Source organism: Sphingomonas baiyangensis (assembly GCF_005144715.1).
Classification (GTDB): Bacteria; Pseudomonadota; Alphaproteobacteria; order Sphingomonadales; family Sphingomonadaceae; genus Sphingomonas; species Sphingomonas baiyangensis.
The window spans coordinates 1273602-1497745 of the sequence record NZ_SWKR01000002.1; the positions used below are offsets into that span (position 1 = coordinate 1273602).

214 protein-coding genes, 4 tRNA genes and 1 other annotated feature (2 of these 219 cut by a window edge) are annotated in these 224144 nt (G+C 68.9%); of the genes, 98 read left to right on the top strand and 120 right to left on the bottom strand.

What is annotated here, in order from left to right:
- Together bchC and FBR43_RS09425 are read right to left on the bottom strand one after the other, a co-directional pair.
- A protein-coding gene (gene bchC / locus FBR43_RS09420) for a chlorophyll synthesis pathway protein BchC (RefSeq protein WP_136942901.1) crosses the window boundary here: on the bottom strand, positions 1-426 show its 5' portion. Its footprint begins 498 nt before the window's first position; 426 of the gene's 924 nt are visible here — the first part of the coding sequence; its start codon is at positions 424-426; the stop codon falls past the left edge of the window.
- Positions 427-520: 94 nt separating this feature from the next.
- Complete coding sequence (locus FBR43_RS09425; RefSeq protein WP_136942902.1) at positions 521-1606, bottom strand: methyltransferase; 1086 nt, start codon at positions 1604-1606, stop codon at positions 521-523.
- 74 nt (positions 1607-1680) lie between these two features.
- On the opposite strand from FBR43_RS09425, the gene crtD reads away from it, so the two are divergent.
- Together crtD and FBR43_RS09435 are read left to right on the top strand one after the other, a co-directional pair.
- On the top strand, positions 1681-3243 hold the full coding sequence (gene crtD, locus FBR43_RS09430; protein ID WP_136942903.1) for a 1-hydroxycarotenoid 3,4-desaturase CrtD: 1563 nt from the start codon (positions 1681-1683) through the stop codon (positions 3241-3243).
- Complete coding sequence (locus tag FBR43_RS09435) at positions 3147-4076, top strand: hydratase (protein ID WP_249276526.1); 930 nt, start codon at positions 3147-3149, stop codon at positions 4074-4076. The genes crtD and FBR43_RS09435 overlap by 97 nt, the downstream gene beginning before the upstream one ends.
- Positions 4077-4183: 107 nt before the next feature.
- Here FBR43_RS09435 and bchO read toward each other — a convergent pair whose 3' ends face one another.
- The 3 genes from bchO to bchI are packed head-to-tail and all read right to left on the bottom strand — an operon-like array spanning position 4184 to position 7643.
- The gene (gene bchO, locus FBR43_RS09445; RefSeq protein WP_136942905.1) at positions 4184-5068 is read right to left on the bottom strand and encodes an alpha/beta fold hydrolase BchO; all 885 of its coding nucleotides are present in this window, start codon (positions 5066-5068) and stop codon (positions 4184-4186) included.
- On the bottom strand, positions 5065-6642 hold the full coding sequence (locus FBR43_RS09450) for a VWA domain-containing protein (protein ID WP_136942906.1): 1578 nt from the start codon (positions 6640-6642) through the stop codon (positions 5065-5067). Before FBR43_RS09450 ends, bchO begins: the two co-directional genes overlap by 4 nt.
- Positions 6639-7643 carry a magnesium chelatase ATPase subunit I gene (gene bchI / locus FBR43_RS09455; RefSeq protein WP_136942907.1) on the bottom strand — a complete coding sequence of 335 codons (1005 nt, stop codon included), beginning with the start codon at positions 7641-7643 and terminating at the stop codon, positions 6639-6641. The genes FBR43_RS09450 and bchI overlap by 4 nt, the downstream gene beginning before the upstream one ends.
- Before the next feature lie 58 nt (positions 7644-7701).
- Here bchI and FBR43_RS09460 point away from each other — a divergent pair, with 58 nt between their 5' ends.
- Positions 7702-8190 (top strand): TspO/MBR family protein, encoded by a 489-nt coding sequence (locus tag FBR43_RS09460; RefSeq protein WP_169542561.1) that lies wholly within the window; start codon positions 7702-7704, stop codon positions 8188-8190.
- Positions 8191-8291: 101 nt separating this feature from the next.
- Positions 8292-9098, top strand: coding sequence for a DUF2189 domain-containing protein (locus tag FBR43_RS09465; RefSeq protein WP_169542562.1), 807 nt, complete (start codon positions 8292-8294; stop codon positions 9096-9098).
- 4 nt (positions 9099-9102) lie between these two features.
- Here FBR43_RS09465 and FBR43_RS09470 read toward each other — a convergent pair whose 3' ends face one another.
- The 8 genes from FBR43_RS09470 to FBR43_RS09505 are packed head-to-tail and all read right to left on the bottom strand — an operon-like array spanning position 9103 to position 15891.
- Positions 9103-9738, bottom strand: coding sequence for a tetratricopeptide repeat protein (locus FBR43_RS09470; RefSeq protein WP_136942908.1), 636 nt, complete (start codon positions 9736-9738; stop codon positions 9103-9105).
- Positions 9738-10142: a cytochrome c-type biogenesis protein gene (locus FBR43_RS09475; RefSeq protein ID WP_136942909.1), complete on the bottom strand. Its 405-nt coding sequence runs from the start codon at positions 10140-10142 to the stop codon at positions 9738-9740. Before FBR43_RS09475 ends, FBR43_RS09470 begins: the two co-directional genes overlap by 1 nt.
- Positions 10139-10666, bottom strand: coding sequence for a redoxin family protein (locus tag FBR43_RS09480; protein WP_136942910.1), 528 nt, complete (start codon positions 10664-10666; stop codon positions 10139-10141). Before FBR43_RS09480 ends, FBR43_RS09475 begins: the two co-directional genes overlap by 4 nt.
- Positions 10663-12657, bottom strand: a complete 1995-nt coding sequence (locus tag FBR43_RS09485; RefSeq protein WP_136942911.1) for a heme lyase CcmF/NrfE family subunit — start codon at positions 12655-12657, stop codon at positions 10663-10665. The genes FBR43_RS09480 and FBR43_RS09485 overlap by 4 nt, the downstream gene beginning before the upstream one ends.
- Positions 12654-13088 carry a cytochrome c maturation protein CcmE gene (gene ccmE / locus FBR43_RS09490; protein ID WP_136942912.1) on the bottom strand — a complete coding sequence of 145 codons (435 nt, stop codon included), beginning with the start codon at positions 13086-13088 and terminating at the stop codon, positions 12654-12656. The genes FBR43_RS09485 and ccmE overlap by 4 nt, the downstream gene beginning before the upstream one ends.
- Positions 13085-13213, bottom strand: a complete 129-nt coding sequence (locus FBR43_RS09495) for a heme exporter protein CcmD (RefSeq protein ID WP_136942913.1) — start codon at positions 13211-13213, stop codon at positions 13085-13087. Before FBR43_RS09495 ends, ccmE begins: the two co-directional genes overlap by 4 nt.
- Positions 13210-13929 (bottom strand): heme ABC transporter permease CcmC, encoded by a 720-nt coding sequence (gene ccmC, locus FBR43_RS09500; RefSeq protein ID WP_136942914.1) that lies wholly within the window; start codon positions 13927-13929, stop codon positions 13210-13212. Before ccmC ends, FBR43_RS09495 begins: the two co-directional genes overlap by 4 nt.
- A gap of 39 nt (positions 13930-13968) precedes the next feature.
- Entirely contained in the window at positions 13969-15891 is a 1923-nt protein-coding gene (locus FBR43_RS09505) for a sulfatase (protein ID WP_136942915.1), read from the bottom strand.
- A 90-nt stretch (positions 15892-15981) separates the two neighbouring features.
- Between FBR43_RS09505 and FBR43_RS09510 the strand changes: the two genes are divergently transcribed.
- Together FBR43_RS09510 and dapE are read left to right on the top strand one after the other, a co-directional pair.
- Positions 15982-16644: a glutathione S-transferase family protein gene (locus FBR43_RS09510; RefSeq protein ID WP_136942916.1), complete on the top strand. Its 663-nt coding sequence runs from the start codon at positions 15982-15984 to the stop codon at positions 16642-16644.
- A gap of 54 nt (positions 16645-16698) precedes the next feature.
- Positions 16699-17832, top strand: coding sequence for a succinyl-diaminopimelate desuccinylase (gene dapE / locus FBR43_RS09515; protein WP_249276527.1), 1134 nt, complete (start codon positions 16699-16701; stop codon positions 17830-17832).
- Here the strand turns inward: dapE and FBR43_RS09520 are convergent.
- The 6 genes from FBR43_RS09520 to thiS form a co-directional block, all read right to left on the bottom strand.
- Positions 17810-19498 (bottom strand): putative bifunctional diguanylate cyclase/phosphodiesterase, encoded by a 1689-nt coding sequence (locus tag FBR43_RS09520; protein ID WP_136942917.1) that lies wholly within the window; start codon positions 19496-19498, stop codon positions 17810-17812. The two genes, dapE and FBR43_RS09520, sit on opposite strands and share 23 nt — an antisense overlap.
- Positions 19499-19616: 118 nt before the next feature.
- Complete coding sequence (locus FBR43_RS09525; protein ID WP_249276528.1) at positions 19617-20183, bottom strand: Smr/MutS family protein; 567 nt, start codon at positions 20181-20183, stop codon at positions 19617-19619.
- Positions 20158-21396 (bottom strand): murein transglycosylase A, encoded by a 1239-nt coding sequence (gene mltA / locus FBR43_RS09530; RefSeq protein WP_136942918.1) that lies wholly within the window; start codon positions 21394-21396, stop codon positions 20158-20160. Before mltA ends, FBR43_RS09525 begins: the two co-directional genes overlap by 26 nt.
- A 46-nt stretch (positions 21397-21442) precedes the next feature.
- Positions 21443-22063, bottom strand: coding sequence for a Tim44/TimA family putative adaptor protein (locus FBR43_RS09535; RefSeq protein ID WP_394344047.1), 621 nt, complete (start codon positions 22061-22063; stop codon positions 21443-21445).
- Between the two features lie 158 nt (positions 22064-22221).
- Positions 22222-22392, bottom strand: coding sequence for a CsbD family protein (locus tag FBR43_RS09540; RefSeq protein ID WP_136942920.1), 171 nt, complete (start codon positions 22390-22392; stop codon positions 22222-22224).
- A 106-nt stretch (positions 22393-22498) separates the two neighbouring features.
- Positions 22499-23503: a sulfur carrier protein ThiS gene (gene thiS, locus FBR43_RS09545; RefSeq protein ID WP_136942921.1), complete on the bottom strand. Its 1005-nt coding sequence runs from the start codon at positions 23501-23503 to the stop codon at positions 22499-22501.
- Between the two features lie 121 nt (positions 23504-23624).
- On the opposite strand from thiS, the gene aroQ reads away from it, so the two are divergent.
- Genes aroQ through accC form a run of 3 tightly spaced genes read left to right on the top strand, consistent with a single transcriptional unit; the run spans position 23625 to position 25954 of the window.
- Positions 23625-24062 (top strand): type II 3-dehydroquinate dehydratase, encoded by a 438-nt coding sequence (gene aroQ / locus FBR43_RS09550; RefSeq protein WP_136942922.1) that lies wholly within the window; start codon positions 23625-23627, stop codon positions 24060-24062.
- Between the two features lie 48 nt (positions 24063-24110).
- Entirely contained in the window at positions 24111-24599 is a 489-nt protein-coding gene (accB, locus tag FBR43_RS09555) for an acetyl-CoA carboxylase biotin carboxyl carrier protein (protein ID WP_136942923.1), read from the top strand.
- On the top strand, positions 24599-25954 hold the full coding sequence (accC, locus tag FBR43_RS09560; RefSeq protein ID WP_136942924.1) for an acetyl-CoA carboxylase biotin carboxylase subunit: 1356 nt from the start codon (positions 24599-24601) through the stop codon (positions 25952-25954). The genes accB and accC overlap by 1 nt, the downstream gene beginning before the upstream one ends.
- A gap of 27 nt (positions 25955-25981) precedes the next feature.
- Here the strand turns inward: accC and rpoN are convergent, their stop codons facing one another.
- The 6 genes from rpoN to FBR43_RS09590 form a co-directional block, all read right to left on the bottom strand.
- On the bottom strand, positions 25982-27502 hold the full coding sequence (gene rpoN, locus FBR43_RS09565) for an RNA polymerase factor sigma-54 (RefSeq protein WP_136942925.1): 1521 nt from the start codon (positions 27500-27502) through the stop codon (positions 25982-25984).
- Between the two features lie 2 nt (positions 27503-27504).
- Positions 27505-28281, bottom strand: coding sequence for an LPS export ABC transporter ATP-binding protein (lptB, locus tag FBR43_RS09570; RefSeq protein ID WP_136942926.1), 777 nt, complete (start codon positions 28279-28281; stop codon positions 27505-27507).
- Positions 28282-28388: 107 nt separating this feature from the next.
- Entirely contained in the window at positions 28389-28931 is a 543-nt protein-coding gene (locus FBR43_RS09575) for an LptA/OstA family protein (RefSeq protein WP_394344048.1), read from the bottom strand.
- Positions 28932-28939: 8 nt separating this feature from the next.
- The gene (lptC, locus tag FBR43_RS09580; protein ID WP_136942928.1) at positions 28940-29584 is read right to left on the bottom strand and encodes an LPS export ABC transporter periplasmic protein LptC; all 645 of its coding nucleotides are present in this window, start codon (positions 29582-29584) and stop codon (positions 28940-28942) included.
- The gene (locus tag FBR43_RS09585; protein ID WP_136942929.1) at positions 29577-30197 is read right to left on the bottom strand and encodes a ribonuclease D; all 621 of its coding nucleotides are present in this window, start codon (positions 30195-30197) and stop codon (positions 29577-29579) included. Before FBR43_RS09585 ends, lptC begins: the two co-directional genes overlap by 8 nt.
- A gap of 61 nt (positions 30198-30258) precedes the next feature.
- Positions 30259-31068, bottom strand: coding sequence for a TerC family protein (locus FBR43_RS09590; RefSeq protein WP_136942930.1), 810 nt, complete (start codon positions 31066-31068; stop codon positions 30259-30261).
- 208 nt (positions 31069-31276) lie between these two features.
- Between FBR43_RS09590 and FBR43_RS16575 the strand changes: the two genes are divergently transcribed.
- The 3 genes from FBR43_RS16575 (at position 31277) to FBR43_RS09605 (ending at position 33945) form a co-directional block, all read left to right on the top strand.
- Complete coding sequence (locus FBR43_RS16575) at positions 31277-32074, top strand: cold-shock protein (RefSeq protein ID WP_136942931.1); 798 nt, start codon at positions 31277-31279, stop codon at positions 32072-32074.
- 22 nt (positions 32075-32096) lie between these two features.
- Positions 32097-32930, top strand: a complete 834-nt coding sequence (locus FBR43_RS09600; RefSeq protein WP_136942932.1) for a glutaminyl-peptide cyclotransferase — start codon at positions 32097-32099, stop codon at positions 32928-32930.
- Positions 32931-32994: 64 nt separating this feature from the next.
- Entirely contained in the window at positions 32995-33945 is a 951-nt protein-coding gene (locus FBR43_RS09605; protein ID WP_136942933.1) for a glutathione S-transferase family protein, read from the top strand.
- Positions 33946-33948: 3 nt separating this feature from the next.
- Here the strand turns inward: FBR43_RS09605 and chrA are convergent, their stop codons facing one another.
- The 7 genes from chrA to FBR43_RS09640 form a co-directional block, all read right to left on the bottom strand.
- Complete coding sequence (chrA, locus tag FBR43_RS09610) at positions 33949-35133, bottom strand: chromate efflux transporter (protein WP_136942934.1); 1185 nt, start codon at positions 35131-35133, stop codon at positions 33949-33951.
- A gap of 127 nt (positions 35134-35260) precedes the next feature.
- Positions 35261-36859, bottom strand: a complete 1599-nt coding sequence (locus tag FBR43_RS09615; RefSeq protein ID WP_136942935.1) for a cisplatin damage response ATP-dependent DNA ligase — start codon at positions 36857-36859, stop codon at positions 35261-35263.
- Between the two features lie 26 nt (positions 36860-36885).
- Complete coding sequence (locus FBR43_RS09620) at positions 36886-37071, bottom strand: DUF1328 domain-containing protein (RefSeq protein ID WP_136942936.1); 186 nt, start codon at positions 37069-37071, stop codon at positions 36886-36888.
- A 57-nt stretch (positions 37072-37128) separates the two neighbouring features.
- Positions 37129-37635, bottom strand: a complete 507-nt coding sequence (locus FBR43_RS09625; RefSeq protein ID WP_136942937.1) for a DUF6265 family protein — start codon at positions 37633-37635, stop codon at positions 37129-37131.
- Between the two features lie 93 nt (positions 37636-37728).
- Positions 37729-38229, bottom strand: a complete 501-nt coding sequence (locus tag FBR43_RS09630) for a Dps family protein (RefSeq protein WP_136942938.1) — start codon at positions 38227-38229, stop codon at positions 37729-37731.
- Between the two features lie 87 nt (positions 38230-38316).
- Complete coding sequence (locus FBR43_RS09635; protein WP_169542564.1) at positions 38317-38886, bottom strand: TMEM165/GDT1 family protein; 570 nt, start codon at positions 38884-38886, stop codon at positions 38317-38319.
- 10 nt (positions 38887-38896) lie between these two features.
- Entirely contained in the window at positions 38897-39220 is a 324-nt protein-coding gene (locus FBR43_RS09640; RefSeq protein WP_169542565.1) for a hypothetical protein, read from the bottom strand.
- 138 nt (positions 39221-39358) lie between these two features.
- On the opposite strand from FBR43_RS09640, the gene FBR43_RS09645 reads away from it, so the two are divergent.
- A complete protein-coding gene (locus FBR43_RS09645) occupies positions 39359-39553 on the top strand; it encodes a hypothetical protein (RefSeq protein ID WP_136942941.1) in 195 nt (64 codons plus the stop codon).
- A 127-nt stretch (positions 39554-39680) separates the two neighbouring features.
- Complete coding sequence (gene rpmG, locus FBR43_RS09650; protein ID WP_033922433.1) at positions 39681-39848, top strand: 50S ribosomal protein L33; 168 nt, start codon at positions 39681-39683, stop codon at positions 39846-39848.
- 120 nt (positions 39849-39968) lie between these two features.
- Here the strand turns inward: rpmG and FBR43_RS09655 are convergent, their stop codons facing one another.
- On the bottom strand, positions 39969-40331 hold the full coding sequence (locus tag FBR43_RS09655) for a response regulator (RefSeq protein ID WP_136942942.1): 363 nt from the start codon (positions 40329-40331) through the stop codon (positions 39969-39971).
- Positions 40332-40378: 47 nt separating this feature from the next.
- On the opposite strand from FBR43_RS09655, the gene FBR43_RS09660 reads away from it, so the two are divergent.
- From FBR43_RS09660 to FBR43_RS09675, 4 genes are all read left to right on the top strand, one after another.
- Positions 40379-40657: a DUF3572 family protein gene (locus FBR43_RS09660; RefSeq protein ID WP_136942943.1), complete on the top strand. Its 279-nt coding sequence runs from the start codon at positions 40379-40381 to the stop codon at positions 40655-40657.
- On the top strand, positions 40654-41298 hold the full coding sequence (locus FBR43_RS09665) for an HAD family hydrolase (protein ID WP_136942944.1): 645 nt from the start codon (positions 40654-40656) through the stop codon (positions 41296-41298). Before FBR43_RS09660 ends, FBR43_RS09665 begins: the two co-directional genes overlap by 4 nt.
- On the top strand, positions 41295-41759 hold the full coding sequence (locus FBR43_RS09670; RefSeq protein WP_136942945.1) for a RidA family protein: 465 nt from the start codon (positions 41295-41297) through the stop codon (positions 41757-41759). The genes FBR43_RS09665 and FBR43_RS09670 overlap by 4 nt, the downstream gene beginning before the upstream one ends.
- A gap of 259 nt (positions 41760-42018) precedes the next feature.
- Complete coding sequence (locus tag FBR43_RS09675; RefSeq protein ID WP_136942946.1) at positions 42019-42864, top strand: TorF family putative porin; 846 nt, start codon at positions 42019-42021, stop codon at positions 42862-42864.
- A 124-nt stretch (positions 42865-42988) separates the two neighbouring features.
- On the opposite strand, the gene FBR43_RS09680 is transcribed toward FBR43_RS09675, so the two are convergent.
- Genes FBR43_RS09680 through FBR43_RS09710 form a run of 7 tightly spaced genes read right to left on the bottom strand, consistent with a single transcriptional unit; the run spans position 42989 to position 50473 of the window.
- Positions 42989-43453, bottom strand: coding sequence for a DUF3035 domain-containing protein (locus FBR43_RS09680; RefSeq protein ID WP_136942947.1), 465 nt, complete (start codon positions 43451-43453; stop codon positions 42989-42991).
- A complete protein-coding gene (gene lspA / locus FBR43_RS09685) occupies positions 43446-43958 on the bottom strand; it encodes a signal peptidase II (RefSeq protein ID WP_136942948.1) in 513 nt (170 codons plus the stop codon). Before lspA ends, FBR43_RS09680 begins: the two co-directional genes overlap by 8 nt.
- A complete protein-coding gene (locus FBR43_RS09690; RefSeq protein WP_136942949.1) occupies positions 43955-47002 on the bottom strand; it encodes an isoleucine--tRNA ligase in 3048 nt (1015 codons plus the stop codon). The genes lspA and FBR43_RS09690 overlap by 4 nt, the downstream gene beginning before the upstream one ends.
- Positions 47003-47053: 51 nt before the next feature.
- Positions 47054-47986: a bifunctional riboflavin kinase/FAD synthetase gene (locus tag FBR43_RS09695; protein ID WP_136942950.1), complete on the bottom strand. Its 933-nt coding sequence runs from the start codon at positions 47984-47986 to the stop codon at positions 47054-47056.
- An 8-nt stretch (positions 47987-47994) separates the two neighbouring features.
- A complete protein-coding gene (locus FBR43_RS09700; protein ID WP_169542566.1) occupies positions 47995-49191 on the bottom strand; it encodes a dipeptidase in 1197 nt (398 codons plus the stop codon).
- Complete coding sequence (locus tag FBR43_RS09705) at positions 49188-49679, bottom strand: dihydrofolate reductase (RefSeq protein WP_136942951.1); 492 nt, start codon at positions 49677-49679, stop codon at positions 49188-49190. The genes FBR43_RS09700 and FBR43_RS09705 overlap by 4 nt, the downstream gene beginning before the upstream one ends.
- Positions 49679-50473 carry a thymidylate synthase gene (locus tag FBR43_RS09710; RefSeq protein WP_136942952.1) on the bottom strand — a complete coding sequence of 265 codons (795 nt, stop codon included), beginning with the start codon at positions 50471-50473 and terminating at the stop codon, positions 49679-49681. Before FBR43_RS09710 ends, FBR43_RS09705 begins: the two co-directional genes overlap by 1 nt.
- Positions 50474-50600: 127 nt before the next feature.
- Here FBR43_RS09710 and FBR43_RS09715 point away from each other — a divergent pair, with 127 nt between their 5' ends.
- Positions 50601-50987: a JAB domain-containing protein gene (locus FBR43_RS09715; RefSeq protein ID WP_136942953.1), complete on the top strand. Its 387-nt coding sequence runs from the start codon at positions 50601-50603 to the stop codon at positions 50985-50987.
- An 11-nt stretch (positions 50988-50998) separates the two neighbouring features.
- Here the strand turns inward: FBR43_RS09715 and FBR43_RS09720 are convergent, their stop codons facing one another.
- The 4 genes from FBR43_RS09720 to FBR43_RS09735 all read right to left on the bottom strand — a co-directional run bounded on the left by FBR43_RS09720 (position 50999) and on the right by FBR43_RS09735 (position 56874).
- Positions 50999-51754 carry a class I SAM-dependent methyltransferase gene (locus tag FBR43_RS09720; RefSeq protein ID WP_136942954.1) on the bottom strand — a complete coding sequence of 252 codons (756 nt, stop codon included), beginning with the start codon at positions 51752-51754 and terminating at the stop codon, positions 50999-51001.
- 17 nt (positions 51755-51771) lie between these two features.
- Positions 51772-52899: a peptide chain release factor 2 gene (gene prfB, locus FBR43_RS09725; protein ID WP_136942955.1), complete on the bottom strand. Its 1128-nt coding sequence runs from the start codon at positions 52897-52899 to the stop codon at positions 51772-51774.
- 69 nt (positions 52900-52968) lie between these two features.
- Positions 52969-55530, bottom strand: a complete 2562-nt coding sequence (locus FBR43_RS09730) for a penicillin-binding protein 1A (RefSeq protein ID WP_136942956.1) — start codon at positions 55528-55530, stop codon at positions 52969-52971.
- A gap of 90 nt (positions 55531-55620) precedes the next feature.
- Positions 55621-56874, bottom strand: coding sequence for an N-acetylmuramoyl-L-alanine amidase (locus FBR43_RS09735; protein ID WP_136942957.1), 1254 nt, complete (start codon positions 56872-56874; stop codon positions 55621-55623).
- A gap of 464 nt (positions 56875-57338) precedes the next feature.
- Between FBR43_RS09735 and FBR43_RS09740 the strand changes: the two genes are divergently transcribed.
- The 3 genes from FBR43_RS09740 (at position 57339) to FBR43_RS09750 (ending at position 62315) form a co-directional block, all read left to right on the top strand.
- Positions 57339-60104: a ribonuclease E/G gene (locus FBR43_RS09740; protein WP_249276530.1), complete on the top strand. Its 2766-nt coding sequence runs from the start codon at positions 57339-57341 to the stop codon at positions 60102-60104.
- Between the two features lie 124 nt (positions 60105-60228).
- Positions 60229-61578, top strand: coding sequence for a M48 family metalloprotease (locus FBR43_RS09745; RefSeq protein WP_136944137.1), 1350 nt, complete (start codon positions 60229-60231; stop codon positions 61576-61578).
- Positions 61575-62315, top strand: coding sequence for a DsbA family protein (locus FBR43_RS09750; protein ID WP_136942958.1), 741 nt, complete (start codon positions 61575-61577; stop codon positions 62313-62315). Before FBR43_RS09745 ends, FBR43_RS09750 begins: the two co-directional genes overlap by 4 nt.
- A 206-nt stretch (positions 62316-62521) precedes the next feature.
- Here FBR43_RS09750 and FBR43_RS09755 read toward each other — a convergent pair whose 3' ends face one another.
- From FBR43_RS09755 to FBR43_RS09765, 3 genes are read right to left on the bottom strand one after another with little or no spacing between them, the layout of a single operon-like run.
- Complete coding sequence (locus tag FBR43_RS09755; protein ID WP_136942959.1) at positions 62522-63373, bottom strand: 4-(cytidine 5'-diphospho)-2-C-methyl-D-erythritol kinase; 852 nt, start codon at positions 63371-63373, stop codon at positions 62522-62524.
- Positions 63374-63377: 4 nt separating this feature from the next.
- A complete protein-coding gene (locus FBR43_RS09760; RefSeq protein ID WP_249276531.1) occupies positions 63378-64994 on the bottom strand; it encodes a tetratricopeptide repeat protein in 1617 nt (538 codons plus the stop codon).
- A gap of 10 nt (positions 64995-65004) precedes the next feature.
- Positions 65005-66666 (bottom strand): electron transfer flavoprotein-ubiquinone oxidoreductase, encoded by a 1662-nt coding sequence (locus FBR43_RS09765; RefSeq protein WP_136942960.1) that lies wholly within the window; start codon positions 66664-66666, stop codon positions 65005-65007.
- Between the two features lie 391 nt (positions 66667-67057).
- Here FBR43_RS09765 and FBR43_RS09770 point away from each other — a divergent pair, with 391 nt between their 5' ends.
- Genes FBR43_RS09770 through moaB form a run of 3 tightly spaced genes read left to right on the top strand, consistent with a single transcriptional unit; the run spans position 67058 to position 70051 of the window.
- Entirely contained in the window at positions 67058-67765 is a 708-nt protein-coding gene (locus FBR43_RS09770; RefSeq protein ID WP_136942961.1) for a uracil-DNA glycosylase family protein, read from the top strand.
- 53 nt (positions 67766-67818) lie between these two features.
- Positions 67819-69537 carry a lytic transglycosylase domain-containing protein gene (locus FBR43_RS09775; protein ID WP_136942962.1) on the top strand — a complete coding sequence of 573 codons (1719 nt, stop codon included), beginning with the start codon at positions 67819-67821 and terminating at the stop codon, positions 69535-69537.
- On the top strand, positions 69494-70051 hold the full coding sequence (moaB, locus tag FBR43_RS09780) for a molybdenum cofactor biosynthesis protein B (protein WP_394344024.1): 558 nt from the start codon (positions 69494-69496) through the stop codon (positions 70049-70051). The genes FBR43_RS09775 and moaB overlap by 44 nt, the downstream gene beginning before the upstream one ends.
- A 6-nt stretch (positions 70052-70057) precedes the next feature.
- On the opposite strand, the gene FBR43_RS09785 is transcribed toward moaB, so the two are convergent.
- The gene (locus tag FBR43_RS09785; protein ID WP_136942964.1) at positions 70058-70393 is read right to left on the bottom strand and encodes a VOC family protein; all 336 of its coding nucleotides are present in this window, start codon (positions 70391-70393) and stop codon (positions 70058-70060) included.
- 53 nt (positions 70394-70446) lie between these two features.
- On the opposite strand from FBR43_RS09785, the gene FBR43_RS09790 reads away from it, so the two are divergent.
- Positions 70447-71517, top strand: coding sequence for a PA0069 family radical SAM protein (locus FBR43_RS09790; protein ID WP_136942965.1), 1071 nt, complete (start codon positions 70447-70449; stop codon positions 71515-71517).
- Positions 71518-71541: 24 nt separating this feature from the next.
- On the opposite strand, the gene FBR43_RS09795 is transcribed toward FBR43_RS09790, so the two are convergent.
- The 3 genes from FBR43_RS09795 to FBR43_RS09805 form a co-directional block, all read right to left on the bottom strand.
- Positions 71542-71617, bottom strand: a tRNA-Ile gene (locus tag FBR43_RS09795).
- The gene (locus FBR43_RS09800) at positions 71608-72657 is read right to left on the bottom strand and encodes a polysaccharide deacetylase family protein (RefSeq protein WP_212611915.1); all 1050 of its coding nucleotides are present in this window, start codon (positions 72655-72657) and stop codon (positions 71608-71610) included. Before FBR43_RS09800 ends, FBR43_RS09795 begins: the two co-directional genes overlap by 10 nt.
- A 23-nt stretch (positions 72658-72680) precedes the next feature.
- Positions 72681-74456 (bottom strand): sensor histidine kinase, encoded by a 1776-nt coding sequence (locus tag FBR43_RS09805; RefSeq protein WP_136942966.1) that lies wholly within the window; start codon positions 74454-74456, stop codon positions 72681-72683.
- Between the two features lie 192 nt (positions 74457-74648).
- Between FBR43_RS09805 and FBR43_RS09810 the strand changes: the two genes are divergently transcribed.
- Positions 74649-75116, top strand: a complete 468-nt coding sequence (locus FBR43_RS09810) for an Lrp/AsnC family transcriptional regulator (protein WP_136942967.1) — start codon at positions 74649-74651, stop codon at positions 75114-75116.
- 63 nt (positions 75117-75179) lie between these two features.
- Here the strand turns inward: FBR43_RS09810 and FBR43_RS09815 are convergent, their stop codons facing one another.
- Positions 75180-76445 (bottom strand): hypothetical protein, encoded by a 1266-nt coding sequence (locus FBR43_RS09815; RefSeq protein WP_136942968.1) that lies wholly within the window; start codon positions 76443-76445, stop codon positions 75180-75182.
- Between the two features lie 166 nt (positions 76446-76611).
- Between FBR43_RS09815 and FBR43_RS09820 the strand changes: the two genes are divergently transcribed.
- The 3 genes from FBR43_RS09820 (at position 76612) to FBR43_RS09830 (ending at position 80671) form a co-directional block, all read left to right on the top strand.
- On the top strand, positions 76612-77310 hold the full coding sequence (locus FBR43_RS09820; RefSeq protein ID WP_136942969.1) for an SDR family NAD(P)-dependent oxidoreductase: 699 nt from the start codon (positions 76612-76614) through the stop codon (positions 77308-77310).
- 192 nt (positions 77311-77502) lie between these two features.
- Entirely contained in the window at positions 77503-80325 is a 2823-nt protein-coding gene (gene gyrA, locus FBR43_RS09825) for a DNA gyrase subunit A (RefSeq protein WP_136942970.1), read from the top strand.
- Positions 80318-80671, top strand: coding sequence for a DUF952 domain-containing protein (locus FBR43_RS09830; RefSeq protein ID WP_136942971.1), 354 nt, complete (start codon positions 80318-80320; stop codon positions 80669-80671). Before gyrA ends, FBR43_RS09830 begins: the two co-directional genes overlap by 8 nt.
- Here the strand turns inward: FBR43_RS09830 and FBR43_RS09835 are convergent.
- From FBR43_RS09835 to FBR43_RS09845, 3 genes are all read right to left on the bottom strand, one after another.
- Positions 80668-81381, bottom strand: a complete 714-nt coding sequence (locus FBR43_RS09835; protein ID WP_169542567.1) for a sugar transferase — start codon at positions 81379-81381, stop codon at positions 80668-80670. The genes FBR43_RS09830 and FBR43_RS09835 overlap by 4 nt on opposite strands.
- Before the next feature lie 103 nt (positions 81382-81484).
- Positions 81485-82681: a polysaccharide deacetylase family protein gene (locus tag FBR43_RS09840; RefSeq protein ID WP_169542568.1), complete on the bottom strand. Its 1197-nt coding sequence runs from the start codon at positions 82679-82681 to the stop codon at positions 81485-81487.
- Entirely contained in the window at positions 82678-83673 is a 996-nt protein-coding gene (locus tag FBR43_RS09845) for a GNAT family N-acetyltransferase (protein ID WP_136942973.1), read from the bottom strand. The genes FBR43_RS09840 and FBR43_RS09845 overlap by 4 nt, the downstream gene beginning before the upstream one ends.
- A gap of 90 nt (positions 83674-83763) precedes the next feature.
- Between FBR43_RS09845 and FBR43_RS09850 the strand changes: the two genes are divergently transcribed.
- The 8 genes from FBR43_RS09850 (at position 83764) to FBR43_RS09880 (ending at position 93624) form a co-directional block, all read left to right on the top strand.
- A complete protein-coding gene (locus FBR43_RS09850) occupies positions 83764-84855 on the top strand; it encodes a GNAT family N-acetyltransferase (RefSeq protein ID WP_136942974.1) in 1092 nt (363 codons plus the stop codon).
- Positions 84848-85531: a hypothetical protein gene (locus tag FBR43_RS16175; RefSeq protein WP_169542569.1), complete on the top strand. Its 684-nt coding sequence runs from the start codon at positions 84848-84850 to the stop codon at positions 85529-85531. The genes FBR43_RS09850 and FBR43_RS16175 overlap by 8 nt, the downstream gene beginning before the upstream one ends.
- Positions 85528-87132 carry a lipid II flippase MurJ gene (locus tag FBR43_RS09855; RefSeq protein WP_169542570.1) on the top strand — a complete coding sequence of 535 codons (1605 nt, stop codon included), beginning with the start codon at positions 85528-85530 and terminating at the stop codon, positions 87130-87132. Before FBR43_RS16175 ends, FBR43_RS09855 begins: the two co-directional genes overlap by 4 nt.
- A complete protein-coding gene (locus FBR43_RS09860; protein ID WP_136942976.1) occupies positions 87132-88217 on the top strand; it encodes a glycosyltransferase in 1086 nt (361 codons plus the stop codon). The genes FBR43_RS09855 and FBR43_RS09860 overlap by 1 nt, the downstream gene beginning before the upstream one ends.
- A gap of 65 nt (positions 88218-88282) precedes the next feature.
- Entirely contained in the window at positions 88283-89032 is a 750-nt protein-coding gene (locus tag FBR43_RS09865) for a polysaccharide biosynthesis/export family protein (RefSeq protein ID WP_136942977.1), read from the top strand.
- Entirely contained in the window at positions 89029-91137 is a 2109-nt protein-coding gene (locus FBR43_RS09870) for a hypothetical protein (RefSeq protein WP_136942978.1), read from the top strand. Before FBR43_RS09865 ends, FBR43_RS09870 begins: the two co-directional genes overlap by 4 nt.
- Positions 91115-92428 carry an O-antigen ligase family protein gene (locus tag FBR43_RS09875; RefSeq protein WP_169542571.1) on the top strand — a complete coding sequence of 438 codons (1314 nt, stop codon included), beginning with the start codon at positions 91115-91117 and terminating at the stop codon, positions 92426-92428. Before FBR43_RS09870 ends, FBR43_RS09875 begins: the two co-directional genes overlap by 23 nt.
- Positions 92425-93624, top strand: a complete 1200-nt coding sequence (locus FBR43_RS09880) for a glycosyltransferase family 4 protein (RefSeq protein WP_136942980.1) — start codon at positions 92425-92427, stop codon at positions 93622-93624. The genes FBR43_RS09875 and FBR43_RS09880 overlap by 4 nt, the downstream gene beginning before the upstream one ends.
- Positions 93625-93722: 98 nt before the next feature.
- Here the strand turns inward: FBR43_RS09880 and FBR43_RS09885 are convergent, their stop codons facing one another.
- Together FBR43_RS09885 and FBR43_RS09890 are read right to left on the bottom strand one after the other, a co-directional pair.
- Complete coding sequence (locus FBR43_RS09885) at positions 93723-94616, bottom strand: cupin-like domain-containing protein (protein WP_136942981.1); 894 nt, start codon at positions 94614-94616, stop codon at positions 93723-93725.
- Between the two features lie 25 nt (positions 94617-94641).
- Positions 94642-95736: a GNAT family N-acetyltransferase gene (locus tag FBR43_RS09890; RefSeq protein WP_136942982.1), complete on the bottom strand. Its 1095-nt coding sequence runs from the start codon at positions 95734-95736 to the stop codon at positions 94642-94644.
- A 186-nt stretch (positions 95737-95922) separates the two neighbouring features.
- Between FBR43_RS09890 and secB the strand changes: the two genes are divergently transcribed.
- From secB to trpS, 3 genes are all read left to right on the top strand, one after another.
- Positions 95923-96432 carry a protein-export chaperone SecB gene (gene secB / locus FBR43_RS09895; protein WP_136942983.1) on the top strand — a complete coding sequence of 170 codons (510 nt, stop codon included), beginning with the start codon at positions 95923-95925 and terminating at the stop codon, positions 96430-96432.
- Positions 96433-96567: 135 nt separating this feature from the next.
- Positions 96568-98139: a murein biosynthesis integral membrane protein MurJ gene (murJ, locus tag FBR43_RS09900; RefSeq protein ID WP_136942984.1), complete on the top strand. Its 1572-nt coding sequence runs from the start codon at positions 96568-96570 to the stop codon at positions 98137-98139.
- Position 98140: 1 nt separating this feature from the next.
- On the top strand, positions 98141-99148 hold the full coding sequence (trpS, locus tag FBR43_RS09905; protein ID WP_136942985.1) for a tryptophan--tRNA ligase: 1008 nt from the start codon (positions 98141-98143) through the stop codon (positions 99146-99148).
- A 23-nt stretch (positions 99149-99171) separates the two neighbouring features.
- On the opposite strand, the gene dnaA is transcribed toward trpS, so the two are convergent.
- The 3 genes from dnaA to mutM form a co-directional block, all read right to left on the bottom strand.
- Positions 99172-100569, bottom strand: a complete 1398-nt coding sequence (gene dnaA, locus FBR43_RS09910; protein WP_136944140.1) for a chromosomal replication initiator protein DnaA — start codon at positions 100567-100569, stop codon at positions 99172-99174.
- A 441-nt stretch (positions 100570-101010) separates the two neighbouring features.
- The gene (rpsT, locus tag FBR43_RS09915) at positions 101011-101274 is read right to left on the bottom strand and encodes a 30S ribosomal protein S20 (RefSeq protein WP_136942986.1); all 264 of its coding nucleotides are present in this window, start codon (positions 101272-101274) and stop codon (positions 101011-101013) included.
- Between the two features lie 105 nt (positions 101275-101379).
- Complete coding sequence (gene mutM / locus FBR43_RS09920; RefSeq protein ID WP_136942987.1) at positions 101380-102192, bottom strand: bifunctional DNA-formamidopyrimidine glycosylase/DNA-(apurinic or apyrimidinic site) lyase; 813 nt, start codon at positions 102190-102192, stop codon at positions 101380-101382.
- An 89-nt stretch (positions 102193-102281) separates the two neighbouring features.
- On the opposite strand from mutM, the gene FBR43_RS09925 reads away from it, so the two are divergent.
- The 12 genes from FBR43_RS09925 (at position 102282) to FBR43_RS09980 (ending at position 113078) form a co-directional block, all read left to right on the top strand.
- Positions 102282-103013 carry a class I SAM-dependent methyltransferase gene (locus FBR43_RS09925; RefSeq protein WP_136942988.1) on the top strand — a complete coding sequence of 244 codons (732 nt, stop codon included), beginning with the start codon at positions 102282-102284 and terminating at the stop codon, positions 103011-103013.
- A 46-nt stretch (positions 103014-103059) separates the two neighbouring features.
- Positions 103060-104595, top strand: a complete 1536-nt coding sequence (gene ubiB, locus FBR43_RS09930; RefSeq protein WP_136942989.1) for a 2-polyprenylphenol 6-hydroxylase — start codon at positions 103060-103062, stop codon at positions 104593-104595.
- Positions 104592-105692: a glycosyltransferase family protein gene (locus FBR43_RS09935; protein ID WP_136942990.1), complete on the top strand. Its 1101-nt coding sequence runs from the start codon at positions 104592-104594 to the stop codon at positions 105690-105692. The genes ubiB and FBR43_RS09935 overlap by 4 nt, the downstream gene beginning before the upstream one ends.
- Positions 105689-106870 (top strand): bifunctional phosphopantothenoylcysteine decarboxylase/phosphopantothenate--cysteine ligase CoaBC, encoded by a 1182-nt coding sequence (gene coaBC / locus FBR43_RS09940; RefSeq protein WP_136942991.1) that lies wholly within the window; start codon positions 105689-105691, stop codon positions 106868-106870. Before FBR43_RS09935 ends, coaBC begins: the two co-directional genes overlap by 4 nt.
- Positions 106860-107675, top strand: coding sequence for an alpha/beta hydrolase (locus tag FBR43_RS09945; RefSeq protein WP_249276532.1), 816 nt, complete (start codon positions 106860-106862; stop codon positions 107673-107675). Before coaBC ends, FBR43_RS09945 begins: the two co-directional genes overlap by 11 nt.
- Positions 107672-108121, top strand: coding sequence for a dUTP diphosphatase (gene dut, locus FBR43_RS09950; protein ID WP_136942992.1), 450 nt, complete (start codon positions 107672-107674; stop codon positions 108119-108121). Before FBR43_RS09945 ends, dut begins: the two co-directional genes overlap by 4 nt.
- A gap of 5 nt (positions 108122-108126) precedes the next feature.
- The gene (locus FBR43_RS09955; protein ID WP_136944142.1) at positions 108127-108549 is read left to right on the top strand and encodes a hypothetical protein; all 423 of its coding nucleotides are present in this window, start codon (positions 108127-108129) and stop codon (positions 108547-108549) included.
- The gene (locus tag FBR43_RS09960) at positions 108546-109298 is read left to right on the top strand and encodes a HesA/MoeB/ThiF family protein (RefSeq protein ID WP_169542572.1); all 753 of its coding nucleotides are present in this window, start codon (positions 108546-108548) and stop codon (positions 109296-109298) included. Before FBR43_RS09955 ends, FBR43_RS09960 begins: the two co-directional genes overlap by 4 nt.
- Positions 109286-109603, top strand: a complete 318-nt coding sequence (locus tag FBR43_RS09965; protein WP_136942994.1) for a DsrE family protein — start codon at positions 109286-109288, stop codon at positions 109601-109603. Before FBR43_RS09960 ends, FBR43_RS09965 begins: the two co-directional genes overlap by 13 nt.
- Before the next feature lie 204 nt (positions 109604-109807).
- Entirely contained in the window at positions 109808-110566 is a 759-nt protein-coding gene (locus FBR43_RS09970; protein ID WP_136942995.1) for a metallophosphoesterase family protein, read from the top strand.
- Positions 110563-112035, top strand: coding sequence for an MFS transporter (locus FBR43_RS09975; protein ID WP_136942996.1), 1473 nt, complete (start codon positions 110563-110565; stop codon positions 112033-112035). The genes FBR43_RS09970 and FBR43_RS09975 overlap by 4 nt, the downstream gene beginning before the upstream one ends.
- Entirely contained in the window at positions 112032-113078 is a 1047-nt protein-coding gene (locus tag FBR43_RS09980; RefSeq protein WP_136942997.1) for a serine hydrolase domain-containing protein, read from the top strand. Before FBR43_RS09975 ends, FBR43_RS09980 begins: the two co-directional genes overlap by 4 nt.
- Here the strand turns inward: FBR43_RS09980 and mobA are convergent.
- Positions 113047-113571, bottom strand: a complete 525-nt coding sequence (gene mobA / locus FBR43_RS09985; protein ID WP_136942998.1) for a molybdenum cofactor guanylyltransferase — start codon at positions 113569-113571, stop codon at positions 113047-113049. The two genes, FBR43_RS09980 and mobA, sit on opposite strands and share 32 nt — an antisense overlap.
- Complete coding sequence (gene fdhD / locus FBR43_RS09990; protein WP_249276533.1) at positions 113568-114317, bottom strand: formate dehydrogenase accessory sulfurtransferase FdhD; 750 nt, start codon at positions 114315-114317, stop codon at positions 113568-113570. The genes mobA and fdhD overlap by 4 nt, the downstream gene beginning before the upstream one ends.
- A 122-nt stretch (positions 114318-114439) precedes the next feature.
- Between fdhD and FBR43_RS09995 the strand changes: the two genes are divergently transcribed.
- From FBR43_RS09995 to FBR43_RS10010, 4 genes are all read left to right on the top strand, one after another.
- Positions 114440-116731 (top strand): FdhF/YdeP family oxidoreductase, encoded by a 2292-nt coding sequence (locus FBR43_RS09995; RefSeq protein ID WP_136943000.1) that lies wholly within the window; start codon positions 114440-114442, stop codon positions 116729-116731.
- Positions 116732-116862: 131 nt separating this feature from the next.
- Entirely contained in the window at positions 116863-118065 is a 1203-nt protein-coding gene (locus tag FBR43_RS10000) for an efflux RND transporter periplasmic adaptor subunit (protein WP_249276534.1), read from the top strand.
- 1 nt (position 118066) lies between these two features.
- Positions 118067-121246, top strand: a complete 3180-nt coding sequence (locus FBR43_RS10005; protein ID WP_136943001.1) for an efflux RND transporter permease subunit — start codon at positions 118067-118069, stop codon at positions 121244-121246.
- Positions 121243-122712: an efflux transporter outer membrane subunit gene (locus tag FBR43_RS10010; protein WP_136943002.1), complete on the top strand. Its 1470-nt coding sequence runs from the start codon at positions 121243-121245 to the stop codon at positions 122710-122712. The genes FBR43_RS10005 and FBR43_RS10010 overlap by 4 nt, the downstream gene beginning before the upstream one ends.
- A gap of 97 nt (positions 122713-122809) precedes the next feature.
- Here FBR43_RS10010 and FBR43_RS10015 read toward each other — a convergent pair whose 3' ends face one another.
- From FBR43_RS10015 to tkt, 6 genes are all read right to left on the bottom strand, one after another.
- Positions 122810-123298, bottom strand: a complete 489-nt coding sequence (locus FBR43_RS10015; protein WP_136943003.1) for an AAC(3)-I family aminoglycoside N-acetyltransferase — start codon at positions 123296-123298, stop codon at positions 122810-122812.
- A gap of 1 nt (position 123299) precedes the next feature.
- A complete protein-coding gene (locus FBR43_RS10020) occupies positions 123300-124208 on the bottom strand; it encodes a class I fructose-bisphosphate aldolase (RefSeq protein ID WP_136943004.1) in 909 nt (302 codons plus the stop codon).
- Between the two features lie 76 nt (positions 124209-124284).
- Complete coding sequence (locus FBR43_RS10025; RefSeq protein ID WP_136943005.1) at positions 124285-125475, bottom strand: phosphoglycerate kinase; 1191 nt, start codon at positions 125473-125475, stop codon at positions 124285-124287.
- 9 nt (positions 125476-125484) lie between these two features.
- On the bottom strand, positions 125485-125943 hold the full coding sequence (locus FBR43_RS10030) for an MOSC domain-containing protein (RefSeq protein WP_136943006.1): 459 nt from the start codon (positions 125941-125943) through the stop codon (positions 125485-125487).
- Position 125944: 1 nt separating this feature from the next.
- Entirely contained in the window at positions 125945-126952 is a 1008-nt protein-coding gene (gene gap / locus FBR43_RS10035) for a type I glyceraldehyde-3-phosphate dehydrogenase (protein WP_136943007.1), read from the bottom strand.
- A gap of 4 nt (positions 126953-126956) precedes the next feature.
- On the bottom strand, positions 126957-128945 hold the full coding sequence (gene tkt / locus FBR43_RS10040; protein ID WP_136943008.1) for a transketolase: 1989 nt from the start codon (positions 128943-128945) through the stop codon (positions 126957-126959).
- A gap of 201 nt (positions 128946-129146) precedes the next feature.
- Between tkt and FBR43_RS10045 the strand changes: the two genes are divergently transcribed.
- The 4 genes from FBR43_RS10045 (at position 129147) to FBR43_RS10060 (ending at position 130634) form a co-directional block, all read left to right on the top strand.
- On the top strand, positions 129147-129338 hold the full coding sequence (locus FBR43_RS10045) for a hypothetical protein (protein ID WP_136943009.1): 192 nt from the start codon (positions 129147-129149) through the stop codon (positions 129336-129338).
- A gap of 31 nt (positions 129339-129369) precedes the next feature.
- Positions 129370-129672 (top strand): cell division protein ZapA, encoded by a 303-nt coding sequence (locus FBR43_RS10050; RefSeq protein ID WP_136943010.1) that lies wholly within the window; start codon positions 129370-129372, stop codon positions 129670-129672.
- A 180-nt stretch (positions 129673-129852) separates the two neighbouring features.
- Positions 129853-130425, top strand: coding sequence for a 5-formyltetrahydrofolate cyclo-ligase (locus FBR43_RS10055; RefSeq protein WP_136943011.1), 573 nt, complete (start codon positions 129853-129855; stop codon positions 130423-130425).
- A complete protein-coding gene (locus tag FBR43_RS10060) occupies positions 130425-130634 on the top strand; it encodes a DUF2842 domain-containing protein (protein ID WP_136943012.1) in 210 nt (69 codons plus the stop codon). The genes FBR43_RS10055 and FBR43_RS10060 overlap by 1 nt, the downstream gene beginning before the upstream one ends.
- Here the strand turns inward: FBR43_RS10060 and FBR43_RS10065 are convergent.
- The 3 genes from FBR43_RS10065 to FBR43_RS10075 all read right to left on the bottom strand — a co-directional run bounded on the left by FBR43_RS10065 (position 130625) and on the right by FBR43_RS10075 (position 132467).
- Positions 130625-130981 (bottom strand): PRC-barrel domain-containing protein, encoded by a 357-nt coding sequence (locus FBR43_RS10065; RefSeq protein ID WP_136943013.1) that lies wholly within the window; start codon positions 130979-130981, stop codon positions 130625-130627. The genes FBR43_RS10060 and FBR43_RS10065 overlap by 10 nt on opposite strands.
- A gap of 178 nt (positions 130982-131159) precedes the next feature.
- A tRNA-Asp gene (locus FBR43_RS10070) sits at positions 131160-131236 on the bottom strand.
- 46 nt (positions 131237-131282) lie between these two features.
- Positions 131283-132467: an AI-2E family transporter gene (locus FBR43_RS10075; protein WP_394344049.1), complete on the bottom strand. Its 1185-nt coding sequence runs from the start codon at positions 132465-132467 to the stop codon at positions 131283-131285.
- Between the two features lie 127 nt (positions 132468-132594).
- On the opposite strand from FBR43_RS10075, the gene FBR43_RS10080 reads away from it, so the two are divergent.
- A complete protein-coding gene (locus FBR43_RS10080) occupies positions 132595-134064 on the top strand; it encodes an FGGY family carbohydrate kinase (RefSeq protein WP_136943014.1) in 1470 nt (489 codons plus the stop codon).
- A 67-nt stretch (positions 134065-134131) separates the two neighbouring features.
- Entirely contained in the window at positions 134132-134449 is a 318-nt protein-coding gene (locus FBR43_RS10085; protein ID WP_169542573.1) for a PilZ domain-containing protein, read from the top strand.
- Positions 134450-134451: 2 nt separating this feature from the next.
- Here the strand turns inward: FBR43_RS10085 and dacB are convergent, their stop codons facing one another.
- Positions 134452-135846, bottom strand: coding sequence for a D-alanyl-D-alanine carboxypeptidase/D-alanyl-D-alanine endopeptidase (dacB, locus tag FBR43_RS10090; RefSeq protein ID WP_136943016.1), 1395 nt, complete (start codon positions 135844-135846; stop codon positions 134452-134454).
- 151 nt (positions 135847-135997) lie between these two features.
- Between dacB and FBR43_RS10095 the strand changes: the two genes are divergently transcribed.
- The gene (locus tag FBR43_RS10095) at positions 135998-137836 is read left to right on the top strand and encodes an amidohydrolase family protein (RefSeq protein ID WP_136943017.1); all 1839 of its coding nucleotides are present in this window, start codon (positions 135998-136000) and stop codon (positions 137834-137836) included.
- A gap of 62 nt (positions 137837-137898) precedes the next feature.
- Positions 137899-137954, top strand: a sequence feature (sul1 is cis-regulatory element that is thought to sense ions involved in sulfur or methionine metabolism; They are found in Alphaproteobacteria).
- Positions 137955-138011: 57 nt separating this feature from the next.
- Positions 138012-139508, top strand: a complete 1497-nt coding sequence (locus FBR43_RS10100) for a SulP family inorganic anion transporter (RefSeq protein WP_136943018.1) — start codon at positions 138012-138014, stop codon at positions 139506-139508.
- Between the two features lie 4 nt (positions 139509-139512).
- Here FBR43_RS10100 and FBR43_RS10105 read toward each other — a convergent pair whose 3' ends face one another.
- The 7 genes from FBR43_RS10105 to FBR43_RS10135 form a co-directional block, all read right to left on the bottom strand.
- Positions 139513-140748, bottom strand: a complete 1236-nt coding sequence (locus FBR43_RS10105) for a dicarboxylate/amino acid:cation symporter (RefSeq protein ID WP_136943019.1) — start codon at positions 140746-140748, stop codon at positions 139513-139515.
- Between the two features lie 16 nt (positions 140749-140764).
- Positions 140765-142321: an N-acyl-D-amino-acid deacylase family protein gene (locus tag FBR43_RS10110; RefSeq protein WP_136943020.1), complete on the bottom strand. Its 1557-nt coding sequence runs from the start codon at positions 142319-142321 to the stop codon at positions 140765-140767.
- Positions 142318-143292 (bottom strand): dipeptide epimerase, encoded by a 975-nt coding sequence (locus FBR43_RS10115; RefSeq protein WP_136943021.1) that lies wholly within the window; start codon positions 143290-143292, stop codon positions 142318-142320. The genes FBR43_RS10110 and FBR43_RS10115 overlap by 4 nt, the downstream gene beginning before the upstream one ends.
- Positions 143250-144287, bottom strand: coding sequence for an N-acetyltransferase DgcN (dgcN, locus tag FBR43_RS10120; protein ID WP_136943022.1), 1038 nt, complete (start codon positions 144285-144287; stop codon positions 143250-143252). Before dgcN ends, FBR43_RS10115 begins: the two co-directional genes overlap by 43 nt.
- A 68-nt stretch (positions 144288-144355) precedes the next feature.
- The gene (locus FBR43_RS10125) at positions 144356-145237 is read right to left on the bottom strand and encodes a LysR family transcriptional regulator (RefSeq protein WP_136943023.1); all 882 of its coding nucleotides are present in this window, start codon (positions 145235-145237) and stop codon (positions 144356-144358) included.
- The gene (locus FBR43_RS10130) at positions 145234-146361 is read right to left on the bottom strand and encodes a serine hydrolase domain-containing protein (RefSeq protein ID WP_249276535.1); all 1128 of its coding nucleotides are present in this window, start codon (positions 146359-146361) and stop codon (positions 145234-145236) included. The genes FBR43_RS10125 and FBR43_RS10130 overlap by 4 nt, the downstream gene beginning before the upstream one ends.
- A gap of 93 nt (positions 146362-146454) precedes the next feature.
- Complete coding sequence (locus tag FBR43_RS10135) at positions 146455-147009, bottom strand: alpha/beta hydrolase (RefSeq protein ID WP_136943025.1); 555 nt, start codon at positions 147007-147009, stop codon at positions 146455-146457.
- Positions 147010-147132: 123 nt separating this feature from the next.
- Between FBR43_RS10135 and tyrS the strand changes: the two genes are divergently transcribed.
- Positions 147133-148362 (top strand): tyrosine--tRNA ligase, encoded by a 1230-nt coding sequence (tyrS, locus tag FBR43_RS10140; RefSeq protein ID WP_136943026.1) that lies wholly within the window; start codon positions 147133-147135, stop codon positions 148360-148362.
- Positions 148363-148460: 98 nt separating this feature from the next.
- Positions 148461-148781, top strand: coding sequence for a PilZ domain-containing protein (locus FBR43_RS10145; RefSeq protein ID WP_136943027.1), 321 nt, complete (start codon positions 148461-148463; stop codon positions 148779-148781).
- Between the two features lie 7 nt (positions 148782-148788).
- On the opposite strand, the gene FBR43_RS10150 is transcribed toward FBR43_RS10145, so the two are convergent.
- Together FBR43_RS10150 and FBR43_RS10155 are read right to left on the bottom strand one after the other, a co-directional pair.
- Positions 148789-149184 (bottom strand): hypothetical protein, encoded by a 396-nt coding sequence (locus FBR43_RS10150; RefSeq protein WP_136943028.1) that lies wholly within the window; start codon positions 149182-149184, stop codon positions 148789-148791.
- Positions 149181-151145, bottom strand: coding sequence for a putative bifunctional diguanylate cyclase/phosphodiesterase (locus FBR43_RS10155; RefSeq protein WP_136943029.1), 1965 nt, complete (start codon positions 151143-151145; stop codon positions 149181-149183). The genes FBR43_RS10150 and FBR43_RS10155 overlap by 4 nt, the downstream gene beginning before the upstream one ends.
- Positions 151146-151264: 119 nt before the next feature.
- Between FBR43_RS10155 and moaA the strand changes: the two genes are divergently transcribed.
- The 4 genes from moaA to FBR43_RS10175 all read left to right on the top strand — a co-directional run bounded on the left by moaA (position 151265) and on the right by FBR43_RS10175 (position 155341).
- Positions 151265-152281: a GTP 3',8-cyclase MoaA gene (gene moaA / locus FBR43_RS10160; RefSeq protein ID WP_136943030.1), complete on the top strand. Its 1017-nt coding sequence runs from the start codon at positions 151265-151267 to the stop codon at positions 152279-152281.
- On the top strand, positions 152278-153054 hold the full coding sequence (locus tag FBR43_RS10165; protein ID WP_136943031.1) for an NAD kinase: 777 nt from the start codon (positions 152278-152280) through the stop codon (positions 153052-153054). Before moaA ends, FBR43_RS10165 begins: the two co-directional genes overlap by 4 nt.
- Before the next feature lie 99 nt (positions 153055-153153).
- Positions 153154-153228: transfer RNA gene (locus FBR43_RS10170), tRNA-Asn, on the top strand.
- A gap of 49 nt (positions 153229-153277) precedes the next feature.
- Positions 153278-155341 (top strand): TonB-dependent receptor, encoded by a 2064-nt coding sequence (locus tag FBR43_RS10175; RefSeq protein WP_136943032.1) that lies wholly within the window; start codon positions 153278-153280, stop codon positions 155339-155341.
- 13 nt (positions 155342-155354) lie between these two features.
- On the opposite strand, the gene FBR43_RS10180 is transcribed toward FBR43_RS10175, so the two are convergent.
- On the bottom strand, positions 155355-157211 hold the full coding sequence (locus FBR43_RS10180; protein WP_136943033.1) for a sensor histidine kinase: 1857 nt from the start codon (positions 157209-157211) through the stop codon (positions 155355-155357).
- A complete protein-coding gene (locus tag FBR43_RS10185; RefSeq protein WP_249276536.1) occupies positions 157211-159103 on the bottom strand; it encodes a two-component system response regulator in 1893 nt (630 codons plus the stop codon). Before FBR43_RS10185 ends, FBR43_RS10180 begins: the two co-directional genes overlap by 1 nt.
- Positions 159104-159282: 179 nt before the next feature.
- Between FBR43_RS10185 and FBR43_RS10190 the strand changes: the two genes are divergently transcribed.
- From FBR43_RS10190 to FBR43_RS10210, 5 genes are all read left to right on the top strand, one after another.
- Positions 159283-159756 carry a MarR family winged helix-turn-helix transcriptional regulator gene (locus tag FBR43_RS10190; protein ID WP_136943034.1) on the top strand — a complete coding sequence of 158 codons (474 nt, stop codon included), beginning with the start codon at positions 159283-159285 and terminating at the stop codon, positions 159754-159756.
- A 104-nt stretch (positions 159757-159860) separates the two neighbouring features.
- Complete coding sequence (locus tag FBR43_RS10195; RefSeq protein WP_136943035.1) at positions 159861-160640, top strand: cyclase family protein; 780 nt, start codon at positions 159861-159863, stop codon at positions 160638-160640.
- A 4-nt stretch (positions 160641-160644) separates the two neighbouring features.
- Positions 160645-162768, top strand: coding sequence for an indolepyruvate ferredoxin oxidoreductase subunit alpha (locus tag FBR43_RS10200; RefSeq protein WP_136943036.1), 2124 nt, complete (start codon positions 160645-160647; stop codon positions 162766-162768).
- Positions 162769-162777: 9 nt separating this feature from the next.
- Positions 162778-164253, top strand: a complete 1476-nt coding sequence (locus FBR43_RS10205; RefSeq protein ID WP_136943037.1) for an indolepyruvate oxidoreductase subunit beta family protein — start codon at positions 162778-162780, stop codon at positions 164251-164253.
- Positions 164254-164296: 43 nt separating this feature from the next.
- On the top strand, positions 164297-164773 hold the full coding sequence (locus tag FBR43_RS10210) for a MarR family winged helix-turn-helix transcriptional regulator (RefSeq protein ID WP_249276537.1): 477 nt from the start codon (positions 164297-164299) through the stop codon (positions 164771-164773).
- An 11-nt stretch (positions 164774-164784) separates the two neighbouring features.
- Here the strand turns inward: FBR43_RS10210 and FBR43_RS10215 are convergent, their stop codons facing one another.
- From FBR43_RS10215 to alaS, 6 genes are all read right to left on the bottom strand, one after another.
- Positions 164785-166077: an NAD(P)/FAD-dependent oxidoreductase gene (locus tag FBR43_RS10215; protein WP_136943039.1), complete on the bottom strand. Its 1293-nt coding sequence runs from the start codon at positions 166075-166077 to the stop codon at positions 164785-164787.
- Positions 166074-166988 (bottom strand): bile acid:sodium symporter family protein, encoded by a 915-nt coding sequence (locus FBR43_RS10220; protein WP_169542574.1) that lies wholly within the window; start codon positions 166986-166988, stop codon positions 166074-166076. The genes FBR43_RS10215 and FBR43_RS10220 overlap by 4 nt, the downstream gene beginning before the upstream one ends.
- Positions 166985-167467, bottom strand: a complete 483-nt coding sequence (locus tag FBR43_RS10225) for a DUF3830 family protein (RefSeq protein WP_136943041.1) — start codon at positions 167465-167467, stop codon at positions 166985-166987. Before FBR43_RS10225 ends, FBR43_RS10220 begins: the two co-directional genes overlap by 4 nt.
- Before the next feature lie 2 nt (positions 167468-167469).
- Positions 167470-169611, bottom strand: a complete 2142-nt coding sequence (locus FBR43_RS10230) for a prolyl oligopeptidase family serine peptidase (protein WP_136943042.1) — start codon at positions 169609-169611, stop codon at positions 167470-167472.
- Between the two features lie 168 nt (positions 169612-169779).
- Positions 169780-170187, bottom strand: a complete 408-nt coding sequence (locus tag FBR43_RS10235; RefSeq protein ID WP_136943043.1) for a hypothetical protein — start codon at positions 170185-170187, stop codon at positions 169780-169782.
- Positions 170188-170245: 58 nt separating this feature from the next.
- Positions 170246-172891 (bottom strand): alanine--tRNA ligase, encoded by a 2646-nt coding sequence (alaS, locus tag FBR43_RS10240; RefSeq protein WP_136943044.1) that lies wholly within the window; start codon positions 172889-172891, stop codon positions 170246-170248.
- 167 nt (positions 172892-173058) lie between these two features.
- Between alaS and FBR43_RS10245 the strand changes: the two genes are divergently transcribed.
- Complete coding sequence (locus FBR43_RS10245) at positions 173059-174408, top strand: dicarboxylate/amino acid:cation symporter (RefSeq protein WP_136943045.1); 1350 nt, start codon at positions 173059-173061, stop codon at positions 174406-174408.
- 3 nt (positions 174409-174411) lie between these two features.
- On the opposite strand, the gene FBR43_RS10250 is transcribed toward FBR43_RS10245, so the two are convergent.
- From FBR43_RS10250 to recA, 3 genes are all read right to left on the bottom strand, one after another.
- Positions 174412-175059: a glutathione S-transferase family protein gene (locus FBR43_RS10250; RefSeq protein ID WP_136943046.1), complete on the bottom strand. Its 648-nt coding sequence runs from the start codon at positions 175057-175059 to the stop codon at positions 174412-174414.
- Positions 175056-175910 carry a class I SAM-dependent methyltransferase gene (locus FBR43_RS10255; RefSeq protein WP_136943047.1) on the bottom strand — a complete coding sequence of 285 codons (855 nt, stop codon included), beginning with the start codon at positions 175908-175910 and terminating at the stop codon, positions 175056-175058. Before FBR43_RS10255 ends, FBR43_RS10250 begins: the two co-directional genes overlap by 4 nt.
- Positions 175911-176025: 115 nt before the next feature.
- The gene (gene recA / locus FBR43_RS10260; RefSeq protein ID WP_136943048.1) at positions 176026-177099 is read right to left on the bottom strand and encodes a recombinase RecA; all 1074 of its coding nucleotides are present in this window, start codon (positions 177097-177099) and stop codon (positions 176026-176028) included.
- A gap of 138 nt (positions 177100-177237) precedes the next feature.
- Between recA and FBR43_RS10265 the strand changes: the two genes are divergently transcribed.
- Positions 177238-179028 (top strand): sensor domain-containing diguanylate cyclase, encoded by a 1791-nt coding sequence (locus FBR43_RS10265; protein WP_136943049.1) that lies wholly within the window; start codon positions 177238-177240, stop codon positions 179026-179028.
- Positions 179029-179185: 157 nt separating this feature from the next.
- On the opposite strand, the gene FBR43_RS10270 is transcribed toward FBR43_RS10265, so the two are convergent.
- From FBR43_RS10270 to smpB, 4 genes are all read right to left on the bottom strand, one after another.
- Positions 179186-179530, bottom strand: a complete 345-nt coding sequence (locus FBR43_RS10270) for a response regulator (RefSeq protein ID WP_136943050.1) — start codon at positions 179528-179530, stop codon at positions 179186-179188.
- Between the two features lie 165 nt (positions 179531-179695).
- Positions 179696-182080, bottom strand: a complete 2385-nt coding sequence (locus FBR43_RS10275) for a hybrid sensor histidine kinase/response regulator (protein ID WP_136943051.1) — start codon at positions 182078-182080, stop codon at positions 179696-179698.
- 232 nt (positions 182081-182312) lie between these two features.
- Positions 182313-182915 (bottom strand): DUF2062 domain-containing protein, encoded by a 603-nt coding sequence (locus FBR43_RS10280; RefSeq protein WP_136944146.1) that lies wholly within the window; start codon positions 182913-182915, stop codon positions 182313-182315.
- Between the two features lies 1 nt (position 182916).
- Positions 182917-183402, bottom strand: coding sequence for an SsrA-binding protein SmpB (smpB, locus tag FBR43_RS10285; RefSeq protein ID WP_136943052.1), 486 nt, complete (start codon positions 183400-183402; stop codon positions 182917-182919).
- Between the two features lie 206 nt (positions 183403-183608).
- Here smpB and FBR43_RS10290 point away from each other — a divergent pair, with 206 nt between their 5' ends.
- Positions 183609-184085, top strand: a complete 477-nt coding sequence (locus FBR43_RS10290; protein WP_136943053.1) for an Hsp20 family protein — start codon at positions 183609-183611, stop codon at positions 184083-184085.
- Between the two features lie 147 nt (positions 184086-184232).
- Positions 184233-184850, top strand: coding sequence for a hemerythrin domain-containing protein (locus tag FBR43_RS10295; protein ID WP_136943054.1), 618 nt, complete (start codon positions 184233-184235; stop codon positions 184848-184850).
- A gap of 250 nt (positions 184851-185100) precedes the next feature.
- Here the strand turns inward: FBR43_RS10295 and FBR43_RS10300 are convergent, their stop codons facing one another.
- The 4 genes from FBR43_RS10300 to FBR43_RS10315 are packed head-to-tail and all read right to left on the bottom strand — an operon-like array spanning position 185101 to position 188962.
- Positions 185101-186048, bottom strand: coding sequence for an acetyl-CoA carboxylase carboxyltransferase subunit alpha (locus FBR43_RS10300; RefSeq protein WP_136943055.1), 948 nt, complete (start codon positions 186046-186048; stop codon positions 185101-185103).
- A gap of 11 nt (positions 186049-186059) precedes the next feature.
- Positions 186060-186962, bottom strand: a complete 903-nt coding sequence (locus FBR43_RS10305; RefSeq protein WP_136943056.1) for a tyrosine-type recombinase/integrase — start codon at positions 186960-186962, stop codon at positions 186060-186062.
- Between the two features lies 1 nt (position 186963).
- A complete protein-coding gene (locus tag FBR43_RS10310; protein WP_249276684.1) occupies positions 186964-188769 on the bottom strand; it encodes a hypothetical protein in 1806 nt (601 codons plus the stop codon).
- Entirely contained in the window at positions 188750-188962 is a 213-nt protein-coding gene (locus tag FBR43_RS10315; RefSeq protein WP_136943057.1) for a hypothetical protein, read from the bottom strand. Before FBR43_RS10315 ends, FBR43_RS10310 begins: the two co-directional genes overlap by 20 nt.
- Positions 188963-189053: 91 nt before the next feature.
- On the opposite strand from FBR43_RS10315, the gene FBR43_RS10320 reads away from it, so the two are divergent.
- From FBR43_RS10320 to FBR43_RS10330, 3 genes are read left to right on the top strand one after another with little or no spacing between them, the layout of a single operon-like run.
- Positions 189054-189608, top strand: coding sequence for a shikimate kinase (locus FBR43_RS10320; protein WP_136943058.1), 555 nt, complete (start codon positions 189054-189056; stop codon positions 189606-189608).
- Positions 189605-190711 carry a 3-dehydroquinate synthase gene (gene aroB, locus FBR43_RS10325; RefSeq protein ID WP_136943059.1) on the top strand — a complete coding sequence of 369 codons (1107 nt, stop codon included), beginning with the start codon at positions 189605-189607 and terminating at the stop codon, positions 190709-190711. The genes FBR43_RS10320 and aroB overlap by 4 nt, the downstream gene beginning before the upstream one ends.
- Complete coding sequence (locus FBR43_RS10330; RefSeq protein ID WP_136943060.1) at positions 190711-190857, top strand: DUF2256 domain-containing protein; 147 nt, start codon at positions 190711-190713, stop codon at positions 190855-190857. Before aroB ends, FBR43_RS10330 begins: the two co-directional genes overlap by 1 nt.
- Before the next feature lie 9 nt (positions 190858-190866).
- Here the strand turns inward: FBR43_RS10330 and FBR43_RS10335 are convergent, their stop codons facing one another.
- A complete protein-coding gene (locus tag FBR43_RS10335) occupies positions 190867-191103 on the bottom strand; it encodes a helix-turn-helix domain-containing protein (protein ID WP_136943061.1) in 237 nt (78 codons plus the stop codon).
- Complete coding sequence (locus FBR43_RS10340; RefSeq protein WP_136943062.1) at positions 191103-191675, bottom strand: hypothetical protein; 573 nt, start codon at positions 191673-191675, stop codon at positions 191103-191105. Before FBR43_RS10340 ends, FBR43_RS10335 begins: the two co-directional genes overlap by 1 nt.
- Positions 191676-191825: 150 nt before the next feature.
- Here FBR43_RS10340 and FBR43_RS10345 point away from each other — a divergent pair, with 150 nt between their 5' ends.
- Together FBR43_RS10345 and FBR43_RS10350 are read left to right on the top strand one after the other, a co-directional pair.
- Positions 191826-192497: an acyloxyacyl hydrolase gene (locus FBR43_RS10345; RefSeq protein ID WP_249276538.1), complete on the top strand. Its 672-nt coding sequence runs from the start codon at positions 191826-191828 to the stop codon at positions 192495-192497.
- Positions 192494-192829 (top strand): hypothetical protein, encoded by a 336-nt coding sequence (locus FBR43_RS10350; protein ID WP_136943063.1) that lies wholly within the window; start codon positions 192494-192496, stop codon positions 192827-192829. Before FBR43_RS10345 ends, FBR43_RS10350 begins: the two co-directional genes overlap by 4 nt.
- Positions 192830-192853: 24 nt before the next feature.
- Here the strand turns inward: FBR43_RS10350 and FBR43_RS10355 are convergent, their stop codons facing one another.
- The 4 genes from FBR43_RS10355 to FBR43_RS10370 form a co-directional block, all read right to left on the bottom strand.
- The gene (locus FBR43_RS10355) at positions 192854-193180 is read right to left on the bottom strand and encodes a DUF423 domain-containing protein (RefSeq protein ID WP_169542669.1); all 327 of its coding nucleotides are present in this window, start codon (positions 193178-193180) and stop codon (positions 192854-192856) included.
- Entirely contained in the window at positions 193180-194955 is a 1776-nt protein-coding gene (locus FBR43_RS10360) for a cation:proton antiporter domain-containing protein (protein ID WP_136943065.1), read from the bottom strand. Before FBR43_RS10360 ends, FBR43_RS10355 begins: the two co-directional genes overlap by 1 nt.
- Entirely contained in the window at positions 194955-195398 is a 444-nt protein-coding gene (locus FBR43_RS10365; RefSeq protein WP_136943066.1) for an iron-sulfur cluster assembly scaffold protein, read from the bottom strand. The genes FBR43_RS10360 and FBR43_RS10365 overlap by 1 nt, the downstream gene beginning before the upstream one ends.
- Positions 195399-195464: 66 nt before the next feature.
- The gene (locus FBR43_RS10370) at positions 195465-196010 is read right to left on the bottom strand and encodes a CvpA family protein (RefSeq protein ID WP_136943067.1); all 546 of its coding nucleotides are present in this window, start codon (positions 196008-196010) and stop codon (positions 195465-195467) included.
- A 279-nt stretch (positions 196011-196289) separates the two neighbouring features.
- Between FBR43_RS10370 and FBR43_RS10375 the strand changes: the two genes are divergently transcribed.
- Complete coding sequence (locus tag FBR43_RS10375) at positions 196290-197612, top strand: sensor histidine kinase (RefSeq protein WP_212611917.1); 1323 nt, start codon at positions 196290-196292, stop codon at positions 197610-197612.
- A gap of 12 nt (positions 197613-197624) precedes the next feature.
- Here the strand turns inward: FBR43_RS10375 and radA are convergent, their stop codons facing one another.
- The 3 genes from radA to FBR43_RS10390 form a co-directional block, all read right to left on the bottom strand.
- Positions 197625-198998: a DNA repair protein RadA gene (gene radA, locus FBR43_RS10380; protein ID WP_136943068.1), complete on the bottom strand. Its 1374-nt coding sequence runs from the start codon at positions 198996-198998 to the stop codon at positions 197625-197627.
- A gap of 44 nt (positions 198999-199042) precedes the next feature.
- On the bottom strand, positions 199043-199654 hold the full coding sequence (locus FBR43_RS10385; RefSeq protein ID WP_136943069.1) for a hypothetical protein: 612 nt from the start codon (positions 199652-199654) through the stop codon (positions 199043-199045).
- 84 nt (positions 199655-199738) lie between these two features.
- A complete protein-coding gene (locus FBR43_RS10390) occupies positions 199739-199957 on the bottom strand; it encodes a hypervirulence associated TUDOR domain-containing protein (protein ID WP_136943070.1) in 219 nt (72 codons plus the stop codon).
- 122 nt (positions 199958-200079) lie between these two features.
- Between FBR43_RS10390 and FBR43_RS10395 the strand changes: the two genes are divergently transcribed.
- The gene (locus tag FBR43_RS10395; protein WP_136943071.1) at positions 200080-201249 is read left to right on the top strand and encodes a glycosyltransferase family 4 protein; all 1170 of its coding nucleotides are present in this window, start codon (positions 200080-200082) and stop codon (positions 201247-201249) included.
- On the opposite strand, the gene FBR43_RS10400 is transcribed toward FBR43_RS10395, so the two are convergent.
- Entirely contained in the window at positions 201239-202072 is an 834-nt protein-coding gene (locus FBR43_RS10400; RefSeq protein WP_136943072.1) for an ABC transporter permease, read from the bottom strand. The genes FBR43_RS10395 and FBR43_RS10400 overlap by 11 nt on opposite strands.
- A gap of 70 nt (positions 202073-202142) precedes the next feature.
- On the opposite strand from FBR43_RS10400, the gene FBR43_RS10405 reads away from it, so the two are divergent.
- From FBR43_RS10405 to FBR43_RS10415, 3 genes are all read left to right on the top strand, one after another.
- Positions 202143-202877 carry a GcrA family cell cycle regulator gene (locus tag FBR43_RS10405; protein WP_136943073.1) on the top strand — a complete coding sequence of 245 codons (735 nt, stop codon included), beginning with the start codon at positions 202143-202145 and terminating at the stop codon, positions 202875-202877.
- 193 nt (positions 202878-203070) lie between these two features.
- A complete protein-coding gene (locus tag FBR43_RS10410) occupies positions 203071-203442 on the top strand; it encodes a TadE/TadG family type IV pilus assembly protein (RefSeq protein ID WP_249276539.1) in 372 nt (123 codons plus the stop codon).
- Positions 203439-205052 carry a pilus assembly protein TadG-related protein gene (locus FBR43_RS10415; RefSeq protein ID WP_136943075.1) on the top strand — a complete coding sequence of 538 codons (1614 nt, stop codon included), beginning with the start codon at positions 203439-203441 and terminating at the stop codon, positions 205050-205052. The genes FBR43_RS10410 and FBR43_RS10415 overlap by 4 nt, the downstream gene beginning before the upstream one ends.
- A gap of 60 nt (positions 205053-205112) precedes the next feature.
- Here FBR43_RS10415 and FBR43_RS10420 read toward each other — a convergent pair whose 3' ends face one another.
- Positions 205113-205961 carry an outer membrane protein gene (locus FBR43_RS10420; RefSeq protein WP_136944150.1) on the bottom strand — a complete coding sequence of 283 codons (849 nt, stop codon included), beginning with the start codon at positions 205959-205961 and terminating at the stop codon, positions 205113-205115.
- 173 nt (positions 205962-206134) lie between these two features.
- Here FBR43_RS10420 and parE point away from each other — a divergent pair, with 173 nt between their 5' ends.
- Positions 206135-208111, top strand: a complete 1977-nt coding sequence (gene parE / locus FBR43_RS10425) for a DNA topoisomerase IV subunit B (protein WP_136943076.1) — start codon at positions 206135-206137, stop codon at positions 208109-208111.
- A 298-nt stretch (positions 208112-208409) separates the two neighbouring features.
- On the opposite strand, the gene FBR43_RS10430 is transcribed toward parE, so the two are convergent.
- A complete protein-coding gene (locus tag FBR43_RS10430) occupies positions 208410-209741 on the bottom strand; it encodes a dihydroorotase (RefSeq protein ID WP_136943077.1) in 1332 nt (443 codons plus the stop codon).
- Between the two features lie 44 nt (positions 209742-209785).
- Here FBR43_RS10430 and ygfZ point away from each other — a divergent pair, with 44 nt between their 5' ends.
- Positions 209786-210517, top strand: coding sequence for a CAF17-like 4Fe-4S cluster assembly/insertion protein YgfZ (ygfZ, locus tag FBR43_RS10435; protein ID WP_136943078.1), 732 nt, complete (start codon positions 209786-209788; stop codon positions 210515-210517).
- A gap of 188 nt (positions 210518-210705) precedes the next feature.
- On the opposite strand, the gene FBR43_RS10440 is transcribed toward ygfZ, so the two are convergent.
- Positions 210706-212481 carry a DUF885 domain-containing protein gene (locus FBR43_RS10440; RefSeq protein WP_136943079.1) on the bottom strand — a complete coding sequence of 592 codons (1776 nt, stop codon included), beginning with the start codon at positions 212479-212481 and terminating at the stop codon, positions 210706-210708.
- A 50-nt stretch (positions 212482-212531) separates the two neighbouring features.
- Positions 212532-213317 (bottom strand): sulfotransferase family protein, encoded by a 786-nt coding sequence (locus FBR43_RS10445; protein ID WP_212611918.1) that lies wholly within the window; start codon positions 213315-213317, stop codon positions 212532-212534.
- A gap of 143 nt (positions 213318-213460) precedes the next feature.
- Here FBR43_RS10445 and FBR43_RS10450 point away from each other — a divergent pair, with 143 nt between their 5' ends.
- The 3 genes from FBR43_RS10450 to FBR43_RS10460 are packed head-to-tail and all read left to right on the top strand — an operon-like array spanning position 213461 to position 217565.
- A complete protein-coding gene (locus tag FBR43_RS10450) occupies positions 213461-215506 on the top strand; it encodes an HAD-IIB family hydrolase (RefSeq protein ID WP_136943081.1) in 2046 nt (681 codons plus the stop codon).
- Complete coding sequence (locus tag FBR43_RS10455; protein ID WP_136943082.1) at positions 215503-216642, top strand: glycosyltransferase family protein; 1140 nt, start codon at positions 215503-215505, stop codon at positions 216640-216642. Before FBR43_RS10450 ends, FBR43_RS10455 begins: the two co-directional genes overlap by 4 nt.
- Positions 216639-217565: a galactosyltransferase-related protein gene (locus tag FBR43_RS10460; protein WP_136943083.1), complete on the top strand. Its 927-nt coding sequence runs from the start codon at positions 216639-216641 to the stop codon at positions 217563-217565. The genes FBR43_RS10455 and FBR43_RS10460 overlap by 4 nt, the downstream gene beginning before the upstream one ends.
- Here the strand turns inward: FBR43_RS10460 and FBR43_RS10465 are convergent.
- Positions 217484-218605, bottom strand: coding sequence for a glycosyltransferase (locus FBR43_RS10465; RefSeq protein ID WP_136943084.1), 1122 nt, complete (start codon positions 218603-218605; stop codon positions 217484-217486). The two genes, FBR43_RS10460 and FBR43_RS10465, sit on opposite strands and share 82 nt — an antisense overlap.
- Positions 218606-218641: 36 nt before the next feature.
- A tRNA-Ala gene (locus FBR43_RS10470) sits at positions 218642-218717 on the bottom strand.
- A gap of 254 nt (positions 218718-218971) precedes the next feature.
- Between FBR43_RS10470 and FBR43_RS10475 the strand changes: the two genes are divergently transcribed.
- Both FBR43_RS10475 and FBR43_RS10480 read left to right on the top strand, forming a co-directional pair.
- Positions 218972-220021 (top strand): DUF2171 domain-containing protein, encoded by a 1050-nt coding sequence (locus FBR43_RS10475; RefSeq protein ID WP_136943085.1) that lies wholly within the window; start codon positions 218972-218974, stop codon positions 220019-220021.
- An 86-nt stretch (positions 220022-220107) separates the two neighbouring features.
- A complete protein-coding gene (locus tag FBR43_RS10480; protein WP_249276540.1) occupies positions 220108-221115 on the top strand; it encodes an NADP-dependent oxidoreductase in 1008 nt (335 codons plus the stop codon).
- A gap of 294 nt (positions 221116-221409) precedes the next feature.
- Here the strand turns inward: FBR43_RS10480 and FBR43_RS10485 are convergent, their stop codons facing one another.
- From FBR43_RS10485 to ypfJ, 4 genes are read right to left on the bottom strand one after another with little or no spacing between them, the layout of a single operon-like run.
- Positions 221410-221589 (bottom strand): hypothetical protein, encoded by a 180-nt coding sequence (locus FBR43_RS10485; RefSeq protein ID WP_136943086.1) that lies wholly within the window; start codon positions 221587-221589, stop codon positions 221410-221412.
- A gap of 8 nt (positions 221590-221597) precedes the next feature.
- Complete coding sequence (locus FBR43_RS10490; RefSeq protein WP_249276664.1) at positions 221598-222056, bottom strand: YaiI/YqxD family protein; 459 nt, start codon at positions 222054-222056, stop codon at positions 221598-221600.
- Complete coding sequence (locus tag FBR43_RS10495; RefSeq protein ID WP_136944152.1) at positions 222053-222523, bottom strand: GreA/GreB family elongation factor; 471 nt, start codon at positions 222521-222523, stop codon at positions 222053-222055. The genes FBR43_RS10490 and FBR43_RS10495 overlap by 4 nt, the downstream gene beginning before the upstream one ends.
- The gene (gene ypfJ / locus FBR43_RS10500; RefSeq protein WP_136943088.1) at positions 222520-223404 is read right to left on the bottom strand and encodes a KPN_02809 family neutral zinc metallopeptidase; all 885 of its coding nucleotides are present in this window, start codon (positions 223402-223404) and stop codon (positions 222520-222522) included. Before ypfJ ends, FBR43_RS10495 begins: the two co-directional genes overlap by 4 nt.
- Before the next feature lie 129 nt (positions 223405-223533).
- Here ypfJ and FBR43_RS10505 point away from each other — a divergent pair, with 129 nt between their 5' ends.
- A protein-coding gene (locus tag FBR43_RS10505; RefSeq protein WP_136943089.1) for a patatin-like phospholipase family protein crosses the window boundary here: on the top strand, positions 223534-224144 show its 5' portion. Its footprint extends 547 nt past the window's final position; only the first 611 of its 1158 coding nucleotides appear in the window; the start codon lies at positions 223534-223536; its stop codon lies beyond the right edge, outside the window.

The window sequence follows — 224144 nt, forward strand, 5'->3', positions numbered from 1 at the left end:
ACCGCCGGCGACGACATGGTGCGCGGTGGCAGCGAGCGCGAGCAGCGTGCCGTGATGGCCGAGCGACTCGGGTACCGGCGCGACGCGCGCCGACGGCACGATCAGCCGGCGAGCGCTCCCGCCGAACAGGCCGCGCGCATCGGTGAAACAGCTGGCGCCGGGCACGAACACCCATTCGCCGATCCGACCCCTGACCTCGACCCCGCCATCGACGACGCGGCCGACCGATTCATAGCCGGGCACCAGCGGATAGCCGAAGCCGGGAAAAGCAGGCATCCGGCCGCTCCAGAGCAGCTTCTCGGTGCCGCTGCTGATGCCGCTATATGCGATCTCGACCATGAGATCGCTCGGCCCCATCGGTACGAGCGCAAGCGGGCGCAGCGCGAGGCGTTCCGGTGCCTCCAGGATCACTGCCAGCGCGTCCATGTGCGCTCTCCCCATTCGGCGCCTCGTCTCGAATGAACGGCTCCGATTGCGTCACTCTATATGGACACTCACTAATGTCAATTGCACTGGACGCTCATTCGCGTCGCGTCGAGATGACGGAAGCGATCAGCGGCAGCGCCGTCGCATGGCGCTGCGTCGCAGCGAAGCCGGCATCGCACAGCATCCCTTCAAGCATCTCGCGCGAGCGCGGCCGGCCTGAGCCCATCGCCCAGAGATACCAGCCGAAATAGGCGTCCCCCATTGCGCGGGCGCCGCTCGTATTTGCCATCGGCTCGGCGATCACCAGCCGGCCGCGCGGGGGCAGCGCCCGATGCGCTGCTGCCAGAAGGCGCGCGACGACCGCATCGTCATGGTCGTGAACGATCCGCACCAGCGTGATGCAGTCATAGCCCTCGGGCAGCGCATCGCGCGTGAAGTCGCCGCCGTGCGTCGCAACGTCCGGCAGCGCGATTCGCGCCGCCACATCGGGCAAGTCGAACACGCCCACGCCAAGCCGGGGATGACGTGCCACGAGTTGTCGCGTGAAGGCGCCCGTGCCGCCGCCCACATCGAGCACTGCCCGGTGCCGGTCGAACCGATAGGCATCGAGCAGTTGCTCGGCCACCATCGGCTGCGAGGCGGCCATCAATGCCGAATAGCCACCCCCCTCGCCGCGCGTCGGATCGTCGGCACGGGCATAGTGCCAGAAGCCGGCGAGCGCTCCGCCGCCGCCGCCCCGCCGCAGCAGCGCCAGCGGATCGGCAAGGTCGGCGTAGAGCAGCGCATGATGCTCGACCATCGCCTGCACGCCTGCATCGCCCGCCAGCGCCGCGCCAGCGGGCCCCAGCGTCCAGCGTCCGTTCGACAGCGGCTGCGCGAGCTCGAGCGCGGCCGCTGCGTGCAACAGGCGTTCGATCGCCCCGACGGGCAGCTTCGCATGCTCGGCCAGCGCCTCCGCATCGACCGGGGCGTCGGCGAGCAGTTCATGCAGCTGCGCGGCGACGAAAGCGGCAAGCGTCTGCGTATAGACAAAGCCCGCCACCAGATCGAACAACCTACCCGCATGTCGCCGCGAGACGCTCCGCGCGATCGGCAGCCGCTGTGCCCATCGCCGGAAGCGCGGGCTGGCGATCGCCCGGTTGCGCCACCCGATCGCACGCTCGCGCCACCCATCGTACATTTTTGTGGACACTCCTGTTGTCTAACCTTGTGGACAGGTGTTAGCCTGCGGTCAATCGAGCGAAAGGGGCGGCCGTGCCGCGCGAACGCGTCGTCATCATCGGAGGAGGCATTGGCGGGCTGGCGTCAGCAGCGCTGGCGGCGCACGCAGGCGCCGACGTCACCTTGTGCGAGGCGGCGCCCGGCCCCGGCGGCAAGCTGCGTGCGCTGGGCGTCGCGGGCTCGACGGTCGACGCCGGCCCAACGGTATTCACGCTGCGTGCCGTGTTCGACGCGCTGTTCGAGGCATGCGGCGCGACACTCGACGATCATCTCACGCTGCACCCCGCCACCGTGCTAGCGCGGCATGCATGGGGCGGCGACACGCTCGACCTGCATGCCGACCCCGAGGCGAGCGCCGACGCGATCGCCGCGTTCGCGGGCGCGAAGGCCGGCGCGGGATATCGGGCATTCCGGGCCGAGGCTGCGCGCATCTTCGACGCGCTCGATCGCACCTTCCTTCAGGCGCAACCGACCAATCCGCTCGGCCTCACCTGGCGCATCCTTCGCGAGCGACCGCGCGACGCCTTTGCGCTTCGCCCCTATACGTCGCTATGGCGAGCGCTCGGCGAGCATTTCGCCGACCCGCGACTGCGCCAGCTGTTCGCACGCTATGCCACCTATTGCGGCTCGTCGCCCTTCGCTTGCCCCGCCACGCTGATGCTCGTCGCGCATGTCGAGGCGCGCGGCGTGTGGCTGATCGAGGGGGGGATGCATCGGCTGGCAGCAGCGGTAGCGGCGCTTGCCGAGGCGCGCGGCGCGAGGCTGCGCTATGCGAGCGCGGTCGACACGATCGAGATCGCGCATGGCCGCGCGGGCAGCGTCGTGCTCGCCTCGGGCGAGCGGATCGCCGCCGATGCGGTGATCTGCAATGCCGATCCTGCCGCGATCGGCGCGGGGCGCTTCGGCAGCGCGGCCGTGCGCGCGGTGCGGCCGGTGCCGCCGTCGCGCCGCTCGCTATCGGCGATGGTGTGGCTCGCACATGCGCCCGCCGCCGGCTTCGCGCTCGCGCGCCACAATGTGTTCTTCGCGCCCGATTACGCGGCCGAATTCGCCGCTCTCGGCGCAGGCCGGCTCGCCGATGCGCCCAGCGTCTATGTCTGCGCGCAGGACCGCGACGATGCGGGCACGGGCCCGGCACCGGGCGCGCCCGAACGCTTCCAGATCATCGTCAACGCCCCGCCCCTTGGCGATCGGGCGGCTTTCACCCAGCAGGAGATCGCGTCATGCACCCAGGCCATGCAGCACCGGCTCGCGGCATCGGGCATGACGCTTACGCTTTCGCCCGACAATCACCGGCTGCTGACGCCGCAGGATTTCGAGGCGCTGTGTCCGTCGACGGGTGGAGCCCTTTATGGACGGGCCTCGCACGGATGGGCGGCGTCCTTCCTGCGCCAGGGCAGCCGGACGCGGATCCCTGGGCTCTATTGCGCGGGCGGGAGCTGCCATCCGGGCGCCGGCCTGCCGATGGCCGTGCTGTCCGCGAGCCTTGCCGTCGATTCGTGGCGGCAGGACCGCGCTTCGATGTCGCAGTCGCGCCGCAGGGCTATGCCTGGTGGTATATCGACGCGACGAGCGACGACGGCCGGTACGGGCTGACGATCATCGCGTTCATCGGCAGCGTGTTCTCGCCCTATTACAAGCTTGCCGGCCGCCATCGCCCCGACAACCACTGCGCGATCAACGTGGCGCTCAACGGCCCGCGTGCCGGCGCCTGGGCGATGACCGAGCGCGGCGGCGGCGCGGTGGCGCGCGGGCGCGATCACTTCGCCGTCGGTCCGAGCAGCCTCGACTGGGACGGCGAGCGGCTGATGATCGAGATCGACGAATGGTCGGCGCCGCTGCCCTATCGCGTGCGTGGGCGCGTGGTAGTGCGGCCCGAACTGATCGCCACCACGGGCTTCCACCTCGATCCCGACGGCCGGCACCGCTGGCATCCGGTGGCACCACGCGCGCGCGTCGAGGTCATAATGGACCGACCGGGGGTTACTTGGCGCGGCGGCGGCTATTTCGATTCGAACTTCGGCGACGAACCGCTCGAAGCCGGTTTTCGCGACTGGCACTGGTCGCGCGCGCATCTTAGCCGCGATGTCGGCGTGCTGTACGAAGGGCGGCGGCGCAACGGCCGCGATTTCGGGCTGGCGCTGCGCTGCGACCGGCAGGGGCGATGGCGCGAGACCGATCCGCCGCCTGCGCAACGCCTGCCGCGCACCGGCTGGCTGGTCGACCGGCGCACGCGCTGCGACGGGGGCGACAGCGCGCGTGTACGCAAGACGTGGATCGATGCGCCCTTCTATGCGCGCTCGGGGCTCGACACGCGGCTGTTCGGCGAACGCGCCTTCGCCGTGCATGAAAGCCTGTCACTCGACCGGTTCGCCTCGCCCGTCATCCTCTCGATGCTGCCCTACCGAATGCCGCGGGCGCTGCTTTGAATCGCGGGCGATCTCGCGATTGACCGACCAGAGCTGCCAGATGCCAAACCCCAGCGCCATCGCGCCGACGAGTACCAGCTCGACAAGGCCGTAATGCGCGGGGTCGATCATGCCGCCTCGCGCGTCCGCATCGCCGCCGTGGCGAACGCAACAACGCGCGCAGCCACCAGCGCGGGCGCTTCCTCGTGTGCTAGGTGGCCTAGGCCCGCGAGCGACTCGACGCGCGCATCGGGCAATCGCGCCGCAGCGGCCTCGACCGCATCGAGCGGAATTGCGCTGTCGGCGGCCCCGTGCAGCAGCAACACCGGCGTCGCGACGCGCGGGAGCAATGCCCGCACCGCCTCGAGATCCCAGCCCGCCATCATCGCGATCGCACCGCCACAATGGCCGGCGTCGCCGACCAGCGCGGCATAATGCCGCAACCCCTCGCGATCGATCCGCGAGCCGGTGCTGCGCAGCAGGAACCGCTCGACCTCGCCCGGCGCACGCGCGATCTGCGCGAAGATGTGCGGGGCGAAGGGGTTGGCGAACAGCAGCTTGGCAAGTGTCGGGAAGATGCGTGCGGCAAGGCCGGGAAAGGGCGTCAGCGCAGGATTGAGCCCGACGATTGCCTCGGGCGCATGCCGCTCGGCCAGCGCCATGGCGAGCGCTGCGCCGGCCGAATGCCCGACGATCACATCCGGTGTCACCTCTAGCGTATCGAGCAGCGCCACCAGCGCGTCGCGCATTGCCGGCAGGCTCATGCCACCCGCTGGCCGCCCCCGGGTGAAGCCATGCCCCGGCAGATCGGGGGCGATCACGCGGAAATGCTCAGCAAGCAGCGGCGCCGCGCCACGCCAGCTATGCGTCGCCGCGCCGGTGCCGTGCAGCAGCAGCGCCACCGGCCCCGATCCCATTGCCTGGACATGGAAGCGCAGCCGCCCCGCATCGACGAAGCGGCTGGCGGCGCGGTTGGGCCAATCGGCCCCCTGACGAGCGAAGTCGAGCGTCATCCTGTCCTCACCGCGGCATGTAGCGCCTGCGCGTCGCCGCGCGGCAATGCGACATAGCGCGCGCGCATCCAGCCGGCCAGCCGCTCGCCATCGATCCGCGGGCGCGCCGAGATGTCGACAAAGGCGGCGGCGATGCCCGTCTGCCCGAAGGCGCGCGCGGCCGCCTCGGCATCGGCGGCGGCCGTCGCGCGTGATCCGTCGAGCGCGACATTGGCGCGGCCGTCGCTCAACACCACGACGAACGGCGTGCGGCCGTGCGCGGCAGCGGCCTCGGCCTGCGCATGCGCCGCGCCGATCCCCGCGGCCATGGGCGTACCCCCGCCGCCCGGCAATTCGGCGAGCGCGCGGCGCGCGCGCGTAAGACTGCGCGTCGGCGGCAGCAGCAATTCGGCGCACTCGCCGCGAAACGCGATCAGCGCGACTTCGGCGCGGCGGACATAAGCACGTGCCAGCAGCAGCTCGACCGCGCCCTTGGCCTCGGCAAGCCGCGCTACCGCCGACGAGCCCGAAGCATCGACCGCGAAGATCGTCGTTGCTTCGGCGCGATTCTCGAAGCGGCGGACGCGTAGATCGGCGCGCGCGATGCGCAACCGGGCGTCGCTTCGGCCGCGCAGGCGCTGCCACGGCGCTGCCGCGCGCAGCGTATCGACGAGCGCGAGCCGCAGGCCGCCGCGCGGCACGCCCGGCTGCGCGCCGATCGCACGCCCCGAGCGCGGCGATCGCCGTCGCTCGCCGCGCCCGCGCGCGCCGTTGCTCGGATGCGCAGCGCCGTGCCCCGCCAGATCGAGATCGGCGGGGAGCGTGGCGGCAACCGCTTCGAGCACGCGATCGGCGAGCGCGCCCGCCCCGTCGGCCTGGCCGCCTTGCGGATCGGGAGCATCCTCGCGTTCGGGCGGCGGCGACGCGGCCTCTGGAAGCTGCGTAGCCCGATGCGCGAGCACGAGCTGCGCGGCGCAGCGCAATGCGGCTTCGCGACCCAGCGTGGCGGCAAGCAGCACGGCCGTGCGCAGCGTCGCACGCATCGCCCGCGCCGAATGGACTCCGAGCGCGGTCGCGATCACGCACACGCCGGTCGCGTCGACATCCCCCGCTCCGTCGACCGCCACGACGTTGGCGACATCGGCATCGCCCGTGCCTGCGCGAAGGTCGAAGGCTAGGCGTTCGGCCAGGGCGGCAGGCACCACGGCATCGTCATCGACCATCGCCAACACCATGCAGTCGCCACGGTCGATCGCCGCCGCAAGCGCGCCGACGATTGCGGGTTCGAGTCGATCGGCGCCCGCCAGCACGAGCAGTCCCCCGGTTGCCGACACGATCAGTCCGGGATGGCGGACCGGCCGGCCCGCGGCCAGCGTCGCGGCGAGATCGAGTCCGCCGGCAAGCCGATCAAGATCGACGTTGCGCGGTACGCGGACGAGCGGCGCATCGCTCCCTGCGGCCGACCGCCACGCCGTCAGCGCGATGTCGAGCAGCTCGGGATCGCGCAGCACCATGCCGCCCAGCGCCATCGTCCGGCCCCCATCGCGACCGAGCAACATCGCGGCGCGAGCGGCATCGCCCGCGCCCGCGCTCATGCCGCCAGATCGCCCAGCGCGCGCTCGATCCGCGCGGTCGATCCCGTCTCGTCGAGCGGATTGCGCCGCAGCCGATGCCTGAGCGCCATCGGCGCGACGCGATCGAGATGGCTCGCCGTCACGCTCGCTGCACGTTCGTACGCCGCAAGCGCGCGCGCGGCACGCATCAGCGTCAGTTCGCCGCGCAGCCCGTCGGCGCCGACGCTGCTGCACAGCTTCGCTGCCCGCGCGAGCACCATGTCGGGCACCTCGATGGCCCCCACCGCATCGCGCCCCTGCGCGATCGCGCGGCGCAGCTTGCCCTCGGCACGCTTCCATTGTGCTGCAAAGGCCGTCGGGTCACGATCATAGGCATCGCAGCGCTTGAGGATCTCGACGCGCTCGGCGATCGTCGCCGGGGTACAGACCTCGACCGAGAGGCCGAAGCGATCCAACAGCTGCGGGCGAAGCTCGCCTTCCTCGGGATTGCCGCTGCCGACCATCACGAAGCGCGCGGCATGGCGCACGCTTAACCCCTCGCGCTCGACGAGGTTCTCGCCCGATTGCGCGACGTCGAGAAGCAGGTCGACCAGATGATCCTCGAGCAGGTTGATCTCGTCGATGTACAGAAATCCGCGATGCGCGCGCGCCAGCAGCCCCGGCTCGAACGCCTTCTCGCCGCGCCCCAGCGCCGCTTCGAGATCGAGCGCGCCGACCACGCGATCCTCGGTCGCGCCCAGCGGCAGGTCGATGAACGGCACCGGCATCGTCGTGGCGCGGCCGGTATGACGATCGGGCGCAGGGCAGGCCGACGCGCCGGGCACGCAGCCATAGGCGCACCCCTGCGCCACCGGGATCGGCGGCAGCAGGCCGGCCAGTGCGCGCGCGGCGGTCGACTTGCCCGTGCCGCGATCGCCGAACACCATCACGCCACCGATCCGCGCATCGACCGCGACGAGCAGCAGCGCCAGCTTCATTTCGTCCTGCCCGACGATCGCGGTAAAGGGAAAGGGCGTGCGCATCGTTCGAGTGTATCATGCGTTGGACGTTGAGCAAGCTTGACATGAAGGATGCAGACATATGCTGATGGCTGGCGGCTGGACGCCTATCCTGTGGGCCGGCGGGATCGCGCTAGCGCTGGGCATCATCGGCGGGCTCACGACTCCGATCGGCCCCTGGTATCGCAATCTGCGCAAGCCTCCGTTCCAGCCGCCCGACTGGGCGTTCGGGCCAGCGTGGACGCTGATCCTCGCCTGCGCTGCCGCTGGCGCGGTGATCGCATGGAACAGCGCCACCGATGCCGCCGAGCGCGGCGACGTGCTGCTGCTGTTCGGCGTCAACGCGGTGTTCTTCCTGCTCTGGAGCCCGCTGTTTTTCGTGGCGCGGCGGCCCGACTGGGCGCTGGTCGAGGTCGTGTTCCTGTGGGCATCGATCGCAGCGCTCGTCATCGGCCTGTGGCCGATCGCGCCCGTCGCATCGCTGCTGGTGCTTCCCTACCTGCTATGGGTCAGCTTCGCGACGCTGCTCAACCGCGCCATCGTGGTCCGTAACGCGCCGTTCGCGCGTTGAGGCTTTGGATCGCCCGCTGCGCGGCGTATCATGCGGGGCCCGACCCGGTACGACGATACGAATAGAGACGAGAAGGAACCCGCAAGCGAAAGGATCATCCGATGATCGCCACCACGCACTCGATGTCCGCTTCCGCGCTGCCCGACAGCGCCATTGCCCGGCACGGCGTCAACCGCATTAGCAGCGCCGATCTGCGATGGGCGCTCGACGAGGGGTGGAAGGATTTTCGCGAGAAGCGTGGCGACCTGCTGTTCATCGGCCTGATCTATCCCGCGGTGTGCCTGTTCGCCGTTGCGCTGGCGATGAATGAATCGCTGTTGCCGTTGCTGTTTCCGGCAATCGCGGGGCTCTCGATCGCGGGGCCCGCGGTCGCGGCGGGCTTTTACGAACTCGCGCGACGCCGCGAGGAAGGGCTCGATTCGGGCTGGTCGCATTTTCTCGATCCGCTGAAGGGCCGCAGCCGCACGCCCATCGCCGCGCTCACGCTCGGCCTCGCTATCCTGTTCGTCGCCTGGATGGCGGCCGCTTATGGCGTCTACGCGCTGACCTACGGCGCCGAGGGGCAGATGCGCGCCGGCGACCTGTTCGGGCGGCTGTTCACCACGTCGGCGGGGTGGACGATGATGATCGTCGGCAACCTGATCGGCTTCGGTTTCGCGGTCGTCGCGCTGGTGTTCAGCTTCGTGTCGTTCCCGATGGTGGTCGACAAGCCCGTCGACGCCGGCACCGCGATCCGCACCTCGCTCGCCGCGGCGCGGACGAACCCGCGCGAGACGATGGGCTGGGGCCTGCGCGTCGTGGGCCTGCTGGCGCTCGGCACGTTGCCTTTCGCCGTGGGGCTTGCGGTGGTGCTGCCATGGCTCGGCTACGCCACCTGGCACCTCTACACGCGCATCGTGCAACGCTGACGCGTCAGCGCGCGAGTCTCCCCTCGCGCGCGATGCGTTCGATCGCGCCAAGAATGCGCAGGCGCTCGGCAAGAACCGCGCGGTAGGGCGCGTCGCCGGGCGTCAGGCGCAGCGCCTGCTGCCAGGCGGTGCGCGCACCCGCAAGATCGCCGGCATCGGCCATCGCGAGCCCCAGAAAGAAGGGCGGGCCCGGCGCGGCCGGATCGAGCGCGATCGCGCGCGAGAAGGCGAAGCGTGCGGCCGGGGAAAGCTGGCCGCCATCATGCCGCGCCAGCACATGCCCGAGCGCCGCCCAGGCCGCTGCATCGCGCGGCGCGCGCTGCGTCGTCTCGATCAGCAGGCGGACCGCCGCACCCGGATCGCCGCCAGCAAGCGCGCGATCGGCCATCGTCAGCGCACCGCGATGCCGATCGCCGAGCAAGGCCGAGCGGAAGCCGACGAAGCCGGGATCGGTCGGCGCGGTCGTCGCGAGCCCGGCGGCACGCGCGGCGGGCTGCATCGGCCGCCCCTGCCACGCATAGCCTGCCGCGCCGAGCATCAGCGCGGCAGCCAGCGCCGTCGTGAGGCCCCGCGGCGCAGCGAGCAGCCGCAACAGCCACGCAGCGACGCCCGCCAGAACCGCGAGCGCCACCCAGCCCATCAGCCGCGCCGCCGGCGGAAGCTGCGCGCCGCGATCACGGCCCCCACGAGCAACAGCACGAGCGGCGCGATCCACAAGGGGGCCGATGCGCTGCTGATCGGCGGATCGTAGCTGACATAATCGCCATAGCGCTCGATCAGCCACGCGCGCACCGTGCCGGCATCCTCGCCCGCGGCGATGCGCTCGCGGACCAGCGCACGCATGTCGCCCGCCATCTCGGCATCGCTGTCGGCGATCGACTGGCCCTGGCAGACGAGGCAGCGAAGCTCCTCCATCAGCGCGCGCGCTTCGGCCTCGCGTGCGGGATCGGGCAGCTGCTTCCACGCAAGCTCGGCCTGCGGCACGTTCGACTGCGCGAAGGCGGGCGCCGCCGCGAAGAGCAGCGCGAGCGCGAGCATTCTCATCGCGCATCCTCCAGCGCCTGCAGGATGCGCGGCACGTCGGCCTCGTTGATCGGGCCGACATGCTGCATGGCGATGCGGCCCTGCCCGTCGATCACGAAGGTTTCGGGCACGCCCGACGAGCCGAGCGCGAACTGCACCGCGCTGCGCGGATCGTCGCCGATGCGCGCATAGGGATCGCCGTGGCGGGCGAGGAAGTCGCGCACCGCCGGCGCGGTATCGCGGATCGCCACGGCGTCGATCGGCACCCCGGCTGCCTTGAGGCGCAGCAGATGCGGCGCCTCGGCGATGCAGGGCACGCACCAGCTGGCGAAGATGTTGAGCAGCCGCGGCGCCCCGGTCGCGAAATCGGCCTGCGAAACGCCGGGCCGTCCTTCGATGAGCGGCGGCAGCGCGAAATCGGGCAGCGGCTTGCCCACGAGGCGCGAGCGCACCGTCAGATCGTTGGGCCGATAGAGCCCGTGCACCGCGACCGCCGCCAGCGCGACGAAGGCGACGAGCGGCAACCAGAGCAGCCAGCGCCTCATGCCGCGGCCGTCTGCCACGCCTCGCGCGCGGCAGGCTGGCGCCGCTCGCGCCGTACCCGCCCGACGAGCGAGAGCGCGCCGCCAAGCGCGATGAGCCCGCCACCGAACCAGATCAGCGTGACCCAGGGTTTCCACCACAAGCGAAGCTGCCAGCGCCCGCCCTCGTCGCTCGCGCCGAGCACGGTGTAGAGCTGCCCGTCGAACAACGTCGCGATCGCCGCTTCGCTGGTGACGGTGGACGGGGCCGAGAAGAAGCGGCTCTGCGGGCGTAGCACCAGCGGCGCGCCATCGCCGCGCGTGACGGTGAGCCGCGCCTCGATCGCCGACCAGTTGGCGCCGACCGCTGGGCGCAGCCCGTCGAAACGCACCGAGAACGGCCCAACCTGCGTGATCTGGCCCGGCCGAACCGCCACCAGCCGCTCGACGGTGAACGCGCTCTCACTCGCCATCCCCGCCATGCTGACGGCGATGCCCAGATGCGCCGTCACCATGCCGAAGGTGAACAAGGGCGTGCGGCGCAGATCGCGCTTCCACAGCGGCGCGACGCTGGCGACGGCGATGCCGAACGACAGGCCCAGCCCGAGGATCGGCAGCACGCCGGCATCGGGCGCGAACACGAACACCGCCGCCATAGCGAGCGCCGCCACCGCGATCGGCACCGTCAGCCGCCCGAGCAGCGCCTGCGCGTTGTCGCGCCGCCAGCGTACCAGCGGCCCCGCCGCCATCGCCGCGAACAGCGCCAGCGCGATCGGCGCGGTCGTCTTGTTGAAGAAGGGCGGGCCGACCGACAATTGCGTGCCCATCGCCTGCGCGACGATCGGGTAGAGCGTGCCGATGAGCACGATGCCGAGGATAACCGAGAGCAGCAGGTTATTGAGCACCAGCCCGCCCTCGCGGCTGACGAGCTCGAAGGTCGAGCCCTGCTTCACCAGCCCGATGCGCAGCCCGAACAGCAGCAGCGCCCCGCCGATGTATAGGATGAGCAACGCGAGGATGAAGCTGCCGCGCGTCGGATCGACGGCGAAGGCGTGGACGCTGGTGAGGATGCCCGAGCGCACGAGGAAGGTGCCGATCATCGACATGCTGAATGCGACGACCGCCAGCATGATCGTCCATGCCCGCAAGCCATCGCGCGTCGCCAGCACCGTCACCGAATGGAGCAGCGCGGTCGCCGCCAGCCACGGCATCAGCGATGCGTTCTCAACCGGGTCCCAGAACCACCAGCCGCCCCAGCCGAGTTCGTAATAGGCCCAGTAGCTCCCCGCGGTGATACCGATCGTGAGGAACACCCAGGCCGCCAGCACCCAGGGCCGCATCGCGCGCGCGAACGCCGGCCCGACATCGCGCGTCACCAGCGCGCCGACCGCGAAGGAGAAGGCAACCGACAGCCCGACATAGCCGAAATAGAGCGTCGGCGGATGGAAGGCGAGGCCGGGGTCCTGCAACAGGGGGTTGAGCCCCTGCCCCTCGGCCGCCGGCGGATCGAGCCGGGTGAAGGGGTTGGAGGAGAACAGCAGAAACGCATAGAAGCCGAGCGCGATCGCCGCCTGCGCGCCCAGTGTAGCTACCAGCGTGGCGACATTCAGCCGCTTCTCGAGCACGGCGATGGCGCCGCCGGCGAGCGCCAGCACCGTCACCCACAGCAGCATCGAGCCCTCGTGATTGCCCCATGCGCCGGCGATCTTGTAGACCATCGGCTTGGCCGAATGGCTGTTGGCCGCCACGAGTTGCACCGACATGTCGGAGACGACGAACACCCAGATCAGCAGGACGAACGACAGCGCGGCGAGAACGCCCTGCACGATCGCCACCGGGCGCACGCCGGCGATCAGCTGCGCGGCGGTTTCGCCCGCGCCATCGGCCCGGTCCGAGCCCGGCGCGTCCGGCAGCACTCCGCGCCCCATGCGCAGCCCCAGCGCCGCGAGCACCAGCTGCATCAGCGCCATCGCCGCGGCAAGCCACAGCGCCGCCAGCCCTGCCTCGGCGATCATTGCTCGAGCGTCTCGGCGGCGGCCATCTTGCCGGCAAGTTCGGGCGGCATGTAGCGCTCGTCGTGCTTGGCGAGCAGATTGTCGGCGGCGAAGCTGCCATCGGCGCGGAAGCGGCCCTCGGCAACGACGCCCGATCCTTCCTTGAACAGATCGGGCGCGATGCCGCTGAAGGTGACGGGCACGCGCGCCTTGCCATCGCCCACCACGAAGGCGATCGACACGCCATCGGGCTGCGGCCGGATCGATCCCGCCTCGACCATGCCGCCCAGCCGCACCGCGCGATCGGTGGGCGGCGCCTTGGCCGCGACATCGGCGGGCGCGTAGAAGAACGCCGCCTCGTCCTGCAACGCCGACAGCGCAAGGCCGCTGGCGCCCAGCACCGCGACCAGCCCCAGCCCCGCGAGCATAAGCCGCTGATGCTTGGCCTTCATCGGCGGCGAAGCTCGTCGGCGGCGCGCTCGGCGCGACGCATCGCCAGCCAGCTTTGCAGCACGATCGCGCCGGTGCCGCCGAGCCCCACGACATAGGCGGCAGTCACGAAAGCCCAATGATTCATGCCGCCGCCATCCGTCGCATCCTTGCCTCGACCTTGCCTGCCGCGAGCAAAGCACGCATCCGCATCAGCACGATCGCGCCGAACAGCAGCGAGAAGCCCGAAAGCGTGAAGGCCAGCGGCCACAGGATCGCATTGTCGATCGTCGATTTGGTGAGCGTCAGGCTCTGCCCCTGATGCAGCGTGTTCCACCAGATCACCGAATAGCGGATGATCGGCAGCAGCACCGTGCCGGCAAGGCCGAAAAGCGCCGGGATACGCCCGTCGCCGCCGCGCTGCGCATCGGCGCGCGCCAGCGCGATATAGGCGAGATAGACGAAGAACAGCAGCAGCATCGACGTCAGCCGCCCGTCCCATTGCCACCAGGTGCCCCAGGTCGGCCGGCCCCAGATCGATCCAGTGGCGAGGCAGATCGCGGCAAAGGCGGCGCCCGGCACCGCACTTGCGCGGGCCGCGAGGTTCGCGAGCGGATGGCGCCAGACGAGAAACGCGAAGCTGGCGATCGCGATGCTCGTCCACCCGCCCATGCCCAGCCACGCGGCGGGCACGTGCAGATAGAGGATGCGCACCGTTTCGCCCTGCAGATAATCGGGCGGCGTGCGCGTGAGGCCCGCCCACGCACCGAACAGCAGCAGCCCCAGCCCGCCGAACAGCAGGATGGGCGTGAGCGGTCGAGCGATCTTGAGGAATCGGACCGGATTGGCGAGCGCGTGGATCACGATTGCGCGAGCATAAGCGAAACCGATCGCAAATCCACCTCAACGCGCATCGTTGCGACCAACGCCCGTATCGGGAGCAAACGCGAGGTCCGAGCGGTAGCGCAGGAACGCGCCCAGTCGCGCCTTCGCGGTCTCGGCAAGCGCCTCGTCGATGGCAACCGGCGCAAGCTCGGCCGGATCGCGCTTGAGGTCGTATACATCGAGGCGATCGGCGGCGACGTCGTACACGAACTTGCGGTCGCCCTCGCGATAGCCGAGCTGAAGCCCACCGGCACGCGAACTGAAATAGGCACGTCGCGGATGCGCCCTGTCGAACAGGCTGCGTCCCTGCATCCCCGTCATTGGCGCGGCGCCGACCAGATGCAGGATCGTCGGCGCAAGATCGACCTGCGACACCGGGCCCGGGGTACGCGCCAGGCGCCCGACACCCGCACCATGCAGAACAAGCGGCACGTTGACCTGCTCGTCGAAGATGTTGGTGCCATGAAACGACACGCCATGCTCGCCAAATGCCTCGCCATGATCGCTTGTGACGATCAGCAGCGTCGACTCCAACCTGCCGGCGCGCTCTAGCCGCTCGATTACGATACCCAGCGCCGCATCGACATCGATGAGCGCATTGCGCGCGCGCGCCGCCGGCGTGCCGCTCCGATCGAACGCGTTGCGCGTAGAGAAATAAGGATGATGCGTACCGTTCATCCATACCCACAGGAAATGCGGCTTCGCGGCAGGCGCGAGCGCCCAGTCCATCGCCGCGCGCGCGAGGCAATCGTCGCCGGGATGATTGTACAGGCGTGCGCGTTCGCGCCGGTCCTCGCGACAGCGCAGGTTGCGGTTGTCGACGCGCCGGTCGACGCGGTGCACGTCCAGAAAGTCGCTGACGCCGTAATTGCCCAGCTCGCCCGACATGAACAGCGCGGTGCGATACCCTCCCCTTCCCAGCGCCTCGGTCATCGTATCGACATCGCGGTCGCGCAGCATGATACTGTCGCCGCGGATGGCATTGGGTTGCGTGTGGATGCCCGTCAGCGTGGAGATCAGCGCGCGGCTCGATGCCGGATAGGTCGCATAGGCATTGCGATAGACGACGCCGCTGCGCGCCAGCCGGGCAAAATTGGGCAGAAGATCGTCGCGGTCGGCAAACGCGCCATCAAGCGCCTTGCGCGCGACCGAATCGATCGTGATCAGGATCACGTTCGGTCGCTGTATGGCGAGTGGCGACGTATCCGGCGGCAGGGCCAGCCGCCAGTCGCGATCGCCGATATCAGCCTGCGCCGCCGCTGCCCTGCGCAGCGCGCGATAGCCACGCTCCTGCCGCACGAAATGCGCCACCGGCTCGGCACGCATCCGCTTCACCAGCGGATGTTCTCCTGGCTCCACCGACAGACGCGTGGCAACCCAGCCGCTCGCGAACAGTGTCGCCAGCACGAGCACGACCGCCCCTGCCGAGGGCCGCAGCCAGCGACCGGCCGCGATGGCGGCGCCTGCGAACAGCGCGAACAGTCCCACGATCACCGCCTGCATCTGCGGGCTGATCGCGGTCGCCATGTAGGTGCCGAGCGCCTCCATGTTGCGCGGCGCGATGTAGCTTGCCCAGCTCAGGTCGAAATGCGAGCCGATCACTACCAGTGTGACGACGTTGGCGATCGTGAGCACGACGTAGACGATCGTCGCGAACATGATCGTGGCGAGCAGCAGCCGGCGGAGCGAGCCGGGCAGTGCCGTCGCCAGCCACGCCACCAGCGCAAGCAGAAGCAGCACGGCAAAGCCGCCCTGTGCTGCCGCCAGCGTCTCGACCGGGTAGTTGTCCATCGGCGCCGTAACCGAATGGTCGCGATATACCGACAGCAGCTTGGCAACGACGACGGTTAGCGCCGCACCCGAAAACAGCGCGGCCGTGATGCGTTCCCCGCCGGCAGCAGCGTGCCAGCGCGGCGCAAGCGCGGTAGCCAGATTTCCCATGCTTCGTTCCCCCGCCCACAAGGGTCGCGATACCGGTGCGCGCGGTCAAGCCATTGTCGCCCTGCACCTGCCCCGCTACACCGCCGCCCCATGAAACTGGTGATCGGCAACAAGGCCTATTCCTCCTGGTCGCTGCGCGGCTGGCTGGCGGCGAAGCATTCGGGGCTGGCGTTCGAGGAAGTCGTCGTGCCGCTTTATGACGACGCCTGGAACCAGCGCCGCGAGGGCGACGAGTTCGCGCCCTCGTCGGGCAAGGTGCCGATCCTGTGGGACGGCGACTGCGTGGTGTGGGACAGTCTGGCGATCGTCGAGCATCTCAATGAAAAGACCGGCAATACGCGCTTCTGGCCCGCCGATCTGCCCGCGCGCGCGATGGCGCGATCGATGGCGGCCGAGATGCATTCGAGCTATGCCGCGCTGCGCCGCAAGCACCCGATGAACGTCCGGCAAATCTACGAGCCCAAGCGGCCCGACGACGATGTGCTCGCCGATCTCTCGCGCATCATGGAGCTCTGGGCGCAGGCGCGCGCGCGTTTCGGCGGCGAGGGCGATTTCCTGTTCGGCGAATGGGGCGCGGTCGACATCATGTTCGCGCCCGTCGTCACGCGGATCGTGACCTACTCGCTACCCTATGCGCGCTTCGCCGGCGGCTACATGCAGGCCGTGATCGCGCATCCGCACATGCAGGACTGGATCGCCGGCGCGCAGGAGGAAGACTGGGTGATCGAGCAATATGAGCAGGAACCCGCCTAGCGACCGGCGCAGCAGGGATTGCGGGCAACGCCGCTTTCGCCGATGCGCTTGGTGATGATAAGCTCGCAATCCGCCGACCCCGTCGCGCTCACCACCGCGCTGCTCGCCGCCGAAAGCGTCACGCCCGCGCGCGGGCCGGTGTTCGATGCGCTCGAGGCGATGCTGGTGCCGCTCGGCTTTGCGGTCGATCGCTTCGTCGCGGGCGAAGCGCCCGACGGGCCGGTCGAGAATCTCATCGCGACGCGCGGTGACGGCGGCACGCACCTGGCCTTCGCCGGGCATCTCGACGTGGTGCCGCCGGGCGAAGGCTGGACCAGCGCGCCCTTTGCCCCCGAAATACGCGGCGACCTGCTCTACGGGCGCGGCGCGGTCGACATGAAGGGTGCGATCGGTGCGTTCGTTGCGGCGTGCGCGGCGCCGCAGCCGGGCGGCACGCTCAGCCTGCTCATCACCGGCGACGAGGAAGGCCCCGCGGTTCACGGCACGCGCGCGATCATCACGCGGATGGCGGCGCGCGGCCTGCGCCCCGACCTGTGCATCGTCGGCGAGCCGACTTCGGTCGCGCGACTGGGCGATATGGTGAAGATCGGCCGGCGCGGATCGGTGAACATCTGGATCGACGTCGCCGGTCGGCAAGGGCATGTCGCCTATCCGCATCTGGCCAACAATCCGATTCCCCGGCTGGTGGCGATCCTCGCCGAGATCGAAGCGCTCACGCTCGATACCGGCACCGAGTGGTTCCAGCCCTCGAACATCGAGATCACCGACCTCGCGGTGGGAAATCCCGCGCACAACGTCATTCCGGCGCACGCGCAGGCGCGGCTCAGCATCCGCTTCAACGATCGGCATCGCGGCGACGCACTGATCGAGCGCATCGCTGGGATCGCGGCGCGCCACGATCCCGCGGCACGCGTCAGCGGCAAGGTATCGGGCGAGGCGTTCGTCACGCCGCCCGGTGCGCTATCGGCGCTGGTGTCCGATGCTATCGCGGCGCGGCTGGGCATCCGTCCCGAGCTGTCGACGACCGGCGGCACATCGGACGCGCGCTTCCTGTCGGCGCTGTGCCCCGTGGTCGAGTTCGGACTGGTCAATGCGACGATGCACAAGCTCGACGAGGCGGTGGCGCTTGCCGATCTGGTCGCACTGCGCGACGTCTATGCCGAGATCATCGCCCGAGCGCTCGGCTGAGCGGCGCTGCTGCGCGCGGCAGGCGCAGCCAGGCAAGGAAGGCCGCCTCGTCCATCGGTGCGGCCAGCGCATAGCCCTGCAACACGTCGCATCCGATCACGCGCAGCACATCGGCCTGCGCGCTGCTCTCGATACCTTCACCGACGACCTCGCAGTTGAGACCGTGGACGAGATTGATGACCGCCTGCGCGATGGTGCGCGCCTCGGCGCTTCCCGCCACCTTCTCGGTCAGGCTGCGATCGAGCTTCACACGATCGATCGGCAGCTCGCGCAGGCGTGCGAGGTTCGAGTAACCCGTGCCGAAATCGTCGATCGCGATGCTGGCGCCATCAGCGCGCAACGCCGCGATGGCATCGAGCACCGCGTCCGAACAATGCATCGCAAGCTGTTCGGTTATCTCGAGTTCGAGCAGCGCGGCAGGCGCGCCGGCACCATGCAGCGCGGCGCGCAGCCGATGAAAGAACTGGACGTTATCGATCTCGCGCCGGCTGATGTTGACAGCCATGCGCTGCTGCACGCCAAGCGCGGCCCAGCGCGCGATCGTGGCGGCGACCGATCCCACCACCCACTCGCCGATCTCGACGATCAGGCCGCTTTCCTCGGCGCGCTGGATGAAGCTTGCCGGCAGCTTGAGGCCGGCGGGATGGTTCCAGCGCAACAGCGCCTCGGCACCGACCACGCGCCCGTCGCGCGCATCGAGCTGCGGCTGGAACACCATGGTGAACTGTTCGCGCTCCATCGCGTGACGCAGATCGCGCTCGAGCTGCGCGCGGTCGGCGATCTCGGCGGCAAGCGTGGTCGAATAGCGTTCGGCACGGCCGCGCCCCTGCTCCTTGGCGCGATACATCGCGGCATCGGCGGCGCGCATCAGGGCGGGCAGCGAGGCGCCGTGATCGGGACGCGAAGCGATGCCGATCGACGCGCCGATGCGCACCTCGCGCTCGGGCAGATCGAACGGATCGGCAAGCGCCGAAAGGATCGCGCGACCGATCCGCTCGGCATCGGCCGGGTCGGCGAGATCGGCGAACAACATGGTGAACTCGTCGCCCGCCAGCCGGCCGATGAGCGGCGCACCGTGCGCGCCGTCGTGGGCGAAACGATCGCCGACAGCGCGCAGCCGGTTGGCGACCATGCCGAGCAGCATGTCGCCGGTAGCGTGTCCCAGCGTGTCGTTGACCGACTTGAACCGGTCGAGATCGATGAAGAACAAGGCGGCGGGTGCCGCCGCCTCGCGGTCGGCGAGCAGCGCTTCGGCGGTCTGGCGGAAATGCGTGCGGTTGGGCAGTGCCGTCACCGGATCGTACATCGCCATACGCTGCACGTTGCCAAGCGTTTCGTGCAGCCGACCAAACAGCCGCTGCATCGAATCGGCGAGCTCGGGCACGCATAGCGAGACCGCGCTCGGCACTGCACTTTCTAGGTCACCTTGCGCGGCACGTGTCATGCGCGCGATGGCTTGGTCGAGCGCGCCGGCATATTGCGCCAGCGCACGCTCGGCTGCAGCCCAGCACAGCACCGCACAGACGATCGCGGCGATCAGCGCACGTGCCGCGCTGTCGGCGTCGGGCCTGTCGTTCGACGTAGCGAACAGCGCGAGGATGAACGCAATCGCACCGGCGCACACCGCAAACACGATGGCTCGGCTTTTCAGCGAGTGTCCTTCCATCGGTGCTGCCCTGGCCCTTCCACCCCGCTCGACCCCGGCCACCGGCACGGACATCGATCGCAGAAACTTGCACGCGAAGCGTTAAGAAACTTGCCGCACGGTCGTTCGCGCGATGGCTTCAGCCGGCCGGGGCCGAATTGCGCTTGCGTCTCAAGACGATGTAAAGCGCGCCGCTGCCGCCGTGGCGCGGGTGCGCGCCGCGTACGGCGGCGATGCGATCGGCATGACGCGATCCCGCCAACCAGTCGCCGACCGCAGCGCGAATCGCGCCGCGCGCATAAGGTCGCTCGACGCCGGGCTTGGGGGGGCGGCCCGTCACCAGCAGCAGCACACGGTCGCCGCGTGCCAGCGCCTGATCGAGCCCGCGATCGAGCAGCGCGTGCGCCGATGCGAGCGAATGGCCGTGCAGGTCGATCGTGCTGTCGGGCGCCGCCAGACCGCGCGACAGGCGGCGATCCCACCCACCGTCGAGCGTCGAGAGATGTGCCGCGCGTCCAACCGAAAACGTCGCCGGCCGAACGACCGGAGGCGACGGGGATACAGGCACTGCGATCCGCCCGGCGGGCTTGTTCGGCACCTGCGCTGGCGGCGGCGCGGCGGCGGGCGAGCGAGCCAGCGGCCGCGCGCTCGCCATCACGCGCGCCCACAGAGCGGCTTCGTCAGCGCCGAGCGGCCGCCGTGCCATTGGCGCCCAGTCGCGCAAGCGTGCCCTTTGGCACCAGCATGAACGCAGTGCCGCGTGCCGACATGCCGCCGGCGATTGCGCGCGCCTCGTCGCCGGCACCCCAGAAGGTGTCGAAGCGGTTGGTGCCCTTGATGGCCCCGCCGGTATCCTGCGCTACCCAGATGCCATTGGCATCGGCGCGATCCATCGAAAGGAACACCGGCGCGCCCATCGGCACGAAGCGCGGATCGGTCGCAACGCTCGCCTGCGCGCTTACGGGCAGGCCCATCGCGCCGAGTGGCCCCGGCCCGGTGAGTTCGCGGAAAAACACGAAGCTTTTGTTCTCGCGCATGATCGCCCGGCCTTCCGCGGGATTGGCGCGCAGATAGGCCATGATGCCCTGCATCGAGGACTGGCCGGGCTGCAACAGGCCGCGGTCGCGCATCAAGGCGCCGATGCCGGTATAGTCGCGGCCGTTCTGGCCGGCATAGCCGATGCGCATCACGCCGCCGTCGGGCAGCCGCAGCCGCCCCGATCCCTGCACCTGGAGGAAGAACATCTCGACCGGGTCGGCAGCCCAGGCGATCACCGGCGCGCGATCCGCCAGCGCACCGTTCTCGATCGCGGTGCGGTCGAAATAGGGCACGAACCGCCCGCCATCGACGCGGCCGCGAATGCGCCGCCCCTTGAACTCGTCCGAAAAGCTCGAAAGATCGATCTCGATCAGGTCTTCGGGCATGCCGTAGACCGGCACCTCATAGCCGCGCCGCCGATCACGCGAGCCGGCAATCTCGGGCTCGTAATAGCCCGTGGCGAATGCCTTGCCGTCGGCCACCTGCACCGCTTCGAAATGGTCGCGGAAAAAGTCGCGCGCATCGCCGCCGCGTGGCGCCGCCGCGCACGCCGCTGCCCAGTCGGCACCGCGCGTCAGGCCGCTCGCGTCAGTACGCCGCTGGAGCGACCCGCAACTGATCGCGAAAGCCGTGCGTGCGCGCTGCGCCGCTTCAGCGTCGATAGGTAGCGACGCAAGTGCTGGACCGGCACGATAGCCCGCCATCAGCGCGGTGGTCGCAGTGGCCGGCGCAGCGGGCGCCGCAATCGGTGCGATCGGCGTGGCAGCGATGGGCGACCGTACGCCTAGGCCGGTAGCGGCAGCCGGTCGTGCGACGGGCGGCGCGGCATAGCCCCGCTCCTGCGCGGCAGGCACGAGCGCGCCCGCACAACCCGAAAGCATGCAGCCAAATGCCGCTAGCGCGATCCCCCCCGGCAATCGCATCGCGTCAGGCCTCGTCGGTTTCGGCGAGCTTCCAGTTCGGATCGTCGCTGCGCAGGCGGCGCGCGAAGGTCCATACGTCGTGCGTCTCGACGGCGTCGGAGAGCGATCCGGCGATGACATTGCCGTCGGCGTCGCGCGTAACGGCCGCGATGTCGGCATCGAACCGGACGGTGATGCGGGCAACGCCGTTGTCGAGCGAAGCATCGGCAATCGCGGCACGCTCGATCGAGACAAGCCGGTTCTCCAGCGTCTCGCCCGCAGCCTCGCGCGCGTCGATCGCCTCGCCAAAGGCTGCGCGCACATCGTCCTCGGCCAGCCATTCGAGCGTTTCGCGATCGCCCTTCCAATAGGCTTCGAGGATCATCCGATAGGCCGAACGCGCACCCTCGACGAATTGCGGCACGTCGAACGACGGATCGGCCGCGACGATGGCGCGGATACCCGCATCGGCACGCTGCTCGATCAGCCGCGCCGCCGGGTCGCGTGGTTCGGCCGGCAGGTCGATCGTGCGCTGCGCGGCGGGCGCGCCTACCCGCTCGTCGGCGGGCTTGGGCAAGGGCTGTTCATGGCCCGTGCGCTTGCCGAGGACCGAATAGAGCCTGAGCGCGAGAAAGCCCGCGATCATCGCGAGAAGAATGACGTAGAGCACCGTGCCTCCGACCGTTGGACTCTGAACATAGGCGCGGCGGACGCGCTATTCAAATCCGGCTTGGGGCCATAGCCCAAACGGCAAGAAAGCCGCCCCGTTTCCGGAGCGGCCTTCATCACGCGTGGCGTAGCGGGTCAGATATCGTCGCCGAGTGCGCCCTTGACCTTGCCGGCGGTCTGCTGCGCCTTGCCCTTGGCTTCCTGCGCCTGGCCCTCTGCCCGCGTCTCGGGATTGTCGGACTTCTGCTTCAACTCGCCAATGGCTTCATTGACGTTGCCCTTGATCTTGTCGACGAGTTCACCCATGAAAGCCTCCTTTGACTATCGATGCGCAAGAAAGGCATCATGCCTTATCTTCGCTGTCGGGTAGTAAACGGACAGCCGTGACTTCGGTTCCGAAGCTGGTATCGGATCAGATCAAGCCCGCCAGCGGGCTCGAGGGATCGGCGTAGCGCCGCTTGCTCATGCGGCCGGCGCGATAGCTCATGCGGCCGGCCTCGACCGCCGCCTTCATCGCCGCTGCCATAAGGATCGGGTCCTTGGCTTCGGCGATCGCGGTGTTCATCAGCACGCCGTCGCAACCCAATTCCATCGCGCGCGCCGCATCGGACGCCTGGCCGACGCCGGCATCGACGAGTACGGGAACCTTGGCGCCTTCGACGATCAGCCGGATCGTCACCTCGTTCTGGATGCCCAGACCCGATCCGATCGGCGCGCCCAGCGGCATGATCGCCACCGCGCCTGCGTCCTCCAGCCGCTTCGCCGCGATCGGATCGTCGACACAATAGACCATCGGCAGGAAACCTTCCTTGGCGAGTACCTCGGTCGCGCGCAGCGTCTCGACCATGTCGGGATAGAGCGTGCGCGCCTCGCCCAGCACTTCGAGTTTCACCAGATCCCAGCCCCCCGCCTCGCGTGCCAGCCTCAGGGTACGGATCGCGCTTTCGGCATCGAAACAGCCGGCAGTGTTGGGCAGATAGGTGACACGCTTCGGGTCGATATAGTCGGTGAGCATCGGCGCGTTGGGGTCGCTCACATTGACGCGGCGCACCGCGACGGTGACGATCTCGGCGCCCGACGCCTCGACTGCGGCGGCGTTCTGCGCGAAATCCTTGTACTTGCCGGTGCCCACGATCAGCCGCGAGCGGAAGCTGCGGCCCGCCACGCTCCAGCTGTCGTCCGCAAGCGGCGCGGCATGATCGCCACCGCCGACGAAGTGGACGATCTCCAGCTCGTCGCCATCCTCCACCATCACCTGCGCCAGCGTCGACCGCGGCACGACTTCGAGATTGCGCTCCACCGCCACCTTTTCGGGCACCAGCCCCATCTCGGTCGCGAGTTCGGCAAGGCTCAGGCCGGCGCGCACGCGGCGATGCTCGCCATTGACGCTGATCGATACGGTTCCGTCGGTGTGCATGGCTGCCCCAGGGTTCATTGCGCACGGCGAACGTGTCTCGACTTGGCGCGACACGAACGGGTATGGGAAGAGCGCACGATCTAGGCGCCTGCCCGCGCCCCCGCAACCGCGAAGGAACCGCATGGTCGCCACCGTCTATGTGCTCAACGGCCCCAATCTTAATCTGCTGGGGCTGCGCGAGCCTGAAATCTACGGCGCCGACACGCTCGACGATATCGCCGGGATGCTCGAGGATCGCGCCCGCGACCTTGATCTGGAAATCGAGATGCGCCAGTCGAACCATGAAGGCCATCTGATCGACTGGCTGCACGAAGCGCAGGCCGAAGGCGCGCGCGCGGTGCTGCTCAACGCCGGCGGCTTCACGCACACGTCGGTGGCGCTGCACGATGCGATCCGCTCGGTGCGCACGCCGGTGATCGAGGTGCATCTGTCCAACCCGCATGCGCGCGAGGATTTCCGCCATACGAGCCTGGTAGGGCGCGCCGCGCGCGGCAGTATCGCGGGGTTCGGTGCGCTCGGCTATGTGCTGGCGCTTGAAGCTGCCGCGCGCCTCCACTAGGGACGCGCGCTTTCACGCATTTCGAAGATCAGGAAAAACGGGGTCGCCATGGACGAGCAGGACGAAAAGCAGGGCATGCGGATCGACGTCGATCTCGTGCGGCAGCTCGCCGCCGTTCTCGACGAGACGCGGCTGACCGAGATCGAGGTCGAGGACGGCGAGCGTCGCGTCCGCGTCGCGCGCGAAGTGACGATCGCGCCGCAGATGATGCAGGCTGCCCCCGCGATGATGGCCCCGGCACTGGCCCATGCCGCCACCCCGGCGCCGCAGGAAGCGGCGGCCGCACCGGCGGCGGCGGATAATGCCAATGCCGTGCGTTCGCCGATGGTGGGCACGGCCTATCTCTCGGCCGAACCCGGCGCGCGGCCGTTCGTGGCGGCGGGCCAGCAGGTGGCCGCGGGCGACACGCTGCTGATCGTCGAGGCGATGAAGGTGATGAACCCCATCCTCGCGCCGTCGGCGGGTACGGTGAGGGCGGTGCTGGTCGACAATGGCCAGCCGGTGGAATTCGACCAGCCGCTGGTCGTCGTCGAATAATGGCAAAGATCGAGAAGCTGCTGATCGCCAATCGCGGCGAGATCGCGCTGCGCATCCATCGCGCATGCCACGAGATGGGCATCAAGACCGTGGCGGTGCATTCGACCGCCGATGCCGATGCGATGCATGTACGCCTTGCCGATCAGGCGATCTGCATCGGTCCACCGCCCGCGGGCGAGAGCTATCTCAACATCCCCAACATCATTTCGGCCGCCGAAATCTCGGGCGCCGACGCGATCCATCCGGGCTATGGCTTTCTGAGCGAGAACGCCAAGTTCGCCGAGATCGTCGAGCTGCACAATCTGCTGTTCGTCGGGCCCAAGCCCGAACATATCCGCGTGATGGGCGACAAGGTGGAAGCCAAGCGCAGCGCCGGCGCGCTGGGCCTGCCGCTGGTGCCCGGATCGGACGGGGCGGTGAGCGACCCGGCCGAGGCAAGGGAAATCGCCGCGCGCATCGGTTATCCCGTCATCATCAAGGCCGCCTCGGGTGGCGGCGGGCGCGGCATGAAGGTGTGCGCGAGCGAGGACAGCCTGGAGACGCTGATGGCGCAAGCGGGCAGCGAGGCCAAGGCCGCCTTCGGCGACGCCACCGTCTATATCGAGAAATATCTGGGCAATCCGCGCCACATCGAGTTCCAGATTTTCGGCGACGGCAACGGCAACGCCATCCATCTGGGCGAGCGCGACTGTTCGCTGCAACGCCGCCACCAGAAGGTGCTGGAAGAAGCGCCCTCGCCCGTGCTGGGCGCCGAGGACCGCGCGCGCATGGGCGGCATCTGCGCCAGGGCAATGGCCGATATGGGCTATCGCGGCGCGGGGACGATCGAGTTCCTGTGGGAAAATGGCGAGTTCTATTTCATCGAGATGAACACGCGCCTCCAGGTCGAGCATCCCGTCACCGAGATGATTACCGGCGTCGATCTGGTGCGCGAGCAGATCCGCATCGCCGAGGGCTATCCGCTGTCGGTCCGCCAGGAAGATCTGCGCTTCACCGGCCACGCGATCGAATGCCGCATCAATGCCGAGGATGCGCGCACCTTTGCGCCCTCGCCCGGCACCGTCAGCTATTATCACGCCCCCGGCGGCATGCATGTGCGCGTCGATAGCGGGCTGTACGCCGGCTATCGCATTCCGCCCTATTATGATTCGATGATCGCCAAGCTGATCGTCTACGGCCGCACGCGCGAAGGCTGCCTGATGCGTCTGCGCCGCGCGCTCGAGGAGTTCGTGGTCGAGGGCGTCAAGACGACGATCCCTCTCCACCAGGCGTTGCTCGCCGATCCCGAGTTCCAGCGCGGCGGCTATACGATCAAGTGGCTCGAGGAATGGCTGGCGCGCGAGGACGCGGCCTGAACGGCGGGTAGGCGCGAACGCTAGAGCCTACCCAACCCCCTCCAGCGCCTTTTGCCGGCGGCGCTGGACCGAGCTCCCGATGCCGATGGCTTCGCGATATTTCGCCACGGTGCGGCGCGCGATATCGAAGCCCTTGGCGTTGAGCAGTTCGACCAGCGTATCGTCGGACAGAATCTTCTTGGGATGTTCGGCGGCGATGAGCGCGCGGATCGCGCTCTTGACCGCTTCGGCCGATACCGCATCGCCGCCATCGGCCGAGGCGATGCCCGATGTGAAGAAATATTTGAGCTCGAACAGCCCGCGCGCGCAGCTCAGATATTTGTTGCTGGTGACGCGGCTGACGGTCGATTCGTGCATCTCGATCGCCTCGGCGACGCGTGCCAGCGTGAGCGGCCTGAGGTGCGAGACGCCGTGGAGGAAGAACGCCTCCTGCTGCTTCACGATCTCGGCGGCCACCTTGATGATCGTGCGCTGGCGCTGGTCGAGCGCCTTCACCAGCCAGTTCGCGCTGGCGAGACATTCGGTGAGCCAGCTCTTGCTCGCCTTGTCTTGCCTGCCCGCCGCCAGCTCGACATAATAAGCGCGGTTGACCAGTACGCGCGGTAGCGTCGCGGCGTTGATCTCGACCGCCCAGCCACCCGCACGGCGCGCGACGAAGATGTCGGGCACGACGCCCTGCGCGGGTTCGCCGCCATAGCGGCAGCCGGGCTTGGGATCATAGCCGCGCAATTCGCGGATCATGTCGGCCAGATCCTCGTCGTCGACGCCGCAGATGCGCTTCAGCTGCGGCAACGCGCCGCGCGCGACGAGATCGAGATGCTCGATGAGGCGCGCCATCGCCGGATCGTAGCGATCGGCCTCGCGCGCCTGAATGGCGATGCATTCGGCCAGATCGCGCGCGCCGACGCCGGTGGGGTCGAAGGTCTGGATCACCGAAAGCACCGCCTCGACGCGCGCGAGCGGAACGCCCAGCCTGTTGGCGACGTCGAGCAGCGACACCGTGAGGTAGCCGCATTCGTCGATCTGGTCGATCAGCTGCGCGGCGATCACCATGTCGGGCCCGCCGAGCACCTCGCCCGCCTGTGCCATCAGATGATCGGCGAGCGTCGCGTCGGCGGCGGCGAAACTGTCGAAATCGGGGCCGTCGTCACCGATCGCACCGCTGCCCGAGGTTGCGCCGCCCAGACCAAGCCCGCCGTCGAGCCCGCCGATCGAATCGGCGGCGCTGTCGTGGTGGAAGCTCTCAGCGGCGAAATCGACGTCGAGCGACTCGCCCGCCGCCGCGCCACCAGTGGCGAGCAGCTCGTCCGAGCCGGCGGGTTCGTCGCGCGGTGCGGCCGCGGCCTCGTCGGGTCCGCCTTCGCGCTCGACTGCGGGGCCGTCATCGTCGCGTGCGGCTTCGAGCAGCGGATTGCGCTCGAGCTCCTCGGCGATGAAGCCCTCGACCTCGAGGTTGGAGAGCGCCAGCAGCTTGATCGCCTGCTGGAGCTGCGGCGTCATCACCAGCGATTGCGACTGGCGCAGATCGAGGCGCGGAGCGAGGCTCATGGCTAGAGCGAGAAGCCCTCGCCCAGATACAGGCGGCGGACATTGGCGTCGGCAACGAGTTCGGCGGGGCTGCCGGCGAACAGCACGCGGCCGTCATAGATGATATACGCGCGATCGACGATCTCGAGCGTCTCGCGAACATTGTGATCGGTGATGAGCACACCGATGCCGCGGTTCTTCAGCTCGCACACCAGATCGCGGATGTCGGCGATCGAGATGGGGTCGATGCCCGCAAACGGCTCGTCGAGCAGCATGATCGAGGGATCGGCTGCGAGCGCACGCGCGATCTCGGCGCGGCGGCGCTCGCCGCCCGACAACGCCATCGCGGGCGCGTCGCGCAGGCGCGTGAGGCCGAACTCGTCGAGCAGCTGATCGAGCCGGCGCGCGCGCGCCGCCTTGTCGGGCTCGGCAAGCTCGAGCACCGCGAGGATGTTCTTCTCGACGGTGAGGCCGCGGAAGATCGAGGTTTCCTGCGGCAGATAGCCGAGCCCCAGGATCGCGCGGCGATACATGGGCAAACCGGTGATGTCGTCGCCATCGAGCATGATGCGGCCGGCATCGGGCTTCACGAGCCCCATCACCGAGTAGAAGCTCGTCGTCTTGCCCGCGCCATTGGGGCCGAGCAGCCCGACGACCTCGCCATGGCCGACATGCAGCGACACGTCGGACAGCACGACGCGCTTGTCATAGGCCTTGGCGATCGAAACGACGGCGAGCCCCGAGTCGACCGGACGCTCGACTACCGGCTCCATGGCTTCGAGCGTGGTGACGTCGTCCATCGCGGCTTCCCTTTCGCGCGCCTACATCGCGCGGATACGCGTGCTTGGCAAGGTTCGTGCATGACCCGACGCGCCGGAACGCGGCGTCGCCGGGGCGGAGTGCGTGGTCAGTTGCCGCGCTGGGGTACGGTGAAGCGGCCGGTGACACGGCCGTTCTGGCGCTCGACGCCGCCTTCGCCCGCCGGCGCGCTGGCGCCGCTGCCAACCGACGACCCGTCGATCACCGCGCGGCCGGTATCGAGATCGATCGACAGCCGCCCGCCGCGCAGCACGTTGCTGCCCTGCGTCAGCGACACGTCGCCGAGCATGGTGATGACGCGGCGGTTGAGGTCGTAGACGCCATATTGCGCGCTGGCGCGCTGATCGGGTCGCGTCACGGTGACGCCACCGGCGGCATCGAGCCGGGAGACCTGCGGATTGCCGCCGATCACTTCGCCGGTGTAGGCGACGGTCACGCGCGCGGCGCTGAGCGTGAGGTTGGCCTGGCGAATGTCGACACCGCCTGACAGCACCGCACGATTGGCGCGATCCTGAAGCTCGATATTCTGCGCGGCGAAGTCGATCGGCGCGTTCGAATTGTGCCGCTGCGCGACCGCGGGCACGCTGGCGGCAGCGCCGAGCGCAAGCAGAAGAGCGGCAAGAGCAGGCATCGGGCGCATCACTGCCTATTTGCGTTGCCGGGGACGATGCGCAAGCGGGCATTGCCACTCAATTTTACCGTGCGCGCGTCGAGATCGGCATCGAGCCGGTCGCCGCTGAACGTGCCCTGCGGCGCACGGCCGGTGACGCGCGTGCCCGATTGCAGCCGCCGCTCACGCAGATCGATCGTCGCGTCGCGCGTATCGAGGGCATAACCGTCGGCAGCGCGGAAGGCGATGGGCCCGTCGATCGCCACCTGCTCGCGCTCCATGTCATACTGCCCCTGCTGCGCGCGCAGCGTGGCGGGACCGTCGGAGAGGCGCAGGCCGGCCGCCAGATCGTCGAGCGCAACCACGCGCTCGGCCGAGCTGCGCTGCACCGCCGACCCGGCATTGAGCTGGAAGGGGCGCCCCTTGTCATCGGCCCCGCGATAGCGCGCGGCCTGAATGCGCATGCGCTCCTGCGCGACATCGACCTTGTTCTTGTCGAGCACGAACGAGACGTCGCCGCCGGCGAACAGCGGCGCCATCACGAGGAATGCCGCAAGCACGCCCACCGCCATCGGCAGCGCGACCTGCAGCAGCTTGACGAGCACGTCGTGGCTGCTGCCGGGCGCGGCCCAGCGCTGACGCGCCGAGCGCGTGTTGCGCGCTAGTTCAGACATGCGCGAAGATATCGGCCTCGGGCCAGCCCGCGAGATCGAGCTCGGCGCGGTGCGGCAGGAAGTCGAAGCAGGCCTGCGCCAGTGCCATGCGCCCTTCGCGTTCGAGCCGGCGTTCGAGTTCGACCTTCATCGCATGCAGATAGCGCACGTCGGACGCGGCATATTCCTTCTGCGCCTCGGACAGCACGGGGCCGCCCCAGTCAGACGATTGCTGCGCCTTGGAAAGCTCCTGCCCCAGCAATTCTCGCACCAGCTCCTTCAGGCCGTGCCGATCGGTATACGTGCGCACCAGCCGCGAGGCGATCTTGGTGCAGAAGACGGGCGCGGCGACGATGCCCAGATAATGGCGGATCGCCGCCAGATCGAACCGCGCGAAGTGATAGAGCTTGGTGCGTGCAGGATCGGCGAGCAGCGTGCGCAGATTGGGCGCGGCATAATCGCTGCCGGGCGAGAAGCGCACCAGATGCTCGTCGCCGCCGCCGTCCGAAAGCTGGACGACGCACAGCCGGTCGCGCGGCGTGATGAGCCCCATCGTCTCGGTATCGACGGCGATCGAGGCGCCGGGCGCGAACAGGCCGGCGGGAATGTCTTCTTCATGGAGATGAACGGTCATCGCAGCCGCATAGGCGGGCTGCGATGAACGCTCAATGGCGAAAGCGGCCACGCAGGCGCGATCAGGGCTCGACGGCGGGCGGCGCGGCGGCCGCCTCGCGCCGGGCCTGCGCGCGGCGATTGAAGATGTTGAGCGACTCGACGCCCGCCGAGAACGCCATCGCGGCGTAGATATAGCCCTTGGGCACATGCACGCCGAAGCCTTCTGCGATGAGCACCATGCCGATCATCAGCAGGAAGCCGAGCGCCAGCATCACGACGCTGGGGTTTTTGGCGATGAAGTTGCCGAGCGGATCGGCGGCGAGCAGCATCACCGCCACCGCGACGATGACCGCGATGTACATCACCTCGACATAATCGGTCATGCCGACGGCGGTGAGGATCGAATCGACCGAGAACACGATGTCGAGCAGCACGATCTGGACGATCGCGGCCGCAAAGGTGAGCTCGCCCGCTTTCTTTTTGTCGAGCACCTCGTCGCTCGGACGGCTGTCGACCGAATGGTGGATTTCCTTGGTCGCCTTCCAGACGAGGAACAGCCCGCCGGCGATGAGAATGAGATCGCGCCACGAGAAATCGGTCTCGAAGGCGGGCTTGCCATATTCGTCGAGCGGGCCGGTGATGCCGAGGTCGACCACCGGCGCGGTCAATCCCACGATCCAGGCGATCATCGTCAGGAGCGCCAGGCGCATCACCAGCGCCAGGCCGATGCCGATGCGCCGCGCCTTCTGCCGCTCGGCCTCGGGCAGCTTGTTCGACAAGATCGAAATGAAGATGAGATTGTCGATGCCGAGCACTACCTCCATCACGACGAGCGTGACGAGCGCCGCCCAGACGGCGGGATCGGCGGCGAGCAGCGCAAGATTCTCCATGGATCGTTCCTTTCCCACCACTCGTCGCACGTCGCAAGCCGGCTGGCCGCCGCACAACGTGCTTGCGTCGATTTCGTTCGCGATGCCCGTTTTTTTGCGCTATGCATAAGGCGTGGCGCAACGTTTTGCAGCGCCCGAACACCTGCGTTCATCGTCCGGCGCTTGTGGTTTTGGATATGGTTGGGCGAGCGGGAAGACGAACAGGGCAATGAGTTTCGATCGAGGGCGCCGCGACGGACGCGGCGGGCGCGGCAAGGATAAGCGCGACTTTTTCGGCGGCGACGAAGGCGGCAGCAGCTTCCCTAGCTATGGCGGCGATCGCGGCGGCTTCGGCGGCGGTGACCGCTTCGGTGGCGGCGGCGGTTATGGCGGCGGCGGCGATCGCTTCGGCGGTGGTGGTGGTGGCGGCGGCTATGGCGGCGGCGGCGGCGGTGGCTTCCGCGGTGGTGGCGGTGGCGGTGGCGGCGGTGGCCGCGGCATGCCCCCCCAGGTCGTCGGCGAGGCGACCGGCGTGGTCAAGTTCTTCAACGGCCAGAAGGGCTTCGGCTTCATCGTGCGCGATGACGGCGCCGAGGACGTGTTCGTGCACATCTCGGCAGTCGAGCAGGCGGGTCTTTCGGGCCTTGCCGAAGGGCAGCCGCTGGGCTTCACGCTCGTCGATCGCGGCGGCCGCATCTCGGCCACCGAACTCAAGATCGATGGCGAGCCGCTTCCCGTTTCGGGCGGTTCGAGCGCGCCGCCGCGCGACGGCGGCGGCGGCGATCGCGGCGGTCCGCAGCGCCAGCTTACCGGCGAGCGCGCATCGGGCACCGTCAAGTTCTTCAACGCGATGAAGGGCTTTGGCTTCATTCAGCGCGACGATGGTCAGCCCGACGCGTTCGTGCACATCTCGGCGGTGGAGCGTGCGGGCATGATCTCGCTCAACGAGGGCGACCGGCTCGAGTTCGAGCTCGAGGTCGATCGTCGCGGCAAGTATGCAGCGGTGAACCTGCAGGCGCCGCAGTAAGCGGCATCGGGGATCGCCCCGCATGCGGGTGACACGACACAAGGCGATGGGCGTCGCGGCGGCTTTGACCGTTGCGGCGCCCTTCGCTTTTGCGCAGGACCGCATAGCGGCGGCACCCGCCACCGCGCCGATCGCGGCGCAGGCCCCCTGCCCCGCCGCCATCCCCACATATCGGCCGGCGGTGAAGGCGCGCTACCGCCATGACGCGGGCGCGTTCACGCAAGGGCTGCTTTGGCACGACGGCGCGCTTTACGAGAGCACCGGCCAGGAAGGCCGTTCCGAGGTACGCCGCGTGGCGCTCGACGGCGGTCGCGTGCAGGCGCGCGCGCCGCTGCCCGCCGACCAGTTCGGCGAAGGGCTGGCGCGCGCGGGGAACGAGCTTGTCGCGCTGACATGGAAGCACGGCATCGCCCACCGCTTCGACGCGCGCACGCTGGCCTCGCGTGGCCGCTTTGCCTATCGCGGCGAAGGCTGGGGACTGACGACGCTGGGCGACGCCTTCGTCCGCAGCGACGGCAGCGACATGCTGATCTTCCACGACCCCGCGAGCTTCGCCGAAACGCGGCGCGTGGCGGTGACGATGGACGGTGTGCCGCTCGATGCGCTCAACGAGCTCGAGACGATCGACGGGCGCATCTGGGCCAATGTCTGGCAGCGCGACTGGATCGCGGTGATCGCGCCGGCGACGGGCTGCGTCGTCGCGCGCATCGACCTGTCGGCGCTGGTCGCCGAGATCGGCTATCGCGACGCCGACCGTGTGCTCAACGGCATCGCGTTCGATCCCGCGCGCCGCCGCCTGTTCGTGACGGGCAAGGAATGGCCGACCTTGTTCGAGATCGCGCTGCCCGCGATCTGAAACGCTGCGTTTCGCGGATATCGCCGCGCGCTTGCCGGTTGTCTCGGTGAGAGGAGATTGTAGCATGGGCCGATTGATCGACGGACAATGGCATGGCGAGGAGCCGGTGGCGCCCACCGACGACAAGGGCGACTTCCAGCGCGCCGATTCGACGTTTCGCGACTGGCTCACCGCCGATGGCGCCGCCGGTCCCGACGGGCAGCGCGGCGTCGCCGCCAAGGCCGATCGCTTCCACCTCTATGTCAGCCTCGCCTGCCCCTGGGCGCATCGCACGCTGGTGGTGCGCGCGCTGAAGGGGCTCGAGGCGCTGCTGCCCGTCACCGTCGTCGGCCCGGTGATGGCCGAGCATGGCTGGAGCTTCCTGCCCGAATATGGAGGCACCGGCGATCCGCTCTATGGCTTCGACCATTTGCACCAGATCTACACCACTGCCGATCCCGAGATGACGGGCAAGGTGACGGTGCCAGTATTGTGGGACAAGGCCGAGCGGCGAATCGTGAACAACGAATCGTCGGAGATCATCCGCATGTTCAACACCGCCTTCGACGCACTGGGCGCGCGCGAGGGCGACTTCTATCCGGTGGCGCTGCGCGACGAGATCGATGCGGTGAACGACCGCGTCTACAAGACGGTGAACAACGGCGTGTACCGCGCGGGCTTCGCCAAGCAGCAGGCGGCCTATGAAAAGGCTGCGCGCGCATTGTTCGAGAGCCTCGAGTGGCTCGAGGAGCGGCTCGACGGGCGCGAGTGGCTGGTGGGCGACGTGTTGACCGAAGCCGATATCCGGCTGTTCACGACGCTGATCCGCTTCGATGCCGTCTATCACGGCCACTTCAAGTGCAACTGGCGGCGCATTGTCGACTATCCGCGGCTGCACGCGCTGATGGAGCGCGTGCTGGCGCTGCCGGGCGTCGCCGACACGGTCGACTTCGACCATATCAAAACGCATTATTATCGCAGCCACCCCGAGGTGAACCCGACGCGGATCGTGCCGATCGGCCCCGAGCGCGTGTAGCGCTCAGCGCAGGCCGGTCAGCCAGCCGGCGAGCGCGCCGCCGAGGATCACCGCCGGCGCCACCCACGCTCCGCGCAATCGCCACGTCGCCAGCAGCGCGAGTGCGAACAGCGCGAGCGCGATCGGCCACGCCTCGATCCTGAGTGCGGTCGCGCGCGCGAGGTCTATCAGCGTCGCCGCGATCACGCCTACCACGGCGGCTGCGACGCCGATAAGCAGGCGATGCAGCGCAGGCATCTCGACCAGCGCCTCGAGCCGTTCGAACAGCACGAGCGAGAAGGCGAATGCGGGCAGGAACATGCCGGCGGTTACGGCAAGCGCACCCCAGAACCCACCCGCCACATAGCCCGCAAAGGTGGCGAAGATCACCAGCGGCGCCGGGAGGACGCCGGCGATGGCAACGCCGTCGAGAAACGCGCCGTCGCTCAGCCAGCCACGGCCGACGGTGTCGGCGCGCACATAGGGAATGGCGGTGTAGGCGCCGCCGAAAGTTAGCAGCCCGCCCTTGAGGCCGGCGACGAACAGCGCCGCCAACGTCACCGGCGCGGCATCGGCAGCGACGGTGGTGGGGCGGCCGAGCGATGCCGCGACGACGGCGATGCCGATCGCCAGCGCGACGATGCCGAGCAACGCCAGCCGCCGCGCCGATACGGCATAGGCAAGCCCGCCGGTGACGAGCGGCAGCCAGAACGGCACGCCGAGCAGCGTCGTGGCGGCGCTCGCGGCGGCGATGGCAGCAAGCGTGCGATCCTCGATGGCATGCTGGCCGATGCGCACGATGGCGCGCAGGATGATCGCGAGCACCACGACCTGCACGCCGAGCAGCAGGCCGCTCAAATCCCCTACGCCGGCGAGAAAATTGACGTAGAGCCACCCGCAGGCGAGCATCAGGATCAGGCCGGGCAGCATGAAGCCGAGCCCCGCGAGCAGCCCGCCCAGCCGGCCGCGCGCGATCATGCCCAGGTGCACGCACAGCTCGTGCGCCTCGGGCCCCGGCAACACCTGCATCACCGCGAGCAGGCGGTTGAAGCGCGCGCGATCGATCCAGCGCTCGTCCTCGACCAACGCTTCGCGCACCATCGCGATCTGCGCGACGGGTCCGCCGAATGCGAGCATGCCGAAGCGCAGGAACTTGGCGAACAGCGCGAAGAGGCTCAATCGTCGCGGATCAACGAGTCCGGTAGTCATCAGGCACGCTCCCTTGCCGCACGAGGCGGGTGGAGCGGACTTGGACGGAGGACCGCCTGAACGGGCGTCCGCATCGGCCCGGTGGCCCAGCTATCCTATCAACATGCCGACCGCGTCAATGCCGATTTCAGCCGATCATCCGCCGCAGCGTGTCGATGCGGTCCGCCTCGGCGGCGGGCTTGTCGTGGCGGATGCGGCTGATGCGCGGGAAGCGCATCGCGAGGCCTGATTTGTGGCGCTTCGATTCGTGAATCGAATCGAAGGCGACTTCGAGCACGAGCGACTTCTCGACCTCGCGCACCGGACCGAAGCGGTTCTGCGTGTGGTTGCGCACGAAGCGATCGAGCCATTTGAGCTCCTCGTCGGTGAAGCCCGAATAGGCCTTGCCGACGGGCAGCAGTTCGCCGTCCTCGCTCCAGCAGCCGAAGGTATAGTCGCTGTAGAAGCTCGATCGCTTGCCCGATCCGCGCTGCGCGTACATCATCACGCAATCGGCGACGAGCGGATCGCGCTTCCATTTGTACCACAGCCCCACGCGCCGCCCCGCGACATAGGGGCTGTCGCGCCGCTTGAGCATCACGCCCTCGATCGCCGAATCGCGCGCGCCGGCGCGGATTGTGGTGAGCGCGTCGAAATGCTCGGCGTCGATGACGCGGCTGAGGTCGAAGCGGTCGGCGTCGAGGCGCGGCATCAGCGCCTCGAGCGCGGCGCGGCGCCGGTGCCATGGCTGCTCGCGCAGATCGGTGCCGGCATCGAACAGCATGTCGTACAGCCGCACGAAGGCAGGAAACTCGTCGAGCATCTTGCGCGAAACGACCTTGCGCCCGAGTCGCTGTTGCAGCGCGTTGAAGCTGGCGGCCCCCTCGCCCTCGCCAATGCTGCCGCCCTGCGCCTCGCCCTTCACCAGCAGTTCGCCATCGAGCACGCACGGGGTCGTGAAGGCGGCGGCCACCTCGGGGAAGCTGGCGGTGATGTCCTCGCCGGCGCGACTGTATAGGCGCGTCTGTCCGGCAACGTGGACGAGCTGGACGCGGATGCCGTCCCATTTCCATTCGGCGACATAGTCGGCGAGGTCGATGCGCAGATCCTCGAGCGGGTGCGCGAGCATGAAGGGGCGGAACACGGGCACGTTGGCGGCGCTCGGCTGCTCGCCCCTGCCTTCGGCCCAGGCAAACAGCGCCGCGTAAGGCGGCTTGAGCCCGTGCCACACTTCCTCAACCGCATCGACATCGAGCCCGAAGCCTTGTGCGAGCGCGGTCTTGGCGAGGCGCGCCGACACGCCGACGCGCAAGCCGCCGGTGGCGAGCTTGAGCAGCGCATAGCGTTCGTCGGGTTCGAGGCGATCGAGCATGTCGGCGAGTGCTGCGGGCGCCTCGGCGCGGCCGAGCGTGGCCAGCCGGTCGATCACCTGCGCGACGGTCAGCGCCTCGGCATTGCTCGTCCGCGCGGCGGGGTTCTCGGGCCACAGCAGCGCCACGGTCTCGGCGGTGTCGCCCACGAACTCGCGGCTCATCGCGAACAGCACAGGATCGGTGCGTTCGGAAATGAGCGTGCGGATGACCGCGGGCTTGACGGCGGGAAGGTCGAGATCGCCGGTAAGCGCCGCCATCGCCCAGCCGCGATCGGGATCGGGCGTGGCGCGCAGATAGTCGCCGATCAGCCGCAGCTTGGCATTGCGCGAGCGGGTGAAGACCAGCCGGTCGAGCAGGTCGGCAAAGGCGCGCATCGTCTATCCGGTCCGCGATGGCGCGATCAGGACAGCGTGTCCTTGACCTTCCTGCCTGCCAGCAGCCCGAGCACCAGCAGGATGACGAAGATGGCGACCGCGATGAAGAACAGGATCTTGGCGATGTCGATGAAGGCACCGCCGATGCCTCCGAAACCGAGAACGGCCATGACGAGGCCGATGACGAGGAATATCACTGCCCAGCGAATCATGATGGCGTTCTCCCTTTTATGAGCCGACCAACCGCGCCGCCACGGCGATGGTTCCGCTCAGCGCACGCGGTCATAGCGATAGACGATCTCACGGGGCTGCTTGCCGGCGCCGTCGATACGCACCCAGAAATCGAGGCCGCCGGGCCGTGTGCGATCGAGCGTCGCACCGTCGAAATAATAGCGCTGGCCCTCGATCGCGATCAGCCGGAACTCGACGGGCTTGCGCGTGCCGTCTTCCCAGCCGGTGAAATCGGGGTTGAAATGGCGGTAGCGCAGGACGACGCCGCCATCGCGCTCGATGATCTGCGACAGTTCCATCAGCGTGACGCGGCCGTCGCGCATCTCGTAGAAATGCCCCGTGATCTGTCCGCCGGCAGGCGCCGAATAGCTCTCGCCCGCCTCGCCGCTCGCACTCGTGCCGCGCCATTCGCCGGCGATCCAGGCCATGTCGGCAAGCGTCGCGCGCATCGGCTGCTCGCCGGGCGCGAGCGTGCGCGTCTGCGCTGGAAGCGCCGAGCCGGGGGCGCTCTGGGCGAGCAGGGCGGCGAGCAGCGGCACGAGCATGGCGTTTCCCCCCGAAGGCGGCATCCGCCGCACGACGCGGCATATCGCGAGCGTACGGCGATGTCGCCTGCGCTTTTGCCGGTGTGCCGGGGATCAGCCCTTGCGGCTGGCCTCGAACAGGAACCAGGCGCGCTCCTCGGCCTGGTCGGTCCAGTCGTCGAGGATGCCGCTGGTCGCATTGTCCTTGGCATCGTCGACGATGTCCTTGGCCTCGCGCAGCAGCTCGACGAGCTTCAGATTGTCTTCGCGCAGCTCGACGAGCATCTCGGCGGCGGGGACGAAATCCTTGTCATTGTCCTTGATCGTCTGATGCCGGGCGATGTCGCCGATCGAGCGCAGCGTGGTGTTGCCCGTTTTGCGCACGCGCTCGGCGATGGCGTCGGTCGTGGCCAGGATCTGCGCGGCCTGATCGTCGAGCATCAAATGATAGTCGCGGAAATGCGGGCCCGAGACGTGCCAGTGGAAGTTCTTCGTCTTGAGGTACAGCGCGTAGCTGTCGGCGAGGATGCCGTTCAGCGCCTCGGCCACGGTCTTGGCGTCGTTCGCCTTGAGATCGGTGGGGGTCTTGAGCGCGGGATTGGGATTGTCGGCCATCTGAATCTCCGAAGTTCGGTTCGGATCGACAACGACCGGCCGGCTTATTCGCTCCCTCGGAATTCGCCGATCAGCATGATCGCCCGCCTAGATGATCCGCAAGGCCGAAAGGCACGCGGCACTGCCCAGCGCGGCGAGAATTACCGCTGCACTCCATCGCCAGATGTCGAGCGGCAGGCGGCGCCAGCGATGCTCGCCGAGCAGCACCGCGGGAACACTGGCGAGCGTCGCGCCGATACTGGCGCCGACCGCGGCAAGCAGCGGCGAGCTGCCCCAGATGCCCGTACCGAAGGCGATGAACTGCGTGCGATCGCCAAAGGCGAGGATGAACAGGCCGATCGCACTGGTGCCGAACGCGCCGAGCCGCCAGCCTTCGAGCCGGTCCGACGGTGGCTGCATGCGCCATGCCGCACCGATCGCGGCGAACAGGAGCGCCAGCCCGAGCATGAGGCTGCGCGCATTGGGCGTCATCAGCGGGCGAATCTGGATCGCTGCGATCGCGGCAATCGCATTGACCAGCAATTGCGCGACGAGCACGCCGGCGAGGATCGCAAGCGGGCGACGGTAGCGATCGGCGAGGATCGCCGCCAGCCAGGGCGGCCTGTCTGTCGCATGCGCGACCAGCGCGGCGACGAAGCCCGAAAGCAGCGATTCCATGCGCGCCGGCTCAGGCGCCGGCGAGCCGCACCGAGCAGGCGGCGGCGAAGGTTTCGTGCATGCCGCGATCGGCCGTGGGGCAGCAGGCGGCGTCGGCAAGGATCGCCAGCCAGTCATGGACGATCGGTCCGCGCTCGCCGCGTGCCACCGCCGCGTCGATGGCGTGGATGACGGTGACGGCAGGCAACCGCCCGTGGCGCACCGCGTGGCGACGAAGCTGGTCGAGCGCGGCGATCAGCGCGGCGGGCTCCATCGCATCGGCCGCGGCATCGATCGCGGCGATACGCCCGCGCAGGTCGGTCGCGATGAGGTCGCTGGTGAGTGCGCTGCGCATGAGCCGGTCCTTCGATTTCCACTCGCCAGCTTGCCGCATTGCGGTTACCGGCGCGTTAAGCCGTCGGCTGGCCGAATCGTCCAATGCGACCGGCCCGCCGAACGGCACGAGCGACACCGATTTCCCCTGGGGGCTGCTATGCGGACGTTTCTCGTGCTCGTTACGATCGCGCTGGCCTGCCTGATCGGTGCGGCGGTGATTCTTCGCAAGCGCCATATCCGCCGCGGCGAAACTGCCCGCCGCGATGCGCGACGCGCACGGCGGCTGGCGCGGCAGCAGGATTGGGACGCGATCCGTCACGCCAGCGAGAGCGAGGACGACGAACCGCGCTGACCGGGCGCGGCATAACGGCACATCGGGTTGACTTTGGCGGCCATGTGCCGCATGCGCCCGCCACTGGCAGCGGCACGCCCCGGCGCGCGCTGCTTTTCGCATTTCAAAGCATACGAAGGACTGGGCCATGGCCAAGCCGACTACCGTAAAGATCCGGCTGGTGAGCACCGCCGACACGGGCTTCTTCTACGTGACCAAGAAGAACCCCCGCAACCAGACCGAGAAGATGAGCTTCCGCAAGTACGACCCCGTCGTGCGCAAGCATGTCGAGTTCAAGGAAGCCAAGATCAAGTGATTGCCGCCCCGGCGCCGGCCGGGGCAGCGACGATCGCGGGCCGACCGACGCCTTCGTGCCGCGCACGGGGGCGTTTTCGTACGTCGGTACAGGAGCGCGGACGGCGCGATTCGCGCCGGGTCAGGCGAGTGCCTTCACTTCCTCGATGAAGCGCAGCACCGCGATGGGTTTCGAGACATAGGCAGTGGCGCCGGCGGCGCGGATGCGCGCCTCGTCGTCGCCGCCGGCATAGGCCGTCACCGCCATGATCGGGATGGCGCGCAGCCGCGGATCGGCGCGCATGTGCTGGATGAGCTCATAGCCCGAGACGTGCGGCAGCTGGATGTCCATCACCACCAGATCGGGCAGCATCTCGCGCGCCTTCGCCACCGCGTCGCGCCCATCGCGCACGGGCTCGGGAAGATAGCCGTGCGCGCGCAGCAGATCGCAGAACAGCTTGAGGTTGAGCGCGTTGTCCTCGACAACGAGCACCCTTTTTGCCACCGCGGCGTCTTCTGCTGCTTCCTCTTGCATGAGCGATTCCCTAGGCGATGCCGCTGCGCGAGACAAATCCCGAACGCGACCCGCATGCGCTGGCGCTGCAGGCGCTGGTATGGGCACTGTCCGAGCCCCCCCGCGCAATGCGCCTGCTCGACGTGACCGGCCTCGATCCGCGCGATCTGCGTGCGCGCGCGGGCGAAGCCGAGGTGCTTGCTGCCGCGCTTGCCTTTCTGGAAGCGCATGAACCCGATCTGGTGGCCTGCGCCGACGCGCTCGGCGTGCCGCCTGCCGATATCGTCGCCGCGCGTCGCGCGCTGGAGAACCAATGAAACCACTGCTGATCTGCGACTGCGACGAAGTGCTGCTGCACATGGTCCGCCACTTCCGCGACTGGCTGGGCGAAGCCCACGGCATCGACTTCTCGATCGGCGCGGGCGACTTCGCCGCCTCGATGACGCGGCGCGACGGCGCGGCCATCGCGCGCGAGGAGATGTGGGGGATGCTCGACGGCTTCTTCCCGAGCGAGATGGCGCGGCAGACACCGGTGCCGCATGCGCGCGAGGCGCTGGCCGCGCTCGCCGAGCATGCCGATATCGTGATCCTCACCAACCTCAAGGATCATTGCCGCGACCACCGGATCGACCAGCTCGCCGAGCATGGCATCGCGCATCGCGTCGAATGCAACCAGGGCGGCAAGGGCGAGCCCGTCGCGAAGCTGGTCGCCGAGCATGGCGACCCGGTCACGGTGTTCGTTGACGATCTCGCGGTGCACCATGATTCGGTCGCGCGCCACGCGCCGGGCGTGCACCGGCTTCACATGATCTCCGAACCCCAGCTTGCCGCCGCCATGCCCCCTGCCCCCGAGGCACATGCGCGCATCGACGACTGGCGCGCGGCGCAGGTGTGGATCCTCGATCGCTTCGCCAAGGGGTTGCCCGCTGGCGCGGCAGACGGCATGGCACGGGCATGACCGACACGATCGACGCAACGCTGGCCGAACTCGGCCTCACCCTGCCCGAAGCCGCAGCGCCGGTAGCGGCCTATGTGCCGGTAGTGCGGACGGGCAACCTTCTGCACATCTCGGGCCAGCTCCCGTTCGAGGACGGCGCGCTGATGACCGGCCGCGTGGGAGAGGATCGCGAACTCGACTATGCAGCCGAGGCCGCCAGGCGCTGTGCGCTGATGCTCGTCGCGCAGATGAAGCGCGCGCTCGACGGCGACCTGTCGCGCGTGGCGCGCATCGTGAAGCTCGGCGTGTTCGTCAATTCGGCGGGCAGCTTCACCGACCAGGCCCAGGTGGCGAACGGCGCGTCCGAGCTGATGATAAAGCTGTTCGGCGAATCGGGCCGCCATGCGCGCAGCGCAGTGGGCGTGCCGGTGCTGCCGCTCGGCGCGGTGGTGGAAATCGACGCGATCGTCGAGGTCGCCTGAACCGCGCTAACGCTGCCGCTTAAAGCAGCGCATGCCTGCAATTCGCGCCCGATAAACGGGCAGCCGCCACGCCATTGTTGCCCAGGCGCAACATCGGCGCGTCGGTGCGCGTGCATACCGCAAATCCGCTTGTCGGCAGTATCGCTGCGCCGCAATATCGCCGCGTCGGACAACGACCGTGCGGGGCTTGCAGCTCCATGAAGATGCGGCGGACCGGCAGCAGGAGAGAACCATCGCCTTCCTACCGAAAGGGCATACGATGCGTTTCTCGACCCCGAGCCTTGCGGCTCTTTCGCTCATGCTGTTCGCCGCGCCTGCCTATGCGCAGGAAGAGACGGCACCCCCCGAACCCTTAACCGTGACCGGCAGCGTGACGCTGGCGTCGGACTATCGCTTCCGCGGCGTGTCGCAGACCGACAAGGAATTCGCCATTCAGGGCGGCGCCACGATCGCGCACGAAAGCGGCGTCTATGCCGGTTTCTGGGGATCGAACCTGGCCGGATGGGGCACCTTTGGCGGCGCCAACATGGAACTCGACATCTATGGCGGGTTCAAGTTCCCGGTCGGCGACGGCGGCACGCTCGACGTGGGCGTCACCTGGTACATGTACCCCGGCGGCGCCGACGTCACCGATTTCGCCGAGCCCTATGTCAAGCTGTCGGGCACCGCCGGCCCGGTGAGCCTGACGGCGGGCGTGTTCTACGCGCCCAAGCAGGAAGCGCTGGGCGATGTATTCTTCACCGGCGCGGCTGCGGCTTCGGGCATTCCCGACGATCCGGGCGACAGCGAGGACAATCTGTATCTGTCGGGCGATGCGGTGTTCGCCATCCCCGAGACGCCGGTGAGCCTGCGCGGCCATATCGGCTATTCGGACGGCAATCCGGGCCTTGGCCCCAATGGCACCAGCGTGGCGCCGACGGGCCAATATTGGGACTGGAATCTCGGCGCCGACGTAAGCGTTCTGGGTCTTACGCTGGGCGTCTCGTATATCGACACCGATATCAGCGCTGCCGATGGCGCCTATCTGCTGCCCAATTTCCAGAAGACGACGGGGGGCAGCATCGCCGACGGAACGATCGTGGTATCGCTGACCGCGGCGTTTTGAACCGGGGGCGCCTGCCCGCGATCGCTGTCCGTGCCGGGCCTGTCGAAGCTCCGTTCTTCCTGAAAAAGAACGGCACTTCGACAGGCTCAGTGCGAACGGAATGGGTTCATGCGGGCCGCTCCCGTTACTCGGGCGTGGGGGTCGGCGTCGGCGTGGGCGTAGGCGCCGGAGTCGCGGCGGGCGTGCCAGTCACGGCGCGCGCGTCCTGTCCATCGCCCTGCGGCGCGGCGATGATGTCGCGCGTGGTCGATCCCTTGTCGACCACATTGGTATCGGGATCTCCCACGCCCGAACGCACGCCGGCATCGGCATTGGCGCGCCCGGCGGCGTTCACCACCGCCGCCTCGCCGGCGCTGCGCTGTGCGGGTCCACCGAACAGCGCATCGAGCGCCTGGTTCGACGGGCTAGTATCCTGCGGGCGCGGCGCACCGGGCTGCGGCGGCACCAGCGCGAAATCGGGCGGGATCACCAGCGGCGCCTGCCGCGCCACGGCGAATTCGTCGGGCCGGTTGCGATCGAGCCCGCTGGCGCCGCAGCCGCCCAGCAGCAATGCCGATGCCGCGGTGCCCATCATCATCCAGTTACGCATTCGATTTCTCCACAGGGGCGGCGCCCGCATCCTTTTCGCGCACGAACAGCGCGCGGACAAGCAGGATCACCACGCCGATCGTGATCGCCGCATCGGCGACGTTGAATACCAGGAACGGGCGAAACTCGCCGAAATGCAGATCGGCATAATCGACGACATAGCCGAAGCGCATCCGATCGAGGATGTTGCCGAGCGCCCCGCCGAGCACCAGCGCCAGCGCGGCGCGATCATGCCGATTGGGCTCGCGCGTCATCCAGATGCCGACGCCGAGCGCGATGAGCGCGGTGACGCCGACCAGCGCCCAGCGCATCGCATCGCTGTCGGCAGGAAGCAGCCCCAGCGACACGCCGACATTGGGTACGAAGCGCAGGTCGAAGATCGACACGATCTCGAGCCGGTCGCCCAGCCGCGCGATGCCCAGCACGTCGACGACGAGCCACTTGACCACCTGGTCGATCACGAACACCGCGCCCGCGATCGCATATCCGCCCGTCTTGCCGTTCATGCGCCCAACACCTCGGCGCAGCGGTCGCACAAGGCACCGTCGTGCGCAACCTCGGGCAGATGGCGCCAGCAGCGGCCGCATTTGTGGTGGCGGGTGCGCGTGACCGCCAGGGCGTCGCCCGCGTGCACGGTGGACGTGATGAACACTTCGGCGAGCATGTCGGGCGGCAGCAGCGGGTCGGGCACCGTCACCTCGGCCTCGTTGCTCGATCGGATGACCTTATCGCGACGCAGCGGCTCGATCGCCTCGGTCACGGCCTCGCGCAGGCGGCGGACGTCTTCCCATTCCGTACCCACCGGCAGGTCGCCGGGCATGGCGGGCAGTTCGGGCCATTCGAGGAAGTGGACCGATCCGTCGTCGCTCGGGAAACGCGCCTGCCACACTTCCTCGGCCGTGAAGGGCACGAGCGGGGCGGCATAGCGCACCAGCGCGTGGAACAGGATGTCGAACACCGTGCGGCACGCACGGCGCTTGGCCGACGCCGGGGCGTCGCAATACAGGCTGTCCTTGCGGATATCGAAATAGAAGGCCGACAGGTCCTCATTGGCGAAATCGAGCAATGCGCGCGCGTAGCGGTTGAACTCATAGGCTTCGGCCGCCGCGCGCAGCTCGCGATCGAGACGGCCGAGCTTGTCGAGGATATAGCGTTCGAGCGCGGGCATCGCGCGTACCTCGACGCGCTCGCCATCGTCGAACCTGTCGAGCGCGCCCAGCAGATAGCGAAAGGTGTTGCGCAGCTTGCGATAGGCATCGCCGGTGCCGCTCAGCACTTCCTTGCCGATGCGCACATCCTCGAAATAGTCGGTCTGCGCGACCCAGAGGCGCAGGATGTCGGCGCCCGATTCACCGATGATCTTGAGCGGATCGACGACATTGCCGAGCGACTTCGACATCTTGCGGCCATTGCCGTCGAGCGCGAAGCCGTGGGTGAGCACCGCGTCATAGGGCGCACGGCCGCGCGTGCCGCAGCTTTCGAGCAGCGACGACTGGAACCAGCCGCGATGCTGGTCAGACCCCTCGACATAGAGGTCGGCGCGTACACCCTCGCCATAGCGTGCCTCGACGGTGAAGACGTGGGTGCTACCCGAATCGAACCACACGTCGAGAATGTCGGTGACGACTTCGTAATCGGCGAGCGCGTGATCGGGGCCGAGCAGCGCCTGGTGGTCGGCAGCGAACCACGCATCGGCACCACCCGCGCGGAAAGCGTCGAGGATGCGCGCGTTGACGGCCTCGTCGCGCAGATAGTCGCCGGTCTTGCGGTTGACGTAGATCGGGATCGGCACGCCCCACGCGCGCTGTCGGCTGATGACCCAGTCGGGCCGCCCTTCGACCATCGCGCGGATGCGGTTCTGGCTGCGCGCCGGCACCCAGCGCGTCCGCTCGATCGCGTCGAGCGCGAGGTCGCGCAGCGTGGGGGCGTTGCCGGCGACCGGGTTCACGACGGGGCCGAAGCCGGCCGACTGCGCGAAGCCAGGAAGCTCGTCGGCGGCGGCGCCTGCCGTCCGTTCGCCCTGAGCCTGTCGAAGGGCGGCCCGCCCTTCGGATGCGAGGGGTCGGGCTTCGACAGGCTCAGCCCGAACGGTCTTGGTGTTGCCATCCATCGGGATGAACCATTGCGGCGTGCAGCGGAAGATGATGCGCGCCTTCGAGCGCCAGCTGTGCGGATAGCTGTGCTGGAACGGCCCGGCCGACAGCAGCGCACCGGCTTCGCGAAGGTCCGAACAGATCGGGCCTTCGGGCGCGTTGAACTTCGGGTTGATGACGCTGAGGCGCCGCTCGTCGGCGCCGCCCAGCCACGCCCAGTCGTCGCGGTAGCGGCCATCGTCCATGACGGCGAACACCGGCTCGATGCCGTTGGCCTTGCATAGCGCGAAATCGTCCTCGCCATGATCGGGCGCCATGTGGACGAGGCCGGTGCCGGCATCGGTGGTGACGAAATCGCCGGGGAGGAACGGGCGGGGCTTGGCGAAGAAGCCACCGAGGGCGTGCATCGGATGGCGGGCGGTGGCGCCGGCGAGTGCGGATCCCTTTAGCTCGAGCTCTGGATCAAGCCAGATACCAAAATCACCCTGCATGGCCCGCGCCTGAAGCGCAGCAACCAAAGGCTTTGCAACAAGTACGCGGCCAACATCAAACCAAGGGTGAGCTTTCTGGTCTGCTGCAACGCGAGCGGACAAGTCTTCATCAACTTCGCCCGTAAGCGAGCCTGTTGGCGACACCCTACAAACGGCATACTCAACTTCAGGCCCATAGGCCAAAGCCTGGTTCACCGGGATCGTCCACGGCGTGGTCGTCCAGATGACCGCGTGCGCGCCAACGAGTTCGGGCGCGTTGGGCGCCTCGACGATCTCGAACGCCACGTCGATCTGTGTCGACGTCACGTCCTCATATTCGACCTCGGCCTCGGCGAGCGCGGTCTTTTCGACGGGCGACCACATTACCGGCTTGGCGCCGCGATAGAGCTGGCCGCTCGTCGCGAACTTCAGGAGCTCGCCGGCGATCGCCGCTTCGGCGTCGTAATGCATCGTGAGATAGGGATCGGCCCAGTCGCCCATCACGCCCAGCCGCTCGAACTGCGCGGCCTGGACGCCTACCCAGTGCGCGGCATAGTCGCGGCATTCCTGGCGGAACTCGGCCGACGGCACCTCGTCCTTGTTCAGCTTCTTCTTGCGATAGGCTTCCTCGATCTTCCATTCGATCGGCAGGCCGTGGCAGTCCCAGCCGGGAACGTACGGCGCGTCCTTGCCCATCAGCGACTGGCTGCGGACGATGATGTCCTTCAGCACCTTGTTCATCGCGTGACCCATGTGGATGTCGCCATTGGCGTAGGGCGGGCCGTCATGGAGGATGAAGCGCTCGCGGCCCGCGCGCTGCTCGCGCAGGCGATCATAGATGCCGATGCGCGCCCAGCGATCGAGGATCGCGGGCTCCTTCTGCGCGAGGCCGGCCTTCATGGGAAAGTCGGTCTTCGGCAGGAAGACGGTGTCGCGGTAGTCCACCGGATCGGTGGCGCGCTGCGGGGTCTCGGGCGTGTCGGTCATGGGTGCGCGGGCCTTAGCGAATGCGGCGGGGCAAGCAAAGCGGCAGCGCGATCACGCCGTGGAGAGCGCCAGGCGCGCGGCATCGCAATCGCGCGCCATCTGCGCATTGAGCGCATCGAGCCCGTCGAACTTGGCTTCTGGGCGGATGAAATCGATGAGCGCGACGTCGAGCGTGCGGCCATAGAGATCGCCGTCGAAATCGAAGAAATAGGGTTCGAGCAGCTCGGTCGCCTGCCCCTCGATCGTCGGGCGGACGCCCAGATTGGCGGCACCTTCGAGCCGGCGGCCATCGTCCACCGTCGCGCGCACGGCGTAGATGCCGTAGCGCGGGCGCAGATAATTGCCGAGCGTGAGGTTGGCGGTGGGATAGCCGAGTTGACGGCCGAGCTTGGCGCCATGCTCGACCACGCCGCGGATGCTGAACGGCCGCGTGAGCAGCGCCGCGGCGGCACGCGGCTCGCCGGCGCGCAGATGCTCGCGGATGCGGCTCGAGGAAACGACACCGCCCTCGCCCGCCACTGGCGCCACGGTATCGACGCTGAAGCCGTGTTCGGCGCCGAGTGAAGCGAGCACGCCCACATCGCCGTCACGCCCCTTCCCGAAGGTGAAGTCGGCGCCCGTCACCACGCCCCCTGCCCCAGCCAGCGCCAGCAGCCGCTGCTCGACAAAGGCGCGCGCGGGCAGCGCGGCGAGGCCGGCATCGAAGCCATAGACGAGCATCGCATCGGCGCCCGCCGCTTCGAACAGTTCTTGGCGCTGGTCGAGCGTGGTGAGGCGGAAGGGCGGCGTGTCGGAGCGGAAGAAGCGCATCGGGTGCGGATCGAAGGTGGCGACGATCGCCGGCCGGCCCTCGGCGCGCGCACGCGCCACCGCGCGGCCGACCACGGCCTGATGTCCGGCATGGAAACCGTCGAAATTGCCGAGCGCGACGATAGCGCCGCGCAGATGCGCGGGGACCGCCGAGCCGCCGTCGAGCCGCTGCATGGCGCGCGCTATAGGGGCGCGGCGGCGGCTTGCAAATCCCGCGGCGCGAGGCCGCCGCGCAGCAGCCGCAGCACGTTGCCGCCCATCACCTGCGCCACCTCGCCATCGGTGAAGCCGCGATCCTTGAGCGCCTGCGTGACGACGGCGAGCTGGCCGGCGTCGAACCCCGTCGTCACCGCCCCATCGAAATCGGAACCGAGGCCGACATGGTCGATCCCCACCAGATCGCGGACATGCGCGATCGCCGCGGCGATGGCGGCAGGCGATGTGTCGCATACGGCGGCATCCCAATAGCCGATGCCGATCACGCCACCAGTGCGGGCGATGCCGCGTATCTCGGCATCGGTGAGGTTGCGGTTGACGCGGCACGTCGCCTGCACGCCGCCATGGCTTGAGACGACGGGGCGGCGCGCCATCGCCAGCACCTCGGCGACCGCCGGATGGCTCGCGTGCGCGACATCGACGATCATGCTGAGCGCCTCCATCCGCCGCACCGCCTGCCGGCCGAGTGGCGTGAGGCCGCCCTTTCCCAGCCCGTGCATCGATCCGGCAAGCTCATTGTCGAAGAAGTGCGTCAGGCCCGCCATGCGGAAGCCCGCCGCATGCAGGCGATCGAGGTTGCGCAAATCGCCTTCCAGATTGTGCAGCCCCTCGATCGACAGCAGCCCGCCCGTTGCCCGCTGGCCCGCGGCGCGATCGGCGAGCAGGCGCGCGAGATCGTCGGGCGTGTGGATCAAGCGCAACCGGCCTTCAGATGCTGCGGCGGCGCGGTGCAGTTTGGTCGCATGCCACAAGGAGCGCTCGAGCAGCGAGCCCCACGTCCGCACCGGCTGCAACTGGCCGATGGCCAGCATCGTAATGTTGTCGCTATCGGCGCCATTGGCGTCGTAATTCTGGTCCTTAGGCGTCTTCGTGACCGAGGAGAAGACCTGGAGCGCGACGTTGCCGGCTTCGAGGCGCGGCAGATCGACATGGCCGCGATCCGCCGCGTCGAGCAGGCTGCGCTGCCACAGCAGCGTGTCGCCGTGCAGATCGGCGATGGCGAGGCGGTCGTGCAGCGCCCGCGTTTCGGCCGATACCGCCGGAAGCGGCGTGCGCGCGATGCGGTTCATCGATCGCTCGGCCATGCCGGGGGCGAGTAGGAAGAAGGCCGCTGCGGCGACGAGGATCAGCGCTGCCGCGCCGATTGCGACGCGACGGATCATGTGCGGCGGATCAGCGTAACGAAATCGAACGCCGGACGATCGCCCTCGGCGGCATGCGCCTCGCGCGCCATCTCGATCCAGTCGGCGGGGTCGAAAGCGTCGACACGCGCATCGCCTTCCGGCGCGGCATGGACTTCGGTCAGCTCGATGCGCGTGGCGTGCGGCAATAGCTGGCGATAGAGTTGCGCGCCGCCGATCACCGCCACCTCGGCCACGTCGCCGGCGATGTCGAGCGCGGCTTCGGGCGAGGCGGCGCGCTCGGTGCCCTCGGCCGACCAGCCTTCGTCACGCGTGACGACGATGTGTCGGCGGCCGGGCAGCAGCCTTGGAAAACTCTCGAAGGTGCGGCGGCCCATCACCATCGGCTTGCCCATCGTCATCGCTTTGAAGCGCCTGAGATCGGCGGGCAGATGCCAGGGCAGCCCGCCGTCACGGCCGATCACGCCGTTGTCGGCGCGCGCGAGGTAGAAAGTCACGTCGCGTGCCATCAGACCGCCACCGGCGCCTTGATGTGCGGCTGCGCGGCATAATCGCGGATGGCGAAATCCTCAAAAGCATAACCGTCGATCGAATCGGGGCGACGCAGGATTTCGAGCCGTGGCAGCGGCCCCGGCGTCCGGGACAGTTGCTCACGCGCCTGATCGAGATGGTTGGCGTAGAGGTGGCAGTCGCCGCCGGTCCAGATGAAATCGCCAGGCTCGAGATCGCATTGCTGCGCCAGCATGTGCGTCAGCAGCGCGTAGCTGGCGATGTTGAAGGGCACGCCAAGGAAGATGTCGGCCGAGCGCTGGTACAGCTGGAGCGACAGGCGGCCATCGGCGACATGCGTCTGGAACAGGCAATGGCATGGGCTGAGCGCCATCGCGTGCAGCTCGCCGGGATTCCACGCGGTCACGATCTGGCGGCGCGATCCGGGATCGGTGCGGATAGTGCGCACCAGCTCGGCGATCTGATCGACATGGCGGCCATCGGCACTCGTCCAGTCGCGCCACTGCTTGCCATAGACGGGACCGAGGTTGCCATCGGCATCGGCCCATTCGTCCCATATGCTGACGCCATGCTCGTGCAGCCAGTCGACATTGGTGTCGCCGCGCAGGAACCACAGAAGCTCGATGATGATCGAGCGCAGATGCAGCTTCTTTGTCGTGACGAGCGGGAAGCCGGCGGAAAGATCGAAGCGCATCTGATGGCCGAACACGCTCAGCGTACCGGTGCCGGTGCGATCGGACTGGCGAGCGCCGGTTTCGAGCGCGCGGCGCATGAGATCGAGATATTGCTGCATGGCGCCTGCCTATAGCGATTCGGCGCCGCGCCCAAGCGCCACCGTGTCGCGCCGATATGGCGGCAACCGCAGCCGGACTGGACCCGATCGGACTTTGCGTCGAGTCGCGCGCGCGCAACGATGCGTGATGGCCCCGCTCCCCGCCCGGCTCGCCGATGTTGAACGAGCACATGCGATGTTCGCGCCGATCGCCGACGCGCCACACGAGGTCGCGGTGTTCGCCTATCTCGACGCGACGGGCATGTTGCTGGCGATGCGGCATAGCCCCGCGGGAGACGCGGCGTCGGTGCCGGTCCCGCTTCGCCGCCTTGCCGCCGATGCGCTGGCGTTCGACGCCGCCGCGATGGTGATGGCGCACAACCACCCGAGCGGCGATCCGCGACCGAGCGCGAGCGACATTGCGGTGACGCGGCTGATCGATCGCGCGCTCGCCGCGATCGAGGTGCGGCTGGTCGACCATCTGATCGTGACGCGCGGGCGGGTCACGAGCTTCCGCATTCTGGGATTGCTGTAGCGGCGGCAGCCTCAGCCGGGCATGTCGGAGGTCGCGCGCGGTGCGGGCGCGCCGGGCGCGTCGCGATCGATACGGCAGGCGCGGATGGTGCGCGGATCGGGACGTTCGCCGCTCGCCTCGAACACCGCGAAATAGCCGCCTGCCGATTCCATCGGCTGCATGCGCACCATGCGATAGCCGACGGCGGCGAACTCGCATTCGAGCAGCGCGGGCGGCGTGCCGTGATTCTGCGTCGCGCGATCGGCATCGACGACGATCACCTGTCCGCCCGGGCGGAGCGAAGGGCGCATCCGCCACAGGAACTCATAGGGCTCGGCGATCTCGTGGTACATGTGCACCATCAGCACGCGATCGAAACTGTTGTCGGGCAGGCGCGGATCCTCGGGCACGCCGAGCCGGACGCTGACATTGTCGAGCCGCTCACGCGCCACGCGCTCGGCCAGCGCATCGCGCACGCCGGGCACAACATCCTGCGCCAGCACGCGGCCATCAGCACCGACCCGCTCGGCCAGGCGAATGGTGTAGTAGCCCTCGCCCGCGCCGATATCGGCGACGGTCATGCCGGGGCGGATGCCCGCCATGTCCATGACGTTCTCGGCCTCGTTCAGCCGGTCGCGCGATTCCTCGTTCGACCAGCGGCTCGAGACGATTGTGGCGACGGGCCGGTCGGCGGCGGGGAAGTCCCCCACATCCTCGACCTTGTTCTGCGGCGGCTTGACGGGCGTTTCGCACGCCGAGAGGAGCAGCGCCGCGAATAGGGTCAGCATGGGCGCGCTCCGTGCGATCAATCGACGTCCTCCACCTCGACCTTCTCGCCGGTGACGCGCTGCGAAAGCGCGGCCGCCATGAAGGGGTCAAGCGCGCCGTCGAGCACATCGCCCGGCGCGGTCGACGTCACGCCTGTACGCAAATCCTTGACGAGCTGATAGGGTTGCAACACGTACGAACGGATCTGGTGGCCCCAGCCGATCTCGGTCTTGGCGTTGTATTCGCCCATCGCGGCGGCCTCGCGCTTCTGCAACTCAGCCTCGTACATCCGCGCCTTGAGCATCGACATCGCGGTGGCGCGGTTCTTGTGCTGCGAGCGGTCGTTCTGGCTGGCGACGATGATGCCGGTGGGCACATGCGTGATGCGCACCGCCGAATCGGTGGTGTTCACATGCTGGCCGCCGGCGCCCGAGGCGCGGTAGGTGTCAATCTTCAAGTCGCTTTCGTTGATCTCGATGTCGATCGAATCGTCGATCACCGGATAAACCCAGACGCTCGAGAAGCTGGTGTGGCGCCGCGCTGAGGAATCATAGGGGCTGATGCGCACCAGCCGGTGCACGCCGCTTTCGGTCTTGGCATAGCCATAGGCATTCTCGCCTTTCAGCAGCAGCGTGGCGGCCTTGATGCCCGCCTGCTCGCCTGCCGAATAATCGACCAGCTCGACCTTCATGCCGCGCCGCTCGGCCCAGCGCATGTACATGCGCTGGAGCATCTCGGCCCAGTCCTGGCTCTCGGTGCCGCCGGCGCCGGCATGGACCTCGAGATAGGCGTCGTTGGCATCGGCCTCGCCCGCGAGCAGTGCCTTCACCTTGTCCTGCTCGGCGCGCTCGGCAAGCGCCTTGAGCGCGGCGGTGCCCTCGGCCGCCATTTCCTCGTCGCCTTCGGCGTCGGCCATGTCGATGAGTTCGGCGGTGTCGGCCAGCTCGCGCTCGATCGCGCGCGTGGCGCCGATCGCGCTGTCGAGCCGCTGGCGCTCGCGCATCACTTCCTGCGCAGCGCGCGGGCTGTCCCACAGCGTCGGATCCTCGACACGGGCGTTAAGCTCGTCGAGCCGGCGCAGCGCCTTGTCCCAGTCGAGGAACCGGCGCAGCAGCGCGAGGGCGGCGTTGATCTTGTCGGCGTAGGCCTGCGCTTCGGCGCGCATGGTGATGCTCCAGAAACAAGGTTGGTCATGCCGGCGCAGCAGGGCAGCGCGCGCGGATCGAAGGCGGCGTTAGTAAATCCCGCCCTCTCTTTGCAAGAAATCGCTGTCCGAGGGGCGCTCGGTGCGGATGACCGCCTTCTTCTGCACGACGGCCTTCTGCTCCTCGCGGCCTTCGCGCAGGCGGCGCTCGCGCGGCTCGCTCTCGGGCTTGAACGCTTCCCAGATCACACCCGCCTTGGGATCGGACGACGGCCATGCGCCGTAGACGGGCTTGCCGCTCACACGGTTGATGCGGACCATGCGGATGCCCGCCGGCGCGCGGAAGGGCAGGACTTCCATGCCTTCCCACGCCTTGGTCGCGAACGCCTTGAAGATCGGCGCGGCGATAGTGCCGCCCTGCGCATAGCCGCCGAGATTGGCGGGGTTGTCATAGCCCAGATACAGGCCGGCCATCATCTGCGGGGTGCCGCCGATGAACCACACGTCGGTGGGACCGCTGGTAGTGCCGGTCTTGCCCATGATCGGGCGCTTGAGGTCGCGCAACGTAGTGGCGGTGCCGCGTTCGATGACGCCTTCCATCACGTGCGTCATCTGGTACGCGCTCATCGCGTCGATCGCCTGGCGATAGCGAATTTGCGGCCGCGGCATCGCCTTGCCGTCCCAGTCGGGCGCGTTGCAGCGCTCGCACGCGCGCCAGTTGCGCGGCCAGATGACCTCGCCGCGCCGGTTCTGCACGAAATCGATGACGCTCGGCGTCAGCGCGCGGCCGTTATTCGCCAAGATCGAATAGGCGTTGACCATCTTGAGCACCGTCGTCTCGCCCGCACCCAGCGCGAACGAGAGATAGGGCGGATATTTCTCGTCGCTCACGCCGATGCGCTGCATCAGATCGACCACCTTGGGCATGCCGGTACGGTTGGCGGCCTGCACCGTCATCAGGTTGCGCGACTGTTCGAGGCCCCAGCGCATCGTGCGCGGCCCCGCGCCGCGGCTGCCGCCGAAGTTGCGGAAGCATTTGTTGCCGAGGCGCGCGCCCTGATAGACGCAGAACGGCCCGTCGACGATGATCGAGGCAGGTGTCATGCCGTTCTCGAGTGCTGCGGCATAGACGATCGGCTTGATCGTCGATCCGGGCTGGCGCATCGCCTGCGTCGCGCGGTTGAAGGCCTGGATGCGCGCGTCGAACCCGCCCTGCATCGCCAACACGCGGCCGGTGCGCGGGTCCTGCACCACCATGCCGCCCGAGATGCGGGGCACGCTGCGCAATGCGAACCCGCCGCCCGACGGCGCGACCGCGATCACGTCGCCCGCCTTCAGCGCGGCGAAGGCTGTGCCGCCCTTGCCGCGAACGGGCATCTGCGCGTCGCCGCGCCGGAGTTCGGCCGTTTCACCATTCGAGAAGCCGATCTGGTGGGCGCTGCTGCCGGTCGAGACGACGACGGCGGCGCGCCAGTCCTCGTAATCGAGGCCGATATTGCTCGAAAGGAACACGCCCTGCCAGTTGTCGGCGTCGATCTCGAGCGTAGCGAGCGGGCCCGACCAGCCGCGTCCGCGCTCGAAGCGCAGCAGGCCCTGACGCAATGCCTCGGCGGCATATTCCTGCAGATCGTCGTTGAGCGAGGTTCGCACCCAAAGGCCACCCGCATAGACGCTGTACGGCCCCGCCTCGACATTCTCGCCGAAGGTGTCGATCAGCTGGCGGCGGACTTCCTCGACGAAATAGCCGGCATCGGATTGCAGCGCAGTGGTCTGCTCGCGCACGAGGCCGAGCGGCTCGGCCTTGGCGGCGGCGACGGCGCGCGGATCGGCGAAGCCCACTTCGGCCATCGCATCGAGAACCCAGTTGCGCCGCTCGATCGCCCGGTCGGCGTTGCGCGCGCGCCCATAGGCTTCGGGCGCCTTGGGCAGCGTCGCGAGGAACGCGGCCTCGTGCAGCGCCAGCCCGTCGACGTCCTTGTTGAAATAGGCGCGCGCTGCAGCCTGCACGCCGAAGCTGCGGCGGCCCATGGGGATGGTGTTGAGATAGAGCTCGAGGATCTGCTGCTTGGTCAGCGTCTGCTCGATGCGGTAGGCGAGGATCATCTCGCGGATCTTGCGCGTCGCCGAATATTCGTTGCCGATCACCAGGTTCTTGGCGACCTGCTGCGTGATGGTCGAGCCGCCGCGCGCGCGCTCGCCAGTGCCCATCTTCGAGGCATAGTCGATGACGGCGGCGGTGAGCCCGCCCAGATCGACGCCCGAATGCTCGAAGAAATTGCGATCCTCGGCGGCGAGAAAGGCGCGCACCAGCATCGGCGGATACTCGGCATAGTCGAGCTCGACGCGGCGCTCGCGCGCGTAGCTGTGAATGGGCGTACCGTCGGTGCCGCGCACGGTGGTGGGCAGCGGCGCCTCGTAGCTGCGCAGCGTGTCGATGCTGGGCAGGTCGCGCGCGAACACCGCCCAGCCGGCGGCGAAAGCGAGGCCGGCGAGCAGCGCGAGGATCGCCAGACCGCGGAACCACCACCGCCGCTGCGTGCGCGCCAGCCACGCCCATGCGCCCGAGAGCGCGGTGCCGGCGCGGCTGCGCCAGTTCGGCTCATCGTCGCGGCGGATGGTGAATTCGGTCGTGTGCGCGTCGATATCGGCCATTGCCGGCGCGGTTTAGACGATGCCGCGCGCGAAGGGAAATGTTTCGCGGTGAAGTGCAAGCACCTCCCCGGCACGAGGAGGTATGTGGGTCTACCGCGACGCCATGCGCCGGGCGAAGTGGATTTCCACCGCGCGCTTCACGCTTTCGGCGATCTTGTCGCGCCCCTCGCGCGAGCCGATGAAGCGGGCGTCCTTCTCGTTCGAGATATAGCCCGTCTCGAACAGGATCGAGGGCATGTCGGGCGCCTTGAGCACCATGAGCGATGCCATGCGGTGAAACTGCGCCTTGGTGGCGATCAGCGGCTGCGCCTCGCGCCCCAGGAGCCGGGCGAAGCCGGCCGAGCGGTTCATCGTCTCGCGCTGCGCGAGGTCGATCAGCAGGCTCGAGATATCGGTCGAGGTATCGGCAAGGTCGATGCCCGAAAGCACATCGGCCTTGTTCTCGCGCGCCGCCAGCAACGCGGCTTCCTTGTCCGATGCGATCTCCGAGAGCGTGTAGGCGGTGGCGCCCGTCGCCTGCGGATTGCCCGCGCTGTCGCAGTGCAGCGAGATGAACAGGTCGGCCTTGAGCCGCCGCGCGACGCCATAGCGTTCGCGGTGAAGGATGTAGCGATCGGTCTCGCGCGTGAGCGCCACGCGCACGCGGCCCGATTCGACTAGCTTGTCGCGGATCGCGAGCGCGGTCTTGAGCGCGAGATCCTTTTCGCGCTCGCCCGTCACCGGGCTGATCGATCCCGGATCGTGGCCGCCATGACCCGGATCGATCACCACCAGCGGCCGGCTGTCGTCGTCGCCATGGATGCGCGGCAGCGGCGGCGCCTTCTTGGCGGCGGGCACGGGCAGCGATACGCGGTGGCTGCGCGTGTCGGGGCGGCGCGCCATATCGATGCGCGTGTCGAACCGCGAGCGCCCCGCCGCGGCGGCGCGGGCGAAGCGCGCATCGTCGACGGTCTTGAGCTCGAGCGTCAGCGTGCGGCCGTCACGATCGAAGCGACCTTCGGTGACGATTGCGGGTCGCGCGAGATCGAAGACGATGCGCGCATGCTCGCCATCGCGCACGCCCTGGCGCACCGCCGAGACGAGCCCCGCCCCATCGATGTGCGCGCCGGGGCGCACGCCATCGAGATCGAGCGCGATGCGCCGCGGATCGACGAGCAGGAAGCTCGACGCACGCGCCACCTGGCCCTCGAAGCGCACGACGATACGGTCATCGTCGATGCGCACCTGCTCGATATCGCCGGCAAGCGCGGGCATGCCACCGAACCAGCAAGCCAGAAGTGCGACGAACCAGGACACCACGCCGCTATGCCGCGCCGGCCGCGCGGCGGTCCACCCCAAAAACATACGCCCGAGAACCCCTTACCTGTTGGCTTCGGCGTACGCGATCGCGGTTCAAGCCTGGGTGAAGCGATGCGGTTAATCGGGCATTCGGCATGTTCTTGCCGGCAAGGGCGGCAGAAATCTGCCAGTTGATGCGCAGCCGCCACGATGCTAGTCCCCTGCATACCGGCAGGATGCGGCGCCTACGCCATGTTCGCCGGCATCATCGTTCGTCCGCATCCTTTCCGCGCGGCGAACGCACTCAGGTTGACGCTGCATGAGGCTTTTCCCGTCGTTCTGCCACCTTGCCGCCCCGATGGGCGGATGCGTGGCGACGGGAGTGCCGGGCCACCGGCCCGGACGTGTCGCAGCAGCAGATGCGTTTTTTCCACATCGTTGGGCCGGGCGGCACGCTGCCGATCCGGCCTGCCCATCACATCGCGCGCCGCCGGCCGTTGCTGCAAGGCGCCGCGCGTGGAGACACCTTAATGACCATGCGCATGCTGATCGACGCACGGCACCGGGAAGAAACCCGCGTCGCCGTCGTCAAGGGAAACCGGATCGAGGAGTTTGATTTCGAGTCCGCCGAGCGCAAGCAGCTCAAGGGCAACATCTATCTCGCCAAGGTAACGCGCGTCGAACCCTCGCTGCAGGCGGCGTTCGTCGATTATGGCGGCAATCGCCACGGCTTCCTCGCGTTCAGCGAAATCCACCCCGATTATTACCAGATCCCCAAGGAAGATCGCGAAGCGCTGCTGCGCGAGGAGGCCGAGCACGCCGCCGAGGAAGCCGCGCTGCGCGCCGAGGAGGATCATGACGACGACGAGGATCACGACGGCGACGTCGAGATGCTCGACCATGCGCCCGACGACGATCATGCGCATGACGAGGACGAGCATGCCGACGAGGCAGGCGAAGGCGAGCAGGGCGAGAGCGCCGGCAGCGGCCGCCGCGGCCGCGGCAAGAAGGGCAATGGCGACGATCCGGCCGAGGCACTGCGCCAGCGCCGCATGAACCTGCGCCGCCGTTACAAGATTCAGGACGTGATCCGCCGCCGGCAGGTGCTGCTGGTGCAGGTCGTGAAGGAAGAGCGCGGCAACAAGGGCGCGGCGCTCACCACCTATCTGAGCCTTGCCGGGCGCTATTGCGTGCTGATGCCCAACACCGCGCATGGCGGCGGGATCAGCCGCAAGATCAGCAATGCCGGCGACCGCAAGCGGCTGAAGTCGATCATGGCCGACCTGCAATTGCCGCCCACGATGGGCTGCATCGTGCGCACCGCCGGACTCCAGCGCACCAAGGTCGAGATCAAGCGCGACTTCGACTATCTCGCCCGCCTATGGGACGGCATCCGCGAGGAGACGCTGAAATCGGCGGCGCCGGCGCTCGTCTATGGCGACAGCGATCTCATCAAGCGCGCGATCCGCGACATCTACAATCGCGACATCGACGAGGTCGTGGTCGAGGGCGAGGAAGGCTATCGCCAGGCCAAGAACTTCATGAAGCTGCTGATGCCGAGCCACGCGCGCCGCGTGAAACAGTATTCGGATGCGGTGCCGCTGTTCCAGCGCAATCATGTCGAGGATCAGCTGGCGGCGATGTACCACCCCGTGGTGCAGCTCAAGTCGGGCGGCTATCTGGTCATCAATCCGACCGAGGCGCTGGTGTCGATCGACATCAACTCGGGCCGGTCGACGCGCGAGCACAATATCGAGCAGACCGCGACGGCGACTAATCTCGAGGCTGCGCAGGAAATCGCGCGGCAGCTGCGCCTGCGCGACATGGCGGGCCTCGTCGTCATCGACTTCATCGACATGGATCACTCGTCGAACGTCCGCAAGGTCGAGAAGGCGATGAAGGAAGCGCTCAAGAACGATCGCGCGCGCATCCAGGTCGGCCGGATCAGCGCGTTCGGGCTGATGGAAATGAGCCGCCAGCGGCTGCGCACCGGCGTGCTCGAGGCATCGACGCGCACCTGCCCGCATTGCGAGGGCACGGGGCTGGTCCGCACGGCATCGTCGGCCGGCCTCAGCGCGCTTCGCCTGATCGAGGACGAGGCGGCTCGCGGCCGCGGATCGCAGCTGCTGCTGCGCTGCTCGCAGGAAGCGGCCTTTTACGTGCTCAACAAGAAGCGCGCCGACATCGCCGAGATCGAGGAGCGCTACGGCGTGTCGGTCGAGGTCGCGGCCGATGGCGAGCTCGAGGGCGCGCGCATGGCGGTGGAGGCCGGAGGCCCCCCGCCCGCCTATGCCCCGCGTCTCGACCCCATCGTGATCGAACCCGACGAGCCCGAGATCGAGGACGAGATCGACGAGGAGGAGATCGAGGCCGAGCGCGACGACGACGAAACCGACGAGACGCCGCGTCGCGAACGCCAGCGTGGCGAGCGCAGTGACGACGACGACGGCCGCGGAAAGCGCCGCCGCCGTCGCCGCGGCCGTCGCGGTCGCAATCGCGATGAAGGCGATACGAGCGAGGCGCGCGAGGGCCCGGTCGAACGCGACGACGAGGGTGGCGAAGCCGGCGACAGCGACGCCGCGAGCGACGCCGCGCGCGAGCCGGCCGCCAATGGCGACGAGGGCGAAGGCCGGCGCAAGCGCCGTCGCCGCCGGCGTGGCGGACGGCGAGACCAGGGTGGCGCGCCGCTCCAAAGCGAAGCATCCGATGCGAGCGAGGCCGATGCCGTTGAAGCGGAGGCTGGCGATAGCGAGGCAGCGCCCGAGGACAGCGGCGATGCACCCGCGCTCGACGCGTTCGTCGAGGCGCCGGTTGCCGAACTGCCTCCTGCTGCGGAGAAGCCCAAGCGCACGCGCCGCAAGAAGGCCGACACCGAGGCTGTCGCAAGCGAGCCGACACCCGAAGCGGAACCCGCCGGCGAGGTCGAAGCGCCGGCCAAGCCCAAGCGCTCGCGCCGCAAGAAGGCCGATACAGCCGACGCCGAGAGTGCGGCTGTCGCCGCCGCCGATGGCGCGCCGGCTGCCGAGACGGTGACGGCCGAGGAAGCGCCGGCCAAGCCCAAGCGGACGCGGCGCAAGAAGGCCGATGCCGCAGTCAGCGAGCCCGAGGCGAACGCCGTCGCGGTAGAACCCGCCCCGACGATCGAGGCGGCGCCCGATGCCGGCGGTGCGGCACCCGCCGACGCCGCAGCCGGCGGTGCTATCGCCGAGGCGGCCGAGGACAACGCCGCCGAGAGCGACGGAACCGACGACGCCGCACCGCGCCGCGGCTGGTGGCAGCGCACCTTCGGCGGCTGACGAAAACGGCCCCCTGCCCGCGTGCGGCAGGGGGCCGTGCCCGCACACCGCCGATCGCACGCTCGGCCCGTTTCCCGGCGCGCCCATTGAACGCGGCGCCAATCTGTCCGATACGGGCGGCGTGATGAAGCGTATCCTGATGGCGCTGGCGGCCCTGGTCCTCGTGACGGTGCAGCCGGCGCGGGCGCAGCAAATCCTGCGCGATGCCGAAACCGAGGCGCTGTTCGAGGACATGTCGCGCCCGCTCATCGAAGCGGCGGGTCTCGATCCGCGCAACGTGCGCATCGTCCTCATCAACGATCCGGAGATCAACGCTTTCGTGGCGGGTAGCCAGGCGGTGTATGTCCATTCGGGCCTGATCCACGCCGCCGACAACGCCAACGAGGTGCAAGGCGTGATCGCGCACGAACTGGGGCATGTCGCCGGCGGGCACGTGCCGCTTTCGGGCCAGATGATGCAGGGCGCGACGGGGATGACGCTGCTGAGCCTCGTGCTCGGCGTTGCGGCGATCGCGGCCGGCGCGGGCGAAGCGGGTGCCGGCATCCTGATGGCGGGTCAGCAGGCCGCGATGGGCAGCTTCCTCGCCTTTTCGCGGATGCAGGAATCGCAGACCGACGCCGCCGGCGCGCGCTATCTCAACGCCGCCGGCATCAGTGGCGAAGGGCTGCTCGAGTTCTACAAGAAGCTGCAGAACCGCGAGTACCGTCTCGCGATCCCGCAGAACATGGGCTATGCGCGCACGCACCCGATGTCGAACGAGCGCATCGCGAACCTCACGCAGACGCTAAGCAGCGGGCCCGGCTGGAAGAAGCCCACGCCGCCCGCCATCGAGGCGCGGTTCCGGCGCGTGCAGGCCAAGCTGCGCGGCTATGTCTACGATTCCAAGGCGACGCTGCGGCAATATCCCGAGAGCGACGCGTCGGTGCCGGCGCATTATGCGCGCGCCTATGCCTATCACCGATCGGGCTATCCCGATCAGGCGGCGGCATCGACTGCCGCGCTGGTACGGACCGCACCTAAAGACCCTTACTTCCTTGAATTGCAGGGGCAGATCCTGCTCGAATCGGGCAAGCCGCGCGAGGCGCTCGCGCCGCTGCGCGAGGCGACCGAGGCGACGCGATACCAGCCGCTGATCGCCACGACCTTTGGCCATGCGCTGCTCGCGACCGAGGACCCCAAGCATCTGGAAGAAGCCGAGAAGGTGCTGCGCCAGGCAGTCGCGCGCGACGATCGCAACCCGTTCGCATGGCAGCAGCTGGGCGCGGTCTATGACCGCCGGGGCGATCAGCCGCGCCTCGCGCTCGCCACTGCCGAGATGGCGAGCCTGACCAACGACCCGATGCGCGCGCTGGTGAGCGCGCGCGCTGCGATGGCGGGCTTGCCGCCCAACACGCCCGAATATATCCGCGCGCAGGATATCCAGATGACTGCCGAGGTGGCCGTCGAGGAGCAGAAGCGGAACCGCCGTCGATGATCGAACGCCTGACGCGCAACCCGCTTTTGCTGGCGCTCGCCTTCGTTGCCGCCGCGCTCGCCGGCGCGGCCGTCTATGCGGCGACGCGCCCTGCCGCCGGCGGCGCCGATCGCGGCGCGATCGAAGCGGTGGTGCGCGACTATGTGCTCGCCAACCCCGAGATCATTCCCGAAGCGATGGAGCGGCTGCGCGCCAAGGAAACGGGAAAGGTCGTCGCCGAGAACCGCCAGGCGATCGTCGAACCCTTCGGCTCGGCATGGAAGGGCGCCGCCGATCCGCAGGTGACGGTCGTCGCCTATATGGACTATGCCTGCGGCTTCTGCCGCCAGAGCCTGCCGATGCTCGACCAGCTGATGGCGACCGATCCGGGCGTGCGCGTGGTGTTCCGCGAGCTGCCGATCCTGAGCGCCGAGAGCCGCACGGCGGCGGAATGGAGCCTGGCGGCAGCGCGGCAGGGGAAGTTCGCGGCGTTCCACGATGCGCTCTACGCGAGCGGCCGGCTGACCCCGCAGGCGATCGAGGCAGCGATCGCGCGCGCGGGCATCGATCGCTCGGCGGGCGCCGCGTTCACGCGGTCGCAAGCGGCGACCGAGGAATTGTCACGCAATCTGTCGATCGCCGGGAAGCTCGGCATGACAGGCACCCCCGCCTGGGTAGTGGGCGACCGCGTGCTCTCGGGCGCGGTGCCGCTCGCGGCGATGCAGGCGTCGGTTAGGGCAGCGCGCGAGGCTAGCTAAGGCGTTCCGCTACGCTCGAACCCGTCGCTCAACTTCGCTCGGGACGAACGGCAGGGGCCTTGTGGCGCCAAAGGGGTGGCGACGAGACGTTGCCGTCATGGCCGCCGGCGGACGATACGCTCCCGGCGTCTGATCCGCTTGGCTGCGATCTCAGCAAGCATCGTGCCGATCGCGGATGGGCGTGCCGCAGTCGGCGCGCCGTCCCGCTACGGGACGTGCGGCTGTGCCGCGAGTGTCGTTTCGAGACACCACCAGCCGGGCTGTGACGCGACGACTGCTCGCGCGGCGCTCGCACGATCGTCCGCGTGATCGAACAGCGCGAAGCAGGTCGCGCCCGATCCCGACATCCGCGCGAGCAGCACGCCCTGCTGCGCCGCGAGCAGCGCCAGCACGTCGTCGATCGCGGGCGCGAGCGCGCGCGCGGGGGGTTCGAGATCGTTGCGCCCGCCAATCGCGACGGCGAGCGGCGCGCCATGCGCGAGCGCGCCGCGATCGACGCCGTCCCAGCGCGCGAACACCGCTGCGGTCGAGACGGGCACCAGCGGATTGACGAGCAGCACGGCAAGCGGCGGCAATGGCGGCAGAAGATCGAGCCGCTCCCCCCTGCCCCGCCCCAGCGCCGGCCGCCCGAGCAGGCAGGCGGGCACGTCGGACCCCAGCGCAGCGGCGATGGCGAACAGGCGCGGATCGTCGCGCGCTACGCCATGCGCGCGGGCGAGCGCGCGCAGCGCCGCGGCGGCATCGGCCGATCCGCCGCCGATGCCCGAGGCGACGGGCAGCCGCTTGTCGAGCAGCCACGCGCCCGGCGCGACCGGTGCGACCTGCGAGCGGAACGCCGCTTCGGCGCACAGCACCAGGTTGCCGGGGTCGTCGGGCGAAAGTCCCGCCGCGAACGGGCCGGTGATGCGCAGGCCCGGCGCACCCGAGGGATCGAGATGCAGCACATCGCCATCGGCGACGAACGCGAACAGCGTCTCGAGCGTGTGATAGCCATCGGCGCGGCGCGCGCGGACATGCAGCGCCAGATTGATCTTGGCCGGCGCCGGCTCGACGATCATGCGGTCAGCGCGCGGTGGTGCGCGGCGCGGCGGTGGGACCGCCTTCGAGCTTGGCCGCGATCCGCCGCTGATCGACATCCTCGGCATAGATCGCCGCGGCACGCCAGGCATAGCGCGCCTCGAAGCGGCGACCCGCCTGCCAATAGGCATCGCCCAGATGCTCGTTGATCGCGACGCTGGCGGGTTCGGCCTGCGCCGCCTGTTCGAGCAGCGGCAGTCCCTTGGCGAGCTCGCCGCTCTGCACATAGGCCCAGCCGAGCGAATCGGTGATCGCAGGGTCGTCGGGCCGCATCGCGCGCGCGCGCTCGAGCAGACCGCGCGCCTCGGTAAGGTTGAGCCCGCGCTCGACCTGTGCATAGCCGAGATAGTTGAGCGCCACCGGCTCCTGCGGCGCGAGCTCGACCGCGCGTTCGAGGAATGGCAACGCCTCGTCCCAGCGGCCCGCCTGTTCGAGCGCGCCTCCGCGCTGGAGGTTGAGCACCCAGTCGCCGTCGCCTGCCTGCGCCATGGCGGCCGCGTAGGCGGCAGCGGCGTCGGCGAAGCGGCCATCATCGACCAGCCGGTCGCCATAGGATTGCAGCGCGGGGACGCCGGCACCCTCGGCCTCGGCGAGCCTTTGCGCCGCCGCGAGCGCGCCGGCGTCGTCGCCCTGGCGCGCCAGCACCTCGACACGCGCCGAGCGCGCGACGCCGGCGAACGGACTGTCGGGGCGGATGGCGTCGAGCAAGGCGATCGCGCGGGCGGCACCGCCCTCGTGCGACAGGGCGTCGGCGAGCAGCAGCCGCGCGCGATCGTCGGCCGGGTTGACGAGCAGTGCCGAACGCGCGAGCAGGATGGTGAGCGGTGCGGTATCCTCGCTGCCGATATCGGCGGCGAGCCGGGTGAACAGCCGAGAGGTGCCGAACGCCAGGCCCGGCCGTGCACTGCGATCGAGCGCGGCGGCCTGCGCCCGCAGCACGGGATCGCCGCCTTCGAGCAGCGCGCGCGCCAGTCGCGGCTGCCCGGTGGAGGCGAAAAGCTGCGCTGCGTTGATGCGCAGATCGAGGCTCGCCTGATCGTTGCCGAGCAGCGCCTGCAACGTATCGACCGCCTCGCGCGGGCGCTTCTGCGCGATCTGGATGAGTGCGCGATTCTCGGCAGCATAGCGGCGCGTGATCGCGCCGATCTCGCTCGCCAGCAGGATCGCGGCCGGATCCCCCTCGCGCGTCGTATAGGCAAGCCAGGCGCGCAGCACCGGTGCGGCGAAGTCGAGCGGTCCGGCGGCGACCGCATCGGCCGCGCGCGTCGCAGCCGCCATGTCCTTCGCCGCCACCGCCTGCGCGAAGCGGAACAGCGCGGTATCGGCGGGCGCGACGTCCGACGCCTCGAGCACGGAGAGCGCGCGATCGGCAAGCGCAAGGTCGCCGATCGCCATCGCCTCGCGGAACGCGCGGATCGCGATCACTTCGTTGCGCGGATCGGCGGCGAGCGCGGCGGCATAGCCGCGCGCGGCGACGTCGGACGCGCCATCGGCATCGGCGGCGCGCGCCCGCACATAGGCCGCAAGCGCCGCGCCCGTCGGCGGATCGGATGCCGCCGTCGCGATGCCGGGTGAGAGCGTGGCGGCAAGCGCGGCCAGCACGGGAAAACGCCTACATGTTGGGATAGTTCGGCCCTCCGCCGCCTTCGGGCACCACCCAGTGGATGTTCTGCGTGGGGTCCTTGATGTCGCACGTCTTGCAGTGGACGCAGTTCTGCGCGTTGATGACGAACTTCGGATCGCCCGTATCCTCGCCCACCACCTCGTACACGCCTGCCGGACAGTAACGCTGCGCTGGCTCGTCGTACAAGGGCAGGTTGTGCGCGATCGGCACGTCGGGGTCTTTGAGCGTGAGGTGGACGGGCTGGTCCTCCTCATGATTGGTGTTCGAGAGGAACACCGACGACAGGCGATCGAAGGTGAGCACGCCGTCGGGCTTGGGATAGTCGATCTTCGGCACCTGATCCTTGCGCCACAGACTTTCGTGATCGGGATGGTGATGCATCGTGAAGGGCATCTTCATGCCCCAATGCTCCATCCACATCGTGGCGCCCGACAGGCCCGAACCGATCAGGTCGCCATATTTCTTCACCATCGGCACGACGTTGCGCACCTTGCGCAGTTCCTCATACACCCAGCTCGCTTCATAGGCCTGAGGATAAGCGGCGAGCTCGTCGCCCCGGCGATCGGCCTGCACGGCATCGAACGCGGCATCGGCGGCCATCATGCCGGTCTTCATCGCAGTATGCGTGCCCTTGATGCGCGGCACGTTGAGGAATCCTGCCGAGCAACCCACCAGCGCGCCGCCGGGAAACACCAGCTTGGGCACCGACTGGAAACCGCCATCGTTGATCGCGCGCGCGCCATAGCTCACGCGCTTGCCGCCCTTCAGGATCTCGGCGATCGCCGGGTGCGTCTTCCAGCGCTGCATTTCGTGGAACGGCGACAGATGCGGGTTGGTGTAGTTTAGCCAGGTGACGTAGCCGAGCGCGACCTGCCCGTTGGCCTGATGATAGAGGAAGCCGCCGCCGTTCGACCCGCGCGTTTCGCTGAGCGGCCAGCCCTGCGTGTGGATGACGCGGCCGGGGACGTGCTGATCGGGCGCTACGTCCCACAATTCCTTGATGCCGATGCCGTAGACCTGCGGATCGCAGTCGCGGCGCAGATCGAACAGCCGCATCAGCTCCTTCGAGAGATGCCCGCGCACGCCCTCGGCAAACAGGGTGTAGCGCGCATGGAGCTCGAGGCCGGGCTGATAATCGGGCTTGTGCGTGCCGTCGCGCGCCACGCCCATGTCGCCCGTCGCCACGCCCTTCACCGCGCCGGCCTCGTCGAACAGGATTTCGGCGGCGGCGAAGCCGGGGAAGATCTCGACGCCCAGCGCCTCGGCCTGCTCGGCCAGCCAGCGGCACAGATTGCCGAGCGATCCCGTGTAGCAGCCGTCATTGTGCATGAACGGCGGCAGGCTGAATTCGGGGATCGACCGTTTGCCCGTTTTGGAAAGCACCCAGTGATGATTCTCGGTCACCGGCGTTTCGGCAAGCGGGCAGCCCTGTTCGCGCCAGTCGGGCAGCAGCTCGTCGAGCGCCTTGGGGTCGATCACCGCGCCCGACAGGATGTGCGCGCCGACTTCCGATCCCTTTTCGAGCACGCAGACGGCGAGTTCGGCGCCTGTTTCGGCGGCACGCTGTTTGAGCCGGATCGCCGCCGCCAGACCCGCCGGCCCGGCGCCCACGATCACCACGTCATAGGGCATCGACTCGCGTTCGCTCATCCTCGTCTCCATCGTCGCGGCGGATCGACCCGCCGCTGTGGCGCATGCCTGCCACGTCTCGTCCGTCTGGCGGTGCACGCAGATTGACTGCAACGTCAAGGCCGGGCCTAGGGTCCAAACTCAATCGGGACAGGGATCGTGATCGCCCATGGAAGGCCGCCGACAAGGAGCGCAGCGCAGTCGCGTAGCTGAAGCTACGCGCAAGCAAGCGACGCCGCTCGGCGGCCTTCCATGGGCGACCGCCTCTGGCGGCGGGCGGCTTTTGGCGCCATGCCGCGTCGCGCGTCGGTCACGATGCTTCGGCATCGCTCCCTCCTTGCTCCTAGCCTGGCGCCAACATCCGCTCCGTCACGACCCTGTCCCGATCGAGTTTGGACCCTGAGGCTCCAATATGGGGGTAGAACCACGCAACGACTGGGCGATGCTGGCGGCAAGCGCGCTCGAATGGTGGGATGCCGCCGGCGTCGACATGCTGGTCGACGACGAAGTGCGCGACTGGCGCGCCGAGCCTTCATCACCGCTGCCTGCGCCCGCGACGGTCGCGGCGGTGGCGCCTGCGCAGTTGCCCGACACGCTCGACGCGTTTGTGGCGTGGCGTCTTTCGGACGCCGCACCCGAACATGCATGGGGCACGCCGATGATCGCACCCGAAGGTGCCGTAGCGTCGGACCTGATGATCGTGGTCGACCAGCCCGAAGACGGCGCGATGGCGGGCGGGGCGGCGGGCCGGCTGCTCGACGCGATGCTCGCGGCGATCGGGCGAACGCGCTCGGACGTTTATCTGGCGGCGCTGGCGCATGCGACGCCGCCGGCGGGGCGGATCGCCCCTGATGACGAAGCGCGGCTTGCCGAGCTGGCGCGACACCACATCGCGCTGACCGGGGCACGGCGCGTGCTGATTCTGACGGATCAGGCGAGCCGTGCGATCCTCGGGACCAGCCGTGCTCCCCTTCGCGGGCGTTTACATGGCATTAACCACGGCGAGCGAAACTTCGACGCCGTAGCCAGCGTGCATCCCCGGTTCCTGCTGAGGCAGCCGGCGCACAAGGCCGCCGCCTGGAAGGATCTGTTGCTGTTAACGGGGGAAATGCGCCAGTGAGTATCCGCGCCATCGCCGCAATCGCGCTCTGCGCTCTGCCCGCGCTCCCTGCCATGGCCGCCGACGGACGCGATGGCGCTGCACCTGCCGCCGGCCGCACGATGCGCGCGGTGCCTTACCAGCTCGATGACGGCCAGCGCAGCGCCTATCGCAGCGTCTTCGCCGCGATCCGCACCGGCCGCTGGGCCGATGCGGAGTTGCAGCTCGACGCGATGCGGCGGGGGCCGCTGCACAGCATCGCGCGTGCCGAGCTCTACACCGCCAAGGGATCGCCCAAGATCGAGCTGCTGCCGTTGCAGGCGCTGCTCGCCGAAGCTCCCGAGCTGCCGCATGCTTCCGATATCGCGCGGCTCGCCAAGCTGCGCGGTGCCGAGGAACTGCCCGAGCTGCCCGTCGCCAACCGGCTGACCTGGCATGACGGCGCGCCCAATCGCATTCGCCTGAAATCGGTGAAGTCCGATGCCGCCGCCGCCGAACTGGCGACGCGGATGGAGCCGATCATCAAGGATGATCTGGGAGCCGCCGGCGAGGCGCTGGTCGCCGACTATGCCGATCGCCTTTCGCCCGAGGCGCTGACCGAATGGCAGCAGCGCGTGGCGTGGATCTATTATCTCTCGGGCAACGATGCCGCGGCGCGCCGCATCGCCGCGCAGGCACAGCGCGGCAGCGGCGAATGGGTGCCGCAGGCCGACTGGGTGCAGGGGCTCGCGGCATGGCGGATGCGCGACTATGCCGGCGCGCAGGCGGCTTTCACCGCCGTCGCGCAGCGCGCCACCGATGTCGACCTGCGCGCCGCCGGGCTCTATTGGGCCTCCCGCGCCGATATCGCCGCCGCCCGGCCCGATCTGGTGCAGGCGCGTCTGCAGAACGCCGCGCAGTATAACGAGACCTTCTATGGCATGCTCGCACGCCAGGCGCTGGGCGTAAGCCAGGCGACCGATCGCGTGCCGACGCAGGCGGCAGGCGCCGACTGGAAGCTGCTCGAGCGGCGCCCGAACGTACGCGTTGCCGCGGCGTTGATGGAGATCGACGAGGACGTGCTCGCCGCCAACGTCATCCGCCATCAGGCGCGGATCGGCGCGCCCGACGAATATGCCGCGCTCGCGCGCGTCGCCGGCGCGATCGACCTGCCTGCGACGCAGCTATGGCTCTCGCACAATATCCCTGCCGGCGCGCGGCCGATGATGGAAGCGCGCTACCCCGCGCCCAGCTGGACGCCCGATGGCGGCTGGCGCGTCGACAAGGCGCTCGTCTACGCCCACGCGCTGCAGGAATCGCGCTTCCAGCAGGGCGTCGTCAGCCCGGCAGGCGCTTATGGCCTGATGCAAATTATGCCCGCCGCCGCCACCGATATCGGCCGGCAAAAGGGCATCGTCATCGATCGCTCGGCACTGTCACGCCCATCGACCAATATCGAGGTGGGACAATCCTATCTCGAAAAGCTGCGCGACATGCCGACCACTGGCGGCCTGCTGCCCAAGGTGATCGCGGCCTATAATGCCGGCCCCTCGCCCGTTGCCGCCTGGAACCTCAACCCGCGCGACGGCGGCGACCCGCTGCTCTACATCGAATCGATCCCCTATTGGGAGACGCGCGGCTATGTGATGACGGTGCTGCGCAACTACTGGATGTACGAGGCCAAGGAAGGCAAGGTCTCGGCCAGCCGCGACGCGCTGTCGCAGGGGCTGTGGCCGCGCTTCCCCGGCATGAAGGGCGACACCGCGGTGAATGCGCGCAAGGGCGGGCGCGGCGCGCAGCTCAGTGCCCGATAGCGCCGACGGCTTCGTCGCCGTCCGCATCGCCGTCCTGACCGTATCCGACACGCGCTCGCTTGCCGATGATCGATCGGGCGACACGCTCGTCGCGCGGCTGACCGAGGCGGGGCATGTGCTTGCCGACCGCCGCATCGTGCGCGACGACGCGCAGGCGATCGTCGCGCAGCTGCATGGCTGGATCGACGATCCGCACGTCGACTGCATCATCACCACCGGCGGCACCGGCGTGACGGGCCGCGACGTGACGCCCGAGGCCGTCGAGCAGGTGGCCGACAAGATGATCCCCGGCTTCGGCGAACTGTTCCGCTGGCAGAGCCTTGCCAAGATCGGCACCTCGACCATCCAATCGCGTGCCTGCGCCTGCGTGGCGCGCGGCACCTACATCTTCGCGCTGCCGGGCTCAACGGGCGCGGTGAAGGACGGGTGGGACGGCATTCTCGCGCAGCAGCTCGACGCGAGGCACAAGCCCTGTAATTTCGTTGAGCTGATGCCGCGGCTGCGCGAGGCCTGAGGCGCTTCAGCCGGGCTGCATTACCGCCAGCTCGTGGCCGTGCGGATCGCGGAAATGGAAGCGGCGGCCGCCGGGAAAGGCAAAAATCGGCAGCGTCACGGTGCCGCCGGCCGTCTCGATCCGTGCCTGTGCGGCATCGATATCATCGACTTCGATCACCGGCAGCAGCTGCGCGCTATGCTCGGACGCATCGCCCTGGAGGCCGATATCGACGTCTCCCGTCGTGGTCGCGGCATAGCTCGGTCCGTAATCGGTGAAGCTCCAGCCGAAGGCCTCGGCGTAAAAACGCTTGTGCCCCGCCACGTCACCCACGGGCAGTTCGAGATAGTTCAACCGCGCCATTTCGCTCTCCCAATGTTCTTGATGTGTTCTACTCCAGCGCGTAGCATCGCGCAATGGCGACGAATCGCGCCGTGCGCGGCGCTACCCGCAACGACGTGCCGACGCGCTTCGGCCTTGCCCAGCGCGAGGCCGATGGCGACTGGCTCGATGCGCTCGAAGCTATCGACGGTGCGCCCGCGCCGGTCCGCACGTCGGTCACGGTCGAGAACGCACGCACGATCATCGCGCGCAACCAGTCGCCCGACGTGCCGTTCGACCGCTCGATCAACCCCTATCGCGGCTGCGAGCATGGCTGCATCTATTGCTTCGCGCGGCCGAGCCACGCCTATCACGATTTGTCGCCGGGCATCGACTTCGAGACGCGGCTGTTCGCCAAGCCGGGCGCCGCCGAGCTGCTGCGCGCCGAACTCGCGAGGCCGGGCTATGTGCCCCGCCCGATCGCGTTCGGTACCAATACCGATCCCTATCAACCGATCGAGGGCGAGTGGCGCATCACGCGTGCCTGCATCGAGATACTCGCCGAGTGTCGCCACCCGATCACCATCACCACCAAGTCCGATCGCGTGCTGCGCGATCTCGATCTGATTGCGCCGATGGCCGCCCAAAGGCTGGCGGCGGTGATGATTTCGGTCACGACGCTCGACCCGAAGGTGGCGATGACGCTCGAGTCGCGCGCGCCACATCCCGAGAAGCGGCTGAAGGCGATCGCGGCGCTGGCGACAGCGGGGGTGCCGGTGTTCGTGTCACTCTCGCCCGTCATTCCGGCCATCACCGATCACGAGATCGAGCATATTCTCGAACGCGCTGCCGAGGCGGGTGCGCGCGCTGCCTTCTTCATGCCGGTGCGGCTGCCGCACGAAGTGGCGCCGCTGTTTCGCGCGTGGCTCGATGCGCATTATCCCGATCGCGCGGGCAAGGTGATGGCGATCGTCCAGTCGCTGCGCGGCGGGCGCGACAACGACCCCAATTTCTTCACGCGGATGCAGGGGCAAGGCCCGTGGGCCGAGTTGCTGCGCACCCGCTTCGCCAAGGCCTGTCGCAAATACGGGCTGGAGAGCGAGCGCATCGCGCTGCGCACCGACCTGTTCCGGCGACCGGCGGGCGCGCAGGGCGAACTGTTCTGATATCGGCGATCCGGCACGGGATGCTGGTGGGCCCGGCAGGACTCGAACCCGCAACCTAGCCGTTATGAGCGGCCAGCTCTAACCGTTGAGCTACAGGCCCGCCAGCGCGTGCGGCTGTAGCGGAGGTGCGGGCTGCTGGGCAAGCCGGCGCGTCGCGGCGATCAGCTCGTCGGCGCCCACCGGCCGGACGCCCCGCGCATCGAGCCGCGCCAGAACCGCGTCCCACCAGCGATGGAACGCCGCGACATCGCCGGCGTCGCGCGTGTACGGGGTCATGCCGGGCACCAGGGTTGGCGAGTGGTAGGAGAAGTTGAGCAGCCGCTCGCCATCGTCGACCGCGGCGTCGATCGCGCGCAGCGCATCGGCCAGCGGCACGCCCTCGGGCGTCAGCGACACGCGATCGTGCAGCCCCAGCCGCGATGCCACACCCCTGCCCCGCGGCAGCCGGCCGAGCCGCTCGTAAAGCGTGGCGCCACCGCGCCGCAGCCGACCGAGATAGACGGTGGTGAGCGGCAGCTCGACGATCGGCGCATCGGCCGCATGATAGGCGGCATTGGTCGCGGCGCGAAAATTGGGGCCGCCCTGCGCGCGATAGTCGAAGCCGGGGCGCACCGAGCTGTCGATCGCATAGCCGCGCTCGGCAAGCAGTCGGCGCGTCGCAGGGCCGATGCCGTAACGGCCGGCACGAAAGATGCGCGGGCTCGTGCCGAACGCCGCCTCGATCGCATTGCCCAGCGCATCGAGCTTGGCCGCTTCAAGCGCGTCCGGCAGATTGCCGGCGAAGCTGTTGACGACGCTCACTTCCTCGTCGTCGGGCGGCGTCACCCAGGGGTGAAGGTGCGCACCGATCGCTGACCGTCCATCCTCGATCACGCGCGCCAGAGCATCTGCCGAACGCGGTGTCGCTGCAACCGGATGATCGACGAGATAGACGATGGGCACGCCGCGATCGGCGAAGCGGCGATGCGCCTCGGGCAGTGCGTCGATCGCGGTGACGGCGCGGGCGTGGCGCGAAAACGGCGCGGACCAGTCGAACTCCTCCTCGGTATCGACCATGATCGCGAAGCGCGTGCCGAAATTCTTAGGCCAGAGTACCGGGGGGCCGGGCGGCGGCGGACGATAGGCATGGCGCGGGGTCATCGCCACGCCCTAGCGCGGCGGTGTCAAGATTTGGTTGCCTGCACCCCCGCGTCGCGATGTGCAGCCGGCAGGCTCAGGCGGAGCCGTATCGGATCGAATGCGAGCGCGCCGCCCAGCTGGCGCGCCAGGTTGGTGACGAGGCGAAGCGCGAAGCCGGTGCCGAGCGGCGCGCCGCCGGGCTCGACATCGTCGCCGTCTTCGCCGATCGCCGCAGGATCGAAGACCAGCCCGGCAGGCCGGTCGATCTCGACCTCGACCATGTCGCCCTCGCCGCCAATGGTGATGGCGATGTGCTCGCCCGCCCGTGTCGCCGACAACAGCGTCGAGAACAGCCGGCCGAACAGCCGCTCGATCGCATGGCGATCGCCTTCGACCGGGCGGTCGTCGCGCGGCAGCACGATTGCGGCCTCGCGAAGATCGGCGAGCGCGCGCAGATCGTCGGCCACTACCGCGATCACCGCGCGCAGCGATACCGGCTCGGGCCGCAGCGTCAGTGCGTCGGTCTCGATGCGCGCGGCGAGATCGAGGTCGTCGATCGCCGCGAGCAGATCGCGCGCATGGCCACGGATTGCCTGCGCATGCTCGCGATAGGGATCGACCACCGGACCGAGCACCTGATGATAGATCATTTCGGAGAAACCGATCACGGCGTTGGTCGGCGTTCGCAGTTCGTGGACGAGCTGGCGCAGCGCGTCGGGGCGGTGCGCCTGCGCGCGTGCCGGCTGCGCGAGCTCGCCGCCATGCGGGCGGCGTGCCGCACCCTGATAGCCCGTGAAACGACCCGAGGCGGGATCGAACTGGGGAATGCCCGAGAACAGCCAGTCGCCGGCGGCAGGACCGGCGACATCGATGCTGAGCCGCGCATCGCGAAAGCGCGCGCGCTGGCGGAAAGCGCCCGCCGCCACGCCGTCGATCGCGGCGGCGCCGACGCGACCGGCAAGCAGCAGCGACATGCCGATGAGTACCGCGCGCCCGGCGCCATCGGCCCAGCGCACCGTTCCCTCGGCATCGGTTTCGAAGCGGAAGCGGTCGGCGGGTCCGGCAGCGGCGGCGGGCGGCGGTGCGGCGGCACGGTCACGATCGCGCCGTTCGCGAAACGCGTCGATCCGCGCGACGACATCGGCGATGGTGAACGGGCCTGATCGATCGTCGGTAGTCTTGCCCGGCGCGGGAGTGGCGGGCGCCTCGGCATGACGAACCGCTTCGGCGACGATGGGAATGCCCATAGCCACCGCACCCAGCGATGCGAAGGGCGAACCCGGCGGCGGAACGGCTGACGGGGCGATGCCGACATCTCGTTCTGGCTCGGGTTCGGCAGGCTGCTCGACCGGCGGTGCGGGCCTGGCAACCGGCCGCGCGGCTTCGGGGCGATCGTCCGCCAACACGAAATCAACGGCGCCGAAGGCTTCGAGAGCCCGCTCGACATCGCTGCCAAGGTCGCGGCGGTGGCGCAGCACTGCGCGAGCCGGCGGCGAAAGCCGGGGGAGCAGCGCGGTCCATTCGGCTGCGTCGAGCGTCGCGGTTCGCAGCACCGGCGCGGCTACCGCGAGGTCGTCGTCGGCGAGCAACCTGACCAAAGCAGCCGGCGGGCTCGCCATCGCGAGCGCGCGCGCTGCTGAACCGCGGACGGCAACCGGCACGTCGCCGCGCAGCCGAGCAATGGCGTCGAGCGCGCGCGGATCGGCAGCCACGCGCCGCCGCCCCACGAGATCGACAAGCTGGCGATACGCCGATTCACGCCCGAACGGCGTGGAGACATCGGCGGCCAGCACGGTCTCGAGAGTGTCGTCGAAGCGCAATGGTTGGGCATCCTGCCGACGTGCGGGAGGCGCGTCGTCAAGGAATCCTTAACGTTTGCGGCACCGGTCAGGAATAGCTCGCGGGTGTCCGAAAACATGCCGTCGCATTGTGGGACAATTGCGTTTGCGAGCAACATTCTTATAGGTTAGCGCCATTCCCGAACCCGAAAAATACGCTCGTCAGGAGTAGCCATGAGCTTCGATCGCATCGACCTGCAAATCCTCTCGCTATTGCAGGAGGATGGGCGGATGACCAATGTCGATCTCGCCGAGCGTGTGGGGCTTACCGCGCCGCCCTGCCTGCGTCGCGTGCGTGCGCTCGAGGAAGCCGGCGCCATCCAGGGCTATCATGCCGCGCTCGATCCGGCGACGCTGGGATATGGCATCACGGTGTTCGCGCTCGTCAGCCTGCGCAGCCAGGCCGAAAGCGATCTCGCCGCGTTCGAGGAGCATGTCGCCGGTATTCCCGAAGTGCGCGAATGCCACATGCTCAACGGCGAGATCGACTTCATCCTGAAGGTCGTCGCGACCGACCTCAAGAGCTTTCAGGAGATGCTGACGACGCGGCTGACGACCGCGTCGAACGTAGCCAGCGTCAAGACCTCGTTCACGATCCGCACGTCGAAATCGCTGCCGGGCATTCCCGTTCCGACGATGTGAGACGGGCAGCGAAAAGGCCGGGGGATCGCTCCCCCGGCCTTTCGCTTTGCCTATTTCAGGCGATCAGGCGGCAGGCGCGGTCGTCGCCGTCATGCCCTGATCGATCCACTGGTTCCAGAAGGTCGCGATCTCGGCGCGCGGCTTGGTGGTAACGGCCGAGAAGGCAGCCTTCGCCTCGGCGCGCTGGCCGGCATTGGCGAGCGCGGTGCCGAGCCGCAGATTGACCTGATCGGCCTGCACGCCGCCCTTCTCGAGCCCTAGGCGATAGAATTCGACCGCCTTGGCATAGTTGCCGCTGCCGATATAGGCATCGGCCAGCTGCACCGCCTTGGTGCCGTTGGGCGCGCTGCGCGCCGGCGCCTCGAGTGCCGAGAGCGAGCCCTCGTTCTTGATCGCGATATTGGCGTCGTTGAGCAACGTGCCGAGCGCGCCGGCGGGCACCTTGCCGGCGGCGCGGCCCTCCTCGATCACAGCCTTGGTCTCGAACGGCAGGCCGACGCGATAGGCGATGTCGGCATATTCGAGATAGTCGTTCTGGTCGGCGAGGCTCTTGGTCGAGCGCATCAGGCGGAACAGGTCGAGCTTGCCCTGATTGTCGAGCTGCGCCGCATCGCGATAGACGAGCAGCGAGCGGCGCCAGTTCTTCGAGGTGGGATAGTCGGTCAGCTGCATGCGCAGCCACTTGCCGACATCGTCGGTGCGCTTGGCGCCGTAGAGCTTGGCGACGGTATAGTCATACCATTCGTCGGGCACCTTCTGGCCGGCGGCCTTCTTGGCGTCGACCGCCTGCTGCATCGCGGCGACGCCGCCATCGATGTTGCCGCTGTCCATCTGCGCGCGCGCCACCATCAGCGGCAGATCCTCGCTCTGGTAGCCGAGCTCCTGCGCGCGGGCGAGATACTGGAGCGCGCCCGCGGTATCCTTCTCGTTGAGCGCGATGTTGCCGCGCACGAAGTTCAGGCGACCGGCATCGGCGGGGTTGAGTCGCGGGCTGGGCAGCATCACCTCGAGCGCCTGCTTGATGCCGGCATTATTCTGCTTCTGCGCTTCGATCGGCAGACGGAGCGACGCGGCGAAATAGCGCTCGTCGTCATTCTTGATGAGCGCCTCGGCGGCGGCGAGCTGCTGCTCGGCGGTGGCATAGTCTTTGGCCTGCAGCGCGGTCTGCGCGGCGACGGCGGACTTGCGGAACTCCTCGCCCACTTCGAGCTGCGGCTGGGCATTCTCGCCCTTCTTCTTGCGCTGCGCTTCGGCCGGCGTCGCGACGACGGCGGCGAGGCCGCCCAGCGTGAGCATTGCGGCAAGCGCGGCCTTCGATACGATCGACATGGATTATTCTCTCCTCTCGGGGGGCTCGAGCGCTCCTAGATGGAGGCGCGGCAGCGTTCAAGCAACTCGGACGGCCGGCGGGTAACGCCCCGCGCCTGAACGCATTTTGAACATGAACGGCGCCAGCGCTTTGACGCCAGCATCCAGCATCGCTAGCGCCGCCGCCATGCGCAAGTCGGCAGTGGTAATCGGTGCATCGGGCGGGATCGGGCGAGCGATCGCCAACGCGCTCGACGAGGAGGCGCAGTTCGCGCGCATATGGCGCTTCGCGCGGTCGGCGCCGGGCGATGACCATCTCGATCTCGAGGACGAAGCGAGCATCGAGGCGGCGGCTGCGCGCGTGGCCGGGGGACCGGCGCCGGCGCTCGTGATCGTAGCAACCGGGCTGTTGCACGAGGGTGCAAACGGACCCGAAAAGGCGCTCAAGGAGCTCGATCCGGCGTGGCTGGCGCGCAGCTACGCGATCAACGCCATCGGCCCCGCCCTCGTCGCCAAGCATTTCGTGCCGCTGCTGCCGCGCGACGGCACGCCGGTGTTCGCGGCCCTTTCGGCGCGCGTGGGGTCGATCGGCGACAATGCGCTTGGCGGCTGGCACGGCTATCGCGCCGCCAAGGCCGCGCTCAACATGCTGATCCGCAACGTCGCGATCGAGCAGCGGCGCCGCTACGATCGCAGCATCGTGGTGGCGCTGCACCCCGGCACGGTCGCCACGAAGCTGTCAGCGCCGTTCAGCGGCAATGTCGCGCCGGGCAAGCTGTTCGATCCCGAGCGCGCCGCACTGCAACTGCTCGACGTGATCGAAGGGCTGAAACCGCACGACAGCGGCAAGCTGTTCGCGTGGGACGGGGCTGAGATTCCATTCTAGGCGCCCCCCGGCCTGCCCCTGCCCGGCTGCGCCAACAAGGGCGGCCCAGCGCGTGTAGGCGTTCTCGCTACGCTCGAGACGAACCGAGGGGGGTCGCGCCCTCGCGCGTATACGCGCGCACGCGCGGGGGTTGGCAGGTGCCTGTGGTCGTACTAGACCGGGGGGACACACCCCACGAAAGCGAAACCTGCCTTGACCGACGAGACGCTGCTCGCCGACCCCGCCGACATTTCCCCCATCTCGATCGTCGACGAGATGAAGTCGTCCTATCTCGACTATGCGATGAGCGTCATCGTCGCGCGCGCGCTGCCCGACGTGCGCGACGGGCTGAAGCCCGTGCACCGCCGCATCCTGTTCTCGGCTTCCGAAAGCGGCTTCACCTACAACAAGCCCTATCGCAAGTCGGCGCGCATCGTCGGCGACGTCATCGGTAAATATCACCCGCACGGCGACACCGCGATCTACGATGCGCTGGCGCGGATGACGCAGGACTGGTCGATGCGCGTGCCGCTGATCGACGGCCAGGGCAATTTCGGCTCGATGGATCCCGATCCGCCCGCCGCGATGCGCTATACCGAGGCGCGGCTGGCGCGCGTGGCGAATGAACTGCTGGGCGATCTCGACAAGGATACCGTCGATTTCCAGCCCAATTACGACGGCTCGGAAAGCGAGCCTTCAGTACTGCCGGCGCGCTTTCCCAACCTGCTCGTCAACGGCGCGGGCGGCATCGCCGTAGGCATGGCGACCAACGTGCCGCCGCACAATCTGGGCGAAGTCGTCAACGCCTGCATCGCGCATGTCGATCGCGCGGTGGAAGGCGGCGCGCCTCTAAGCTTCGAGGAGCTGGCCGAGATCGTGCCCGGCCCCGATTTCCCGACCGGCGCGATCATCCTCGGCCGCTCGGGCATCCGCTCGGCACACGAGACCGGGCGCGGCTCGATCATGCTGCGCAGCCGCCACACCATCGAGCAGCGCGGTGCGGGGGATGGCGGGCGACGCTCGATCATCCTCACCGAAATCCCCTTCCAGCAGGGCAAGAACGCGCTGGTCGAGAAGATCGCCGAGGCTGCCAAGGACAAGCGGATCGAAGGCGTCAGCGACATCCGCGACGAATCGAACCGCGAAGGCGTGCGCATCGTCATCGACCTGAAGCGCGACGCGACGCCCGAGGTGGTGCTCAACCAGCTGTGGCGCCACACGCCCGCGCAATCGAGCTTCGCGGCGAACATGCTCGCGATCCGCGGCGGTCGCCCCGAGCTGCTCAACCTGCGCGACATCATCGAGGCGTTCGTCAGGTTCCGCGAGGAAGTCATCACGCGGCGCTCGAAGTTCGAGCTGGCCAAGGCGCGCGACCGGGCGCACATCTTGCTCGGCCTCGTGATCGCCGTCACCAATCTCGACGAGGTGGTGCGCATCATCCGCGGATCGGCGAGCCCGGCGGAGGCGCGCAACAAGCTGTTGATGCGTGAATGGCCGATCGCCGAGATCGCTTCGTACATTCGCCTGGTCGAAGCCGTCGAGCACGAAGTGGAGGGCGACACCTATCGCCTGTCCGATGTGCAGGTGCGCGCCATCCTCGACCTGCGGCTGCATCGCCTGACCGCGCTCGGGCGCGACGAGATCGGCGAGGAGCTGGCGAAGCTCGCGGCGTCGATCGCCGAGCTGCTCGAGATCCTGGGCAACCGCGCGCGGCTGTACGAAGTGATGCGCGGCGAGTTAGTCGAGGTGCGCGACGCCTTCGCCACGCCGCGTCGTTCGGAAATCGCCGCCGCGGCCGACGGGATCGAGGACGAGGACCTCATCGAGCGCGAGGACATGGTCGTCACGGTGACGATGGAGGGATATATCAAGCGCACGCCGCTCGATGCCTTCCGCGCTCAGGCACGCGGCGGCAAGGGACGCGCGGGCATGGCGACCAAGGATCAGGACGCCGTCACCAACCTGTTCGTCACCAGCACGCATACGCCGGTCTTGTTCTTCTCGACACTGGGCCGCGTCTATCGCCTGAAGGTGTGGCGCTTGCCAGAGGGCGGCCCTGCCACGCGCGGGCGGCCGATGGTCAACCTGCTGCCGCTCGCAACGGGCGAGACGATCTCCACCGTGCTCCCGCTGCCCGAGGACGAGGCCGAATGGGGTAAGCTGCACGTGATGTTCGCGACCGCTAAGGGCAGCGTGCGCCGCAACGGCATGGACGCCTTCACCAACGTGCCGACCGCGGGCAAGATCGCGATGAAGTTCGAAGGCGACGACGAGGATGATCGCCTGATCGGCGTCGCACTGCTCGAAGCCGGCGACGACGTGCTGCTGGCGACGCGCCAGGGCAAGGCGATCCGCTTCGACAGCGAGGACGTTCGCGAGTTCCAGAGCCGCAACTCGACCGGCGTGCGCGGCATGCGTTTGGCGGCGGGCGACGAGGTGATCTCGCTGTCGGTTCTGCACCGCGCCGGCGTGCGCGACCAGGACGAGCGCGAGGAGTATCTGCGGCACGCCCCCTGGAAGCCCGAGCGCGAGGGCGAGATGGCCGACCGCGAGCGCTATGCGCTGCTGGTCGAGCGCGAGCAGTTTATCCTGACCGTATGCGCCAATGGCTATGGCAAGCTGAGCTCGGCTTACGAGTATCGCCGCACCGGCCGCGGTGGCCAGGGCATCACCAATATTGACAATATCCGGCGCAACGGCCCGGTGGTGGCTAGCTTCCCCACCACCACATCGGACCAGCTGATGCTCGTCACCGATCAGGCCAAGATGATCCGCATGCCGCTGTCGTCGCTGCGCGTGATCGGGCGCGGATCGGCGGGCGTGCGGCTGTTCAACGTGGCGGACGACGAGCATGTCGTCGGCGTTGCCCGGATCGACGAGGAGGAAGCGCCCGAGAACGAGGCCGAGGCGATGATCGCCGACGAGCGCGAGGCGCTGGCCGAAGTCGATGCCGACAAAGCGATCCAGCTCGACGACGGCACCGGTCCCGAGACGATCAGCGAGCGCGTCGAGGAAGAGGATGGCGACGATGCCTGACACGCCGACCACGGCATATAAGGTGCTGACCGGCGCGCAGATGGCGGCACTCGAACGCGACGGCAGCTTTGCCGGCGCGCCGGTCGACCTCGCCGACGGCTATGTGCATCTGTCGACCGCCGCGCAGCTTGCCGGCACGGTCGACAAGCATTTCGCCGGGCAGGACGATCTTCACGTCGCCGCCGTCGACCTCGCAGCGCTGGGCGATGCGGTGCGCTGGGAGCCGAGCCGCGGCGGCGCGCTGTTCCCGCATCTCTATGCCGCACTGCCGCTCGACGCGGTGATCGCCTACGGCCCGCTCGAACGGCTGGACGACGGCGGCGTGCGGCTTCCCGTCGCCGGCTAGGCGGCACCCTCGCCGCGTCGAACCGCCCGAACGGTGCGCAGCACGAGCAGCGCATCGAGCGTCGGGCGCAGCTCGCGGATATAGCGGATGTCCATCTCGGTGCGCTCGTCGAAACCGATATTGGCGCGGCCCGAGACCTGCCACAGTCCCGTGAGGCCAGGGCGCGCCGCGAGCCGCGGCAGATGCGCCATGCCATAGGTGCTGGCGCAGAAGGAGGTCGGGCGCGGCCCTACGAGCGCCATGTCGCCCTTCACCACGTTCCACAGATTGGGCAGCTCGTCGAGGCTGGTCTTGCGCAGGAAACGCCCCAGCCGCGTGACGCGCGGATCGTCGATCACCTTGAAATCGGGCGAGGCGCTGCCGTGCACGCTTTGCGCGCGCAGGCTCTCCTTGAGTGCTTCGGCATCCACCACCATCGTGCGGAACTTGTAGAGCCGGAAGCGGCGGCCGAGATAGCCGGTGCGCCACTGGACGAACAGCACCGGACCGCCATCGTGCAGCTTGATCGCGACTGCGACGGCGAGCAGCACCGGCGCAAGAATGACGATCGCGACGAGTGCCATCGCGCCTTCGATGAAGGGCTTGGCGCGTGCGGCATAGCTCGGCCGCCGTACCTCCAGGTGCAGCGGCACGGCACGCATGTCGCATTCGAAGCGGACGCGGCGCGCCATGTCACGGCGGCGTTCGGGATCGGTCGGGCTCGGCGGCATCGGCGTTCCTCGCAAGGTCTGCACCCTGCGTGGCGTCGGCTTCGCCGCGATGCGACCCGGAAACAACCTTAACGCGCGATAAACGGACGGCCAATCGCTGCCGTCAGGCGAAGTCGTCCCCGAACAGGACACGCAGACGGAGAATCAACCGGCGTGCGGCGTGCATCGGCAGCAGCACCAGATACCAGTAATGATTGCCCTGCATCAGCCGCACGGCGGCGTGGAAATGCAGCGCCTCGGCCGGCTGCCAGCGAAAGCCGATCGCACGATCGCCCATGTGGATGCGCGACAGGATGGCGGGGTCTTCGGAGGTGGTATTGCGGCCCTTGCCGCCCGTCGTGGCGCGATACCCCAGATCGGTCGCGATGCGACGACCTTCGGGCACGGCCTTGTTCTCGGGCCAGCAGAAGATATGCGGCGTTCGGCCCAGCGACTTTTCGAAAGCGATGCGACAGGCCGACAGGTCGCGCGTAATCCGCGCGGCGAGCGCATCGGCATCCTCGCGACCGTTGCCGGTCCAAGCGCGCGCCGCCAGCGCCAGCCCCGATTCGGGGATCGGACTGCCGAGCGGCACCGCTTGCGGCGCTGCGTGGCGGAACCAGTCGTGTTTCGGGCCGGGCGTCGCGGCCCATTGCATCCAGGCATTGGCGCGCCAGTTCTGCGCATCGAGCGTTCCTGTCGCGCGCTCGGACACGGGCACGCGCGCATGTGCCACGCCATGCGGCTCGATCTCGATTCCCTGCTGCGCCAGCACGGCCAGTTCGGGCCAGTTGAGATAGCCTTCGCAGGCACCTGTGGGCGCTGGGCGTGTCGTTGTGCCCGGTTCGATGAAGTCGAGCGAGGGGAAGATCGTCGCGGCGAAGCCGTGGTGCGCGAGCACGGGTGCCGCGTGAACCAGGTTGTCGCGATAGCCATCGTCGAGGTGAAGCAGCACGCAGCGTGCCGGCACCGGCGCGCCGGCCTGCCGCCGCGCGACCCATTCGCGCGTCGGCAGCACGGCATCGCCCATGCGCGCGAGCGTCGCCATATGCGTCGCGAAGGTCGCGGGATGCACCGCGATCTCGCGCCCCCAGGGCAGCCAGCGCGGTTCGGGATCAACCGAGTGATAGGTGAGGATCGCGGTGCCCGACGGCGCGATCATCGCGCGATGCGCGATGCCGAGCGCAACTGCGACGATTGCGAGACCGACGATCCAGCCGCCTGCCAGCAACCAGCCCGCCACGAGCGCCGCCAGCGTGCCCGCAAGGACGATCGATGCCCAGCGCAGCAGGCGTGCGCGCCGCTCGGCCTTGCGCGTCACGGCTTGCGCTTGAGCCGGCGCTTCGCTTCGGCGCGCGCGCTGTCGTGCAGGCGGGCGACGCGGCCGCGCCATCCGTTCGCGTAGATCGTCAGGCGATAGCGCACCGCCAGCGTGTCGGCGAAGCGCAGCTTGTAGGCGGCGGGCGTCATGCCGTTGCCCATCTTGTCGTACCAGTCGATCGCGGGATCCTCGCAGGTGGCGCGGATATGTTCGGCGGCCAGCACATTGCCCGGCGCATGCGCGGCGAACGCCTCGTCATAGCCTACCTTGAGGAGGAACAGCCGCCGCGCGGCCACTACGCCCATCTCGAACGCGACCAGCTGTTCGCCGCGATGGAGCAGCGCGATCCTGAGCGCGCCGGCACGTGCGGCGTTGTGTGCGAGACGGCGGTAGAACAGATCGGTGGCGGGATCATCGGCGATGGCGCTGCCGGCGCGGCCCTTCCAGCCCGATCGCTCGATCGCCAGCATCGCGTTGAGGCGGTGGTCGAGCTCGGCGCTGCCATTGTCGAAGGTGAAGTGCATACCGTCGCCGTCGATCAGGCTGCGCCGATCGGTGCGCAGGCGATAGCGCAGCTTCTTGCTGCGCGCGTCGAACCACGTCGAGAAGCCTGCACGGCAATCGACAGAGGGCGAGATCGCGTGCGGCTCGATCCTGAGCGCGTAATGGCCTGACAGCGCGCGGGCGGCCGCGAGCAGTCGCGCGCCTTCGTCGAGATATTCGAACCGCAGCATCGCGATGCGCGGATCGGCGAAGTGCGCGGCGATGCCGGCGGCATCGAGCGGTATCTCGGCGGGCCAGTCGTACAGGATGCTGTGCACGTTGGTCGCGCTCGCGCGTGCGCGCAGTGGCAACGGCCCTGCACGCACCATGTGCTCGATCATCGGCGGCTGTCCGGGCTCACGCGCGGCATGCGGCGCGAACGCGGCGAACCACGCGTCGAACCAACCGTCATTCTGGTGGCAATCGGGACCGGTCGATGACGTCAGCATTTACTACTCAGCAAGTGGCTTCCGACTAGGCGAGTACCCGGCCGATCCAAAGATTCGGTGAAAAGCGCGATCTGGAGACTGTGTCGCATCATGACCGTTTCGGCCGAACTGCTACCCGGCATAGGTGACGGCGGCGAAAGCACGTTCGCCGCCTTTCTGCGCGACAGTCCGTTTGCCGCCTATCAGCAGAGCCCTGCATTCGCCGCGGCGCAGCCCGGCCATGCGCGGCGCGAATGGAGCCGCTTCGTCGCGCGCGATGCCGGCGGCGCCATCGTCGCCGCCGCGATGGTGCGGCATACGCGGCTGGCGATGGGATATTGGCTGGCGACGCTGCAGCGCGGCCCGGTGGTGCACGATCCGGCCTGGCTGCCGCGCATCGTGCCGCTGCTATGCACCACACTACGCGAGGCCGGCTGCTGTTCGGTGCAGCTCGCGCCGCGCGTGCGCGGACGCGCGCTGCCCGATATCGCCGATGCACTGCGCGCCGAAGGCTTCGCACCGCTCCCCCCGGCGCGCCAGCCGATCCATACGCGCACCGGCATCGTGTGGCTCGACAAACCCGAGGACGCGATTTTGGCCGGCTTCAAGCAGCGTGGCCGCCGCGCGATTCGCGCTGCCGCAAAGGATGGCGTGCTGGTGCGTCGGGTCGAAAGCGCATCCGATCTGGAGCAATATCAGCGGCTGCTCGATCGCTTCGCCGCCGCGCGGCCGGGCTACGACATGTCGGGCCAGCTCGATGCGCGCGGCCAGCATGCGCTGATCGGCGCGCTGGGTGGCGCGATGCTGCTGGCCGAACGCGACGGCTCGGCAACCGGCGCGCACGCCTTTGTCCGTCAGGCCAACGAGGCAATCTGGCTCTCGCTCGCCACGCTAACCGATGGCGGCGGGGCCTCTCCCGGATATGCGCTGCTGTGGGACGCGATGCGTCGCGCGCGGGTGATGGGATGCGTCGGCTACGACCTGGCCGGCATCCCGCTCGCCGCGCCCGCCGACGCAGGCGAGGCAGGGCGCTACCAGTTCAAATCGGCCTTTGCCCCCTCGCCGCGCGTGCTGCCGCCGATGCAGATGCGACCGCTGTCGCCGCTGCCGCACGGCGTGCTGCTGGGCGCACGCGACGCGTTCCGCGCGCTTCGCTCGGCACGCGCGCATCGCACGCCCCCCGCCGGCGTGGCGCATGGCTGAACGCGCCTTCGACCGGTGGCGCGGCCGGCTGCGCGAGCGCGGCGTTGCCGCCGCGCTCGCCAAGGCATTCGGCGACCATGTGTTTCGGATGAGCGAAAGCGTGATGATGGAATGCGTCACGGCGCAGGCCCGCGCCGGCGGTAACGCCACCACGGGCGACGTGCGCTTCGCGGTCGTGCGAGCGGGCAAATCGCTGCCGCCGCTCGGTGCGTTTCTGGCAGCCCGCGGCCCGGCCTTCGCGGCGATGCTCGACGCCGGCAAGGTGGGGTGCTTCGCGATACGCGACGGTCTCGCGGTCGGCTGCTTCTGGCTGTCGCTTGACGATCACCATGACGCGGCGTCGCGCGAACATTATCGTGTCGAGCCGGGCGAAGCCTATGGCTATTGCTTCCTGCTCGACCCCGCCGAGCGCCGTCGCGGCACCGCATTGTGGCTGGTACGCTGCGGCATCGGATGGCTCGCGACGCAGGGGATCGCGCGGCACTTCACCGTCATCGACCGCGCCAATCGCGTCTCCTACCTGATCCAGCGCCACTTCCGCGCGACCGAGCGCGGCGTGCGCGTGCGCCATTTCTACATTCTCGGCACGCGCTGGACGCATGTGTCGCGCTATGTCGGCACGCTGGGGCCCTATCCCGACACGCGACGCCGCCGGCCGCGGCTGGCACCGACATGACCGATCGCGCAATCGCCGCCGCGCCGCGCGGCCGCTCGATACGCGCGCTGGCGCGATCGACCGGGCTGGTGATGCTCATCCGCGCCGCCGATTTCGGGCTGAGCTTCCTCGTTTCGGTGCTGCTCGCCAACCGCTTCGGTGCGAGCGGGCAGCTCGACGCCTTCTTCCTCGCACGGCGCACGACGGTGGGCTTCGCCGACACCATCCGCAAGCTGGTAGGCCAGGTGGTGCTGCCGCCCGTCGTCGCGGCGATGGACCGCGGTGAGCCGCCCTCGATCCATAGCGTGCCGCGCAAGGTCTGGTGGTTCGTCGGCGGGCTGATGCTGCTAACGCTGACGGGCACGGTGCTGCCTTCGGCGCTGGTCTACGCCTTCGCGCCGGGTTTCAGCGACGCGCGGCACGACATGACCGCGACGATGATGGCGATCATGATGCCGCTGCTGCCGATCGCGGTGCTCGCCTCGCTGCTGGCGGCGGTGTTGCAGGCGCGCCGCCGCTATCTGCTGAGCGAGGGCACCAATCTGGTGCAGCGCGCGATCCTCGTCGGGGTGCTGGCGTTCCTGGTGCCGCCGCTCGGCATCGTCGCGGGTGCATGGACGATGCTGGGGGCCGGCGCGGTCGGGTTCGTCATCCTGCTGGCGGGCGCATGGGGCATCATCCGCCATCCGCCGCGCGTCGAGCGCGAAGCCGCCCCGGTCGCGCCAACGGCCGAGACCAAGGGCGGCGGGCTGCTCGCCGCGATCCTGCTCAACGTCTATTTCCAAGCGACCGCGCTCATGGACTTCGCCTTCGCCTCGATGGCCGAGGACGGCGGGGTCGCGGCGCTCGAATATGGATCGCGGCTGGTGTCGCTGGTTCCGGGGCTGGTGATGACGAGCCTCTACACCGTGACGACGCCCGAACTCATTCGCGCGGTGCAGCAGCCCGATCCGGGAGCGGCGGCGCGCGGCATCATGCGGTTCCAGCGCATCGCGCTGTTCGCGCAGCTGCCCGTGTCGGTGGGCATGATGCTCGGATCGGTGCTGATGGTGAGCGCGATCTTCGGCCATGGCGCCTTCACGCGCGAGGCGGTGCTGATGGCAGCGGCGACGACGGCGGGCTACGCAGCAGCAGCGGTCTTTCTGGCGCCATTGAGCGCGATCACCTCGGCCATCTATGCCGATCCGCGCGGATCGTGCGTGCGCGATCTGGCGATCATCGCGGTGGGCGGCGTGCTGCTGCGGCTGGCGGCGCTGGCGCTTGGCACGCCGCAATGGGGCGTCGAAGGCATCGCCTGGGGCGCCGCCATCGCGACCGCGCTTACGGCGCTGCTCGCGCAATGGGTGGCGAATCGCCGCTTCCACCATTTCGACCATGCCGAACAGTCGCGCGACTTCGCGCTCAGTTTCCTGTGCGCGGCACTCGCGGCGGGGGCAGGCTATGCGCTGCTCGTGGCATTGCCCGACCCCTCGCGCGTGATCGGCGAACTCGCGCAGCTGATCGCGCTCGGGGCACTGGTGCTGCTCGTCTACTTCGCCGCGGCACTGGTGCTGCGCGTGCCCGAGATGGCGATCGTGCGCGACATCGCCCGCCAGCGCATTGCGCGCCGCCGGCGCGGCTGATGCGCCGCGTCGCGTTCGTGCTGCCGCATTTCGGCGCCGGCGGGGCCGAGCGCTGCGTGCTCAACTGGCTCGGCGCGCTCGATCGCACGCGGTTCAGCCCTCTGCTGATGTTGGGACGGCGAGAGGGCGAGTTCCTCGCGCTGGTGCCGCGCGACGTGCCGGTGATCGATATCGGCGGGCGGCGCGCCCTCACCCGCCCGCTCGCCATCGCGCGGCGCCTTGCCGAGCACCGCGTCGACATCGCCTATGCTGCAACGAGCGCGATGAACCTCGCGCTGATGGCGGCGCCCACACGCTGCCGGCGCATCGTATCCGAACATACTCCGCCCGAAGCCTATCTCGCCGAAGCCAAGTGGCGTGCGCCGCGCGTTGCGGCGATGCGGCTGCTCTATCCGCGCGCCGATGCGGTGGCGGTGCCGACCGTGGCGATCGGCGAGGCGGTGGCGGCAATCGTTCCGCGCGCGCGGACGGCGGTGATCGCCAACCCGGTCGTGCAGGCGGCATCGCTGCCCGTCACGCCGCCCGACCTGCATGCCGATTCGGGCCACATCGTCTCCGCCGGCCGATTGGTGGCGGCGAAGGGATATGACGTGCTGATCGATGCAGTGGCGCTGCTCGCCGCGCGCGGGGCGGCGGTGACGCTCGACATCCATGGCGACGGACCGCTGCGCGGCGCGCTCGAAGCACGCATTGCGGGCTCGGGCGCCGCGTCGCGCATCCGCCTGATGGGCCACAGTGCCGCGCTCGGGTGCGCCATCGCTGAAGCCGACCTGTTCGTTCTCGCTTCACGCCGCGAAGGCTTCGGCAACGTGCTGATCGAGGCGATGGCCGCCGGCACGCCGGTGCTGGCGACGCGCGCGGGCGGTCCCGAGCAGTTCATCGTCGATGGCGTCAACGGGTTCCTCGTGGCACCCGGTGACGCCAAGGTGCTGGCCGACCGCATCGCCGGTCTGCTCGCCGATCGCGACGCGCGTATCGCCGTGCGCGCGCCCGCACTCGTCACCGCCCGCGACTATACGATCGAAGCCTCGACGCGCACGTTCGAGGCGATGATTGACGCGCTGCCGGCCCGGCGACGTACTTAAGGGTAAAGTTACCTATCCCCGGCATAGCTTCGGTCAGTCCGTTCTTGCGCACGCCGGGAAGTTGAATGCTGCGAAATCCGCTTGTTGCCGTCGTTCCGCTCGCACTGCTCGCCGGCTGCATGGGGCCGGTGCGCTACGCGCCGCAGCCCGAGGTGCCGATCAGCGCCGCCTCGCTCAACGTTGCGCGCGACGCCAGCCGCAAGGTCGAGGAGGCGCTGGCGCTCGACGGCGATTTCCAGCCGGGCGACCTGGTGCGCCTGAGCTTCCCCTATCTGCCGAGCCTCACGACCGACCAGCGCATCCAGTTGACGGGCATGATAAGCCCGCCGCTGCTGCCGCCGGTGCAGACGCGCGGGCAGACGACCGCCGAGTTGCAGACGCAACTCGCCGCGCTCTACGCAGGCAAGCTCGAACGGCCCGATGTTTCGGTATCGGTGCTCGAATATAACCGCCCGCCGCCGCCGCAGGAAATCTTCGTGATCGGCGAGGTGATCCGCCCGGGCAACTTCCCCTATCGGACCGGTACGACGCCGTTCGAGGGGCTAGCACGCGCCGGCGGCCCCAATCGCGATGCCGATCTTTCGCGCGTGGTGGCGCTGACGCCGGTCGATGGCAACCTGCGCGCGCAGATGCTCGATCTGTCGGCAACCCTCGAGGGCAGTGCGCGCGGCATCGACTATGTGGCGCCGTACACGATTCTGATCGTACCGCCCACGGGCATCGCCCGTGATGTCGATCGCGCGCGGCAGATCCGCCAGATCATCGGCTTCAACGGCGTCAATATCGGCTCCGCCATCACGTTGATCCAGCCATGATGTCGCTGGGCGAAACCTATCTGCGCATTGCGTTGTCGCGGTGGCGCATTGTGGTGGGGCTGGTGCTGGCGGGCGCCGCGCTCGCCTGGAGCGTCAGCGTGTTCTACCTCGCCGAGCGCCCGACCTTCGAGGCGGCAGCGCGGCTCAACGTGGTGCCCACGCCCGAGGAGCTTGGCTATGCTAGCCGCTTCGTGCGCGGATCGACCTTCGATGGCGGCAGCGTGCTGCTGGGCACCTATGCCGAATTCGCGCGCACGCGCCCCGTGGTCGAGCCGATCGTCGACGCCTATGTCGAGATGCACGCGCGCGCCGCCGGGCAAACGCCCCCTGAATGGCTCGCCGCCAATACCGGCCCGCCGCAGTTCACGCCGGGGCGCATCCTCGCGCTGCTTAACTATGGCGCAGCGCCGGTGAAGCCGCTGCGCGAGGACATCATCGACACGCTGCTCGAAAGCACCACGATCGAGAATGTCGACGGCACCTATCTGGTGCGCCTGGCGGTCGAGTGGGAAGATCCGCAATCGGCGGCGTGGTTCGCCAACGCGCTGTCCGATGCGATCATCGCGCGTGCCGAGCGGCTGTCGCGCAGTCGCGGCCAGACGATCGCCGGCACGCTCGAGACGCGGCTCGAGCAGAAGCGCGGCGAGTTGGCGGCAACGCTGCAACTGGCGCGCCGGCTGAAGGCGAATGTCGGCGTGGTCGATATCGACCGGCAGAAACAGTCGCTGATCGAGGCGCGACTGCTCGAACAGGCGCTGCTCACGACCGATCGCGCCAATCTCGATTCGGCGCGCAGTCAGGTGGCGGCGCTTCGGCGGCAGGCGGGCGGGCGGCTGGGCGGTGCGCAGCAGGTGCTCGAGCAGACACTGGCGGTGGAAGCGCCACGCGCCGCGGGGCTCGAGCAGAGCGTCGCCGCGCGCAGCGAGCGCGTGGCGCAGATTGGCGCGCAGATCGATACGCTGAGCCGCGCCGAGGATCGCATCAAACTGGCCGAGGAGCGCGCCCAGGCATTGCAGGCCGAAGTCGCCGCGCTGACCGAGCGGGTGAGCTACAGCCAGACCGAGAACCTCGCCAATGCGCCCGGCATCGACCTGATCGAGCGCGCGGTGCCGCCGCTGACGCGCTCGAGCCCCAAGATCTTCGTCAACACCGTGCTGGGCGCGATCGCCGGCGCGGCACTGGCGGCATGCGCGCTGCTGCTGCTCGGTCCCGGCACGGCAAAGCCGCTCGTCTGGCGCCGGCGTCGCGAAGACGAGCCGGCTGCCGACGAACCGGTCGCCGATGCCCCGGAGCCGGAGCTGGCGCCTGAGCCGCGCCCGCTTGCCGACGTGCACCCGATTCGCCCCTTGCCGACGGTCGCATCCACGCCCGCGACGACGCATCCCCCTGCCCGTATCTCGGGTCAGATCGCGCATAGCGGTTTCGGCAAGGACGGCGTCGCGCAGGGCAATACTGCTTCGGCACGCCCTGCCGCGCAATTCCTCCAGCGCGGCTCGGCTGCACTGGCGACGCAGCCCGAGCCGCAGTCCGAACCCGAGACGCTCGTGCCCATCGCAGCAGCGGCAGCCGTACCCGAGGCCACCCCGTCGCCTGCCATCGCCGCCGAAAGCGAGGCCGCGCCCGCGCATCGCATCGACGGCCCCGCGCTTGGCTGGGGCGATTGCTATCACGAAACCCCACTTCCCGCGCCGGCCGCAGGCGACGCCTATTCGACCGAGGAGAGCGCGACGCTCGGCGCGATGCTCGCCGCATGGATCGGGCGGCCGCTGGCGGGCGGACCGCGCCCGATCTTCGTCACGGCGGTCGAATCGGATGCCGATGCGCAGCGCGTCTACCGGCTGCTCTACGACCAGTTGCGGCGCGCGCGCTTCCGCGTGCGCACCATCGACGCCGGCGAGCCCGACGCGGCCCAGCGCTGGGCGCTGCCCAACGGCAAGGCGCTCGTCTATCTGGGCGCGATCGGCGGCAGCGCCGACCCCGAGCTGCTGGCGTGCTTGCCTGCCGATGCGGTACTGATCGTCGCCAATGGCAGCGGCGAGGAGGCCTGGCGACCGACCGATCCGGCGATCGCCCTGCCCGCGCATGTCGTTCCGCTCGCCCGCTAGGCCCGCCACCATCGCCGCCGCGCCCGCCGATATCGAGGCGGTACGACGGCTGGCGATGATTCCGCTGGCGGCGTTCGCGCTGCTGGCGCAGCTCGACGCGCTCGCCAACCGCGTGTCGGCGGCGCTGCCCATCGGCACCACCGAATTGCTGATCGCGGCGATCGTCGGCTGCACGCTGCTGATCCTGCTGCACCCCGCCAGTGCTACCACCCAGCACGCGCGCGGGCATGACGGCGCGCGGCTGATGGCGCTGCTGTTCGCGTGGGCGGTGTTCGCCTGGACGCTGTCGACGCATCGCTCCGAAGGCATCGATTATCTGACCGGTCTCGCGACGGCGATCGTGCCGGCCCTGTGCCTGCTCGTCATCGCCGATACGCCTGTGCGACTACAGCTGCTGCTGTGGGCGATGATCGCAGCGGGGCTGGTATCGGCGGCGATCGTAATCGTGGAGACGCGTACGGGAATGCGTATCCTTTCGACCTCGCTGGCTGCCACGACCGCCGATTTCGAGGGCGTCGCGCGCTCGGCCGGCGGATCGGACGAGAACCCTACCACGGCGGCGCAGATGCTGCTCGTCTCGGTGGGGCTGGCGTTCGGACTGCTGTTCGCGGGCGTAAGGCGCGGCTGGCCGGTGCTCGCGCTGCTCGCGGCGATCGGCAGCGTCGCACTGGCGATGGCATCGGCGCGTAGCGCGATCCTGGGGCTGGCGGCGGTGCTCGGGCTGCTGATGCTGTCGCTGCGCCACGATCGCCGCTTCCCGCTGCTCGTGCTCGGCGCGATCGTCGCGATGCTGGCGGCAATCCCTTTCCTGCCGCCGACGCTGGTCGAGCGTTTCGCCGCGATCGGCGATTTTTCGCAGGATCAGACGCTGTTCCGCCGGCTTACCTATCTGCGCATCGGCACCGATCTGGTGCAGCAGTCGCCGATCTGGGGCGTGGGGCCGGGCAACTTCCCTTTCTTCTATCTCGACGATGCCTATCGCTGGCTGCCGGGGCGCGTCGCGGTGCCGCGCGAGCTGCACAACAGCTATCTCGATAGCGCGGCCGAATATGGGCTGGTCGGGCTTGCGATCTTCGGCGCGCTCGTGACCCACGCGCTGTTGCAGGCGCGGCGTGCGGCACATGCTGGCGATCCGCTGCTGCGCCAGGCGGGGCTGGCGGCGGGCCTCGCGCTGGCCGGGCTGCTGGTGGCGTGCTTCTTCATGCCGCACAAGGACCTGCGCTATCTGTGGCTGATGCTGGCGATCGCCATCCAGTGCGGCCGGCTGCGCGCGCGTGAGGAGACGCCATGAAACTCGCCGTCATTGTCACCGAGTTTCCCAAGGCGACCGAAACCTTCATCTATCGCGACCTGATGCAGTTCCGCGCGCAGGGGGCCGAAATCCGGCTGTATCACATCGCCCCGCGCCGCCGCGGGCAGCCGCTGCACGGCTTCGCGCAGCCGCTGGCGGATTGCGCGGTCGATCCCGGCTTCGTCCGCCCCGATGCGCTGGCGATGGCGATTGCGCGCCATCCCGCCGCGCTCGCGCGGACGGTGGCCGACATCGTGCGCGCCTATCGTCCGCATCCGCGCATCCTCGCCAAGTCGCTGGCGCTGGTGCCCAAGGCGCTTGCGATCGCCGCCGATGCGCGTGCCTGGGGCGCCAGCCACGTCCATGCCGAGTTCGCCGGCCACCCCGCGACGGCAGCGTGGATCGGCCGGCGGACGGGCGGCCTGCCCTATTCGGTGAGCTGCCGCGCGCACGATATCTTCCGCACGCAGGCGCTGCTCCCCGAGAAGCTGGGCGCGGCACAGGCGGTGCGCACGGTGAGCGCGTTCGGCGCCGTATTCCTGCGCGAGAAGGTCGCCGGGATGGCCGCGCGCGACATTCACGTCATTCATTCGAGCATCGACACGGCACGCATCGAGCCGGTGGCGGTGCCGCCGTCGCGCGATCCGTTCCGCATCCTCTATGTCGGCGCGCTCGAACCCAAGAAGGGCGTGGGCCATCTGCTCGATGCGCTGTCGGCCATCGCTGCCCGACTGGGCGACTGGCGCTGCGAGCTGATCGGCCACGGCCCCGATGCCGATGCGCTCAAGGCCAAGGCCGCGGCGCTGGGGCTAGGCGACCGGCTGCACTTCGCGGGCGTGCAGCCCTATGAGGTGGTGGCTGAAGCCTATCGTACCGCGAGCGTCTGCGTCGCGCCGAGCGTCATCGGCCCCGATGGGCGGCAGGAAGGCATTCCCAACGTGATAATCGAGGCGCTGGCCAATCAGCGCCCGGCGATCACCACCGCGATCTCGGGGATTCCCGAGCTAATCCGCGATGGCGAGACTGGGCTGCTGGTGCCGCCGGGCGATGCGCCTGCGCTCGGCGCGGCGCTGCTCGCGGTGCATGCCGATCCGCAGGCGGCGCTCGCAATGGCGAAGCGCGGGCGCGCGCATGTCGAGGCCGAGTTCGACCTGGTAGCCAATGCGCGGCGGCAGCTTGCGCTGTTCGCCGGCTGAGGATCGGGTCGGCGCGTCGAAGCAGGCGTACTGCCCGTGGCCGAACCCCACCACCCCTCGCTTCGCGAGCGGTCCCCCTCCCCGTTCCGGGGAGGTATTCAGTAGGCGCTGCGTTCGCCGCCGCGGCCGATGGCGCGCTTCACGCCGCGCGCGGCGCGCTTGACGAGCTTGTGCGTGGCGACCTTGGCAGCGTCGATCGCCGGCGCCGCCCCCGGCGCGGCGGGTGCGATGCCCAGCGTGCGGATGCGCTGGTTGACGCGGTGCAGCCGCGCCTCGGCGTCGCTCGCGTCGGAGCGCCAGGTGATGCTGAAGCTGATCGACACCTCGGGCCCGTTCTGCACCCAGTGCGGCGCCTTGACGGGGACATAGACCGCCTGCCCCGCTTCCATCGGAAAGTCGGTGGCGGCGGCGTCGAAGGCAGGGTCGTGGCGCATGTTGCGGTGGCGGCCACCACGATGAAACGCCTCGTGCACGTCCTGCGGCACAATCGCGAGGTCGCCGGCGGGATAGACGCGCATCGTCTTCTGCCCGGCGATCTGGAGCAGGATGTTGTGCTCGGGGTCCATGTGGAACGGCGTCACCGAGTTGGGCGACGACAGGAAGACAAAGGCCTCGCGCCGGCGATACGGGCCGGTAGCGGGCGCGACGACGGGCGCGATCTCGGCAAGGCAGGCGTCGATCAGCGCGGCATAGGCGGGATCGGTATCGACCTTCTTGAGCACCATCCAGCAGCGGTTGGTACGGATCGTCCGCACGATCTCGCCCACCGGCATGTCGGCGCGGCCGACATCGTCTGGGTCCTGATCGACCGCCAGATTGCCGAAGCTGTGCTCGACATGATCGGCGGGCAGCCGCTCGGCGAGCTCGGCGAGTGCCTCGAGCGCAAACAACGAGTGATCGTGCAGCCGGTGCAGCACCGGAGCAGCCTCGCCCGGGTAGGCATCGCGAAAGGCATCGAGGCCCTGCGGCGTGAAGCAGCGCGTGTCGGTCATGCGCGGCAGCCTAGCCGGGGCCGGGTTAAGAAACGGCTTTCGCGCGCCGGCGCCAGCGATCGGCCGCCGCGCAGAAGCCGCGCGACAGCGGCGAGACGAACGGAACGGCAAGCGACACGATCGTCCGGCGCGCGGGCCAGATGCGGTCGATCATCGGATGGCCCGCACGCGCGCAGCTGTCGACCAATGCCAGCCGGCGTTGGTCAAGCGCGTAGCGCAGATATTCCATCTCGAGCAGCACGCCGGGTGAATAGCTGGCGAACGCCTCGTCATAGGCGATCTTGAGTTGGAAACCGGTATCGCCGATCTCGAGATTGGCGAGCATCGCGACCACGCGGTCGCCGAGCATCATGCGGTGGAAGTCGAGCGAGCCGGCTTCGTGGGCGCGCGCGAGTATCGCGCGATAGGCCGCCTCGGTCGCGGGGTCGGCGCCGGCATCCACGCCTTCGCGACCCTTCCATCCCGTCGCCTCGAGCGCGAACAGGTCGCTGGTCCAGCAATCGACATCACCGTCGGGGGCCAGTCGCTCGAACATTAGCGGCGCCTGATCGGCGAGGCGTGCACGAAGGCGGCGATGCTCCTTCAATACCTTGCCGCGGATATGCTGCGCACAATGCTCCTCGCTGCTGCCGCCACCAACGAGGATCGCGCGTTCGTAGCGGCGCGTCTCGTAGACCGGGCGACCGAGACCGGCGGCGACCTCGCGCAGCGCGGCGGTCGAGGCGCTGTGGGCATCGAGGGCTGACAGGCGCAGATGCAGGCCGCCCGAACGGTCGAGCGCGGCGAGCGCTGCACGCCACACCATCGCTTCGCGACCCGGCCGGATCAGCGGCTCACCCAGCGCACGGGCGCGCTGATCCCAATTCTCGGTAGCGTGCGCGGCACCGCGAATGAGCGGCCGTCGGGCGACCGGAAGCAGGCCGTCGAGCTGCCCGCCCGCACCCCATAGCAGCAACAGCCGGGGTTTGGCGGCGCCGGGCAGGTGCATGGCGGCAATCAACGTGTCGCGCCCGTAGAAGGGGTTCGCCGTCCCCGCCGCGCTGGCCAGCGCATCCCACGCAGGTGCGATCGCCGGGTCCGCCGGATCGTCATGGAGTTGCGCCCGCACCGGCGTCGTCATCGGCTCGCGTCCATTACGCTGAAGGAAGTTTCGAACCCGTATCCTGCCTGCAAAGCGTAAAGCTTTTGATATGCGCGCGGGGCCGGCACCGCTCGCCACCGTTGAACGGGCGGGCGCGCCCTGCTAGTCGCCGCGGCGCGAACGGGCGGCTGCGGCGGCCCGCACCGAATTCGAGGATTGCACGCGATGGACCAGAATGACGATGCCGGGAACGGCCAGCCCTATGCCAATGGTGCCGACGACGCGCCGATCGCCAACGTGCTTTCGCAATATGTGAAGGACCTGTCGTTCGAGAATCCCAATTCGCCCGCGATCTACCAGTCGCAGGGCCAGCCCAAGCTCGACGTGCAGTTCAACATCGGCGCCGCGCAGGTCGGCGAGGACGTGCACGAGGTCGTGCTCAAGATCGAGGCGCGCGGCGAGATCGACGGACAGGTCATGTATCTGTGCGAGCTGAGCTATGCCGGGCTGTTCGGCCTGCGCAACATCCCCGCCGAGCATCTCCAGCCCTTCCTGCTCGGCGAGGCGCCGCGCATCCTGTTTCCCTTCGCGCGGCGCGTGCTGGCCGATGCGGTGCGCGACGGCGGCTTCCCGCCGCTGCTGCTCGAACCGATCGACTTCAACGCGCTCTATTTTCAGCAGGCGCAGCAGGCCGGCGAGCCGGGGCAGATCAGCGGCGATATCGGCAACGCGTGACAAAGCTCCCCTCCCTGTCAGGGAGGGGTCGGGGGTGGGTAGGGTCCGGGTGGATGGTCGCCGCAACTCGGCTTGATGGCCGTATCGCGAGCACGCCACCCACCCCCGCCCCTCCCTGGAAGGGAGGGGAGTAGGTTGAACCTTGCGCGCGCGCTCGGATCGGTCGGCGGGCTGACGCTGGTGAGCCGCGTGCTGGCGCTGGGGCGCGACACGTTGCAGGCGACGTTTGTGGGCGCCGGGTTCGCCTCCGATGCCTTCCTCGTCGCCTTCCGACTGCCCAACATGTTCCGCGCCTTCTTTGCCGAGGGCGCGTTCAACGCCGCCTTCATCCCGCTGTTCAACAAGAAGGTGGGGGCGAACCGCGACTATCCCGCCGCCTATGACTTTGCCGGCCGGGCGCTGGCGGTGCTGCTGCCGGTGCTCATCGTCTTCACCGCAATCATGCTGGTGTTCGCCGATCCGATTACGCTCGCCTTGTCGGGCGGGTTCGACGATCCGACGCCCGAACAGTTCGCCTTCGCGGTCACGCTGTCGCGCATCACGATTCCCTATCTGGCGCTGATCTCGATCGTGTCGCTGTTGGGGGGCATCCTCACCTCGCTCGATCGCTTCGCCGCCAATGCCGCGGCGCCGATCCTCCTGAACGTCTCGATGATTACCGCCTTGTGGTTCTGCCACGGCGACAATGCCTACGAGACCGCGCAGGCACAGGCGATCGCAGTGACGGCGGGGGGCGTGCTGCAACTGCTGTGGCTGCTGATCGCGTGCCGGCGCGCGGGCGTGCGACTGCCGTGGCGATTGCCGCGCATGGATGCGGACGTGCGCCAGTTGCTGCGCCTGATCGGCCCCGCGGCACTCGGCGCCGGGGCGACGCAGATCAACCTGCTCGTCTCGACCGCGCTGGCCGGCGGGCTGCTCGATGCCGGATCGATCAGCTACATCTATTATGCCGACCGGCTGAACCAGCTGCCGCTCGGCATCATCGGCATCGGCTTGGGCACCATCCTGTTGCCGACGCTCTCGCGCATGCTGGCAGCGGGCGACGATGCCGCGGCGGCCGCAACGCAGAATCGCGGCATCGAGCTGGCGCTGTTCCTCACGCTGCCCGCGACGGTCGCGTTCCTCGTCGCCGCCGAGCCGATCGTGCGTGGCATCTTTCAGCATGGCGCCTTCACCCCCGCCGACACGACTGCCACGGCATGGGCGCTCGCGGTATTCTCGATCGGCCTGCCTGCCTATGTGCTCATTAAGGTGCTGACACCGGGCTATTACGCGCGATCGGACACGCGCACGCCGGTGCGCTATGCGATGGTGGCGGTGGCGGTGAACCTGGTCGGCAATCTCGTGCTCATTCCCACCATCGGCCATGTCGGCCCTCCGCTAGCGACCGCGCTGGCGGCGCTGGCGAATGTGGGGTTGCTTTACGCAACGCTGGTGCGGCGCGGCCATTTCGCGATGGACGCGCGGCTGAAGCGCCGGCTGCCACGCCTGGCGCTTGCCGCGCTGGCGATGGGCGCGGCGCTGTTCGCGTTGCAGGGGCTCGGTGCCCCGTATCTGACCGGCGACATCTGGATCCGCATCGCCGCGCTCGGCGTGCTGGTCGCGGGCGGCGCGCTCGTCTATGCGCTCGCCTGTTTCGCGACGGGGGCGTATCGCCCTGCCGATCTCAAGGCGCTCCGCCGCTCCCCTCCCGCACAAGAAGGCTGACATGCGTATCGTCTCGGGCATCCAGACCACCGGCAATCTGCATCTGGGCAATTATCTGGGCGCGATCCGTCAATGGGTAGCGATGCAGGATGCGATGGCGCCGGGCGACGACTGCCTGTTCTTCCTCGCCGACCTGCATGCGCTGACGGTGCACCAGGAGCCTGCCGCGCTCGCCGACGCGACGATCGAGATGGCCGCCACGCTGATGGCGGCGGGCATCGATACCGATCGCTCGATCCTGTTCAACCAGGCACGCGTGCCCGAACATGCCGAACTGTGCTGGCTGCTCCAGGGCACCGCGCGCATGGGCTGGCTCAACCGCATGACGCAGTGGAAGGACAAGGCGGGCAAGAACCGCGAGGGCGCGAGCGTCGGGCTGTTCACCTACCCCGTGCTTCAGGCTGCCGACGTGCTTGTCTACAACGCCACGCACGTGCCCGTGGGCGAAGACCAGAAGCAGCATCTGGAGCTGGCGCGCGACATCGCGACCAAGTTCAACACCGATTTCGGCGTCGAGCTGTTCGCGCTGCCCGAGCCGCTGATCTCGGCCGAAGCGCCGCGCATCATGAGCCTGCGCGACGGATCGGCAAAGATGTCGAAGTCCGATCCCAGCGATATGAGCCGCATCAACCTGATCGACGATGACGATGCGATCGCCGGGAAAATTCGCAAGGCGCGCACCGATGCCGAGCCGCTGCCCGATGCGCTCGATGCGCTGGCCGATCGGCCCGAGGCGCGCAACCTGCTCACGATCTACGCCGTGCTCGAAGGCCGCGCGCCTGCCGACGTGCTGGGCGAATTCACCGGGCAAGGCTTCGGCGCATTCAAGCCGCGGCTGGCCGATCTGGCAGTAGCGACGCTCGGCCCCATCCGCGACCGGCTGACCCGCCTGCTCGACGACCGCGCCGCGGTAGCCGCCGAACTGCGCAAAGGCGCCGATCGCGCGCGGACGCTCGCCGCACCGACGCTTCGCGCGGCACAGCAGGCGCTCGGGTTGCAGATCGACTGAAGCCGGCAGCCGGCGGCCGGAGATTACCCCTCCAGCTGCCGCATCAGGTTGCGGACGGCGCCGTCGATCTCGCTGTCCTTGCCGCGCAGGTCCTCGATGCGGCGGACGGCGTGGATCACTGTCGAATGATCGCGGTTGCCGAACTTGCGGCCGATCTCGGGCAGGCTGCGCGTTGTCAGCTTCTTGGCCAGATACATCGCGATCTGGCGCGGGCGCGCGATCGCCACTGCACGGCGTTCGGATACGAGGTCGAGCTGCTTGACCTCGTAATGCGCCGAGACGGCCTTCTGGATCTCGTCGATCGTCACGCGCTTCTGCGCGCCGCGCAGCAGCTCGCCCAGCGTCTGGAGCGCGAAGTCCATCGTGATCGCCTCGCCGACGAGCTGGCCATAGGCAACGAGGCGGTTGAGCGCACCTTCGAGCTCGCGGATATTGGCGGTGATGCGCATCGCCAGCAGCTCGATGACGTCGGCGGGCACGTCGAGATGCGGCATCTCGGCGAGGCGGGCGCTCAGGATCGCGTGGCGCAGCGCATAATCTGGCGCCTTGATGTCGACTACCAGCCCTGCACCCAGCCGGCTCACCAGCCGCGGCTCGACGCCGTCGAGCAGCTGCGGGCTGCGATCGGCGGCGATCACCAGCCGCTTGCCCGCGGTCATGCACTCGTTGACGGTGTGGAAGAATTCCTCCTGCGTCGTCTCCTTGCCCGCGATGAACTGGAGATCGTCGATCAAGAGCAGATCGACGCCGCGCAGCCGCTCCTTGAAACTGAACGTGTCACGCGCGCGCATCGCCTTCACGAACTCGAACATGAAGCGTTCGGCGGGCATGTAGAGCGCGGTCGCCTGCGGATGCGCGGCGTGGAAGGCGTGGCCCGTGGCGTGCAGCAGATGCGTCTTGCCCTGTCCGGTGCCGCCATGGAGGTAGAGCGGGCTGAACTGCGGCACGCCGGGCGCTGCGAGCGCACGCGCGGCATTGGCGGCGACGCGATTCGAGGCATCCGTCACGAAGCGATCAAAGGTGAAGCGCGCATCGAAGGCGAAGCGATCGCGCGCGGGCATGGCGGCCGCGGCCGGTGCGGCGAGCGGTGCTGCGACAGGCAGCGGCGCCGCGCCGCGCGCCGATGCCGGCTTGGCATCCTCCACCAGCACGCGCTCGGGAAGCGCGGCGCCGGTGTCGATCACCAGCGTGCGGACACCCGGCAATGCCTGGCGGAATTCAAGCAGCAGGCGCTCGGCATAATGCGAGCGGACATAATTGGCCATGAAGCGCGACGGCAGCGTCAGGCGCACGCATTCGCCATCGGTGCCGACGGCGAGCGCGGCGGGCTTGATCCACTGGTCGAACAGCTTGGCCCCCGCGGCGGCACGCAGGTTGCGCCGCACCTGCTCCCACGCGATCGCGACACCCGCATCGGCCATATCCTGAGAGGTGTTGCGATAGCCGTTCACGCCGACAAAATCCTCCCCGATGCCGGACACATGCCCGACATGCTGCATCGCTGCCGTTTCAATTCCCCCAGCCGGATCGCTGCGAACCCGCCTGAACGCGGCTGCCCGCGCGCCCCCCGATCGGGGCCGACGCCCCGCTGGGAGACGCTGTTTAGAAAGCGATTGGCGAGTCGATCAAGGCCGCGGCGTCAACAAACTGCAATATAAAATGCTTGACTCAAATCAGGCCCGGAAACGCATCGAACTTTCTTACAAGTCTTTGTTTCTACGATGTTTTACTTCCCGCCGATCGTACGCAGCGCATCCGACTCGTGGAGTCTCCGTGCGTCGCTGCGAGCCCGTGTGCGCAAACGCCAAAAGCCCCGCCGGACGCTGCCCGGCGAGGCCTGAAACTCGAAACCGCAAAGAGGCTTAGGCCAGCGCGGCGAGCCGCTTGGTCAGGCGCGAGAACTTGCGCGAGGCAGTGTTGCGATGGACGACGCCCTTGGCGACGCCGCGTGCCAGCTCGGGCTGCACCTGCGCCATCGCCGCGGTCGCGGCAGCCTTGTCGCCCGATTCGAGCGCCGCTTCGGCCTTCTTCACAAAGGTGCGGATGCGGCTAACGCGCGCGCCGTTGACTTCTGCCCGACGCTCATTGCGCCGGATACGCTTCTTCGCCTGCGGCGTATTCGCCATGCCGTCCTCGAAACCTGATGCTGTGGGAGGGCGCAGGCAGAGCCGGCACCCGGGAAAGCGGCGCTGTTACCGATGCGCGGGCTTCGGGTCAACCCGAAACCATGCTCAACGCTGGCACGCGGGGCACCAGAAGGTCGAGCGACCCGATTCGGTGCGGCGGCGTATCGTCGTGCCGCAGGCGCATGCCTCGCCCTCGCGACCATAGACGCGCCACTGCTTCGAGAAATAGCCGAGCTCGCCATCGGGCCGGGCATAGTCGCGCAGCGTCGAGCCGCCCGCCTCGATCGCGGCGAGCAGCACCGCGCGCACCGATTCGGCAAGCAGCGACAGCCGCTTCGTGGCGATGCGGCCGCCGGCGCGCGACGGGGCGATGCCGGCCATGTGCAGCGCCTCGCACACATAGATGTTGCCGAGGCCCGCGACGCTGCGCTGGTCGAGCAGCAGCGCCTTTGCCGGCGCCAGCCGGCCGGCGAACACCCTGGCCAGATGCGCAGGCGTGAAGTCGGCGCCGAGCGGCTCGGGGCCAAGTGCGGCGAACGGCCCCCAATCGGCGACGTCGTCGGTCGGCACCAGATCGACCGAGCCGAACCGGCGCGGATCGTTGAGCGCGAGCATGCGCCCCGCCCCGGTCTCGATCGTCAGATGATCGTGCGGCAGCGGTGTCGAGGGGTCGACGCGCCAGCGCCCCGACATGCCGAGGTGGAACACCATCGTATCGCCGCGATCGGTTGCGATGAGGCCATATTTGGCGCGTCGCCCGAGCTTCGTCACGCGTGCGCCGATGAGCCGCTGGCCAAGATCGGCGGGGAACGGCCGGCGCAGATCGGCGCGATTGAGCACGACGCGCGCGATGCGCTGCCCTTCGAGCACCGGGCGCAGCCCACGCACGGTGGTTTCGACTTCGGGGAGTTCGGGCATCGCCGTACGAGCTAGGTTTGGCGTTCGCGCTGCGCAAGCCTGGCCTGCGGGGCTTGGCAGCGGCCGGGGAAACGGCCATCTGCGCTTGCATGACCGAAACCGTCTCCTTCGGCTACGAAGATGTGGCCCCCGACGAGAAGACCGCGCGTGTGGGCGAGGTGTTCCGCAACGTGGCGGCACGCTACGACGTGATGAACGATGCCATGTCGGGCGGGCTGCACCGCATCTGGAAGGACGTGTTCGTCCGCCGCGTGAAGCCGCGCCCCGGCGAGCAGTTCCTCGACATGGCGGGCGGCACGGGCGACGTCGCCTTCCGCCTCGCGACCGCGGGCGCGGCGGTGACGGTGGCCGACATCAACCCCGCGATGCTCGAGGTCGGCATGGGGCGGGCCGCCGAGCGCGGGCATGACGGGTTGGTGTGGAGCGAGATGAACGCCGAGCAATTGGCGTTCCCCGACCGGTTCTTCGACGGCTACACCATCGCCTTCGGCATCCGCAACGTGACCGACATCCCCAGGGCGCTGGCCGAGGCGCATCGCGTGCTGCGGCGCGGCGGACGCTTCTTCTGCCTCGAATTCTCGACCACGCTGTGGCCGGGTTTCGCCGATGTGTACGATGCCTATTCGCATCATCTGGTGCCCAAGCTCGGCAAGTGGATCGCGCAGGACGAGGCGAGCTATCGCTATCTCGTCGAGTCGATCCGCCGCTTCCCCGACATGGCGCGCTTCGAGGCGATGATCGGCGAGGCGGGGTTCGTGCAAACGCGCGTCGAGCCGATGCTTGGCGGCCTCGTCGCGATCCACAGCGGTTGGAAGGTCTGATGGCGGCATCTGCGCCGTCGCGATCGCGCATGGATGTCGCGCGGGCATGACCGCGCCCGCCGTCCACCTGTTCCGGCTGTTGCGCTGGGGCCGCATCCTCGCGCGCCACGGCGCGCTGCGCGGCATCGAGCGCAATCCCGCCGCGCCCGCCGCGCTGCGCCGGCTGTGCCGTATCGCCCGGCTCGGCGCGCGTGTGCCGAAGGTGCCGGCCTATGCCGACGCGTTTCAGGCGATCGGGCCAGCGGCGATCAAGCTCGGCCAGACGCTCGCGACGCGCCCCGATCTGGTCGGCGAGGTAGCAGCGCGCGACCTGCTGCGCCTGCAGGACGCGCTGCCGCCGGTGCCCTATGGCGATATCTGCGCGGTGATGGAGGCGAGCTTCGGCGGCAAGCCGCTCGACAGCCTGTTCGCCAGCATCGATCCCGAGCCGATCGGCGCCGCATCGATCGCGCAGGTGCATCGCGCCGTCACCACCGATGGGCGGCAGGTGGCGATCAAGGTCATCCGCCCCGGCGTCGAGGCCGAGTTCACGCGCGCGATCGACACCTATGAATGGGCCGCCGCGCAGGCCGAGCAGATGGGCGGCGAGGTCGCGCGGCTGCGCCCGCGGCTGGTGATCGACACCTTCAAGCGCTGGACGCTGCGCGAGCTCGACCTGCGGCGCGAGGCGGCATCGGCATCCGAGCTGGCGCAATCGATGCGCGCCGAGCCCGACTTCGTCGTTCCCGAGATCGACTGGCAGCGCACCACCGGCCGCGTGCTGACGCTCGAATGGATCGACGGCATCAAGCTTTCGAACCGCGCGGGGCTAATCGCGGCGGGGCACGACCTGCCCGCGCTTTCGCAGAAGCTGGTGCGCGCTTTCCTGCGGCAGGCGATCGCCGAGGGATTCTTCCATGCCGACATGCACCAAGGCAATCTGTTCGCGCTCGCCGACGGGCGCGTGGCGGCGATCGACTTCGGCATCATGGGGCGGATCGACCGGCGCGCGCGCGTATGGCTCGCGGAAATCCTGTACGGCCTAATTACGGGCAATTACGCGCGCGTTGCCGAGATTCATTTCGAGGCGGGCTATGTGCCGCCGCATCACAGCGTCGCCGAGTTCGCGACGGCGCTGCGTGCGGTCGGCGAGCCGGTACGCGGCGTGCCGGTGAAGGACATGTCGGTGGGCACGATGCTCGACAGCCTGTTCAACATCACCCGCGACTTCGACATGCAGACGCAGCCGCACCTGTTGCTGCTCCAGAAGACGATGGTGATGGTCGAGGGCGTCGCCACCGGCCTCGATCCCGACGTCAATCTGTGGGAAGTCGGCGCGCCGTTCATCGGCGAATGGATTCGAACCGAGCTTGGCCCCGAAGCTGCGATCGCCGACCGGCTGGTGAACGATCTGCGCACCTTCGCTCGGCTGCCGCAGCTCATCCGCAACATCGAACGCCGCTATCCCGATCCCGGCGGCGCGCCGCCCACGCCGCCGCTGCGCGAGATCGAGGTGATCCGCGTCGGCGGGGGCTGGCGCTATGCGCTGGTCGCGCTCGCCAGTGCCGCCGCGGCAGTAGCGGGCACGCTCGCGCTGGCATGAGGTGGCCGGCACCGCTGTGGCTGCGCCAGCCGAGCCGCTTCGCCGCGATCGGCGCGGCGCGCGCGCGCATGATCTGGTTCGCCTTGTCCTGTGCCCTGGCGATCTCGTTGCAGGCCCTGTTTCTGCCTTCGCCCGAGGCGGCGGGCGGCGATGGTCAGGGCGATCTGATCCTCTACCAGGATATCGTCGCGGGCATCGTCGCGGGCGGCGGCTATTACGAGGTGACCGCCGATCTGCTGCGTGCGGGCGGCTATCCGCTGCGGCCGTTCCTCACGTTCCGCCTGCCGACGCTGGCGATGGTGCAGGCGTTGCTGCCGCAGGCACTTGTCGCGGCGCTGATGATCGCGCTGGCATCGGTCACCGGCTGGGTCTGGCTCGAACGGCTGCGGCGCGATGGCGTGCAGCGACTGGCGCCGCTTGCGATCACGGCGATGCTGCTGGCCGCCGGACTGATCGGCTTCGTACAGACGGGGCTTGCCGCCTTCCACGAATTCTGGGCGGCGCCGCTGATCGCGCTCTCGCTCGCGCTGTGGCACCGCGATCGCTGGGTGACGGCCGTGGCGATCGGGCTGTGCGCCGCGCTGATCCGCGAGACGGCCGCGCTGTATCTGCTCGTGATGGGCGGTATCGCGTTGCTCGAAGGCGCGCGGCGCGAGGCGTTGGGCTGGGGCATCGCGCTTGCCGTGTTCGCGCTGGTAGTCGTGGCGCATGCGTTCGCGGTGGCGGGCGTCGTGTCGCCGATCGACGCGCAGTCGCCCGGCTGGGCGGGGCTCAACGGCCCCGGCCTGTTCGTCCGCTCGGTGACGCTGGCGACGGCGCTGCAACTGGCGCCGCTTTGGCTTGCCGCGCCGGTCGTCGCGCTTGCGATGTTCGGCTGGGCGGCGTGGCGCGATCCGCTGGGGCTGCGCGTGTTCGCGGTCATCGGCGCCTATGCCGTTGTGATCGCTGCCTTCGGTCGGCTCGACACCTTCTACTGGGGCGTAATGGCGGCGCCGCTGCTGCTGGCGGGCCTGGTTTTCGTGCCCGATGCGCTGCGTGATCTGGCGCGTTCGGCGCTCGACAGGCGGCGCGTGCGGGTGCACAGGACGACGCGATGAAGCGCATCCTGCTGATCGTCGGCGGCGGCATCGCCGCCTACAAGGCGTGCGAGCTGATCCGGCTGGCGCGCGGCGCCGGTATTGCCGTGCGCTGCGTGCTCACCGATGGCGGCGCGCAGTTCGTCACGCCGATGACGCTTGCGGCGCTGAGCGAAGCGCCGGTGCATACCAGCCTGTGGGATCTCAAGGACGAGGCCGAGATGGGCCATATCCAGCTCAGCCGCGAGGCCGATCTGGTGGTGGTCGCCCCCGCCACCGCCGACCTGCTGGCGCGGATGGCGGCAGGCATCGCCGACGACTTGGCCACCACGCTGCTGCTCGCCACCGACAAGCGCGTGCTGGTGGCGCCCGCGATGAACGTGCGCATGTGGCAGCATCCCGCCACGCAGCGCAATGTCGAACGGTTGCGTGCCGATGGCGTGGAGGTGCTCGACCCCGGCGAGGGCGCGATGGCGTGCGGCGAATATGGCCCCGGCCGCCTGCCCGAGCCCCCCGCGATCCTCGCTGCGATCGAGGCGATGCTGGCTAGTAAGCCTGCACCGCAGCGGCTGGCCGGGCGCCATGTGGTCGTCACCGCGGGGCCGACGCACGAGCCGATCGATCCGGTGAGGTACATCGCCAATCGATCGTCGGGCAAACAGGGATTCGCGATCGCGCAGGCGCTGACCGATCTGGGCGCGCGCGTCACGCTGGTGGCGGGACCGGTCGCACTCGCGACACCGCGCGGCGTAACGCGCGTCGATGTCGAGACGGCGCGACAGATGGCCGATGCGGTCGACGCCGCGTTGCCCGCCGATGCCGCGGTGATGGTCGCTGCCGTGGCGGACTGGCGTGTCGCGCAGGTGGCCGATCAGAAGCTCAAGAAGGGCGCAGGCCAGCCCGAGCTCGAACTCGTCGCCAATCCCGACATTCTGGCGAGCCTGGCCGCGCATACGCACCGTCCCAAGCTCGTCGTGGGCTTTGCCGCCGAGACCGAGCGCGTCGTCGAGCACGCAACCGCCAAGCGCGCCGCCAAGCAGGCCGACTGGATCGTCGCCAACGACGTGTCGGGCGACGTGATGGGCGGTGATGCCAATGCCGTCCAGCTCGTCACCGCCGACGGCGCCGAGCGTTGGGAGCACGCGCCGAAGGCCGTCATCGCCCGCCGTCTTGCCGAAAGGATCGCCGATGCGCTTTGACCGCAATGCAGGCCTGCTCGGCCTGACCGCGCTCGCGATGCTGGCGGGTTGCGCCACGACACGCGAGGGCGGCGCCACCGAACCGCCGCTGGTGGTCGAGCGATATGGCGGCGCGCCGTCGCGCAGCGTCCGCACGCTGATGGTGCTCGTGCACGACGACGATCGAAGCGGCGTGGCGCCCGACTATGCCGCCTTCGCACGCGCGGCGGTCGCACGCGTGCCCGGCAGCGCGTTCGTGACGGTGCTTCGGCCCGGCTATGGCGACAAGGCGGGTCGCAGGTCGGCCGGCGAAACCGCCGGCGCGCATGGCAACGGCTATACGCGCGACCGTATCGAGCAGGTCGCTGCATCGATCGAGGTGTTGCGGCGACGCTATCCGAACGCGCGCACGGTGCTGATCGGCGATGGCGGTGGCGCAGCGATCGTCGCCAATCTGGCCGGCCTGCGACCGATGCTGGCCGATGCGATGCTGCTTGCCGCCTGCCCGTGCGCATTGCCCGAATGGCGCACGATGATGGCGAAGACCGACCCCGCCTTTGCGCAACCGGTCCAGAGCCTCGATCCGCTGCAGACGGTTGGTGGCGTCGCGCCGGGACTGCGTGCGGCGATCGTCGTCGGTGAGGACGACAAGGTCACGCCACCCGCGCTGTCGCGCACCTATGCCGAAGCGCTCGCGCTGCGCGGCATCGCGACGGAGTTCACGCGGCTGCCGGGTCAGGATCATGAGATCCTCGACGATCCCGTTCTGTTACAGATACTTGCCGAACTGGCTGAAGCCGTGGCAATGCCTGCCGGGAACATATGAGCACCGCCCCGCTTCCCCTCGCGCTCAAGCGCCTGCCGCATGGCGAAGGCCTGCCGCTGCCTGCCTATGCGAGCGCGGGCGCCGCCGGCATGGACGTGGTGGCTGCCGAGGACGTGACGCTCGCACCCGGCGCGCGTCATGCCGTCGCCACGGGCTTCGCGATCGCGATTCCTGAGGGCCATGAGGTGCAGGTGCGCCCGCGTTCGGGGCTGGCGCTCAAGCATGGCATTACCTGCCTCAACACGCCGGGTACGATCGACAGTGATTATCGCGGCGAAGTGAAGGTCATCCTCGCCAATCTCGGCAGCGAGCCGTTCACCGTGGCGCGCGGCGACCGGATCGCGCAGCTGGTGCCAGCACCCGTGCTGCGTGCCGCGATCGCCGAAGTCGATGCGCTCGACGACACCGCGCGTGGCGCTGGCGGCTTCGGGTCGACCGGGCGGTGACGGGCATGCTGCTGGCGCTGCTGATGCAGGCCACCGCCCCGGCCGTGGCGCCCCCGCCCGTCGTCCCGACGACGCCGCCGATGCGGCGCGGTCAGCAGATCGAATGGCAGGTGCTGCCGCCGATGCCCTATCGCGAGCCACCGCAATTGACCGAGGCGATGACGCAGTTCGTCGCCGCCGAAGTGGCATCGGGCCGGTGCCGCCCGCACGCCTCGCGCGGCACCCGTCATCGCATCCAGGCCGATGTCGCGGTGCTCGTCACTCCCGAGGGCGGCGCGCGCGTGACGATTCCTCGCGCCATCGCCTGCCCCACCGTCGAGCAATATGCCGCCGGCCTGGTGCTCGGTTTCGCGCGCAACAACCTCTCGACGCGATCGAGCGTGTCGCAATGGTTTCGCGCGACGCTGACGTTCGAATGGACGGCGTGACGCTCAGCGACGCACAGCTCGGACGCTATGCCCGCCATATCGTGCTGCGCGAAGTTGGCGGCTCAGGGCAGGCCCGCATCGTCGCCGGCCATGTCGCGGTGATCGGCGCGGGCGGCATCGGATCGCCCGCCATCCAGTATCTGGCGGCCGCCGGCGTGGGGCGGCTGACGCTGATCGACGACGATCGCGTCGACCAGTCGAATCTCCAGCGCCAGATCCTGTTCGGCACCGATGATGTCGGCACTCCCAAGGTAGCCGGCGCACGCACAGCCGTAACTCGCATCAACCCCGACGTGGCGGTCGAGGCGATCGATCGCCGGATCGATGCGCACAATGCCGCCGAGCTGCTCGCCGATGCCGATGTGGTGATCGACGGATCGGACAGTTTCGCGACGCGCCTTGCGGTTGCCGACGCGGCACTGGAGCTGCGCATTCCGCTGGTTTCGGCGTCGGTCGCGCAGTTCGAGGGGCAGCTAGCCGTCTATCGCGGCTGGCGGGCGGGGTCGCCCTGCTATCGCTGCTTCGTCGGCAATCCGCTCGATGCGCCCGAGGCGACCTGCGCCGAAGCCGGCGTGCTGGGCGCCGCCGCCGGCGTCGTCGGCAGTCTCGCGGCGGTCGAAGCACTGCGCGCCCTCGCGCCGTTCGGCGACGATCCTGATGGACGATTGCTGCTGATCGACCTGCTGGCGATGCGCTTTCGCAGCGTCGCGCTGCCGCAGGATCCCGGATGCACGGCATGCGCGGCCTGACGCTGATCGTCGCTTCGGCCGATGCGGCGCGTTATCGCAGCGCGCTGACGCTCGCCTGCGCGCAGGCGGCGCTTGGCGGGCGCGCGCGGCTGTTCCACGACGACGCGGCGGTCACGCTGCTTGCCACCGGACCGCTCGATGCCACGCTGGCGCAAGCGCGCGCGATGGACGTGAAGCTCATCGTGTGCCAGACCGCGCTCGACGCGCATGGCCTGACGATCGGCGATCTGCACGAAGGCTCCGAGGGTGGCGGGATGATAAGCCTGCTCGCCACGATCGAGGACGACCGGCTCGTGTTCGTCTAGAGACGGTTTCAGCAGAGCTGAAACAGCGCGGCACCGGCCCGCTCCCCCACCCGGCCACCCATGAGGATAGCCTGGCTGGGTGGCCGGGTGGGGGAGCGGGCCGGTGCCGCTTCAGCGTAGGCTGCAAACGACTCTCGCCGCGTGGTTGCCGTCGCGCGTGCCCTGTGGCACAGGCGCGCGCTGGTCTTCATCCCCGGAGCTCGCGTGTTCGATTTTCTCCGCAAGGCGCGCAAGACCGTCGCGCCGCGCGTCCCCGATGGCGAGCGTATCTACGCCATCGGCGACATTCATGGCCGCGCCGATCTGCTCGACCGCCTGGTCGCCGCGATCGAGCGCGACAGCGCCGCGCGCGGCCCGGCGCGCGTGCGCACCATCTTCCTCGGTGATCTGGTCGATCGCGGCCCCGATTCGGCAGGCGTCGTCGATCGCGTGATGCGCCGCTGCGCTGCCGATCCCGACAGCGAATGGATTGCGGGCAATCACGAGGAAGTGTTCGCGCTGGCGATGACGGGTGACCGCGAGGCGATGCGCTTCTTCGTGCGGATCGGCGGGCGCGAGACGATCCAGAGCTACGGCGTGAGCGACGCGGAGTTCGACCGGTTCGACCTGACCGAGCTGATCGAGCGCGCCGAGCAGGTGGTGCCGCCCGAGCATGTAGCCTTTCTCGCCACGCACCGCGACATGATCGAGGCAGGCGACTATGTGTTCGTCCATGCGGGCATCCGCCCCGGTGTGCCGCTCGACAAGCAGCGGCGCGAGGATCTGCGCTGGATCCGCAAGGACTTCCTCGATCATCGCGGCAATCTGGGCAAGATCGTGATTCACGGCCATACCGTGACCGACATGGTCGACGAGCAGCCCAATCGCATCGGCATCGATACCGGCGCTTATGCCAGCGGCCGGCTGACCGCGATCGCGCTCGAAGGCGAAGAGCGCTGGTATCTGGATACCGGGGAGGCGTGAGCGAGGCAGCCGCCCCGCCGGCGCGCTGGCGGTTGGCGCTGCTGTTCGGATTGCTGGGCTTCGCCGCGGGCCTGCCCTTCTACCTGTTCTCTACGGTGCTGGCGCTGCGGCTGGCGCGCAACGGCATCGACCTTGCGACGATCGGCTTCTTCGCGTGGGTGACGCTGCTGCCGACGTTCAAGTTCCTGTGGGCGCCGCTTGTCGACCGCTATGCCATCCCCGGCTTCGCGCGCTTCTGGGGACGCCGGCGCAGCTGGATCCTCGCGGCGCAACTCGGCATCGCCACGAGCATGGCGGGGCTTGGCATCACGCATCCCGATACCAGCCTAGGACTGACCGCGTTCTGGGCGGTGCTGCTTGCTTTCTGGACGACGACGCTCGAGATCGCCGCCGATGCCTGGCGGATCGAGGTGGCGCCGACCGCCGAGGCGCAGGGGCCGCTGGTATCGGCGACTTTGTGGGGTTATCGCAGCGCGATGGTGGCGGCGGGATCGGGCGCGCTGATCCTTGCCGACAGCGCCGGCTGGATCGCGGCCTATCTGGCGATCGCGCTCGTGGCGCTGGCACCCTTCCCCCTGCTGGTTGCGACACGGCCCGAAGCGGGACTCGGGGGCGGGCGCTGGGTCGCGCTCACAACGGGTCTCGCGGCTACGGCGGTGCTCCTCGCCGCCATGGCCGCGCTGGTGTTCGCGCTGGGATGGCTGGTGCTGGGGGCAGCCTCGCAGATTGGAGTGAGCGCTGGCAGCAACGTCACGCCGTTCGTGCTTATCGTCGCGATGGCGCCGTTCGTGGCGATGGCGATCGCCACGCCGCGGATCGCGAAGCTGGGACCGGCCGCACCGCTGCGCACGTCGCCGATGCTCGGGCCCTATGTCGACATCTTTTGGCGCTACGGGCTGGTCACGCTGGCGCTGATGGCGTTCGTGTCACTGTATCGGATGGGCGACGTGCTGGCGCTGACGCTCTCGAAGCCGCTGGTCAACGCGCTCGGCTATACGCTGACGCAGATCGGCGTGGCCGATGGCGCCGTGGCGCTTGCGTCGAGCATGGTGGGTGTGGGTCTTGGCGGATGGGTCGCGGCGCGTTGGCGGCGCGGCGCCGCGCTGGCATCGGGCGCAGCACTCGCGGCCCTCGGCAATTTCGCGCTGGTGTGGCTGGCATGGCAGCCCCCTTCCCCACTGGCACTGTATGTCGCGACGGGGCTCGATCAGTTCGGCAACGGCTTCGCGGGCACGGTGTTCGTCGTCTATCTGTCGCTGCTGGTGAACCCGCGTTTTGCCGGCGCGCAATATGCCTTCCTCTCGGGGTTCGCATTCCTGCTGCCGCGGCTCGTCGCGGGATCTTCAGGCGTCATCGCGCAGGATATCGGCTATGCAGGCTTCTTCGCGCTGTCGGGCGCGCTCAGCCTTGCGGCGATCCTGCTGCTGCCCTGGGTGCATCGCCCCGTCGCACGGAGCGACGACGCATGACGATCGCGGCGATCGCGCGTGCTGCCTTCGTGCCGGCGCTTTCGGCGGTCGAGGCGGGGCGCATTCCCGGCGCCACGCTGGGTGTCGTGACCGCCGGTGGCCACCGCCATGTCGAAACGTCGGGTCTCGCGCAACGCATCCCGACGCCCGAGCCGCTCACGCGCGGCCACTGGTTCGACCTCGCCTCGCTCACCAAGGTGATCGCCACGGCGCCGACGATCCTTCGCCTGGCCGATGCGGGCGCGCTCGATCTCGATCGGCCCATCGCCGATGTGATCCCCGATCTGCGCCAATATGATCCCGCCGGTGCCGCCGAGCGACGCATCACGGTGCGCGAGTGCCTGATGCACGACACGCATCTGCCCGCGGTCGAGCCGATCTACACCTATGGCGACGATCCGTGGCGGCTGCGGCATTTCGTGCTCCAGCGCGAATGGCGCGCGGGGCCGCCGGTCTATTCGGACATCAACTACATCCTGCTCAGCATCGCGATCGAGCGGCTGACGGGCGGTACGATGGCCGAGCTCCCGATGCCCCCCGGCCTCGGCTGGGCGTCCGATGCCGCGATCAGCGTCGCCACCGAATATTGCCAGTGGCGCCGCCGCATCTTGAAGGGCGAGGTGCATGACGAGAATGCGTTCGCGCTCGGCGGCGCCGCGGGCCATGCCGGGCTGTTCGGCACCGTCGATGGTGTGCTCGATTTCGCGCAAGCCCTGCTCGACGGCAGCGGCGCGTCGACCGCGGCGCTCGGCGCGATGCGCAGCGCCAACGCGCGCGGACGAAGCTGCGGGTGGGAAGTGCGCATTCCCGGCTGGCCGGGCGGCGATGCGTGCTCGTCGGCGACGATCGGCCATACGGGCTTCACCGGCACCGGGCTCTGGCTCGACTTCGATCGCGGCATCGGCTGGACGCTCTTGACCAACCGCGTGCATCCGACACGCCATTTCGACAGCGGCATCTTCGCGCTGCGTCCCGCGACGGGCGACGCGCTGATCGCGGCATGGGACGCTGCTACAGCGCGCTCAGATCGCCGGGGCGGTTGACGTTAGGCAGATCGCCGTCGGCCTCGACTGTGGCGGCACCGATACTATGCGCCCAGCCGACGACCGAGCGGTCGTCGCCGTGTTCGAGCCAGCGTTCGAGCGACGCAAATGCGGCAACGGGCCAGCGCCCCATGACGGGCGACTGGCGGACATAGGCCGCGCCCGGCATTGCCGTAAGGCTGGCGACAAGAGCTTCGGGCACGCGAGGCATGTCGCAGGCGATGGTGAGGACGCCCGTATGCCCTTCGGCCGCTGCGACCTTCAGCGCGCCGCAGATGCCGCCGAGCGGTCCGAGGCCTTCGCGTGGCCAGTCGTGTACGGTGCGGCCGACAGGCGCTTCCGATCGTCCCACCACGAGCAAGTCGGCCACCCAGGGCGCGAGGATGGCGGCGGCATGCGCGATCAGCGGACGATCACCGAGCAGCGCCAGCGCCTTGTCGCTGCCGAAGCGGCGCGCCTCGCCGCCGGCGAGCACAACGCCGAGCAGCGTCATTGCGCGTCGAGCCACAGCATCGCGTCGGCGCGCGCGAGCATCACCAAAGGCAGGCCCGCCTCGGCCGCGCGCGCGATGGCGAGGTCGCTCGCCGCCGAGATCGTGACCAGCATCGGGCAGCCGGCAAGCGCCGCCTTCTCGACCAGCTCGTACGAACAGCGCGAACTGAGCAGCGCGAAACCCTGCTCCCAACCGATGCCCTGCCGCGTCATCGCGCCGATGAGTTTGTCGAAGGCATTGTGCCGGCCGACATCCTCGCGAACGAGCCGGATCGCACCGTCGCTGGCGCACAGCGCCGCGGCGTGCACCGCTCCCGTCTCGCGGTTGAGCGGCTGATGATCGCGCAACGCGGCGAGCGCTGTGAACAGTGCCTCGGGCTGTGCGATGCTGTCGGCGGTCACGCGCGGCAGCGGGCGCAGCGCCTGTTCGAGATTTTCTATGCCGCACAGGCCGCAGGATGCATCGGATATGCGGTGGCGGACGCGTGCCTGAACACGCTCGGCGGCGGCGGCCTGCAGCGTGATGCGCAGCAGATGCCCCGCATCGAGCAGCAACGGCTCGATCTCGATCACCTCGTCGCGGCGTTCGATGAGCCGCTCGCTCTGGAGGAAGCCATGCGCGAAATCGTCGAGGTCGCACGGGGTCGCCATCATCACGGCATAACCGATGCCGTTGATCTCGATCGCGATCGGCCGCTCTACGGCAACGCGGCGATCAACGGACGAGCTGACGCCGTCGGCCCCCATCCGAATGCATGCCGCCGTCGCGACGTTCGGAGACGGGGCTGCCATGGCCTTTGTACTGCCACGCAACATCGCCGTGCGCCAGCCGTTGACTTCGCGCGCCCCCAGCCAACCGAGGTACCAGCATGGCCGAACAGCACGCCGACCAGCCCGAGATCGAAGCCTATGACGGGCCTGCCGGCGGCTGGGGATCGGTCCGCTCACTTGCCGACATTCTGCCGCGCGAGCGGCTTGGGCCTTCGGCGCTCGCCGAGCTGGCGCGGCAGAACAAGCCCGAAGGCTTTGCCTGCGTGAGCTGCGCCTGGCCCAAGCCCGCCGAGCCGCACGCTGCAGAGTTTTGCGAGAACGGTGCCAAGGCTACGGCATGGGAACTGGCGAGCCGGCGCACCACGCCCGACTTCTTTCGCGAGCACAGCCTCACCGAGCTTCGCGGCTGGAGCGACTATCGGCTCGAGGAAGCCGGGCGGCTGACGCACCCAATGCGCTACGATGCGGCGACCGATCGCTACGTGGCGGTCGAATGGGACGAGGCATTCGACGCGATCGGGGCAGCATTGCGCGCCTGCGATCCGAAATCGGCGGTATTCTATACCTCGGGTCGCGCGAGCCTTGAGACGTCGTTCCTCTACGGGCTCGCAGCGCGCGCTTATGGCCACCAGAACCTGCCCGACAGCTCGAACATGTGCCACGAATCGACGTCGGTGGGGCTGAAGGCGGCAATCGGCGTACCGGTCGGCACGACAAGGCCGCATGACTTCGATCACACCGACCTGATCCTGTTCTTCGGCCAGAACCCCGGATCGAACGCGCCGCGCATGCTGCGCGACCTGCGCGCTTGCCGCAAGCGCGGGGTGGAGATCATCACCTTCAATCCGCTGCGCGAACGCGGGCTCGAGCGCTTCACCGATCCGCAGAACCCGCTCGAGATGGCGACGGGCAGCGAAACCAGCATCTCGACGCAATATCACCAGGTGAAGACCGGTGGCGACCTGGCGGTGATGACGGGCATCGCGCGCTGCCTGCTCGAATGGCACGATGCGGCGCTGGCGAACGGCGAGCCGGGCGTGCTCGATACCGACTTCATCGAACGCCATACGCACGGGTTCGACGCGTTCGAAGCGGCGATCCGCGCGGCCGACTGGACGGCGATCGTCGACGAAGCGGGACTTACGCGCGATGCGATCGAGGCGGCGGCGCGGGTCTATGCGCGATCCTCCGCGGTCATGGCGATCTATGGCATGGGGCTGACGCAGCATGTGAAGGGCGTCGCCAATGTGCGCATGCTGGTGAACCTGCTGCTGATGCGCGGCAACATCGGCAAGCCCGGTGCCGGCCCAACGCCGGTGCGCGGCCATTCGAACGTGCAGGGCCAGCGCACCGTCGGCATCACCGAAAAGACCGAACTCGTGCCCGTCGAACGGATCGAGGCGCTGTACGGCTTCACCGCGCCGCGCGAGAAGGGACTCGACACGATCGGCGCGTGCCGCGGCATCGTCGACGGGCCGGTGCGCGCCTTTATCGGCCTGGGCGGCAATTTCCTGCGGGCGGTGCCCGACAGCGACGCGATCGAGGCGGCGTGGGGCAAGCTCGACCTGTCGGTGCAGATCGCGACCAAGCTCAACCGTAATCACCTGTTCCCCGCGCGCGATACCTATCTGCTGCCATGCCTCGGCCGCATCGAGCGCGACGTGCAGGCAGGGCGCGCGCAGGCGGTATCGGTCGAGGATTCGATGAGCGCGATTCACGGCTCGCGCGGCCGCGTCGAGCCGGCCAGTCCGCACCTCAAATCCGAGACGCGGATCGTCGCCGAGATCGCGCGCCGCATCGTGCCCGCGAATCCGCGCCTGCCCTGGGAAGCATGGACTAATAACTATGGCCTGATCCGCGACGCGATCGAAGCGACGTGGCCTGAGCAGTTTGCCGACTTCAACGCGCGGATGTTCACCCCGGGCGGCTTCTGGCGCGGCAACAAGGCGGCCGAGCGGATTTGGGAGACGCCGAGCGGCAGGGCCGAGTTCGACGTCCCCGACACGCTCAACGCGACGGGGTTCGACGACGCGCCGGGCCGCTTCCGGCTGATGACGCTGCGCTCGAACGACCAGTTCAACACCACCGTCTACGGCTATCATGATCGCTTTCGCGGCGTGAAAGGCACGCGCGACATATTGTTCATGCACCCGGCAGACATTGCCGAGGCGGGGCTGGCCGAGGGCGCGACAGTGACGCTCGAAACCGACGCGGGCGACGGCGTGACGCGCCGGCGCACCGGCCTGATCGTCACGCCATATGCGATTCCGCGAGGTTGTCTGGGCGCTTATTATCCCGAGGCGAACGTGCTGATTCCGCTCGAGCATCATGCCGAGCAAAGCCACGTCCTCGCTGCCAAATCGGTGCCGGTGCGGATCGTAACCGACTAAATCGCTGACTTCGAACGCTCATGTACGACAGCGTTCAAAAAATATTTTCCCGGCTCTTGCAATGTTGCGGGTGCGAACGCACCTGAGCGAAAACAACGACAATCAAAGTCTCGTTCGCAAGGGGTCTGGCAATGCGTATTCAGTCCGCAGCGCGCACCGGCGTGCTTCTCGCGTTGGCGGCGCTTGCCGGCTGTTCGGGCGAGACCGCCCCGCCCGCGCCCCCACCAATGCCCGTCACCGTCGCCACGCCGGTCGCTCGCGAGGTGCGCGACTGGGACGAATATGTCGGCCGTTTCGAAGCGATCCAGGATGCCGAGGTTCGTCCGCGCGCGACCGGGCAGATCGAGCGCGTTCTGTTCACCGACGGCCAGCGCGTGGGCCAGGGCGAGCCGCTGTTCATCATCGATCCGCGCCCCTACCGCGCCGCGCTGGCCAATGCCCGCGCGCAGGCGCAACGCGCCCAGGCGACGCTCGCAAACGCGCGCAGCGTGGCCCAGCGTACCGAAAAGCTGCTCGCCGTGAATGCCGTGAGCCGCGAGGAATATGAGCAGCAGGTCGCCGATGTGCGCACCGCCGAGGCCGATCTTGCAGCCGCACGTGCAGGCATCGAAACCGCCGAGCTCAACTTGAGCTTCACGACCGTGCGTTCGCCGATCGCGGGACGGGTATCGAACCGGCGCGTCAGCCGCGGCAATTTCGTCGCCGAGGGTGAGACCGTGCTGACGCGCGTCGTCTCGGTCGATCCGATCTGGTTCACCTTCGACGGTGCCGAGAGCTTCTACCTCAAATATCGGCGGCAGGATCAGGCGGGCGTGCGCGGTTCGTCGCGCGATACCGCCAACCCCATCGAAATCCAGCTCGCCGACGAGAGTGGCTTCAACTGGCGTGGCCGCATGGATTTCGTCGACAATGCGATCGATCCCAATTCGGGGACGATCCGCGCACACGCGGTGATCCAGAACCCCGACGGTTTCCTGACGCCCGGCATGTTCGGACGCGCACGCCTCGTCGGGTCGGGCAGCTATCGTGCGCTGCTGATCCCTGACGCGGCGATCGTGACCGATCAGACGCGCAAGTTCGTGTGGGTGGTGGGCGCCGACAACAAGGTGGCGCAGCGCCCGATCGAGACCGGTCCGCCTGCCGACGGGCTGCGCGTGGTACGCGAGGGCCTGACGCCGCGCGACCGTGTCGTCATCGAGGGCATCACAGCGTTGCAGCCCGGCGCACCAGTGCAGCCCAAGCCCGGCCGCATCCAGTTGAAGCCCGGCAGCGGATCGCCGGCATCGAACCCCATCGCGGTACCGCCGGCGGCCGAAGCCGAAGCGGCGAACTGACATGAAGTTCCCGCACTTCTTCATCGACCGCCCGATCTTCGCGGCGGTGCTGTCGATCCTCATCCTCGTGTTCGGCCTGGTCGCGCTGCCCACGCTGCCGGTGCAGCAATATCCCGAGATCGCGCCGCCCACGGTGGTGATCGCCGCGCAATATCCCGGCGCATCGGCCGAGACGCTCGCCGAGACGGTGGCCGCGCCGATCGAGGAAGCGGTCAACGGCGTGGAGAACATGATCTACATGTCGTCGTCGAACACCGGCGACGGACAGGTGCAGATCACCATCACCTTCGCGCAGGGTACCGACGCCGATCAGGCGCAGGTGCTGGTGCAGAACCGCGTCGCCTCCGCCGAGCCGCGCCTGCCCGAGCAGGTGCGGCAGATCGGCGTGACGGTGCTGAAACAGTCGCCCGACTTCCTGCTGATCGCGCAGTTCTTCTCGCCCGACGGCTCGCTCAGCCAGGAATATGTGTCGAACTATATCGGCACGCAGGTGCTCGACCAGATCTCGCGCGTCAACGGCGTGGGCAATGCGCAAGCGTTCGGCAGCCGCGACTATTCGATGCGGATCTGGATCGATCCCGATCTGGCGGCCGCGCGCAACATGACCGTCGACGAGATCACCAATGCCGTGCGCGCGCAGAACGTGCAGGCGGCGGTGGGCACGATCGGCCAGCCGCCGTTCAACACCGGCCAGACCGCGTTCCAGCTCGGCCTCCAGGCCGAAGGACGGCTGACGACGCCCGAGCAATTCGGCGCGATCGTGCTCAAGCGCAGCGAGGGCGGCGCGCTGACACGGCTACGCGACGTTGCGCGCATCGAGCTCGGTGCCGAGAATTACGCGATCAACGTGTTCCTGAACGGCAAGGCATCGACCGCGATCGCGGTAAGCCAGCTGCCCGGATCGAACGCACTCGACACCGCCGATGCGGTCATCGCCGAGTTCGACCGCATGGCCGAGAGCTTTCCGCCGGGCATGTCGTATGCCATCGCCTACAACCCCACTGAATATATCTCGGCATCGATCGACGCGGTGTTCGCGACGCTGATCGAGGCGGTGATCCTCGTCAGCATCGTGGTGCTCGTCTTCCTCCAGAGCTGGCGCGCGGCGATCATCCCGATCCTCGCGATCCCGATCTCGCTCGTCGGCAGCCTCGCGGTGCTGCTCGCCTTCGGCTATTCGCTCAATTCGCTGTCGCTGTTCGGTATGGTGCTGGCGATCGGCATCGTCGTCGACGACGCGATCGTGGTGGTCGAGAATGTCGAGCGGCTGATGGAGGAGAAGGGCCTGAGCCCGCTCCAGGCTGCGCACGAGACGATGGACGAGGTGTCGGGCGCGCTGATCGCGATCGCGCTGGTGCTGTGCGGCGTGTTCATCCCGACGAGCTTCATCCCCGGAATTTCGGGCACTTTCTACCAGCAGTTCGCGCTGACAATCGCCTCGGCGACGGCGATCTCGGCGTTCGTGTCGCTCACGCTGTCGCCTGCCATGGCGGCGCTTGTCCTCAAGCCCAAGGCGCATGACGCCGAGCCGCGTGCCGGCTGGCGCGGCCTGCCCGGCCGCTTCGCGCGCGGCTTCAATCGCGGGTTCGACTGGCTCGCCGACCGCTACGGGCGGCTGACCGCCAGGACGATCCGCAAGCTCGGCATCGTCGCCGTCGTGTATCTGCTGCTCATCGCGATGACCGGCTGGCGCTTCTATGCGACGCCCACCGGCTTCATCCCGCCGCAGGACCAGGGCTTCGTCATCGCCGCTGCCCAGCTGCCGCCGGGCGCCTCGCTCGAGCGCACGACCGAGCTGGTGCGCCAAGCCAATGCGCTCGCCAAGCAGAACCCGGCGGTCAAGGACACGATCATGCTCGCCGGCCTCGACGGCACGAGCTTCTCGGCGGCGCCCAATGCGGCGACGATGTTCATCACGCTCAAGCCGCAGGGCGAGCGTGCGCATTCGGACGTGATCGCCAACGAGCTGCGCGGCGCCTTCGGCCAGCTGAGCCAAGGCATGGTGCTCGTCATTCCCCCGCCCCCCGTGCCCGGCATCGGCACCGGCGGCGGCTGGAAGATGATGATCGAGGATCGCCAGAACCGCGGCTATGCGGCCCTCGAAGGCGCGGCGATGCAGATGATGATGAAGGCCAACCAAGCCGAGGGCATCGTCGGCGCGTTCAGCCTGTTCAACACGCGCACGCCACGCCTCTACGCCGACATCGACCGCGAGCGCGCCGAGCAGCTGGGCGTGCCCGTGGGCAGCGTGTTCGCAACGCTCGGCACCTATCTGGGATCGGCTTATATCAACGATTTCAATTTCTTGGGCCGCACCTTTCGCGTAACGGCGCAGGCCGATGCGCCCTATCGCGACCAGGCGTCCGACGTGGGCCGGCTGCGAGCCCGCTCGGCGAGCGGGCAGATGGTGCCGCTCAACGCGGTGATGACGCTGCGCGACGACAGCGGGCCGTATCGCGTGGTGCGCTACAACCTCTACCCCTCGGCCGAGTTGCAGGGCGATACCGTTCCCGGCTTTTCGACGGGCCAGAGCCTTGCGACGATGGAACGCATCGCCAACGAGACGCTCCCTGACGGCATGGCCTTCGAATGGACCGACCTCGCCTTCCAGCAGAAGCAGGCGGGCAATACCGGCGTGATCGCCTTCGGGCTCGCGGTGCTGTTCGTGTTCCTGCTGCTCGCGGCGAACTACGAGAGCCTGACGCTGCCCTTCGCCGTCATCCTCATCGTGCCGATGTGCCTGCTGGCGGCGATGCTGGGCGTCAACCTGATGGGTATGGACAACAATATCCTGACGCAGATCGGGCTTGTCGTACTCATCGGGCTGGCCGCGAAGAACGCCATCCTGATTGTCGAGTTCGCCAAGCATAACGAGGATGGCGGCGAGGATATGTACAAGGCGGCGCAGCATGCCGCGGCCCAGCGCCTGCGCCCGATCCTCATGACCTCGATCGCGTTCATCCTCGGCGTGCTGCCGCTGGTGATCGGCTCGGGGCCGGGATCGGAGCTGCGTGCCGCCCTGGGCGTCGCGGTGTTCTTCGGGATGATCGGCGTGACGCTGTTCGGCCTGCTGTTCACCCCCGCCTTCTACGTCATCAGCCGCCGCTTGGGCGATTGGGCGGGCAGCCTGCGCCGCCGCCGTACCACGCACGCCGCGACGCCGCAGGGAGAAGCCGCATGAAGCGGATCGCCGCACTCACCGCCGCGCTGATGCTGTCGGCCTGCGCCGTCGGCCCCGATTATGCGCGCCCCGCCCCGCCGGGTGGCATCACCGCCGAGGCGACCTTCGCCGAGGCGCAGCGGCTGTCGGCAGTTTCAGCCGCGCAATTGCCCGAAAAATGGTGGCAGCTCTACGACGATCCCGCGATCGACCGGCTGGTCGCCGAGGCGCTGACGCACAATACCGACATCCGCGTCGCCGCTGCGAACCTTCAGCGTGCTCGCGCATTGCTGAGCGAGGCGCGCGGCCGGCGGCTGCCCAGCACCGACGTGGCGGCGCAATATACGCGCCAGCGCACCGGATCGAACCAGTTCGGCGCACAGTTCGGCGAGGGGCAGCAGATTCCCTCGTTCGAGACCGACTTCTTCACGCTCGGGCTCGACGTCGGTTACGAGCTCGACCTGTTCGGCGGGGTCAGCCGCGCTGTCGAGGCTGCACGCGGCGATGTCGCAGCTGCCGCCGCGCAGGTCGATGCCGCACGCGTGTCGGTCGCGGGCGAGACGGCACGCGCCTATGCGCAGGCATGCAGCAACGCCAGCCAGCTCGCCGTCGCGCGCGAGACGGTGAAGCTCCAGCAGCAGACGCTCGACCTCACGCGCCGGCTGTTCGAAGCCGGGCGCGGCCAGCAGCGCGATGTCGAGCGCGCCGACGTGCTGCTCCAGCAGACGCAGGCGCAGCTCCCCGCGCTCGAGGCCGAGCGGCGCGCATCGCTCTATGCGCTGGCGACACTCACCGGCCGCCCGCCCGCCGAGATCGACGCCACTGCCAACGCCTGCGCCCGCCCGCCGCGCGTGGCGCAGGTCATCCCCGTGGGCGACGGCCGCGCGCTGCTCGCGCGCAGGCCCGATGTACGCCAGGCCGAACGCCAGCTCGCCGCCGATACCGCGCGTGTCGGCGTGGCGACGGCGGCGCTCTATCCCTCGATCCAGCTGCTCGGATCGGTGAGCTTGGGCTCGACGCAGCTGAACAACCTGATCGACGACGACAGCTTCAACTTCTCGCTCGGGCCGCTCATCTCGTGGAGCTTCCCCAACCAGACTGCCGCGCGCAGCCGGTTGCGCCAGGCCGAGGCGGTGGCCGAGGGCAGTCTGGCGAGTTTCGACGGCGTGGTGCTGACGGCGCTGCGCGAAGTCGAGCAGGCGCTTGCCCGCTATGCCGGCGAACTCGATCGCAACCGCAGCCTGCAACGCGCCGAGCGTGCGGCAGGCGAAGCCGCACGCCTCTCGCGGCTGCGCTTCGATTACGGCGCCGAGAGTTTCCTGCAGCTGATCGACGCCGAGAGCGAGCGCGCAAACGCCCGCGCCGCGCGCGCGCAATCGGACGCGGCGCTCGCCGACGCACAGGTCAATCTGTTCAAGGCGCTGGGCGGCGGCTGGGAGAACGCGCCCGAGGTCACGCGGCGCGAGACAGCGGCAGTAGAGCGGTAGGACGGGGATTAACCCACACTTCCGTCTTCCCGAGTGATGTCGAGGCATTCGACGGCGCAGCTTCGGCTTCGCTCCACACGAACGGGTTAGGGTGAGGTCACTCGCGTTTGCCGACCGCGATATCGAAATGCAGCACGTCCTCGCGCATACCCAGCTTGGTGTAGAGCGCGATCGCCGGATCGTCGCCATGATCGGCCTGTACAAAGATGACCCATGCGCCGCGGCGTGCCGCTTCCGCGCGCAGCCTTTCGATCAGCGCGGTGGCGATGCCGCGGCGGCGCCATGGCGCGGCGACCGCGAGATCGTAGATGTAGATCTCGCTGCGCGGCTGCTCGAACTTGCGCAGTTCATAGCTGGCCAGCGCGCCCACCACCGCGCCGCTCGCATCGATCGCCGCGACCGCGATGAAATCGCGCCCAGCCAGCAGATCGGCCAGATACGCATCGTCGGGCTGGTTGCCGCAATAGCTGTCACGATCCTCGAACGCCTCGGCGAACAGAGCCAGCATCGCGCGCAACAGCGGCGCGTCGGCGGCGCCCAGCAGGCGAATGGCGGGCGCGGCCGGATCGGCTGCGCCCACCGTCATCTCATTCGGCGCCCTGATAAATGTCGACGAGCTTGTCGAGCATCGCCAGCGCCTCGTCGCGCGGCCGCTGGAAGGTGTTGCGGCCGATGATCGAGCCGTTGCCGCCGCCATCGCGAATGTCGCGCGCGTCCTGATAGACGGCATCGGCGCCCTTGGCCGCTCCACCCGAGAACACCACGATACGGCGCCCGTCGAAGCATGCCTTCACGACATGCGCGACGCGCTTCGCCTGCGTCGAGCCGTCGAACTCGGCATAGGCCTTCTTGGCGTCCTTCTGCTCGATATGGTCGCTCGGCAGCTTCACCTTGATGATGTGCGCGCCGAGCAGCGCCGCCATGTGCGCGGCATAGGCACCGACATCGAGCGCCAGCTCGCCGTCCTTCGAAAGCTTGCCGCCGCGCGGATACGACCAGATGACGGTGGCGATGCCGACCGACTTGGCCTCGGCGGCAAGTTCGCGGATTTCCTCCATCATGTCGAACACGTCGTCGGCGCCGGGATAGATGGTGAAGCCGATGGCGGCGCAGCCGAGCCGCAACGCATCGTCGACGCCGCCGGTCACTGCCTGGTTGATGCCCGTCGCCCACGAATTCGAGCTGTTGACCTTGAGGATCGTGGGGATCTGGCCCGCGAAGCTGTCGGCGCCTGCCTCGAGCATCCCGAGCGGGGCTGCATAGGCGCTGAGGCCGGCGTCGATCGCGAGCTGGTAGTGATAGTGCGGGTCATAGGCAGCAGGGTTGATCGCGAAGCTGCGCGCCGGCCCATGCTCGAACCCCTGATCGACGGGCAGGATAATCATCTTGCCGGTGCCGCCAAGACGGCCCTGCATCAGCATGCGATAGAGATTGGCCTTTACGCCGGGATTGTCCGACTCATAATTGGCGAGAATGGCCTTCACCGTCGGCGTCATGCGGTTCCCCTGTCGCTGCATACGTATGTTGCTGGCCGCTTAGCCGCGCGCGGACGGCGGGGCAACAGCGCGCCGTTCAGCGCGCCAGCGCGGCGACCCCCGGCAGCTCGCGCCCTTCCATCCATTCGAGAAACGCGCCGCCTGCGGTCGACACGAAACTCATCTCCTCGGCCACGCCGGCTTGGTTGAGCGCCGCCACGGTATCGCCGCCGCCCGCGACCGACACCAGCGATCCTTCGCGCGTGAGCGCCGCGGCGGTGCGCGCCAGCGCCATCGTCGCGGCGTCGAAGGGCGGCGTCTCGAACGCGCCCAGCGGACCGTTCCACACCAGCGTGCGGCAGGTCTTGAGCACGTCGCCAAGGGCCTCGGTCGCGGCGGGGCCGATATCGAGGATCATCTCGTCGGCGGCGACCTCATGCACGTTGCAGGTGCGCAGCGAAGGCGGGTTGGGCGCGAACTCCTTCGCGACAACGACATCATAGGGCAGATGGATGGTGCAGTTGGCGCGATCGGCCGAATCGAAGATCGCCTCGGCCACGGGCACCAGATCATGCTCGCACAGGCTCTTGCCGACATCGACTCCGCGCGCGGCGAGGAAGGTGTTGGCCATGCCGCCGCCGATGATGAGATGATCGACGCGCCCTACCAGATGCTTGAGCACATCGAGCTTGGTCGAGACCTTGGCGCCGCCGACCACCGCGGCAACGGGATGCTCGGGCGCACCCAGTGCCTTGTCGAGCGCATCGAGCTCGGCTTCCATCTGCCGCCCAGCGAACGCCGGCAGACGGCGCGCCAGACCCTCGGTCGAGGCGTGTGCGCGGTGCGCGGCGGAAAAGGCGTCGTTGACGTAGAGATCGCCGAGCGCGGCGAAGCGATCGACCGTCTCGGGCGCGTTCTTCTCCTCGCCACCGAAGAAGCGCGTATTCTCGAGCAGCGCGATGTCGCCGGGCTGGAGCATCGCGGTCGATTCGGCGTCACCCTCCCAGTCGACATAGCGCACGTCACGGCCCAGCACGTCGCTGAAGGGTCGCGTCAGCTGCGCGGTGCTGTGCTCGGGCGCGGGCACCTTCGGCCGGCCGAAATGCGTGAGCACGAGGACGATCGCCCCGCGATCGGAGAGTTCGCTGACGGTGGGCACCGCGGCACGCAAGCGCGTGTCGTCGCCGGGCTTGCCATCGGCCATGGGTACGTTGAGATCGGCGCGCACCAGCACGCGCTTTCCCGTCACGTCGCCCATATCGTCGAGCGTCTTGAATGCGCGTGCCATCAATCGTTCCTATCCGTCTGATATCGTTATCGCATCGCCGATGACGACGCGGCCGCCCGAGATGACCTTGGCAAGCACGCCGCCACGCCAATCAGGCGTCAGCGCGGCCTTCAGCCCGTCGGCGATCTCCTCCATGCGACTGCACGGATCGCACTCCTGCGTGACCTCGAGCACCACGTCGCCGATCCGCAGCCGCGCGCCCGGCAGCTGCGGCAGATCGAACTCCTCGACGAGCAGATTGGCGCGGCGGTGCCACCAGTCGAGCGAATGCCCCGTCTCGGCCATCGCGGCCGCCCAGTCGCCCGCCTCGATCAGCGACACCTGCCGCCGCCCCTTGCCGCCGGGGCGGATCGCACCGCGGAAATCGCCCGCCAGCCCGCCGTCGACGCTTACCATCACCTGGTCGAGCGTCTCCATCGGGCCGCGCGCGCGCGCGTGGCGGGCAATACCCGCGATGCGCCCGCCCATCTCAGATCAGCTTAGCCATGGCGCTGGCGGTATCGACCATGCGGTTCGAGAAGCCCCATTCATTGTCGTACCAGCTGACGACGCGCACCAGCTTGCCGTCGATCACCGCGGTTTCGAGGCTATCGACGGTCGAGCTGGCGGGCGTATGAACGATGTCGATCGAGACCAGCGGCTCGTCGCTATAGGCGAGCACGCCCTTGAGCGGACCGTTCTCCGACGCATCCTTGAGCAGCTTGTTGACTTCCTCGACGCTGGTGTCGCGCGCCGGGGTGAAGGTGAGATCGACCAGGCTGCCGTCGGGCACCGGCACGCGCACCGCCGAGCCATCGAGCTTGCCCTTGAGTTCGGGCAGCACCTCGCCCACCGCGCGCGCCGCGCCGGTGGTGGTGGGGATCATCGACATGCCGGCAGCGCGTGCGCGGCGCAGATCGGGATGGATCTGGTCGAGGATTTTCTGGTCGTTGGTATAGGCGTGGATGGTGGTCATCAGCCCGCGCTCGATGCCGATCGCGTCGTTGAGCACCTTGGCGACGGGCGCGAGGCAATTGGTGGTGCAGCTTGCGTTCGAGACGATGGTGTGGCCCGCTTCGAGCTTGTCGTGGTTGACGCCGTACACCACCGTGAGGTCGACACCCTTGCCGGGGGCCGAGATGAGCACCTTCTTCGCACCCGCTGCGAGGTGTTTCTCGCAAGCCGCCTTGTCGGTGAAGAAACCCGTGCATTCGAGCACCAGATCGATGCCGTGCTCGGCGTGCGGCAGGTTGGCGGGGTCGCGCTCGGCAGTCACCTTGATGCGCTTGCCGTCGATGACGAGATCGTCGCCCTCGGCAGCGACGTTGCCGGAATAGCGGCCATGCACCGAATCGCGCGAAAACAGCCATGCGTTCGACTTCGCATCGGCGAGGTCGTTGATCGTGACCAGTTCGAGACCGCTTTCGGGACGCTCGAGGATGGCACGCGCCACCAGCCGGCCGATACGCCCGAAACCGTTGATCGCAACCTTGGTCATGCGCTTACTTCTCCTGCACTTGCAGCCGTTCCCTCACGGCGCGGGTGATGTTCTCGGGCGTCAGGCCGAACTTGGCGTAAAGATCCTTCGCCGGTCCCGACGCGCCGTAGCGATCGATGCCGAAGCGCAGGCCGTTGACCATCGTATAGCGCTCCCAGCCAAGCGTCGCGCCCGCCTCGATCGAGACGCGCAGCAGCGCCGCGGGGTCGATATCGGGCAGGATGTCGGCGCGATAGGTGGCGGGCTGCGCGTCGAACCGCTCCCAGCACGGCATCGACACGACATCGGCACCGATGCCCTCGGCCTCGAGCCGCGCACGGACCTTGACTGCGATCTCGACCTCCGAGCCCGTAGCGATCAGGATCACGCGGCGCGGCGCTTCGGCGGCAAGCAGGCGATAGCCGCCGCGTGCGGCTTCCATTCCGGCGGCGGTGCGCAGTTGCGGCAGGTTCTGACGGCTTAGCGCCAGTACCGAGGGACCGTCGCTCCGCTCGAGCGCCGCGATCCAGGCCTCCGCCGTCTCGACGGTGTCGCAGGGGCGCCACACATCGCAATTGGGGATGAGCCGAAGGCTGGTAAGGTGCTCGATCGGCTGATGCGTCGGCCCGTCCTCGCCCAGCCCGATCGAATCATGCGTCATGACGTAGACGACGCGCGCGTTCTGGAGCGCCGACAGGCGAATGGCGGGGCGGCAATAGTCGCTGAACACCAGGAAGGTGCCGCCATAGGGCACGATGCCGCCGTGCAGCGCCATCCCGTTCATCGCCGCCGCCATGCCGAACTCGCGGATGCCGTAGTAGATGTAGCGGCCGCCATAATTCTCGGCGGTAAGTGCCTGCGTCGCCTTGGTCTTGGTGTTGTTCGATCCAGTGAGATCGGCCGAGCCGCCGACCAGATCGGGGATCGCGGCGGTGAGCGCCTCGAGCGCCATCTCGCTCGCCTTGCGCGTGGCGACGGTCTTGGGGTCGGCCAGCAACCCGGCGATATAGGCCTCGCCCACACCCGCTACATCGGGAAGATCGCCGCGCATGCGACGCTCGAACGTCTCGCGATCCGAGTGATTTGCGAGCCGATCCGCCCATGCGGCGTGAACGTCGGCGCCACGCTTGCCGGCGCGCAGCCACGCCTCGCGCACATCGTCGGGCACCACGAACGGCGCATGGCTCCAGCCAAGCGCGGCACGCGCGCCTTCGATCTCGCTCGCACCGAGCGGCGATCCGTGGCTGCCCGAGGTGCCGGCCTTGGTCGGCGCACCCTTGCCGATGATCGTGCGGCAGCGGATGAGGCTCGGCAGGTCGCTCGCGAGCGCCTCGTCGATCGCGCGCGCGATATCCGCCATGTCGTGCCCGTCGCATTCGGCGACGTGCCAGCCCGATGCGCGGTAGCGTGCCGGGATATCCTCGCTCGACGAAAGATCGACCGCACCGTCGATGGTGATGCGGTTGTCGTCCCACAGCACGTTGAGGCGACCGAGCTTAAGGTGGCCGGCAAGGCCGACGGCCTCGTGGTTGATGCCTTCCATCAGGCATCCGTCGCCGGCGATCACCCAGGTGCGATGGTCGACCAGGTCGTCGCCGAAATGCGCGTTGAGATGCCGCTCGGCGATCGCCATGCCCACCGCCATCGCGAAGCCCTGCCCCAGCGGACCGGTGGTGGCCTCGATGCCGGGAAGCTCGAAATTCTCGGGATGGCCCGCACACGGGCTGCCGACCTGGCGGAACGCCTCGATATCGTCGATCGTGGGGCGCGCATGGCCGGTGAGGTGCAGCAGCGCATAGATTAGCATCGATCCATGGCCCGCCGATAGCACGAACCGATCGCGATCGGCCCAGTGCGGGTCGGCGGCGTCGAACTTCAGATAGCGCTGCCACAGCACCGTCGCGACGTCGGCCATGCCCATCGGCATGCCCGGATGCCCCGAATTGGCGGCCTCGACCGCGTCCATCGCCAGCGCGCGGATCGCGTTCGCGCAATCGCCTTCGATACCCTGCATCGCACCCCCTGGGAGCCGGCGCGCTGGACGCATCGAGCGAATCCGCACGCCATGAAAAAGCCGCCACGCCTTTGCGGACACTGCGCCGCCGCGTCAACCGCAGCCACTGCGCACCAGCGCTCGCCGGACTGCCCCGAACGTCCGATCGGATCGCGGCGGGCAAGGCTTGTCCGACGCTGACGTCATGCTATCCCCTGGCGCATGAACGCTCCATCGCCGCCCGCCGCCGTCGATCGTATCGAGCGCGCCGTCGCCCGCATCGAGAAGGCCGCCGCCGCGCGCGCCCATTCGGCCGATGCGCTCGCGCGTCGTCATGCGGCGCTGCGAGCGCGCATGGAAGAAGCCGTCACCGCGCTCGACGATCTGATCGCGCGCGAGGATCGGCGCGGCTGATTCGCGTGACGCAGGCAGGGGGGCCGCACTGATGGGCGAAGTTTCGATCTCGATCGCCGGGCGCGTGCACAAGGTGCAGTGCCGCGATGGCGAGGAGGCGCATCTCGAACGGCTGGGCGCGCGGCTCGCAGCGCATGGCGAGGCCGCTACGCGCGCATCGGGCGGCATGTCGGCCGAACGGACGATGCTGTTCATCGCGCTAATGCTGGCCGACGATCTGGTTGAAACCGAAGCGCGCCCCGCCGAGGCGGTGCCGGCGATGCTGCTCGATCGCGTGGCCGATCGGCTCGAAGCCGTCGCCGCCGCTCTTGAGGAAGCGCCCGCGAACGCCTAGATTGGATAGCGGCGGGTACTGCCCGGCACGAGCCGTTGCGATTATCCCTGAGGCGATAGAACCATCCATGGGAGCCGTCCCTGCCCGGGCCCTGGTCCGACGTATATGGCGCCCACCTGACGTTACTGGCGTCAGAGGATTTTCAGGTAAACGACCATGGCGGTCCCGCCACCTTCCGACATGATCGATACCGATGCCATCGCCGCGCGAAAGCGCGCGATCCGCAGCGACATGCGCGCCGCACGCGCCGCGTTCGCGCATTCGGTTGATGCCCGCGCGATCGTGCCGCCGCCAGCCTATCTCGAACGGCTGGCCGCACGGCCCATCGTCGCGACCTATCTTCCCATAGGAGGCGAGGCCGATCCTGCCCTGCTGGTCGATTCCGCGCGCGCGGCCGGCTGCACCTTGGCGCTGCCGTTCGTGACAAGTCGCGCCGAGCCCATTCGCTTCGTCATCTGGGACGAAGGCGTTCCACTTGAATCCGGACCGTTCGGGCTTCGCCAGCCGCCGGCCGATGCGTGCACGATCGACCCCGCGATCGTGCTCGTGCCGCTCGTGGCGTTCGACGCGCGATGCCACCGGCTCGGCCAGGGGGCCGGGCATTATGATCGCGCGCTCGCCGCCCGCTCGCGCGCCTGGCGACTGGGCGTGGCGTGGAGCATGCAGCAGGTCGAAAGCGTGCCAGTCGACGCATTCGACGTGCCGCTCGACGCCATCGTTACCGAGCGCGATTATCTGGAAGGCCGAAGCTGATGCAGCCCAACTGGCGCAAACCCGCCGGCATGTTCGCGATCCTTGCGCTGATTCTCGTATGGTCGGTGCTCGTGGCGAGCTTCTCGGGCGTGATCGGGCAGCTTCCGGGCATCGTGCAGGCGCTGGTCTATCTGGCGGCGGGTATCGTGTGGATCCTGCCGCTCAAGCCGCTGCTGCGCTGGATGGAAAGCGGCGGCGATCACATATAGGCGAGGCCGTAATAGGCGTGGAGCTGCTGCGCATAGGGCAGATCGTAGCGCGGTTCCTCGTCCTCGTAGCTCGGAGCGCCCTCGATCTGCTCGCGCGTGAGGTCCACGACATAGGCGCCTTGCGCGCGATCATAGTGCAGCGCCTGCCAGGGCAAGGGGAAATGGCGGTGGCCGATGCCGAGAATGCCGCCAAAGGCGAGCACGGCATATTCGACCTGTCCCGACGCGCGATCGATCAGCAGCCGTTCGACATGGCCCAGCTTCTCGCCGTCGCGGTTGTGCACTGCGGTGTCCTCGACACGATCGGATGCGATCAGCCGCTCGCCCGGGCGGGACGGTTCTGCCATGGCGACGCTCTCCTGCTCGACCGGCGCGTCCCTGCGACCACCGTTGACAGATCAACGCATCAGGACGCCGAGGTTTCGACAAAACGCGACGAGCCGAGCACGAATGTCCGTATGCGCGCTGCCCGGATGCAAAACGCGCCCGCATGCCGGTCGGCATCGGGCGCGTCTGGTTTCACGATGGCGCGAGTGACGGGGCTCGAACCCGCGACCTCCGGCGTGACAGGCCGGCGCTCTAACCAACTGAGCTACACCCGCTTGGCCTTCGTGAGGAGGCGGCCTCTAACCGTGCCCCCAAGGGCTGTCAACTCGCCTCGGGCGGCTTTTTGAGCAAAGCATCGATGCCGCGCGGCGGCTCCTTCACCAGCGTGCCGTGCTCGAACAGGAAACCGGCGATATCGGGCTTGCCGGCAGCGCCGAGCACCGTCTGGATGATGATGAGCAGCGGCACCGCCAGCAGCGCGCCGGGCGTGCCCCACACCCAGCCCCAGAAGCTCAGCGAGACGAGGATGAGGATCGGGTTGATCGTCAGCCGGTGGCCGACGATCAGCGGCGTGATGACATTGGCTTCGATTAGGTGCGCGCCGGTCATGATCGCCGCTGGCAGCAGCGCCAGCCAGACATCGCTGAAGGTCATCAGGCCGCCGAGCGCCAGCAGGAGTGCTGCGATGACCGGGCCGAAATACGGAATGTAGTTGAGCAGGGCGACGATGCCGCCCCACATCAGCGGCGTCGGCATCCCCACCACCCAGAGCGCACCCGCGACGGTAAGCCCGAGCAGGATGTTGATGAGCGTGATGGTGCCGAGATAGGCCGAGGTATCGTCGACCACGTCCTGGATGACGCGCGCCGTCGCCATCGCGCCGCCGAAGCTCTGGCGGCTGGTGATCGCCGCCTTGCGCAGCCGCGTCCAGCCGCTCAGGAAGAAGTAGATGACGAGGATCGCGAAGAAGAATTCGATGATCGCCGAGGGCGCCGAGGTGCCCACCCAGTCGATCAGCCCGGTAGGCGGCGGCGCGGCGGTGACGGTCGCCGCCTCGCGCGCCGGCGCGGTGGCGAAATTCTCAATCGTGCGGTTCACGAAGCGCTCGGCCGACGAATAGAAATCGATGAGCGGCGCGATGTTCGACTGGATGCGCTCGATACGTTCGGGGAGGATGCGCACCCATTGCCACGCCGGCAGCACGATCGATGCGAGCGCGGCATTGGCAACCGCGAGGAACAGCACGACGCAGGTGAATGCTGCCAGCGGCGCGGGCACGCGCCGCCGCTCGAGCCACTCGAGCGCCGGCACCAGCGCGATGGCGATGACGAAGGCTGCGGTGAGCGGCAGGAAGAAGGGCGATCCGGCCTGGAGCGCGAAGGGCATTGCGAGCAGCAAGCCCACGCCCGCCATCAGGGTGAGCGCGGCGAGCAGGCGATCGCGGCGCAGCTCCTCGCTTGCAGACGGCTCGGGCAATTCGGCGGCATGCGCGGTGCCGGGCACCAGCGATGCGGCGGCGGGGGCCGGACCGGCAGCGCCGGGCTCGATCAATTCGGGATTGTCGCTCACGCGCCGATGCTAGCCGTTCGCACGGGTTGTGGAAATGGGCACCGCGCTCGCCTAGCCTTTGGCGATGAAACATCTGCTCGTCCTCGATGCCGGCACCACCTCCACCCGCGCGATGCTGTTCGCGCGCGACGGTTCGTGCAGCGCCACGCACGCGGCCGACATCCCGCAGCATTATCCCCGCCCCGGCTGGGTCGAGCAGGATGCCGACGATCTGTGGCAGCTGACCGAGCGCGTCGCGCGCGCGGCGATCGCCGATGCCGGCGGCGCCGAGCGGATCGCGGCGATCGGCATCGCCAACCAGCGCGAGACGATCTGCTTCTGGTCGCGCCGAACGGGCAGGCCGCTTGCCCCCGCGATCGTCTGGCAGGACCGGCGCACCGCCGCGATCTGCCGCGACCTGCGCGAGGCGGGTGAGGAAAGCGGCGTGCAGGCGCGCACCGGGCTGCTGCTCGATCCCTATTTCTCGGGCACCAAGATCGGCTGGGCGCTGGAACATTGGCCGCAACTGCGCGCGGCGGGCGACGATCTGGCGATCGGCACCGTCGAGAGCTGGCTGGTGTGGAAGCTGACCGGCGGCGCACACGTCACCGATGCCGCCAACGCCTCTCGAACGTTGCTGATGGGCCTTGGCAGCGGGCAATGGGACGACGGACTGGTCGAGCTGTTCGGCGCGCCGCGCGCCGCACTCCCGACGATCGTCGACAATGCCGGCGAGCTTGCGGAAACCACGTTGTTCGGCGGCCGCATCGCGATCACCGGGCTGGCGGGCGACCAGCAGGCCGCGACGATCGGCCAGGGCTGCCTGTCGCGCGGCGAGGCGAAGGCGACGTTCGGCACCGGCGCGTTCGTTCTGGCCAATGCGGGAAGCGCGCCGCCGACATCTCGCCACCGCCTGCTGGGCACGGTGCTGACGCAGATCGGCGGGCGGCGCAGCTACGCGATCGAGGGTTCGATATTCGTGGCGGGCAGCCTCATCCAGTGGCTGCGCGACGGGCTGGGGCTGATCGCGCGGGCCGACGAAAGCGAAGCACTCGCGCGATCGGTCGACGACAATGCCGGAGTCTATCTCGTGCCCGCGCTTGCCGGCATCGGCGCGCCCTGGTGGGAGCCCGGCGCGCGCGCGGCGATCACCGGGCTCAGCTTCGCCAGCGGGCGCGCGCATATCGTGCGCGCCGCGCTCGAGGCGATGGCGCACCAGTGCCACGACCTGAAGACCGCGTTCGCCGCCGACGGCGCCGACTGGGCGCGGCTGCGCATCGACGGGGGAATGGTCGCCAATGACTGGATGGCGCAGGACCTGGCCGACATGCTGGCGATCGCCGTTGACCGGCCGCACTTCACCGAAACGACGGCATTGGGCGCGGCGATGCTGGCGGGGCTTGGCTGCGGGTGGTTCGCGACGCTCGACGATGCAGTGGCGGCGATGCGCGGCCCGGTCGAGAGCTTCACGCCCGCTGCCGATCCGGCGCACCGGGCCGCCCGGCTGGCCGGCTGGCAACGCGCCGTCGAGGGTGTGCTGGCGAGCGCCCGGTAAGCTTTTGGTTACCGATCAGGCGTAGTTTTCGGCCCGAGTATTCGCGTATTTGCTACAGGAGGTCCTCGTGCGATCGAGTGCGCAGGCATTGCAGGATCAACGGGCCAGCTGTCGCGTGTCGCTGTCGGCACAGGGCAAGATTTCCGAACCCTATCTGGGCCAGCATCCCGTCGAGTTGCTCGACATATCGTCCACCGGCGCGCGCATCGCGACGTTCCGGCAATTCCAGGTCGGCCAGTCGATCTATCTGACGATCGACAAGCTGCAATCGATCAAGTGCGACGTACGCTGGGTGAAACCCGGCGAGATCGGCGTCAGCTTCGACCGCAAGCTGCATGTCGCAGTCGTCGATCACGTTGCCGCGGCGAATCGCGGCGCCCGCTAACATCATAGCTGTGCGGCAAGCGCGACGAGTTCGGCGTCCATCCGCGCGGTTACAGACGGCACGTTAGCCGGCACGTCGTTCGCGAAGAAGGCGAAGGTGTAGCGGCGCCCACTCGCACCCTCGAAATAGCCCGACAGCGCCGAGGTCGCGTTGAGCGATCCGGTCTTGGCCCACAGCCGGCCGGCGAGTGGTGTGCCGATGAAGCGCCGGGCCAGCGTGCCGTCGGTCGCGGCGACGGGCAACGTCGCGCGCCAATTTTTCGCCCAGGGCTGACGATCGGCCCAGCGCAGCAGCGCCACCACCGCGCGCGGCGACAGCCGGTTGTAGGTAGACATGCCCGACCCGTCGGACAGATCCCAGCCCGCGCGCGGCGCGCCGGCAGCGCTGAACATCGCCGCGACACGATCGAGACCGGCGGCAGCGCTCCCCTGCCCCAGGCGCCGCAGCGCCATCTCGGCGAACAGGTTCTGGCTGTCCTTCATGAGGCGCGTCCGCGCCGTCTCGTCGGCCGACGGTTCGAGCGTTGCGAGCGCCGCAGGGGGATTGGGCGCAACGCTCTCGATCCGATGCCTTGCGCGTGCGCTCCCCGTAACCGCGACGCCGCGCGCGCCCAGCAGTACGGCGAAGCGGTGCGCCGTCCACGCGGCGGGATCGTCGATACCCAGCGGAAAGCGTTGCTCGGAAGCGTCGGCGGCGATCGTGCCCGATAGCCGCACCACACGCGAATCGGGCTGGCGATCGAGCGAGAGCGCGGTTTCGCTGCCCGTCACGGCGCGATTATCGAGCGTGAACCAGTCGTCCTCGATCCGCGCCACGGCGGGTGCACCTGATACGCCCGGACGGACGACAAGCCATGTGGTGTTCGCGTTGAGCGTCAGCGCCGAGGTGGCGGTGCCCGAGCGCGTCCACAGGTTGTTCCACGCCATCCCCCCGCCCCAGCGATCATGCTGCCAGAGCCGGTCGTCGCCGACGACGTCGCGCACGCGGCGATGGCGGGCGGCGACGGCATCGGCGAGCGTCGCGACGCAGGTGCTGGCGCAATCGGCCGCGTCGGAGAGCAGCGGATCGCCGGCACCCCAGAGCACGACGTCGCCATTCTCGAAGGCGACCCGCGTACCGCCTCGCGGCGGCAGCGGCGCGTGGAAGCTGGCGGCCACGGTTGCGAGCTTGGTGTTCGATGCCGGCAGGAAGCGGCCATCGGGTTCGATCGCCACGACGTCGCGCCCCTCGGCATCGACGACCAGCAGGCCCCAGCGCGTACCGGCAAAGGGGGGATCGCGTCCGGGATCGGCAAGCGGTGCGGTGGCTGTGACGGCGGCGGGGCGCGGCACGGCCTGATCGGCAGCGGCGCACGCAGGCAGCACGAGGAGAGCGATAAGGGCGGCACGATGCGGCATCGGGGCACCCTATCGCGACTGCCGTGCGCGGCAAGCACAGCCATAGGATTGCGCGGCCAACGCATAACCGCGCGGCATAATAGCCTGTGTGCGGGTTGCACCCCTGCCGCCTCGCCCTAGGGTCCGTGGCGATGCAACCGGGCCATAAACCTTGAAACCGCTGGCGATCCTTGCCGCGCTTACGCTGCCGCTGACGGCGGGCGGTGCCGCGCCGCCAATGGTCGAGGCGCTGCTGATCCGCGGGGCGCATGTGTTCGACGGCAGCGGCAGCGCCGCGCAACCCGGCGACGTGCTGATCGAAGGCGAGCGCATCGTGCGCGTCGCGCCACGCATCGCAGCGCCGCCGGGCGCGACGGTGATCGAGGGTGCAGGACACACGCTGCTGCCCGGCCTGCACGATCTGCATACGCACATGCGCTCGCCAGGATTTGGCGGCCCCGACGATCCGGGCAAGGCCTATGCCGCCTATCTGGCGGCAGGTGTCACCACCGCGTCCGATTTCTCGGTCTACCACGAGATGCTCGCTCCCATCCGCGCGATGACGGCATCGGGCGCGGTGCCCGCCCCGCACCTGAAGCTCGCGATCCGGCTGAGCACGCCGGGCGGGCACGGCGCCGAATATGGCTGGGGCAAGGACTTCACGCTTGAGGTCAACACCCCGCGCGCCGCGCGCCTGGCGATGGGCAAGGCGCTGGCCTACAGGCCCGACGTCATCAAAGTGTTCACCGATGGCTGGCGCTATGGCCGCAGCCCCGACCTCACCAGCATGGACGTGCCGACGCTTGCCGCGATCGTCGATGCCGCACATGCGGCGGGCGTGCCCGTCGTCACGCATACGGTGACGCTCGCCGGCGCCAAGCTCGCGGCGCGCGCCGGTGTCGATGCGCTGGGTCACGGCATCGGCGACGCGCCCGTAGATGACGAGGTCGTCGCGCTGATGCGCGCGCGCGGCACTGCCTATGTCCCGACGCTCGCGGTGTACGAACCACTCCAGACGCGCCGGTTCACCCCGCGTGCCGCCGCCGCACTGCGCGCGCCCGAAGCGGCGGCCGAGGCGCGGCGTGACACCGAAACCGCGATCCCCGAGCTGGAGACGAGGCGCTGGGCGATCATGCGCGCCAATGTGAAGGCGCTCGCCGACGCGGGCATCGCGATCGGCGTCGGCACCGATGCGGGGATCGGCGGGGTCTATCACGGATCGGCGACGCTGCACGAGATCCGCCTGCTCACCGAAGCGGGGCTTACACCGGCGCGTGCGCTCGCCGCTGCGACATCGGCGAGCGCCGCGATCCTCAACGACACGCCCCGCCATGGCCGCATCGCACCCGGCCAGCGTGCCGACCTGTTGCTGGTGGCAGGCCGCCCCGATCGCCGGATCGACGACCTATTCGCCGTGCGCGAAGTGGTGCTGGCGGGCCGCCGAGTGAATCGCGCACGGCTGGCGGAGCTGCTCGGCTCGACCGCGATGTCGCCGCTCCCGCGCACCGCGATGCCGGGGCCGATCTACAGCGGCAATGGCCCCGAGGGGCGCACCGATCTTGGCACGCTGATCGTCGACAATTCGGATGCGGGGGTCGATCACAGCGAGCTTGAGCATGTCCGCCTGCCCGATCCCCGGCGGCTGTTCGCGCTGGCGCGTTTCGGCGCGGCGCCGCGTCCCTATGCGCGGCTTTCGCTGCCGTTGACGCCCGGCGGCGTGCAGCTTGCCGATGCCAGCGGCTTTGCCGGCGTGATGCTCACGGTGCGCGGTGCGGGCGCGTACCGGCTGATGTTCGATCAATATGGCCTGCGCCAGTCGCAATGGTTCGCCGCCGGGTTCGACGCCGGCGCGCGGCGTACGCGCATCCGCCTGCCTTTCGAGCGTTTCGCCAGCCGCGACGCCGCAGCGCGCTTCGATGCCGCGAGCCTGCGCAAGATCGAGATCGAGCTGAGCGGCGCGCCGGGCGGCAAGCAGTGGATCGAGATCGATAACCTGCGCTTCTACCGGTGACGCGCAGCCGCCCGGCCGCACTTGCCTTTGCCGCGCCGGTTCGCCTATGGGGCCGCCATTCGCAAGGACCCGGTGCAATTCCGGGTGGCTATTCCGGCCGCCGATCCGCCGGACAACAACATGCACGCCTCCCCGATGCGCCGTCCGGCGCGCTGTGCCCTGTTGTGGATTTTCAATGACCTTCAATCTCGCAGCCTATCGCCGTCAGTGGTTCACCGACGGCGCTTCCGCCCGCCGCGACGTGCTGGCGGGTATCGTCGTCGCGCTCGCGCTGATTCCCGAGGCGATCGGCTTTTCGATCATCGCCGGCGTCGATCCGCGCGTCGGCCTCTACGCCTCGGTCGCGATCGCGATCACCATTTCCTTGATCGGCGGCCGGCCCGGCATGATCTCTGCGGCAACCGCTGCCGTCGCCGTGCTGGTGGTGCCGCTGGTGCGCGAGCATGGTGTGGAATATCTGTTCGCCGCGACGATCCTGATGGGCATCATCCAGATCGCCGCCGGGCTGCTGCGGCTCGATCTGGTGATGCAGTTCGTGTCGCGATCGGTCATCACCGGCTTCGTCAACGCGCTCGCCATCCTCATCTTCCTGGCGCAGCTCCCGCAGCTCACCAATGTCGGCTGGGAAACCTATGCGATGGTGCTGGCCGGGCTGGCGATCATCTACGGGCTGCCGCGGCTGACCACCGCCATCCCCTCGCCGCTCGTGGCGATCCTCGTGCTAAGCATCGTCAGCATCGCGCTTGGGCTGCCAGTGAACACCGTCGGCGATATGGGCCGGCTGCCCGAAGGGTTGCCGAGCCTTGCATGGCCGCAGGTGCCGCTCACGCTGGAGACGCTGCGCATCATCCTGCCCTATTCGCTGACGATGGCGGCGGTGGGGCTGCTCGAATCGCTGCTGACCGCGCAGATCGTCGACGACATGACCGATACCGACAGCGACAAGCGGCAGGAATGCGCGGGCCAGGGCGGATCGAACATCGTCGCGGCCTTGTTCGGCGGCATGGGCGGGTGTGCGATGATCGGCCAGTCGGTCATCAACGTCACCTCGGGCGGACGCGGCCGGCTTTCGACCTTCGTGGCAGGCGCCTTCCTGCTGTTCCTGCTCGCGGTGCTGGGGCCGTTCGTCGGGCGCGTGCCGATGCCGGCGCTGGTGGCGGTGATGATCATGGTGTCGATCGGCACGTTCAGCTGGAACTCGATTCTCAATCTGCGGCGGCATCCGCCCACCTCGTCGGTCGTGATGCTGACGACGGTGGCGGTGGTGGTGCTGACGCACGATCTGTCGCTCGGCGTGCTGGCAGGCGTGCTGCTGTCGGGCATCTTCTTCGCGGGCAAGGTGCAGCGCATGTTCGCGGTCGAGCGCGCGCTGTCCGACGACGCGGCCGAGGCGACGTATCGCGTCACCGGCGAGATCTTCTTCGCGTCGGTCGAGCGCTTCACGCGGGCCTTCCAGGCCGAGGACCGCGCGCGGCGCGTGCTGATCGACGTGACAGGCGCGCATTTCTGGGACATCTCGGGCGTCGGCGCGCTCGACAAGATCGTCGCCCGGCTGCGGCGCGACGGCCGTGAAGTCGAGGTGATCGGCTATAACCGCGCCAGCGCCGACATCGTCGATCGCTTCGCGCTGCATGACAAGACGGGGGTCGAGCTGGGGCTCGCGCCGCACTGAGCGATCAGGCGGGCGGCCGGGTTAGTCGCGTGTCGAGCGCGCCCTCCGCCCGCGCCACTACCGTCGCCACGGTGAGATTGGCCGAGGCGCTGGGCACGGTGCGCGTCATGTCGAGCAGGCGATCGAAAGGGAGCACGAGGCCGACGATGAGCGCGGTCTGCTCGGGCGAGATGCCGACGGCCGCCAGCACCGCGGCGAGCATGAACAGCGAGGCCGAAGGAACGGGCGCGGTGCCGAAGGCGGCGAGCGCGCCCGTCAGCAGCACCACCAGCCAGTCGGCCGGCGCCATCGCATGGCCCAGCGCCTGAAGGCTGAAGATGCTGAGCAGCCCGACATACATCGCGGTCCCGTCCTTGCCGATGCTGGCCCCCAGCGGCAGCACGGTGGCGGCGACGGGGCGCGCGATGCCGATATTGTCCTCGGCGCGGCGGATCGCGACCGGCAGCACCGCCGAGCTCGAGGCGGTGGAAAAGGCGATGGCCAGCGCATCGGCGATCGCGCGGTAGAAGCGGCCGATGGGCACGCGCGCGGCTAGCCGCAGCAGCGGCAGGTGGACGAGCAGCATCTGCGCCGCCGATCCGATCAGGACGCACAGGGCGAGCCAGCCGATATTGGCGAACACCGCGACGCCGTTGGCCGCCACCGCATTGGCGATGAGGCCGAACACGCCGAAGGGTGCGGCTTCCATCACCAGCCGAACGATGGTGAGCAGCACGTTCGATGCCGAGGCGAGCAGCATGGCGAACGGCTTGCCCGCTTCCCCCGCCACCATGGTGCCGATGCCCAGCAAGATCGCCACGAAGATCAGCGCCAGCATGTCGCCCTTCGCCAGCGCGTCGACGATGTTGAGCGGCACGATGCCGATCAGCGTGTCGTACAGCGAGCCGGGCTCGCCGAGCGCCTGCGCCTCGACCGCACCGAGCGCGGCGCCCGCGCCCGGTTGCACCAGCGCGCCGACGCCCATGCCGATCGCGACGGCGGCGAGCGTCGTGGCGGCGAACAGCGCGAGCGTCCTGCCGCCAAGCGGCCCGAGACGCGCGGGGTCGGCCATGCCCGCTATGCCCGCCGCGATCGTGACGAGCACGATGGGCGCGACCAGCATGCGGATGAGGCGCACGAACAGATCGCCGAGAAACGCCACCCAGGGCGCCGCCTGCGGTGCCAACAGCCCGAGTGCGATACCGAGCAGCAGCGCGCCTAGCACGCGCTTCCACAAGGCGATGGCGAACCAGCGCTTCATGCGTGTCGCATCCGCGTCATGCGCAACCACCGGTCGGCTTCGCCGGCAACGCGCGGCCTGCCGCCACACCCGTCAGCTTTGCGCGCGCGACGGCGATACGGCCGTTAACCAACACCCATTCGACACCTTCGGACAACCGCCGCGGCTGCGCATAGTCGGCGCGTTCGCGATAGCGGCGCGGATCGAGCACGACGATATCGGCATAATGCCCCGGCACCAGCCGGCCGCGTCCTTCGATGCGCAGCGTGTCGGCGGCAAGCGCCGCGCTGGCGCGGACGAAGCTGGCGGTATCGATCAGCCGGCGCTCGCGGACATAGAGCCGCCATTTGCGTGCGAAGCTGCCGAAGGTGCGCGGATGGCCGGTCGAAGCATCGGAGCCGGTCATCACCCAGGGGCGCACCATGAATGCCGCGATATCGGCCTCGCTCTGATTGAACGACGCGACCGCCGGGTCGTCGCGGCGGATGACGGCGATCGCGGCGTCTACCGGATGGCTGCGCATCGCCGCCGCGATCTGCGCCAGCGTGCGGCCCGTCGTGCCTTCGGGCCCGGCAGTGACGAGCAGCTTCGCCGCGCCGCCGCGCCGGCGGAGATTCTCGATCATCTCGGGCCGCATCCGCGCCATCGCGGCGGCGTCGTCGAAACGCGCGAGCATCGCGCCGCGCCCGCCGTCCTGCGCCCAGCGCGGCACCAGCGCGGCGACGAGGCTGGTGCCCGATGCGTCCCACGGATATTGATCGGCGGTCACGCGCTGACTGGCGGCCTGCGCGGCCTCGACCTGCGCGATCACCGCGCCCGCCTGCCCCTCGACATCGACGCCGAGCGCCTTGATGTGCGCGATGTTGACGGGCGTGCTGGCGCGACGCCCGATCTCGATCGCCTCGGCAATCGCCGCCTGCAGCCCGATCGAATAGCTCGATTCGTCGCGGATGTGACTGTCGTAGATGCCGCCGCGCCGCCCCGCCTCGGCGGCGACGCTTACCACCTCGCCAATCGTTGCGAAGCTCTGGGGTGCGTAGAACAGTCCCGTCGAAAGCCCGCGCGCGCCGGCACACATCGCATCGGCGACGAGCGAGCGCATCCGCGCCAGTTCGGCCGGTGACGGGGCGCGATCGGCATCGCGCAGCACCGCGCGGCGTACCGCCCCGAAGCCGACATGCGCGCCATAATTGACGCCGACGGGTCGCGTGGCGGCACTCGCCAGCGTTGCCCCGACATCGACCGCGCCGCCGCCGTCATTGCCGATCATTACCGTCGTCACGCCCTGCATCAGGAACTGCGGCACCAGACGCGCCGCCGCGTCGGTGGCAAGAAGGTCGCCCTCGGCATGCGTGTGCGGATCGATGAATCCCGGCGCCACCAGCATTCCCTTTGCCTCGATCACGCGCGCGGCGGGCAGGTCGAGGCGCGGACCGATGGCGAGGATGCGATCCCCTCGAATCGCCACGTCGCCGGTGAACGGCGCGGCGTCGCCCGTCGCCACGGTGCCGCCACGGATGAGGATGTCGGCGCGCGGCACCTCCTGTGCGCCGCTGAGCAACATCGCCGTGACGGCGACGGCGAGGCGCCTCATGCCCCGCCCCAGAAGCCCGGCGCCGGCGGATGGAGATACCCCCCCTCGATCCGCACGCCCCCTTCGCGATCGTCGCGCAACCACCATGGTCCATCGCAATCGACGAAGGCGGCGCGCGGCGCAAGCGCGAGCGCCGGCGCGATGCCCAGCGAGGAACAGACCATGCAGCCGAGCATCAGGCCGAAGCCCTGTGCTTCGGCGGCATCGGCGAGCGCGGTGGCCGCCGTCAGCCCGCCGGTCTTGTCGAGCTTGATGTTGATGTGGCTGTAGCTTCCCTTCAGGCGCGGCAGGTCGGCGATGCCGTGCCCCGCCTCGTCGGCAGCGATGGCGATGCGGCCGGCGAAACGCGCGAGCGCGGCGTCGTCATCGGCGGGCAGCGGCTGTTCGAGCAGATCGACGCGCGCCTCGATCAGCACCGGCAGCGCGACTTCGAGGATCGCGGCGTTCCAGCTTTCGTTTGGGTCGACGATCATGCGCGCATCGGGCAGCGCGGCGCGGACGGCGCGGATGCGATCGGCGACCTGCTCGCCATCGACCTTTACCTTGACGAGCGGCACGCCCGCCACCGCGTGGGCAGCGCGCGCCATGGCGCTTGGCGTGTCGATGACGATCGTGACGGCGGTTTCGATGAGCGTGGTCGGCATGGCAACGACCGCGCCGTCAAGCCGCGCCTCCAAGTCGTGCAGCGCGGCATCGACTGCATTGCGCGCCGCGCCCGCCGGCATGAGCTCGAGCACTTCGCGGCGCCCCGCCCCGCCTTCGATCGCGCTGCGCGCGCTTTCGATCACTGCGAGCGCGCCGTCGATCGTTTCGCCGTAGCGCGGATAGGGCACGCCTTCGCCGCGTCCGACCGCATCGCCCTGTCGGATGTGCACCGTCACCACATCGGCGACGGTCTTGGTACCGCGCGCGATGCGGAACGGGCGGCTCAGGCCGAAACGGTCGTGATGGGCGTCGAGGATGCGAAGCACCGTTCGATCTCCTCGACGATGGGCGCGACGCCGAAGCGCACCGGATCGGTAGTGGGCAGGCCGAGTTGGGCGGCGATCTCGGCGCAATGCCGCCCGGCCGCTCCCTCGGGCAGCCGGCTGGTGTTGAGGCAAACGCCCACGAAGCGCGCATCGGGGCTGGTAAGCCGCGCGATGCGAAGATTGGCGTCGATGCACTCGGCAAGCTCGGGCACGCGCGCATGTGGCAGGCCGCGCAGATGCGGGCGATCGATTTCGTGGCACAGCACCAGCGCGTGCGGTTGCGCGCCGTGCAGCAGGCCGGTCGACACGCCGGCGAACGAGGGGTGGAACAGCGATCCCTGACCCTCGATCACATCCCAGCCATCGTCGTGCCGCGCGGGCGCCAGCACCTCGACCGCGCCCGAGATGAAATCGGCGACCACGGCGTCGACGGCGATCCCTTCGCCTGCGATCAGGATACCCGTCTGCCCGGTCGCGCGGAAATCGGCGGCGTGGCCGCGTGCGCGCAACCCGCGTTCGATCGCGATCGCGGCGTACATCTTGCCGACCGAACAATCGGTGCCGACGGTGAGCAGACGGCGCCCCGCGCGCGGCAGGCCGTTCCCCACGGGCAGCGACGGCGGCGGATCGCGCACGTCGAACAGCCGCACGCCGGCCTCGGCTGCGGCGCGCACCAACTCGGGCTCGTCGCGCAGACGGTGGTGCAGGCCGGCAGCGACATGCATACCCAGCCTGATCGCGGCCAGCGCATCGGCCACCAGCGACGCACCCATGCTGCCGCCGGGATTGGCGATACCCAGCACCAGTGTCTGCGCGCCTGCGGCCTTGCCCTCGGCCAGCGTCATGCGCGGCATGCCGACGGTGAGCGGACAATCGTCATGTCGGAACTCGCCGACGCAGCTTGCGGGCACGAAATGCGCCAGCCCGCGCGAGGTCTTGATGCCGAGCGGATCGTCCGAATGGCCGAGATAGAGCAGATAGGGCGCGGGGATCATGGCCGGACCCTATGCGCGCCTCTCGAGCCCGGCGCATAGGAAGGATCGGGGCGGGTCATAACGGCGGGCTATAGCGCGTCGATCGTAGCGCGCAGGTCGTCGAGAAACGCAGCTCCCGCCTGCGACAATGGCCTGTCCTCCAGGTGCATCGCGCGCACGTCGAACTGGATCGACGGTTTGAGCGGTCGCCACGAAAGCTCGTCGGAAAGCGAGGCGGCGGCGGTGAAGCTGTCGACCACCGCCACGCCCACACCGGCGCGCACCAGCGTGGCGGCGATGTAGAAGGTGCGTGTCGACACGATCTCGGCAAGCTCGATGCCGCGCCGCTCGGCCTCGCCCGAAAAAAGCTGCCCCAACGGGCCGCTGTGCGCGAGGCTGATGAAGGGAAAGGCGGCGATGTCGCCCAGGTCGAGCCGGCGCGGCGCGGCAGGCAGGTCGGCTTCGCGATACAGCACCACCAGCTCGCCCTCGCCAAGCCAGTGATCGGCGACGGCGATGCCCGCAGGCGGCTCGAACGCGATCGCAATATCGCATTCGCGCTCGTAGAGCTTGGCGGCAAGGTCGTCGTGATGCACCGTCTGGAGATCAAGCGCGGTGCCCGGATGGCGCTTGAGGAAGCGCGCGACGGCCGCTGGCAGCACGCCGAGCGCGAGCGAGGGCAATGCCGAGATGCGCAGCGTCCCGCCGCCGCGCCGGATGTTGCGGCTCGTCTCGCGCAGCGCGCGGACGCGATCCTGCACCAGCGACGCCTCGGCGAACAGGCTGTCGGCGGCGTCGGTCGGCACCAGCTTGCCCTTTGTGCGCACGAACAGATCGAAGCCCAGGAGGCTTTCGGCGTGGCGCAGCACCTTGGTGACCGAGGGTTGCGAGACGTTGAGCGCGCGCGCGGCGCCGCTTACCGACTTGTGCAGATAGACCGCGTGAAAGACCTCGATATGGCGAAGGTTCATCGGCCCGCCGCCAGCCTTTCCTCGATCTGCGAGAAGGCCGAACGCCCTTTTGGCGCATCGAGCGGCACGCCGGTGGCGAAATAGGCGACGCCCTGCCCGGCCTCGACATCGGCCCACAGACCCGATCGCAGGCGATAGGCGTCGCCGGCATGGCCGATGCGCCGCCGCCCATCGCCGAACGGATCGTCAGCGCATCCCTGCACTGGTGTCGCGGTGAAGGTGATGCCGAGGCCGTAGCTGCAATAGAAGCCGTTCAGCGTATCGCCGTTCGATCCGTCGAACGTCCAGAGCGGTGTCGCCAGCATCGCGAAGGATGCCGGCGACAGCAGCCGCACGCCATCGACCGCGCCGCGCCCGAGCAGCAGCCGGCCGAGCCTTGCCAGCCCCTCGGCCGAGATGCGCATGCCACCCTGCGGCGAGAAGATCGCGCCGTTGCGGCCGGCCACCCAGCGCGCGAGGTCGCAGCCGCCGTCGCTCGCGGGCGTCACGCCGTTGCACGCCGGGCGCGCACCGCGATGATCGTCACGCAGCGGCGTCGTGCCGCTTGGTTCGTATAGCACCACCGCGCGCGCAGTAGCGGCATCGCTGCACGTCGCCCAGTTGAAGCACGCGTCGATGCCCAGCGGCTCGAAGACGAGGCGACGCGCGACGCGATCGAACCGCTCGCCGGTCGCGCGTTCGATAACCGAGGCGACGATCGGGAAGTTGAGGTTGGTGTAACGGAAATAGATGCCGGGCGCTTCGGCACCCCATGCCTTGGGTTCGGCGAGCGCGGCGCGCAGATCGGCATCGAGCGGTAGCACGTAATCGATGCCGTCGGTCAGCCCCGAGCGATGCGACAGCAGCAGCTCGAGCGTGATCGGGGTGTCAGGATGCGCCGGATGCCGTAATCCCCAGCCCAGCGCCTGCGACACGTCGGCGTCGAGATCGAGGTCGCCCGTCTCGACCAGCCGCAATACGGTGATCGCGACCACCAGCTTCGAGATCGAGGCGACGCGTACCGGATCGTCGGGCGTCAGTTTGCGCTGCGCGGCGACCTCGGCGAGCCCCGCCGCCTGGCGGCGCGTGACACCCGATGCATCGAACGCGATGCGCGCGCCCGCAACGGGCTCGGGCGGAGGCACGGCGGAAGACGGCGCCGCAATCTGCGCGGCAACAACAAGCAGCAAGGGCGACATGGCCGAAGGCTAGGGTTCAAAGCGGGGCAGGACAATCGCCTATTCGCGCTGACCCAGCAATCGTTCGGCGGTGCGGATATCATGCGCGACGACGGCCTGCGTCACCCGCCCGAACAATTGCAGCGCAGTGCCCCAGCCCGCCCTGGGACGATGCGCGTGTCGTGGCGGCGGCATCAGCCTTGCGCCCCATTCGGCGGCGAGCCGCGCAGCGTCGTCGGCTTCGTCGATGACGATCGTCGGGAACGGTAGCCCGATGGCGGGCGAGGCAAACCCGGCTCGCGCATCGGCCGGCGCGAACAGTAGCGCACCGCGCACCCGCGCGACATAGTCGGCGGGCGTCAGCCGCGCCCACCACGCGGCGGCCAGACACGCCGCTCCCTCGGCCACCAGCAGCACACGCCGATCGGCAGCGCGCACCGCCTCATCGATTCGCGCGCCGAGCAGGTTGCGCTGCTGGACGGTATCGCCCGCGAAATGGACATGTCGCGTGCCGGTCGCGGGGAAGCCTAGCAGCCGTGTCCAGCCGGGGATCGCGGACGAATCGCCGATGGTGACGGTCTGCCACGAGTCGCCGGCAAGTATCGCGTGTCGCATGATTCTTTCCCGAGCTCGAATATCATAGCCTGCTAGTAGGAGAATCTGCGCGCACTACGCTCTTGCGTCAAGCGACGGGTGGGGATGACGCGCCGGGCCGCCTTCGCTATGCGCCGCATCGCCATGACCGCATACACTTCCGATCTGCTTCGCACGCTCGAGGCGCGCGGCTATATCCATCAGGCGACCGATGCCGCCGCGCTCGACGCGCTGGCCGTGCGGCAGGTGGTGCCGGGCTATATCGGCTTCGATCCCACCGCCCCTTCGCTGCACGTCGGCAGCCTGGTGCAGATCATGATGCTGCGCCGGCTCCAGCAGACGGGCCACAAGCCGGTGGTGCTGATGGGCGGCGGTACGGGCAAGGTAGGCGATCCGAGCTTCAAGGACGAAGCGCGCCGGCTGATGACCGACGAGACGATCGCCGCCAATGTCGCCTCGATCAAGACGGTGTTCGAGCGGTTCCTGACCTTTGGCGACGGACCGAGCGATGCGGTGATGGTCGACAATGCCGACTGGCTCGACAAGCTCGAATACATCCCCTTCCTGCGCGACATCGGGCAGCATTTCTCGGTCAACCGGATGCTGGCGTTCGATTCGGTGAAGCTGCGGCTCGATCGCGAGCAGTCGCTCAGCTTCCTCGAATTCAACTATATGATCCTCCAGGCGTACGACTTCCGCGAATTGTCGCGGCGCATGGGCGTGGCGCTCCAGATGGGCGGATCGGACCAGTGGGGCAATATCGTCAACGGTATCGAGCTGACGCGCCGCGTCGACGGACGCGAGGTGTACGGGCTGACGACGCCGCTCATCACTACCGCCGATGGCGGCAAGATGGGCAAGACGATGGCAGGCGCGGTGTGGCTCAACGAGGATGCGCTGCCCGCCTATGATTACTGGCAGTTCTGGCGCAACACGCACGATGCCGATGTCGGGCGCTTCCTGCGTCTGTTCACGGACCTGCCGCTCGACGAGATCGCGCGGCTCGAGGCGCTGGGCGGCGCTGAGATCAACGAGGCGAAGAAGCGGCTGGCCGACGAAGCGACGGCGCTGTGCCGTGGCGCCGATGCCGCCGCACGCGCGGCCGAGACGGCGCGTCGCACCTTCGAGGAAGGCGCCGCGGGCGAGGCGTTGCCTACCCATCGCGTCGAAGCCTGGACGATCGGCGTGGTCGACGCGCTGGTGGCGCTCGGACTCGTCGCCTCGAAAGGCGAAGCACGGCGGCTGGTGAAGGGCGGCGGCGCGCGCGTGAACGGCGAGAAGGTCGATGACGATGCGCTGGTCGTCACGGTGCCGGCAGAGGGCGTGCGGGTATCCGCCGGGCGCAAGCACCACGGCCTGCTGACGCGCGGCTGAACCGCAACCATCTGTTAACCCGCTTCCTTTCGCTGCCGTTCACACGCGCCATCTAGATTGTATGCCGGTACACCAGCCAAGGGGGAGTACGGCCCGACATGGCCTATGCGGGGGGCAGTCTTGCCTTTGTCGAACAGCGCGAAAGCAACCGCGATCTCGTCCATTTCCGTGCGCGCGGCTTTGGCGGCGATGCGCGTTCGCTGTCGCTGCTGATCGTCAATATCTCGCCGCACGGGCTGATGGCGCGTTGCGAGGGCGAGCACGAGGCGGGCGAGCGGCTGCGCATCACGCTGCCGGTAGTCGGCGTGGCTGCTGCCGAGATACGCTGGGCACTCGGGGGCCGGCTGGGATGCAGCTTCGACGTGCCGATCGATCGCGCCTCCTATTACGAGCTGCTCGCCACGATGATCCAGCGCTAGCGCTAGCTCAGGCCGATACTTCGAGCTCCTCGGTATCCTCGATCGCGAGATCAGTGAAGATCTCGCGCGTCATCACGAAACTTCCGCCATAGCTGCCGAGCGTCCAGCTGCCGGCGACCTCGGTGCCCGCATCGTTCACCGCGCCCTGATACAGCACGGTATGCGTCATCCCGCCCGACCCGTCATAGGTCTTGGCAAAACGTACCGAAGCACCGTTGCGCACGCCGGCCACATCTGCGCGCACGATGCCGCTGCCCCGCCAGATATCGCGCTCGGTAATCGCGCCGCCAACGCCGCCGGCGGTTTCTGTGAGATGCGCGATGAAGGCGTTGCCGATCACCGCGCGGCTCTGGGCGGCATAGGACCCGTACCAGACGCCGCTCAGATCGCGCGCGTCGGTCATGCCCGTTGCTCGATAAGCGCCGCCAGTGCGGTCACGTCGAGCGGGCGGGCGCACAGGAAGCCTTGATAATATTGGCAACCCTCCTTCGCCAGCAGTTCGAGCTGCTCGTCGGTCTCCACTCCCTCGGCGATCACCGCGAGGCCGAGCGAGCGCGCCATGTCGATCACGCCGCGCACGACGATGCGGTCGCGCGGCGTGCCGGCGATGTCCTGGCTCAGCTGCCGGTCGATCTTGAGATAATCGAGCGGCAGCGCCTTCAGATAGGCAAGGCTCGAATAGCCCGTGCCGAAATCGTCGATCGCCACGCGGCAGCCCGCGCGGCGCAGATCGGCGAGTAGCCCGGCGGCGCGCCCCAGCTCGGCGATCAGCCCGCTCTCGGTAATCTCGATCGTCAGCCGCGCGCGCGGAAAGCCGCTGGCGTCGATGCGATCGAGCAGCATGTCGGCGAAGCCCGTCCGCGCGACATCGTGCGCGGTGACGTTGATCGAGAGGCGCAGGTGCGAGAGCGCGGTCGGCCAGGTCGCGGCAGCCTCGAGCGCGATGCGCTGTACGTGATCCGACAGCGCAGTTCCGAGGCCGGCGCGCTCGGCCGAGGCGAACAGCGCTTCGGCACCCAGTTCGCCGAGCCGCGGGTGCTGCCAGCGCGCCAGCGCCTCGACCCCAGCGATGCTGCCGCTGGCGATCGCGACCTGCGGCTGGAACAGCGTCTCGATCTGCCCGCCCTCGATGGCGGCGCGCAGCTCGATCGCAAGCCGGTCGAGCCGGTCGCCATCGACCTGCTCGCTTGCGAGCGGTTCGGCGGCGCGGCGCAGCAGGCGGGCGGCATCGTCGCCCTCTCGGCTCGTCGCCACGCTGATGCGCGCGCCGAGCGGCACGAGCTCGCCAACGACCACGAACGGCCGCGCCAGCGCCGCCTCGATCGCGACGGTCGCGCGCGCCAGCGCGTCGGCGGGCTCGCGCGTGGCGATCGCATAGGTCGCGCCGCTCAACCGCGCCACGATCGCCCGGCGGCCGAGGCTGTGCGCGACGGCATCCTCGATCCGTCGGCTGGCGGCGCGCAGCAGCTGGTCGCCGGCGCCGCGCCCATAGGCCATGTTGACGACATCGAAGCGCGCGAGCGCGACATGCGCGACGGCGAGCGACGATCCGGCATCGAGCGCATGTGCGATCCACTGGCGCGCGCCCTGCTCGTCGCGGACCGGCGGCATCGCATCGCGCAGGACGGCGCCGATGTCGGGCGGATCGCCTAGGGGCTCGATCAGCGCATGGATACGCCCCGTTTCGGGATCGCGCTGCAGATGCTGGACGACACGCCCGACCGGCGCCAGCGCGTGCGCGAACGCGGTGCCGGGTTCGCGCGCGAGCCGGCGCAGCGCGGTCTTGAGCAGGTGACGTTCGTCGCGCGCGACATGGCGCCAGCCCGCGCGCACGGTCATGCGGTCGCCGCTGTCGAGCAGCGCGGCGAGCGCGGGCGTGGGTTGCACGCTGCCGCGCGCAGGGTCGTAGCGCCAGCCGAGCATGCCGCGTCCGCCGCGTCGCGTGTCCCCCTCGCCGTCGCCCGTGCCACGCGCCGCGAAGCGCAACGCCTGCTGAAACTCGTGTTCGCCGAAGGGGCTGACGAGGAAATGCGTGGCGCCGGCATCGTAAAAGCCGCCGAGCAGCGCGGCGTCGTTGCGCGACACGCAGACGAGGATTGCCTGCGCGGCGAGCGCATCGGCCTCGGCGATCGCGCGCACCGCGTCGAGGCCAAGCGAGGCCGATCCGCGCGCGTCGACCACGGCAATCCGTGCACCGCTCGCGCGAAAGCGGCGGTCGGCCGCCTCGCCGCGCCGCGCCGCGACCACGTGCCAGCCACCGCGCGCCGCGAGCGCGGCAAGCTCGTCGCGCTGCCGGAACGAGAGCAGGAACAGGGCGGGCTGATCGCCGGGCGCGGGATCGTGGTTCGGCGCTTCTTTGTCCATCGTCTCGCCGAAAGTCCCCCCGGCGATGCGCCGTGGCGTGAATGGTAGCGCGGGGACGGCGTGCCGCCAATGCCGGACCTTGTGCCCGCAAGCCGTAGTGCCTAGCTTCGGCGCTCGCGATGTCCAGCCCGCACCCGCCCGCAAGCGACGCATCGCTGGTCGATCGCCATGGCCGCGCGATCCGCTATCTGCGCGTGTCGGTCACCGACCGCTGCGATCTGCGCTGTCGCTACTGCATGGCCGAGAAGATGACCTTCCTGCCGAAGTCGGCGCTGCTGACGCTCGACGAGATGGCACTGATCGTCGAGCGCTTCATCGCACGCGGCGTATCCAAGGTGCGGCTGACGGGCGGCGAACCGCTGGTACGGCGCGACGCGATCGATCTGGTGCGCCGGCTCGGCCGCCATGTCGGCGCGGGGCTCGACGAACTGGTGATGACGACCAACGGCACGCGGCTGACGCAGCACGCCGGCACGCTGGCCGAAGCGGGCATCCGGCGCCTCAACGTCAGCCTCGACAGCATCGATCCGGCGACCTTCCGCCATATCACGCGCCATGGCGATCTGGCGCAGGTGCTCGAAGGCATCGCCGCGGCGCGGGCCGCGGGGATCGCGGTGAAGATCAATGCCGTCGCGCTCAAGGGGTTGAACGACCACCAACTCGCCGATCTGCTGGCATGGTGCGTGGCCGAGGGTCATGACCTCACCCTGATCGAGACGATGCCACTTGGCGCGGTCGACGAGGATCGCGCCGATCGCTTCGTGCCGCTTACCGAGGTCCATGCCCGGCTGGCGGCGCGCTTCGATCTGGCCCTCGATGCGCACGACAGCGGGGGCCCTGCGCGATACTGGCGCGTTGCCGGCACATCGGTGCGGCTGGGCCTGATCTCGCCACTGACGCGCAATTTCTGCGAGGGCTGCAACCGCGTGCGGCTGACCACCGAGGGCATGCTCTACACCTGTCTCGGCCACGACGATTCGGTCGACCTGAAGGCCGCGATCCGTGATGGCGGCCTCGCCGGCGTCGATGCCGCGATCGATGCCGCGATCGCCGCAAAGCCCGCGCGGCACGATTTCAGCGTCGCCGCCGGTGCCGCCCCCGCCGTTGCGCGCCACATGAGCGTGACCGGCGGATGAGCGAGCCGCCGCGGCGCGCCTTGATCGCCTCGCCCACGCGGCCCGCACAGGTCGGCGCCGAGGAGCTGCGCGAGCGCTATGAATGGGTGAGCGAGCCCGATGCCGAGCGCGTGGTGGTGCTGGGGGGCGACGGCTTCATGCTCCAGACGCTCCACCAGATGCTTGAGCGGCCGCTGATCGTGCCGGCATTCGGCATGAATCTGGGCACCGTAGGCTTTTTGATGAACGACTGGCGGCTCGATGGGCTCGACGAGCGGCTGCGCCGCGCCAAGCCGTTCCGCGTCACGCCGCTCGCGATGATCGCGACGACGATCGAAGGCGAGCGGGTCCAGATGCCGGCGATCAACGAAGTGTCGTTGCTGCGCGAGACGCGGCAGACCGCGAAGCTCGAAATCATGGTCAATGATCGCGTGGTGCTGCCCGAACTGGTGTGCGACGGCATTCTCGTGGCGACGCCGGCGGGCTCGACCGCCTACAATCTTTCGGCCAACGGCCCGATCCTGCCATTGGGCTCAGCACTGCTCGCGCTCACGCCGATCAGCCCGTTCCGCCCGCGTCGCTGGCGCGGCGCCATCCTGCCCGAAAAGGCACGCATCGCGATCCGCGTGCTCGAACCCGACAAGCGGCCGGTGAGTGCGGTGGCGGACCAGCGCGAGGTGCGCGACGTGGCGATGGTCGAGATCGCGATCGACCGTTCGCGCGAGCTGACCTTGCTGTTCGATCCCGAGCACGCGCTCGACGATCGCATCACCATGGAACAGTTCATCGCGTGATGTTGAGGGCGGCAATGCCCTCCAAAACACTTGCGCCATCCGAAAAGCCGCTGCTATAGGCGCGCCTCCCGACGCGATATGGCGTTCGGGGCACCGCGTTCCCTGATAGCTCAGCGGTAGAGCTCTCGACTGTTAATCGAGCGGCCGTAGGTTCGAATCCTACTCAGGGAGCCATTTTCTTCCGCGCCCCGGTGTGCGCGTTTCCGCTCGGGGCGCTGCTCGCATGAACCGATCGCCGCGCTGGCTTGCCCTGCCCCTGACGATCGCCGCCGCGCCTGCCGCCGCGCAGACGCTGGCGCCAGCCGCGCCGCCCGAGATCGTCGTTACCGGCCGCGGCCTCGATGATCCGCCGCCGCGGTCGGATGCCGTCGCCACCATCGCGCGCGCGCGGCTGACAGCGACCGCGAGCGACCGGCTCGAGGATGTGCTGGGCGACATCGCCGGATTGCAGAGTTTCCGTCGCGCCGATTCGCGATCGGCCAATCCCACGTCGCAGGGCATCACGCTGCGCGGCATCGGCGGCAATGCCTCGAGCCGTGCGCTGCTGGTGCTCGACGGCGTGCCGCAGGCCGATCCGTTCGGCGGTTGGATCGCGTTCCCCGCGCTCGCTCCCGGCGCGCTGGGAGAAGTACGCGTGCAGCGCGGCGGCGGCGGTGCGCGATGGGGATCGGGCGCGCTCGCCGGCGTCGTCGAGCTGGTGAGCGCCACGCCCGATCAGCTATCCCCCGCGACGCTCGATATTGCAGGCGGCGCGCGCGGATCAATCGATGCGCAGGCCAGCGCCAGCCTGGTGGGCGAGACGGGCTTCGCCACGATCCGCGTCGGCCATGCGCGCGGCGATGGCTTCGTGCCGATCGTCGCCGACGATCGCGGCGCGGTGGATCGTGCCGCGCCGTTCGCGCAGACGAGCATCGGCATGCGTGCGGTGACACGCATCGCGCCCGAGACCGAATTGCAGGGCAATGTCGCGGTATTCCGCGACCGGCGCGACCGGGGCCTGGCCTTTACCGGGATCGAGAGCGACGGTGCCGATGCCAGCGTTCGGCTGGTGGGTCGGGGTGCGTGGCGCTGGAGCGCGCTCGGCTATGTCCAGACGCGGCGCTTCGCCAGCGGCTTTGCCAGTGTGAATGCCGATCGCACGAGCGTGTCGCCCGCGCTCGACCAGTATAATGTGCCCGGCACCGGCATTGGCGGGCGGATCGAGGTGGCGCCACCGCTGGGCGAGGCGATCACGCTGCTGATCGGCGCCGATACGCGCCGGACGAGCGGCACCACCAACGAACGCTACAGCTTCACCGATGGCGAGCCGACGCGGTTGCGGCGCGCGGGCGGCGTAACGGCGACCTATGGCGCCTTTGCCGATCTGCAACTCACCGCCGGGCTGTTGCGCCTCGACCTCAATGGCCGAATCGACGGGTGGCGCATTACCGACGGCCGCATCACCGAGCGGCCGATCGGCGGCGGGGCGGCGTTCACCGATGCGCGCTTTGCCGATCGTGCGGGCAGCGAATGGACCGGCCGGGCGGGGCTGGCGCTGGCGGCGTCGGACTCGCTCACGCTGCGCACCGCTGCCTATCGCGGCTGGCGGCTGCCCAATCCGAACGAGCTGTACCGCCCGTTCCGCGTCGGCGCCGATGCGACCGCGGCCAACGCGCTGGTCGCGCCCGAAACGCTGATGGGGGTGGAAGCCGGCGCGACGCTGGCCCCCTCGCCTGCCACGTCGCTCGGTGTCACGCTGTTCGCCAATCGCCTTGACGATGCGGTCACCAACGTCACCATCGCGCGCGGGCCGGGCAATTTCCCCGGCGTGGGGTTCGTGTCGGCGGCGGGCGTCTATCGTCGCCGCGAGAATCTCGATGCGATCGTCTCGCGCGGCGTCGAGGTCGACGGCCGCGTGACGCTCGGCGCTGTCGTCGCGTCGCTTTCCTATGCGCTGTCTGATGCGCGGGTGCGCGATTCGCGCTTCGGCCTCGATGGACTGCGCCCCGCACAGGTGCCGATGCACCAGGCGAGTGCCACGATCGGCTGGGCACGCGCGCGCACCGCCGCATCGCTGACGCTGCGCTATCAGGCCGAGGTGTTCGAGGACGACGAGAACCGCCGCACGCTCAGCGACGCGCTGACGCTCGACGGCGCGGCCGCGCTACCGCTCGGCAAGGGCGTGGCAGTCGAGGCGCGGATCGAAAACGCCTTCGACGCGCGCGTGGAAACGGGCTTCAGCGGCAGCGCGATCGAACGCGCACGCCCGCGCACATGGTGGCTGGGACTGAACGCACGGCTCGATTGAGCCGGGGCTTCGCTCAGGCGGCAAGCTCGTCCTGCGAAAGTTGCGCGGCATCGACCGTCAACACCGCGCTCGCGCCGCGCCCCTGGCCTTCGCTTTCGAGTGCCAGCGTGCCGCCCATCGCGTTCATCGCGTTGGCGCACCAGTGAAGGCCGAGGCCGCCCGATTTATGCGCGCGCGTAGAGAAGCCGCGCTGGAACAGGCGCGGCGTCTGCGCTGTCTCGAACCCCTCGCCATCGTCGGTGATGCGGATGCGCGTGCGGCCGTCGTGATCGTCAATGGTGACGGTGATGGTGCCGCCATCGCGGCCGGCAGCGGCAATCGCTTCGGCGGCGTTGGAGAACAGGTTGCCCACCACCTGGCTCAGGATCACGCGGTTGGCCATCACCCAGTGCGGTTGCGAGGGGAAGCTGAACGCGATCGAATGGCTGCCCGAATAGCGTGCGATCGTCGCGTTCTGGGCGATGATGTCGGTCACGTCGCAGGCGGCCAGTTGCGGGCGCTCGTGCGCATCCTCCTGCTGGCGGCCGATGATCTCGAGCACGTGGCGCATCGCCTCGCGGCCGATCTCGAGCTGGCGGCGACGGTCGGCGCGATCGGCGCCTTCGGCCTCGGCGGCAGCAGCGACGAAGGCGGCAAGCTTCTGGCGACGCACGGGCGGAAGATCATCGCGCGCAAGCTCGGCGACGGCACGGTCCAGCAGCGCGCGGTCAACGGGCGGCGGGAGAGCCAGCCCCTGCGACAGGATGGTGCTCACCGGATTGAGCGCGTTGCGGACATTGTGCATCACCGCGACCGCAGTTTCGGAGCGGCCGAGCTTGAACGATTGGACCTCGAGCTGTTCGCGCAGATCCTTCAATTGTCGCAACATCGCGTTGAAGCTGGCGACGAGGCTGCCGATCTCGTCGTCGCGGCGCTCGTCGGTAAGCGGGAGCATCGCGCCCGATTTGCGCACCTGCTGCATATGTCCTTCGACGCGGCCGAGCGGCTTGAGCACGAGGCTGATGATCGTACGCCGCAGCACCACCAGCACGATCATCAGCAGCAGGGTCGATCCGCCGACCGCGAGCAGCAGCATCCGCCGCCCGAGCAGCGAGAGGTCGCGCGGCACCGCATAGGTGGCGCTCGCGACGGGGCGATCGTCAGCGCCCGATATGGGCACCGCTACGCGAATGCGCGAGGGACCGGCGGCGATCACCGGCGCCGATACGCGGTTCGCCACGTCGAGCGCGGCGTCGAGCTGCAACAGCGTGCGCAACTGTTCGGACGTGATGAGGCGCGCCATCACCACATGGCCGCGCGGGTTGCCGGTGCCGTCGCTGCGTCGCACCTGTGCGACGCCGATCGCGGCGATCCGGTCGCCGAGGCGCGCATAGAAGCTGGCCGAACTGCCGCCTTCGAGCGCGGCGGCAAGATCGATCCGGTCGATCGCCGCCAGCATTGCGGCGCGCGCGGCGGCATCGTCGGTTTCGCGCGACAGGTCGAGCCAGCGCGCGATGACGACATCGCCATCGTTGCGCAGATAGGCCATGCCGTTGATGCCGAGATTGACCATCGCCGAGGTGGCGAAGCTGTCCTGCTCGAACGCGGCATTGGGCGCGCCCATATAGTCGTAGCTCGCGCTCCAGTCGCCATAATCGCGCACCGTGGCCTCGACCTTCGAGGCATATTCGTCGAGCGCCGCGCGCGTGCGTTCGACATGCGCGTCGACGGCATCGGCTTCGAGCCGGTCGAAGCTGGGCGTGATGATGACCGCAAGCAGCAGCGTGATCGCGATCGCGCCGATCACGCCGACGCCGGTGAGGATCAGCACCAGCTTGGCGCCGAGCGAGGCGGGCAGCCTCAGCGCGCGGCGGCGCAGCGACGCGCCCATCAGCCCTGCGTCCCGTTCCCCGCGACGGGCGCCGTGCCTTCGTCTTCGTCGACGGCTTCGAGATAGCGTTGCGTCGCGATCACCACCGAATCCTCGGCTTCCATCGGCCGCGCGTAAAAATACCCCTGAAGATGGCTGCACCCGGCGACGCGCAACGCCTGGACCTGCGCCTGCGTCTCGACGCCCTCGGCCACGACCTCGAGCCCAAGCGCACGACCCAGATGGATGATCGAATGGACGATCGCCGCCGACTCGCGCTCGCGGCCCATGCCGTCGATGAAGCTCTTGTCGATCTTGAGGCAGTCGAGCGCGAACTTGCGGATGTTGTAGAGCGACGAATAGCCCGTGCCGAAATCGTCGAGTGCGATGCGGAAGCCCATCTGGCGCAGGCGATAGAGGGTGTCGGCGGCGCGCTCGGCATCGTCGAAGATCGCGGTTTCGGTAATCTCGATCTGGAGGCGCGACGGCGCGATGCCGGCGCGATCGACGCGCTCGACGACATGGCCAACGAAGTTCTGGCGGCGGAACTGGCGCGGCGAGAAATTGACCGAGACATACTGGCCCGGCCACCGCGCCAGCATCTCGAGCGCCTCGCCCAGCACCCAGTCTCCCAATTCGTGGATGAGGTTCGATTCCTCGGCGATGGGGATGAACATGGCAGGCGAGATCGTGCCATATTCGGGACTTACCCAGCGCAGCAACGCCTCGAAGCCCACGACCTCGGCGCCATCGCGCGCGACGATCGGCTGATAGACCAGCCGCAGTTCGTTATTCGCGATCGCCTCGCTCAGGCCGCCTTCGATGCGGCGGCGGAAGCGGATCGATTCGTCCATGCTCTCGTCGAACACGCGCACGATGCCGCGCCCGGCCTTTTTCGCTTCGTTGAGCGCGAGGTCGGCACGACGCATCACGTCGATAGGATCGCGCGGCTCGCTGCCGTCGGCGATCACCAAGCCGATCGACGCGCTGCCCTGTACCGAATGGCCGAAAACCTTGAAGCTGGTGGCGCAGGCGTGGATCAGCCGCTCGCACGCCATCACCGCGGCGTCCTCGCCCGGTGTCGGGAACAGGATCGCGAACTCGTCGCCGCCGAGCCGCGCGACCATGCCGCGCTCGGGCACGTGCTCCTGGAGCAAGGTGCACACCATGCGGATGAGTTCGTCGCCCGCCAGATGGCCGAACGTGTCGTTGACGAGCTTGAAGCGATCGAGATCGATCATCGCCATCGCAAAGCCCTCGTCGGCGCGTACCCAGCCCTGGAGCGAGCGCAGAAAGGCGAGCCGGTTCGGCGCGTCGGTAAGCGAATCATGATTGGCGAGATGGATCGCCTTCATCTCGTTGGCGGCGAGTTCGAGCGTCTGCTCTTCGAGCAGCGCGACCTTGTCGGCGAGATCGGCGCGGGTCGCCGCCAGTTCGCGGTCGATCTGCCAGCGGTGCGACAGCGCCGAGGCGGTCTGCACCACTTCCTCGACCTCGAAGGGCTTGGCGATGTAGAAGATCTTGTCCGCCGGGCCCGCCACCTTGGCGATTTCAAGCGGCGAGAAATCGGAAAAGCCTGTGACGATGACGATGTTCACGTCGGGATCGAGCGCGCGGATGCGCTTCGCGGTTTCACGCCCGTCGATGCCGGGCGGCATCCGCACGTCGATGAAGGCAACGGCGAAGCGGTTTTCGCCGGCGCGCGCGACGATGTCGACCGCTTCGAGGCCTTGCGTGGCGTGCACCAGATCGAAACGCGGCGCGGGCGGCGTCGCATCGGGCGGCACATCCTCGTCGCCGAAAAGTTCGGCGGCCATTGCCGAGAGGTCGCCGTCGTCGCCCGGACGGGCGGCGAAGCACTGCCGATAGGATTCGTGCATCCCCGGTTCGTCATCCACGATCAGAATGCGCACGCGGTCTTCCCCTTGGCTGCCGATTGCCAAGGCGTAACCGGGCAGGGTTAAAGCGGTGTAAACATGGCGACCCCCGAGAAGCTTATAGACTGCGTCCGGAACGGCGCGTTTTCTCTCCACAATCGCAGTTTCGCTGCCTAAGCCTTGCCTGGTTTGTTGTATCATCATGCAAGGCCCGCATGTCCAAGCGCACCGTCTACGACCCCACCGATCCGGCTTTCCGGCTGGAAAACTCGCCCTTCTACCTCATCGCGCACGCCGATTTCCGCTATCACCAGCAGATGGACGAAGCGCTTCAGCACCACGGCGTGTCGAAGCCGATCTACCGGATCATGACCGTGCTGCGCGAGCGCCAGCCGGTAAGCATCGGGACGCTTGCGGACGTCGCGCTGACCAAACGATCGACGGTGAGCCGCATCGTCGACCGCATGGTCGACCAGGGATTGGCAGCCACCGCGCCGAACGATGCCGACAGCCGCATTACCGACGTGACGCTGACCGACGCCGGGCAACGGACGCTCGACAAGCTCACGCCGGTGGTCGGCGAGCAACTCGACCGCGCCTTTGCCGGCATCGCCGAAGCGGACATGACGGCGCTGCTTTCCACGTTGCGGCGCATCAGCAGCAATCTCGCGAAGGCGGACCGAGGCTGAGGCCGCACACATGATCGTGCGCCCCGGGGGCGGCGTGCGCATCAATACTTGCATCTGCACGTAATCGGCGTCAGGATCCTGTCTCGCTCGAAAAGGAGAGCCGCATGACCGCCCAGACGCTGCACCAGCTTGCCGCCGGCATCGCCAGCGGTTCGATCCGCACGATCGACCTTACGCAGACGCTCTCGCCAGATACCCCCACGTTGATGCTGCCGCCCGAGTTCGGCCAGTGCGCCGCGTTCACGATCGAGGAGATCAGCCGCTACGACGAGCGCGGCGTAGCCTGGTACTGGAACAATTTCTCGGTCGGCGAGCATACCGGTACGCATTTCGACGCGCCGGTACACTGGGTGACGGGCAAGGACCTGCCCAACAACACGCTCGACACGATCGATCCTGCCGCCTTCGTGGCGCCGGCCGTGGTGATCGATGTGAGCGGCGAGTGCGCCGCCAATCCCGATTACCTCCTCACCGTTGCCGATATCGAGGCGTGGGAAGCCGAACATGGCCGCATCCCGCCACGCTCGTGGGTGCTGCTGCGCACCGACTGGTCGAAGCGGTCGGTCGAAGAGTATGTCAACCGCCGCGAGGATGGCGCGCACACGCCGGGGCCATCGGTCGAGGCCGTCCGCTTCCTCGTCGAGGATCGCGACGCGCACGGCTTCGGCGTCGAGACGATCGGTACCGATGCCGGGCAGGCGCATCTGCTCGATCCGCCCTACCCCGCCCATGCCATGTTCCACGGCGCCGGTCGCTATGGCCTGCAATGCCTCCAGAACCTCGATCAGTTGCCGGCAACGGGCAGCGTGGTGATCGCCACCCCGCTCAAGATCGAGGGCGGATCGGGCAGCCCCTTGCGCGTGCTCGCGCTCGTCGCAGACTGAGCGCGTGGCCGAGCGATCGTTCGCGGCCGAAGTCGAGCAACTGCGCATCGGCGCGGGCGAGACGTTTCATGGCGAGGGCATCCTGGCCGTCACCAAGGCGCTGCTGCAATCGGGCGTCGCCTATGTCGGCGGCTATCAGGGATCGCCGATCAGCCACCTGATGGACGTGTTCGCCGACGCCAACGACCTGATGGCCGAGCTGGGCGTGCATTTCGAGGCGAGCGCGAGCGAGGCGACGGCGGCGGCGATGCTCGCGGCTTCGGTCAACTATCCGCTGCGCGGTGCCGTCGCATGGAAATCGGTGGTCGGCACCAATGTCGCCTCCGATGCGCTCTCCAACGTGGCCTCGGGCGGCGTGACGGGCGGCGCGCTGGTGATCCTCGGTGAGGATTATGGCGAAGGCTCGTCGATCATGCAGGAGCGCACGCACGCCTTCGCGATGAAGTCGCAGATGTGGCTGCTCGATCCGCGGCCCGATCTGGGGCTGATGGTCGACATGGTCGAGCAGGGCTTCCGCCTGTCCGAAGCCTCTGCCACGCCGGTGATGCTCGAACTGCGCGTGCGGGCATGCCACATGACGGGCAGCTTCGTCGCGCGCGACAATCGTCGTCCGCCGATGACGGTGGGCGAGGCGGCGGCCAATCCGGTACGCGACACCGACCGCATCGTGCTGCCGCCGGCCAATTTCCTGCACGAACACGAGAAGATCGAGCAACGGTGGCCGGCTGCGATCGACTATGTACGCGACGCGAAGCTCAACGAACGCTTCGGGCCTGACGAGGATGACATCGGCATCATCGTGCAGGGCGGGCTGTTCAATACGCTCAATCGCGCGCTCGAGCTGATCGGGTTATCGAACGCATGGGGCGACACCGCACTGCCCGTGCACGTTCTCAACTGCGTCTATCCGCTCGTGCCCGACGAGATCGCAGCCTTTTGTGCGGGAAAGCACGCGGTGCTGATCGTCGAGGAAGGCCAGCCCGAATTCATCGAGCACGAGCTCAACACGCTGGTGCGGCGCGCCGACCTTCAAACGGCGATCGTCGGCAAGGCAGTGCTGCCGCGCGCGGGCGAATATACCGGACAGGTGTTGCGCGAGGGGCTGGCGAAGTTCCTGCGCGAATGGGCGCCCGATCGCGCGCCCGTCGAAACGCCGCTTGCCGCCCCCGCCGTCACGCCGGCGATGGTCCCGCAGCGACCGGCGGGGTTCTGCACCGGCTGCCCCGAGCGACCGATCTTCTCGGCCATGAAGCTGGTGCAGCGCGAGCTGGGCGAGTTCCACGTATCGGCCGATATCGGCTGCCATCTGTTCTCGATCCTGCCGCCGTTCCACATCGGCAACACGACGATGGGATATGGCCTGGGCAGCGCGGGAGCCTCGGCGTTCAAGCCTGCCGGCAAGCGCGCGATCGCGATGATGGGCGATGGCGGCTTCTGGCACAACGGCCTCACCTCGGGCATCGGCAACGCGGTGTTCAACAAGGACGACACGCTCACCATCATCGTCGACAATGGCTATTCGGCGGCGACCGGCGGGCAGGACATTCCGTCGTCCAAGGCGTTCAACAAGGCGCGCGTCACCAACAACCCCATCGAGCGCGCGGTGCGTGGCGTCGGCGTAGGCTGGGCGCGGACGATGACGCGCACCTATGACGTGGGCGGCATGCGCGACGCCATCCGCGACGCAGTGACCAGTCCCGAAAAGGGTCCGAAGGTGCTGATCGCGCAGTCAGAATGCCAGCTCAACCGCCAGCGACGCGTGAAGCCGGCGATGGCGAAAGCGATCAAGGCCGGCAATCGCGTGGTGCGCGAGCGCTTCGGCGTCGATCCCGATACGTGCACCGGCGATCATGCTTGCATCCGCCTTTCGGGCTGCCCCAGCCTGACGATCCGCGACAATCCCGATCCGCTGCGGCAGGACCCCGTGGCGCATGTCGACAATAGCTGCGTCGGCTGCGGCGTGTGCGGCGAGGTGAGCCACGCGGCGGTGCTGTGTCCGTCCTTCTACAAGGCGCAGCTGGTGTTTAACCCGACGCGATGGGACCGGATGCGCGCGGCGATGCGCGACTGGTGGATCGGACTATTGCAGCGCCACGAGACGCGCAGCCGGCTCGCGCGCGGTTTCTGAGAGGACGGCATGGCCAGCGACACGCGCATATCGATCGCCATTCTGGGGCTGGGTGGCCAGGGCGGCGGCGTACTCGCCGACTGGATCGTCCAGCTCGGCGAGGCCGCGGGCTTCGTCACGCAGGGAACCTCGGTCCCCGGCGTCGCGCAGCGCACCGGATCGACCGTCTATTACATTGAGTGGATGCGCGCGGGTGATCGTCGGCCGGTGCTGGCGCTGATGCCCGTGCCGGGCGATGTCGACATCGTCATCGCCTCCGAATTGATGGAAGCCGGGCGTGCGATGCTGCGGGGATTCGTGAGCGATCGCACCACGCTGATCGCCTCGACGCACCGCGTGTACGCGATTGCCGAGAAATCGGCGCCGGGCGACGGGCGCGCGAGCGACGAGCGGATTCTCGCAGCGGCGCGCGAGCGATCGGCGCGCTTCATCGGCTTCGACATGGATGCCGCCGCGATCGCGGCGGGCAGCGTCATCTCGTCGACGCTGTTTGGCGCGCTTGCAGCGTCGGAAGCGCTGCCGGTTCCGCGCAGCGCGTTCGAGGATGCGATCCGCGCCGGTGGCAAGGCAGTCGAGGCGAGCCTGCGCGCATTTGCGGCAGGCCATGATGCCGCGCGCTCGGCGCCCGCGGCGCTGCCCGACGCGCGCCCTGTGCTGGTGCCCCCGGTTCCGACCACAGTGGCGGGCCGCAGGATTGCCGATCGCATCGTGGCGCATCTGCCCGCTCCCGCGCATCCTTTCGCGCTCGAAGGCGCGCGGCGGCTGATGGACTATCAGGACGATGGCTATGCGCGCCTCTATCTCGATCGGCTCGAGGCGCTGGCTGCGCTCGATCCCGATGGGCTGCTGACCGCCGAAGCCGCGCGACATCTAGCGTTGTGGATGGCGTATGAGGACACGATCCGCGTCGCCGGGCTCAAGGTGCGCGAAAGCCGGACCGCGCGCGTGCGTGCCGAAGTGCGTGCGCAGCCGGGACAGATCCTCGGACTGGTCGAGTATATGCATCCGCGCTTCGAGGAAATCTGCGAGACGTTGCCCGCAGGCATCGGCGCGCGGCTGCTCGCCGGCGAACGGTGGCGGCGGCTCCTGGCGCCACGCTTCGAGAAGGGCCGCCATGTCGAGACGAGCGGCATCCGCTGGTTCACGGCGATGCGCCTGCTGTCCGCGATGCGGCGCTTCCGCCGGGGAACGCTCAAATACCGCGTCGAGCAGGCACGGATCGAGGACTGGCTGGCGCGTATCACCACTGCCGCTCGATCGGACCCGGCACTCGCGCTCGAGCTCGTGCGGTGCCAGCGCCTCATCAAGGGCTATGGCGATACGCACGTGCGCGGATGGGACAAGTTCACGCGGCTGATGGCTGCGGCGGAAAACATGGCGGGCCGCAGCGACGCTGGTGCTCGACTCGCGATGCTGCGCGAGGCGGCGCTTGCCGACGAAAGCGGGTCGGCGCTCGATGCGGAACTTGCCCGACTCGCGGCCTGAGCGCCCGTTGCCAGTCGACCTGACGCCGCCTACGGCCTGCCGCGTGCCGCCGATCGATCCCTTCGAGGCCGCCGACCCGGGTACCAGCGCGTTCCGGGTCGAGCGCTATCCCTTCTATCTGCTCAACCGGCTGGTGGGGCGGTACAACGGCATCATCGAAGCGCGGCTGCGCACGATCGACCTCGATATCCCGTCTTGGCGGGTGTTGATGATCCTTGGCGAAGCCAGCCCGCGTGGCACGCGCGCGATCGCCGATGCCGCGGTCATCAACCTGTCGACGATGACACGTATCGTGCAACGCATGGTCGGCGCCGGCCTCGTCACGGCAGCATCGAGTCCGGAGGATGCCCGCATCACGCTTGTCGACCTGACGCCGGTGGGGCAGGCCCGGCTCGCCGAGGCGCGACGCGTCACGGCGCCGATCTTCGGCCATCTGGTTCAGGGGTTCGCCGCCGACGAATTCGAGCAGCTGATCGCGATGCTGGGCCGGATGCACGCCAATCTGGCGCCGCTTTCGTAGCATTCCCGACGCTAGGCGCGACCCCTGCGCGATCGAAGATAGGCCATCGCCATCAGCGCCTCGGGCGCGAAGCGCGCCAGCGCATGAAGGCGCACCAGCGCCGGCCGGGTGAGCGGGACTGGCAGGGGCAGGTCGCGATTTCCCGAAACCCAGCGAGCTACTTCGCGGCCGAGCATCGCGTTGATCGACAGGCCGCGACCGTTGCATGCCTGGATCGCGATCGCGTCGTCCCCGAGGTCGTAGAGCGCCGGCAGCAGCGAGGGGTTGATGCGCGCCAGGCCTCTCCACAGAAACCGGATCTCGACACCAGCCAGCGGCGGGAAATGCTCCGCCAGCCGGCGGACCGCCTCACGCCGCATCGCGGCGTCGCCGCGCACCATCAGCGAGGCGGGAAAGGCTGAGACGAGATGGCCGTGTCCGTCATAGCGCGCGGTGAAGATATAGGGCGTCTTGTCTGTGAATCCGCTGCCCGACGGCACCACGTGCGCGCGCATCGCCTCGTCGAGCGGCGCAGTCGCAAATTCGACGACACGCAGCGGAAGCGTCGTGCGCGCAAGCGCCGGGTGCAGCGCCGCGTTGCCGCCGTTCGCGGCCAGCACCAGACGACGGGCACGGACGCTCCCGCGCGGGGTGACTGCCACCCAGTGCGAGCCCTCACGCTTCAACGTCTTCACGGGGCTGTCGGCGTGGCAGATCGCGCCGGCTCGCATGGCGGCAGCAACGAGCCCGCGCGTGAGCGCCAGCGGATTAAGGCTGCCGCCCGCGCCGAACCGCAGCGCGCCGAGATACCCGCCATATCCTAGCGCGCGCTGCGTGCCGGCGGCGTCAACTGTCTCGACGGCGAAACCACGCGCGGACCATTGGGCCGCACGTGCCTGCTGCTGCGCCAGAATGGCGGCGGTATGTGCGGGCGTCCAGAAACCGTTCTCGCGTGAATCGCAGGCGATGCCCAGGCGCCGCGCAAGCGCAAAGGTGGCCGCGGCCGATTCGCCGACGAAGCGCGTCAGGCGCTCGCCCTGCTCGCGACCGAACAGTGCGACGATGGCGTCGGGATCGTGGCGGATATAGTCAGGCGCGATCAGCCCGCCGCTCTGGCCCGTCGCGCCGTCGCCGAAGTCGCCTTTCTCGAGAAGGACGACGTCGGTGCCCGCCTCGGCGAGGTGCAACGCCGTCGACGCACCGGCAATGCCGCCGCCGATCACCAGTATCTCGGTATCGAACCGTCCGACGAGCGGATCGGTGGGGGGCGCAGACGCGGCCGTTGCCCGCCAGAGCGACCCCTCCCCCAATGCGGCACGCTTCATGCGGCGGCGACCGACCCTGCGGCTTCGGGCGGTGGCGCATGCCGCACGCCGCGCCGTGCCAGCGCCACGAAGGCGAGCACGAACAGCAGCGCGATCGGCGTGTTCATGATCATCGGCAGCGACATCTCATTGTTGCCGACGATCGAGACCGCGATGAAAAGCGCGGTGCCCTCCTGCCGCATCAGATGTTCGATACCGATCGCCACGCGCTGTTCACGCCCCAGTCGCAGCACTCTGCCCAGCGCGAGCACGGCCAGCAGGGTCAGCGCATTGATCGCGACGGTGATCCAGACCAGCGCGCCCAGATTCGCGCGAAGCGTTGGAATCTGATCGACGAGGATGAACCCGAACGAGGTGAAGAGCACGATCATCGCGGCGAGCTTCACTGGCCCTTTGACCGCGAGCGCAAAGCCCGGCCGCCATGCGCGCAACGCGAAACCGAGGCCGGCAGGCAGCAGGGTGATCGAGAAGATGTCCCAGACGAACGCCCCGAGCGGCACGCGAACTTCGGCTTCGACCCCGAGGAAATGCAGGATGGCGAAGTGCGCGTAGAAGGGCACCACGAACATGTAGATGATGCTGAGCAGCAAGGTGAGCGACATCGACAGCGCGAGATCGCCCTTGGCCATGTCGGTGAACAGGTTCGAGAGCATGCCGCCCGGCGTGGTCGCGAGCAGGATGAAGCCGACCGCAAGCGCCGGCGTGGGTGCGACGGTCAACGCCATTGCGAGCCCGATCAGCGGCGGCACCACCAACATGCTGGCGATGCCGATGAACAGCGCGCGACGACCATGCACGAGGCGGCGGAAATCATCGGTCGTGAGCGAGAGCCCCATCACCACCATGATGCAGACCAGCGAGCCCGGCAGCAGCCAGCCGCTCATGATCGCCATCAACGCGGCATAGCTCATGGTGCAGGCTCGATCGTGATGGTGCAGGCGCCATTGGCGCGGATCGTACGGCAATCGGCCTGCGCCTTGGCCAGATCGTCGTTCACGATGCGTGCGGCGACGTTGGCGCGCAGCCATCCGAACGGCATGAGCAGCCGCCCGCCACCGCCGTAGAACAGCCCGACATCGAAGAAGTTGCCCGGCGGCAGTCCCTTGATGCTGCCGGCGGCGAGCGAGGCAAGCACGACATCGCCGCATTCGGGATAGGCCGTCGCGTTCTCCTCGGCGATCAGCTGCTCCGCGAGCGCGTCGGGCAGGCTCGCGGCCGGCATCGGAATCGAGATTTCCGGGCCGGTCCACATCGCATGGACAGCGCCGAAGCTCGCGCGCCGTTCCGCCAGCGCACGCAGGAACGCGCAGCTTAGCGGCGCTTGCGCCTCCAGCAGTTCGCAGCGGGCCGAAAGGCCCGAGCGGGGCTCGGACAGGCGGATATGGCGCATCGTCACTCGCTTTCGCCGGCGACCGAACCGGGCCGCAGGTGGCGGTCGAAGAAATCGGCCATCTTGCGGAAGGCGAAACGCGTCTGCGCAAGATTGTCGCTTGCCCAGGCGTGGTTCGCGCCCGGCAGCGTGACCAGTTCATGCTGCACGCCGGCGGCGATCATACGCTCGGTCGCGGCCACGGTATCCGAATAGAGCACCACCGGATCGCGGGTGCCGTGGATCAGCAGCACCGGGTCCTTGATCTTGTCGACATGGTAGAGCGCCGATTGCGCCTCATAGCGTGCCGGCATGTCGCTGCCCTCGGGCGGCCCCATCACCCACATCTGCGAGGGATAGGCGTGCCACACATTGGTGGCAGGCGCGCCGGCGATACCGGCGGCGTAAACGCCGGGCTTCTTCGCCAGAGACATGAGCGTCATCAGCCCGCCATAGCTCGAACCCCAGATACCGACGCGCGCCGGATCGACATATCCCTTGGCGACGAGATGGCGCACGCCGCTTTCGAGATCGTCGATATCGGCCTGCCCATAGCTGTGGTGCAGCCCCTGATTGTGCTCGCGGCCCTGGCCCCAACTGCCGCGCACATTGACGTTGAGCACGATATAGCCGCGCGAGACGAGATACTGGTCGAACAGCGCGGTGGGGTGCGCGGTCCTGCCGCCCCACTGGTTGCGTACCGAATCGGAGTAAACCGATCCGACGATCAGCGGATAGCGCCGGCCCGGCCGGTAATTGGCGGGCAGGCTGAGGCGCCCGACCAGCGGCTTGCCGTCGACATGGCTCGGAAACTCGACATAGCCGATATTGGCCCAGGTCTGACGGGCGAATTCGGGGCGGGGCGAATGGGTGATCCGCCGGCCAGTGCCGGGCTGCGCGGCATCGACGATCATCAGCTCGTGCGGCGTGCGATCGTCGGACCACAGCGTGGCGATACGGCCGTGATCGGGCGAATAGACGGGATCGTGGCTGCCATTCGCCGCCGGCGTGAGCTGGCGAACGGCTCCGCCGGCAAAGGGCACGCGGTAGACCTGACGATCGGTCAGATAGCTCTTGTTGGCGACGAACAGCAGGTCGCGGCGATCGCGATCGACGGTGAAGCTCGCGATTTCCCAGCGGCCGCTGGTGATCGCGCGCGGCTTCGATCGCGCGGTCTTCTGGTGATAGAGGTGCAGCCAGCCGTCACGATCGGTGAGGATGACGAGGCCGTCATCGTCGGGCGCCCAGGCGACCTGCCAGTCGGGGCGCAGGTGCTTCGGCTCCGAATGGCTGTAGAAGCGCTCGCGTTTTCCGGTGGCGGTGTCCCACATCCAGATGACGTGATCGTTGGCGAGGAGGTCGCTTTCGCTGACGAACAGCCGGTCGCCGCGCCCCGACAGCCCGTAGCTCCAGACATGGTGCCGCGCATTAGGCCGCTCGAACATGCGCGCAGTGCCGCTCGCCACATCGACGACACCAACGGTGTAGCGCGTTACTTCCTCGCCCGGAAAGGCGCGCTCGACGCGGTTGTTCTGCGCGGCGCCGCCGGCATAATAGAGGATGTCGCGCTCGGGCATCAGGCGGTTGTCGGCGAGCGTGAATGCGATTCTGCGACCGCCGGCAGCCCATTGATAGTTCTCGACGTAGATTTTCGGATCCGCGCGGTCGCCGGCGAGATACCGCGTCGAGCCGTCGTCGCGCGCGTCGAGCGGTCGCGCCCACAGCAGCCCGCCCGAGACGTTGCGATTGCCCGCGTCCACCGCGTTGCCCGAGACGAATGCAAGATGCCGCCGATCGGGCGAGAGCGCGAGTTGGCGGACGGCGCGCTTGTCGCGCTCGACGGCTTCGTCGCGACCCGCCGCATCGACGATGTGCAGCCGGCCGCCCAGCACATAGGCGAAGCGGCCTTCGTCGTTCAGGAATACCGCTTCGCTGACGCCGCGCGCGCCCTGTTCGGCTGGCGACGCCTGCCCGTGAAAGGTCAGCCGCCGCTTTTCGCCGGTGACGGCATCGGCACTCCATACATCGCGAAAGCTAGCGCCCGCGTCGTTCCACAGGAACAGGATCCTGCGGCCATCGGGCGACCAGGCGAAGCCCGAAGGCGGGGTGCCCACGATGCTGACGGGCTGGTACAGCGCATCGAGATCGAGGCTGGTGCCGGCCACCGCGGCGCCCCCGTGAACCGGCGCGTGCGGCCACGGCCTCTCGGGCGACTGCGCCCAGACCGTTGCCGAAAGACTAAGGGCAAAGCCGGCGACCGTCGTGATTATTCCCCGCTGCACCTGATCCCCCGCCACCAATTTAGGTGAAAGTGAACATATGCCGCGCGACGGTCAAGCGCTGGCGTTTGGCGATCGGTCGATCACGGCGGCGCGGCAGAGCAGCAACCAGAACGCCGTCGGAACGCTGAACAGCGACCAGAGCGATTCGATCGCTGGCAATGCCAGCGCGGCGTTGAGCGCATCGGCAAGCGCGAAGGCGGCGAGACCGCCATAGACAAAAGTCGCGGCGATCGAGACGAGCGGGCGATCGGCGCGCCAGACGAAGAATGCGAATGGGTCGTCGCTGAACCTAGTCGCTGGCCAAGCCAAAAACGCCACTGGAATAGCAGCCAACGGGGCCGCGATGATCGAACCGAAAATCCCTATCGCCACCGAAGCGCCGGCTGCCGGTAGAGTCCCCGTAGCGCCGATGTTGGTGAAGTAGAGAAGTCCAGCCAGCAGATACAGCGCCGGCAGCACCGCTGCCCCCCACCAAAGGCGTCCGCGCCAATGGCCGGCCAGCGCCAGCCGGCGCCGCTCAGTCGGCAATTTTGGCGCGCACCGCTGCCAGCGCCTCGCCGCCCTTGTCGCCATCGGGACCGCCGCCCTGCGCCATGTCGGGCCGGCCGCCGCCGCCCTGCCCGCCGAGTGCCGCGACCGCAGCCTTGACCAGATCGACGGCGCTGAACGTGGCAGTGAGATCGTCGGTCACGCCGACCGCCACCGATGCGCGACCGTCGTTGACCGCGACGAGCGCGACAACGCCCGAGGCGATCCGGGCCTTTTCCTCGTCGACGGCGCCGCGCAGCGCCTTGGCTTCGAGACCGTCGAGCACCTTGCCGACGAAATTGACCGCGCCCACCTGCTCGGGGCCGGCACTCGCGGCAGCACCGCCGCCCAGCGCCAGCGCCTTCTTCGCCTCGGCCAGTTCGCGTTCGAGCCGGCGGCGTTCCTCGACCAGCGCGGCGACACGTGCGGGCACCTCGTCGGGCGTCGCCTTGAGTACGGCAGCAGCCTCGCGCAACTTCTCATCGCGGCTCGACAGCCAGGCGCGCGCCGCCTCGCCCGTGAGCGCCTCGACGCGGCGTACGCCCGAACTGACCGCGCTTTCGCCGACGACCTTGAACAGGCCGATGTCGCCCAGCGCGCGGACATGCGTGCCGCCGCACAACTCGAGCGAATAGGTCTTGCCGTCGGCATTCGTGCCCATCGACACGACGCGCACCTCGTCGCCATATTTCTCGCCGAACAGCGCCATCGCGCCCTCGGCGATCGCGTCCTCGGGCGTCATCAGCCGCGTCGAGACCGCCCCGTTGCCGCGAATCTGCGCGTTCACATCGGCCTCGACCATCGCCATCTGATCGGCGCTGACGGCGGTGGGTTGCGAGAAGTCAAAGCGCAGACGTTCGGGTGCGACGAGGCTGCCCTTCTGCGCGACATGGGTGCCCAGCCGCTCGCGCAATGCCTCGTGCAGCAGGTGTGTGGCCGAATGGTTGGCGCGGATCGCGCTGCGCCGGTCGTGATCGACGGTGAGGTGCACGGCATCGCCGACCGTCAGCTCGCCCGTTTCGATGACGGCCTGATGCGCGAAGATGCGGCCGAGATGCTTATGTACGTCGTTGATCGCGGCACGCACGCCACCCTCGGTGGTGAGCATGCCGGCGTCGCCGACCTGGCCGCCGCTTTCGGCATAGAAGGGCGTTTGGTTGACGATGACCTCGACGGCCTCGCCCGCACCTGCGCGCTCCACGCGTGCACCGTCCTTGACGATGGCGACGATCTGGCCTTCGCCCTGCTCGGTCGCATAGCCGATGAACTCGGTCGCGCCGGATTGCTCGGCAAGATCGTACCAGAGCTCGTCGGACGCCTTCTCGCCCGAACCCTTCCATGCGGCGCGCGCGGCGCGCTTCTGCTCGGCCATCGCGGTATCGAAGCCGGCGCGATCGACCGCGAGGCCCTGCGCCCGCAGCGCATCCTCGGTCAGATCATAGGGGAAGCCATAGGTGTCGTAGAGCTTGAACGCCGTCTCGCCCGCCAGCGTATCGCCCTCGCCCATCGTGGCAGTCGCCTCGTCGAGCAGGCGCAGGCCGTTGGCGAGCGTGCGGCGGAAGCGCGTTTCCTCCTGCTCGAGCGTCGTCTCGATCAGCGACTGCGCGCGGGCGAGTTCGGGGAAGGCCGCGCCCATCTGCGCGACGAGCCCGCCGACGAGGCGGTGCATCAGCGGATCCTTGGCGCCGAGCAAATGCGCGTGGCGCATCGCGCGGCGCATGATGCGGCGCAGGACATAGCCGCGGCCCTCGTTGGCGGGCAGTACGCCATCGGCGACGAGGAATCCCGAGGCGCGCAGGTGATCGGCAATGACGCGGTGGCTGGCGCGGGCATCGCCCTCGGCCGCAGTGCCCGTAAGCGCGACGCTCTCGGCGATCAGCGCCTTGAAAGTGTCGGTATCGTAATTGTCGTGCACGCCCTGCATCACTGCCGCGATCCGCTCGAGCCCCATGCCGGTGTCGATCGAGGGACGCGGCAGGTCGGCCACGATCGCATCGGCCTCCTGCAGATGCTGCATGAAGACGAGATTCCAGATCTCGACGAAGCGGTCGCCATCCTCCTCCGGCGATCCCGGCGGGCCGCCCCAAATATGATCGCCATGATCGTAGAAAATCTCGGAGCACGGGCCGCACGGACCATCGGCGCCCATCGCCCAGAAATTGTCCTTGGTGGCGATGCGGATGATGCGATCGTCGGGGAGGCCGGCGATATTCTTCCAGAGATCGAAGGCCTGATCGTCGGTGTGATAGACGGTGACGGTCAGCCGGTCCTTCGCGAGGCCCCATTCGCGCGTGACGAGGTTCCAGGCGAGTTCGATCGCGCGATCCTTGAAATAATTACCGAACGAGAAATTGCCGAGCATCTCGAAGAACGTATGGTGCCGCGCGGTATAGCCGACATTGTCGAGATCATTGTGCTTGCCGCCGGCGCGCACGCATTTCTGCGACGAAGTGGCGGTCGAATAGGGACGGCTTTCGAGCCCGGTGAACACGTTCTTGAACGGCACCATGCCGGCATTGACGAACATCAGCGTCGGATCATTCTGCGGAATGAGCGGCGCCGACGGCACTTTCGCATGGCCGTGGCCGGCGAAGTAATCGAGGAACGAGCGGCGGATGTCGTTGGTCGAGGTCATGCACGCCGCTTATGCGACGCCGCGCCCGCGCTCAAGCATTCCATGCGAGGCCACCGGGCAGGTCGAAGGCAGGCCGACCGGCCGTGCGGAGGCGCTTTCGATGCTGGCCGACTTGACCCGGCGGGCGCAATCCCCTTGGTTGCGGGCGAACCAGCTGGAGTGACTGCGTGGCCAAGCGCCTGACCCTGTACATCCTCATCGGCCTTGTGCTCGGCATGATCGTCGGCCTGTCGCTCAATCTGTCGATGACCGACGATGGCGGGCCGGGCGATGCGCGGCTGGCGGAGATCGCGGGCTATTTCTCGATCGTCACGACGATCTTCCTGCGGCTCATCAAGATGATCATCGCGCCGCTCGTCTTCTCGACGCTGGTGGCGGGCATCGCGCATATGGGCGACACCTCGGCGCTGGGGCGTGTGGGTGCGCGGGCGATCGCGTGGTTCGTCGGCGCGAGCCTGGTGTCGCTCACGCTCGGACTGATCCTCGTCAATCTGCTCCAGCCCGGCGTCGGGCTCGACATTCCAATCCCGCCTGCCGACGCTTCGAGCGGCGTGGCACGCGAGGCGTTCAACCTCACCAATTTCTTCACGCACATCTTCCCCGCCTCGATCTTCGAGGCGATGGCCGACAACGAGATTCTCCAGATCGTCGTCGCATCGCTGTTCATCGGCGTGGCGATGACGGCGGTGGGCGAGAAGGCGGCGCCGCTGGTGCGCGCGGTCGAATCGCTGGTGCAGGTCATTTTGCAGGTGACGAACTACGTCATGCGCTTCGCGCCGTTCGCTGTGTTCGCGGCGGTGGCGGGGACGCTGGCCGAGCGCGGGCCGGCGATCATCGGCAGCCTCGCCTATTTCATGGGCAGCTTCTACCTCGCGATGGGGCTGTTGTGGTGCCTGCTGCTCGGCGTCGCCTTCGTCATCGTCGGCGGGCGGGTGCGACTGTTGATCGACTATATCCGCGCGCCGCTGCTGCTCGCCTTCTCGACCGCCTCGTCGGAAGCCGCCTATCCGCGCACGCTCGAGGCGCTCGACAAGTTCGGCGTGCCGCCGCGCATCGCGAGCTTCGTGCTGCCGCTCGGCTATTCGTTCAACCTCGACGGGTCGATGATCTACATGACCTTCGCGGTGATGTTCATCGCGCAGGCCTATGGCATCGACCTGAGCCTGGGCCAGCAGATCACGATGCTACTGATCCTGATGATTACCTCGAAGGGCGTGGCGGGCGTGCCGCGGGCGAGCCTGGTGGTGATCGCGGCGACGCTTTCGTTCTTCGACATTCCCGAGGCGGGGCTGCTGCTGATCCTCGCGGTCGACCATTTCCTCGACATGGGGCGCTCGGCGACCAATGTCGTCGGCAACGCGGTGGCGAGCGCGGTGATCGCCAAGTGGGAGCCGGGCGGCAAGCTCGACCCCATCGAGCCCGACGACTATTCGAAACCCGAAGCGCCGAGCGACCGGCCGCCGGCTTCGGGGCCGCAGAGCTTCGACGAAATTGGCCCGCGCAAACCGCAGGCCTAAGCGTCAGGCATAGGCGTATGGCCCGCCCTTCGCGAGCGCGGCCTGATAGGCGGGGCGCGCGTGAATGCGATCGAGCCAGGCGATGGTGGCGGGGCGCTCCTTGTCGAGCCCGGCGCGCGAGCGGGCGGCCTCTAGCGGGAAGCTCATCATCACGTCGGCGGCGGTGAAGGCGGGGCCGGCGAACCATTCGCGGCTCGAAAGCTCGGCCTCGACGAAATCGAGATGCGTGTCGATCATCGGCTGGATGCGCTTCTGGCCGGCCTTGCCGAACAGCGGCACGCGGCCGAGCACGAGCTTGAGCAGCAGCGGCGGCATCAGCGAGCCCTCGGCATAATGAAGGAAGAAGCGGTAGCGCAGCAGCGCCTCGCGATGTGCAGGCGCGCCGAGCCGGCCATCGGCCTTCTCGACCAGATATTCGATGATCGCGCCGGTCTCGGCGATGACGCGCGGCGCGTCGTCGCCCGGCGGCGCAGTATCCTCGATCACCGGCGACTTGCCGAGCGGATGGACGCGCTTGAGCTCGGGCGGGGCAAGCATCGTCGCCTTGTTGCGCTTGTAGTGGCGGATCTCAAAGGGCAGGCCAAGCTCCTCGAGCAGCCAGAGCACGCGCTGCGAGCGCGAATGTTCGAGATGATGCACGATGATCGTCATGGGGCACTGCCTTTCGGGCGCGAGGGCGCGCGCGCCGACCATAGCCAGGCGGCGGCGGGGAAATCCACGGCCTGATCGTGCAGGCGCGCCGCGCAGGCGGCGTGGAGGCGAGTGCGCAGCGCCGCCTGCTCGGCGGCGGGCGCGGCGGCGATGGCGGCGGCGACGGGGCCGATGCGGCCGAAGAAGTCGGCGGCGTCGGCAACGGGATCGGGTCCGCTGCCGGCGACATAGCGATAGGCGGTTCGCCGTGCGGTGGGGTCGATCCAGCCGGCATCGCGCAGCAACGCGGCGATCTCGGCCTGGTCGGCGAAGGCGAAGGGACCGGGGCCGGCGGCAAGCCCCTGCCCTGCCGCGCCCGGCGCGGCGAGGCCAAGTTCGGCGAGCAGCGCATCGGCCCAGTGATTGTCGGCGCGATCGGCGAAGCACGAGAAGACAAGCGGCGCGCCGGGGGCCGAGAGCTGCGCGAGCCGCGCGAAGGCGGCGGCGGGATCGGCGAAGAACATGACGCCGTGGCGCGAGAACCAGCCGGCGACGGGCGGCGCGGCAGCGAGCGCGTCGCCGAGCGTGAAGGTGGCGTTGGCCATGCCGGCACCGCGTTCGCGCGCGACGTCGATCAGCGCGGGCGACACGTCGCGACCCTCGATGCCAAGATCAGGCCGCGCGGCGGCGACGGCCAGCGTCGTGGTGCCGGCGCCGCAGCCGATATCGACGACGCGGCCGGCATCCGGCAGCGTCGCGAGGACCGCGGGCTCAAGGTGCACATCGAGCCCGGCGAAGCTGCGATCGGTGCGCCGCCACTCGGCAGCCCAGCTCGCACCCACGCGATTCTGCCAATCGGCGGCGGCGGTCATCGGCCGGGAAGCGGCTCGAAGTTCACGAAGTTCACACGATATCGGCCGGAATTACGGCGCGCGGTGGCGAAAAACCGCCGCGCGCCGCCGATTTCAACCGCCGAAGTGCACATGGCTATGCGTCGTCCTCGCCATCGGGGCCGACCATCATCTCCTCCGCGACCTTCTCGGTGCGCGCGCGGATCGCCTTTTCGAGCCGCTCGCGCAGCTCGGCATTCTCCTTGAGGAAGGTCTTGGCGTTCTCGCGCCCCTGGCCGATGCGCACGCTGTCGTAGCTGAACCACGCGCCGGCCTTCTCGACCAGCCCGGCCTTGACGCCGAGATCGAGAATCTCGCCGATCTTCGAGATGCCCTCGCCGTACATGATGTCGAACTCGACCTGCTTGAACGGCGGCGCGACCTTGTTCTTGACGACCTTGACGCGCGTGGCGTTGCCGATGATGTCGTCGCGGTCCTTGATCTGGCCGGTACGGCGGATGTCGAGGCGCACCGAGGCGTAGAACTTGAGCGCATTGCCGCCCGTCGTCGTCTCGGGATTGCCGTACATCACGCCGATCTTCATGCGCAGCTGGTTGATGAAGATGACCATGCAGCGCGACCGGCTGATCGAGCCGGTGAGCTTGCGCAGCGACTGCGACATGAGGCGCGCCTGGAGGCCGACATGGCTGTCGCCCATCTCGCCCTCGATCTCGGCGCGCGGCACGAGTGCCGCGACCGAATCGACCACGAGCACGTCGATGGCGTTCGAGCGCACCAGCGTATCGACGATCTCCAATGCCTGCTCGCCGGTATCGGGCTGCGAGACGATGAGCTCGTCGATATTGACGCCGAGCTTCTTGGCATAGACGGGATCGAGCGCGTGCTCGGCATCGACGAAGGCGGCGGTGCCGCCGCCCCGCTGCGCCTCGGCGATGACGTGCAGCGCCAGCGTGGTCTTGCCCGACGATTCGGGGCCGTACACCTCGATGACGCGGCCGCGCGGCAGCCCGCCGACGCCCAATGCGATATCGAGGCCGAGCGAGCCCGTGGAGATCGCCTCGACCTGCATCGTCTCCTTCGAGCCCAGGCGCATCGCCGAGCCCTTGCCGAAGGCGCGATCGATCTGCGCGAGTGCGGCGTCGAGCGCCTTCTGCCGGTCTGCGTTCGCGGTCGCCATGTCGTTCCCGATCACCTTGAGCTGTGCTGCCATGTCCGCTTTCCTCGCTAGAGCAACCGCGCCGGGGGTTCAACGCGCGTGTTGGATCTTGTACCGCGTTTGTTCGAGCGGAACAAGAGGGGAACGGGGAGTGGTAAATGTCGCTTAACCGCTGCGCGATACGACCCCCTTATGGGTTCGCGTATCGGTCAGTTCGCCTTGGGTCCGCTCGGCACGGGCATTGCCTATCTGGTCCTCGCGCTTGGGGCGATCGCGCTGTCGGCGGGTGTTGGCAACGTAGCAATCGCCTGGCCGCCGAGCGGGTTGATGCTGGCGGTGGTGCTGCTGGTGCCGCGCGGCAAGCTGCCGTGGCACGTCGCCAGCGCGACGGCGGCGAGCTTCGTCGCCAACCTGATCGCCGGAAGCGCGCCCGCAGCCGCGCTCGGCTACACGATCGCCAACCTGACCGAGATGGCGGTTGCCGCCGCACTGCTGCGGCGCGGCGGCGTGTGCCGCGTGTCGTTCGTGGCGCCGCAGGGGCTGTTCTGCTTCGCGATGGCATCGCTGCTGGCGGCGGCGAGCAGCACGCTGGTGGCGGCGCTCGTATCACCCGGCGCCGGCATGGCGTTCATCGAATCATGGTTCGTGACGGTGCTGCTCGGCATGTTCCTGTTCGCCCCGCCGATCGTGGTGCTGGCCGAACTGCCCGCGACGCAGCGCCGGCCGCTGCGCGACCGCACCGATGTGGCGGCGGCGGCGGGATCGCTGCTGCTCGTCACGCTCTCGGCAGCGCTCGCCTTCGGGCAGGATCGCTATCCGGTGCAGTTCCTGCCGATGATGGCGATGATGTTCGCGGTACTGCGTTGGGGCGTGGCGGGGGCGGTGCTGAGCGTCGGCACGACCGCGATCATCGGCACGATCGCGATGCTGGGGCATCTGCCGCGTGCCGACGGCCTTTCGCTACTGGCGCATGTGCGGTTGCTGCAACTTCATCTGGTCGCGATGCTGGCGGCGGCGCTGCCGATGGCGATGCTGCTGGCGACGCGGACCAACCTGCGCCGTGCACTTGCCGAGCGCGTGCGGTTGCTCGACCAGTCCGAGCTGCTTTCGGGCGTGGGGCACTGGCGCGTCGAGCCGGGTGCCGAGCGGCCCTATTGGTCTCCCGCGGTGTTCGCGATCCACGGCCTGCCGCCGGGTACGCCGCCGCCCTTGCTGAGCGAGGCGATCGACTTCTACCATCCCGACGATCGCGAACGCGTAAGCGCGCTGGTGGGCGAGGCGATCGAGACAGGCGTGCCCTTCCGCTTCGAGTCGCGGCTGCTGCTGCGCGACGGATCGATCCGCCATGTCGTTTCGCAGGGCGAGCGCGACTTTTCGAGCGTCGACGGCGCGATCGGCCTGTTCGGGCTGATCCAGGACGTGACCGAGCAGATCGAGGCGCGGCGGCTGCTCGACGAGGCGCGTCGCACCGCCGAACGCGCCGCCGAGGAAGCGCGGCACCTGGCCGAAACCGACATGCTGACTTGCATCGCCAACCGGCGCAGCGTGATCGCCAGCCTCGACCGCGCGATCGACACCGCCGCGCGCGACGATGGCTGCCTGGCGATCGCGCTGTTCGACCTCGACCACTTCAAGAGCATCAACGACGGCTTCGGCCATGCCGGCGGCGACGCGGTGCTGCGCGATGTGGCGCGCGTGGCGGCGGGATGCCTGCGCCACGGCGACAGCATCGGGCGGATCGGCGGCGAGGAGTTCCTCATCGTGCTGGCGGGTGCCGACCGCGCGAGCGCCGAGCGCGTGGCCGAGCGCGTGCGCCTCGCCATCGAGCAACGCGTGTCGATCGGCCTGCGGCGCGTGACGATCAGCGCGGGCGTGGCGACGATGGGCGACGATCGCGACCGCGACGCGCTGCTCGAACGCGCCGACCGCGCGCTCTATGCGGCGAAGGCAGGCGGCCGCAACCGCTGGTGCATGGCGGCGTAGGCGGGGGCCGGCGAACACCCGACCGGGTTCTCGCTAGGCTCGAACACTGCCCCTCGACTTCGCTCGGGACAAACGGTTTGCAGGAGGTTGCGGTCCGCGTCGCTTAGGCCGCGCGTACAAGGTGCCGGCCACGTGTTTCACCCCGCCGAAGCCGATCCTAGAGTGAAGCGAGAGCCTTTTCGACGCCGTCCATGGTGAAGGGCTTGGCGAGGACGGGACGCTCGGCATGCGCATCGGCCAGCGTGTCGCCGCCCGTCGCCAGCACGAAGGGGATGCCGCGCTGGGCAAGCGCATCGGCGACGGGCCAGCTCTTCTCGCCGCCGCGCAGATTGACGTCGAGGATCGCGGCGTCGATGCTTCCGCCTTCGATACAGTCGAGCGCGCTCGCCACGGTCTCGGCGGTGCCCGCCACTTGCTTGCCGAGAACGTCGAGGAAATCCTCGAGCATCATCGCGATCAGGGGCTCGTCCTCGACAATGAGGATACGCGTCGGTTCGGTCATCGCGCCGTCAGTGGCACGGCGGCGTGACTTCGCCAAGCCTTATCGGCGCCGGTGTCTCGATGCGCCGGGGCGCATTCGATCGGCACCGGCCCGCTCCCCCACCCGGCCACCCACTTGAGTATCCTGATGGGTGGCCGGGTGGGGGAGCGGGCCGGCGCCGCCATATCAACTATCGTCGAGCACCGCGCGTGCCGCTTCGGCAAGCTGCTGGACCGAAAAGGGTTTGGGCAGGAAGGCGACGTGATCGAGGTCGATCGAACGGCGCAACTGCTCTTCGGCATAACCCGACATGAACAGGATGGGCAGATCGGGATAGCGCTCGCGCGCCTTGGCCACCATCGTGGGGCCGTCCATCAGCGGCATCACCACGTCGGACACGAGCAGATCGGGCCGCTCGCCGGCTTCGAGCAGTTCGAGCGCGGCCTCGCCATTCTCGGCGGTGAGCACCTTGTAGCCCTGGCGCGTCAGCGCGCGTTCGGCGACGGCACGCACCATCGCCTCGTCCTCGACCAGCAGGATCGTGCCCGATCCCCAGGTATCGCCGCGCTTCTCGGGCCGCGGCGCGGGCTTCGCCGCTGCCAGCTCGGGCACGGCATGGTGGACGGGCAGATAGATGGTGAACACCGCGCCCTCGCCCGCCGGCGATTCGGCGAAGATGTAGCCGCCCGACTGCTTGACGATGCCGTAGACGGTCGAGAGGCCGAGGCCCGTGCCCTTGCCGACTTCCTTGGTGGTGAAGAACGGCTCGAAGATCTTGGGCAGCACGTCGGGCGCGATGCCGGCGCCGGTATCGCTGATGCGCAGCGCCGAGTAATCGCCGACGGGCAGCACCTCGTCGGCCATGCGGCGCACCTGCTGGGCCGAAACCGCGAAGGTCTCGATCGTCAGCGTGCCGCCGCCCTTGGGGTTGGTGGCGAGCATCGCGTCGCGCGCATTGACCGCGAGGTTGACAACGACCTGTTCGAGCTGGCCGGGATCGGCGCGTACCGGACCCAGCCCGCGCCCGTGGCGGACATCGAGCCGCACCGTCTCGCCCAGCAGGCGCGTGAGCAGCGCCGATACCTCGGACACCACATCGGGCAGTTGCAGCGTCTGCGGCCGCAGCGTCTGCTGGCGCGAGAAGGCGAGCAGCTGGCGCGTGAGGCTGGCGGCGCGGTTCGAATTGGCGCGGATCTGCTGGATGTCGTCGTAATCGCTGTCGCCGGGCGAATGGCGCATCAGCATCAGGTCGCAATGGCCGATGATCGCGGTGAGGATGTTGTTGAAGTCGTGCGCGACGCCGCCCGCCAGCTGGCCAACGGCCTGCATCTTGGTGGCCTGCATCACCTGCTGCTTGAGCTGGCCCTCCTCGCCCGATTCGCGCAGGCTGAGGATGACGGCGGCGTCGCCCAGCCCGCGCGCGCTGGCGAGCGCGATCGCCAGCGGCTCGTCGGGACGCGCGGCAAGGCGCACCTGGATGTCGGCACTCTGAGCCGCACCGCCCGAGAAGCGCCGCACAGCATCGGCAAGCGCGCCCTTGTCCTCGCGCACCACCAGATCGCCGGGATAGAGCGGCGGGCGCGCGGCATCGATGCCCGCGGCACGCGCGAACGCATCGTTCATGTGCGCGAAGCGGCCGTCGCGATCGACCAGAGCAAGCCCGAAGGGCAGCAGCGACACGAGCGCGCGGACATGCGCGGCGACGTTCGAGCCGATCGTCGCGGGAAGGCCGGCATCCTCCTCGTCGAGCAGCGCCACGAGCAATTGCGCTTCGCCCACCGCCTGCGGCAGCTGGACGAGGCGCAGCGGCGTGCCGACATTGCCCTCGCGATCGAAGCGCAGCAGGCCGCGCGCGTCGCTGTGCAGGAAGCGCGCGAAGTCGCTGCCCTCGACGGGGGCGTCGGCGGCCCCCATCGCGCGCTGGCGGAACACGCGGTTGGCACCGGCGATGCGCCCCTCGGGCGACATCGCGACGACCATGACGCCGGCGGCACCCAGCCGCTCGCCCGCCTCGCCCGCGACCATCGCGGCGAGATCGACGACCGGTCGCTCGCCATCGCGCACCGGGGCGAAGCGCCAGACGATGCGATCGCCGCCGGCGCGCGTGATCGCCACGTCGAGCGTCTGGCCGCCATGCGCGAGGCCGCTGCCCGCCGCCGCGCCATCGCGCCACGCCGCGCGCCCGACATTGCCGAGCCGCGCGATCGCGGCATCGTCGAGCGGCAGGTTGGGCGGCGTCGGCAGGCCGGCGAACATCGCTTCATAGGCGCTATTGGCGCAGACCAGCCGGCCGGCGCGATCGGTGACGGCGACGGCATCGGCGCTGGCATCGGCGAGCATGCGCATCAGCGACCAGTCGATGGCGGGCGCCTGCGGCGTAGTGCGCGACGGCAGGCTGCGCGCCGCCACGACGCCGCCGCCGACGAGCAGCGCTACCGCAGCGAAGCCCGCCGCGACCATGCCGTCGCCGACGATCCACAGAATGAGCAGCGCGGCGGCAAGTCCCGCGCCGGCGGCGATCGCCATCGCGGTCCAGGGCGTGCGCGATTCGGGCGGCGAGAGCGTAAGCATCGGCATGGCCTGCGGCTCTCGGCCATCGCGGCGCGATGCGTCAAGCGACGATGCGGGGGTTGAGGGCAAGCGCGGAAGACGCCCCGCCCTCGCCTGCGTGGCATCGGCAATCGCCGGGGCCGCCCCCTTCGACTGCTTGCCTGTGGCAGTCGCTTCAGGGCCGCCCTTCGACAAGCTCAGGACGAACGGAATGAGGGTGGGAGCCGGTTCGTAGATTCACCGCCGGGGGGGGTCAGTCGTGGCGGTGGAAGCGGTGGCGCATCTTCCATTTGGCGGCGGTGCGCAGGCGCCAGAACAGGATCGAGATCGCCCAGCCGACAACCGCGGTGATCGCCGAGATGACGAACAGCCCGACGACGAGCGCGGGTGCCGCTTCGGAGAAAAGCCATCCGGTCCATTCGGCGACGCCGGCGCTCGAATCGATGAGCGCCATGAAGCCCGAGAGATCGGCGGTGCGCCCCAGCATGAAATTGCCGAGCCACAGCGAGGCGTAGAGGATGAACGGCGTGGTCGCCGGATTGCTGAGGAAGGTCATCGCTGCGGCGACGGGCACGTTGGCGCGGAAGCTGAGCGCGAGCAGTGCGGCACCGGCGATCTGCAGGCCCGGAATCATCAGGAAGATGCCGACGAACAGCCCGAGCGCGGTGCCGCGCGGCACCGAGCGCCGCGTGAAGCGCCACAGTTCGGGGGCGAGTACGCGGTGCGCGACGGGGCGCAGGAAACGGTTCTTCTCAAGCTCTTCGCGCGAGGGGATGTTGGCCGCGATGGTGCGTGCCAGCCAGTCCTTGCGCTTCGGCGTGCCCTTTTTCTCGGGGCGGCGATCGCGGTGCGCCATGTCAGTCACGGTCGCCACGCAGGAGGCGCTGCTGATCGCGCTTCCAGTCGCGCTCCTTGATCGTCTCGCGCTTGTCATGCGCCTTCTTGCCCTTCGCCAGCGCCAGTTCGACCTTGGCGCGGCCGCGCGCGTTGAAATAGATGCTCAGCGGCACGAGCGTCATTCCCTCGCGCGCCACTGCGCCATGCAGCTTTCCTAGCTCACGGGCATGAAGGAGCAATTTACGCGGTCGCTTGGGCTGGTGATTGTGGCGGTTGCCGTGGCTGAATTCGGGAATGTTGGCGTTGACCAGCCAGGCCTGCTCGTCCTTCACCTCGGCATAGCTCTCGGCGATCGAGCCTTCGCCGAAGCGCAGCGACTTCACCTCGGTGCCGGTAAGCGCGATGCCCGCCTCGTACACGTCCTCGATGAAATATTCGAAACGCGCGCGCCGGTTCTCGGCGACGATCTTCTTCTTGTCGAAGGCGGTGGGGCGGGGTCTGGCCATCAGGAGGCGCGGAGATAGGCGTGCGCGCGGCCAATTGAAAGCGGGTGTTGCGTGGGCGTGACGCCGCGCTCCCCTCCCCTTGAAAATGACACGCCCGAACCCAGATTCGATGGCGTGGACGGTGCCCCGACGGGGCCGTTCGCATCCCGCGCCGCGCCATGCCGGCGGGCGCACCCACAGTCATGTTGCTCAACGGAGAATTTGACATGAGTCGATTCGATTTCACCCCCTATCGCCGCTCGACGATCGGCTTCGACCGCCTGTTCGACCTGCTCGAGGCGAACAGCCGTCAGGCATCGAGCGAGAATTATCCGCCTTTCAATCTCGAGCGGCTGGCCGAGGATCGCTATCGCATCACGCTGGCGGTCGCGGGCTTCCGCGCCGACGAGATCGAGATCACCGCGCAGCAGAACCTGTTGCTGGTGTCAGGCCGCAAGGGCGAGGAGAGCGAGGCCGCGCGCGGTGCGTTCCTGCATCTCGGCATCGCCAACCGCAGCTTCGAGCGGCGCTTCGAGCTCGCCGATTTCGTGCGCGTCGAGGCCGCCGATCTGGCCGACGGCCTGCTGGTGATCGACCTGGTGCGCGAAGTGCCCGATGCGATGAAGCCGCGCCGCATCGCCATCGGCGGCAACCGCCCCGCGGAGCCGGCGATCGAGCACGACGACCGCGCCGAGGCCGCGTAACCGCGCTGCGGGCGCTTTGCTCCCTTGAGCGCCCCAGGAAGGCGTCCGGACCCCACGGGTTCGGGCGCCTTTTCCTTTTCGCATCAAGCGGAACGCGCAAGCTGCGCGACCGTTTTGCCCTGCATGCGAACAGCGATGGAGGGTGTGATGACCGACACGACGACGACGCGCGACGCGCAGGGACGATTCGAGAAGAAGCAGCCGGCGGGCGATGCTGCGAACAAGCCCAATCTGGGGCTGCTGGCGGGTGCCGCCACGGCGGGCGCCGCGCTGGGGCTGCTGGCGATGATCGGCCGCAAGGCGGCGGTGCAGGCGCCATCGGTGCTGGCGGGCGACTGGGTGCAGGCGCTGGCGGCCGAGCACAAGGCGGTGCTCAAGCTGTTCGACGCGATCGAGGCGACCGAGACGCGCAACACCACCAAGCGATCGATCCTGCTGGCGCAGCTGAAGCATGCGCTTGCCAAGCACGATGTCGAGGAAGGCAACGTCATCTACCCGGCGCTGCGCGATGCCGGGCGGGTCGAGGAAGCCGACCAGCTCACCAAGGAGCATGGCTATGTGAAGCAGCACCTCTACGCGCTGGAGAACATGCCCAAGGACAGCCCCGAATTCCTCGCGCGCGTGCGCAAGTTCCGGGCCGACATCGAGGAGCATATGACCGAGGAGGAGACGAGCCTGTTCCCGGCATTGCGCGCGCAGCTATCCGAGGAGCGCAACAAGCAGCTCGCGGCGGCAATGAACAAGGAAGGCTTCAAGGTGGCGTGAGGGTTGGGGCTACGCCCGGATCTCTAGTCCGTTCGTGCTGAGCCTCCTAAAGTTCAATGACTTCAGCTATGGCCGCTCGTGCTAAGTAGAGACCGAGTAGCTCCTGCAAGGAGCGTATCGAGGGTGCGTATCGAAGTACCGTCACACGCGACAATCTGTCCTTCGATACACCGCCTCGATACGCTGCTGCGCAGCTACTCGGCAGTTACTCAGGACGAGCGGGTTTGGGGCAGTCTAGCCTCTTTACGTCCTAGGCCCTGCCCATCGCGAGGAACTTCTCGCGCCTTGCTCGGCGTAGCGCGTCGGGGGACTGGTTCTCGAGCGCCGCGAGCGCGTCGGCGATGCCGTCGCCCAGAGCGTCGATCGCGGCGGTGGGGTCGCGGTGCGCGCCGCCCAGTGGCTCGGCGATGACGCGATCGATGACGCCGAGGCCCATCAGATCCTGCGCGGTGACCTTCATCGCCTCGGCGGCGTCGGCGGCCTTGTCGGCGGTGCGCCACAGGATCGAGGCGCAGCCCTCGGGCGAGATCACCGAATAGACGGCGTGCTCGAACATCAGCACAGTGTTGCCCGTCGCCAGCGCGACGGCGCCGCCCGAGCCGCCTTCGCCGACGATCGCGGCGACCATCGGCACGCCGAGATTGAGGCACTGCTCGGTCGAGCGCGCGATCGCTTCGGCCTGGCCGCGCTCCTCGGCCTGCACGCCGGGAAACGCGCCCGAGGTATCGACCAGCGTCACGACCGGCAGGCCGAAGCGATCGGCGAGCTGCATTAGGCGGATCGCCTTGCGGTAGCCCTCGGGCTTGCCCATGCCGAAATTGTGGCGGATGCGGCTTGCGGTATCGTCGCCCTTCTCGTGCCCGATCACCATCACGCGACGGCCGCGGAACCGCCCGAGGCCACCGATGATCGCGGCGTCGTCGGCAAAGGCGCGGTCGCCGCCCAGCGGCATGAAATCGTCGATCAGCCCGGCGACATAATGCTTGAAGTGCGGCCGCTCGGGATGGCGGGCAACCTGCGTCTTCTGCCACGGGGTCAACCGCTGATAGGTCTCGCGCAGCAGCTTGTCGGACTTGGCCTGGAGGCGCCTGACGTCGCCGTCGATATCCAGCTCGCCATCGCGTGCGGTATCGCGCAGCTCGTCGATACGGCCTTGCAGCTCGGCGATGGGCTTTTCGAAATCGAGGAAAGTGGGCATGGCGCTCGCGGTTAGGCGCGTCGCACTGGCCCGTCAACGAGCGGGTGGCGCGAGTTGACGAGCGCGACCAGCCGGCTTGCCTCGACATGCGTATAGATTTCGGTGGTGGCGATATCGGCATGGCCGAGCATCGCCTGCAACGCGCGCAGATCGGCGCCGCCCGCCAGCAGATGCGTGGCGAAGGCGTGGCGCAGCACGTGCGGGCTGACGCGCTCGGGCGCGATACCCGCCGCCGCCGCGAGCGCGCGCACGAGCTGGAACAACCGCACGCGCGTGAGATGGCGCTTGTCCGAGGGAAACAGGAAGGGCTGGCCCGCCGGCACTTGCGCGCGCCACGCCGCCGCCGCCGCGCGGGCGCGATCCGAAATCGGCACCAGCCGGTCGCGCCCGCCCTTGCCCTTGAGGATCGCGAACGGCCGATCGGGCGAGATGGCAAGACGCGGCAGCGACACCAGTTCAGTGGCGCGCAGGCCCGAGCCGTAGAGCAGCTCGACGAGCGCGGCGAGGCGCAGGTCGCGCGGATCGGGCGGATCGCGCGCCAGCCTGTCGGCAATGGCGGCGAACAGCGCATCGACCTCGGCGACCGACAGCGTGCGCGGCAGCGGGCGATCGCGCGCGGGGCGCGGCAGCGCGGGCGACGGATCGTCGGCGCGCAGCCCCTCGTCGGCGAGGAAGGCGAAGAAGCGGCGGAGCGACGCGGCCTTGCGCGCGACGCTGGAGCGCGCGAGCGGCATCCACGCCTCGCCTAGCCGCGCGAGCGCTGCGGCGTCGGCAACGGCGAGGTTGCTGCCGAGCAGATCGGACGCGAGGCGCAGATCGGTGCGATAGGCAGCGAGCGTGTTGGGCGCGGCGCCGGCCTCGGCGGCCATCATCTCGAGGAAGCGCTCGATCAGCCGGGCGTCCTCGCTCGCCATGTCAGCTGCGCGCGACCGCCTCGGCAGCGATCATGCGCGCCTCGCCTTCCAGCCCCACGCGGGTAAGCGCGGCGGTGATGTGGAACAGCGATTCGGGCGCGACGCGCGACCAGTCGCTTGCCTGCATCCCAACGGCGGCGAGCAGCAGCACGGTGGCGGGCTGGTCGGCCTCGGCCGCCTGACGGATCGCACGGACCCAGGCGTTCTCGGCGCCGATCGCGACGCCCAATGACTGGGCGAGACCGCTGACGGTCGATTCGGTGACGCGCCCGGTGCCCGCGAGCCCGGCGAAGAACAGCTGCGCCTTGCGCTGGCTGGCCCCTGCCCCCTGATAGCCGGTCACGGCGCTCGCCGAGAGCGGCGCGCGCGCGGCGGGATCGGTGAGCGCGATCAATGCCCAGGCATCGCTGCCTTCGGCCACCATGTCGCGCCAGCGCGCGGCGGGGCGATCGAGCCCGGCGGTGAGCATCGAGGCGACGAGGCGCGGCGCATCCTCGGCGCGCTCGGCCGCGGGCACGATGGTGGCGGCGGCGCGCGCGGTGAGGATTTGGCGCGCGAAGCGGCCCTCGGGCGTGTCGGGCTCGTCCCAGAGCTGGCGCAGCACGCCCAGGCGCTCGGTGGCGTTGGGCGCGGTATAGGCGAGGCGCAGATCGCGCGCGATGCTTGCCTGGCTGGCGGTGGCATCGTCGGCGGTTTCGAGCACGCCGAGCAGGTCGACGAGCGCGAGGTTGGAGAGCACGCCGAGCGCGGCGGCGCGTTCGGCGGCGGGAAGCCGGCGAAAGGCGGGCACGATCGGCATCTGCGCCGTCCATGCCGGCACATGGGGGCCGACGGTCTCGATCAGGCGATCGGGGATTTCGACGCCCGTCGCCATCGCGAGACCGTAGCGCCAGGCGGTGAGCTGCTCGACATCGTCCCATTCGATGGTGACGGCGCGGCGCCCTTGCGCGCCGGCGCCGAGCACCTTTTCGGCGAGCAGGAAATCGATGCCGCGCGCGACGCGGGCACGCCGCGCGGCATCGGCAAGCTGCGCGGCGCGGCGCGGCTCGCCGGCAAGCCCCGCGCACATCGCCTCGGCGAGTACCCAGCCGCGCTCGGGCGAGGTGGGGCGCCCCAGCGACTCGAGCGGGCAGAGTGCCGCGGGATCGCCGGTGGCGAGCGCCACCTGCATCGCCACCTGATAGAGCTTGGGCGTGTGGTTCTCGACATCGACGCCCTGCACGACGTTGCGCGCGGCGACCGCCTCGCCCATGCGAAGCAGCAGCCACGCGCGCTCGGCGGCAAAATCGGCGCCGTTGACGCGCGCCGGCGTATCGAGCCGCGAGAGCAGCATCCGCCGAAGCGCGATCGACAGCCAGCGCGAGGCGATCGGCGCGTCGACATGGCGCATGAGGCGCGAGAGCCAGACGCCGTCGGCATCGCCGAAGCCATTGGCGGGCAGGCCGCCGCTGTCGACGCCGATCGCGCCGACACGCGCGGTCGAGCGGCGGGCATAGTCGGGCAGTTCGTAGGCGAGCAGCTCCTCCGCCGAGAGCGGCGTAGCGCTGGGCGTGGGGGTCGGCGTAGGCGTGGGTGACGGCGCGGGACCGGGCGCCGGCAGTGGCTGCACCGTGAGCGGCGCGCCGGGGCGCGGCTGGGCGGGCGCATCGGGGCGCTCGGCAGGTGCGGGAGCGGGCGCGGGTGCCGGATCGCCGAAGCCCGGCGGCAGCAGCGATTCGGGCGCGTCGCGCTCCTGCGCGGCGAGCATGCCGCCGGCAGTGAGCCCGGCGAGTGCCAGCGCGGCGGCGCTAGTTCGCCAGATTTTCAAGCGCCACCGCCTTTTCGACCGTCGTCTGCGGCTGCGTGGCATCGCGCCCGGCGAGGAAGAACAGGCCCCCCACCAGCAGCACGAGGACGAGCACGAGCAGCACGATGGGATTGGCGAGCGGCGAGCGGCCGCGGGGCGACCGCGCCAGCGACGAGCGCGCGATGGGCGAGCGGGACTTGGGCGAGAGAGACATGGGGGCGAACCGGACCCTTGAATACTGGCTGAAACGACGATCGACGGGCCTTTTGCCCGATGCGGGACGCCGCTGTATAGCCTCGCCCACGATGCTGCAAACCCGCCCGCACCCGAACGACTGGAACACGCGGCCGATCGTGCTGGTGGGGCTTATGGGTGTGGGCAAATCGACGGTGGGGCGCCGGCTGGCGGCGCGGCTGCGGCTGCCCTTCGTCGATGCCGACCAGGCGATCGAGCAGGCCGCCGGCATGTCGATATCGGATATTTTCGATCGCTTCGGCGAGGCGCATTTCCGCGACGGCGAGCGGCGCGTGATCGCGCGGTTGATCGACGGACAGCGCAAGGTGATCGCGACGGGCGGCGGCGCCTTCGTGCAGCCCGACACGCGCGCGCTGATCCTCGACCAGGCGCTGGCGGTGTGGCTCAACGCCGAGCCGCATGTGCTCGCCGAGCGCGTGAAGCGGCGCGACACGCGGCCCTTGCTGCGCGGACGCGACGCGCTGTCGACGCTTTCGGAACTTGCCGAGGCGCGCAACCGCTTCTACCGGCTCGCGCCGCTGCACGTCACCAGCTACGACGCGCCGCACGACGTGACGGTCGATGCGATACTCGAAGCGATGAAGGACGACGGGGTGCGGCGATGACGGTGGTACGGGTCGATCTGGCGGCGCGCGGCTATGACGTGGTGATCGAGGCGGGCCTGCTGGCGCGCGCCGGCGCGGCGCTGGTGCCCTTCGCCAACGGGCGCCCGATGCCGATCGTCACCGATGCCAATCTAGCGCCGCAGCTTGCCGTGCTGACCGACAGCCTCGCCGCGGCGGGCATCGCCGCCACGCCGATCGTGGTGCCACCGGGCGAAGGCTCCAAAAGCTGGGCGACTTTGGCCGAGGTGATCGACCGGTTGCTGGCGCTGGGAATCGAGCGATCGGACCATGTGGTGGCACTTGGCGGTGGCGTGATCGGCGATCTGGTGGGCTTCGCGACGGCGATACTGAAGCGCGGCTGCCGCTTCGTGCAGATGCCGACCAGCCTGCTCGCGCAGGTCGATTCGTCGGTAGGCGGCAAGACCGCGATCAACACCGCGGCGGGCAAGAATCTGGTGGGGGCGTTCCACCAGCCCTCGATCGTGCTGATCGACCCGCAGGTGCTCGACACGCTGCCGCCGCGCGAGCTGCGCGCGGGCTATGCCGAAGTGGTGAAATACGGGCTGATCGACGATGCCGGCTTCTTCGGCTGGTGCCAGGCGAACGGCGCGGCGCTGCTGGCGGGCGACGCCGCCGCACGCGAGACGGCGATCGCGCACGCGGTGGCGGCGAAGGCACGCATCGTGGCGGAGGACGAGCGCGAGACGAGCGGGCGGCGCGCGCTGCTCAACCTCGGCCACACCTTTGGTCACGCGCTTGAGGCCGAAACGGGCTTCGGCGCGGCGCTGCTGCATGGCGAGGCGGTGGCGGCGGGCATGGCGCTGGCCTTCGCCTATTCGGCCGAGCGCGGGCTGTGCGTTGTCAGCGACGCGCAGGCGGTGGCGGCGCATCTGGCGGCAGTGGGCCTGCCGCACGATCTGGCGAGCGCGGGCGTCGATGCCGATGGCGACAGGCTGGTGGCGCACATGGCGCACGACAAGAAGATGGAAGGCGGCACGCTACCCTTCCTGCTGGCGCGCGGCATCGGGCGGACCTTCCTCGACCGCAGCGTCGACCTGCGCGACGTCGCGCGCTTCCTCGACACGCAGCGCGTACCCGCCTGATGCCGCAGGGCGTCGCCAAGCGCGACTTGCCCAGCAAGATCTGCCCGGTGTGCCAGCGGCCCTTCGCATGGCGCAAGAAGTGGGCGCGCGACTGGGAAAGCGTGGTCTACTGCTCCGAGCGCTGCCGGCGGGGCAAGGCCGGGTAGCTGCCGCGATCAATCCTCGCTCGCGGCGCGAAGATCGTCGTCGGAGGCGTCATAGGCGAGGATATCGCCCGGCTGGCAATCGAGATAGCGGCAGATCGCGGCGAGCGTCGAGAAGCGCACGCCTTTCACCTTGCCCGACTTGAGCAGCGACAGGTTCGATTCGGTGATGCCGATCGCCTCGGCCAGCTCCTTCGAGCGGACCTTGCGGCGCGCCAGCATCACGTCGAGATTGACGATGACGGGCATCAGACGAAATCGGCGAGATCGCGCTCAGCACGCACGCCGGCTTCGAGCGCCCAGGCGATCGCATAGGCGGCGATGGCGAGCAGCAGCGCCGGTCCCGCGATGGTGAGATCGATGCCGATGTACCACGCCGCGCCGCCGGGCGTGCCGGAATAGAGCAGGATCGAGCGTGCGCTGTCGGTAAGCGGCTGCGCGAGCGACCAGAGCAGCGCCGCGAACGCGCCGCGCCTGAGCCACGGCAATGCGCGCGCCAGCGCCCCGTCCCCGCCCCCGTCCCCACCGGCGCCGAGGCGACGCAGCGTGCGCCCCACCGCGACGAACAGGAAAACCAGCAGGCCCTCCTCGAGCAGCGTCAGCGTGGCGAGGCCGAGATGCACCGCGGGTCGGGCGACATGGGCGGCGAGGCGCGTCGCCGCGGCGGGATCGCCGGCGAGCGCCGAACGCTGGCCTTCGGGCAGCAGCGTCGCGACATCGGCTGCCTGGCGGCACCCGCCCGCATCGCTGCACGCGAGCGTCCAGCCGGGGACCAGCGCCTGCGGCGCCGCAGCCAGCGCCCACAACGCAGCCACCCGCATGAAGGCAAGCCCGACGCCCCGGCAGACACGTGCCTTGCCCGATGATAGCGAATAGTTCCCGGACACCTATTTCTTTCTGTTTGACGAAAACGTATTGCCATCATACATCATTCGCACTGGCCGCGCGACCGCTGGCTGAGGGGATTTGACATGCTGGTTCGTAAAGGCGTTCTTGGCGCGGCGATGGCGTTCGCCTGCTCGACGGCCACGGCGCAGTCGCCAGACGTTGGGGCGGTGGCGGGGCCCGAAATCGCCATCGGCGTCTTCGAGCATGGCGCCAATTTCCACCCCCTGGGCGGCGAGCTGATATTCGACTTGCCCGAACTGCCCGATGGCGAGATCTATGAAGGCAGCGAGGAGGACGGCACGGTGGATATTCAGCTGCTGTATCGCTCGCGCCCGCTGCGATTCGCGTTGCGGCCGCGCCTGGTGGCGAAGGCACAGATCAACACCGCCGGCCGCACCAGCTTTGCCACCGTCGGCGCCGAATGGCGGCAGCATGTGCTGCGCGAGCGGATATACGGCCAGATCGGCATCGGGCTGACGATCCATGACGGCTATCGCTTCACCCCCAATCCGTTCGAACCGGGCCTCGCGACCGGCGAGGCGCGGCGGCGCTTCGCCATCTATCAGCGGCGCACGTCGTTCGGATCGCAGCTGCTGTTCAATCCCAATGCGTCGATCGGGGTCAGGCTGAACCGGCGCTGGGCAGTGGAGGCGACGTGGGAGCATTACAGCCACGGCGCGCTGTTCTCGAAGCAGAATCCCGGCATCGACAATGTCGGGCTGCGGCTGGTGCACATGCTGGGCGCGCGCCGATGATCGCGCTGGCGCTATCGCTGCTGGCGATGCAGGCGGCGCCGCCGCCGGTGGGGGCGCAGGACGACATCGTCGTCACCGCGCGCCGGCTTGCGCGGCTCAAGCGGCTGCGCATGACGACGCGGATCGACCGCAGGACGGGTGCCACGCGCTGCGTATTCAAGCGCCGGAGCGGCGACGATGCGCTCGATGCCGAGGTCTGCGCCGCGGTGCTCGCCTGCGTGCCGAAGGTCGCCACGATCGAGGAGATGCAAGGCTGCATCGCGCCGACGATGAACCGCCTGACCGGCGACGGCGTGGCGTGGCAGGCCGATGCGGCGAAGGGCAGTCGATAGCGGGCGCGCGCATTCGTGCCGCCCTCACCCGCGCAGCGCGCTCCATGCCAGCCACAGCCAGCCGGCGATCAGCAGCGTGCCGCCGATGGGGGTGATGGCGCCGAGCCAGCGCGGAGCGCCCAGCGCCATCAGGTAGAGCGTGCCGGCGAAAACGAAGCCGCCGCAGATGAACAGCCAGGCGGGCACGCGCGCGCCCATCTGGAGTGCCACGAGCGCGGCGACGGCGTGGACGAGCTGATAGGTGCCGCCGGTGCGCAGCCATTCGGCGGCCTGCCCCGATGCGCCGTGCGCGCCGAACGCGCCGGCTGCGACGGCCATCGCGCCCGACAGTGCCGCGAGCATCGCAAGCATCATGGTGCCTTCTCGCGCTCGGCCTTCTGGCGCGCCTGCGAGAACATCGCGCCGCGCGCGGCATAGATGTCGCCCTCGGCCACCTGAAGCCCTAGGCGCTTGGCGTCGAGCCGGCGATATTCGGCTTCGGTATCCTCGATCTCGCCTTCGTCGACGCCGACGTTGCGCATCGCCAGCCGCGCCATCTCGATCGCCGATTCATAGACCTCGCGCACCGTCGCGGCGACGGACGCGTCCTTGAGCGCCATCAGGCTGCGGCGGTCATAGACGCGCAGCAGCACCGCGGCGTGCGGAAAGGCGTGGCGGACGGCATCGAGCGCCTCGGCATCGAGCTGGTCGCCATCGAGGCAGAACAGCACGAGCTGCGCGTCGGCGGCACCCGCCAGGCGCAGCAGGTCGAGCCGCGTGCCGTCGCCATAATAGACCTTCATACCGAAATCGCCGGCGATCTCGATCGTCTGCGGATTGCGATCGATGATCGTGACGCTCAGCCCCTGGCCGATCAGCATCTGCGCCACCGTCTGGCCGAAGCGGCCATAGCCGACGACGATCGCGCTGGCGCCATCGTGGCGCGGGCCTTCGAGACCTTCGGGGCTGCGCGCCTCCGGCTCGGCGCGGAAGCGGCTGGTGAGCACCATCAGGAACGGTGTGGTCGCCATCGACAGCGTGATGATCGCGCCGAAGATGCTCGCCGCCTCGGGCGCGATCAGAAAGGCGTTCTGCGCCTGCGCGAACAGCACGAAGCCGAACTCGCCGCCCTGGCTGAGCAGCAGGCCGAGTGCCAGCGCCTGCCGCCAGCCCATCTTGAACAGCAGGCCAAGGCCGAAGATGACCGCCGCCTTGGTGGCGATGAGCGCGAGCGCCATGCCGATGACGAACACCGGCCGCTCGGCGATGGCGCCGAGATCGAGCATCATGCCGACCGCGAGGAAGAACAGGCCGAGCAGGATCGAGCGGAACGGCTCGACATCGGCTTCGAGCTCGTGGCGATAGGGACTGTCGGCGAGCATCACGCCGGCGATGAAGGCGCCGAGTGCGGTCGAGAGCCCCAGCGCATCCATGAGCGCGGCGCTGGCGATGACGGTAAACAGCCCCGCGAACACGAACATCTCGCGCTCGCCGAGCACGCCGATGAGGCGGAACAGCGGGCGCAGCAGGAAGCGCCCCGCGAGGACCAGCCCAACGATCGCCGCGACCGTGTAGACGCCGAGCAGCCAGCCGGGCGGCCCCGCGGCATCGGCGGGGTTGCGCGACAAAGCGGCGATGATGGTGATGAGCGGGACGAGCGAGAGGTCCTGGAGCAGCAGGATCGAGAAGGCGCGCTCGCCGAAGGGCGTGCGCAGCCGGCCTGCCGACTGGAGCATCGGCAGCACCTGCGCGGTCGACGAGAGCGCGAGCGGCAGCCCGAGCGCGAGCGCGGCGGCGATCGAGAAGCCCGCCCCGCCCCAGATGACGGCGGTGACGGCGAGCCCGCACAGCACCACCTGCGCGACGCCGAGGCCGAAGATGTCCTGCCGCAGCCGCCAGAGCCGCGCCGGCGACAATTCGAGCCCGACGAGGAACAGCAGCAGCGTGATGCCGAGCTCGGCGAACCCGAGCTTCGATTCGGCATCGCCCACCAGCCCCAGCACCTGCGGGCCGACGACGGCACCCGCGACGAGATAGCCGAGCGTCGCGCCCAGCCCGAAGCGGCGGAACAGGAGGACGAAGACGAGAGCGGCGCCGAACAGCGGGGCATATTCGCGCACCACGCCGATGCCGCCATGCGCTTCCATCAGCCGGCGGCCGCGTGGCGTTGCGTCGCCGCAGCAGTGGCGGCTTCGGCCGCCGCCTCGAACGCGAGCAGGATCGACGGGTGGCGCGCGGTATGCGGCAACGCGGGCACGAACAGATCGAGCCCCGGCCAGTCGGGCGGCGTGTCGCCGCCGGCGAGCCACGCGGCCAGCGCATCGCGCGCGGCGGCAAGCTCGGCGGGGGTACGGCCTATGGCATATTCGGCGAGCAGTGCGCTCGACGCCTGGCCGAGCGCGCAGGCGCGCACCAGCATGCCGAGCGCGGCGACGCGGCCATCGCCGTCGGTATCGATATCGATCGTCACGCGGCTGCCGCAGATCGGCGAGCGCTTCTCGACCGAGGCGGCGGGGTCAGCGAGGCGCGCGTACCGGCCGGTGCTGGCGGCGAGGCGAAGGATCTCGACATTGTAGAGCGGCGTGTTCACGCGCCGCATGTAGGCGATCGCGCCGCCCGGCGCGAGGGGTGTCAGCGCCCTCCGGACGCGGGGGGTTCAGCGCGGCGCCGGCGAATCGGATGCGGCGCCGAACACCGGCTCGCCGCGACGGCGCTTGTCGACGAACTCGGCGATGCTGGCGCTCGTCGCGTTGAGCAGCGGATAGGTGCGCGCCGATCGCATCCAGTCGGGCCGGCGGGTGGGGCCGCCGTTCACGGTATCGAGCACCAGGGTGAGGAGGATGAAGCCGATGCTGACGAGCAGCACGCCCTTCAGCGTGCCGAAGCCGAAGCCGAGCGCGCGATCGACGGGGCCGAGGATCGAGTTGCGCGTGCGCTTGCCGATGGCGTTGGCCACGAGCTTGCCGCCCAGCCACACGCCGCCCACCAGCAATGCGAAGGCGAGCACCGCAGCCCCCGAGCCGGTGCCGACGAGATCGAGCAGCGCGGCCGTCAGCGGTAGATGGAACATCCGCACCGCGAAGGCGACGGCGATCCACGCCGCGAGCGACAGCGTTTCGGTGACGAAGCCGCGCATCGCCCCGAGCACGGCGGCGCCGCCGACGGCGAGGAGCACGACGATATCGAGCGCGGTGAGGTCCATGAACGGGCACTTGCGACGGGCCGGGGGCGGCACCGCGCCCGGTGGCGGGCACGCTGCGCTATCCGCCAGCGGATGAAAGACGCGGCATGGCTATCCACGCGCCCGCGCAGCGTCAACGGCGGCGATGCGCATATCGCATGGCGGCATAACCGGCCCTGATGGCAGGGACTTGCGCCAGGGCTACGGCGACCGCACCTATAGTGCCATCCACGCGGTACAGGGCGCGTGCGACCACGACACGAACATCGGCCAGCGCGCGCCGAACGGGGGGCATCGGGATTGCAGCACGACCTGACGACACGCGTCGCCGCGCTGCACGCACTCGATATCCTCGATACGCCGCGCGAACGCGGCTATGACGACATCGCGATGATCGCCGCGCATGTCTGCGCGGTGCCGATCGCACTCGTCAGCCTGCTCGACCTCGACCGCCAGTGGTTCAAGGCGCATCACGGCATCGAGGTGCGCGAGACCTCGATCGAGCAATCGGTGTGCCGGCTCGAGATCGAGCATCCGGCGCTGCTCGAGATCGAGGACCTGACCGCCGATCCGCGCACGTGCGACAATCCACTGGTGACGGGCGAACGCGCGTTCCGCTTCTATGCCGGCGCGCCGCTGATCCTGCGCGACGGCAATGTCGTGGGCCGGCTGTGCATGATCGACACCGTGGCGCGCCCCGGCGGGCTCGATGCCGAGCAGCGCCGGCTGCTCGAGGCACTCGCGCGGCAGGTGAGCGACCATCTCGAACTGCACCGGCTGGCGCGCCAGAGCGAGCGGCGCGCAGCGTTGCAGGCAGCGCTCGCGGGACTCGACGCGCAGTTGCAGGCCGTCGGGGATTTCGACGCGATGACAAAGAGCGCGATCGCCGTCGCGGCCGCACCGCTGGGGCTGGAAGGCGAGCATGGCGGCTGGGACGCGTTCGCCGCCGTCGCGCGCCCGCATGCCGAGCGGCGCGACGAGCAATGGTTCGTGCAGAGCGTGGGCGACCGGCTGGCGGCGGCGATCGCGCGGCGGCGTGCCGACGAATTGCAGGCGATGCTCAACGGCGAGATCGGGCACCGGCTGAAGAACATGCTGTCGATGGTCCAGTCGATCGCGACGCAGACGCTACGCGGCGTGCCCGACCGCGCACCCGTGATCGAGTTCGAGCGCCGGCTGATGGCGTTGAGCGCGGCGCATGGCGCGCTGTTCGAGCGCGACTGGCAGCCCGCCGGGCTCGATGCGGTGGCGCATGCGGTGCTGGGGGTATGGGGCTTCGGCGAGCGCATCGCGCTTGGCGGACCGGCGGTGGTGCTGGGCGCGCGTGCGGCGCTCACCTTTTCGCTGGTGCTGCACGAGATGATGACCAACGCGGTCAAATATGGTGCGCTTTCGAACGACAATGGTCGCGTAGCGGTGACGTGGCGGGTCGATGACGGGCGGTTGGTGCTGGCGTGGCGCGAGACGGGCGGACCGTGCGTGCGGCCGCCGGCGCGCCGCGGCTTCGGCTCGCGGCTGATCGGGCTGGGGCTGATCGGCGAAGGCGGCGTTGCGATCCGCTATCCGGTGCACGGCGTCGAAGCCGAGTTCGAGACGGCGATCGACCGGCTGACCGAGGCCTGAGCGCGCGGCTGCTCAGCGGCCCAGCAGATGATCGACCAGTGCGGCGAGCGTGCGGAAGCCTTGTAGCGCGAGGCCTGCATCGTCGGCATTCTGCGTCGCGGGCAGGATCGCGCGACCGAAGCCGAGCTTGCCGGCTTCCTTCATGCGCAGCGCCGCGTGCGCGACGGGGCGGACTTCGCCCGACAGCGCGATCTCGCCGAACGCGATGGCGTCGAGCGCCACCGCACGTTCGCTCAAGGCCGAGACGAGCGCGGCGGCGACCGCGAGATCGGCGGCGGGATCGGTGACGCGGTAGCCGCCGGCGATGTTGAGATAGACCTCGCAGGTCGAGAAGCTGAGGCCGCAACGCGCCTCGAGCACCGCGAGGATCATCGCGAGGCGTCCCGAATCCCAGCCCACCACCGCGCGGCGCGGCGTGGCGCCGCTGGCGAGCCGGACGACGAGCGCCTGCACCTCGACAAGCACGGGGCGCGTGCCTTCCAAGGCGGGGAACACCACGGTGCCCGTCACGCCCTCGTCCCGCGCGGTCAGGAACAGCGACGAGGGATTGGCGATCTCGCTCAGCCCCATCGTCTCCATCGCGAACACGCCGATCTCGTCGGTGCCGCCGAAACGGTTCTTGATCGCGCGCAGGATGCGATACTGGTGGCTGCGCTCGCCCTCGAAGGCGAGCACGGTGTCGACCATATGCTCCATCACGCGCGGGCCGGCGATGCTGCCGTCCTTGGTGACGTGACCGACGAGGACGACGGCGGTGCCGCGCTCCTTGGCGAAGCGGATGAGCTCGCCCGCCGAGGCGCGCACCTGGCTGACGGTACCCGGCGCGCCTTCGATGAGGTCCGAATGCATTGTCTGGATCGAATCGATCACCAGCAGATCGGGCGGACTGGTGGTGCCGAAGGTGGTGAGGATGTCGCGCACCGAAGTAGCGGCGGCGAGCTGGACGGGGGCGTTGCCCAGACCCAGCCGCCGGGCGCGCAGCCGCACCTGATCGGCCGCCTCCTCGCCCGAGACATAGGCGACGTGGCGGCCCGCCAGCGCCAGCTTTGCGGCGGCCTGCAACAGCAAGGTCGACTTGCCGATGCCCGGATCGCCGCCGATCAGCGTCGCCGAGCCCTCGACGAAGCCGCCGCCGAGCGCGCGATCGAACTCGGCGATGCCCGTCGCCATGCGCGCGGGCAGCGGGATATCGGCATCGAGCCCGGCGAGCTGGATCGCACGCCCGCCCGATTGCAGATTGTGGCGCGCCGAAAAGGGCGTGGCAGCGACGGCGCCGGCATCCTCGACCAGCGTGTTCCATTCGCCGCAATCGGCGCACTGGCCTGCCCATTTCGAGCTGACCGACCCGCAGGTCTGGCAGACATAGCGTTTCTGGAGCTTGGCCATGGCACGGCGTTAGCGCCGCCGGAACGAAAAGGGAATATGGCCGGTCAGGCGAAGCGGCGACGGCGCAGATGGCGCCAGCCGATCCAGCCGAGCAGCGCAAAGCCGATCAGATCGAGCGGGCCGAGGCGCGTGCCCATCCAGGGCGTATGGTCGAACGCGTTGGGCGCCAGCGTGCCGTAGAGCGCGATGAGCAGGTGCGGCCCCACGAGCACCAGCGCCACGATTTCAGCCAGATGGAGGCGGCGCGTCGTCCGGTCTGCCGCCGGAACGCGCGGGCGTTGCGCGAGGCCGTCAGCGAAATGGCGTACGATGGTGCGGTAGGCACGCCAGTATATCGCGGCACCCAGCAGCAGCGGCCAGCAGGTAACGACCAGCACCGGCACGATGGCGAAGGCACCGGCAAACATCCGGTCGATTGGAGCGATGAGATCGAGCCGGGTCAGGATGCCGAGCGTGAGGATCGCGAGAGGGATCTGTAGCAGGATCAGCAGCTTCAGCGCTCGTGTGGCGGGCCTGATTTCGCAGGCGAACCAGTCGACGCATCGATCCCATTCCTCGCGCGGCATCGGCACACGCCCGCCACCGTCACGCGGGTCGACATGGACGGTGCCGTCGCGCATCGCTTCGCCGCGCTGGCGAAACCGCAAGCGCGCCATTCGATGCAGTGCGAACATGTCCATACGCGCGCTCCCGCTTAAGGGAGGCACGCTATAGCCGCGGCGGTTATCGAAACGTTGCCGTCAGACCGAGCTCAGTTCGCTGCCGCGCTTGAGCACCTGGTCGCCGTCTTCCTGTTCGATCAGATAGGCGGGATTGTCCTCGGTGCCGTTCTTCACGATCTTGCTGCCCTTGATCGTGCGCTGGACACGCCGGACGAACTTCTCTTCGATCTTGCCCTTGGCGGAGCCGTTGCCCCACTCCCATTTTACTTGCTGACCCGTGCGGAACTTGTTCGACATGTAATGCAACCTCACCCTGTTTTATTCCGTTGCTAACCGAAACGGGCGGCTGGGGTTCCTACAGTCAAAGGGCGGTATCGTACCGATGGACGGCGCGGCACGCGCAGGCTAAGCGCCGCGCGATGAAGCCCAGCGACCTGCGCGTTGCCCTGTTCAGCGGCAATTACAATTATGTGCGCGACGGTGCGAACCAGGCGCTCAACCTGCTGGCGCGCCATCTGCTCAACGCCGGGGTCACGTTGCGCGTCTATTCCCCGACCGTGGCCGAGCCGGCATTCCCCGCGACGGGCGATCTGGTCGACGTGCCGGCGCTCGCGCTGCCGGGCGGGCGCGGCGAATATCGGCTGGGGCTGGGACTGCCCGCGCGCGTGCGCGCCGACCTTGCCGCCTTCGCGCCCAATCTGGTGCATGTGTCGGCGCCCGAGATCACCGGCCATCGCGCGGTGAGCTGGGCGCGGCGGCACAACATACCGGCGCTCGCATCGCTGCACACGCGCTTCGAAACCTATCCGCGCTATTACGGCATCGGCTTTCTCGAGCCGCTGGCGGTGAAGCTTTCGACGCGCTTCTACAACCGCTTCGACAAGGTGATGGTGCCGGGCGAAGGCATGGCCGACCTGCTGCGCGAATGGGGCGTGACGACGCCGATCGGCATCTGGTCGCGCGGGGTCGATCACGCGCGCTTTTCGCCCGAGCGGCGCGACGATGCCTGGCGCCGGAGCCTTGGCATCGCCGACGACGAGGTGGCGGTGAGCTTCCTGGGGCGGCTGGTGCTCGAAAAGGGGCTCGACATCTTTGCCGAGGTGGCGGCCGAACTGCGGCGGCGCGGCGTGCGCTATCGCATCCTCGTAATCGGCGAAGGCCCGGCGCGGCAATGGTTCGCCGATCGCGTGCCGGGCGCTGTCTTCGCGGGCTTCCAGTCGGGCGACGATCTGGGCCGCGCGGTCGCCTCGATGGACATCTTCTTCAACCCCTCGGTCACCGAGACGTTCGGCAACGTGACGCTTGAGGCGATGGCAGCGGGCGTGCCGGTAGTCGCGGCGCGCGCGACGGGCGCGGTGGGTCTGGTCGACGATGGCGTGACGGGCCGGCTGGTGCCCCCGCGCGACGTGGCGGCCTATGCCGATGCGATCGAGCAATATTGCAACGACCATGAAGCACGCCGGGCGGCGGGTGCGGCGGGGCACGCCAAGGCGGCGGGCTATCGATGGGACCGCATCAACCAGGTGATGCTCGAAGCGTATCTGGAGCTGGTCGGCAAGCGCCCCCAGAGTCAAAACTCTAGCTCTTGAGCTTCCAGCCCTTGCCGAGCAGCCAGTAGCAGAACGCCGCGAGCGCCAGCGTGACGCCGCCGAGCACCGCGGCGCCGAGCGTCACGTCGCTGTCGGCGCGTTCGAGGAAGCCGTAGCGGAAGCCCGAGATGATGTAGAAGAACGGATTGGCGTGGCTGATCGCGCGGAACTCGGGGCTCAAGGCCTCGACCGAGTAGAAGGTGCCCGACAGCAGCGCGAGCGGCGCGATGACGAAGTTGGTGACGGCGGCGGCATGATCGAACTTCTCGGCCCAGATCGAGGTGAGCACGCCGAGCAGCGCCACGAAGGTCGCGCCCACCACGCCGAACCAGAGGATGGCAAGCGGGTGGCGCGGCGTCACATCGATACCCCACAGCGCCATCGCCAGCCAAACCGCGCCGCCAACGCACAGCGCGCGCGTGACGGCACCGCCCACCAGCGCCGCGAGCAGCTCGCCGATCGACAAGGGCGGCATCAGATAGTCGACAATGGTGCCCTGGATCTTGCCGACGAGCAGCGAGAAGCTGGCATTGGCGAAGGCGTTCTGGAGCATGCCCATGACGATGAGGCCGGGCGCGATGAACTCGGCGAAGGGCGTGCCCATCACCTGCCGGTCGTTGCCGCCGAGCGCGACGGTGAAGATGACGAGGAACAACAGCGTCGTGACCGCCGGCGCCCACACCGTTTGGAGCTGCACCTTGAAGAAGCGCCGCACCTCCTTCACATAGAGCGTTCGCAGTCCGCCCCAGCTGACTTGCCGGATGACCGGCACGCCGAAGGCGGGCAGACGGGTATTCAGGTGCGGTTCGGGCTGGTCTGCCATTGCGGCTTCGCGTAGTCGCTGGCGATCCGGCCCGCAACCCGTGCAACATGACTTCAGGAAGAAACGCCAAATGAGCTGGACCGAGGAACGCATCGCCACTCTCACCAGGATGTGGGAAAGCGGCAATACCGCGAGCCAGATCGCCGAGGAGCTGGGCGGGATCAGCCGCAACGCGGTGATCGGCAAGGCGCACCGGCTGGGGTTGAAGCCGCGCCCCTCGCCGGTGAAGCCCAATGAGGCGAAGGCCGCCGCCGCTCCAGCGCCCACCCCGGCCCCTACCGCCGAGGCTCCGCCACCCGCGCCCAAGCCGGCGACGCGCGCGCCCGCCGCGAAGACAGCCGCGACGCCGCCGCCCGCTCCCGCGACGCCGCCGCCGGCAAGCAAGCCCGCACCGACGGCGGTCGAACGCCCCGAGCCCGAGGCGGCGGACGATGCCGCCGAGCCAGTGGTCGCCGCCACGCCATCAGCGCCGCAGCTGCGTTCGGTCGGCCCCGGCGGCTTCCTGCGCCAGAACCCCGGCGAGAATAGCGGCCCGATCGCCCCTGCGCCGCCGCGCCGGCTGGTGCCCGCACGCCCCAGCGACGCGATCGCCGGCAAGACCAGCCTGCTCGATCTCAACGACCGCATCTGCAAATGGCCGATCGGACACCCCGGCGAGCCCGATTTCCATTTCTGCGGCGACAAGGTGAACCCCGGCTTCCCCTATTGCGTCGAGCATTGCGGGCACGCTTATCAGGCGCAGCTGCCGCGCCGCGACCGCCGGCCGCCGCCGCCGCTGCCCTATGGCGGGCCGCGCGTGCGCTGATACGCAAGCTGCGCGCGAACGCGCCGTTCTGGCGGTAATCGGGCGGCGATGACGGCGACGCGGCTCGCGCATTTGACGTAGCCTGCCGCGTTCGCACCCCGACGCGATCTGAGCGATCGGCGGGCAGGATGGCCGCATGTGCCGCCCTGCCCGCCTCGATCCTCGCCTGACATGCGATACCCGCGGCGCGGCAATGGTCGAGTTCGCACTGCTGGCGCCCTTGCTCATCGTGCTGCTGATGGGGATGCTCGCGTTCGGGCAGTATTTCCTCGTCGCGCACAGTCTGCAACAGCTTGCCAACGATGCCGCGCGCGCGACGGTGGCAGGGCTCGACGCCGCCGAGCGCGACGCGTTGGCGCGCGGCAGCGTGGCGCATGGACTGGCACGGCTGGCCATCGCTGATGCGCAGGCGATCACTACCGAGGTCGACGAGGAGGCAGGCCGCGTCATCGTGACGCTTGCCGCCGATACGCGCGCGCTGTCGCTGCTGCGCGCGGCGGCGGTGCCGCTGCCCGGACCCGTAATCGAGCGGCGCGCGATCGCCCGGGCGGGGGGCGTTCCGTGATCGGTGCGCTCGTCCGATCGCGGACCGGCAGCGCGAGCGTGCTGGTGGCGGGCGCGCTGCCGATGCTGATCGGCGCCGCCGCGCTCGCCTTAGACCTCGGCATGGTGCAGCTCGAGGCACGGCGGATGCAGGGCGTCGCCGATGCCGCCGCGCTCGCCGCTGCCACCGACCCCACAGGCGCGCAGGCGCTTGCCGAGGCGAGCGCGGGAGCCGCGCTGACGGTGACGGTGACGACCGGCGCCTATCGCGGCGACCCGGGCGTGGCCGTCGCCGACCGCTTCGTTGCCGGGGGAGCGGCGGCGGATGCCGTGCGCGTGACCGTAGCGCGGCGCGTGCCCACGGCATTCGCGCGGGTGTTCGGAACCGATGGCGTGACGATCGCGCGCCATGCCACCGCCGCGCGTACCGACATGGCGGCGATCAGCATCGGCAGCCGGCTGGCCGCCCTCGACGGTGGCGCGCTCAACGCGATGCTCTCGGCAATGACGGGCAGCAGCGTGACGCTGGCGCTGGTCGACTATCAGGCGCTCGCCTCGGCCGAGATCGACCTGTTCGACTGGCTCGATGGCGTACGCACCCACGCCGCGCTCTCTGCCGGCACCTATGACGCGCTGCTCGACGGCGACGTCGCGGCAGCGGCGGCGATCGAGGCACTGGCAGCGCAGGTCGGCGACCCCGTAGCCGGTGCTGCGCTTACGGCAATCGCAGCACTAACGCCGGGTAATGTGCGTCTGGGCGACCTGATCGATGCCGGCCCGATCGGCGCGCGCACCGGCGGCGCAGGCGGCGCGGTTGGCGTGCAGGCGCTCGATGTCGTCGCCAACGTGCTGCTGGCAACGGGCGGCGCGCGACAATTCGAGTTGGCGCTAGGAGGCGGCATCGCAGGCATCGCCTCGACGCGTGCTTCGGTGGCGATCGGCGAGCGCCCGGCGCAGACACCCTGGATCGCGATCGATCGCGAGGGCGGCGCGATCGTGCGCACCGCGCAGGCGCGCATCGCCATCGACGCGCAGCTCGCGCCGCTGTCGATCCCCGGGCTGACGCCGCTTTCGGTGCGCCTGCCGCTCTTCATCGAGCTTGCGGGCGCCGAGGCACGGATTGCGAGCCTCGACTGCGAAACGCCGCGGCGTGTCGAGGTCGAGGCGCGTACGAGCCCCGCCACCTTCGCGATCGGCACGGTCGATACGGGCACACTCGACGAGTTCGGCCAGGCGATGACGATCGGCGATGCGGCGCTGGTGCGAGCGCCGCTGATCGCGGTCGACGGATCGGCACGCATCGACATGGGCGCTGCCGAGCCGTGGCAGCAGCTGTCGTTCGATACCGCCGCGATCGAGGCCGGCGAGGTGCGGACGGTACGTGCTACGCATGCGGTAGCGGGAGTGGCATCGGCGCTGGCGGGCGACGTGATGCTGCGCGCGCGGCTGCTGGGCCTTCTGCCGCTGTCGCTCGATCCCGTCGTCGCGGCAGTGGGAGCGCAGCTCGCGCTGGTCGCGCCGGCGATCGATACGATGATCGCCACGCTGACAGGTACGCTCGGGTTACAGATCGGCGCCGCCGATGTGCGCGTGAGCGGACTGCGCTGCGGTCAGCCCGTGCTGGTTGGATAAGATATCCCCGCCGGCGCGCTGGGAGAGCGCCGGCGGGGCATCCATCAGGTCATTCGCGGATCAGAAGCGAAGTGCTGCCGTCGCGCGGATGCTGTGGAAGCGGAAATTGTCATCCGAGCGACGCAGATCGCTGCCGGCGGCATTTCCGAGCAGGAACGGATTGGTCGCAGGCGCAGTGCCCTGGCCGACACTCACGACATAATCGTCGTCGACATAGTCGTTATACATATATTCGAGGCCGAGCGAGATGTTGCGGCCGATCTTCTGCTCGACACCGCCGCCTGCGGTATAGCCCCAGCTGTTCGACTTGCCGCCATTGCTCTCGAAGCTGTTCGCCGTGTTCGACGTCTCGAAGCTGTTGTCGATCTGGGCATAGGCGGGGCCGCCTGCCGCGTAGAACAGCGTGCGTCCGCCTGCGGCATAGCCCACGCGACCGCGGATGCTGGCGTTCCAGTCGAACTCGCGATTGAACGTATAGAAGGCGGGCGTGCTGCTATATGCAGTGACGCTGTCGCGCACCTGCGAGCGGCCGAACTCGCCCATCGCGCCGATCACGAAATTGCCGAACTGCTTGTCCCAACCGACGCGCGCGAAATACTCGATCGCATCGCGATCATTGTCGCAGCCGCCGGCGGGCGTGGCGCTGCCGCGGTTGTTGCCATTGCAGAAGCCGGGTGCGAACGCGTTCGCGCCACCGGACGTAACGATCGTATCGTTGAAATTGCCGTCAAGATTACGATCGAACACGACGGTCTCGCCCACGTCGTTTGGCTGGACGCCGAAGCCGAACGATCCACCGACATAAGGTCCGTCGAAATGCCGGTCGCCATTCGCGTCCTGCGCGATTGCCGGTGTAGCCAGGCCGAGTGCCGCAACCGTGGCGATTGCCGATGCCTTTATTGTACGCATACGCATACCGAGTACCTCCTGAATGTGAACCATGATTACCCTGTTCAGACCGCGCCCAACGCGCCGGGCCGTGGTTCGCTGCATCGCGGTACGCAATCGGTCCGCGTCCTGTTGCACATCGGCAACACAAGGCTCGCTTTGCCCCGCCCGCGCCACGGCCTATAGCGTTATCCATGTCCGACGATCTTTTTGCCGCGCCGCCCCCTGCCCCGTCCGACTACAATGCCGCGTCGATCGAGGTGCTCGAGGGGCTCGAGCCGGTGCGGCGGCGGCCGGGCATGTATATCGGCGGCACCGACGAGCGCGCGCTGCATCATCTGGCGGCCGAAGTGCTCGACAATGCGATGGACGAGGCGGTGGCGGGCCATGCCACGCGGATCGAGGTGACGCTGGGCGAAGGCAACCGGCTGACGATCACCGACAATGGCCGCGGCATTCCGGTCGACCCGCATCCGCGCTTCCCCGACAAGTCGGCGCTCGAGGTCATCCTCTCGACGCTGCATTCGGGCGGCAAGTTCTCGGGCAAGGCCTATGCGACGTCGGGCGGACTGCATGGCGTGGGCGTCAGCGTGGTCAATGCGCTGTCCTCCGACACCGTGGTCGAAGTGGCGCGCGAGCGGCAGCTCTACCGCCAGCGTTTCGCGCGGGGGATCACGCTGGCGCCGATCGAGCATCTTGGCGGCACGCCTAACCGGCGCGGCACGAGCGTGAGCTTCGTGCCCGATACCGAGATTTTCGGCGAGATGCAGTTCAAGCCGCAGCGGCTGTACCGGCTGGCGCGATCGAAGGCGTATCTGTTCGCCGGCGTCGAAATCCGCTGGAAATGCGCGTCCGGCCTGATCGCCGACGATACGCCGGCCGAAGCGGTGTTCCAGTTCCCCGGCGGCCTCGCCGATCATCTGAAGGAGCAATTGGGCGGACGCGAATGCGCGACGAGCCAGTTCTTCGCGGGTACGCAGGACTTTCCCGACCAGCAGGGCAAGGTCGAATGGGCGGTCGCCTGGCCGCTGTGGAGCGACGGCAGCTACAGCTGGTATTGCAACACCATCCCCACGCCCGATGGCGGGACGCACGAACAGGGACTGCGCCAGGCGCTGGTGCGCGGCTTTCGCGCTTTCGGCGAGCTGGTAGGCCAGAAGAAGGCGAAAGACCTGACTGCCGACGATGTGATGACGGGCAGCGAGCTGATGCTTTCGGTATTCATCCGCGAGCCGCAGTTCCAGAGCCAGACCAAGGACCGGCTGACCAGCCCCGAGGCGGCGACGCTGGTCGAGCGTGCGATCCGCGACCATTTCGACCATTTCCTCGCCGACCATGTCGAGCGCGGCAAGGCGCTGCTTGGCCATGTGATCGAGCGGATGGACGAGCGGCTTCGGCGCAAGGCCGAGCGCGAAGTGAAGCGCAAGACCGCGACCTCGTCGCGCAAGCTGCGCCTGCCCGGCAAGCTGACCGATTGCGCCGCCGACAGCCCCGAGGGCACCGAATTGTTCATCGTCGAGGGCGATTCGGCGGGCGGCAGCGCCAAGCAGGCGCGCGACCGCAAGACGCAGGCGATCCTGCCGATCCGCGGCAAGATACTGAACGTGGCGAGTGCCACCAGCGCCAAGATCCTCGCCAACCAGGAAATCGCCGATCTCATCCAGGCGCTGGGCTGCGGCACGCGCAAGGACTGCGTGCCCGACAATCTGCGCTACGAACGCATCGTCATCATGACCGACGCCGATGTCGACGGCGCGCATATCGCGACGCTGTTGATGACCTTCTTCTTCCAGGAAATGCCCGAGCTGGTGCGGCGCGGGCACCTCTATCTGGCGCAGCCGCCGCTCTACCGGCTGACGGTGGGGGCGAAATCGCTCTACGCACGCGACGACGCGCATCGCGCCGAGCTCGAGCGCACGGCGTTCAGGGGCAAGAAGGTCGAGGTCGCGCGGTTCAAGGGGCTGGGCGAGATGAACCCGATGCAGCTGCGCGAGACGACGATGGACCCCAAGACGCGGGGGATGCTGCGCATCACGCTGCCGCAGGAATATGAGGAGCGCGCCGGCGTGAAGGATCTGGTCGACCGGCTGATGGGCACCAACCCCGCGCACCGCTTCGCCTTCATCCAGGAGAATGCCGCACGGCTGGAGGACGACGCGATCGACGCGTGAGGGGTAAGATATTTGTTTCCATTGTCTTTTCGGCGCGCCGGAGCGAGGCGTGTCGACGCACCGGATCGTTTCGTCGATAGAGCAGGACGGCCCTTCGACAAGCTCAGGGCGAACGGGCGAAGCTAGGTTCGATTCAATCGCTCGATGCTCGCACCTTGAATGGGCATCCCTGCCCCGTTCGTGCTGAGCTTGTCGAAGCACCGTTCTTTCTGGCGGAAAGGGCAGGACGACATTTTGGCAAGGTTCTCCTGAACTTGTCGAAGGGCTCAGTGCGAACGGTAGAAGGAAATCGTATCGCTTACCGTGCGGAGAACGCCGTGCTTTCGAAACGGATCGGCTCGCCCGTCGCCGAGCCGACGAGTTCGTCGTTCCACATCGCAACCCGACCGCGCACCACCGTGCCCACCGGCTTGCCGACGAGCTCGCGGCCCTCGAAGGGCGACCAGCCGCAGCGCGATTGCAGCCAGTCGGCGGTAACAATCCAGCGACGCTTCAGGTCGACGATGCTGAAATCGGCATCGTAGCCGAGCGCGATGCGGCCTTTGCCCGACAGGCCGAAGATGCGCTGCGGGCCGGCGCTGGTGAGATCGATGAGCCGCGCCAGCGTGAGGCGGCCGGCGGCGACGTGATCGAGCATCAGCGGCAGCAGCGTCTGCACGCCGGGCATGCCGCTGGGGCTGGCGGGGTAGGTCGCGGCCTTTTCCTCCAGCGTATGCGGCGCGTGATCGGAGCCAAGCACGTCGACCACGCCCTGCGCAAGCCAGTGCCAAAGGCCGTCGCGATGCGCGCCCGAGCGGATCGGCGGGTTCATCTGCGCGTGGGTGCCGAGATCGCGATACGCCTCCTCGCCCGCCAGCGTCAGATGCTGCGGCGTCGCCTCGCAGGTGACGATATCCTTGTGCGCTGCCAGATATTCGAGCTCGGCGGGCGTCGAGATGTGGAGCACATGGATGCGGCGGCCGGCGGCGCGCGCCAGCGCGACGATGCGGCGCGTGGCGATCATCGCGCTCTCGTCGTCGCGCCAGACGGGATGCGAAGCGGGATCGCCCTTCACCCGCTCGGCGGCACGCGCGTTCATCCGGTCCTCGTCCTCGGCGTGGATCGCGACGCGGCGGCTGCCCGATGCGAGCACGCGGGCGAGCACGGCATCGTCGGAGACGAGCAGGTCGCCGGTCGACGAACCCATGAAGATCTTGACGCCGGCAGTGCCCGGCAACCGCTCGAGATCGCGCAGCTGCTCGGCATTGGCGCTGGTGGCGCCGACATAGAAGGCATGGTCGCACCACATGCGGTGATGCGCGCGTGCCAGCTTGTCGGCGATCGCGGCCTCGCTGTCGGTATTGGGCTTGGTGTTGGGCATCTCGAACACCGCGGTGACGCCGCCCATCACCGCCGCGCGGCTGCCGCTCTCGAGGTCTTCCTTGTGCTCAAGCCCCGGTTCGCGGAAATGGACCTGGCTGTCGATGACGCCGGGCAGGATGTCGAGGCCGGTGCAGTCGATCGTCTCGCCGGCATCGTGGCTGCCGCCGATCGCGACGATGCGCCCGTCCGATACATAGACCGCGGTTTCGGCCGGGCCGCCGGGCAGATGCACCGTGCCGCCTGCGAGTTTGAGATCAAAGCCTGCCATGATCGCCTCTTTCATCGCCCTGCCCCACGCCTTACGTCGTGGCCATGGACGATGCCACCCCGCAGATGCCGACCCGCCTTGCCGACCGCGCGGTGCTGCGCGTGGCGGGCGAGGACGTGCGCGGCTTCCTGCAAGGACTGGTGACGCAGGACATGGCGGCGGTCGCGCCCGGCCGACCGGCATGGTCGGGCCTGCTGACGCCGCAGGGCAAGGCGCTGTTCGATTTCGTGCTTTGGGCAGATGGCGACGCCATCCTGATCGATTGCGAGGGCGAACAGGCCGAGGCGCTGGCGCGCAGGCTGACGCTCTACCGGTTGCGCCGGGCGATCACCATCGCGCGCGACGACGCGCTGGCGGCGCACTGGAGCGCCGATGCGCCCGACCGCCCGGCCGATCCCCGGCTGTTCGAGCTGGGGCGGCGCTGGCTGGCGCCGGCCGGCGATGTGGGTGACGCATCCGAGGCGTGGCGCGCGCATCGCCTGTCGCTGGGCGTATGCGAGGGCGTGGCCGAGCTGGGGCAGGACGCGACCTTGTGGCTCGAATGCAATGCCCGCGAGCTTTGCGGCGTGAGCTTCACCAAGGGCTGCTATGTCGGGCAGGAGAATACCGCGCGGATGCATCACCGCGCCAAGGTGTCGCGCCGGCTGCTGGTGGTGCCGCTGGGCGAGGCCGGTCCACGCACGCGCGCGCGCTATCCCGAGCTTGGCGTGATGGTGGAACTGCGCCGGCTCGATGCGCTGGGCGATGCGGTGCTGCCGGTTTGGGTGGGGGATTGAGGCAGTTATCCCACTGCTCGGAGTTCCGCTCCCGTTCGTGCTGAGTAGACCGAGTAGCGCCGATAGGCGCGTAGCGAGGGCTCGTATCGAAGCATCCTTCGATACGCCGCCTCGATACGCTGCTTCGCAGCTACTCGGCAACTACTCAGGACGAACGGAGTGGAGTTCAGTATGGCTGCCCCTGCCGACTACCCCCGCCGCTCCTTGAGCGTATCGGGCCCGCCGGCGGCGATCCAGCGGTCGATCTCGTCTTCGAGCACGGGCAGCGGCACCGATCCCAGATCGAGGATCATGTCGTGGAACCAGCGCTGGTCGAAGCGCTCGCCGAGCTTGGCCTCGGCCTCGGCACGTTTGCGGCGGATCGACATCTCGCCGAGCTTGTAGGCGAGCGCCTGCCCGGGCCAGCTGATGTAGCGATCGACCTCGGTCTCGACCTCGCGGCGCGACAGCGCGGTATGATCGGCGAGATAGGCGATCGCCTTGTCGCGGCTCCAGCCATAGCGGTGGATGCCGGTGTCGATCACCAGCCGCGCGGCGCGCCACATCTCGTAGGAAAGGCGGCCGAAATCCTCGTATGGCGTGCGATAGACGCCCATCAGCGTGCCGAGCCATTCGGTATAGAGCCCCCAGCCCTCGCCATAGCCCGAGAAATAGGTGCGGCCGCGGAACTTGGGCCGATCGGGGCCTTCGAGCGCGAGCGCGGCCTGGAAGCTGTGGCCCGGCGCGCATTCGTGCAGCGTGAGCGCGGGGATGTTGTAGAGCGGACGCGACGGCAGGTCGTAGGTGTTCATCTGGCACGCATCGAGCCCGCCACGCCCGGCGGTGTAGAACGGCGCGATCGCCGGATCGACCTCGCGGATCGCGAAGCGGTAGCGCGGCAGCAGGCCGAAGAAATCCTTGAGCCGTCCGTCGACGCGCTTGGCGACATAGCTGGAGACGCCCATCAGCTCGTCGGGCGTGCGTGCAACGAATTGCGGATCGGTGCGAAGGAAGGTGGTGAACGCCTTGAGATCGCCGTCGAACTTCGCAGCCTTCATGACGCCGGCCATCTCTGCCTCGATGCGCGCGACTTCCTTGAGGCCGATCGCGTGGATCGCCTCGGGCGTGAGGTCGAGCGTGGTGTATTCGCGGATCTGCTGCGCGTAGAACGCCTTGCCCTGCGGCAGCGCATCGGCGGCGAGGCTGGTACGCGCCTTCGGCAGATAGGTCTCGCGGAAGAAGCCCAGCAGCTTGCCATAGGCGGGCACCACCGCCTGGCTGATCGCGGCGCGGGCATCGGCCTCGATCGCGGCGCGTTCGGCAGCGGGGATGCTGGCGGGCATCGCGGCGATCGGCGCCCAGAAGGGGTTCTTCGTCACATCGGGCTCGGCGAAGGCGGTGATCGAAGCGTCGCGCCCTTCGAGCGTGACGCGCGGCACGCTGAACCCGCGCGCGAGGCCCGCCTGCATATTGGCGATGTGCTCGTCGAAATAGCGCGGCACGTCGCGCATCCGCGCGATGTAGCGGCGATACTGATCGGCGGTGCGATAGCCCGAGCGGCCGGCGAGATAGGACCAGAAATTGCTGTCGGCGTTGAACGGCATTTCCCACGGGCGGAACGCGCTGCCCGCCAGATCGGCCTCGAGCGTGGTGCGGAACACCGCGGCGTTGATCCGCTCCTCGCGCGGTAGCGAGGCCATCGGCACCGCATCGAGCTGCGCAAGCATAGCCCGCCAGTGCGCGACGCGTTCGGCCTGCGCGGCGGGCGAAACGCGCGGCAGGCGGTCGCCCGCCGATTCGCCCGGCTCGTCGCTGTCGCGCTGGCCGGTCTGCGCAAGGCGCCATTGCCAGTCGGCATCGTAAAGCGCACGCAGCCGTGCCTCGGGCGACTGGGCAGCGGCGGGCGCGGTCTGCGCCACGGCGGGCGGCAGCGGGAACGCGATCGCGCAGCCGAGCGCGAGCAACAGATTGGAACGACGCGACATGATGGATCTCCCCCGATGCCGCGCGACGATGGCGGTGGCGTCTTGCGGGGTCAACGGCCGGCAGCGTCGCGGTGCGCCATGCCGGCGAGCGCGCTGCGGAAATAATGCGCCCCCATCGCGACCTGCGGCGGCGCGAGGGCGAGCGGATCGTCACCATAGCCGAAGCGCCGGGCGACGGGGCCGGCGGCGGCGGCGGGCGGGCCGGCATAGTCGCGGTTGCGATTGGCGATGGGGGCATCAGGCGCAGGCAGCGCGACGCCCAGAAACGCCGAGAGCCGCGCGATCTCGTGCGTGCTGTCGCTCGCCAGATCCTCGTAGCGGAGCACCAGATAGTTGTGGAGGAACGGCAGGTCGCCGAGCAGCAGCGCGTGCGCGGCTTCCCAGTGATCGAGCAGCGCGGCCTCGTCGCTGACGCTCCACTTGGCGGTGGCGCGCGCGACGGCGAGCGGATGGCGGACGACGAACACGAACAGCGATGTGGGGAACAGTTGCTGGTAGAGCCGCGCGCGCAGCAGGTTGACGGGCGATTTCTCGACACGGAGCGGCGCATCGGCAGGCACGAACCACGGCGCCCATTCGGCAGCGATGCGCTGTGCGACCTCGTGCCGGTTGCAGGCGCTCGCCTCGGTCAGATGCTGCGCCGGGTCGAGTGCGAAGCTGCCGGGAATGCCGTGCCGCGCGGTGTGCGGGATCGCGCCCTGAAGATACACGCCCTCCTGCTCGGGGACCGGCGCGCTGGCGATGGCAGCGACGCCGGGGGCGGCAGCGATCAGCGACGCGACGAGGCTGGTGCCGCTGCGATGCAGACCGCCGACAAACACATAGCGCGGCGGCACGGATGTTTGACCTGAGTTAAGTTGATGCAAATCAATATCTTTTTCTGCTGGAATCGCGCTGCTCGATGCAACCATCGCCGTAACGATCGGTTACGCCAACGGCTCCGCTCGCGGAGGTCTGAAATCTCGCGGCGGGGAAAAATATGCGGATCATGTCACTCGCGCTGGGCGGTTGCCTGAAGGCGCCGCCCGTCGCGTTCGGCCTGACCGAGGATACCGGCGGACACATCACCTATATCCTGGGCGCTGCGCGCGCGCTCGCCGCGCGTGCCGATGTCCGGTCGGTTGAGATCGTGACGCGGCTGATCGACGACACGACGCTGGGTACCGCCTATGCCCAGCCCACCGAGCACGTGGCCGAGGGCGTGACGATCCGGCGGATCGATTCGGGCAACCGCGCCTATCTGAGCAAGGAAGCCAACGCCGCCGACCGGCCGGCCTTCACCGCCGCGCTGATCGCGCATCTCGAGCGCTGCGCCGAGCGGCCCGACGTGCTGCACGCGCATTTTGCCGATGCCGCCGAGGTCGCGATGGCGGTGCGTGCGCGCTTCGGCATTCCCTTCATCTTCACCGGCCATTCGATGGCGATCGACAAGCAGGCGGCGATGGCCGCGCCCTGCCCCGGCATCGCCGCGCGCATCGCGCTCGAGACACGCGCGGTGTGCGAGGCCGACGCGATCATCGCCTCGTCGCGCGACGAGGCCGAGCGGCAGTTGATGGGCTATGCCGGCGCCGATGCCGCGCGCATCCATTGCGTGCCGCCCGGCGCCAATCTCGATACCGAGGGCGATGCCAGCGGCAGCGAGGCGCGCGCGCTGCTCGCGCCGTTCCTGCGCGATCTCGACCGGCCGGCGCTGCTGGCGATCGCGCGGCCCGTGGCCAAGAAGAATCTGGTGGGGCTGGTCGACCTATATGCCGGCGACCCGTGGCTGCGCGACCATGCCAATCTCGTCATCGTCGCAGGGCTGCGCGATGCGCCCGACAGCGGCGAGACCGAGCAGCGCGGCGTGATCGCGGGGCTGCTCGACCGGCTCGACCGCCACGATCTGTATGGCCGCATGGCGCTGCCCAAGCGCCACGACCAGCACCATATCGCAGCACTCTATGCCTATGCGCGCCAGACGGGCGGCGTGTTCGCCAATCCCGCATGGACCGAACCCTATGGGCTGACGCTGACCGAAGCGGCATTCCACGGGCTGCCCGTGGTCGCCACCGCGCATGGCGGGCCGGGCGACATCGTCGCGGCAATGGGGCACGGGTTGCTTGCCGACCCGCGTGATCCGCCGGCGTTCGCCGCCGCGATCCGCGCGCTGATAAGCGACCGCGCGCGCTGGCAGGCGGCGTCGGCGGCGGGGCGGCGCGGCGCACGGCAGCGCGACTGGGCGGGCTATGCCGAGCGCTTCGTCGGCATCGCGCGGGGTCTGCGCGACGCGCCGATCGCGCATGTGCGGCCGGCGCGGCTGCTGCTGGCCGATATCGACAACACGCTGACGGGCTGTCGCGCGGGTGCGGCAGACCTTTGCGCGCTGCTCGCCGAGCGGCGCGAGATCGGCTTCGGCATCGCCACGGGCCGCTCGTTGCAGGAAGCGCAGCGGCTGCTCGGCGAATGGGACTATCCCGATCCGATGGTGATGGTGACGTCGGTCGGCAGCGAGATCTACTGGCGTGCGGGCGGGCGGCTGATTGCCGATGCCGACTATGCCGCGATGCTCGCCGGCGCGTGGGATGCCGACGCGATCGAGGCGGTGGCGGCGACGGTGCCGGGGCTGGTGCCGCAGCCCGCGGTCGACCAGCGGCGCTTCAAGCGGAGCTGGTTCGCCGACGCCGCTGCCGCCGAGCGGTTGCGGATGCGGCTGGCGGCGGCGCGGATCGATGCGCGCGTGGTGCACAGCCATGCGACACTGCTCGACGTGCTGCCGGCGCGCGCGGGCAAAGGTGCGGCGATGCGCTGGGTCGCCGAGCGGCTGGGACTGCCGCTCGACCGCGTCGATGCGGCAGGCGACAGCGGCAACGACCTCGACATGCTCGAATGCTGCCCCAATGCGATCATCGTCGCCAATCACAGCCACGAACTGACGGGGCTGGCGCGGCGGCGTGGCATCCATGTCGCGACGCGGCCAAGCGCCGGGGGCATCGCCGATGCGATGCGCATGCGGATCGCCGCGCCGGCGGCGGGCGCTGCACGATGAAGCGCCCGATCGGCTATTTCGTCCACCATCAGGGGCGCGGCCATGCGGAGCGTGCGGCGGCGCTGGCGGCAGCATTGCCCGCCGACCGGCCGCTCACGATGTTCTGCGCGCGCGACGACATCTTCCCGCCGCTGCCCGCGCATGTGCGGATCGTGCGCATCCCCTCGCTTTTCGAGCCGCCCGCCGATGCCGATGCGCGCTGGAGCGAGGCGATGACGCCGCCGACGCTGCATTGCGCGCCGATCGGCTGGCCGACGATCACGCAGGCGATCGCGACGCTGGCGGCGTGGTTCGCCGAGGCGCGGCCGGCACTGTTCGTCACCGATGTCTCGGCCGAGCTCGCGCAGTTCGCGCGCATCGCCAGCGTGCCGTGCGTAACGGTGTTGCAGCATGGCAGCCGTGACGATGCGGGGCACATGGCGGCCTATGCCGGCGCCGTGGGCGTGCTCGCGCCCTATCACCGCGACCTTGAGCAGCCCGGCCGGCCCGACTGGATGCTTGCCAAGACGCATCACGCCGCGGGGCTGGGCGTGGCGGCGACCGAAATAGCGCGCGAGACAGCACGCGCCGCGCTCGACCTGCCCGCCGAGCGGCCGATCGTGCTGGTGATCGCGGGCGGCGGCGGGGGCGGCACGCCGGCGACGCCGGTGACGCTGGGCGCGCGTGCCGATCCCGATACGCTGTGGATCACGATCGGCAGCGTGGTGCACGAATGGCATGCGACGCCGCCGGCCAATCTGCGCCATATGGGCTGGGTCGGCGATCCCGAGCGCTGGATCGCGGCGGCGGACCGTATCGTGTCGTCGGCGGGGAACACCACGGTGCACATGGTCGCCGCGGCTGCCAAGCCATGGGTGGTGGTGCCCGAATGGCGCTATTTCGACGAGCAAATTTGGAAGGCGCGGATGCTCGATGCCGCGGGTGCCGCGATCGCGCTCGAGCATTGGCCCTCGCATGCCGGGGCATGGGACGCGGCATGGACGCGCGCCGCATCGCTCGACGTGGGCGCGCAGCAGCGGCTGGTGCAACCGCAAGCGGCGCGGGACGCGGCGGCCTGGATCGAGGCGCTTGCGGGCGGCGGGAGCGACGCCGTTGCCGATGCCACGGTGGCGCTGATCGCCGAGCCGGTGGTATGACGATTTCGCTATGCACGCTGGGCGCGGGGCGCGCCGATCATCTAGCCAACATGGTGCGCGGCCTGGCGATGCAGACGCATCTGCCCGACGAACTGGTGATTGCGGTAATGCAGGACGCGCCCTATGCGCTGCCCGATGCGCCGTTTCCGGTACGGCAAGTGATGATGAAGGGCGCGCAGCTGCCGCTCGCCGCCGCACGCAACGCTGCGGCCACACGTGCCGGCGGCGAGACGATGATCTTCCTCGATATCGACTGCATTCCCGATCCCGATTTCGTGGCGGAATATGCCGCGGCGATGGACGGGCGCGATGCGGTACTGATGGGCGAGGTGCTGTATCTGCCGCGTCATGCCACCGAGGGAGGGATCGATTTCGCGCGCTTTGCAGCCCTCGCTGAGCAGCACAGCGAGCGCGCGGGACCGCCACCGGGCATCGTCGGCGCGTGCGGCGACTATCGCTGCTTCTGGTCGCTCAATTTCGCGATGCGGCGCGATCGCTTCGCGGCGCTGGGCGGCTTCGACGAGCGTTTCACCGGCTATGGCGGCGAGGATACCGATTTCGGGCGGCAGATCGCCGAGGCGGGCGTGCCGTTGCTATGGGCGCGCGGCTGCCGTGCGTATCACCAGTATCACCCGCACCACATGCCGCCCGTCCACCATGTCGAGAGCGTGCTCGCCAATGCGCGACGCTTCCGCGACAAATGGGGCGAGTGGACGATGCAGCACTGGCTGCGCGCCTTCGTGCTGATGGGGCTGATCGAACGCCGGGGCGACGACTATGCGGTGCTGCGCGCGCCCGATGCCGCCGATCTGGCACTGACGGCGCAGCAAGCCGACCGGCCCTATGCCAGCAGCGCGCGCGTGCTGGCGATGCTTGAGGCTGGAGGCGCGGCGGCGAAGACGGCTTCGTACAAGGCGGCGTAACGCGCGACCATCGCGGGGGCGCCGAACAGCGCCTCGGCGCGCGTGCGGCATTGCGCGCGCGGCACCCGCATCGCGCGCCAAATCGCGGCGGGCAGACCGGCTTCGTCGGCGGCGAGCGCGCCACAATCGCCGATCACCTCGCCGAGCGCGCCGCGATCGAGCGCGGCGACGGGCGTGCCGCAGGCCAGTGCCTCGGCAGCGACGAGGCCGAAGGGCTCCTCCCACATCGGCGTGCACAGCGCGACGGCGGCATCGGCCATCGCCGCCGCGAGATCGGCGCCCGCCAGATGGCCGAGATAGCGGTGCGGCGCGTGCAGGTGCGGCGCGAGTTCGGCGAAATAGTCGGCGCACTCGATCGGCCCGGCAAGGTAGAGCGCGATGCCCGCGCGCGTCGCGGCGCGCAGCGCGACGAGCGTGCCCTTGTTGGGCGTGATGCGCCCGGCCCAGATCGCGCGGCGGCCGCGGGCATCACCCATCGGCCAGCGCGCCAGATCGATGCCGTTATGCGCCACGTGCAGCGCATCGGGGCGCACGCCTTCCCATAAAGGCAGTTGCGCGCGCGAGGGCACGGTGAGCGCGGTCCACGGCGCGGCGTGCGCGACGATCGCATCGCGCAGCGTGGCGAAGGGCGGCACGTGCAGCGAGGTGAGCATCGGCACGCCATCGCGCGCGGCCCAGCCATGCACGCCGGCGAATAGGCTGTTGTTGTGCACGACATCGAACCCGCCGGCGCCGATCGCTTCCCAGGCGCGGGCATAGGCCGCGGCCAGCCAGGCATCGAGCTCGGGCGTGCCGCGCCAGCGCGCCCAGGGAAGCTCGGCCTCATAGGCGCGTGGCGCGATGGCATGGAGCGGCAGGTCGCCGGCGCTGTCACCGCTGGCGAAAAGCGTGACGGCATGTCCCTCGGCGCGCAGCGTGCGCACCAGCAGATCGCAATGCGCTTCCATCCCGCCCATGAACGGCGCTGCGACAGGGTGACGCAGATGCGCGAGCACGGCGATGCTAAGCGGTGGCCGCGGCGCGGCGGGCGAGCGCGGCACTTGCTTCTCCGATGCGGGAAAAGGAGGACGCGGGCGTGGTGGAGCTGAGGGGAATCGAACCCCTGACCTCTGCAGTGCGATTGCAGCGCTCTCCCATCTGAGCTACAGCCCCGCACCCGCGACCCGGCGAGCGAGCCGCCGGGAGGCCGCTGCTCTAGCCAGACTTTCGGCCCGTTGCAACGGGGGCGCGGCAGGCGAGCGCGCTTTTGCCGCGCGGCTCTGCGCCGGGCTGCGCGCGCCTTGCGCCGGGCTGCGCGGCGCACCCCAAGTGCCGGGAACGATTGGCGCTTTCATCGCTTCCTTGTGTCGTGAGCTGTCCGGCTGACGCCGACGCTTGCCTGTGCCGCATGAAGTCAGGAGGATGTGATGGGCTACGAACGCTATCCGCGCGGAAACGACCGCTCGGGCAACTATTATGACGGCGAGCAGGATTACGGCCGCGACTATGGCAGCGGCCGCGACTACACCTATTCGAGCGCGCGCGACTATGCCGCCGGCAACCGCGACGAGACGCGCGGCGGCTATGGCGATGATCGCGGCCGGCGCTATCGCGGCGGGCGCGACGAGGGTCGCGACGCCTATGGCTATGGCAGCTACGGCGCGCGCGACAGCTATTCGCAGAGCTATGGCGGTCGCGAGGAGTATGGCCGCGGATCGATGGGCGGCGGCTATGGCCGGGACCGGGGCGACCGTTACGCTTCGCCCTATCGCGGCAGCTACATGTCCGATGGGCGCCGCACGATGGCATCGGATCGCGATGGCGGCTATCGCCAGCAGGGCTATGGAAGCCAGTCGCAAGGCTATGGCCGCCAGCCGCAGGGCTATGACTATGAGGATCGCGGCTTCATGGATCGCGCGGGCGACGAGGTCCGCTCGTGGTTCGGCGACGACGAGGCCGAGCGGCGCCGCGAGATGGATCGCCGCTATGACGAGCGCTATGCGCGCGACGAGCATTATGGCGAATGGCGCCGCCAGCGCATCGACGAGCTCGACCGCGACTATGACGAATATCGCGCCGAGAACCGACAAAAGTTCGAGAACGAGTTCACCAGCTTCCGCAACGAGCGCCAGACGCAGCGTTCGAGCCTTTCGAGCGTGAAGGAGCATATGGAAGTCGTGGGATCGGACGGCGAGCATGTCGGCACCGTCGACAAGGTGCGCGGCGACCGCATCATCCTGACCAAGAACGATCAGGATGCCGGCGGGCGCCACCACTCGATCCCCTCGCGCTGGATCGACTCGGTCGACGACAAGGTCAAGATCCGCAAGACCGCGAGCGAAGCGCAGAGCCAGTGGCGCGACGAGGAGAATAACCGCGCGATGTTCGGCGAACAGAATGACGGCACGCGCGGCGGCGCGAGCGACGTCAACCCGACCGGCCGCAACCTCAACCGGAGCTTCTCGGGCACCTATTGAGGGCTGCTGAGGCAAAGGATCGGCCCGGACAGCAATGTCCGGGCCTTTTCTTTGTCCCGCCGATCCCGTAGCATATCGCAACTGATATGACGGGAGAGCGAAACATGGCGCGTGCGTGGCATCTGGAAAAACGGCCTTCGGGGCTGCCCGTGGCAAGCGACTTCGCGCTGCGCGACATCGACATGCCGGCGCTGGCCGATGGCGAAATCCGCGTGCGGAACCTGTGGCTGTCGGTTGATCCGTACATGCGCGGGCGCATGAACGACGCCAAGAGCTACGCCGACCCCTTCGCATTGGGCGAGCCGATGACCGGCGGCGCGGTGGGCGAAGTGGTGGAGAGCAATGCCGAGGGCTTCGCGCCCGGCGACCATGTGCTGCACATGCATGGCTGGCGCGACGAGGCGGTGCTGCCCGCGCGTGGCGTGCAGAAGCTGCCGCCGATCGACGTGCCGCCCCAGGCGTTTCTCGGCCAGTTCGGGATGCCGGGGATGACCGCCTATTTCGGCCTGCTGCGCGTGGCCGAAGCCAAGCCCGGCGACACGGTGTTCGTCTCGGCCGCCGCCGGTGCGGTGGGATCGACCGTCGTGCAGATCGCCAAGGCGCGCGGCATGACCGTCATCGGCTCAGCAGGCGGCACGCGCAAGTGCGACTGGGTGCGCTCGCTCGGCGCCGACCGTGTGATCGACTACAAGGGCGAGGCTTCGGTGCTGCGCCAGCTGCACGCGGCGGCGCCCGAGGGCATCGACGTCTATTTCGACAATGTCGGTGGCGAGCATCTCGATGCCGCCTTCGCCACCGCGCGGCAGGGCGCGCGCTTCGCGATCTGCGGGATGATCGACATCTACAATTCGGGTGCGGCGACCGAACTTCGCTACATCGCGCGCACCATCGCGGCGCGCATCCGCATCCAGGGCTTCCTCGTCAGCGACTGGATGGGCGAGGCGGGCGATTTCTACCGCGACATGGCCGCGATGCTCGCCGACGGGAAACTCCAGCGCGAGGAGACCGTGATCGAGGGAATCGAGAACATGCCGCAGGCGTTTCTGGGACTGTTCGAGGGCAGCAACATGGGCAAGATGCTGGTGCGGGTGTAGCCGCCCGCCCCAACCCGGCCATCGTGCCGGGGGCCACCATGCGCATAGCGGTGCCGTCGAGGACGATGCGCATCGCGGGCCTCACCGTCGACCGCGGAGCAGGTCCGGGGTGACGAGGGTGGCACGGCCTAGCGCGTGATGACGTCACCCTGAGCCGTTCGCCCTGAGCTTGTCGAAGGGCCGTTCTTTCCTCGGATTGCGAAAGATGAAGGACGGTGCTTCGACAAGGCTCTCCTGAGCTTGCCGAAGGGCTCAGCACGAACGGAGATTGGTTCGTGGTGATGTCATCCGACTCTACCGTAGCTTGGCGATGCTCAAGCCATCGGCCTTGGCGCGCTCCTTCACCGATTCCTCGCTGCGCGTCAGTGCCTTGGCGATGGCCTTGAGCGCCATGCCCTTCTTTGCGAGCGTATGCAGCTTCTGGATTTCATCCTGTCGCCAGGGCTGGCGGTGACGTTCGAATTTCTCGGCCATTGCCTATCCTACCCGCCGCGCGCGAGCTTCACCAGCGCGGCGTCGAGCGCCTGGAGGAAGCGCGAGCGATCCTGCCTGGCGAAGGGCGGCGGGCCGCCGAGCTGGTCGCCGCCGGCGCGCAGGTCTGCCATGATCGCACGCACCGCGATCGCGCTGCCGATCGAGGCGGTGGTGAACGGCTTGCCGGTGGGTGCGATCACCATGGCGCCGGCCTTCAAGGCGCGATCGGCGAGCAGGATGTCGGCAGTGACGACAACGCAAGCCGGATCGGCATGGTCGGCGATCCAGTCATCGGCGGCGTCGAAGCCGTCGTCTACTACGACGCGCTCGACAAACGGCAGCGGCGGCACGCGCAGCCGCTGGTTGCTGACCACCGCCACCTGCGCGCCATGCCGTTCGGCGACGCGGTACACCTCGTCCTTCACCGGGCAGGCATCAGCATCGACGAGGATGCGGATGCCGCTCAGGGGGCGCCCATCGGTTCGGCGGCGACGATCTCGATCGCCTCGCTGCGGCCGCCGAAATCGACATGCTCGCCCGCCTCCGCCCCCATCATCGCCTGCGCGAGCGGCGCGGTGAAGGGGATGCGGCCGGCGGCGGGATCGGCCTCATCGCTGCCGACGAGTGCTACGGTACGCTCGCGCCCGTCGAGCCGGTAGGTGACGCGCGATCCGAACGCCACTTCGCCCGAAGGCGGTGGCGGCTGTACCTCGGCCGTGCTCGCGCGCGCCAGCCAGTAGCGCAGGTCGCGCTTTGACCGCTTGCGCGCCTCGTCATCGGGCGCGGCCTCGACCTCGGCCTCGAAGGCGGCAACGCGCGCCTCGATCAGCGCAAGGCCCTCCGCCGTCACCAGATTGGGTCCGGGCGGCAGCGGCAGCTCGAAGGCGGGTTCCTTGTGTTCGTCGTCGCTTTCACGACGGAAGGCGACGCTCATCCGATCGGCCCCGAAAAGCTGTCGCACGCCGCCGGATCGCCCGTCTGCAATCCGCGCCGCAGCCATGCCATGCGCTGTGCCGAGGTGCCGTGGGTGAAGCTGTCGGGCACGACGGTGCCGCCCGCCTCGCGTTGCAGCGTGTCGTCGCCGATGGCGTTGGCGGCGGTCAGCCCTTCCTCAATATCGCCGGGCTCGAGCCGCGATCGGTTCTGCGCCGCCCACACGCCGGCATAGCAATCGGCTTGGAGTTCGAGCCGCACCGACAAGGCATTGCCCTCGGCCTCGGGCAGCGCGCGCTGCTGGCGCGTCACTTCCTGCGCGGTGCCCGTCAGGTTCTGGATGTGGTGGCCGACTTCGTGCGCGATGACATAGGCCTGGGCGAAATCGCCCTGCGCGCCGTAGCGCGTGGCGAGCTCGTCGAAGAAGCTCGTGTCGAGATAGATGCCCTGGTCGGGCGGGCAATAGAACGGGCCGGCGGCCGATGTGGCCGAGCCGCAACCCGAATTGACGCCGCGCTGATAGAAGTTGAGCGTCGGCTCGCGATAGGTTCCGCCCTGCTGGCTGAACAGCGCCGCCCAGGTCTGCTCGGTCGAGGCGAGCACCTGGCAGGCGAAGCGGCGCTCCTCGGTATTGCACACGCCCGCGCCGCTCGACACTTCGGGCCGCGTCGCCGGATTGCCGCCGCCGGTGAGGCCGCCCAGCCCGCCCGACATGCTGAAATAGACGAGCGCGATCACCGCAATCAGCCCGATGCCGCCACAGCCCATGCCGCGCCCAAGGAACAGCGGCAGCAGCCCGAGCAGGCCGAAGCCCCCACCGCCACCGCCGCCCGAGCCAAGATCGCGGACATTGTCGCTGGGGTCGAAATCGTCGAGGCGCATCGGCAGGGGTCCGTTCCGGGGTGGTAACGCTTGAAATGCGCGGACCTGCCTTAGCGTTCAATCACCGCGATACTATTTTCGTAGCCGCGGCGGTTGATGCGGTGCAGCACGCACGCCATCTGCCGGGGGATGGCCGATGCAGACCCCCACAAGCGGCACCGCGCCGCGCGATCGATGCCGCTGCCCGAATGCGTGGCGCTGGTGTTGCAGGGCGGCGGCGCGCTCGGCAGCTATCAGGCCGGCGTGATCGAGGCGCTTGCCGAGGCCGACGTCGCGATCGACTGGGTGGCGGGCATCTCGATCGGCGCGATCAACGCAGCGATCTTCGCCGGCAATCCGCCCGAGCGGCGGATCGAGCGGCTGCGTGCCTTCTGGGACACGGTGACGGCGGGCCTGCCGAGCTTCCCCATCTACGACGATCCGCGCATCCGCGAGTTCGTGCATGAATGGTCGGCGGCGAGCGTAATGACGCAGGGCGTGCCGGGCTTCTTCCGCCCGCGCATGGTGCCGCCGATGTTCGCGCCGCCGGGCAGTTGCGGCGCACTCAGCTTCTACGACAGCGCGCCGCTGGCCGACACGCTCGACGCGCTGATCGACTGGGAGCTCGCCAATGACGGGCCGGTGCGGCTCTCGATCGGCGCGGTCGAGGTCGAGAGCGGCAATTTCCATTATTTCGACAGCCGGCAATGCCGCATCGATGCGCGGCACGTCATGGCATCGGGCGCGCTGCCGCCGGGGCT

Coding starts and splice junctions, on each gene's coding strand:
- FBR43_RS10195 (WP_136943035.1), top strand. CDS start 159,861: ATGACCGCCCAGACGCTGCACCAGCTTGCCGCCGGCATCGCCAGCGGT.
- FBR43_RS09865 (WP_136942977.1), top strand. CDS start 88,283: ATGCTGCGAAATCCGCTTGTTGCCGTCGTTCCGCTCGCACTGCTCGCC.
- aroB (WP_136943059.1), top strand. CDS start 189,605: ATGACGGTGGTACGGGTCGATCTGGCGGCGCGCGGCTATGACGTGGTG.
- FBR43_RS10165 (WP_136943031.1), top strand. CDS start 152,278: ATGAGCGAGCCGCCGCGGCGCGCCTTGATCGCCTCGCCCACGCGGCCC.
- FBR43_RS10020 (WP_136943004.1), bottom strand. CDS start 124,208: ATGACGCCGACGGTGAAGGCCATTCTCGCCAATTATGAGTCGGACAAT.
- FBR43_RS10485 (WP_136943086.1), bottom strand. CDS start 221,589: ATGGCCGAGAAATTCGAACGTCACCGCCAGCCCTGGCGACAGGATGAA.
- FBR43_RS10350 (WP_136943063.1), top strand. CDS start 192,494: ATGATCGCGCTGGCGCTATCGCTGCTGGCGATGCAGGCGGCGCCGCCG.
- FBR43_RS10025 (WP_136943005.1), bottom strand. CDS start 125,475: ATGGCACGCGCATTCAAGACGCTCGACGATATGGGCGACGTGACGGGA.
- FBR43_RS09465 (WP_169542562.1), top strand. CDS start 8,292: ATGATCGCCACCACGCACTCGATGTCCGCTTCCGCGCTGCCCGACAGC.
- FBR43_RS10060 (WP_136943012.1), top strand. CDS start 130,425: ATGCAGCCCAACTGGCGCAAACCCGCCGGCATGTTCGCGATCCTTGCG.
- FBR43_RS09810 (WP_136942967.1), top strand. CDS start 74,649: ATGAGCTTCGATCGCATCGACCTGCAAATCCTCTCGCTATTGCAGGAG.
- trpS (WP_136942985.1), top strand. CDS start 98,141: ATGCGTATCGTCTCGGGCATCCAGACCACCGGCAATCTGCATCTGGGC.
- ypfJ (WP_136943088.1), bottom strand. CDS start 223,404: ATGCGCCTCGACGATTTCGACCCCAGCGACAATGTCCGCGATCTTGGC.
- FBR43_RS10395 (WP_136943071.1), top strand. CDS start 200,080: ATGAAGCCCAGCGACCTGCGCGTTGCCCTGTTCAGCGGCAATTACAAT.
- FBR43_RS09690 (WP_136942949.1), bottom strand. CDS start 47,002: ATGACCGACACGCCCGAGACCCCGCAGCGCGCCACCGATCCGGTGGAC.
- FBR43_RS16175 (WP_169542569.1), top strand. CDS start 84,848: ATGGCTGAACGCGCCTTCGACCGGTGGCGCGGCCGGCTGCGCGAGCGC.
- FBR43_RS09845 (WP_136942973.1), bottom strand. CDS start 83,673: ATGCTGACGTCATCGACCGGTCCCGATTGCCACCAGAATGACGGTTGG.
- FBR43_RS10180 (WP_136943033.1), bottom strand. CDS start 157,211: ATGGGCGCGTCGCTGCGCCGCCGCGCGCTGAGGCTGCCCGCCTCGCTC.
- FBR43_RS09835 (WP_169542567.1), bottom strand. CDS start 81,381: ATGCCGCCGAGCCCGACCGATCCCGAACGCCGCCGTGACATGGCGCGC.
- bchI (WP_136942907.1), bottom strand. CDS start 7,643: ATGCGCACGCCCTTTCCCTTTACCGCGATCGTCGGGCAGGACGAAATG.
- accB (WP_136942923.1), top strand. CDS start 24,111: ATGGACGAGCAGGACGAAAAGCAGGGCATGCGGATCGACGTCGATCTC.
- FBR43_RS09620 (WP_136942936.1), bottom strand. CDS start 37,071: ATGATTCGCTGGGCAGTGATATTCCTCGTCATCGGCCTCGTCATGGCC.
- FBR43_RS09800 (WP_212611915.1), bottom strand. CDS start 72,657: ATGACCCCGCGCCATGCCTATCGTCCGCCGCCGCCCGGCCCCCCGGTA.
- mobA (WP_136942998.1), bottom strand. CDS start 113,571: ATGACGCTGCTCGGCGTTGTGCTCGCCGGCGGCGAGGCGCGCCGCTTC.
- FBR43_RS09890 (WP_136942982.1), bottom strand. CDS start 95,736: ATGACGACGCCGGTGCGGGCGCAACTCCATGACGATCCGGCGGACCCG.
- FBR43_RS10215 (WP_136943039.1), bottom strand. CDS start 166,077: ATGAAGCGTGCCGCATTGGGGGAGGGGTCGCTCTGGCGGGCAACGGCC.
- FBR43_RS10495 (WP_136944152.1), bottom strand. CDS start 222,523: ATGAGCGTCGCCTTCCGTCGTGAAAGCGACGACGAACACAAGGAACCC.
- FBR43_RS10255 (WP_136943047.1), bottom strand. CDS start 175,910: ATGACCGCCGCCGCCGATTGGCAGAATCGCGTGGGTGCGAGCTGGGCT.
- FBR43_RS10125 (WP_136943023.1), bottom strand. CDS start 145,237: ATGAACCTTCGCCATATCGAGGTCTTTCACGCGGTCTATCTGCACAAG.
- FBR43_RS10330 (WP_136943060.1), top strand. CDS start 190,711: ATGCCGCAGGGCGTCGCCAAGCGCGACTTGCCCAGCAAGATCTGCCCG.
- FBR43_RS10430 (WP_136943077.1), bottom strand. CDS start 209,741: ATGGCAGGCTTTGATCTCAAACTCGCAGGCGGCACGGTGCATCTGCCC.
- FBR43_RS09625 (WP_136942937.1), bottom strand. CDS start 37,635: ATGCTCGTGCCGCTGCTCGCCGCCCTGCTCGCCCAGAGCGCCCCCGGC.
- FBR43_RS10455 (WP_136943082.1), top strand. CDS start 215,503: ATGAAGCGCCCGATCGGCTATTTCGTCCACCATCAGGGGCGCGGCCAT.
- FBR43_RS10050 (WP_136943010.1), top strand. CDS start 129,370: ATGGGCGAAGTTTCGATCTCGATCGCCGGGCGCGTGCACAAGGTGCAG.
- FBR43_RS09710 (WP_136942952.1), bottom strand. CDS start 50,473: ATGCAGCAATATCTCGATCTCATGCGCCGCGCGCTCGAAACCGGCGCT.
- FBR43_RS10220 (WP_169542574.1), bottom strand. CDS start 166,988: ATGAGCTATGCCGCGTTGATGGCGATCATGAGCGGCTGGCTGCTGCCG.
- mltA (WP_136942918.1), bottom strand. CDS start 21,396: ATGCTTTCGGGTTGTGCGGGCGCGCTCGTGCCTGCCGCGCAGGAGCGG.
- FBR43_RS09730 (WP_136942956.1), bottom strand. CDS start 55,530: ATGGCCGATATCGACGCGCACACGACCGAATTCACCATCCGCCGCGAC.
- FBR43_RS09785 (WP_136942964.1), bottom strand. CDS start 70,393: ATGGCGCGGTTGAACTATCTCGAACTGCCCGTGGGTGACGTGGCGGGG.
- FBR43_RS10110 (WP_136943020.1), bottom strand. CDS start 142,321: ATGAGGCGCCTCGCCGTCGCCGTCACGGCGATGTTGCTCAGCGGCGCA.
- FBR43_RS09640 (WP_169542565.1), bottom strand. CDS start 39,220: ATGCGCAGCGCACTCACCAGCGACCTCATCGCGACCGACCTGCGCGGG.
- FBR43_RS09680 (WP_136942947.1), bottom strand. CDS start 43,453: ATGCGTAACTGGATGATGATGGGCACCGCGGCATCGGCATTGCTGCTG.
- FBR43_RS10475 (WP_136943085.1), top strand. CDS start 218,972: ATGGGCTACGAACGCTATCCGCGCGGAAACGACCGCTCGGGCAACTAT.
- FBR43_RS09630 (WP_136942938.1), bottom strand. CDS start 38,229: ATGGCCGACAATCCCAATCCCGCGCTCAAGACCCCCACCGATCTCAAG.
- FBR43_RS10205 (WP_136943037.1), top strand. CDS start 162,778: ATGGCCAGCGACACGCGCATATCGATCGCCATTCTGGGGCTGGGTGGC.
- FBR43_RS10190 (WP_136943034.1), top strand. CDS start 159,283: ATGTCCAAGCGCACCGTCTACGACCCCACCGATCCGGCTTTCCGGCTG.
- alaS (WP_136943044.1), bottom strand. CDS start 172,891: ATGACCTCGACCAACGACATCCGCCGCTCGTTCCTCGATTACTTCGCC.
- FBR43_RS09575 (WP_394344048.1), bottom strand. CDS start 28,931: ATGCCTGCTCTTGCCGCTCTTCTGCTTGCGCTCGGCGCTGCCGCCAGC.
- tyrS (WP_136943026.1), top strand. CDS start 147,133: ATGACCGCATACACTTCCGATCTGCTTCGCACGCTCGAGGCGCGCGGC.
- FBR43_RS10105 (WP_136943019.1), bottom strand. CDS start 140,748: ATGAAGCGCTGGTTCGCCATCGCCTTGTGGAAGCGCGTGCTAGGCGCG.
- FBR43_RS09705 (WP_136942951.1), bottom strand. CDS start 49,679: ATGGCACGCGACGTGACTTTCTACCTCGCGCGCGCCGACAACGGCGTG.
- FBR43_RS09600 (WP_136942932.1), top strand. CDS start 32,097: ATGCGGGTGACACGACACAAGGCGATGGGCGTCGCGGCGGCTTTGACC.
- secB (WP_136942983.1), top strand. CDS start 95,923: ATGGACCAGAATGACGATGCCGGGAACGGCCAGCCCTATGCCAATGGT.
- FBR43_RS09450 (WP_136942906.1), bottom strand. CDS start 6,642: ATGAGCGCGGGCGCGGGCGATGCCGCTCGCGCCGCGATGTTGCTCGGT.
- FBR43_RS09425 (WP_136942902.1), bottom strand. CDS start 1,606: ATGTACGATGGGTGGCGCGAGCGTGCGATCGGGTGGCGCAACCGGGCG.
- FBR43_RS09850 (WP_136942974.1), top strand. CDS start 83,764: ATGACCGTTTCGGCCGAACTGCTACCCGGCATAGGTGACGGCGGCGAA.
- FBR43_RS09615 (WP_136942935.1), bottom strand. CDS start 36,859: ATGCGCGCCTTTGCCGACCTGCTCGACCGGCTGGTCTTCACCCGCTCG.
- FBR43_RS09720 (WP_136942954.1), bottom strand. CDS start 51,754: ATGCTGACCCTATTCGCGGCGCTGCTCCTCTCGGCGTGCGAAACGCCC.
- FBR43_RS09815 (WP_136942968.1), bottom strand. CDS start 76,445: ATGTCGATCGTATCGAAGGCCGCGCTTGCCGCAATGCTCACGCTGGGC.
- FBR43_RS09715 (WP_136942953.1), top strand. CDS start 50,601: ATGGCCCCGCTCCCCGCCCGGCTCGCCGATGTTGAACGAGCACATGCG.
- FBR43_RS10340 (WP_136943062.1), bottom strand. CDS start 191,675: ATGCGGGTGGCTGCGTTGTGGGCGCTGGCTGCGGCGCCGCAGGCGCTG.
- FBR43_RS10275 (WP_136943051.1), bottom strand. CDS start 182,080: ATGCTTACGCTCTCGCCGCCCGAATCGCGCACGCCCTGGACCGCGATG.
- bchO (WP_136942905.1), bottom strand. CDS start 5,068: ATGACGCTCGACTTCGCTCGTCAGGGGGCCGATTGGCCCAACCGCGCC.
- FBR43_RS09535 (WP_394344047.1), bottom strand. CDS start 22,063: ATGATCGCGGGCTTTCTCGCGCTCAGGCTCTATTCGGTCCTCGGCAAG.
- FBR43_RS09475 (WP_136942909.1), bottom strand. CDS start 10,142: ATGAGAATGCTCGCGCTCGCGCTGCTCTTCGCGGCGGCGCCCGCCTTC.
- fdhD (WP_249276533.1), bottom strand. CDS start 114,317: ATGGGGGCCGACGGCGTCAGCTCGTCCGTTGATCGCCGCGTTGCCGTA.
- FBR43_RS09820 (WP_136942969.1), top strand. CDS start 76,612: ATGCGCAAGTCGGCAGTGGTAATCGGTGCATCGGGCGGGATCGGGCGA.
- FBR43_RS10480 (WP_249276540.1), top strand. CDS start 220,108: ATGACGGGAGAGCGAAACATGGCGCGTGCGTGGCATCTGGAAAAACGG.
- FBR43_RS10405 (WP_136943073.1), top strand. CDS start 202,143: ATGAGCTGGACCGAGGAACGCATCGCCACTCTCACCAGGATGTGGGAA.
- lptC (WP_136942928.1), bottom strand. CDS start 29,584: ATGTCTGAACTAGCGCGCAACACGCGCTCGGCGCGTCAGCGCTGGGCC.
- FBR43_RS09635 (WP_169542564.1), bottom strand. CDS start 38,886: ATGGAATCGCTGCTTTCGGGCTTCGTCGCCGCGCTGGTCGCGCATGCG.
- FBR43_RS10155 (WP_136943029.1), bottom strand. CDS start 151,145: ATGGACAAAGAAGCGCCGAACCACGATCCCGCGCCCGGCGATCAGCCC.
- moaA (WP_136943030.1), top strand. CDS start 151,265: ATGTCCAGCCCGCACCCGCCCGCAAGCGACGCATCGCTGGTCGATCGC.
- FBR43_RS10065 (WP_136943013.1), bottom strand. CDS start 130,981: ATGGCAGAACCGTCCCGCCCGGGCGAGCGGCTGATCGCATCCGATCGT.
- FBR43_RS10015 (WP_136943003.1), bottom strand. CDS start 123,298: ATGACGGTGGGCGCAGCCGATCCGGCCGCGCCCGCCATTCGCCTGCTG.
- ccmE (WP_136942912.1), bottom strand. CDS start 13,088: ATGAAGGCCAAGCATCAGCGGCTTATGCTCGCGGGGCTGGGGCTGGTC.
- FBR43_RS10280 (WP_136944146.1), bottom strand. CDS start 182,915: ATGGCGCACCGCGATCGCCGCCCCGAGAAAAAGGGCACGCCGAAGCGC.
- FBR43_RS10305 (WP_136943056.1), bottom strand. CDS start 186,962: ATGGCGAGCGAGGACGCCCGGCTGATCGAGCGCTTCCTCGAGATGATG.
- dut (WP_136942992.1), top strand. CDS start 107,672: ATGAGCACCGCCCCGCTTCCCCTCGCGCTCAAGCGCCTGCCGCATGGC.
- FBR43_RS10030 (WP_136943006.1), bottom strand. CDS start 125,943: ATGGGCGGGCGCATCGCGGGTATTGCCCGCCACGCGCGCGCGCGCGGC.
- accC (WP_136942924.1), top strand. CDS start 24,599: ATGGCAAAGATCGAGAAGCTGCTGATCGCCAATCGCGGCGAGATCGCG.
- FBR43_RS10150 (WP_136943028.1), bottom strand. CDS start 149,184: ATGACCGACGCGCGCGATCTGAGCGGCGTCTGGTACGGGTCCTATGCC.
- FBR43_RS09665 (WP_136942944.1), top strand. CDS start 40,654: ATGAAACCACTGCTGATCTGCGACTGCGACGAAGTGCTGCTGCACATG.
- FBR43_RS10250 (WP_136943046.1), bottom strand. CDS start 175,059: ATGACGATCATCGTGCATCATCTCGAACATTCGCGCTCGCAGCGCGTG.
- FBR43_RS09965 (WP_136942994.1), top strand. CDS start 109,286: ATGCGCGGCCTGACGCTGATCGTCGCTTCGGCCGATGCGGCGCGTTAT.
- FBR43_RS10400 (WP_136943072.1), bottom strand. CDS start 202,072: ATGGCAGACCAGCCCGAACCGCACCTGAATACCCGTCTGCCCGCCTTC.
- FBR43_RS09860 (WP_136942976.1), top strand. CDS start 87,132: ATGCGCCGCGTCGCGTTCGTGCTGCCGCATTTCGGCGCCGGCGGGGCC.
- dacB (WP_136943016.1), bottom strand. CDS start 135,846: ATGCCGCATCGTGCCGCCCTTATCGCTCTCCTCGTGCTGCCTGCGTGC.
- FBR43_RS09660 (WP_136942943.1), top strand. CDS start 40,379: ATGCCGCTGCGCGAGACAAATCCCGAACGCGACCCGCATGCGCTGGCG.
- dnaA (WP_136944140.1), bottom strand. CDS start 100,569: ATGGCCGATGCGGGTGTCGCGATCGCGTGGGAGCAGGTGCGGCGCAAC.
- FBR43_RS10055 (WP_136943011.1), top strand. CDS start 129,853: ATGATCGATACCGATGCCATCGCCGCGCGAAAGCGCGCGATCCGCAGC.
- FBR43_RS09540 (WP_136942920.1), bottom strand. CDS start 22,392: ATGGGTGAACTCGTCGACAAGATCAAGGGCAACGTCAATGAAGCCATT.
- FBR43_RS09495 (WP_136942913.1), bottom strand. CDS start 13,213: ATGAATCATTGGGCTTTCGTGACTGCCGCCTATGTCGTGGGGCTCGGC.
- FBR43_RS09770 (WP_136942961.1), top strand. CDS start 67,058: ATGGGGGTAGAACCACGCAACGACTGGGCGATGCTGGCGGCAAGCGCG.
- FBR43_RS10390 (WP_136943070.1), bottom strand. CDS start 199,957: ATGTCGAACAAGTTCCGCACGGGTCAGCAAGTAAAATGGGAGTGGGGC.
- FBR43_RS09750 (WP_136942958.1), top strand. CDS start 61,575: ATGATCGAACGCCTGACGCGCAACCCGCTTTTGCTGGCGCTCGCCTTC.
- FBR43_RS10000 (WP_249276534.1), top strand. CDS start 116,863: ATGCGTATTCAGTCCGCAGCGCGCACCGGCGTGCTTCTCGCGTTGGCG.
- moaB (WP_394344024.1), top strand. CDS start 69,494: ATGCGCGCAAGGGCGGGCGCGGCGCGCAGCTCAGTGCCCGATAGCGCC.
- FBR43_RS10045 (WP_136943009.1), top strand. CDS start 129,147: ATGAACGCTCCATCGCCGCCCGCCGCCGTCGATCGTATCGAGCGCGCC.
- FBR43_RS10005 (WP_136943001.1), top strand. CDS start 118,067: ATGAAGTTCCCGCACTTCTTCATCGACCGCCCGATCTTCGCGGCGGTG.
- FBR43_RS10360 (WP_136943065.1), bottom strand. CDS start 194,955: ATGGAAGCGCATGGCGGCATCGGCGTGGTGCGCGAATATGCCCCGCTG.
- gap (WP_136943007.1), bottom strand. CDS start 126,952: ATGACCAAGGTTGCGATCAACGGTTTCGGGCGTATCGGCCGGCTGGTG.
- FBR43_RS09675 (WP_136942946.1), top strand. CDS start 42,019: ATGCGTTTCTCGACCCCGAGCCTTGCGGCTCTTTCGCTCATGCTGTTC.
- FBR43_RS09995 (WP_136943000.1), top strand. CDS start 114,440: ATGGCCGAACAGCACGCCGACCAGCCCGAGATCGAAGCCTATGACGGG.
- FBR43_RS09855 (WP_169542570.1), top strand. CDS start 85,528: ATGACCGATCGCGCAATCGCCGCCGCGCCGCGCGGCCGCTCGATACGC.
- FBR43_RS10320 (WP_136943058.1), top strand. CDS start 189,054: ATGCTGCAAACCCGCCCGCACCCGAACGACTGGAACACGCGGCCGATC.
- FBR43_RS10410 (WP_249276539.1), top strand. CDS start 203,071: ATGGTCGAGTTCGCACTGCTGGCGCCCTTGCTCATCGTGCTGCTGATG.
- tkt (WP_136943008.1), bottom strand. CDS start 128,945: ATGCAGGGTATCGAAGGCGATTGCGCGAACGCGATCCGCGCGCTGGCG.
- smpB (WP_136943052.1), bottom strand. CDS start 183,402: ATGGCCAGACCCCGCCCCACCGCCTTCGACAAGAAGAAGATCGTCGCC.
- FBR43_RS09505 (WP_136942915.1), bottom strand. CDS start 15,891: ATGGGAAATCTGGCTACCGCGCTTGCGCCGCGCTGGCACGCTGCTGCC.
- FBR43_RS09935 (WP_136942990.1), top strand. CDS start 104,592: ATGAGGTGGCCGGCACCGCTGTGGCTGCGCCAGCCGAGCCGCTTCGCC.
- FBR43_RS09765 (WP_136942960.1), bottom strand. CDS start 66,666: ATGAGCGAACGCGAGTCGATGCCCTATGACGTGGTGATCGTGGGCGCC.
- FBR43_RS09755 (WP_136942959.1), bottom strand. CDS start 63,373: ATGATCGTCGAGCCGGCGCCGGCCAAGATCAATCTGGCGCTGCATGTC.
- FBR43_RS10355 (WP_169542669.1), bottom strand. CDS start 193,180: ATGCTTGCGATGCTCGCGGCACTGTCGGGCGCGATGGCCGTCGCAGCC.
- FBR43_RS10335 (WP_136943061.1), bottom strand. CDS start 191,103: ATGCCCGTCATCGTCAATCTCGACGTGATGCTGGCGCGCCGCAAGGTC.
- FBR43_RS10080 (WP_136943014.1), top strand. CDS start 132,595: ATGAAACATCTGCTCGTCCTCGATGCCGGCACCACCTCCACCCGCGCG.
- FBR43_RS10385 (WP_136943069.1), bottom strand. CDS start 199,654: ATGGCGCGCTTGCGGTTTCGCCAGCGCGGCGAAGCGATGCGCGACGGC.
- FBR43_RS09645 (WP_136942941.1), top strand. CDS start 39,359: ATGCGGACGTTTCTCGTGCTCGTTACGATCGCGCTGGCCTGCCTGATC.
- FBR43_RS09460 (WP_169542561.1), top strand. CDS start 7,702: ATGCTGATGGCTGGCGGCTGGACGCCTATCCTGTGGGCCGGCGGGATC.
- aroQ (WP_136942922.1), top strand. CDS start 23,625: ATGGTCGCCACCGTCTATGTGCTCAACGGCCCCAATCTTAATCTGCTG.
- FBR43_RS10315 (WP_136943057.1), bottom strand. CDS start 188,962: ATGTCTCTCTCGCCCAAGTCCCGCTCGCCCATCGCGCGCTCGTCGCTG.
- FBR43_RS09980 (WP_136942997.1), top strand. CDS start 112,032: ATGACGATCGCGGCGATCGCGCGTGCTGCCTTCGTGCCGGCGCTTTCG.
- FBR43_RS10290 (WP_136943053.1), top strand. CDS start 183,609: ATGAGTCGATTCGATTTCACCCCCTATCGCCGCTCGACGATCGGCTTC.
- lptB (WP_136942926.1), bottom strand. CDS start 28,281: ATGGACGACGTCACCACGCTCGAAGCCATGGAGCCGGTAGTCGAGCGT.
- FBR43_RS10175 (WP_136943032.1), top strand. CDS start 153,278: ATGAACCGATCGCCGCGCTGGCTTGCCCTGCCCCTGACGATCGCCGCC.
- rpmG (WP_033922433.1), top strand. CDS start 39,681: ATGGCCAAGCCGACTACCGTAAAGATCCGGCTGGTGAGCACCGCCGAC.
- FBR43_RS10270 (WP_136943050.1), bottom strand. CDS start 179,530: ATGACCGAACCGACGCGTATCCTCATTGTCGAGGACGAGCCCCTGATC.
- dapE (WP_249276527.1), top strand. CDS start 16,699: ATGATAAGCTCGCAATCCGCCGACCCCGTCGCGCTCACCACCGCGCTG.
- FBR43_RS09880 (WP_136942980.1), top strand. CDS start 92,425: ATGAAACTCGCCGTCATTGTCACCGAGTTTCCCAAGGCGACCGAAACC.
- FBR43_RS09955 (WP_136944142.1), top strand. CDS start 108,127: ATGCTGCTGGCGCTGCTGATGCAGGCCACCGCCCCGGCCGTGGCGCCC.
- FBR43_RS09740 (WP_249276530.1), top strand. CDS start 57,339: ATGACCATGCGCATGCTGATCGACGCACGGCACCGGGAAGAAACCCGC.
- coaBC (WP_136942991.1), top strand. CDS start 105,689: ATGAAGCGCATCCTGCTGATCGTCGGCGGCGGCATCGCCGCCTACAAG.
- mutM (WP_136942987.1), bottom strand. CDS start 102,192: ATGCCCGAACTCCCCGAAGTCGAAACCACCGTGCGTGGGCTGCGCCCG.
- rpsT (WP_136942986.1), bottom strand. CDS start 101,274: ATGGCGAATACGCCGCAGGCGAAGAAGCGTATCCGGCGCAATGAGCGT.
- FBR43_RS09695 (WP_136942950.1), bottom strand. CDS start 47,986: ATGCAGCGGCTCGACGGCGGCTCGGCGGTCCCCGCGCATCTGCGCGGC.
- radA (WP_136943068.1), bottom strand. CDS start 198,998: ATGGCCAAGCTCCAGAAACGCTATGTCTGCCAGACCTGCGGGTCGGTC.
- FBR43_RS09520 (WP_136942917.1), bottom strand. CDS start 19,498: ATGGAAGGACACTCGCTGAAAAGCCGAGCCATCGTGTTTGCGGTGTGC.
- FBR43_RS10440 (WP_136943079.1), bottom strand. CDS start 212,481: ATGTCGCGTCGTTCCAATCTGTTGCTCGCGCTCGGCTGCGCGATCGCG.
- FBR43_RS09485 (WP_136942911.1), bottom strand. CDS start 12,657: ATGATCGCCGAGGCAGGGCTGGCGGCGCTGTGGCTTGCCGCGGCGATG.
- prfB (WP_136942955.1), bottom strand. CDS start 52,899: ATGCGCGCCGAAGCGCAGGCCTACGCCGACAAGATCAACGCCGCCCTC.
- FBR43_RS10265 (WP_136943049.1), top strand. CDS start 177,238: ATGGGTTCGCGTATCGGTCAGTTCGCCTTGGGTCCGCTCGGCACGGGC.
- FBR43_RS09670 (WP_136942945.1), top strand. CDS start 41,295: ATGACCGACACGATCGACGCAACGCTGGCCGAACTCGGCCTCACCCTG.
- FBR43_RS09870 (WP_136942978.1), top strand. CDS start 89,029: ATGATGTCGCTGGGCGAAACCTATCTGCGCATTGCGTTGTCGCGGTGG.
- FBR43_RS10420 (WP_136944150.1), bottom strand. CDS start 205,961: ATGCGTACAATAAAGGCATCGGCAATCGCCACGGTTGCGGCACTCGGC.
- FBR43_RS10010 (WP_136943002.1), top strand. CDS start 121,243: ATGAAGCGGATCGCCGCACTCACCGCCGCGCTGATGCTGTCGGCCTGC.
- thiS (WP_136942921.1), bottom strand. CDS start 23,503: ATGCACACCGACGGAACCGTATCGATCAGCGTCAATGGCGAGCATCGC.
- FBR43_RS10100 (WP_136943018.1), top strand. CDS start 138,012: ATGACCTTCAATCTCGCAGCCTATCGCCGTCAGTGGTTCACCGACGGC.
- FBR43_RS09830 (WP_136942971.1), top strand. CDS start 80,318: ATGCCTGACACGCCGACCACGGCATATAAGGTGCTGACCGGCGCGCAG.
- FBR43_RS09470 (WP_136942908.1), bottom strand. CDS start 9,738: ATGGGCTGGGTGGCGCTCGCGGTTCTGGCGGGCGTCGCTGCGTGGCTG.
- FBR43_RS09875 (WP_169542571.1), top strand. CDS start 91,115: ATGTCGTTCCGCTCGCCCGCTAGGCCCGCCACCATCGCCGCCGCGCCC.
- lspA (WP_136942948.1), bottom strand. CDS start 43,958: ATGAACGGCAAGACGGGCGGATATGCGATCGCGGGCGCGGTGTTCGTG.
- FBR43_RS09775 (WP_136942962.1), top strand. CDS start 67,819: ATGGCCGCCGACGGACGCGATGGCGCTGCACCTGCCGCCGGCCGCACG.
- FBR43_RS09735 (WP_136942957.1), bottom strand. CDS start 56,874: ATGTTTTTGGGGTGGACCGCCGCGCGGCCGGCGCGGCATAGCGGCGTG.
- FBR43_RS09585 (WP_136942929.1), bottom strand. CDS start 30,197: ATGACCGTTCATCTCCATGAAGAAGACATTCCCGCCGGCCTGTTCGCG.
- FBR43_RS09885 (WP_136942981.1), bottom strand. CDS start 94,616: ATGACCGACACGCGCTGCTTCACGCCGCAGGGCCTCGATGCCTTTCGC.
- FBR43_RS09525 (WP_249276528.1), bottom strand. CDS start 20,183: ATGGCACGGCGGCCGCTCGGCGCTGACGAAGCCGCTCTGTGGGCGCGC.
- ygfZ (WP_136943078.1), top strand. CDS start 209,786: ATGGACGATGCCACCCCGCAGATGCCGACCCGCCTTGCCGACCGCGCG.
- FBR43_RS10145 (WP_136943027.1), top strand. CDS start 148,461: ATGGCCTATGCGGGGGGCAGTCTTGCCTTTGTCGAACAGCGCGAAAGC.
- FBR43_RS09590 (WP_136942930.1), bottom strand. CDS start 31,068: ATGGAGAATCTTGCGCTGCTCGCCGCCGATCCCGCCGTCTGGGCGGCG.
- ubiB (WP_136942989.1), top strand. CDS start 103,060: ATGACCGCGCCCGCCGTCCACCTGTTCCGGCTGTTGCGCTGGGGCCGC.
- FBR43_RS09945 (WP_249276532.1), top strand. CDS start 106,860: ATGCGCTTTGACCGCAATGCAGGCCTGCTCGGCCTGACCGCGCTCGCG.
- FBR43_RS10370 (WP_136943067.1), bottom strand. CDS start 196,010: ATGGACCTCACCGCGCTCGATATCGTCGTGCTCCTCGCCGTCGGCGGC.
- parE (WP_136943076.1), top strand. CDS start 206,135: ATGTCCGACGATCTTTTTGCCGCGCCGCCCCCTGCCCCGTCCGACTAC.
- FBR43_RS10300 (WP_136943055.1), bottom strand. CDS start 186,048: ATGCCCACTTTCCTCGATTTCGAAAAGCCCATCGCCGAGCTGCAAGGC.
- FBR43_RS09480 (WP_136942910.1), bottom strand. CDS start 10,666: ATGAGGCGCTGGCTGCTCTGGTTGCCGCTCGTCGCCTTCGTCGCGCTG.
- FBR43_RS09605 (WP_136942933.1), top strand. CDS start 32,995: ATGGGCCGATTGATCGACGGACAATGGCATGGCGAGGAGCCGGTGGCG.
- FBR43_RS09790 (WP_136942965.1), top strand. CDS start 70,447: ATGGCGACGAATCGCGCCGTGCGCGGCGCTACCCGCAACGACGTGCCG.
- FBR43_RS10460 (WP_136943083.1), top strand. CDS start 216,639: ATGACGATTTCGCTATGCACGCTGGGCGCGGGGCGCGCCGATCATCTA.
- FBR43_RS10450 (WP_136943081.1), top strand. CDS start 213,461: ATGCGGATCATGTCACTCGCGCTGGGCGGTTGCCTGAAGGCGCCGCCC.
- FBR43_RS10345 (WP_249276538.1), top strand. CDS start 191,826: ATGCTGGTTCGTAAAGGCGTTCTTGGCGCGGCGATGGCGTTCGCCTGC.
- chrA (WP_136942934.1), bottom strand. CDS start 35,133: ATGACTACCGGACTCGTTGATCCGCGACGATTGAGCCTCTTCGCGCTG.
- FBR43_RS09700 (WP_169542566.1), bottom strand. CDS start 49,191: ATGATCCGTCGCGTCGCAATCGGCGCGGCAGCGCTGATCCTCGTCGCC.
- FBR43_RS09510 (WP_136942916.1), top strand. CDS start 15,982: ATGAAACTGGTGATCGGCAACAAGGCCTATTCCTCCTGGTCGCTGCGC.
- FBR43_RS10295 (WP_136943054.1), top strand. CDS start 184,233: ATGACCGACACGACGACGACGCGCGACGCGCAGGGACGATTCGAGAAG.
- FBR43_RS10225 (WP_136943041.1), bottom strand. CDS start 167,467: ATGCGCCATATCCGCCTGTCCGAGCCCCGCTCGGGCCTTTCGGCCCGC.
- FBR43_RS09925 (WP_136942988.1), top strand. CDS start 102,282: ATGACCGAAACCGTCTCCTTCGGCTACGAAGATGTGGCCCCCGACGAG.
- FBR43_RS16575 (WP_136942931.1), top strand. CDS start 31,277: ATGAGTTTCGATCGAGGGCGCCGCGACGGACGCGGCGGGCGCGGCAAG.
- dgcN (WP_136943022.1), bottom strand. CDS start 144,287: ATGATCCCCGCGCCCTATCTGCTCTATCTCGGCCATTCGGACGATCCG.
- rpoN (WP_136942925.1), bottom strand. CDS start 27,502: ATGAGCCTCGCTCCGCGCCTCGATCTGCGCCAGTCGCAATCGCTGGTG.
- FBR43_RS10135 (WP_136943025.1), bottom strand. CDS start 147,009: ATGCGACACGCGATACTTGCCGGCGACTCGTGGCAGACCGTCACCATC.
- FBR43_RS09745 (WP_136944137.1), top strand. CDS start 60,229: ATGAAGCGTATCCTGATGGCGCTGGCGGCCCTGGTCCTCGTGACGGTG.
- recA (WP_136943048.1), bottom strand. CDS start 177,099: ATGGCAGCACAGCTCAAGGTGATCGGGAACGACATGGCGACCGCGAAC.